Consider the following 221,437-nt stretch of genomic DNA (forward strand, 5'->3'; position numbering starts at 1 on the left):
CACCGAGTCCGTCCGCACGGTGACCGGCGCACCGCCGCCGCTGGCGTACGAGGCCGGGGCCGGGGCCGGGGCGGCCGGCGCCAGGGTGTAGTCCCCGTCGGACGGGCCGCCGCCGCTCCCGCCGCCGTGGTGCGCGGGGGCGGTCGGCCGCGCCGGGCCGTCCGCCTGGGCGGGCGGCGGGGTCCGGTCCCCGCCACCGGTCACCGGGCCGGTCCGCACGGGGGCCCGGCCGCCGTCGGCGCCGGACGCGTCCGCGCCGGGACCGCCCGAGCCGCCGGGGCCGTCGGAGCCCGCCACGGCTGCGCCCCTGCCGTGCCCGCCGCCGTCCACGCCGGCCATGGCCACCACGTCGTCCGGCCCGGCCCCCGGCGCCCCGGGTGCCGCGGGGGCGCCCGGGGTGCCCGGCAGCACGGCGCCCGGCCCGTCCGCGAGCGGGCCGCCCGGCCTGCCGTCCGGCCCGTGGCCGTTCCCGTGGCCGGCCGCCGCGAGGTCGGAGAGCGGTACGACGACCTCCTTGCCGTCCTTGTCGGTCAGCACCGGCCGGCCGTCCTTGCCGAGCACCGGCCGCCCGTGCTCGTCGAGCTTCACGGTGAGGTCCTCCACCCCGACCACCGGCCTGCCGTCCGCGCCCTGGACGACGAGCAGGCCGCCGGGGTCGGCCACCGGAGTGCCGTCGGCCCGGACGATGACCGGGTTGCCGTGCTCGTCCAGCACCGGCTTGCCCGTGCCGTCCACCTTCACCGAGAGGCCCGGCACGCCGACCACCGGCTTGCCGTCCTCGCCGATCACGGGCTTGCCGTCGCTGCCGGTCAGCACCGTCAGCCCGGCGCCGCCCGCGCCGAGGACACCGGGCTCGCCGAGCGCCACCGGCAGGCCGGCCGCCACCGGGTCGAAGGCGCCGCCGGGGCCGGTGGTGTACGAGGCCGGGCGGACGCCACCGGGGCCCACGGCCGGGCCGAGGCGCAGCAGGGCGACCACGGCGGGCTCCTTGAGCGTGCCGCTCAGCCCCTCCTTCATGGCCCGGCCGAGCTCGTCCAGCAGCCCGCCGATCTTCAGCTTCGCGGCCTCGACGGCGACCGCCGCCGCCACCTCGGCGACCTTCTCGGTGGCGGCATTCTGCACCTTGCCCGCCAGGGCGTTGACGCCCTGCTGGAGCCCGCCGAAGACGCCGCCCGGAGCGGCGCCGCCGTCCTTGGTGGTCGCGGTGGCGGCGGCGACCTCGGCGGCGGCCTGCTTGGCCTCCGCCGCCTGCTCCTCGGCCTTCTTCAGCTCGGCGGCCAGCTCGGTGAGGGTGGCGACGATGTCGCCCTTGCAGCTGTCGACGGCCCGGGCGGCCTGGTCGAAGGCGCCGGCGACCAGGCCGGTGGCGGAGTGGGCGTCGTCCAGGTGCCCCTTGCCGCTCCCGCTGAACGCCTGCCAGTACGCCTCGAAGGCCTCGACCGCGCGGCCGGAGTTGTCCCCGGCGACCCGCTTGGCGGAGTCCCCGCCGCGCTTGCCGAGGCGCTCGGCCTCGATGCCGAACTCGCGCCAGAGCCCGGCCGCCTTGCGCAGCCCGTCCTCGTCGGCCTGCGGCCACTGGTGACCGGTCCTGGCCAGGACCGGTGCCAGCTCCTCGGGCAGCTTCCGGGACACGTGCCTCCCCCTTCGACGTGCGGAATTCGACGCGCGGACCGGACGGTGCGGACGTCGACGTGCGGACTTCGGGCACTGCGGGCCTCGGGAACCGCGGGCTCCGGGAGCCGCGGAGCCCGCGCCGTGCGGGCCGTGGTGTGCGGGCCGTCGCGGGCCGTCCGCCGAGGGCGGCGGCACGACACGGACGGGCCCGGTGTCAGGCCGACATGTCCTTGGGGACGGTCTTTCCGCCCGCCGGGGTTGCGCCCGGCCTCCCGCCCGGCGCCGCCGCACCGCCGAAGCCCGTCGCGGCCGAGGTGTCGGCGTCCGCGGTCCGCTCGGCCATGGAGTGCAGCCCCGAGCCGACCTGGCCGAGCCGGCCGGCCAGCCCGCGCAGCCCGCCGAGCAGGCCCCCGTGCGCGTCCTTGTAGACGGCGGCGAACCCGCTGCCCGGCTTGTCCAGCCCCCACGGGCTGCCGAGCGCGGCGAGCGACTGCTCCAGAGCGGTGGCGGCCTTCCCGAAGTCCTGCGAGATCTTCTCGAACTCCCGCCCCTCGCCGTGCAGTTCCCACGGCTTGATGACGAACCTGCCGCCTCCGCCCGCACCGGTGCTGCTGCCGCTGGCCATCCCCGTACCTCCCCGTAGCGGACCGGCCGCCATCCTAGGGCCGCCGCCGGGCGGGTCCGCAGGCCGCCGGGGACCTCTTCACCCCGCCTTCACGCCCACCGGCGCCCGGCGCCCGGGCCGTCACGCGGTGAAATCGCCGTGAACGCCCACGTCACGAGCGGTTCCCACCGCCGCCGAGGCTCTACCCTTGCCGGGTGGCAGCAGCAGACACGTCCAAGAAGAAGTCCAAGACCGGGTCGACCGCGGTCGACCTCGCGATGCCCACCCTGCGTACCGAGGTCCCGCTCGACTTCCCGCGCGCCTGGGTCGAGTTCACCGACCCCGACGACGAGGAGCAGGTCTTCCGCTGCGACCTCACCTGGCTGACCTCCCGCTGGTCGTGCATCTTCGGCCAGGGGTGCCACGGCATCCGCGAGGGCCGCGGCGAGTCGGACGGCTGCTGCACGCTCGGCGCGCACTACTCGGACGAGGACGACGAGCAGCGCGTGGCCGGCCACGCCGCCCGGCTGACGCCCGAGATCTGGGAGAACTTCGCGCACGGCACCGACGCCAAGGGGCGGATCAAGGCCGACGACGGCATCACCATGCTCGACGAGGACGGCGACCGGCAGACCCGCCGCGTCAACGGCGCCTGCATCTTCGTCAACAGCCCGGGCTTCGCGGGCGGCGCCGGCTGCGCCCTGCACGCGCTCGCCCTCAAGGAGGGCCGGGAGCCGCTGGAGACCAAGCCCGACGTCTGCTGGCAGCTCCCGGTGCGCCGCACCTACGACTGGATCGACCGCCCGGACGACACCCGCTACCTCCAGGTCACCATCGGCGAGTACGACCGCCGCGGCTGGGGTCCGGGCGGCCACGAACTGCACTGGTGGTGCACCGGCAGCCCGGAGGCGCACACCGGCGCCGACCCGGTGTACGTCAGCTACCGCCCCGAGCTCACCGAGCTGATGGGCCGGGCCGCGTACGAGGTGCTGACCGGCCTCTGCGAGCAGCGGATCGCCACCAGGGGCGACCGCAAGGTGGCCCCGCACCCGGCCGATCCGGCCAGGCCGAAGAAGAAGCAGAAGTAGACGGCGCAGGCGGGGCCCGGGCGACCGGGCCCTACTTGTCGATGTCCCCGACGACGAAGAACATCGAGCCCAGGATCGCCACCATGTCGGCGACCAGGGTGCCGGGCAGCAGCTCGGTCAGCGCCTGGATGTTGTTGAAGGACGCCGAGCGGAGCTTGAGCCGCCACGGCGTCTTGTCGCCGCGGGACACCAGGTAGTAGCCGTTGACGCCGAGCGGGTTCTCCGTCCAGGCGTAGGTGCTGCCCTCGGGGGCCTTGAGCACCTTGGGCAGCCGCAGGTTGACCGGGCCGGGCGCCAGCGTGGCCAGCTTGTCGAGGCAGGCGTCGGCGAGGTCCAGCGCGTTGACGGTCTGCTCCAGCAGGCACTCGAAGCGGGCCAGGCAGTCGCCCTCCTCGCGGGTGACCACGGTCAGCACCGAGCGCAGCTCGTCCGAGCCGTACGCGAGGTAGGGCTCGTCGCGGCGCAGGTCGAAGTCGAGCCCGCTGGCGCGCGCGATCGGCCCGCTGACGCCGTACGCCTCGGCGTGCGCCCTGCTCAGCACGCCGACGCCGGCGGTGCGGGCGCGGAAGATCTCGTTGCCGAGGACGAGGTCCTCGAAGACCGGCAGCTGGGAGCGGACGACGGCGACCGCGGCGCGGACCCGGCCGAGCCAGCCGGCCGGGAGGTCCTCCTTGAGGCCGCCGACCCGGTTGAACATGTAGTGCATCCGGCCGCCGGAGGCCTCCTCCAGCACGTGCTGGAGGTCCTCGCGGCCGGAGAACGCGTGGAAGATCGGGGTGATCCCGCCCAGCTCCAGCGGGTAGGAGCCGAGGAACATCAGGTGGTTGAGCACCCGGTTCAGCTCGGCGAGCAGGGTGCGGATCCAGACCGCGCGCTCGGGCACCTCCATGCCGAGCATCCGCTCGACGCCCAGCACCACGCCCAGCTCGTTGGAGAAGGCGGAGAGCCAGTCGTGCCGGTTGGCCAGCATGATGATCTGCCGGTAGTCGCGCGCCTCGAAGAGCTTCTCCGCGCCGCGGTGCATGTAGCCGATCACCGGCTCGGCGGACACGATCCGCTCGCCGTCCAGCACCAGCTTCAGGCGCAGTACGCCGTGGGTCGCGGGGTGCTGCGGGCCGATGTTGAGCACCATGTCGGTGGTGCCCGCCTCGCCCGTGAAGTTCTCGGCTCCCGCCCCGATGCCGACCGTGGTCTCCCTCATGACCCCAGAGTCTGCCATCCCGGCATCATCTCCAAGCTCTCCGGCCCCTTCAGGATCTCGGGCAGTGGCATGCGGACGGCCTGCGCGAGCCAGCCGAACGAGCCCAGGCCCGCGGGGTCGGTCAGCTCGGCACCCTCGCCGGCGCCGCCGAGCGCCCGCAGGTAGGCCACCGGGTCGATGGAGGCCAGGGCGAGCGACGGGCGGGCGCCGCTGACGCCGAGCGCCCGCAGGGCGTCGCGCTGCGTCGTCCACAGGCTGTGGAGACCGGGCACCGCCACCGCGTCCAGCGCCACGTGCGCGGTGACGTCGCAGGAGCCGTCGGGCACCGGCGGCACCTCGCGGCCGGCCCGGAAGCCGGTCAGGGTGGCGAACAGCGGGCGCCGCCCGGCGGTGTGCCCGTAGTCGACGGCGACGGCCAGGCCGCGCTCCAGCCCGGCGACGGCGTGGGCCCAGGCCGCGTCCCGGGGCCCGCCGAGCTCCACGAAGTCCCCCGGGTGGTCGACCGGCCACCAGCGGGCGGCCCAGGCGGCGTCCGCCGCGTCCACCGGCCCGCCCGTCCGCTCGGTGCCGGTCGCGGTGTCCACCTCGGCGTAGCGCAGCACCCCGTCCTCGTCCACCTCGCCGGAGTCCAGCGGCACGTTGTCCAGCCACTCGTTGGCGAACAGCAGCCCGCTGACCCCGCGCGGCACCTCGTCCGTCCACAGGGCTGTGGACGGCAGGCCGTCCGGCCGGTCGGCGATCTCCACGCCGTACGGCCGCAGCCGCGCGAGCACCGCGTCCGGCAGCTCGGCCAGCACGCCGGTCAGCAGCTCGCCGCGGCCCGCCCCGACGTCCACGAAGGCCAGCTCCTCCGGACGGCCGAGGGCCGCGTCCACCTCCAGCAGGAGCCGGGCCACCGCACGGGCGAACAGCGGGGAGGCGTGCACGGAGGTGCGGAAGTGCCCGGCCGGGCCCTCCGGCCTGCGGTAGAAGCCGCCGTCCGGGTCGTACAGGGCCTGTTCCATGGCGGCCCGCCACCGCATCCACGTCATGTGCCGGGACGCTACCGGGATCCGGACGCACCCTCCCAACCGGAGGCGGGGCTTCTCCGACCTAGGGAGTAGGACGGATCGCCCTCCCGGCGGACCTGGGCACGCTGCGCGACTGCCTACGCTTGAGACGTGCATCGACTCAACGCCTGGCTCCGCCGTCACCCCATGGTGGTCGACTCCGCCTGGGCGTCGCTGGTGCTCTTCCTCGGCCTCCTGCCCGACAGCACCAACGCCACGGGCTGGAAGCTCGGCGTCTACTACGCCATCGCGGTCGTCATCCCGCTGCTGATGGTGTTCCGCCGCCGGTTCCCGAACCTGACCGTCGGCGTCGCCGGCGCGGTCGGGCTGCTCCAGGTCGCGCTCGGCGTGCCGGTGGGCGCCTCCAGCATCGGCTACCTGGTCTTCGCCTACACCGGCGCCGCCTTCGGAGCGGTCTGGACGTCGCGGCTCAGCCTGGCCGGCGGACTGCTGGCGGGGCCGCTGGTCCTCGGGCGCTTCCCGTCCGGCTACACGGACGACGACGGCGTCTGGCACGGGCAGCACCGCAGCACGGCCGAGTTCCTGCTGGTCTCCGCCCTGATGTCGACCCCGTTCATCCTCTGCTGGGCGTGGGGCCGGCTCACCCGGGTGCGCCGCGCCTACCTGGTCGAGCTGGAGGACCGCGCCGCCCGGCTGGAGCGCGAACGGGACGCCCAGGCCAAGGTGGCGGTCGCCGCCGAGCGGGCGCGGATCGCGCGCGAGCTGCACGACGTGGTCGCGCACAACGTCTCCGTCATGATCGTCCAGGCCGACGGCGCCGCCTACGTCCTGGACAACTCACCCCAGCAGGCCAAGGAGGCGCTCGGCACGATCGCCTCCACCGGCCGCCAGGCGCTGGTCGAGATGCGCCGCCTGCTGGGCGTGCTGCGCACCGCCGACACCGCCGAGGAGTACGTGCCGCAGCCCGGCGTCGAGGAGCTGCCCGAGCTGCTGGACCAGGTCCGCACGGCCGGCCTCCAGGTGGACTTCGCCACCTCGGGCAACCCGCGCGAGCTGCCGCGCGGCGTCGAGCTGACCGTCTACCGGATCGTCCAGGAGGCGCTGACCAACGTCCGCAAGCACGGCGGCCCCGACGTCCACGCCCGGGTCTCGGTCGACTTCGGCGAGCGCGAGCTGGCCGTCCTGGTCGAGGACGACGGCCGCGGCTCCACCGACGAGCAGCTGGCCACCGGCGGCATCGACGGCCAGGGCCACGGCCTGATCGGCATGCGCGAGCGCGTCGGCATGGTCAGCGGAAGCCTCGACGTCGGGCCACGCCCCGGCGGCGGCTTCCGGATCCGTGCCGTCCTGCCCCTCAAGACGGCACACTGACCCGGCCACCCCGCCGACCTCGTCGCCGCCACCAACCTAGGAGCCACCTTGACCATCCGCGTGATGCTCGTCGACGACCAGGAGCTGCTACGTACGGGCTTCCGGATGATCCTGCAGTCGCAGGGCGACATCGAGATCGCCGCCGAGGCCGGCGACGGCGCGCAGGCCCTGGAGAAGCTGAAGCAGACACAGGTGGACGTGATCCTGATGGACGTCCGGATGCCCCGCCTGGACGGCGTGCAGGCCACCCGGCGGATCTGCCTCGCCGAGGACGGCAGCCCGCTGCCGGACGCCCCGCACGTCCTCATCCTCACCACCTTCGACCTCGACGAGTACGCCTTCGCCGCGCTCAAGGCCGGGGCCAGCGGCTTCCTGCTCAAGGACGTGCCGCCGACCGAGCTGGTGGCCGCGATCCGCGCGGTGCACGGCGGTGACGCGGTGGTCGCGCCGACCACCACCCGCCGCATGATCGACCGCTTCGCCGAGGTGCTGCCCACCCCGGCCAGCGCAGCGGGCCCGGACACCCTCGGCCCGCTCACCGAGCGCGAGCGCGAGGTCTTCCTGCTGGTCGCCCAGGGCCTGTCGAACGGCGAGATCGCCGCCCGGCTGGTGCTCTCCGAGGCCACCGTGAAGACCCACGTCGGCCGGATCCTGGCCAAGCTCGGCCTGCGCGACCGGGTCCAGGCCGTCGTCCTGGCCTACGAGGCGGGCCTGGTCCGGGCCGGCGCCACTGATTGAATCCGCCCGGGGCCGCCCCCGTAGAATGGGCCGGTGCGTCCGGTACCCGAAGAGGACCGGAACGGAGAGTGAGGACCAGGGCCGAGCCGTGAGTACGTCCGACAGTGCCGACTTCACCCCGGCCGACTTCGCCCCGCTCGCCGACGGTTTCGGCGACCCCGCCGACCCCGGCAACCGCCCCGCGCGGCTCGCCGTCGGCGTGGTCGGCACCGGCCGGGTCGGCCCCGCGCTCGGCGCCGCCCTCCAGCTCGCCGGCCACCGGGTGGTCGCCGCCTCCGGGGTCTCCGCCGCCTCCCGCCGCCGCGCCGACGCGCTGCTGCCGGGCGTGCGGATCGTCACCCCGCCGCAGGTGCTCGCCGCCGCCGACCTGGTGCTGCTCACCGTCCCCGACGACGCGCTGGCCGACCTGGTGGCCGGCCTCGCCTCGACCGGTTCGATCCGGCCCGGCCAACTGGTCGTGCACACCTCGGGCGCGCACGGCGTCGCCGTCCTGGAGCCCGCCACCCGGGCCGGGGCGCTGCCGCTGGCGCTGCACCCCGCGATGACCTTCACCGGCACCTCCGTCGACCTGGCCCGCCTCGCCGGCTGCCCGTTCGGGGTGACCGCCCCGGACGAGCTGCGCCCGGTCGCCGAGGCGCTGGTGGTAGAGATGGGCGGCGAGCCCGAGTGGGTGCCGGAGGGCGTCCGCCCGCTCTACCACACGGCCCTCGCGCACGGCGCCAACCATCTGGTCACCCTGGTCGCGCAGGCGCTGGAGCTGCTGCGCACCGCCGGGGTCGCCGAGCCCGGCCGGCTGCTCGGCCCGCTGCTCGGCGCCGCCCTGGACAACAGCCTGCGCTCCGGCGACGCGGCGCTGACCGGCCCGGTCGCCCGGGGCGACACCGGCACCGTTCGGCGCCACCTGGCGCAGCTCAGTACGGTGTCCCCGGACATCCCGGCCGCCTACCGGGCGATGGCCCGCGCCACCGCCCAGCGGGCACTCGCGCACGGGACGATCGACGAAGCGTCGGCGGCGGCGCTGCTGGACGTACTGAACGAGGAGAGCTGACCACATGGCACGCGGCAAGCAGCCGGGCAAGGCCCAGCGGGCACCCAAGGTCCACCGGGCCGTCGTCACGCACACCGTCGCCGACTTCGAGGCGGCCTTCTGGCCGGACGAGCAGCCGGTGGACAACGCGGTCGTGATGACCATGGGCGCGCTGCACGAGGGCCACGCCGCGCTGATCCGCGCCGCCCGCAAGCAGGTCGGCCGGGAGGGCCGGGTCGCCGTCACCGTCTTCGTCAACCCGCTGCAGTTCGGCGCCGACGAGGACCTGGAGCGCTACCCGCGCACCCTGGACGAGGACGTGCGCCTCGCCGAGGAGAACGGCGCCGACGTGGTCTTCGCGCCGTCGGTCGACGAGGTCTACCCGAACGGCGAGCCCCAGGTGCGCCTGGCGGCCGGCCCGATGGGCGAGCGCTACGAGGGCGCCACCCGCCCGGGCCACTTCGACGGCGTGCTGACCGTGGTCGCCAAGCTGCTGCACATCACCGACCCGGACTTCGCCTTCTTCGGCGAGAAGGACGCCCAGCAGCTGGCGATCATCCAGCGGATGGTGGCCGACCTCGACTTCGACGTCGAGATCGTGGGCGTGCCGACGATCCGCGAGGAGGACGGCCTGGCGCTCTCCTCCCGCAACCGCTACCTCTCCGACGAGGACCGCGTGCGCGCGCTCGCCCTCTCCAAGGCGCTCTTCGCCGGCCGCGACGCGGCCGCGCAGGGCCCGAAGGCCGTGCGCGAGGCCGCCGCGGCCGTCATCGCCTCCTCGATCGAGGAAGGCGGCGCCGAAGGCGTCACCCTCGACTACCTCGCCCTGATCGACCCGCACGACTTCACCGAGGCCGCGGACGACTTCCAGGGCGAGGCGGTGCTGGCCGTCGCCGCGAAGGTGGGCTCGACCCGCCTGATCGACAACGTCCACGTCATCTGCCGCTAGGCGGATGAGCGACAAGCACAGAATCGTCCGCCGGGCGGGACGGGCAGCACGCCCGGAACCGTCCGCCGGACGGGACGGGCGGCAGGCCCAGAACCGTCCGCCGCTGTATCCGGTATCCGAAGCACCACTAGGCATGCACTCACAGGAGGCGTGACCCCATGCTCCGCACCATGCTCAAGTCCAAGATCCACCGGGCCACCGTGACCCAGGCCGACCTGCACTACGTCGGCTCCGTCACGGTGGACGAGGACCTGCTCGACGCCGCCGACCTGCTCCCCGGCGAGCTGGTCCACATCGTCGACATCAACAACGGCGCCCGGCTGGAGACGTACACCATCGCCGGCCCGCGCGGCTCCGGCGTGATCGGCATCAACGGTGCCGCCGCCCGCCTCGTCCACCCGGGCGACCTCGTCATACTCATCGCCTACGGGCAGATGGACACCGCCGAGGCCAAGGGCTACGAGCCGAAGGTCGTCTTCGTGGACGCCGCCAACCGGATCACCGGCATGGGCGGCGACCCCGCCGAGGCCGGGGAGGGCACCGGGCTGCTCCGCGGTGACAAGGCGTACGGTGACGGCAACGACGCGGCCCCGACCGCCGCGCGCTGAAGGAGCCACTGAACGCCATGTCCGTCACGCACCGCCTCGCCGCCCCCGCCCCCGGCTGGACGACCACCACCGACGTCGTCGTGGTCGGCTCCGGCGTGGCCGGCCTCACCGTCGCCCTCAACGTCCGCAAGGCCGGCCTGCGGGCCGTGGTGGTCACCAAGGCGATGCTCGACGACGGCTCCACCCGCTGGGCCCAGGGCGGCATCGCCGCCGCCCTGGGCGAGGGCGACACCCCCGAGCAGCACCTCGACGACACCCTGGTGGCGGGCGCCGGGCTCTGCGACGAGGAGGCCGTGCGCACCCTCGTCACCGAGGGCCCCGACGCCGTCCGCCGGCTGATCGCCACCGGCGCCGCGTTCGACCGCGACGAGGCCGGCGAGATCCTGCTCACCCGCGAGGGCGGCCACCACCGGCGCCGGATCGCGCACGCGGGCGGGGACGCCACCGGCGCCGAGATATCGCGCGCACTGGTCACGGCCGTCCGCAGCGACCCCGGCCTGGAACTGATCGAGCACGCCCTCGTCCTCGACCTGCTGACCGACGCCGACGGCCGTGCGGCCGGCCTGACCCTGCACGTGATGGGCGAGGGCCAGCGCGACGGCGTCGGCGCCATCCGGGCCCGCGCGGTGGTGCTCGCCACCGGCGGCATGGGCCAGGTCTTCTCGGCCACCACCAACCCGGCGGTCTCCACCGGCGACGGCGTGGCACTGGCGCTGCGGGCCGGCGCCGAGGTCACCGACCTGGAGTTCGTGCAGTTCCACCCGACCGTGCTCTGGCTCGGCCCGGAGGCCCAGGGCCAGCAGCCGCTGGTCTCCGAGGCGGTCCGCGGCGAGGGCGCCCACCTGGTCGACGCCGCCGGCACCCGCTTCATGCTCGGGCAGCACGAGCTGGCCGAGCTCGCCCCGCGCGACATCGTCGCCAAGGCGATCACCCGGCAGATGCAGCTCCAGGGCGCCGAGCACATGTACCTCGACGGGCGGCACTTCGGCGCCGCGATGTGGGAGCAGCGGTTCCCGACCATCCTCGCCTCCTGCCGCGCGCACGGCATCGACCCGGTCACCGAGCCGATCCCGGTCGCCCCGGCCGCGCACTACGCCTCCGGCGGCATCCGCACCGACCTCCACGGCCGCACCAACGTCCCGGGCCTCTACGCCTGCGGCGAGGTGGCCTGCACCGGCGTGCACGGCGCCAACCGGCTGGCGTCCAACTCGCTGCTCGAAGGCCTGGTCTTCGCCGAGCGGATCGCCGCCGACCTGACCGACCTGCACCGTGCGGGCCGGCTGCCCGAGCGGTCGGTGGACGTCGCGGCCGCCCGCGCCGCGCACGCGGTGCCGCTGCCCGCGCCCGAGGCGCGGGCCGAGATCCAGCGGCTGATGTCTCACGGAGCCGGCGTGCTGCGCTCGGCCGCGTCGATGGCGGGCACCGCGGCCGGCCTCGCCGGGCTCGCCGGGCAGGCCTGCGCGCACGCCGCCGAGGAGAAGCCGGCCGACCCCCGGGTGGAGACCTGGGAGGCCGCCAACCTCCTGCTGGTCGCCACCGCCCTGGTCGAGGCCGCCGCACAGCGTGCCGAGACCCGCGGCTGCCACTGGCGCGAGGACTTCCCCGAACGCGACGACGCCGGCTGGCGGCGCCACCTGATCACCACGCTCACCGCCTCCGGCGACCTTGTCAGCACCCCTGAGGAGCAGTAGAACCATGACCCACTCCCACGAGGAACTCCCCCTGGCCTCCCAGGGCGGCTGCGGCGACGGCTGCGCCTGCGGGGACGGCGAGGGCTACGAGACCGGCCTCGACCCGCAGCTCGCCGAGCTGCTGGAGGAGGCCGGCCTGGACCCGGTCGAGGTCGAGGACATCGCCTCCCTGGCGCTGGCCGAGGACCTGGCCGGCGGCGAGGACGTCACCTCGGTCGCCACCGTGCCGGCCGACGCCGTCGCCACCGCCGACTTCACCGCCCGCGAGGCCGGCGTGGTCGCCGGCCTGCGGATCGCCGAGGCCGTCGTCTCGCTGGTCTGCGAGGAGGAGTTCGAGGTCGAGCGGCACGTCCAGGACGGCGACCGGGTCGAGGCCGGCCAGGTGCTGCTCTCCGTCCGCAGCCGCACCCGCGACCTGCTGACGGCCGAGCGCAGCGCGCTCAACCTGCTCTGCCACCTCTCCGGCATCGCCACCGCGACCCGCGCCTGGGCGGACGCCCTGGAGGGCACCGGCGCGGTGGTCCGCGACACCCGCAAGACCACCCCGGGCCTGCGGGCGCTGCAGAAGTACGCGGTCCGCTGCGGCGGCGGCGCCAACCACCGGATGGCGCTCTCCGACGCGGCCCTGGTCAAGGACAACCACGTGGTCGCGGCCGGCGGCGTCGCCGAGGCGTTCCGGGCCGTCAAGGCCGCCTACCCCGACCTGCCGGTCGAGGTCGAGGTGGACACCCTGGAGCAGATCCCGCCGGTGCTGGAGGCCGGGGCCGACCTGATCCTGCTGGACAACTTCACCGTCCCGCAGCTCAAGGAGGCCGTCGCGCTGGTGGCCGGCCGGGCCCGGCTGGAGGCTTCCGGCGGCCTGACCCTGGCCACCGCGCACGAGGTCGCCCAGACTGGTGTCGACTACCTGGCCGTGGGCGCGCTCACGCACTCCTCGCCGATCCTGGACATCGGCCTCGACCTGCGCGCCTGATCACCTGATCGCCCCTCACGCAGAAGGCACCCATGCTGCTCACCATCGACGTCGGCAACACCCAGACCACACTCGGCCTGTTCGACGGCGAGGAAGTGGCCGAGCACTGGCGGATCTCCACCGATCCGCGCCGCACGGCCGACGAGCTGGCGGTGCTCCTCCAGGGGCTGATGGGCTCGCACACCGCGGTCAACGAGGCCGCGGTGGACGGCCTGGCGATCTGTTCGTCCGTCCCCTCGGTGCTCCACGAGTTCCGCGAGGTGACGCGCCGTTACTACGGTGACGTCCCCGCGGTCATCGTGGAGCCCGGGGTGAAGACGGGCGTGCACGTCCTGATGGACCACCCCAAGGAGGTCGGCGCCGACCGGATCGTCAACGCGCTGGCCGCCAACCACCTGTACGGCGGCCCGTGCATCGTGGTCGACTTCGGCACCGCCACCACCTTCGACGCGATCAACGCCCGCGGCGACTACGTCGGCGGGGCGATCGCCCCCGGCATCGAGATCTCGGTGGAGGCGCTCGGCGCGCGCGGTGCCCAGCTGCGCAAGATCGAGCTGGCCCGGCCGCGCAACGTCATCGGCAAGAACACCGTCGAGGGCATGCAGTCCGGCATCCTCTACGGCTTCGCCGGCCAGGTCGACGGCCTGGTCGACCGGATGGCCCGGGAGCTCGCCAAGGACCCGGACGACGTCCAGGTCATCGCCACCGGCGGGCTGGCCCCGCTGGTCCTCGGCGAGGCCGCCACGATCGACGTGCACGAGCCCTGGCTGACGCTCATCGGCCTGCGCCTGGTGTACGAGCGCAACCGCCCGACGGCCTGAGCCGCCGACGTCACCGCTTGGCGGCCTCGGTCGCGGCGGCGGCCATGCTCTCCGGCGAACCGGCACCGGGCACGGGGGCCGGCGCCTGCAGGGCCGGCGGGACGGCCGGGTTGCCGTCCCGGGGCGTGGCCGGGGCGGTCGGCGTGGCCGGGGTGCCGCTCGGGATGGCCGGGCCGGTCGGCTTGGCCGGGCCGGTGGGCTTCGATGGCCCGCGCGGCGGCTGCACCGGCGACGGGAGCGCCGCGCCGACCCCCGCCCAGCGCGAGTCGGTGGCCACCGCGGAGAGCTGCTGCGTGGTCAGCGGCGGGGCGGTACGGGTGACCGGGGTGCCCCGGTCGAGCGGCTTGCGGTTCCACTCCTGGATCATCAGGCTGTAGCCGGCCTTGGAGTACAGCTTCGCCGACCAGGTCTTGCTGCCCGCCGGCTCGTCGGCCCGGGTGCCCGCCTGGTAGACGATCAGCTGGGAGCCGTCCGCGAGGGTGGTGTCGGTGCAGGTGTCGCCGCCCGCGGCCAGGACCTGGGGCTCGGGGCAGCCCGGCGCCGGGACCATGGCGTCGGGGGTGCGCGTGACCCAGAACAGGATCTGGGCCTGGCCGTGGCCGTCGTCGTAGGTGAACCGTGCCTGCGGCGTGCCGCTCTCCGTCCCCCGGGCCTCGCCGGTCGTGCCGATGTCGATGGTGCCGGCCGGCAGCAGCTCGGTCAGCATGCCGAGGAACTCCTGGCCGGAGACCGGTGCGGCCGAGGCCCCGGAGGCCGGGCTGGCGGCGACACCGCCGCCGCTCAGGGAGCCGGCGGCGACACCACCGACCCCGATCAGCGCCAGTGCGGCGGCTCCGGCCAGCACCGACGCCCGCCGGCGGCGGCGCAGCCGGCGGCCGTACGCCCAGCCGGAGTCGACCAGCGGGGTGGTCTCGGCGTGGAACACCTCCCCCGCACGGCTGATCGCCTCGGCGAAGTCCTGCTCGTACTGGGTGTCGGGAAGGTCCCGGTCTGCGGGCATGCTGAACCACCGTTCCAGGTCGGTCGAGTGTGTCGAGTGTTGGGTGTGAATCGGTCCGGCTCGGGCTCTCAGCGCTCGGCGAGTGCGTCGAGACCGTCGCCGAGGACCGCGCGGATCCGGCCGAGCGCCCGGACCGTCCGGGTGCGGACCGCACCCGAACTGCTGCGCAGGATCTCGGAGGTCTCCTCGACGCTGCGGTCCTCCCAGTAGCGCAGGACGAGGACCGCCCGGTCGCGCGGCGCGAGCCTGGCGAGCGCGTCGACCAGGGTCAGCCGCAGCGCCGGGTCGCCCTCGCGGGCGGCGCCGTCCGGGACGGCCTCGACGGGCTGTTCGCCGCTGCTGCGGCGGCTGCGGTGCGAGAGGAAGGCCCGCACCAGCACGGTGTGCGCGTACCCGGCCGGGTTGTCGATCCGGGCGCGCGGGGTGAACCAGGAGGTGCGGTGCCACTGGACGTAGATCCGCCCGAGCGCCTCCTGGACCAGGTCCTCCGCCAGGTGGGTGTCCCCGCCGGTCAGGAGGCAGGCGGTGCGGTACAGGTTCGGGGTGCGCGCCGCCGCGAAGGCCCGGAAGTCCTCGTCCCGGGCCCGGCCCCCTGCCGTCCGAAGCTGACCTTCTCGTGCCATCTGCCGGGCTCCCCTGCGTCGTTTTCCCCTACACCTGAATGACCGGCGGCGGCCCGGGGATGTTACAGAGGTCCGCCGGGCTCGGGTCCGCGGGGACGACGGGGGTTCGGCCGGGAGGGGTCGGCGGGGGGTCGGCGGGGGTGCGGCGGGGGCCGCGGCCCGGCTCCTCTTCCCGGACGGCAGGCCATCTGATCTTCCGTCAATGGTGTTGTATACAAGCCTGGTTGACCCAGTCGTGAAACGTGGCCCGGGGGGCCGGATCGAGGGTGGGGGCGTGACGGAGTTCGAGGGGAAGGCCGGGACGGTCAAAACGGCCGGGGACGGGCCGGCCGACGGGCCGGAGCCATGGGAGGACGGTTCCGGGCGCCACGGGCTGCGGCGGCGCAGGCGGCTGCTCCTGGTCGTGGTGGCGACCGCGGTGGCCCTCTCCGGCGGCGGGCTGGCCGCCTCACTGGTGATCAAGTCGCCCGCGCAGGCGGCGGCGGAGAGCAAGCCGCCGCCGGCGGACGTGCTGACCGCACCGGTGGAGAAGCGGGTGCTGACCGACTCGGTGGTGGTCCGGGGACTGGTGAGCGCCGGCCAGTCGGTGGACGTGGCCCCGGCCGGCGGCGCAGCGGGCGGGGCCGGTGCCAAGCCGGTGGTGACCAAGCTGCCGCTGAAGGCCGGCGACCAGGCCCGGGCCGGGCAGTCGGTGCTGGAGGTGGCCGGGCGGCCGGTGTTCGCCCTCAAGGGCGACCTCCCCGTCTACCGGGACCTCAGGCCCGGGGCCACCGGACAGGACGTCAAGCAGCTCCGGCAGGCCCTGAAGGAACTGGGCTTCGGCTCGGACGACGACCCCGAAGGCACCTACGGCGCGGCGACCAAGGCCGCCGTGCAGGCCTTCTACGCGGCGCGCGGCTACGACCCGCTGCCCGCCTCCCCGGACGGCGACGCCCAGGTGTCGGCCGCCCAGGACGCGGTGACCGGCGGCGAACGGGCACTGTCCGACGCCAAGGACGCGCTGAAGGCCGCCCAGAGGCGGTACGACGACGCGGTGGCCGCCCAGCGGGCCCGGCAGTCCGCCCCGGCCCAGCCCTCCGCGACGGCCGCCCCGGGGGGCGCCGCGGGTGCCTCTGCGGGTGCTGCCGCGGGTGCTGCTGCGGGAGACGGCGCCGGGGGCGCGCCGGGCACCGCGGGTGCGGGCACCACGGGTGCGGGCACCGCGGGTGCGGGCTCCACGGGTGCCGGGGCCGGCACCGGGGGCGCGGGCTCCGCCGGCGAGAACCCGGCGGACGCCGCCCGCACCGCCGTCGACACCGCCCAGAAGCAGGTGACCCGCGCCGGCGAGGACCTCGCCAAGCTCCGGAGGAAGGCCGCCGACGTCAGGGCCGCCACCGGCCCGATGGTCCCGGCCGCGGAGCTGCTCTTCCTCTCCGGCTTCCCCGCCCGCGTCGACGCCGTCACCGGCCGGATCGGCGGCGAGGTCAGCGGCAAGGTGCTGACGGTCTCGGCCGGGGCGCTGGTCGTCAGGGGCTCGCTGTCCGTCTCCGACAAGGGACTGGTCCATCCGGGCCAGCAGGTCGAGATCCTCTCCGAGCTGGCCGGGACCAAGGCCGCCGGCAAGGTGACGGCGGTCGCCGACACCCCCGGCGACCCCCAGCAGAGCGGCACCGGCGGCAGCGGCCAGCAGGGCGGTGGCACCAACCAGGGTGGCGGCACCGGCCAGGGCGGCGGCCCGGCCGGCTACCAGCTGGTGGTCGAGCCGGACGCCCCGCTCGACCCGAAGCTGGCCGGCCAGGACGTCCGCCTCACCGTGCGGGCCGCCTCCTCGGCCGGCCCGGTGCTGGTCGTCCCGCTGTCGGCGGTCTCCGCGACGGCGGACGGCAGGACCGTGGTGACGGTCTACGGGAACGGACAGCGCCGCCGGGTCGAGGTCACCCCGGGCACGGTCGGCGGCGGCAGCGCGGAGGTCCGGCCGCTGATCGATGGCTCGCTCGGGCCCGGCGACCAGGTGATCGTCGGCGTGAAGGACGCGGACCGGGCGGGCACCCCGTGAGCGCCCCCGTCATCGAGTTCCGCCAGGTCGGCCTGACCTACCCCGGGCCGCCCCCGGTCACCGCCCTCCAGCCCTGCGACCTGGCCGTCGAACCGGGCGAGTACGTCACGGTGACCGGCCCGTCCGGCTCCGGCAAGTCCACCTTCCTCAACATCGCCGGCCTGCTGGACACCCCCACCACCGGCCGGTACCTGCTGGACGGCATCGACACCGGTGCGCTCCCCGACGGCGACCGCACCGCGCTGCGCGGGCGCCGGATCGGCTTCGTCTTCCAGTCCTTCCACCTGCTGCCGCACCGCTCGGCGGCCGAGAACGTCGCCCTGGCCATGCTCTACACGTCCGCTCCCGGCCGCCGGGGCGCCGCCGAACGGCGGGAGCGGGCCCGCTCGGCCCTCGTCCAGGTGGGCCTCGGCCACCGGCTGGACGCCCTGCCGACCCGCCTCTCGGGCGGCGAACGGCAGCGGGTCGCGATCGCCCGGGCGCTGGTCGGACAACCCTCGCTGCTGCTCTGCGACGAGCCGACCGGCAACCTGGACACCGCCACCGCGGAGTCCGTCCTCGCCCTGCTGGACGAGCTGCACGCGGAGGGCCTGACCGTCCTGCTGATCACCCACGACCCCCAGGTGGCCGCCCGCGGCCGGCGGACGGTGGCGATCCGCGACGGCGTGCTGCGGGAGGTGGCCACGGCATGAGGCCACGCCGCCGCGCCCACGTGGTCGAGCCGTCCCGGCTGCCGCTGCGCGACCTGCTCTCCGAGGCCCTGGCCGGGGTGCTCCAGCGGCCCGCCCGCTCGGCGCTGACCGGCCTCGGCACCGTCCTCGGGGTCGGCGCCTTCGTCGCCGTCCTCGGGCTGACCGCCACCACCTCGTCCCAGATCGACTCCCGGTTCAGCGTGCTGAGCGCGACCGAGGTGAGCGTGGAGGACACCGGCGGCCCGCGGCCGGAACTGACCCGGCTCTCCTTCCCCGCCGACGCCGACGCCCGCATCCAACGGCTGAACGGGGTCGAGGCGGCCGGCGTCTACTGGCCGGTGCGCCAGGCCACCGGCGCCGTCCGGGCCGCGCCGGTCGGCCGGCAGAACGGCGGGGACCAGGTGCCGGTGGTCGCCGCCTCGGCGGGCGTCCTGGCGGCGGCCGAACCGCAGCTGGTCCAGGGCCGGACCTTCGACTCCTGGCACGACGACACCGGCCGGCAGGTCGCCGTGCTCGGCGCCGCGACGGCGGCCCGGCTGGGGATCACCACGCTCGAAACCCAGCCCGCGATCTTCCTGGACGGCAAGCCGTTCACCGTCATCGGGATCATCGGCGACGTCCGGCGCAAGGCCGACCTGCTGCTCTCCGTCACCGTGCCGCGCGGGGCCGCCGAGCGGCTCTGGGGCCCGCCCGACCGGGAACGGGCGAAGATGATCATCTCCACCAGGATCGGCGCGGCCCAGCAGATCGCCGGCGAGGCCGCGCTCGCCCTGGACCCGGCCCACCCGGAGAACTTCAAACCGGTACCGCCGCCGGACCCGCGCACCCTGCGGTCCAACGTCACCTCCGACCTCGACCAGCTCTTCCTGCTGCTCGCCGGGATCTGCCTGGTGATCGGCGCGGTCGGGATCGCCAACACCACCCTGGTCGCCGTCCTGGAGCGGACCGGCGAGATCGGCCTGCGCCGGGCGCTGGGCGCCAAGGGCCGCCACATCACCGGCCAGTTCCTCACCGAGTCGGCCTCGCTGGGGCTGGTCGGCGGCCTGGTCGGCACCTCGCTCGGGGTGCTCACGGTGCTCGGCGTGGCCCTGGCCCGCGACTGGACCCCGGTGGTCGCGCCGGCGACGGTGGCCGCCGCGCCGCTCGTCGGCCTGGCCACCGGCCTGCTGGCCGGCGTCTACCCGGCCTGGCGCGCGGCCCGGATCCAGCCCGCGGAGGCGCTGCGGCGCTGACGCCGCCCAGGGGCGCCAGGACCGCACCGGCCGCAGGCGCCGGACGGACGACCCACCGGATGTCCCGCTGTACGCCCGGCGGGACATTCGGCGGGCCGAACGTGGGGCATCGGCGCGACGTTACCGACAAATCGGATATTCCTCACGTAGTGTCAACCCATGCCTACGCCACACGGATCGCGCGGCGGCATGGCTTTCAGCGCCGACGAAGTCCGCGTGCTGCGCCGCGCCCTCGCCCAAGCCCTGCACCCTGCCGTCCCCGCCCACCTCCAGGCCCCCGGCGGGCTGCCGTTCACCGCCACGGGCGCCGAGTTGTGGGCCGAGGACGTCCAGGACGCCCTGCGCCTGACCGAGGCGATCGACGAGGCCGTCCAGGAGGGCGGCCGGTTGCGCGCCTTCCTGCTCGCCGACCTCGGCCGCTACCGGGCCGCGCTGCCCGGCAGCGCCGGCGGCTACCTGGAACGCCTGGAGGAGGCGGTCACCGACGGCTACCTCCCCGGCCCCGAGGACCTCACCGCACTGCGCGGACTGACCCGCCAGCCCTGCGGCCAGCACGAACGGGCCCGCCGCTCACGACTGGCCGGCCGCTGCCACGCACTCGCCGAGGCCGCCGTCCGCGAGCGGCTCGCCCTCACCACCGGCCACCGCCACCTCGTCGCCGTACCGAGCCCCGCCGCACCCCCGAGCAGTCTCCCCATCCCTGTTGGAGGACGGATCCCGATGAGCAGCACCGACGCCGGCGCCGACCAGCCCGCCACCCCCGCGTCCGCGCCCCGCCCGCACCGGATGCCCACCCCGGCCGAGCTCTTCGGGCGCCGCCCCAAGCCCCCGGCCCGCCCCGAGGCCCCCGCCGAGACGGAGGAACTGGAGCTGGCCACCGGCACCGGCTGACCGCGCCCGCCCGCGAAGGGGGGCGGCGGGCCGATGGCCCGCCGCCCCCCTTCGCTTCGTTGCCGAACGGTAATCAGCGGAGGGCAGCCCCGAGGATCACCCCACTGGTATGACTTTGTGCTGCCGGAGTGACCCTCCGGTGGGGGGCGGGCTCTGCAAGAACACTCTTTCGTACAGTTCACCGGTCACGCGGCCGGTGGCGGGGCCGGACCGTGCCTGGTCCGCCATCGTTCGCTCCCTGATCCGCCCACCCGCGATCTCTGGAGCATGGATGGACCGGTCCACCCCCTACCCGCGGCGAGCCCGCGCATGGTCGCCGCCGCGCACGATACTGCGCCTCGCGATCGCCGCAACCGAGCTCGCCCTCGCCGCGGTCACCGTTCCGGCATCCGCCGCACCGGTCGTCTCCCCCGGTGCCCCCGTTCCGCCGGCCGCCGTTCAGCCCGGCCGGTTCGTCCAGACGGATCTCACCAGGCTACTGGACACCCGGGCCGCCATCGGTGTACCGGCCGAGGGGCCGCTCGGCGGCGACAGCACCCTCCGCTTCCCCGTCGGCCAGCTTGCAGCCGGTGCCACGGCAGTGGTCCTGAACGTGACAGCCACGGACACCACAGGAGACAGCTTCGTCACCGTCCACCCCGACGGACAGTCACGGCCCAGGACGTCCAACCTCAACTTCACTCCCGGCCAGACGGTGGCCAACCTGGTGACCGTCCCGGTGTCCAACGGATACGTCGACGTGTACAACCACCTCGGCTCGGCCAACCTGATCGCCGACCTGTTCGGGTACTACACCGACGACCCCGCGGTGGCGGCCTCCACTTTCCAGGCGGTCACCCCGTCGCGGGCGCTGGACACCCGCACAACGGGTCCGGGCGGCACCGCGCAACCGGTCGGCGCGGACGCCACGGTCAACCTTGAGCTCGCCGGGCGCAACCGTGTCCCGGCCGCGGGGGCGACGGCCGTGGTGCTCAACGTCACCGCGACCGACAGCACGGGCTCCAGCTTCCTCACCGTGTACCCGCACGGCACCTCCCGGCCGGTCACCTCGAACCTCAACTTCACCGCAGGCCAGACGGTGCCCAACCTCGTCACTGTCCCGCTCGGGGCCGACGGCAGCGTCGACCTCTACAACCACGTCGGCACGGCCAACCTGGTCGTGGACGTGTTCGGCTTCTACACCGGCGCCCCCAGCGGCTCCGGCTTCACCTCCACCGGCCCGTCCCGGGTCCTGGACACCCGGGACCCGGGACGTCGCCCGGTCGGCCAGGGCGGCATCCTGAGCTGGTCCGTCAGCGACGAGCCGGCCCTGCCCGCCGGCAAGGTGAGCGCCGTCGTCCTGAACGTGACGGCGACCGGTCCGACAGCTGCCAGCCACCTCGACGTGTACCCGGGTGGGAGCCCCCGGCCGAGCAGCTCGAACCTGAACTACAGGGCGGGCGAGACCGTGGCCAACACGGTGATCGTCCCCGTCGACCGCTCCGGGGACGTCAACTTCTACAACAACGCCGGTTCGGTGGACGTGGTGGTCGACCTGTTCGGCTACTTCACCGCCCCGCAGGGCGGCCCGACCGGGTTGTCGATGGACGACGGGGGCTGTGACTCCCCCAGCCCCGGTCGCTGGTTCATCCCGAACTTCGGGGCCTCCAAGCTCGGTGCGACCGCGGGCAAGCTTCCCGGCGCCTCCGGGCCGGTCTGGACCCAGATGGTCCTGACCGGCCCGGAGGGCACCAAGACGTTCGCGACCGACGCGGCCCAGCCCGACGGCCGACCGGTCTCCGCGCTGATCTTCGAGGGTGACGTGGTCAAGGGCAACGCGTACAGCTGGTACGCGTACACCACCGACGGGGTGCACACCTCCCCGGCTAGCACACCGTGCTACTTCAGGGCCAGCCAGGATCCCGGCTTCACCATGACGATGTCGGATCCGAGTACCAGCCCCATCTACATGGGTCAGACGATGCACTTCGCCTTCACCGCCACCACGGACGAGATCGAGCCCGGGTTCCAGCCGGCGTACTTCAGGTACAGCTTTGCCGGTATCTACGACACCGAGGCGCCGACCGTCCCCGCGGTCAACGGCGCTGCGACAGTCGACGTCGTACCGAACAACTGGGGCATTCAGAACCTCACCGTCACGGCGGTCAGCGTGGACGGCACCCGGAAGTCGTACGCCGGCAGGACCTTCTACGTGATCTGGCGCTGACCGGGATTTCTCGCCGAAGGGGGAGACCGCACACCTGCGGTCTCCCCCCTTCGGCGTGCCGCGACGGGCGGCGCGGATATCCCGTGGCGGAGCACGGTGTGTGGCTGGCTACCCTTGTGGGGTGAGCGATCAGAGCCCCCTCCCCGCGACCGACGACCTTCCCGAGCAGATGCGCGTCCGGCGCGAGAAGCTGGACCGGCTCCGGGCGGCCGGCGTCGACCCGTACCCGGTCGGCTTCCCCCGGACCAGCACCATCGCGGACCTCCGTGCCAAGCACCCGGACCTGGCGCCGGACACCGCGACCGGCGAGCGGGCCGGCATCACCGGCCGCGTGATCCTCTCCCGGACGGGCGGCAAGCTCTGCTTCGCCACCCTGCGCGACGGCTCCGGCGACCTCCAGGTGATGCTCTCCCTGGACAAGCTGGGCGAGGAGCGGCTGGCCGCCTGGAAGTCCGACATCGACCTCGGCGACCAGGTCGGCGTCGAGGGCGAGGTGATCACCTCCCGCCGCGGCGAGCTGTCGGTGATGGTGGACAGCTGGGCGCTCACCGCCAAGTGCCTGCGCCCGCTGCCGGACAAGCACAAGGGCCTGACCGACCCGGAGGCCCGGGTCCGCCAGCGGTACGTCGACCTGATCGTCAACCCCGAGGCCCGCGAGATCCTGCACCTGCGCTCCAAGGTGGTCCGCTCGATCCGCCGCACCTACGAGGAGCGCGGCTACATCGAGGTCGAGACCCCGATGCTCCAGCCGGTGCACGGCGGCGCCAACGCGCGCCCGTTCAAGACGCACATCAACGCGTACGACATCGACCTCTTCATGCGGATCGCCCCCGAGCTGTACCTCAAGCGGCTGGTGGTCGGCGGCGCGGAGAAGGTCTTCGAGATCAACCGCAACTTCCGCAACGAGGGCGCCGACTCCACCCACAACCCCGAGTTCACCTCGCTGGAGTCGTACGAGGCCTACGGCGACTACGACACCCAGGCCGAGCTGATCCGGGCGACGATCATCAACGCCGCCCGCGACGCGCTGGGCACCACGGTGATCCGCGGCCTCGACCCGCACGGCGTCGAGCACGAGATCGACCTGGCCGAGCCGTGGGCCGAGGTCAGCGTCTACCCCGGCATCTCCGCCCACCTGGGCACCGAGGTCACCCCGGAGACCTCGGTCGAGGAGCTGCGCAAGCTGGCCGCCGAGCACGGCATCCCCTTCGAGAAGGAGTGGGGCCACGGCCAGATCGTGCTGGAGATGGTCGAGCGCCTGCTGGAGGAGAACGCCGTCGCGCCGACCTTCATCAAGGACTACCCGACCGAGGTCTCCCCGCTGACCCGCCAGCACCGCTCGGTCGCGGGCGTGGCCGAGAAGTGGGACCTGGTGATCTTCGGCACCGAGATCGGCACCGCCTACTCCGAGCTGGTCGACCCGGTCGAGCAGCGCGCCCGCCTGACCGCGCAGTCCCTGCTGGCGGCGGGCGGCGACGTCGAGGCGATGCAGGTCGACGAGGACTTCCTGCGGGCCCTGGAGTACGCGATGCCGCCCACCGGCGGCCTCGGCCTCGGGGTGGACCGCCTGATCATGCTGCTCACCGGCAAGAACATCCGGGAGACCGTGCTCTTCCCCCTGGTCAAGCCGGAGCCCAAGGCGTCCGCCGCCACCGCGGCGGAGAAGACCGAGGAGGAGTGACCTGATGGACTACGTCAGCGCGATCGTCCCGCCGCTGGTCATGGCGATCGGCTTCGGCTTCCTGGTGCGGGCCATCATCCGCAGCCAGGGCGGGGCCCAGAAGGCCAAGGAGGACCTGGTCGACTGACCCGTCAGCCGCCCACGAACACCGGCGCGCCGCCATTCCCGATTCCCGGGGGTGGCGGCGCGCCGGTTTGGTGGCACTTCACAAGATTTGCCCCATTCACTCCCTATCCTGGCCGCACTATGGTCCGGCAACTCGGCGAACTTGAGAACGCCATCATGACCCGGGTGTGGCAGTGGAACCGACCGGTCACGGTTCGCGAGGTTCTCCTGGATCTGCAGGCGGAACGCGAAATCGCGTACACCACGGTGATGACCGTCCTGGACAAGCTCCACAGAAAGGGCTGGCTGCGCCGCGAGCGCGCCGGCCGGGCCTATCGATATGAGCCGGTCTCGTCCCGCGAGGCGTACACGGCGGCGCTGATGAACGACGCCTGGGCCACCAGTGACAATCCCGCGGCCGCCCTGGTGCACTTCTTCGGCCTGATGTCGCCCGAGCAACGGGAGGCGCTGCGGGACGCGTTGCGGGTGGCAGCCCTGTTCCCGGCCGATCCCGCCCCGCCGGATTCCGCGGAGCCCGGGGCGGATACCGGGGAGACCGGAGCGGGGCCGGCGCGATAACGTCCCGCCATGGAGGTCACCATCCGCCGGGCGCGGACCACGGACGTGCGGACAGTGCGCAGGCTCATCGACGCCTACTCGCGCGACGGCATTCTGCTCGACAAGCCCACCGTCACACTGTTCGAGTCCGTCCAGGAGTTCTGGGTCGCGGAACGCGACGACAACGGCGCGGTGGTGGCCTGCGGCGCGCTGCACGTCATGTGGGAAGACCTCGCGGAGGTTCGTACGCTCGCCGTCGATCCGTCCTGCCGCGGACACGGCGTCGGACATCTGCTGCTGGAGAAGCTGCTGCAGACCGCCCGCTGGCTGGGCGTCCGTCGGATTTTCTGCCTGACGTTCGAGGTGCCCTTCTTCGCGAAACACGGTTTCGTCGAGATCGGCGAGCTCCAGGAAACCGATGATGGTACGACAGACCCGGCGGCGATCGCTACGGATGTCTATGAAGAACTTCTCCGCTCGTACGATGAAGGTGTCGCGGAGTTCCTCGACCTGGAGCGCGTGAAGCCCAACACTCTGGGCAACTCGCGCATGCTGCTGCACCTGTGAGCGGCTCCCGACCCCCTCAGGGGTTTGTGTTTTCCGCTGAAAGGCGCTTTCCTTTCCTTAGGCAATGGGTCGTTTAGCGGAAAGGGAAGCCCGTGGCACAGAGGGTGCAGGTCATTCTTGAAGACGATCTCGACGGCGGTTCGGCGGACGAGACGGTGACGTTCGCGCTCGACGGCGTTGCCTACGAGATCGACCTGAAGAGCGCCAACGCGGACAAGCTCCGCGGTCTGCTGGCGCCGTACGTGGAGAAGGGCCGCAAGCAGAGCGGCCGGCTCGCCGGCGCCCGCCGTCCGGGCCGCGGCACCACCCCGCGCCCGTCCGGCAGCGCTCCGGACACCGCGAAGATCCGGGCGTGGGCCAAGGAGCAGGGCCTGGAGGTCAACGACCGCGGCCGGGTCCCGAGCAACGTCCGGCAGGCCTACGAGGAGGCCAACGCATCCTGACCCCGGCGCCGTCGCAGGGCCGGAACGGGTGCGGGGTGCCGGCGCGGGCCGGAGGCGTTCCCGGCACACGCGCGGGGCGCGGAGGGTCCTCCTCCGCGCCCCGCGGCACGTGCCGGGGCAGCAGCCGGCCCGGGGGCGGGCGCCCGTTCGGGCACCCGCAGGGGCAGCGGTGGGGGCACCGGTCCGGCCGGTGTTCCGGGAACCGGTGTCCGGGATCCGCACCGGACGGTGTTCCGGGATCCGCCGCGGGCCGCCTCCCGGACCGCGTTCTGGGCGGTGTTCCGGGCGGCGGAACAATCACAGGCTGTGCAACGCTGTAGGAGCGAAGCGGTAACGCCGGCACCACCGGACGGCCCACCGGCCGCAGCTGCCGCGGCTGAACCACCGTCACCGCCGGCCGACTTCTCGCCAGGCGAACACCGCCACCGCGGAAACTGCGCGAGAACCGCCCCGATACCGGGTATGAATGCAGGTGGACGGGGTCCTGGACCCCGCCCGGGGCAGTTAGCGCGACCGGACGGGGGCTGTCCGGATCCGCCGGGCCCGGCGTTGTTCGCCGATGGCGTAGCGGTATCTGGTGCATCCGGCCCACCTGTGGGAACACCGTCTTCCAGCATCAGGTTGGGATTGGTGTCGGCTGGTCGCGCAGCAAGTCGCTCCCGTACCGGGGAGTGAATCCGTGGGCCGCGCCGCTGAGCGGGACTAGCATGCGGAAGGACAGGGCGGGGACCGACCCCGAACTGCCCGACCGCTCTGAGGAGCGATAAACGATGTTCGAGAGGTTCACCGACCGCGCGCGGCGGGTTGTCGTCCTGGCTCAGGAAGAAGCCCGGATGCTCAACCACAACTACATCGGCACCGAGCACATCCTCCTGGGTCTGATCCACGAGGGTGAGGGTGTCGCCGCTAAGGCCCTGGAGAGCCTCGGGATTTCTCTTGAGGCCGTTCGCCAGCAGGTCGAGGAGATCATCGGCCAGGGCCAGCAGGCCCCGTCCGGTCACATTCCCTTCACGCCCCGGGCGAAGAAGGTCCTGGAGCTTTCGCTCCGCGAGGCCCTGCAGCTCGGCCACAACTACATCGGTACCGAGCACATCCTGCTCGGCCTGATCCGCGAGGGCGAGGGCGTCGCCGCCCAGGTCCTCGTGAAGCTGGGCGCCGACCTCAACCGGGTGCGCCAGCAGGTCATCCAGCTGCTCTCCGGGTACCAGACCGGTGGCGGCAAGGAGTCGGCCACGGCCGGCGGGCCCGCCGAGGGCACCCCGTCGACCTCGCTGGTCCTGGACCAGTTCGGCCGCAACCTCACCCAGGCCGCCCGCGAGGCCAAGCTCGACCCGGTCATCGGGCGCGAGAAGGAGATCGAGCGGGTCATGCAGGTGCTGTCCCGCCGCACCAAGAACAACCCCGTGCTGATCGGTGAGCCCGGCGTCGGCAAGACCGCCGTGGTCGAGGGCCTGGCCCAGGCGATCGTCAAGGGCGAGGTCCCGGAGACGCTCAAGGACAAGCAGCTCTACACGCTGGACCTCGGTGCCCTGGTGGCCGGCTCGCGCTACCGCGGTGACTTCGAGGAGCGCCTGAAGAAGGTGCTCAAGGAGATCCGCACCCGCGGCGACATCATCCTGTTCATCGACGAGCTGCACACCCTGGTCGGCGCGGGCGCCGCCGAGGGCGCCATCGACGCCGCCAGCATCCTCAAGCCGATGCTGGCCCGTGGCGAGCTGCAGACCATCGGTGCCACCACGCTCGACGAGTACCGCAAGCACCTGGAGAAGGACGCCGCGCTGGAGCGCCGCTTCCAGCCGATCCAGGTCGCCGAGCCGTCGCTGCCGCACACCATCGAGATCCTCAAGGGCCTGCGCGACCGGTACGAGGCCCACCACCGGGTCTCCATCACGGACGCCGCCCTGGTCGCCGCCGCCACCCTGGCCGACCGCTACATCTCGGACCGCTTCCTGCCGGACAAGGCCATCGACCTGATCGACGAGGCCGGCTCCCGGATGCGCATCCGCCGGATGACCGCGCCGCCGGACCTGCGCGAGTTCGACGAGAAGATCGCCGACGTGCGCCGCGAGAAGGAGAGCGCGATCGACGCGCAGGACTTCGAGAAGGCCGCGTCCCTGCGCGACGACGAGAAGCAGCTCCTGCAGGCCAAGGCCAAGCGCGAGAAGGAGTGGAAGGCCGGCGACATGGACGTCGTCGCGGAGGTGGACGAGGAGCTCATCGCCGAGGTCCTGGCCACCGCCACCGGCATCCCGGTCTTCAAGCTCACCGAGGAGGAGTCCTCCCGGCTGCTGCGCATGGAGGACGAGCTGCACAAGCGCGTCATCGGCCAGAAGGACGCCATCAAGGCGCTCTCCCAGGCCATCCGGCGCACCCGTGCGGGCCTCAAGGACCCGAAGCGCCCTGGCGGCTCGTTCATCTTCGCCGGCCCGTCCGGTGTCGGTAAGACCGAGCTGTCCAAGACGCTCGCCGAGTTCCTCTTCGGCGACGAGGACGCGCTGATCTCGCTCGACATGTCGGAGTTCTCGGAGAAGCACACCGTCTCCCGGCTCTTCGGCTCGCCCCCCGGCTACGTGGGCTACGAGGAGGGCGGCCAGCTCACCGAGAAGGTGCGCCGCAAGCCGTTCTCCGTCGTCCTCTTCGACGAGGTCGAGAAGGCCCACCCGGACATCTTCAACTCGCTGCTGCAGATCCTGGAGGACGGTCGCCTGACCGACTCCCAGGGCCGCGTGGTCGACTTCAAGAACACCGTCATCATCATGACGACCAACCTCGGCACCCGGGACATCTCCAAGGGCTTCAACCTGGGCTTCGCGGCCACGGGTGACACCCAGACCGGGTACGAGCGGATGAAGGCGAAGGTCGGCGAGGAGCTCAAGCAGCACTTCCGCCCCGAGTTCCTGAACCGCGTCGACGACATCGTGGTCTTCCACCAGCTGTCCGAGGAAGACATCATCCAGATCGTCGACCTGATGATCGACAAGGTGGACGGCCGCCTCAAGGACCGCGACATGGGCCTGGAGCTCAGCGTCGAGGCCAAGAAGCTGCTGGCCAAGCGCGGCTACGACCCGATCCTGGGTGCCCGTCCGCTGCGCCGCACCATCCAGCGCGACATCGAGGACCACCTCTCCGAGAAGATCCTCTTCGGCGAGCTGCGGGCCGGCCACATCGTGGTCGTCGGTGTCGAGGGCGAGGGCAAGGAAGCGAAGTTCACCTTCACCGGTGTGGAGAAGTCCGCGGTTGCGGACACTCCGGCCGCGGTTGCCTCGCCGGGTCCGGACCTGACGAAGTAGCAACATTTAACAGATAACAGACAACGGTCTGAGCCCCCGGCGTTCGCGCCGGGGGCTCAGACCGTTTTGCGCGCGTTGGCAAAACCTGTGATCCACCCCACGAAGCCGCAGGTGGGGGCCGCAGCCAGGGGGTGGTGCGAGTGCGACCAAATCAACCGTCATCTTTAATGCCAATGGTGTTGACAGATCGTCAGCTGATAGGGAGTCGCGGAGCATAGCGGTGTGGCCATGTCACGGTCAAGGTCTATCTTTTCCGTCGACCCTTGGATCAAATGTCGTCCACCTGTCTTTCATTTGGTTTACCGGAAGGCCATGAGCCGGACCGGTTTGGGGAGGACGTCACAACGTTGAAGATGACCAGGAAAGCCGCTGCGGGCGTTTCGGCCGCCGCGGTCATAGCCGCGCTCGGCGCGGGGCTGCTCCCGGGCACGGCCTACGCCGCCGGGTCCGCCCCGGTTCCGCAGGACCCGGCCGACGCCGTTCAGGTCAGCACTGAGCACAACCTGCCGGGCCCGCTCACCGAGAAGGTCGAGGCCGAGCAGAAGGCCGCCACCGAGCAGCTCCTCGCCGGCACCGCCAAGATCGAGCAGCACGGCGGCGGCAGCAGCATCAAGCTCGGCAAGGACAAGTACGTCGAGCTGGCCCGTGAGCGCACGGACAAGATCTTCACCATCCTGGTCGACTTCAGTGACCAGGTGGACAACACCACGAAGACGCCGGACGGCAAGGTCAAGTTCGGTGGCACCCCCGGTCCGGTGCACAACCAGATCGAGAAGCCCGACGCGGCGACCAACAACTCGACGCTCTGGCAGGCTGACTACAACCAGCAGCACTACCAGGACATGTACTTCAGCAAGACCCAGGACTCGCTGAAGACGTTCTACGAGAAGCAGTCCTCGGGCCGCTACACCGTCGACGGCCAGGTCACCGACTGGGTCAAGGTGCCGTGGAACGAGGCCCGTTACGGCTCGGACTACTGCGGCCAGCACGTCTGCAACAACGCGCAGGACCTGATCCGCGACGGCATCAACGCCTGGGTCGCCGACCAGAAGGCCAAGGGCCAGACGGACGCTCAGATCAAGGCCGTCATCTCGCAGTACGACCAGTGGGACCGGTACGACTACAACCACAACGGCAACTTCAACGAGCCGGACGGTTACATCGACCACTTCCAGATCGTGCACGCCGGTGAGGACCAGTCGGCGGGCGGCGGCAAGCAGGGCACCGACGCGCTCTGGGCCCACCGCTCGTACGTCTACGGCACCCAGCGCGGCTCGACCGGCCCGGCGAACAACCTGCTCGGCGGCACCCCGGTCGGCGACACCGGCATCTGGATCGGCGACTACACCATGCAGCCGGAGAACGGCGGCCTCGGTGTCTTCGCCCACGAGTACGGTCACGACCTCGGTCTGCCGGACCTGTACGACACCTCGGGCAGCGGGATCGACAACTCGGTCGGCTTCTGGTCGCTGATGTCCTCCGGCTCCTGGCTGGGCGAGGGCAAGAACTCGATCGGCGACATGCCGAACGACCTCGACGTCTGGAGCAAGCTCAAGCTCGGCTGGCTGAAGTTCGACAAGGCCAAGGCCGGCACCGAGTCGACGCACCACATCGGCCCGGTGGAGTACAACTCCAAGCTGCCGCAGGCGCTCGTCGTCGACCTGCCCAAGAAGACCGTCACCACCGTGATCAACACCCCGTTCGCGGGTGCCAACGAGTGGTGGAGCGGCAGCGCCGACGACCTCGACGTCACGATGACCCGCGACGTCGACCTGACCGGCAAGACCTCCGGCTCGCTCAAGGCCAAGGCCTGGTACGACCTGGAGCAGGACTTCGACTACGCCTACGGCGAGGTCTCCACCGACGGTGGCGCCACCTGGAAGACCCTTGAGGGCACCTTCAACGGCACCGCCCTCCCGCACAACGCCGCCGACAAGGCGTCGCTGAGCGGCAACTCGGGCGACAAGTGGGGCGACCTGGTCTTCCCGCTCGACGCCTATGCCGGCAAGGCCGTCAAGGTCCGCTTCCACAACACCACCGACGGCGGTCTGCACCTCAAGGGCCTGGCCCTGGACGAGATCAGCATCACCGCCGACGGCGCCACCGTCTTCACCGACGGTGCCGAGAACGGTGACAACGGCTGGGCCGCCAAGGGCTTCTCCCGCATCGCCGGCAAGTTCTCGAACGAGTACGCGAACTACTACATCGCCGAGAACCGCCAGTACATCTCGTACGACCGGACCCTCAAGACCGGCCCGTACAACTTCGGCTTCGGTACCGCCAAGCCGAACTGGGTGGAGCACTACCCGTACCAGGCCGGTCTGCTGATCTGGTACTGGGACGAGTCGCAGACCGACAACAACGTCACCAACCACCCGGGCGAGGGTCTGATCCTCCCGATCGACTCGCACCCGACCCCGATCAAGTGGGCCGACGGCACCCTGATGCGCCCCCGCATCCAGGGCTACGACTCGACCTTCGGCTCGCGCAAGACCGACGCGCTGACCCTGCACAAGGCCGGCGTCGAGACCGTCGTCCCGCGCGCCAAGGGCGTCGACGAGTTCAGCGACCTGAAGTCGTACTGGTCCGAGGACAACAAGTACAGCAGCGTCAAGGTCCCGAAGACCGGCACCAGCATCGAGGTCGAGAACGAGTCCTCGAACTACCTGGAGACCTGGATCCGGGTCCGCCCGGTCGACAACTGATCGAAACGAGCAGTGACGATCAGCCTCTGACCAGGCATCACTGATTCACCCGTCCGGCCCGTCCCCGCACCCGCGGGGACGGGCCGGACGTTCTTTCAGCCCGGCTCCCCCGACTCAGGACGGCTCAGCCCGACGCAGGGGGTCCGGTTCAGTGCGGTTCAGAGCGACTGCCTCGGCAGCAGGGCGAGAAAGGCGTCCACCGCCTCCGCGATCTCCTTCTCGGTCCAGTCCAGCGCGTCGGCCGCCACGGTGACCTCGGTCATCGACAGGCCGGGCAGTTCCCGCTCCCGCCAGGCGCCGAACAGGGCCGTCCCCGCCTCCTCCGCCAGTCGCAGGCCCGCGGTGTCCAGCTCCTCCGGGGTGTAGGGCAGCCAGAGCTGGAACTGGTGGGTGTGCGGCGGCGCCGGGTGGACCCGCGCGCCCGGGACCACGGCGAACGCCTCCGCGAGCGCCGCCGCGACCGTCTTGGCGTGCGTCACGTACCCGGCCAGCCGCGGCAGTTCGCGGTCCAGCCCGGCCAGGGCGGCCAGCGCCGCCGGCCACTGCTGGAAGAGCTGGCCCCCGTAGCGGTGCCGCCAGGCCCTGGCGGTCCGGACGAAGGCCGAGCCGCCGGCCAGCGCGGCACCGCTGATCCCGCCGAGCGTCTTGTAGAAGGAGACGTAGACCGAGTCGGCCGTCGCGGTGATCTCCGGCAGCGAACGCCCGAAGTGGACGGCCGACTCCCAGATCCGCGCGCCGTCCAGGTGCAGCGCCGCCCCGTGCCCCTCCCGGACCACCGCGGCGACCGCCTCCAGCTCCGCCCAGGTCGGCAGGACGAACCCGGCCTCGCGCAGCGGCAGCTCCACGATCATCGCGGCGTACGGCTCGTCGAACGCCTCCAGCTCGGCCACCGTCGGCAGCCGCGGCGCGACCGTGGGCCAGACGCTGCGCAGGCCCCCGAGCACGGTGAGGGCGTGCCGTTCGTGCTGCTCGGTGTGGCCGAGCGGGTGCGTCGCGACCGTCGGCAGTCGGGCGGCCTCGGCGTGGATCCGCAGCGCCACCTGCTGGGCCATGGTGCCGGTCGGGAAGAACGCCGCATCCTCGGTGCCGAGCAGCCCGGCGACCTTCTGCTCCAGGGCGCCGACCACGCCGTCGCCGTACATGTCCGGCCGGCGGTCCAGGTCGTAGACGCCCTCGGCGTCCTCGGCCAGAGCGGCCAGGTGCTCGCGCAGGGTCCGCGGCCGGGTGCCGGAGAGCAGCCGCTCGCAGCCGCGCCGCGCGGCGAAGCGGCGCTCCTGGAGGCCCGGACCGTGGCCGCCTTCGGTGGATTCGCTCCTGTTGGGATACATGTGTCGATGGTCCCGCAGTGGAGGCCTCCGGTCAGCGGTGCGGGCGCGTGCCCCGGATCCGTACCCCGGAGGCGTCCAAACCCCGGAGGCGGGTGGCACTGGTCACAGCGGCCCGCGGCAGTACGACCACCGGTAGTAGATGACCCGGACGGACGCACGGAACGGCCCAGGCCGTGAACCGACGACCGGATCGTCTGATTGTTACTCCGTCAGATTGAATCTCCGGCGCCACGCCGACTACACGCCGTAGTACGTCACACCGTTTGGGACTCCGCTCGGTGACGGTTACACCTGAGTGGTCCCCCCTCAGCACGCCCGAACGGGCTCGTTGTGCCGCCCCCGTACGTCCGTGAGGTTGAGCTCCCCGATGTCTTCCGTCCCGCCCATGGGGCCGGCCCTCCGCCGCCTCGCCGCCCGCGCGGCGACCCGGGCGGCGGCCTGGCAGCCCCGGCTCGGCCAGGCCGTCCGCACCCACGCCGCCCCGCTGCGCGCGCTCACCGCGCCCGGCCACACCCTGCCCCTCGGCCCGCTCAGGGCCGACCGGCACCGCACCGTCACGGCGGTCGGGGCCAGCGCGGTGATACTGTCCGGCGCCCTGCTGGTCGCCGCCCCCGGCAGCGCCTCGGCGCAGACGGTCATACCGACCACCCCCGGCAGCTCGGCGTTCACGGCCGCGCAGGGCGCGGCTCCCGCCGCGTCCCTCGTCCAGGTGGCGGGCCCGAGCTCGTACAAGCTGCCGCACCAGCACGACTCCGCCCAGGAGTACGTGGCGGTCGCCGCCAACCTGCTGGCCACCGAGCCGCCCGCGGCCGCCCCGGCACCGTCCGCCGACCAGGCGCCCGCCGCCGAGCCGGCCCCCGAGCCCGCGCCCGCTCCGGCCCCCGCCCCGGCTCCGGCCCCCGCCCCGGCTCCCGACTGGTCCGCCCCCGTCCCGGGCGCGCCGACCAGCAACCCGTACGGGGTGGCCAACCCCGAGTACGCGGCCGGCTACCACACCGGGGTGGACTTCGCGGTCGCCCCCGGCACCCCGCTGCTCGCGGTCGGCAACGCCACCGTCGTGTCGGCCGGCTGGGACGGCGCCTACGGCAAGGAGGTCGTGCTCCGGCTCTCCGACGGGCGCTTCGCGCAGTACGCGCACATGTCGTCGATCTCGGTGTCGGCGGGCGAGCGGGTGTCGGCGGCCGAGCAGATCGGCAAGTCCGGGAACACCGGCAACTCGACCGGGCCGCACCTGCACTTCGAGATCCGCTCCAGCAACCACTACGGCTCGGTGATCAACCCGATCGCGTACCTCTCCGGGCACGGGGTCACCGGGTTCTGAGCGGCCCACAGCTCCGACGGGCCCCGGGGTGCGGCCGGGTGTCCGGGGCCGCGGCCGGGCGTCCGGACCCTGGGGCGCGGTCGGGCGCCCCGGCCGTCACCGGGTGTTCGAGTGCGGCCCCGGCCCGGTCAGACGCGCGCCGCGGGGTGGTCGATCAGGGCGCCGATCTCCAGCGCGACCCGCTGCGCGGCCGCCATCGCCTCCTCCAGCGTGGCCACCTTCACCGCGTCGTCCGGCACGTGCCCGGCCGCCTCTTCGTCGGAGGTGTCCTGCTTGAGCAGGAACAGCGCCGAGTTGATGGCGAACAGCGACATCGCGGCGCGCAGCCGGTCCTCGAAGGTGGCCTCCGGGCCGTGCACCAGACGGACCATCGCGACCATCCGCTCCTTGAACTCCAGCCCGGCCGGCGAGTCGCGCAGCGCGGGCTGGTTCTCGTGGAAGAAGCGCAGCAGCGGCGCCCGCTCGGACATGCCCGCCGCGAACCGCCGGATCAGCTCGTCCCGCAGCTCCGGCGTCCAGGGCCGCTCACGCCCCCACGCGATGGTCTCGTCGATCGGGGCGGCCATGCTCTCGACGATGCCGTGGACGATGTCGTCCTTGGTCTTGAAGTGGTAGTAGAGCGCGGCCTTGGTGACGCCCAGCCGGTCGGCGATCTCCCGCAGCGAGGTCTGCTCGTAGCCCTGCTCGGAGAAGAGCTCCAGTGCCACCACGATGATGCGGGCCCGGGTGTCGCTGCGGGGGCTGTGCGGAGTACCCATGGCCTGCCTCATGACTGCGTCGGTTGACTTCTACTCGTTCGCCGGGTGCCGTTCGGCACCTTCCCCCGGGCTCATTCTCCCTGCCCAGGACACCGGCCGGGAAACTGGCTTGACGACCGGCTAGCGAACAACCTACCGTGCCCACGGTCAACAAACTAGCCGGGCGACAAGTAAGTGAGCCGCGAAGGCCCGACCGGTCGTCCGATCCTGTCCGGGAGACCCCACCCATGTCACAACCCAAGGCCGACAACCCGGCACCGGAGAAGAAGACGTCCGAGGAGGAGGAGGAGCAGCCGCGCTCCCCCCGTGAGATCCGCCTGGTGATGGTCGGCCTGGTGGTCACCATGCTGCTCGCCATGCTCGACGGCCTGATCGTCGGCACCGCGATGCCGACCATCGTCGGCGACCTCGGCGGCGCCGAGCACCTCTCGTGGGTGGTCACCTCGTACACCCTGGCCACCGCCGCCTCCACCCCGATCTGGGGCAAGCTCGGCGACCTCTACGGCCGCAAGGGCACCTTCCTCACCTCGATCGTGATCTTCCTGGTGGGTTCGGCCCTCTCCGGCCTCTCCCAGAACATGAACGAGCTGATCGGCTTCCGCGCCCTCCAGGGCCTGGGCGCCGGCGGCCTGATGGTCGGCGTGATGTCGATCATGGGCGCGCTGGTCCCGCCGCGCGACCGCGGCAAGTACCAGGGCATGTTCGCCGCGGTGATGGCGCTCGCCACCATCGGCGGCCCGCTGGTCGGCGGCTTCATCACCGACCACCTGAGCTGGCACTGGACCTTCTACATCAACCTGCCGCTCGGCGCGGTCGCGCTCGCCGTCGTCATGGTCACCCTGAAGCTGCCGAAGGTCCGCAGCAAGGCCCGGATCGACTACCTCGGCGCCGTCCTGCTCACCACCGGCATCACCGCACTGACCCTGATCACCACCTGGGGCGGCCAGGAGTACGCCTGGGGTTCCAAGCAGATCCTGGGCCTGGCCGCGCTGGCCGCCGCCACCCTGATCGCCTTCTGCTACGTCGAGCAGCGGGTCCAGGAGCCGATGCTCCCGCTCGGCCTGTTCAAGAACCTGAACTTCACCCTGGTCTCGATCATCGGCTTCGTGGTCGGCTTCGTGATGTTCGGCTCGACCGTCTTCCTGCCGCTGTACCAGCAGATCGTCCAGGGCGCCTCGGCCACCAACTCCGGCCTGCTGCTGATGCCGATGATGTTCGGCATGCTGGTCGTCTCGCTGGTGGTCGGCCAGGCGGTGACCAAGACCGGCAAGTACCGGATCTTCCCGATCATCGGCACGATCGTGATGACCGTCGGCATGGTGCTGCTCTCCACGCTCTCCACCGACACCAGCAGCTTCGTCGCCTCCTGCTGGATGGTGGTGCTCGGCGCCGGCATGGGCTTCCTGATGCAGATCACCATGCTGGTCGCGCAGAACAGCGTCGAGCTGAAGGACATGGGCGTGGCCAGCTCCACCGCCACGCTGTTCCGCACCATCGGCGGCTCCTTCGGCGTCGCCCTGTTCGGTGCGCTGTTCAACAACCGCGTCGCCGCGACCATGAAGGACCGGCTCGGCGAGGCGGCCGCGAACGGCGGCGGCAAGGGTGACCCGAGCCAGCTGAGCCCGGCCGCGCTCAAGGCGCTGCCCGCCCCCGTCCAGGACGCCTACCACCACGCCGTGGCCAACGGCATGCACACCGTCTTCCTGTGGGGCGCCGGGGTCGCGGTGGTCGCGGTCGCCGCCGCGCTCTTCATGCGCGAGGTCCCGCTGCGCGGCGCCGGTGGGCCGGCGCCGGAGGGCGACGGCAAGGCCACCGAGCCCAACGCCGAGGCCGTCGCGATCTGACGTCCCGCCACCCGGAGATCCCCCTCTTCCTGTCAGGAGAGGGGGATTTCCTGTTTCCGTCCGCCGGACCGGCGGGAGCCGCAGCGGCGGCGCGTACGGCCGCCGCTGCGGGCGACTACTGCGGCAGCCGGTAGACACCCTGCTCGACCGGCTCGACCAGGCCGTCGGCGACCAGGCCATCCAGCGCCCGGGCCCGCTGCACCGCGTCCGGCCAGACGGCGTCCAGCCGGGCCTGCTCGACCGTGCCGTGCTCGGCGCGCAGCACCGCCAGCAGCTTCCCGCGGACCTGCCGGTCGGTCCCCTCGTACGACTGGCCGCGCCGGGCCGGACCCTCGTACGGCGGGCGGCCGGCCCGCTGCCAGGCGCAGCCGGCGAACAGCGGGCAGCCGCCGCACTCCGGGCTCCGGGCCGTGCAGACCAGGGCGCCCAGCTCCATCACGGCAACGGCCCAGGTCGCCGCCGTCGCGGTGTCGTCGGGAAGCAGCGCGGTCGCCGTCCGCCGCTCGGCGGCCGTGGTGGCCTGCGCCGGGTACTCGACACCCGTCACCGCCCGGGCGAACACCCGGCGGACGTTGGTGTCCAGCACCACGTGGCGCTGCCGGAAGGCGAACGAGGCGACCGCGGCCGCCGTGTACTCCCCCACCCCGGGCAGCGAGAGCAGCGTCGCGTGGTCGTCCGGGACGAGGCCGCCGTGCTCCTCGGTGATCGCCACCGCCGCCGCGTGCAGGCGCAGCGCCCGCCGCGGGTAACCGAGCCGGCCCCACATCCGGACCGCCTCACCGGGCGCCTCGGCGGCCAGGTCGGCCGGCGTCGGCCACCGCTCCAGCCACGCCGCGTAGGCGGGCAGCACCCGCTTCACCGGGGTCTGCTGGAGCATGAACTCGCTCACCATCACCGCCCAGGGCGAGGCCTCGGGAGTCCGCCAGGGCAGCTCGCGGGCGTTGGCCTCGTACCAGCCGAGGACGGTCGAGTGCAGCACCGGCAGCGGCATCGGCAGCGGGTCGGTGGCGGCACGGGGGGCGGGGGTGACGGTGATGGCAGCCATGGCCCTTCGATCCTCCCACGCCCGCCCGGGCATCCGAAGCGGAGTGGGTGGCTCCGGATCGTCTCGCGAAACCCCCCGCCCGGCCTCCCCCGAACGGCGCAAATGGCGGATCATGTGAAGGAAGGGGCGACTGTGCGGTGTTGGTGAGTCACAGGGCACACACTGTCTCGTAGAGTTTGGGCGTGCCCTCTCTCCGTCAACCCGTGGGACCACTGCCGGCTTCGATCTACTGGCGACGGCGCGTCGTCGTGCTCGTCGCCGTCGCCGCGGTCGTCGCCCTGATCGCCTGGCTGATGTCCGATCAGGGCGGTGGCGACGGCGGATCATCCGGCAAGGCCGCGCAGGCCGCACCCTCCCAGTCCCAGACCCCCGCCCAGGCGATCACGCCCGGCGCCTCCCCCAGCGGCTCCGCGAACAACTCGCGCCCCGGCAGCGGCGGCAGCGGCGGTACCAACCCGGGCGGCGGCGCGGTCTCCGGCTCCGGCGGCGGCGACGTCAGCCTCAGCACCGGCGGCACGGGCGGCGCGCCCAACCCCGCCCCCGCGACCGGCGGTGCGGCGGGCGGCGGCACCGCGGGCGGTGCGGCCGCGGGCGGCGGTACGGCCGGCGGCACCAGTGGCAGCGGCGGAAGCGGCGGCGGCGCCCCCGCGGTGAACACCCCCGAGGTCATGGCCCTGCCCGTCTGCGCGTCCTCGCAGGTGACGCTGGAGCTGGCCGGGGCCCAGAACTCCTACCAGCCCAAGGACAAGCCGAAGCTGGCGCTGACCGTCCACAACTCCTCGGCCGCCAACTGCCGGGTGGACCTCGGCCGGACCGCCTCCGCCATCACCGTGACGGCCAGCAACGGCGAGCGCATCTGGTCCTCCGGCGACTGCCCGTCCGACCGGGGTGGCAACTGGGTGCAGATCCCGGCGAACGGCAGCCTGACCGAGACCTTCACCTGGGACCGCAGCCGCAGCAAGCAGCAGTGCGCCACGGCCGACCCGGCGCCCGCACCGGCCGGCAACTACCTGGTGGTCGCCGACCTCACCGGCCTCTCCGGCGGCCAGGTGTCGGCGCGCTCCTCGATCCGCCTGGAGAGCTGAGCCCGCCTCACCCCGCCTTCCCGAAGCCCCGGCCTTCCCGCCGGGGCTTCGGCGTGTTTCCGGGTGCTCGCCGGCGGGACCCCGGAGGGCCGGCCCGGGGCACCGGAGGCGGTCTTTCCCAGGCGGCCCACCCGCGCGGGGCGAGCTACTCCAACTACGGCAGCCGGGTCGACCTCTTCGCCCCCGGCAGCTCCATCACCTCGGCCTGGAACACCGCGACACCGCCACCAACACCATCTCCGGCACCTCGATGGCCAGCCCGCACGTGGCCGGCGCGGCGGCGGTCTACCTCTCGTACCACCCGGGGGCCACCCCGGCGGGCGTCACCACGGCCCTCGCCTCGGCCGCGACCAGCGGCAGGCTCACCTCGATCGGCGGCGGCAGCCCCAACCTGCTGCTCCGCTTGACGCAGTAACGGGCGCGCGACGACGGAACGGCCCCCGGGGGATCAACTCCCGGGGGCCGTTCCACGCGTCCGGTGTTCCACCCGTCCGGTGTTCACCTGTCCAGCGGCGTGCCGGTCAGACGTAGCGCTCCAGGATGGACGACTCGGCAAGGCGGGACAGACCCTCGCGGACCGAGCGGGCCCGCGTCTCGCCGACGCCCTCGACCGTCTGCAGATCGTCGATGCTGGCCGCCAGCAGCTTCTGCAGCCCGCCGAAGTGCTCGACCAGCCGCTCTATCACCGTGTTGGGCAGGCGCGGGATCTTGGCCAGCAGCCGGTAGCCGCGCGGCGAGACCGCCGAGTCCAGCGACTCCGGCGAGCCCGAGTAGCCGAGCGCCTTCGCCACCGTCTGGAGGTCGAGCAGCTCGGCGTGGGTCAGCGCCTCCAGGTCGGCCAGCACCTCGGTGACCGTCCGGCCCTTCTTGGCGGCCCGCTCCGGGAAGTAGTCCCGCGCGACCAGCTCGCGCTCCGGCTCCACGCCCGCGATCAGCTCGTCCAGCTGGAGCGAGAGCAGCCGGCCGTCGATGCCGAGCTCCAGCACGTAGCCGGCGATCTCGGTGGCGATCAGCCGCACCATCTCCAGGCGCTGGGCGACGGCGGTGACGTCGCGGACCGTCACCAGGTCCTCGATCTCCAGGGCGGAGAGCGTGCCGGCGACCTCGTCCAGGCGGAGCTTGTACCGCTCCAGGGTGGCCAGCGCCTGGTTGGCGCGGGAGAGGACGGTGGTGGAGTCCTCCAGGACCCGGCGGGTGCCGTTGACGTACATCGCGATCAGCCGCATCGAGTGCGAGACCGCGACCACCGGGAACCCGGTCTGCCGGTTGACCCGCTCCGCGGTGCGGTGCCGGGTGCCGGTCTCGTCGGTGGGGATGGTGGAGTCCGGCATCAGGTGCACCCCGGCCCGGACGATCTTGGTGATGTCCTTGTCCAGCACCACGGCGCCGTCGAGCTTGCACAGCTCGCGCAGCCGGGTGGCGGTGAACTCGACGTCCAGGACGAACCCGCCGGTGCAGATCGACTCGACCGTCTTGTCGAATCCGAGCACGATGAGACCACCGGTGTTGGCCCGCAGCACGCGTTCCAGGCCGTCACGCAGCCCCGTGCCGGGCGCGATGGCGGTGAGGGAGGCCCGCAGCAGGGCCTCCTCGCGGGAGGACTTGTCCGCCCGGTCGCTGGCTGCCACGTGACTCCTCCGGTCGACCCCGTGCCGCGCGCCTCGCGCCGTGCGCCGGCCTACGGTCTGTTGCTCTGTCGCTTAGTACTGCCTTATCACCAATGAGACAGGGGAAAGTCTAACTGCGTGCGGCAACGACAGGGCTTGGGTCAGCGCAGTTCGTCGGAGTCGTGCGGCTCCCAGCCCTCCATCAGCTCCTCCGCGTAGGCCGCGACGGGGGGTGCGGAGGCGGCCCGGCGCGGAGTGGGCGGCGCCGACGGTGCCTCACCGCGCGGCTTGGCGGCGGCCCGGCGGCGGCCCGGGATGGCCCGCAGCGCCTCGCCGATGTCCGCGACCTCGACCACCTTCATCCCCGGCGGCACCTTGCCCGGGTCCGGCGGGACCAGGGCGTGGGTGAAACCCAGCCGGTGTGCCTCGGCCAGGCGCCGCTGCACACCCGTCACCCGCCGCACCTCGCCCGCCAGGCCGACCTCGCCGATGGCCACCAGGTTGCTCGGCAGCGGGGTGTCGGTGGAGGAGCTGGCCACCGCGAGTGCGACCGCGAGGTCGGCGGACGGCTCGCTCAGCTTCACCCCGCCCACCGTCGCGGTGTAGATGTCCTGCTTGCCGAGCTTGACCCCGCCGTGCCGCTCGACCACGGCCAGGATCATCGCGATCCGGGGTGACTCCAGGCCCGAGGTCGTCCGGCGCGGGGACGGGATCTGCGAATCCACCATCAGCGCCTGCACCTCGGCCACCAGCGGGCGCTTGCCCTCCAGCGTGACGGTGAGGCAGGTGCCCGGGACGGGCTTGTCACGCCTGGTCAGGAAGAGGCCGGACGGGTCGGCCAGGCCGACGATGCCCTCGTCGTGCAGCTCGAAGCAGCCCACCTCGTCGGTGGCGCCGTAGCGGTTCTTGACCCCGCGGATGAGGCGCAGCCGGGCGTGCCGGTCCCCCTCGAAGCTGAGCACCACGTCCACCAGGTGCTCCAGCAGGCGGGGGCCGGCGATCTGGCCGTCCTTGGTGACGTGGCCGACCAGCAGGGTCGCCATGCCGCGCTCCTTGGAGGCCCGGATCAGCGCGCCCGCCACCTCGCGGACCTGCGCCGGGCCGCCGGGGGCGCCGTCCAGCTCCGCGGAGGCGATGGTCTGCACCGAGTCCAGGATCAGCAGGCCGGGACCGACCGCCTCGATGTGCCCGAGGACGGCGCCGAGGTCGGACTCGGCGGCGAGGTAGAGGTGGTCGGAGAGGGCGTTGATCCGGTCCGCGCGCAACCGGACCTGGCCGGCCGACTCCTCGCCGGTGACGTAGAGCGTGCGGTGCTGGGCGGAGGCCGCCTTGGCCGCGACGTCCAGCAGCAGGGTGGACTTGCCGACACCCGGCTCACCGGCCAGCAGCACCACGGCGCCCGGGACCAGGCCGCCGCCGAGCACCCGGTCCAGCTCGGGCACACCGGTGGAGCGGGCCGTCGCCACCTGGCCGTCCACCTGGGCGATCGGGCGGGCGGGCGCGCTGACCGGGCCGGCGGCCGTCGTCCGGATCGGGACGGCGCCGTACTCCTCGACCGTGCCCCAGGCGTTGCACTCCGGGCACCGGCCGACCCATTTGGGCAGCTGGTTGCCGCACTCGGTGCAGCGGTACGCCGGGCGCGGCTTGGCGGTGGTCTTGGTGCGGGCAGCCATGCGGTCACCGTAGCGCCTGGGTACGACAACGGGCCGCGGGCCGGGGCGGGCAGGGGGCGCGGACCGCGTGGGCAGGGGGCGCGGACCGGACGCGGGGGCTCGTGGAAGGTCCACGAATGGGCGATGTTGTTACCCGAAAGAAGTACAACAGCAGGGAATGGCCCGGACTCGGCGCCCCGTCTCTCTACCGTCGGACGGGTGACAACGAGTACTGAAGGGCCGCGCGACCCCGTGCTCGCGGCGTACGAGCGGCAGGTGGACGGTCTGTTCACCTACTGCCTCTCGGTGCTGTGCGAGCACGACGCTGCCGCGGCCGCCCTGCGCGAGGTGCGCGAGCTGGCGCTGCGGCACGGGGCGCGGCTGGCGGAGCCCGGGATGGTGCGGGCCTGGCTGTACTCGCTGGCGCGGTACTCCTGCCTGCGGCGGATGGAGGGCGGGGCGGGATCCGGTGACGGGCTCCCCGGGGCCGGCACCGGTCCGACGGGCCTGGTCTCCAGTCCTACGGGCGTGCTCTCCGGCCCGACAGGCGTGGTCTCCGGTTCGCCGGGCGTCTCCGGTTCGCCGGGCGTCTCCGGTTCGCCGGGCGTCGTCTCCGGCCCCTCGGGCGCGGCGGCGGGCGTGCCGGCGGCCGAGGCGGCCAGGCGGCGGCGCGAGCTGGCCTCGCTCGCCTGGCCCGAGGCGGCCGGCACCGACCCCGAGCAGCGCGAGGCCCTGGAGCTGTCGGTCCGCCACCGGCTCACCCCGATCGAGGTGGCGGCCGTGCTGGGCGTCCCGTTCGAGGCGTCCCGTGCGCTGCTCGCCTCGGCCGAGGCGGAGGTCGGCCGGACCAGGACGGCGCTGCTGGTGCTCGGCGTCGGCAGCTGCCCGGAGCTGGACCGGCTCGGCGGGGCCGGCGCGGAGAGCTGGCGGGACTGGGTGCTCGGCCCGGCACTGCGCCGCGAGCTGGTGCAGCACGTGGTGGACTGCCCGACCTGCCGCGGCACCACCGAGCGGGTGGCGGGCGAGGTGACGGAGGGGACGGCGGGCCTCTCGGGCCTGCCCGTGCTGACCGCGCCGTCCGCTCCCGCCGTACGGACTCCAGCGCCGGCGGGCGGGGCCGGCCGGCACGGCGGGGTGCTGTTCCTGCCGCGCGCGACCGGGGCGCCGACGACGCGGCGGACGGCGGTCCCGGCCCCCGTGGTCGAGCCCGGCCTGCGGTTCGACCAGGGCGGGTTCCCCCGCCACCGCGCGCCGGATGCGGGTCGCGGACCGACGGTGCGCCGGCGGGTGGTGACCACGGGCGTGCTGGCGGCGGTGCTGGCGGCCCCGGTGGTCGCGCTCTGGGCCGGCCACCGTGGTGGCGGCGGGGCCGGGGCTGCTGCTGCGGTCTCCTCCGTCCGGGTCGAGGACGACCAGCGGGCGGCCGGCCGCCGGCCGGGTGGGCCCTGGGGCGCCGGTGCGGAGCCCGGTCAGACCGGGCAGGTCGGCGGGGTGGTGGGTGCTGTCGGGGCGGCTCCCGCGGTGGCAGGGCTGGAGCTTGCCGGGGCCGGACCGCTCCGTGCAGAAACGTTGCTTCCGGGGCTTCAGGGGCCTGCCATCCCGGTTCCGGCGCGTGGCGCGACACCACTCGGCAGTCCGACGCTGGTCGCCGCACCGGCGCCCGTGGCCGGTGCGGCGGCCGGCCCCGGAGGCGGCGGGCCGGGAGGCGGCGGACCCGCTCCGGCCGGACTGCTGACCGTCGAGGCCGGCGAGTACGGGAACCGGACCGTGCTCACCCTCACCAACTCCGGGGCCACCGAGATCCGCTGGCACGCCGAGGTGGACGCCGCCTGGCTCCGGCTCAGCCGGGAGGCCGGAACGCTAGCACCGGGCCAGCGGATCACCGTGATCGTCACCGTCGACGAGGACCTCGCCCCGGGCACGCACTGGACCGCGAGGATCGCGCTGCCGCCCTCACAGGCCGTGGTGACCCTGGAGGGCGGCCCGCACCACCGGGGCGGCTCCGCCTCGACCCCGGCCGAGCCGACGGGGGGACCGCCGTCGGACACGCCCTCGCCGGGCGGGACTCCGTCCGGCGGGCCGTCCGGCGGGCCGACCACCGCGCCCGGCTCGCCGCCACCCTCCCCCGGCACCACGGCCTCGCCGACGGGGGCCCCCTCGTCGCCCGCGCCGACCCACACACCGGCGCCGACCCACACACCGGCGCCGACCGGCACGGCGTCGGCCTCGCCGTCGTCCCCGCCCCCGTCGCCGTCATCGTCCTCGGCGCCGTCGCCCTCGTCGCCCGGGGGTGCGTCGGCCCCCGCGACGACCAGGTCCGCGTCGCCGCGGTGAGCCGGCCGGGGCGCGGCGGGCGGATGGGCGCGGCGGGCAACGTGGGCTGCGGCGGTCGGGAGCGGCGGCGGCGCGAACGGCGGCAGCGTGGGCGGCCCTACGCGGTCAGTCCCGAGATCGCGTCGCCGGTGAACTTCGCGCCGAGGACGATCAGGATCACGACCGTGATCGCCGCGTTGTGCGCCGCCATCCACGCCTTCCACTCCCCCAGCACCCGGGGCGACCGGTCCCCGCCGAACACGTAGACCCCCAGCGGCAGCAGCGTGCAGAGTGAGCCGATCAGCACCATCAGCGCGGCCGCGACCGCCTTGCCGCCACCGGAGGCCGTACTGGTCGCGATGGAGACGGCGCCGCCGACCGCCAGCACCAGGTTCTTCGGGTTGGCCGCGACCAGGACGGCCGCCAGCCCGGCCGCCTTGCCCGGGGTGAACCGGTCGATCGCCTGCATCCACTTCGGCGGACCGTGCACGTGCCCCTCGCGCGGGCGGTCCCGCCACTGCTTGAGGCCCAGCAGCAGGAACAGCACGCCCAGCGCCAGCTTGAGCCACCAGGCCCAGGCCGGCTTGGGGGATCCGGCGCTCAGCCCCGAACCGGCCACCACGACCACGCCGACCACGGCCGCCAGCGCCGCCACCCAACCGGCCGCGAAGGCCAGGCCGTTCGCCTTCGCCTTCGGGGTGGCCAGCATCAGGATCATCGCGATCAACGGCATCGGGCTGATCGCGATGCCCACGGCCGAGACCAGCATCTGGCCGACGGCGTCGCCCATCCCTGCATCCCTTCGTCGGTACGACGGGCCGCTCGCCGGCTCCGTGCCCGGGCGGCCTGACCGGGGCCGGCGGCCCGGTTGGCACCGTGCGCGGGTCGCCCTGCTCCCTGTACGGCCCTCGACTGCACGTGGTCGTCGGGGTCGTACGTGGCCCTCGACTGCACGTGGCCGTCGGTCGTGCGTGATCGTCGGTCGTGCGTGGCCGTCGGTCGTGCGTGATCGTCGGTCGTGCCCGGCCGTCAGGTCGTGCACGGTCGCTGGCTCCCGTGCCGGTGCGGCTCAGCTCCGCCGGATCGGCGGCACCCGGTAGGTGCCGTCCAGGACGGTCGGCCCCGGCTGGTAGAGCCGGATGACCGGGCGGAACCCGCCCGCCGGGACGGGCAGCCAGTTCGCCGCCCCGGCCGGGTCCGCGGGCTGCTCGTGCTGGAGCCGGAGCGTCAACGACCCGTCCTCGCCGTAGACCAGGCCGGGGGTGCGGTCGCCGATGGAGTACCGCCCGACCGGGTTCGCCACGAGGTAGTGCTCGGGCAGGCCGTACATGGTGACGGACCAGAAGGCGTCGGCCGGCGGGGGCTGGTCGAAGCGCAGCGTGTACGTGTGGGCGCCGTCGAGCGGGTGCCCGTCCGCGTCGTCGGAGGTCATCGCGTACACCGCCTCGTACGCGTGGTTGCCCCAGAGACCGGCGCGGGCGGCGGCGGCCCGGCTGAGGTAGGCGGCGCGGCGGTCGGGGATGCGCCACTCGGGCTCGTCGATCGTGCCGGGGCCGAGGAAGTCGATGTTGTAGTCGAACAGGTGCAGGGCGGTCCGCCACTCGCCGGCCGGGTGGTCCTCCGGCGGCCGGATGGCGTCCTCGACCCGTTCGCGGCCGGCCGCCAGGCCCTTGAGCAGGGCGAGGGTCCACTCGGGCGCGGCGGCCCGGTACGGCGAGGGCCCGGTGTCGAGCAGGCCGAGCGGGGCGAACCGCTGCTGGTACTCGACGTCCGGTGCGGCCGGCGGGAAGGCCGCCATCCAGACCCGGAGCCGTTCGAAGAACGCCAGCCGCTCGGGCACCTCCGGGTCCGGTCCGGGCAGCCCGGCGGCGAGCCCGCCCGGCTCCAACGGTTCGAGCGTCAGGGCGTCCTGGAGGGCGCGGACGCGCGGGAGGTCGTCGGGGCCGGTGCAGGCGAAGCGGCCGACGATGCTGGCCACCGTGGTCGGCGAGACGATCACGTTCTCGTGGTCCGTGGGGGTGCCGTGCCAGCCGGGCGGGACGATCAACCAGGTCTGCGCGCCGGTACCGGTGGCCCGGCGGCCGACGTAGGCGAAGTTGTCGGTCCACGCGTCGACGAACTGCAGGACGTAGTACGCCCCGTCGGTGTCCGGCACGTGCAGCACCTGCGGGCCCTCGGAGAGGTCAAGCTGGGCGACCGAGTAGACGGTGTCGTTGTTGACGGAGACGAACGGGTCGTCCGGTCCGACCAGCCGCCCGGCATGGCTGACCCGGTTGAACGGAGCCGCCGGCAGGATGCCCATGCCGCCCTCGGTGAAGCGCTCGACCATGGTGAGGTCGGAGACCAGGGGGTAGCCGTAGACGTAGGCGTCGGCGGCCAGGGCCTCCAGCTCGGGCTGGGTCATCGGGAGTCCTTCTCGGGTCCGGCGTGGCTACGGGTGGGCGGACGGGCGGCACGGGCCCCCGCGGGCGGACACCGGCCGTGCGGGTGGACGGGCGGCGCGGGCACGGGCGGGCGGACCGGCGGCACGGCGCCGGCTCAGCGCGGCGTCAGCGGCGGGAGCGTCCAGCGGCCGTCGAGGACCGACTCGTCCGGGCCGTAGAGCCGGATGACCGCGGTGAACGGGCCGTCCGGCGCGGGCAGCCAGTTGGCCGAGTGCTGGGCGTCGGCGGGCCGCTTGTGCTGGACGTAGAGCGTGAGGCCGCCGTCCGCGTCGCGGACCAGTCCGGGGGTCCGGTCGCCGATGGAGTACCGGTCCAGCGTGTTGTCGACCAGCAGACGCTCCGGCAGGGCGTACATGGTGACCGACCAGAAGAACCTGGCGGGCGGCAGCCGGTCCGGGGCGAACCGGAGCGCGTAGTCGTGGTCACTGGCGTTCGGTGGCCGGCCGCCCTCGCTGTCGGCGAGCCAGCCGCCGTACCAGGCCTCCTCGACGGGCAGCCCGTACAGGCCCTCCAGCGCGCCGAGCGCCTGCTTCAGGTACGCGGTGCCGACCTGCTCGCGGGTGCCGAAGAGGCCGGTGGAGCCGGAGGTCTCGCGGGCGGCGCGGTCGAGCTCGGCGCGGCCGTCGGCGATGCCGCGCTCGATCTCGGCGCGGACCTCCAGCGGCAGGGCGGCGGGCTCGAACTCGCCGCGGCCGTCGACGCCGAGGTCGGTGAGGCGCCCGCGCAGGTCGGCCTCGGCCGGCAGGGCCGGGAAGAACCCGAGCAGGAAGTCGAGGAAGCTGAGGAACTCGATGGAGTCCATCACCTCCTCGCGCCAGACCGGCCAGACCGGGTTCGGGGCCGGCGGCGGCGCCGGGGTGCCGGCGTACTCGTGCAGCGGGCGCAGCCGGTACTGCCGCTGGATCCGCTCCAGCTCCTCCACGGCCTCGGGTGAGGTCCCGGCGAGGTAGGTGCGGCCGACGATGCCGATCAGCCGGGTGGCGGTGCGGATGACGCCCTTGATCCCCTCGGGTGCCTCGCCCTGCCAGTCGGGGCCCGCCACGAGGTAGTCGCCGGCTTCCTGCCCGGTGGCCCGGGTGCCGATGAACCCGGCGTACACGGTGTCGAGTTCGTGCAGCGGGATGACGTAGTAGCGGTCCGCGGCGGGGACGGAGACCACCCACGGCTCGGCCCGCAGGTCGAGCCAGGCCCATGAGTAGGGGGTGTCGTTGTTGGGGGTGACGATGTCGGTGTTGGCCGGGGAGAAGGGCTGCGGATAGTGCCGGAAGACACCGAAGCCCCCGACGTACCTCGGGTCCGCGTCGTCCACGGCCTGCGCGTACATGGTGCGGTAGTTCTGCAGGATCGGATAGCCGCGGACCCATGCCTCGGCGGCGGTCGCGCGGATGGTGGCCGGGTCCACGAGTGCCGGGTTGACCATGCTGTCGCTCTCCCCAGTGCCGGAGCATCGTTCTCAAATCAGACATATCGGTACACGGGGATGCTATGCGGGCCCGATTGGATCAGCACCTCGGCGGGTGGATCAGCACCCCGGAAGGTGGATCAGCACCCCGGCGGGCTCCGGTGCCCGCCTCGGGCCGGTGCCTCCGCTGGAAGCGAACGGGCGCACGCGGACGACCGGACGGAGGCAGCCTTGCCGGTATGAGAATCCTCCTGCTTGGCGGTTCATCCTTCCTCGGACGGGCCTTCGCCTCCGAGGCCCTTGCCCGGGGCCACGAGGTGACCACCTTCAATCGCGGTCGCTCCAATGCCGACCTCCCCGGGGTCGAGATCGTCCGGGGCGAGCGGGACTCCGCCGACGACCTGGCGCGGCTGGTCGAGGGGCGGCACTGGGACGCGGTCGTCGACACCTCGGCGCAGCAGCCCGCCCAGACCGTGATCTCCGCCCGGCTGCTGCGCGAGCACGCCGACCACTACACCTTCGTCTCCTCCGTGCACGCCTTTGCCGACTGGCCGGGCCAGGTGGTGAACGAGGAGTCGCCGCTGCACCCCTGCCCCGCCGACACGCCGGCCGACCAGCCGTTCAGCAATGCGCTGAAGGCCGGCTGCGAGCGCGCGGTGCTGGAGCACTTCGGCGCCGGACGCACGCTGATCCTCAACAGCGGGCTGCTGATCGGCCCGTACGAGAACGGCGGCCGCCTGCCCTGGTGGCTGGAGCGGATGGCCCGCGGCGGCCCGGTGCTGGCGCCGGGCGACCCGGAGCGCGCGATGCAGGTGATCGACGTCCGCGACTTCGCCGCCTTCGGCATCGGGGTGGTGACCGCCGGGCGCACCGGGCGTTACATCACCACCGCCCCGGCCGGGAACATCACCTTCGGGGAGTTCCTGACCACCTGCCGGGAGGTGGTCGGCGAGCCCTCCGACGGCCGACCGCGCGCCGAGCTGGTCTGGGTGGAGGACGGCCCGCTGTTGGCCGAGGGCCCGGACAGCGTCCAGCCGTGGCTGGAACTCCCGCTCTGGGCACCGGACATGCCGGAGATGGCGGCCGTCTGGCTCGCCGACACCACCCGGGCGCAGGAGGCCGGGCTCCGCTGCCGGCCGTTCGCCGAGACCGCGCGCGACACCTGGGCCTGGCTCCAGCAGCGCGAGCCCGCCGAGGACACCAATGCCGACGGCCTCAAGGGCCGCAAGGGCGCTCACCACCTCCAGGGGATCGTCCCGGCGAAGGAGCAGCGCCTGCTCGCGGCGCTGGGAACGACCGACGCCGGGTAACCCTCGCCGGCCCCGGCACAGCCCCTTCGGGGCATGCGTGGGCGGGGCAGGAGCCGGACCGACCGGCCCCCGCCCGCCCCGCGGTGTCAGTGCGTGCGGCGGGTGACCAGCTCCGCGAGGGCGAGCAGCTCGTCGGCGGCGGACGGCTCGGGCACCGCCACGGCCAGCTGAGCCATCGCGGTGGCCATCCGCTCGCAGGACTCCCCCTGGGCCCAGCCCCGCCCGCCGGCCCCGTCGACGGCGGCCGCACAGCGGTTCAACTCCTCCGGGCTGAGGGGGCGTTCGAGCGCGTAGAGCCCGGCCAGGACGTGCCCGTCGGCGGTGCCGGAGCCGAGCGCCGCCACCACCGGCAGCGACTTCTTGCGCGCGACCAAGTCCGCCCCGACCGGCTTGCCGGTGACGGCCGGGTCGCCCCAGATCCCGATCAGGTCGTCGATCAGCTGGAACGCCAGGCCGATCTCGCGGCCGAAGCCGTCCATCGCCTGCGCGGCCTCCTCCGAGGCCCCCGCGTACTGCGCGCCCATCGCACAGGCGGCACCGAGCAGTGCGCCCGTCTTGGCCTCCGCCATCGCCAGGCACTCGGTGAGCGAAACGTCACTGCGCTGCTCGAAGGCGCAGTCGATCTGCTGGCCCTCGCAGAGCTCGACCACGCAGTCGGTCAACCGGCGGATGGCGCCCTGGGCGGCCGGGTGGGTGTCCTCGGCGAGCAGCCGCAGGGCCAGCGAGTGCAGTGCGTCCCCCACGAGGATGGCCTCGGTGGTGCCGAACACCCGCCAGGCCGTGGGGCGGTGGCGCCTGGTCTCGTCACGGTCGATGACGTCGTCATGGAGCAGGGTGAAGTTGTGGACCAGCTCGACGGCGGCCGCAGCGGCGGTGGCCGCGGCCGGGGTGCCCCCGAGGGCCTGGGTGGCGGCCAGCACCATCGCCGGTCTGATGGCCTTGCCGGAGGGCGCGGCCACCGGTGTGCCGTCCGCCTCCCACCAGCCGAGGTGGTAGCCGGCCACCTTGCGCATCGAGCCGGGCAACGAGTCGACGGCGGCGCGCATCACCGGGTCGACCAGGCCGCGGGCGCGGGCCAGCACGTCCTCCGCCTCGTGCCCCTCGCGGTGGTCGCGTTCCAGCGTGAAGATTCCCATGGGTTCCTCCCCCTGTTGTGACGGTGGGCGCCGCCCGACCGGGGCGCGGGTGAGCCCCGGCCGGGCGGCGCGGTTCCGACCGGCCCGATCAGTCGTGGTGGTGCGCGACGTCGACGTTCTCCAGGACGCCGACCGCGTCGGGCACCAGAATGGCGGCGGAGTAGTAGGCGCTGACGAGATAGGAAATGATGGCCTTCTCGCTGATTCCCATGAACCGGACCGAGAGGCCCGGCTGGTATTCATCGGGAATTCCGGTCTGGTGCAGCCCGATGACGCCCTGATTGTCCTCCCCGGTACGCAGCGCGATGATCGAGCTGGTGTTACCGCCGACGATCGGGATCTTGTTGCACGGGAAGACCGGCACCCCCCGCCAGCCGAAGACCTGCCGCCCCTGGACCTCGACGGTGTCCGGGTAGAGGCCGCGGCGGCTGCACTCCCGGCCGAAGGCCGCGATCGCCCGGGGGTGGGCGAGGAACATCTTGGTGGAGCGGCGGCGGCTCAGCAGCTCGTCCATGTCGTCCGGGGTGGGCGGGCCGGAGTGGGTCTGGATCCGCTGGTCGTACTCGGCGTTCTGCAGCAGCCCGAACTCGGTGTTGTTGACGAGCTCGTCCTCCTGGCGCTCGCGCAGCGCCTCGATGGTCAGCCGGAGCTGGTGCTCGGTCTGGTTCATCGGCTGGTTGTAGAGGTCGGCGACCCGGCTGTGCACCTTGAGCACCGTCTGCGCGACGCTGAGCTCGTACTCGCGGGGCTTCAGCTCGTAGTCCACGAAGGCACCGGGCAGCTCGTACTCGCCCCGGTGGCCGGCGGAGAGGCCGATCGCCGCCTCGCCGTGCTTGTTCTGCGCCTGCTCGAAGCCGGCCAGGTAGTCCATGATCTGGAGCTGGAGCGCCTCGGAGCGGTCCGCGAGCTCCTGGAACGAGGGCCACGAGATCGCCAGGACGGTACCGGCGGTGGCGGCCCTCACCGTGTACGGCCAGGCGCCGTCCTCCTGACGGAGCGCCTCGTCGCCCAGGTGGTCGCCGTCGGCGAGGGCGCCGACGACCGTCTCGTCGCCGTACTTGCCGGATCCCAGCCGGTCGAGCTTGCCGTGCGCAATGATGAAGACCTCGTCGATCGGTGCCCCGGCGGCGACCAGCACCTCACCGGCGGAGAACTCGCGTTGGACGAAGCGCCCGGCCAGCTCCTCCAGGACGGCGTCGTCCTCGAAACCGCGCAGCACCGGCACCTCGCGCAGCGTCGGCGGGACGATCCGCACCTCGGAGCCCGTCTTCACGAAGCTCACCCGGCCGCGGCCGACCGCGTACCGCAGGCGACGGTTGACCCGGTAGGTGCCGCCGGACACCTCGACCCACGGAAGCATCCTGAGCAGCCAGCGCGGGCTGATGCCCTGCATCTGCGGCGCGGACTTGGTGGTCGTCGCGAGGTTCCTCGCGCCCGCCGTGCCGAGACTCTGCTGCTGGGCGGGCGACTCGCCGCCCGGCGCAGGAATACCGACGTTGGTTTCGGTCGACATGGGGAGCCCCTCGAATACCCGGTGAAGTGTCGCCTTGCAACAATCATGGTGGGCCCATTCGGCGGGCTCCGCAATCACTCTTTCGAGTGGTCGGAATAACCGAACAAATAGGACGACTAGATCACCTGATCGATAGAAGTTCGACCATTATTCGAACATTCGACAATGCCCCGGCCCGGCCGCCGCCCGGCCGCACACCCCGCCACTCGCCCGGCCATCCGCCGGGCCGGCCCCCGACCGCGCACCGGCAGCCGCCCCACGCCTCCGCCCCGGGCCCGGCCGCACCCCGACCGCCCCGGCCGACCCCCCGTCCACCCCTGTACGGGCGGCCGCTAAGGTGCCACCTCAAAGGGCCACGGGGCCAGTTGACGAGTGTGGCCGGACCGGATGCCCTCCCCTCGTTCACCCCTGCCCTGGGAGGCCGTCATGAGCGCCCCCGTACGTGTCTGGCTCAACCGCACCTACGCCGAGAACGTGTTCTTCATCGAACAGCTGCACGAGGCCCCGCGGCCGATCGAGGTCCACGCGACCCACGTCGACCCCGACTCCCCCGTGCTCGCCGCCGCCGACCACGCGACCCTGGAGCCGGGCGACCTCACCCCCGACGCCTACGTCGGCTACGCCCTCGACTACTGCGCCCGGCACTCCGTCGACGTCTTCCTGCCCCGCCTCCACCAGCTCGCGATATCCCTGCACCAGCAGGAGTTCGAAGCGGTGGGCACCGCCCTGGTCTGCCCGCCCGCCACCGCCGTCGCGGCCTTCGACAGCAAGGCGGACGGCTACGCGGCGATCGCCGCCGCCGGACTGCCCACCCCGCCGTGGTGGCAGGTCCGCACCGCCGCCGACCTGATCGCCGCCGTCGAGCTGATCGAGGCCGCCGGGCTCACCCCCTGCCTCAAGCCCTCCTCGGGCGCCGGCGGCGAGGGGTTCCGGGTGCTCACCCGCGAGCCCTTCGGCCTCCACCGGCTGGCCGGCTGGGACAGCCGGGTCCAGGTCGACCAGGTGGTCGCCGCGCTGGAGGCCGCCGCGCCCGAGGGCCCGGCCGGGCCCGCCGACCTGCTGGTGATGCCCTACCTGGACGGCCCCGAGGTCTCGGTGGACTGCCTCGCCGACCGCGACGGCACCCTGCTCGCCGCCGTCGGCCGCAGCAAGCACCGGCGCCGCCGCAGCTTCACCACCGCCCCGCAGTACCTGGAACCCGCCCGCCGGGTGGTCGAGTCCACCCGGATGGCCTTCCTCTCCAACGTGCAGTTCCGCCACCTGGCCGGGGAGCCGGTGGTCATCGACGTCAACACCCGGCCCTCGGGCGGCCTGCACCAGCTGCGCCTGTGCGGCCTCAACCTGCCATGGAACGCGGTGCAGTTGGCGCTCGGCGAGCGGCCCGACACCGACCGCGCCGGGGAGCTCGCCGGCATCGACTACACGCTGGTCGCGGGCGTCCGGCCGGTCCTGCCGCGGCAGTCCCCGTTCGGCCGCGGCCTCACCCCGGTGGAACTGGTGCACTGAGCGGCGCGTCCGCCCGGCCGGGCCCGCTCCGGCGGTCCGGCCGGCGGTCACCGCGGACCGATCCGTCGGTCAGAGCGGCCCGTTCCAGTCCAGGGTCGGCTCCAACACGCCCTCAAGGGTGAGCAGCCAGCGCTTCACGTCGATCCCGACCCGGCCGCCGCCGAATCCGCCGATCCCGTCCGCCGCCACCACCCGGTGGCACGGCACCAGCAGCGCGACGGGGTTGGCGGCCATCATCTGGCCGACCGTCCGGGCCGCCAGCCCCGGCTCCGTCACGGACTCGAACACCCCGCTGCGGGCGGCCAGTTCGCCGTACGTGATGGTCCGCCCGAACGGCACGTCGCGCCAGAGCGTCTGCAACACCGCGCGGTGCGGCCCGGCGCTCAGGCTCCAGTCGATCGGCAGGCCCAACTCCCGGCTGCGGCCCGCCAGGTAGGCGCCGATCCGGTCGGTGACGGTGGCGATCTTCGACTCGTCCGTGCAGTGGGGCAGTTCGCCGCCCGCGTGCCCCAGGTAGCCCGCGGCCGCCACGCCCAGCGGCGTCACCGCGATGTGCATGGGCCCGCTCGGCAACGGCGTCTCCACGGTCAGCCAGGACATCGGGCCCGGCTGCGGGCCTGTCCTCGACCCCGGCTGCGGGCCTGACGCCCGCCGGGACTGCGGCCCGGACTGCGACTCGGAATGCACCTCGGAATGCGGCACGCGCGGGCCCCCACCCTCCTCCGCCGGTCCGGCCGCCGGTCGCACCGGCACCCGGAAGGCGCGCGAGGACCACACGCCCCGCGCGCCATCGTACGACTCCGGCCGGTCCGGCACGGCCGCGGCTAGAGCCGTCCCTTCAGCTCCGCGGCGATCCCGCGCGACCAGTGCGACAGCTCGGCCCGGTCCGGCGACCGGCCCTCGCAGAGGGCGCCGAGCTGCGCGTCGTTGATCCGGTTCGGACCGGGGATATCCAGCAGGTACGCGAGCTCCTCCAGCACCGTGGCGAGCCGCGCGGCGTCCGCGTGATCCAGGGCGACCGCCGACTCGTGGTGGCTGATGGTGACAGAACCGGGCATGGCCAACCTCCTCCGTTCGCCCCCGCACTCCCTCCACCGTACGACCGCCCGGGCCGCCCTGCGCGCCCGCTCACCCCGGGTGACCGGGCGGGCGTTCCGCGCAGCGTCCGGCGCTGCGCCGGGACGTGTCACCCCCTGCCCGCCCGGCCGGGGCGCCCGCCCTCGGCGCCGGGCTCCGCGGGTTCGTCCCACCGCCGCCGGCTCACCGCCGGAACCGCCAACACGACGACGCCCGCGACCAGTTGCCACAGCGCGCCGAACCCGAGCACGGACGCCGCACCCACCCGGTCCGCCAACGGGCCGGCCGCCGCCAGGCCGAGCGGCCCGAGTACGAACGCGCCGAGCCCGCCGAACGCGGTGACCCTGGCGAGGACGTCGGCCGGCACCCAGCGCTGCATCGTGGAGTTGTACAGCGCCCCGCAGACCGCCGAGCCGACCCCGGCCACCAGCGCCGCCGCCGCCGTCCAGAGCAGTGACAGACCCGCCGCGAGGGCCGCCGAGGGCAGCGCCCAGCCGAGGGTCGCCGCCGTGGCCACCGCGAGCGGCCGCACCGGCCTGCGGCCCAGCATCAGCAGGCCGCCCAGCACCGCGCCGGCCCCGTACACGCCCATCACCAGGCCCCACCCGCGCGCGCCGCCGAGCGCCCGCTGCGCGGTCAGCGGGCCGAGCACCAGGAAGGGCGCCCAGACCAGCAGGTTGAAGAACGCCATCTGGACCGTGGTGACCCAGAGCCACGGCCGGGAGCGGAACTCCGACCACCCCTCGCGCAGGTCCGCCAGCATCGACTCCGGCTCCCCCGGCTCCTCCGGTGCGGCCACCCCGAGCCGGGCCAGCGCCAGCGCGCCGACGCCGTACGTGACCGCGTCGACCAGCAGCACCGCCGCCGGGCCGTACGCCGCCACCACCACGCCCGCCGTGGCCGGGCCGGCCACCGTGGACACCGAACGAGCCAGCCCCAGCAGGGCGTTGGCGTCCGGAAGACGCTCCTTGCGGGCGACCAGTGCAGGCACCAGCGCCCCGAGTGCCGGCAGGAACACGCCCTCGCCGAGCCCCCAGAGCGCGACCAGCCCGACCATCACCCAGACCGGCGCGTGCCCCGCCGCCAGCGCCGCCGCGAACACCCCCTGCACCCCGCAGCGGAGCACGTCCGCCACCAGCATCACCCGCCGGCTGCCGAGCCGGTCGGCGACCACTCCGCCGACCAGCATCACCAGCACGATCGGCAGGATCCGGGCCGCCATCACCCACCCCAGGTCGGTCCCGCCCCCGCCGCCGTCGAGCACCGCGAAGGCGACCGCCACCGGTGCCATCGAGGAGCCGAACAACGACGTCGCGTACCCGACGAAGAACCACCTGAAATCGCGCTCGCCCAGCACGGCGAGACGCCCGCCCGACCGCTGCCTGCGCGACGGAACCTGCTCCGTGTCCACTGCCATGGGCGGCAAGTCTGCCCCCGCCGAAGAGCCGCGAACAAGGGTTTCCGGAGGAAAAGTTGAGCCTTTCCGCATCAATTCTTCGACGGACTGGTCCTGCCGCAGTAAATGCCCCCAATTCATCACCCCGGCCTGCTGTTTACTGCAGCAACTGGCTATTCTTGAACCCCTGCCCCAGATGTCGTTTACTGCGGAAAGAAGAACCGTTCCCGTGGAGAGCCCCCAGCCCGTCGAGTACGCCGTCGCCGTCGAGCGTTACCTGGCCGCCGCCGGCCTCGGCGCCGCCTCCCGCCGCATCTACCGGATCGCCCTCGACACCTGGGCCTGGGCGCTCGCCGACCGCCCCGCCCCCACCGGCCCCGGACGCCGCCGCGCCCGGCCGCCCGTCCTCCCCCTCGCCCTGCTCGACCACCCGGACGCCCCCGCCCGCCTCCGGGCCGCCGCCACCCACCGCGCCACCGGCACCGACCCGCGCACGCTCAACCGCGAACTCTCCACCCTGCGCGCCGCCGTGACCTGGTGGCGCGCCCACGGCTGGATCCGCACCGACCCCACCACCGACCTGCGCCCGCACACCCTCCCCGCCACCGCCGACGGCCCCGCCCCGCTCACCGCCGACCAGCTGCGCGCCCTCTTCGCCCTCCGGGCCCCACTCCGCGAACAGGTCCTCTGGCACCTGCTGCACGAGAGCGGCGCCGCCATCGAGACCGTCCTCGCCCTCGACGCCGACGACCTCGACCTCCCCCGCCGCCGCACCCTCCCGTCCGCCCCGCCCCTCCGCTGGCAGGCCGGGACCGCCCGCCTGCTCCCCCTGCTCCTCGCCGGCCGCACCACCGGCCCGCTCTTCCTCACCGACCGCCGCGCCCCCGCGACCACCCCCGCCACCGACCGCTGCCCCCACACCGGCCGCGCCCGCCTCTCCTACCGCCGCGCCGCCGAACTCTTCACCACCCACACCGCCCACCTCACCGAACCCACCACCACCTGGACCCTGCGCCAACTCCGCTCCGGCACAGGCGCCCAGGCCTCCCGGTCCCACTGACCCGGGCGCGCAGAGCCCCCGGCGGAACGGCCCGCGCCGACCCGGGAACGCCGAACGCCCCGGACCGCACTGGTCCGGGGCGTTCGCTACTGGAGCCCCCTGTCGGGTTCGAACCGACGACCCCCGCTTTACAAGGATTGGCGTGCGGCACCTGCTCCGGCCTGCGGCTCGCCCTGCCTGCCCAGTGTCCGGCCGCCACACCGCTGGCACCCGCGACTGACCGTGACGTACCGCCCTATCTGGCACGCCTGTGGCACGACCAGCTGCGCCCACCACCAAACCGAGAACGACTAAGTCGCTCACAGCCGACTACATAAAGTGACCAAATATGATGCGCGATACCATGTAGTCGCGATCTGTCACGCGCCAGCTTTGCAGACAGCGAGTAGGTCCCACCCGCCGGTGGCACACTGTTGGTGTGACCGCGCCCGAGCCTAGCCCCGACAGCCGTTTTGCGATCGACCTGGCTTGGCACAACACTGACCAGCTCGCTCGCCCCGCCAACCAGTTCCTTGCATCGGTAGGCCTGCCAGACACCGGTGGTCAGCCTGACTCGATCTACCTCACGATTGGGCAGGTGGAACCACCTGTTCTCAACGGGACGCCCACACAGATGGAACAGCGCCTACGTGAGATGGGTTCTCTCCGAGTGGAGACTCTGGGACGATACCTACTCTCACGTGCCCGGCTGCAGGAGCTGATCGACGTCCTGCAACGCACGGCTGAGACCTACGACAAGACAGGGGGGAGTGATCTCGGTGACACCGCAGACGATGACGCTAAGTAGTGGGAATGGTGCTGGCCAGATCCGAGTCGGCCTACCCACGACAAACACGCTCGCAGCACACGTCACTCGAATGCTTACTGTGGCGCAGAGCAGTAGGCCTGTGATCGGAGCTGTCCCGTCCGCCACGGCTGACCAAGCTATGGATGTCGACACGTACGACCGCCGGCTGAAAGCGCCGATGTCTCAGGAAGCCGCCGCAGAACTTCGACGCCACTTTCAAACTGGCCAGCTAGCTCGGCGTAAGGTGCGGTCGCGCGGTTGAACGATCTGGTCTGGCGCTTGGCCGATGCAACTGATCGACAGCGTCTTGAGACCTTCACCTGCACCAAGCCAGCGCCCGCTTCAGCCTTCAGGCGCAAGAAACCAGTCCCTCACCCCCGCCCCTGGGAACTGATCGTTCAAAAGTGGTTCCATGAGAAGGCACCACCTCTGGCAGTGCCTGGGCGAGCAGATGATTCACGCGTGTGTGTAGCCGTGTCAGCAGAGGGCCAGCTCGCTGCCGCGGCTGCCCACATGCTCCCAGCGCCTGACTATGACAGCTGGCTTCGGACAGCGTTGGGCGGCTACGTCGGGCCGATTCGATTGCTGGCAGCAATGGGCGTGGCATTGGAGTGGCGCGGAAGTGGCGGGCACATGGCCGATGAGCTCTGCGATAGAGCACTCAATGACGCGGTTGAACGATCTGGAGACCAGAGCACGCTCATCGTGTGTCGCATTGATCTACGAAATCGCGCTAGCGAGCACATGGCCACACGAAATGGATTTGTGCCTCTAACTGAGGGCCCGGACGAGTTCGACCCGGACATGCGGCAGTGGTATGTCGTGGCTGACTAGGCGGAAACAGACACGCAGGGCGGGGGAGCGGTTTTGGCCGGTGTCCTGCCTGGTTTGGGGTCGAGCATGATCGGGGGGCCGTAAGCTGTTGCGACTCGGTCAGGGCTTTTGGGCCTGACCGCAATTTGGCCGAGTGGCCCCCCGTTCTTGCTCGACGCGGGCCCCGAGCCAGGGAGGTGGGTAAAACCGCGGAGGAGCCCGTCACCAGCCACCGCCGGCAGTAGCCCGAGCCCATCTCCTTCGGCCCGACGCCTTGCGCGGCCGGCCGCCGCCGGCGCGGGGCGAAGACAGGAGCGGCGGCGAGCGGCCGGGCCGCGCGCTGGCGCGCCATGCGCGCCCTTGATGAAGTAACGAAAGTCGTAACAGCCCCCTCCATCACCCCACCCGATCCGCTGAACCTGCTGGTTGGAGGTCCGTCACATATGTGACCGTCCAGACTGGTCGCTGATCAGCTCGCCGCCGGCTCGCCCAGGAGGTGCCGGCCATCGTGAGTCCGGATGCTCGGGGCCGCGTCGCCGCGAAGGGCGTCCAGCATGCGCACGGCGTAGACCTCGCCCATGCGGTCGGCCACTTCGGCCGGGGTGAGCCAGTCGACCGCCGTGGACTCATCGGACAGCTGCTCGGCGCCGCCTTCGGGGTGGCAGCGGAAAACCAGGGCTACGATCCCGCGGGTCACGTTCTTGTAGACGCCGGTGAGCCGTTCGACGCTGACCTTGATCCCGGTCTCCTCGTAGATCTCCCGGCGTACGCCGTCCTCGACGGTCTCCGTCAGCTCTAGCACTCCGCCCGGGGGCTCCCAGGTGCCGTTGTCGGCTCGCCGGATGGCCAGGACCCGTCCGTCCTCGCGTACGACAGCGCCGGCCACCGACACCGAGTGAAGAGGCGTTGTAACTTGCAATGCGGGGCTGGTACTCATGTACAGGAGAATAGGAGCCCCAAAGGACTATGGCGAGTGATGACGTGGCCTCCTCGGCCAAGGCGAAGTACCTGCAGATCGCGGATGATCTCGCCGCTCAGATCAAATCGGGGACGCTCGCTCCCGGCGCGGCCGTGCCCAGCGAGGCTGAGCTGATGCAGCGGTACGGCGTGGCCTCCGGCACGGTCCGCAAGGCGATCGCGGAGCTCCGGACCTCCCAGCTGATCGAGACGCACCACGGCCGCGGCTCCTTCGTCCGCTCCCGCCCGCCGGTGCAGCGCAAGTCCTCAGACCGCTTTCGCCGTGCCCACCGCAACGCCGGCAAGGCGGCCTACCTCGCCGAGGCCGAGGTGTCCGGCGGCGTCCCGTCCGTGACCGTGCTGTTCGTCGGCCCGACCGAGGCTCCCCCGGAGATCGCCGAGCGCCTGGACGTGCCCGCCGGCGCCCAGGTGCTCGCCCGCAAGCGCCGCTACTTCCGCGACGGGGTGCCGACCGAGGAAGCCACCTCGTACCTGCCGTGGGACGTGGTCAAGGACATCCCCGAGGTGTTCGCCGAGAACCCCGGCGGTGGCGGCATCTACGCCCGGCTGGAGGAGCACGGGCATGTGCTCGCGGAATTCGTGGAGACGGTGCGGGCCCGGCTGGCGACCAAGCCCGAGACGGCTGCCCTGGCTCTGAGCCCCGGTTCCCCCGTGATCCATCTCGTCCGCGACGCCCTCACCGCGGCCGGCCGAGTGGTCGAGGTCTGCGACACCGTCATGGCCGCTGACCAGTTCGTTCTCGACTACCGGTTCGCCGCGCGCGACTGACGCTCGCTCAACTCACCCAACCCGCCCCGAGATTCTTTCTCGCGGCGGGTTGACTCATGTACAGGAGTCCTGCACTCTTCTACTCATCACTCCTGTACATGAGTGCAGGAGATCACCTCATCTAGAGGAGACGCCGCCATGGCCGTTTTCAAGGTCGACACCTCCACCGCGTTCGTGTTCGTCGCGGTCCCGCCGGCGCCGAAGGTGGTGAACCGGCAGACCGGGGAGATCGCGGTCGACAAGGAGACGGGTGCCCGGATGATGACCGTCGGGCTGACGATCGCGGACGAGGGTGAGGCGAACCTCTACACCGTGTCCGTGCCGGAGACCGGCATCTCGGAGGGGCTGACCCTCGGTATGCCGGTGGTGCTGACCGGGCTGAAGGCGCGGGACTGGGAGAACGAGTTCAACGGCCAGAAGCGGCACGGGATTTCGTTCCGCGCGGCGGCGGTCACCTCGCTCGTTCCGGTTCAGGGCTGACGGCCGTGTCGTCGGGGGTGCAGGTCTTCGCCGAGGTGGCCGTTCCGGTCGCCGCCGCCGCTGGTGGTGCCGCGCTCGCGCGGGTGAAGGCTCCGGCGCTGTACTGGTCGGCGATCGGCCTGCCGGTCACGGCGGCGCGGGTGTCGGCCACGTACGCCAGCACGATGGACGCCTGCGGGCTGACCGTGCCACCGTCGCGGCTGCGGGTGTTAGTGACCCGGGCGACCACGCGCCGGGAGGTTCGGCCGGTGCCGCCGCGCATCCGCCGGGTCCGGCCGACCACGACCGGGCTGCGGCTTCGTCTCCGGCTGGCGCCGGGCCAGGAGCCGGCGGATGTGGCCGCCTCGGCGGAGCGCCTGCGGCATGCCTGGGGCGTGCACAGCGTGCATGTGAGCATCGTCCAGCCCGGTGTGGTGGAGCTGCGGATGACGGGCTTCGACGTGCTGCGACGGGTACGGATGCCGCGCCGCCGGCCGGTCGGGAACCTGGTCGTGCCGGTGGCGATGCGGGAGGACGGGACGGCCTTCGTCCGGGACTACCGCGCCGTGCCGCACGCGCTCACCCTGGGTGCCACGCTGTCCGGCAAGTCCGTCTACATCCGCAATCTGATCAGCCAACTCGCCCAGCTGGACGTGGCGCTGGTCGGGATCGACTGCAAGCGAGGCGTCGAGCAGGCGCCGTTCGCCCCGCGGCTGTCGGCGCTGGCCACCGACCCGCAGTCCGCCGGCGCCCTGCTCGATGCGCTGGTGGACATGATGGAGGAGCGCTACGACCTGCTCCGCCACCACCAGGGCCTCGCCGGGTCGGCGGCCTCGCACGAGATCACCTCGGACATCTGGGGCCTGCCGGCCAAGCTGCGGCCGGTGCCGGTGATCCTCCTCGTCGACGAGGTGGCGGAGCTGTTCCTCGTCGCCACCCGCAAGGACGAGGAGAAGCGCGACCACATGGTCACCCAGCTGATCCGGCTGGCCCAACTCGGCCGGGGTGCGGGGATGTTCGTGGAGGCGTGCGGTCAGCGCTTCGGTTCGGAGCTGGGCAAGGGTGCGACCATGCTCCGCGCCCAGTTGTCGGGCCGGGTCGTCCACCGGGTCAACGACCGTCCTACGGCCGAGATGGGCCTCGGTGACGTCTCCCCGGAGGCGGTGTTGGCCGCCACGCAGATCGCGCCGGACATGCCGGGTGTAGCGGTTGCCGGGGACGCCTCCGGCGGCTGGTCCCGTATCCGCACCCCGCACCTCTCCCTCGCCCGCGCCGCCGAGATCTGCCGCAGCACCGCGCACCTCACTCCCGTGCTGGCGGGCCTGGAGCGCTTCCGGCCCGTGGTCGCGCCGGTCCCGGCCGTCCCGCCGATGCCCTCGGCGCCGCCGCACTTCGCCCCGGCCCCGGCCACCGAGTAGCCACCTCTCCCCCGGTCGGCGTGACCGTCTCCCGCGCCATGTCCCTACCCCGTCATGCCCCGAACTCCCAGAAGGAGCCCGCCATGGGTCTGTTCAGCCGCAAGAGCCCCGAGCCCCCGTCCGACCGTCACCGCGACTCCCTGACCGAGCGGCAGTTGACAGCACACAAGGTCTACGAGGCCGCCCACGGCAGGCGCAACGCCGCTGCGGCCGCCGTGAACCACGCGATCGACCACGGCACGGCCGAGGACATCGAGCGGACCAACGCGGACTTCGTGCAGGCCGAACACGCGATGTGGAAGTCGCTCGACGACTCCATCTTCTGGCACGAGCGCCGCACCGAGAGCTGACCCCACGCCCGGGCCGGGCGATCCCGCAGCGCCCGGCCCGGCCCGATCTCTGGAGGAGGAGCAACGATGCGTCTGCCCCGCCCCGACGCCGTACTGATCCAGGCCGCCATCGCCGGTGCCCTGTCGTTCGCCCACCTGCACGACCTCGCCGCAGCGGCCGGCCAGCACGGGTGGAAGGCGTGGGCCTACCCGGTCTCCGTCGACCTGCTGCTGGTCGCCGCCTGGCGCCGCATGCGGATGCTCCGCGCCGCCGCCGAACCGGCCCACGCCGCCTGGACGTGGTTCGCCATCGCCCTGGTCGCCTCGCTCGGCGCCAACGTGGCCACCGCCGGACTGCTCGACCTGGGCCACGTCCCGACCTGGCTTCGCATCCTCGTCGCCGGGTGGCCTGCCCTCGCCTTCTTCGGCGGCACGCTCCTCGCCCATGGCAACCGGGAGCCCGCCACCGCCCCGCCCCTCCTCGACGACGAACCGCCCGTCTACGAGCAGCCGGCCGCCGTGCCGGAGCCCGAACCGGCGCCCACCCCGGAGCCGCTGCCGGTCGCCGACGAGGTGCCCAGCCTCCCGCCCGCACCCGCCCCGGCACCCGCACCGTCGACACCCGCCCTGCCCGCCGCGCTGGTCGACCACGCCCGCAAGGTCGCCGACGACCACCGCGCCCGAACCGGCGAGCCGATCGACACCGACACCCTGCGCGCCCGCCTCGGAGTCCCGCCGCAGTTCGCCGCCGCCATCGCCGCCCAGCTCACCTGACCCGACAGGAGGTCCCGATGCCCCGCCCGATCCGCCCCCGCAACGTGATCCGCATCGGCCCGGTCCACGTGGCCACCCACTACGACGGCCGGGGCCGCGAGAAGCACAGCGCCGTCTGCACCGCCCCGCGCTGTGGCTTCTCCGCCGAGTACGACTCGCGCGCCGCCGCCGAGATCGCCGCCCGCACCCACCGCTGCACCGTCCGCTGACAGGAGCTTCGCCATGACTCTCACCCTGCCCTTGGTCCTCGTCCTCGGCGTCGCCGCGTGGGCCGCGATCCGCTTCCTCGGCGTCCGGCTCTGGGTCGCCGTCGTGATCGGCCTCTTCGGCTTCTACCTCGCCGACACCTTCGTCGCCCCGCTCATCGACGGCACCACCCGCACCGGCGTCCAGGTCGTCAACGACACCCAGCACGGCCGGCCGTGACCGCCGCCCTCCTGCTGCCCCGCTCCGTCGCCCTCAGCCCCGAGGGCGCCGCCCTGGCCGCCGAGATCGAGCGCTACCTGGCCGGCCTTCCCGCCGCCGCACGGCCGACCGTCCCTTACGTGTGCCCCCTCGGCTCCACCATCCAGCCCTGGAACGCCGGCTACCCGACGCCCCGGCCGACCCTGCTGGATCGCCTCACCGACCGCCCCGCCCGGCCCATCCCTGTGAGCGTCGCCGACCACCTCCGGCTGACCTCCCGCTACATCGCCACCTTCGGCTGGTTGCAGGGCACCCTGTGGGACCCGACCGGCCGGGTCTGCCTCCTCGGCGCCCAGGCCGCCGTCCTCACCCACGGCTACGGATCGCCGGCCACCATCACCTGGGCCCGCGTCCAGGTGATGGAAGTCCTCCACGCCACCGGACGTCCCGTCACCTCCCCCGACCAGTACAACGACCGCCCCACCACCCGCCAAGCGGACATCCACCACCTGCTCGACCGGGCCGCCACCCGCGCACAGTCCCTCGGCCTCTGACCGGCCCCGGGGCGGACAAGCCGCCAAGCATCCCACCGCCCCAGGGTCCGCAACCCGCACCGTAAGGACCCCGCACATGGACCTCGCCCCAGTTCTCGCCCTCGCCGGCGTTCCGCTCGTCGGCTGGAGCGCCCACGGCACCTGGCTCCACCGCCGACTCGCCCACGCCCGCCGCGACCCGATCACCGGCCTGCTCACCCGCGACGGCTTCACCGCCCGCGCCGAACGGCTGATCCGCTCCCGCCCCGAGCGCGTGACCGTCCTCCTGATCGACCTGGACGACTTCAAGGCCGTCAACGACACCCACGGCCACGCCGCCGGGGACGCCGTCCTCGCCGCCACCGCCGACCGGCTCACCCACTGGTGCAACTCCCACGGCCTGGCCGCCCGCCTCGGCGGGGACGAGTTCGCCGCCGTCGTCCTCGACTCCGCCCACCGGCTGCCCGACCTGCGCGCCTCACTGCGCGAACCGGTCCCATACGCCGGCGCCCTGCTCCCGGTCGGGGCCTCCGTCGGCGCCTCGCACCCGGCCGCGCTCCTGCTCACCGAAGCGCTGTCCGCCGCCGACCGCGACATGTACGCCCGCAAGCCCGACGGCCGCACCGCACGTCGGCGCTGACCGGCTCCGGGGCGGCAAAAGCCGCCAAGCATCCCGCCGCCCCGGAGCCGCAACCCCTTCCCGAACCGAAGCCCACGAAGGAGAGCACCATCATGCCCCAGCACCACCACGCCCCGGCCCGGATCTGCCCCGACTGCGACGGCTTCGCCCGCGCCGCCATCGCCACCGGCACCCGCCTCCCGGACGGCACCCGCGCCACCCTCCACGCCGCGTGCCGCACCTGCCAGGGCGCTGGCACCGTCACCCGCCGCGCCGCCCCCGCCGTCCCGGCCCAGCTCTGAAGGTGACCCGCTTGCCCATCACCACCCAGGCCGCCCCGGACGGACTTGCTCTGGCGGACCTCGCCAGGCTCGCCGCCCGGGGCGACCTGCCCGAACTGAACGAGCAGATCCGCCGCACGGGCGGCTGCGCCAACCCCATCCACCTTCAGGGCTTCCGCACCCTCACCCACGGCCCGACCGGCGCTGTCTGGCACCGGTACTCGACCGACCACGAGCCCGGCCACCGGCTCAAGATCGCCTGCGGCAACCGCCGGGCCTCCCGCTGCCCCTCCTGCGCCCGCACCTACGCCGCCGACACCTACCACCTGATCCGCGCCGGGCTCGCCGGGGACCAGGCCAAGGGAGTGCCGGCCACCGTCCGCTCCCACCCCCGGGTATTCGCCACGCTGACCGCCCCGTCCTTCGGCCCGGTCCACAACCGGCCCGACTCCGGCACCTGCCGCTGCGGCGCCGCCCACCCCAAGGGCTCACCGCTCCTGGGCACCCCGCTCGACCCGGATACCTACGACTACGCGCACGCCGTCCTTTGGAACAATCACGCCCCCGACTTGTGGCGGCGCTTCACCATCTACCTGTTCCGGACCATGGCGAAGATGGCCGGCCTCACCCAACGGGACTTCAAGGAACGGGCGAAGATCTCTTTCGGCAAGGTCGCCGAGTACCAGCGCCGCGGCGCCGTCCACTTCCACGCCGTCATCCGCATCGACGGCCCCGACGGAGCCGACACCCCGCCGCCCGCCTGGGCCACTCTCGCCCTGCTCAGTGCCTCCATCCGTACCGCCGCCCGCCGCGTCGGCATCCCGCTGGCCGCCGGCGGCGACCGGCCCGCCCGCGTCCTCCAGTGGGGCACACAGGTCGACGTCCGCCCGATCGGCGCCTTCGCGACCGGCGAGATCAGCGAACAGGCCGTGGCCTCCTACGTCGCCAAATACGCCACCAAGTCCGCCGAAACGACCGAATCCGTGGACCGCCGAATCCTTGAGCGCCACGAACTCGACCGCCACGACCTGCCGGACCACACCCGCCGCCTGATCGAAGCCTGCTGGGACCTCGACCCGCACTACCCGGACCGGCTGCTCGCCCACTGGTCCCACATGCTCGGCTTCCGCGGCCACTTCTCGTCCAAGTCGCCCACCTACTCGACGACGCTCGGCGCCCTCCGCCAGGTCCGCGCCGACCACCGCGCCGAACAGGCCCGCCAGGAGCTGCGCGAGCGCCTTCTCGCCGCCGGCCTCCCGGACCTCGACGACCTGCCCGAGGCGGAGACCCTCGTCGTCGCCCACTGGACCTTCGCCGGCTCCGGCAACACCCCAGGCGAGTCCATGCTCGCCGCCGCCATCGCCCGCGAGCTGCACGACCGCCACACCACCGACCGCCAGGAGCTGCGCGCACAACTCGCGCAGGAAGAGGGGGAGATCGCATGGAACGCCTGCTGACCGTGCAGGAAGCCGCCGAAGTACTCGGCACCTGGGAGACCAGCGGGGAACGCTTCCCCCGTCGCCTGGTCGCCGAACGCCGCATCACGTTCGTCAAGGTCGGCCGCCACGTCCGCATCCCGGAGACCGCCCTCGCCGCGTACATCGCCGAGCGCACCGTTCAGCCGGTGACCGCCCGGCGGCGGCCTCTGCGGAAGGTGGCGTGATGGCCAACAGCAAGGGCAACCGCCGGCGCTTCGGTTCGGTACGCCAGTTGAAGTCCGGTCGCTGGCAGGCGCGCTACCGCGACCCGCTCACCGGTCAGATCCGGCCTGCCGAGGAGACGTACGAGACCAAGACGGACGCCGAGATCGCTCTCTCCGTGATCGAGGCGAGCATCGTCACCGACGAGTGGTCCGACCCGGACGCCGGCAAGGTGGTGTTCGGCGGCTTCGCGGACAGGTGGCTCAAGGAACGGGACCTGGAGGACACCACCCGGGAGCGGTACGAGGGCGTTCTCAGGCTGCACATCCAGCCGACGTTCGGCGCACGGCTCGTCTCGGACATCACGCCTCCCCGGGTGCGCACCTGGCGAACGAGGCTGCTGGAAGTCGGCGTTGGTGAGCCCACCGTCGTCAAGGCGTACCAGCTGCTGCGAAGCATCATGACGACCGCCGTCGACGACGGGATGGTCAAGCGGAATCCGTGCCGGATCAAGGGCGCCGACACCTACGACGTGCCGGAGCGGCCCGTCCTGAGCGTTCCCGAGGTGTACGCCGTGGCCGCCGCCATCCAGCCGCAGTGGCGGGCGCTCGTGCTGCTGACCGCGTTCACCACGCTCCGTTTCGGCGAGCTGGCCGCGCTCCGCCGGCGGGACGTCGACCTGGCAGCCCGGGTCCTCTGGGTCCGCCGGAACCAGGCCGAGCTGAACAGCGGCAGGCTGATCACAAAGGCACCCAAGAGCCGGGCCGGCTTCCGTCCGGTGGCCTTCCCGGCCATGGTCGTGCCAGAACTGGAGAGGCACCTGGAACTGCACGCAGCCGACGGACCGGACGGTGGATTCTTCGTCGGCCCCCGCGGCGGCCGGCTTCGGCGGAGCAACTTCCGCGACGACTGGACCGCGGCCAAGGCGAAGGCTGGCGTCTCGGCCGATGCGCACTTCCACGACCTGCGCCATACCGGCAACACCCTGGCTTCGCAGAATGGGGCCAGCACCCGCGAGCTCATGACCCGGATGGGGCACAGCACCACCCGAGCCGCGCTGATCTACCAGCACATGACCAGCGACCGCGACCGCGCCATCGCCGACCGCATGGGCGAAGCGGTCCGCCGGGCTCTCAAAGAGACGGATACGCCCCTCGACTAGGGCATGCCGACCTGGACAAGCCAGGCGGCATGCCCTCAATCCCGGCAGCCGAGCTACTGCACGATGAGCTGGACCATAAGCGCACCGAGTGCGCCACTCGCGCCCGTGACGAAGCTGAGCGCCGCTGAACGGGCCAGACCATGGAACAGCTGGCGTCCGTCGGCAGCTCCCCATTTCCCTGGGCGCCTGCGCATCGCGCTATTGAGTCGCCTAGTCTTTCCGGACATGTAGGCCTCCCTAGGGCTTACTCGTGGGCTCCCTCGACCAATTGCTGTAGGAGGCGCTGGTCGATGGGAGCCCTTGGCATTGGGCAGCATCTAAGCACCAGATTGACCGTCAGGGCGGGCGCGAAAACCGGACTTTGATCATCCGAATCCAACCTTCGCTGCATTGCGCGCGCACGCCCGGGCGCGCGCGCGTAACACAAGATCCATAGTGGCCTAGATCACATCAGCGTCTACGCTTTCGCTTGCTCCACAGCGACACCTGAGCCTCGTAGTCGACCTCTGAGCCAAGAACGCGAAGGCGCCGAAGGCGGGCGCGCTCCCGACGACCAAGACGCTGCCCCTGTGGAGGAGAGGTTCGCTCCCAGCGCGCCGCCTGAGCAGCATGGTGCAACTGAACAGCCTGTACCGAACCCTGCCACCGCTCAACGGTCTGAAGGCTGTATCCAGTTGCGGCCGAGATCTCTTCCGGGGCCATTCCGGCGAGTAGAGCGCGGGCCGTTGCGTCCCGCGCTTGCTTCGCGAGGGCGTACTCCAGGCGCCGGAGCTCTGTCCGCTGCTTCTTGATCCGTAAAAGTGCAGCGTGCAACTCATCCTTGAGGGGGCTGTCCATGACCACACGCTAAGCCCGTTCGCCATCTCAAGGACCACTGCGCGCTTCTGGCACGCCCGTGGCACGGACCGTGTAGCACCACACCAACGACGAAGGGCCAGCTTCACCGGATCGCCCCGGTGAACTGGCCCTTCTGGCGCCTTTGCCCTGGAGCCCCCTGTCGGGTTCGAACCGACGACCCCCGCTTTACAAGAGCGGTGCTCTGGCCAGCTGAGCTAAGGAGGCATGGTGACCGTCCGCGACGTGGTCACGGCGGCACCGGGGGAAGTCTACCGGGCGGGGGTGGGGCGGTGCTGGCATATCCGGGGGACGGCCGGGGCCGGGTGGGGGTGGGCGGGTGTGATGGAACCGATGCCGAAAACGGGATGGCCGGGGGCTGACAAGCAGCGGGGGCCCAGGTAGCGTCACCGGGAGCCGGTGCGCTCAGTGGTTCAGACCAGTGGGCGGGGCGGCGGCACGACATCCACCCTTTACTCGGATCGTCCGGCACGTTCCTGCCGGTGAAGGAGAGCACAGCCATGGCTTCTGTGACGTACGACAAGGCGACCCGTGTCTACCCCGGGGCCGACAAGCCCTCCGTGGACGCGCTGGACCTGGACATCGCGGACGGGGAGTTCCTCGTCCTGGTCGGCCCCTCGGGCTGCGGCAAGTCGACCAGCCTTCGCATGCTGGCCGGTCTGGAGGACGTCAACAGCGGCGCGATCCGCATCGGCGACCGCGACGTGACGCACCTGCCGCCGAAGGACCGGGACATCGCGATGGTGTTCCAGAACTACGCGCTGTACCCGCACATGACCGTCGCGGAGAACATGGGCTTCGCGCTCAAGATCGCCGGCGTCAACAAGGCGGAGATCCGCGCCAAGGTCGAGGAGGCCGGGAAGATCCTCGACCTCACCGCGCTGCTGGACCGCAAGCCGAAGGCGCTCTCCGGCGGTCAGCGCCAGCGTGTCGCGATGGGCCGCGCGATCGTCCGCGAGCCGCAGGTCTTCCTGATGGACGAGCCGCTGTCGAACCTCGACGCCAAGCTCCGCGTCTCGACCCGTACCCAGATCGCCGGCCTCCAGCGCCGCCTGGGCATCACCACCGTGTACGTCACCCACGACCAGACCGAGGCGCTCACCATGGGCGACCGGGTCGCGGTGCTGAAGGACGGCCTGCTCCAGCAGGTCGACACCCCGCGCAACATGTACGACAAGCCCGCCAACCTCTTCGTGGCCGGCTTCATCGGCTCGCCCGCGATGAACCTGGTCGAGGTGCCGCTGGTCGACGGCGGCGTGAAGTTCGGCGGCTCGGTCGTCAACATCTCCCGCGAGGACCTGTCCGGCGCCGGCACCGACAAGACCGTGACCGTCGGCATCCGCCCGGAGCACTTCGAGATCGTCCCGGGCGGCGGCATCGAGGGCGTCGCGGTCACCGTGAACGTGGTCGAGGAGCTCGGCTCGGACGGCTTCGTGTACGGCACCACCAAGATCGGCGGCGAGGACAAGGACCTGGTCGTCCGCGTCCACGGCCGCCAGATCCCGGCGCGCGGCGAGACCATCCACGTCGTGCCGATCGCCAACGAGACCCACGTGTTCTCCACCAGCACCGGTGCCCGCCTGAGCAACTGAGCCACCACCCGCCGGGCGGACGATCCGCCGGGCGGGGAAGGGCGCAGGACGGAGCCCCGTCGGACCACACGGTCCGGCGGGGCTCCGTCGCGGTTCCGCCGTCGGTCCACGGGCCCGACGCGCCTTCGTCAACACGGCGAAGGGACGAACCGGGACACGGTGTCACTCGATGGTGTAACGGAGGGCGATCCGGCGCGTACCCGGCGCTACTCTCCTGAGCGTGAAGCAGCTAGTTCGCCGCATCGGCCAGACCATCGCCCTCACCCTGCCCGTGGTCCTGGTGACCACCGGCACCCTCGCCGTGACCAGGGTGCCGTGGGCTCCGCCGACGGGCCTGGACCAGCAGGTCGTGGCGGCGTCCAGCGGGGACGGCGCCGGCATCGGGCGGGCCTCCACCGGCAAGGCGCCGGAGGGGCTCGCGCCGCAGGACGCACTGCGCGTCGCCCTGCTGGACGACCTGCGCGCGCACAACCCGGGTACCGCACTGGACCTGCTGGAGCGCTCGATGCGCGAGCAGCCGGCGCTGACGCCGTACTGCAGCACGCTCGCCACCGAGCTGGGCAAGGCGGCGGTGCGCAAGTACCAGGGGGACGTCCAGCGCGCCCGTTCCTTCGCCCGCCCGGTCTGTGACGGCTCGTTCGCCTCGGGAATCACCGGCTGACGTCACCACCACTGCGGGCGACCGGCGGCGCACGCCTATTGTGCAGGCATGACCGCTGACACCACGCCCCCGCAGGCTCCGCAGCCCCCCAATCCCCAGCAGGCCGTCGTCACCCAGGCCGTCATCCTGGCCGGCGGCCAGGGCTCGCGGCTGCGGCCCTACACGGACGACCGCCCGAAGCCGCTCGTCGAGATCCCGGGGACGGGTACGCCGATCCTGGGCCACCAGTTGGCCTGGCTCGCCTCCGAGGGCGTCACCGACGTGGTGATCTCCTGCGGGCACCTCGCCGACGTGCTGGAGGAGTGGCTCGACAAGGCCGACCTGCCGCTGCGGGTCCGCACCGTCGTCGAGGCCGAACCGCTCGGGCGCGGCGGCGGGCTCAAGTACGCGGCGAAGGCGCTCCCCCGGCCGGACGAGCCCTGGTACGCCACCAACGGCGACATCTGGACCAGGTTCAGCCTGCGCGACATGGCCGCCTTCCACCACGAGCGGGGTGCCGTCGCGACGTTGGCGCTGGCCCGGCCGCGGATTCCGTGGGGCGCCGTGGAGACCGACCAGTTCGGCAACGTGCTGGACTTCATCGAGGCCCCGCCCTCCCCCTTCCTCATCAACGCGGGCCTGTACGTGTTCGCCCCGGAGTTCACCGAACTGCTGCCGGACGTCGGCGACCACGAGCGGACGACGTTCCCGCAGCTGGCCCGCGGCAAGCGGCTGGCCGGCTACCAGCTGCCGCAGGGCGTCTACTGGCGCGCCATCGACACCGCGAAGGACCTCACCGAGGCCGCCAAGGAGCTCGCCTCCGGAGCCGGCCGCACGCCCCGGTAGCCGGTCCCCACGGCGCCCGACGCGCCCTGAGCGCCGCCCTGCACCGCCCCGCGACGCCCCGCGCCGCCCACGGCGCCCGCCGGGCCCCAGCAGCGCCCCGGGAACGGAACGGCCCGCAACGGTCGGCCACGACACGGCAATCGGCCGGGTGCTCCCCCACGGAGCACCCGGCCGATCAGTTTCCGGCGAGCCGTACGAGCCGCACGCACCCGGCGAACCGCACGCGCCCGACGAGCCCTGCGAGCCCGACAGCCCGACAGACCCGCCGCGCCCGGCGACCCCGACCGCCCGTCAGGTGGACGTCGGCGACCCCGGCCGCGTGCTCCGGCCGCCACCGGACAGCTCGGCCAGCGGCCCGCTGCCCAGCACCCCGCCCAGCAGCCCCGAGCCGGAGCCGGTGCTCTGACTCGGCTTGGGCGCCGCCCCCGAGCCGCCCGGCGCCGGGGTGCTGCGCTGGGCGGGGGACGATCCGGCCGGCGACGAGGCCGACGGGGCCGCCGACGAGGCCGAGCCCGTGCCGCCGGTCTCCGGCTTGGTCGACCGCGCCTTGCCGCTCGGGGTGGCCGTCCCGGCCTTCGAGGAGGACGGTGCCGGGGCCGAGGAGGACACGGACGCACTCGGCGTCGGCGAGGCGGGCCGGGAGGGGGCGGGCGAGGGCGAGGTGGACGAGCCCTGCCCGCCGGGGGCCACGGACGGCCCTCCGCTCGGCCAGACCGGCGTGCCGTAGTCGGTGGCCGGCCGGGACGGCGCGGGGTGCGGACGGCCGCCGGTACGGACCGCCGCGCCCAGCATCGACCCGAGCAGCAGGGTCAGGCCGACCACCACCGCGGTGACCACGGAACCCCGTCGCAGCACCCGGCGGCGCAGGGCCGCCGGCGCACCGGAACCGTACCGACGCCAGGCCTCCAGGTTGAGCCGTCCGTCCAGCGAGGCGTACGGCGCTCCGGCGATCAGCAGCGGGCTCCAGGCCGCCAGGAAGATCAGGTCGGGCGTGTCGTAGACCGGCACGGCCCGCCAGCTGACGGTGAAGAGCAGGGCCGCGGAGAGCAGCATGGCCGCTCCGGCCGCGAGCCGCTGCCAGAGGCCGAGGAGGGTCAGCACGCCCACCACGATCTCGGTGAACGAGACCACCAGGCCCGAGCCCACCGGGTGGGCCATGGCGAAGGAGAGCAGCGGATCGGCGACCCTCCACGGGTGCAGCGAGGAGAGCCAGCGCATCATGGAGCCGCGCTCGCCGCCGTCGAAGTACACCGGGTCGCAGAGCTTGCTGAACCCGGCGTAGACCGAGAGCGAGCCCAGCACGGCGCGCAGCGGCAGGAGCACCAGGCCGAGGTCGACCCGGCGGCCGGGGTACCAGGGCTGCCGGCCCTCGGCGGACGCCGCGGAGACCTCGGGCAGCTCGCCGCTGGGCGTCCAGCCCTGCGGCGCGCCGACCGGGCCGACGCCGGCCCCGGTCGCGCTCCCGCCGCCCGCGCGCGGCTGGCGCGGCACCGTCCGGGCGCCCGCGTACGGCGGGATCACCTGGGTGTCGTCGTCGGCCGTGCCGCGCCCGCCGACCCCGGCCGGCGCGGGCACGCCGGTGAGCCGGACGGCCTCCAGCAGCCGGGTGGCCGCGAGGTCCCCGGGGGGTGCCTGCCCGGTCCAGGTGACGGCGGTGACCCTGCCCTTGCGGCGCGGCGCGCCGACGCCGCCGGCCCCGGCGAACGCCGGTACGGCGGAGGCGGGCACCACGACCTGCGGGGTGACCAGCGGACGGCGGATCAGGCCCTGGCTGGCGTAGGGGTCGCCGAACGCCGCGCCGGTGGACAGCAGTCCGGCCGGGGGGTCGATCAGCGGCGCCACCGGGGTGCCGAGCCGGAGCCGGAAGCTCGCCTGGGTGCTGCTGAGGCGCGCGGGGTCGGAAGGCACCTTGACGGTGTTGAGGCCGGGGCCCGCGTCTATCCCGGTGCTGCCGCCGCCCAGGAGGGGGCGCCGAGGTGTTCTGGTGTCCACACCCGTCTAACCGGGTGACGCCCGGTTAGGACACTCTCCCGGGTGGATGTCCGGCGCCCACTTGAAGTGATCATGAAAAAAGCGATCGGGCCCGGTCGGGCCCGATCGCTTTCACCAGGATTGCGGACGCGCTACGGCCAATTCGGAAGACCGCCTGCGCCGTGCGCCTCGTCCGTGCTGTGCGGACGGCGCCGCTCAGCCGACCTTGCTGCGCAGGCGCGCGGCCTCGTACAGGACGATGCCCGCGGCGACGCCGGCGTTCAGCGACTCGGTGGCACCCGGCATCGGGATCCGCACCCGGATGTCACAGGTCTCCGAGACGAGCCGGGACAGGCCCTTGCCCTCGCTGCCCGCGACGATCACCACGGGGCCGGTCAGCGCCTCCAGGTCACCGATCTCGGCCTCGCCGTCGGCGGCCAGGCCGACGACCATCACGCCGGCCTTCTGGTAGGCCTCCAGCGCCCGGGTCATGTTGGTGGCACGGGCCACGGGCAGCCGCGCCGCGGCACCCGAGGAGGTCTTCCAGGCACCGGCGGTCATGCCGGCCGCCCGGCGCTCGGGGATGACCACGCCGTGCGCGCCGAAGGCGGCGGCGGAGCGGACCACGGCACCCAGGTTGCGCGAGTCGGTGACGCCGTCCAGCGCCATGATGAGCGCGTCCTCGCCGGCGTCCGCGGCGAAGCCCAGCAGGTCCTCCGGGTGCGCGTACTCGTACGGCGGGACCTGGAGCACCAGGCCCTGGTGGTTCATGTTGCCGGTCATCTGGTCCAGCTGCGGCCGCGGGGCCTCCATCAGCGGGATGCCGCGGTCGTTGGCGGCCTGGAAGGCGTCGCGGACCCGGTCGTCGGTGTCGATGAACTGCATGACGTACAGCGCGTTGGCCGGAACACCGCCCTGGAGGGCCTCGACCACCGAGTTGCGGCCGAAGACCAGCTCGGCGGAGCCGGCGCCGCCCCGGCCACCGCGGCCGCCGGCACCGGCCCGGCGCATGCCGGCCCGGGCCTTGGCGTCCCGCTCGCGCTTGAGCGCGGCGTTGGCCTGGCGCTGCTTCGGGTGGCCCTTGCGCTCCTCGCCGGGCGGGGTCGGGCCCTTGCCCTGGAGCGCCTTCCGGCTGTGACCGCCGGTACCGACACTCGCACCCTTCTTCGATCCGGGGTTGCGGCGGTTCCTGCGTGCACTGTTGCCGGCCATGGCTGTACTTCCTGTCTGTCCGGCATGCCCGGCCGCCCGGTGGGAACCGGAGCCGGCCGACGACATGCGCTACGTCATGCGGGAGGGCCGCACCGGTCCGGTGCGGCCCACCCTCACCCCGATCGTCAGATGGGGTTACTGGCTGTTGATCGTCCAGCGCGGGCCGGACGGGGTGTCCTCGATGGCCAGTCCGGCCACGCCGAGCTGGTCGCGGATGGCGTCCGCGGTGGCGAAGTCCTTGCGGGCCCGGGCCGCCTGCCGCTGCTCCAGCACCATCCGGACCAGCGAGTCGACCACGCCGTGGAGGTCCTCGCCGCGCTCCGCCCCGGCCCAGTGCGGGTCGAGCGGGTCGAGACCCAACACTCCGAGCATCGCACGGACCTCGGCCAGACGCGCCACCGCGCTCTCCTTGTCGTCCGCGGTGAGGGCGCTGTTGCCCTGGCGGACGGCGGTGTGCACGATGGCCAGCGCCTGCGGGACGCCCAGGTCGTCGTCCATCGCCTCGGCGAAGGCCGGGGGGACCTCGGGTGCCGCGTCGACCTTGCCGAAGCGCTCGACCACGCGCTGGACGAAGCCCTCGATCCGGCCGAAGCCGGCCTCGGCCTCGCGCAGCGACTCCTCGCTGTACTCGATGGTCGAGCGGTAGTGCGGGGCGCCCAGGTAGTAGCGGAGCACGATCGGACGCCACCGCTCGACCATCTCGGAGACCAGCACCGAGTTGCCGAGCGACTTGCTCATCTTCTCGCCGCTCATGGTGACCCAGGCGTTGTGCACCCAGAAGCTGGCGAAGTCGTCGCCGTACGCCTTGGACTGGGCGATCTCGTTCTCGTGGTGCGGGAAGATCAGGTCGATCCCGCCGCCGTGGACGTCGAAGGCCCGGCCGAGGTACTTGTGCGCCATCGCGGAGCACTCCAGGTGCCAGCCCGGACGGCCGGGGCCCCACGGGGTGTCCCAGCTCGGCTCGCCCGGCTTGACCGCCTTCCACATGGCGAAGTCGCGCTGGTCGCGCTTGCCGGTCTCGCCGTCGCCCTCGGGCTGGCGGAGGTTCTCCAGCTTCTGGTTGGAGAGCTCCAGGTAGCCGGGGTAGGACTTCACGTCGAAGTAGACGTTCCCGTCCACCGCGTAGGCGTGGCCCCGGGCGATGAGCGTCTGCATCATCTCGATCATCTCGGGGATGTGCCCCGTCGCCCGCGGCTCGACGGTCGGCGGCAGGCAGCCGAGCGCCGCGTAGCCGTCGTTGAAGGCGCGCTCGTTGGCGTAGGCGATCTGCCACCAGGGCGTGCCGAACTCGCGCTCCTTGGCGATGACCTTGTCGTCGATGTCGGTGACGTTCCGGGCGAAGGTCACCTGGTAGCCGCGGTAGGCGAACCACCGCTGCATGATGTCGAAGTTGAGGCCGGAGCGGATGTGCCCGATATGAGGCGCCGACTGGACGGTAGCGCCGCACAGGTAGATCGAGACACAACCCGGTACAAGCGGGACGAAGTCGCGTACCTGGCGGGTGCTGGTGTCGTACAGTCGAATGCTCACAGCGTCAAGCGTAGTGGGCACGAGGGGGTGCCCCGCGACATTCTCGAATGTCAATACCGCGGATGCACCGTTTCTTCTCCGCGGCCCGGCGGAGACACCCCTCCTCACCGGGCCGCCGGCCGTTCGGTCAGAGGTTGCCGACCACCTTGCGCGGGGTGATCCGGACGACCACCCGCACGTCGTCCGGGCCGTCGTAGTTGTAGACCTTCTCGCCGCGGTACTTGTCCGCCAGCTCGTCGATCAGCTCCCGGCCGCCCTCGCGGGTGAGCGTGACCTCGCCGCGCACCTCCACGTAGGTGTAAGGACTCTCCGGCGGGTTGACCACCAGGGAGATCCGCGGGTCCTTCAGCAGGTTGAGGTGCTTGCGGCGGCCCTCGACGGTGGAGAACAGGATGTCCTCGCCGTCGCGCTTGACCCAGACCACGGAGGACTGGGGGCTGCCGTCGGGCTGGAGGGTGGAGACCACGGCGAAGCTCTTGCCGTCGATCAGGGCCTTGGCCCGGTCGGAGAGGTGTGCGGCCATCGGGGACCTCTTCTCGTCAAGCGGCGTACGGGGGGCCTGCCGAGGAGGCCCGCACCGAACGGTAGCGACTCCGGCCCCGGCGAACGGTCCTGAACACTCGTCAGTCCCCGAGTATTCCCGGACGGCCCCACCCCGGCGCAGCAACGCCGACCGACGGCGGCCCCCGGCCGGACGCTCCGGCCGGGGCCGCTCACCGCGTGCGCCCCGGTTGCTCAGCGCCGCTCGTACACCAGCGCCGTGGCGATCGCCGCCAGGCCCTCGGCCCGGCCGGTGAGGCCGAGTCCGTCGGTGGTGGTCCCGGAGACCGAGACCGGCGCGCCGACCGCCGCCGAGAGCGCGGCCTGGGCCTCGTCCCGGCGCTTGCCGATCTTCGGCCGGACCCCGATCACCTGGACCGAGACGTTGCCGATCTCGTAGCCGGCCTCGCGCACCAGGCGGGCCGCCTCCTTGAGCAGCGTCACCCCGGACGCGCCCGACCACTCGGGCCGGTCGGTGCCGAAGTGCGCACCCAGGTCGCCGATCCCGGCGGCCGAGAACAGCGCGTCGCAGGAGGCGTGCGCGGCCACGTCGGCGTCCGAGTGCCCGGCCAGGCCGTACTCGGCGCCCGGCCACTCCAGCCCGGCCACCCAGAGCGGGCGGCCGGCCTCGAAGGCGTGCACGTCGGTGCCGACGCCCACCCGGGGCAGCAGCGGTGCGGACGGATCAGTAGCCATCGGAGGCCCTCCGGCGGGCGAGTACGGCCTCGGCGAGCACGAGGTCCAGCGGACGGGTCACCTTGAACGCCTCCTCGTGGCCGGGCACCACCACCACCCGGCCGCCGAAGCGCTCCACCAGGCCGGCGTCGTCGGTGACCGGCGGCAGACCGCCCCGGGCCTCCTCGGCCAGCGCCCTGGCGTGCACCTCGGCCAGCGTCTCCCGGCGGAAGCCCTGCGGCGTCTGGACCGCCCGCAGGGTGGCCCGGTCGGGCGTGTCGAGCACGGGCTCGGGCAGGCCGGGGTTCGACTCGACCCGCTTGACGGTGTCGGCCAGCGGCACGGCGGGCACCACGGCCTCGGCCCCGGCCCGGACGGCGGCCGCGACCGCGTCCACCACCTCGACCGGGACGAGCGGCCGGGCCGCGTCGTGCACCAGGACGATCTCCACCTCGGAGGGGATGGCGGCGAGGCCGAGCCGGACGGACTCCTGGCGGGTCGCCCCGCCCGCCACCACCCGGACGTCCTTGCCGTCCAGGCCGTGGCTGTCGAGCAGGCCGACCACCTCGGCCACGCCGTCGGCCGGCGCGGCGACCACGACCAGGCCGACCGCCCGGCTGCGGGCGAGCGCCCGGACGGCGTGCACCAGGAGCGGCACCCCGCCCAGTTCCCGCAGGGCCTTGGGGGCTCCGGGCCCCAGCCGCTCACCGCGTCCCGCGGCGGGCACCACTGCTGCTGCGACTGCTGCTGTGGCGTTCAGGTTTCACTCCTTCGGCGAAGTGGGTATGGCCATGGCGTGCACGACGACCCCGTGCACGACGGGCGTCCGGGGCCCCTTCCGAAAGCACCATGGTCCCCGCCCGCCGACCACGTACCGCGGCACGCGCAGAGGCAGTACACGCAGAAACGGTCAGGCATCCCGGGACCAGCCGGCTCGGGTGAAGGGGCGTCGTCCGGACACGCCTCAGCGCCCGAAGTGCCACTGCACCACTCCAGGACGGGTCGTCCTGGGAGCGGCGCGCCGGCACCGGGCGCTGTGAGCGGTGGGCGGAAGCCCGACTGCACTACGAGGCGAGCACCTCGTCGAGCAGCGTCTCCGCCTTGTCCTCGTTGGTGTTTTCGGCCAGCGCGAGTTCGCTGACGAGAATCTGGCGAGCCTTGGCGAGCATCCGCTTCTCGCCGGCCGACAGACCGCGCTCGCGCTCGCGACGCCAGAGATCGCGCACAACCTCGGCGACCTTGATAACGTCACCCGAGGCGAGCTTCTCCAGGTTCGCCTTGTAGCGACGGGACCAGTTGGTCGGCTCTTCGGTGTACGGTGCGCGGAGCACCTCGAAGACCCGGTCCAGACCCTCCTGGCCGACTACATCGCGCACGCCGACGAACTCCGCGTTCTCGGCGGGCACGCGGAGCGTCAGGTCTCCCTGCTGCACCTTGAGCACCAGGTAGGTCTTGTCCACACCTTTGATCTGGCGAATTTCGATGGCCTCGATCAGCGCGGCCCCGTGATGGGGGTAGACCACCGTGTCGCCAACCTTGAACGTCATGTGACAGGACCCCTTCCGTGGCTTTCCAGAATAACACGCTTTTCGGCGCACCCGAAGGGCGTTTTCGCAGGTCAGGGCCGGTCTCGGGGCTTGACAACCACCCCCATGACGTGCTGCGACCGGTGTTCGACGAAGGCTTCCCGCAGGTCGGAGGCGGTTCCGGTGCCCGCCGAAACCTGCGGCAACACTCCTGAAACCGTGATTGGATCTTGGGTTTTCACCGTTTATCGGGCCGTTTCCGGATCGTGATCCGATCTTGGTCAAGCTTTGACCTGCACACGGCGACGTGCCGCCGTCCGGGCGCCCGGGACAGCTTCGGGGGCGACACGGGGACCACCCCGTGAGGAGCGCATAAGCAAGGTCGATAATCTGAGACCGACCAACCGCCACGTGACCTAGGAGAAGCCGCCGCCGTGAGCCGCAGCCTTCGAGTCGGCAGCATCGCCGCCATCGCCGCCCTCGCCATCGCCTCGCTGTCGTCCTGCGCGGCCGGCAACACACCGGACACCCTGGAGATCAAGCCCGACAACGCCCAGGCGACGCTGGGCACCAACATCCGGCTGAACAACATCGTCGTCGTCACCCAGGGCGACGCCTCGGGTGAGTACACCGGCCCCGCCAACGTGTCGGTGAACGTCAGCAACTCCGGGACCACCCCGGTCGAGCTGCAGTCCGTCACCGTGGGCACCAGCGCCGCCACCTTCGCCGACGACAAGGGCGCCCCGGTGGGCTCCATCGTCGTCCCGCCCGGCGGCGCCGTGCTTCTCGGCGGCGAGGGCAACCCGGTCGCCAAGGTCGCCTCCGCCTCCGTGGTCGTCGGCGGCTACGCGCCCACCACGTTCGGCTTCAAGAGCGGCGAGAAGGTCGAGACCGAGGCTGCCGTGAGCCCGGACAAGGGCCTGTACAAGGGGTGGGGCCCGACCGCCAGCCCGGCGGCCGTCCCGTCCAAGCCCGCCGGCGCGCCGTCCGCTCCCGCCGGGGCCACCGCCCCCGCGACTGCTCCCGCCACCGCTCCCGCCGGGGCCACGGCTCCCGCGACCGCTCCCGCCACCGGTGCGGCCGTCCCGGGTGCCGCGCCGACCGGCGCCGCCACCACGGCCGCCGCGACCCACTGACCCGCGGCCCCAGGACCGACCGGCCTCCGTTGCCCGCGTCGGTCCGGGGCCGGCAACGCGGAACGCCCCCTCCGGCCGGAGGGGGCGTTCCGCGTGCTCGTGTCCGGGCGCGCCCGGGTTTACGGCTCGAACTTGTAGCCGAGGCCGCGGACCGTGACCAGGTAGCGCGGCGCGCCCGGGTCCGGCTCGATCTTCGCCCGCAGGCGCTTCACGTGGACGTCCAGCGTCTTGGTGTCGCCGACGTAGTCCGCACCCCAGACCCGGTCGATCAGCTGCATCCGGGTGAGCACCCGGCCCGCGTTGCGGAGCAGCATCTCCAGCAGGTCGAACTCCTTGAGCGGCAGGTCCACCTTGGCGCCGTCCACCGTGACCACGTGACGGTCGACGTCCATCCGGACCGGGCCCGCCTCCAGCGCACCCGGACCGCCGCCCTCGCCGGGGCCCTCGGTCTCCCCGCGGCGGCGCAGCACCGCGCGGATCCGGGCGACCAGCTCGCGGGTGGAGTACGGCTTGGTGACGTAGTCGTCCGCACCTATCTCCAGACCGACGACCTTGTCGATCTCGCTGTCCTTGGCGGTGACCATGATCACCGGGACGTTGGAGCGCACCCGGAGCTGGCGGCAGACCTCGGTACCGGGCAGGCCCGGCAGCATCAGGTCGAGCAGGACGAGGTCGGCGCCGTTCCGCTCGAACTGCTCGAGCGCGTCGGGGCCGGTGGCGGCGATGGCCACCTCGAAGCCCTCCTTGCGGAGCATGTACGAGAGGGCGTCGCTGAACGACTCCTCGTCCTCGACCACCAGTACTCGGGTCACGATCAGGCCTCCGGGGAAAGCTGGGGGGTTGTTTCTGACAGGGGTTGCGCGGACTCCCCGTCGGGGAGCGTGTGGTCCACGGGGGCCTGCCCGGCGGGCAGGCGCAGAGTGAAGGTGGAGCCCTGGCCCTCGACGCTCCACACCGAGACGGTGCCGCCGTGCGAGGCGGCCACGTGCTTGACGATGGAGAGGCCGAGGCCGGTGCCGCCGGTCTGGCGGGAGCGGGCCGGGTCGACGCGGTAGAAGCGTTCGAACACCCGCTCGCGGTCCTTCTCGGAGATGCCGATGCCCTGGTCGGTGACCGAGATCTCGATCAGCTCGCCGTCCGCCTCGCCGAGGGCGGCCGCGCTGGAGATGCGCCGGGTGGCGATCGCCACGCGGGTGCGCGGCGGGCTGTAGTTGACCGCGTTCTCCACCAGGTTGCCGAGCGCGGCGGCCAGCTGGCCGCGGTTGCCGTGCAGGTAGAGGCCGGCGATGCCGCCGGCCGCGATCAGGATCTGCTTGGCGGCGGCCTGCTGGCGGCAGCGGTCGATCGCCTCGGCGATCAGCTCGTCCACCGCGACCGGCTCCGGGTCGACCATCAGCCGGTCGTCCTGGACCCGGGAGAGGTCGATGATCTCCTGGACCAGGCTGGCCAGCCTGGTCGCCTCGATCTGCATCCGGCCCGCGAAGCGCTGGACCGCCTCCGGGTCGTCGGAGGCGTCGGCGACCGCCTCGGAGAGCAGCGAGAGCGCGCCGACCGGGGTCTTGAGCTCGTGGCTGACGTTGGCGACGAAGTCGCGGCGGACCGCCTCCACCCGGCGGCGGTCGGTCTGGTCCTCGACCAGCACCAGGACCAGCCGGGAGCCCAGCGGGGCCACCCGGACGGACACCGCGAGGGGCTCCCCCGGGCGGGCCGTGCCCGGACGGGGGACCTCCAGCTCGACCTGGCGGATCTCGCCGTCCCGGCGGGTGGAGCGGGCCAGCGCGAGCATCGGGTCGACGGCGACCGCGCCGCCGCGCACCAGTCCCATGGCGTAAGCCGCCGAGCTGGCCTTGACCACCTCGTCGCCCTCGCCGAGCACGATCGCGCAGGAGCGGAGCACGGAGAGTACGGTGTCGACCCCCGGGGGAAGCGGGGGTTCGTGGGTGGTGGCGCCGAGCGCCTGCTGCCGGTTCCTGCCGTTGGTGCCGCCGTGCCTGCTCCTGGCCTGTTCGCGCTCGCTCCAACGGAAGGCGATGGAGGCCGTGAGGCCGACGCCGAGCCCGGCTATGGCGCAGGCAGCGGCGGCGGCCACGTTCACGTCCATGCGGCCAGCCTAAGCGCACAGCCAGGGCGCTCCCCAAGGGTCGGATCAAGGGATCGGCCGCGCGTTGCCGAGAATTCACCTTCACGTAGCTGCCGATTCACCGCACGGGTCGTGCGTGGTCGCCCGGACGGCCGAAAGTTGGCCACGCAGCCCGTGTGGGAGGGGTGGCGGACCGAACAGCCGTCCGCCGGCCCCGGTGCGCGCGTACCATTCGCGCCACCAGCAGCGGTCGCCCGAACGCCGTACCGGCGGTCGTACGGGACGACCGGTCGGCACCGCCACCGACACAGCTACTGAGGAGAGAGCATGCGCGACGCGTACCACGAGGAACTCGACTCGATCGGCGACAGCCTGGTCGAGATGGCCCGCCTGGCCGGCTCGGCCCTGGGCCGGGCCACCACCGCGCTCCTCGACGCGGACCTGGCGCTGGCGGAGAGCGTGATCGCCGCCGACGGGAAGATCAACGACCTGCACCACGAGCTGGAGAACCGGGCGATCGACCTGCTCGCCCGCCAGCAGCCGGTCGCCACCGACCTGCGCATCGTCGTCACCTCGCTGCGGATGAGCGCCGACCTGGAGCGCTGCGGCGACCTCGCCCGGCACGTGGCCAAGGTCGCGCGGCTGCGCTACCCCGACTCGGCCGTCCCCCGCGACCTGCACGCGACCGTCCTGGAGATGGGCCAGCTCGCCCAGCGACTGGTGGCCAAGGCGGGCCTGGTGATCGCCACCAAGGACGTCGACAAGGCGCTGGAGCTGGAGCAGGACGACGACGCGATCGACGCGCTGCACCGCGACCTGTTCGCGCACCTGATCGACGACCGCTGGCACCACGGCATCGAGACGGCCGTGGACGTCACCCTGGTCGGCCGCTACTACGAGCGCTTCGCCGACCACGCGGTCTCGGTGGCCAAGCGCGTCGTGTACCTGGTGACCGGCGAGCACGTGAACGAGTTCGTCGCGGCCACCGAGGCCGCGGAGGCCGCCGGGGCGTGACCGGCGGCGGGTGGCCGGCTGCGGGTGGCCGGCGGGGCGTGGCCACCCGGCCGGCCGGGCCGGGCCGTGCTCACCCCCTGGGGTGAGTAAACCTCGGGCAGGAGTGGTGAGGGCGCACGGCTTCCCGGGCGCCCCACCACTGCGCGCCCGTTGACGCTCCCTCCGATCGGCGGTTTCACTCGATGCCGTGGGCACCGAAGTGTGCCCGTCAGAAGGAGGGTCCAGCGCGATGAAGGCAAACCCGACTCGACCGGCACCGGCACGCGACACCGTCGAGCCGCCCGCCCCGAAGCTGCTGCCCGTCCTCGCGGCCGGCTGCGGCTGTGGTCCGGGCTGCGGCTGCGGCTGCCAGTCCGGCTCCCCCTGCCAGTGCGGCGGGGTCAGCGGCGGCTGCTGCGGCCACTGAGGCCCGCACGGCGGAGCTCCGGGGTGCACGGCCGCCGTGGGAGACGGTCGTGCACCCCGGTTGTGCACCCCGATCGGGCTCCGGCCCGGGCTGCCGGGTCGGTCAGTGTCCGGTCAGTCGGTGTCCGGTCGGCCGGCCTCCGGTCAGAAGCGGACGTCGGTGCACGAGTAGAAGGCGTTGCCGGTGTCGGCGATCTCCCAGACCGCGACGACCACCTGGTGGCCGGTGCGGCCTCCGGGCAGGGTCGTGCTGTGGCTGACCGTGCTCGGCACCTGCGCGCCGTTGTACGGGACGGTCAGGAACGGCGTCAGCTCCAGGCTCGCCCGGGTGACCCTCTGGGTCGCGTCGTAGCCGGGCTTGGTCAGGTAGTACTTGAAGTTCGTGGTGGCGTGCCGGGCGGTGAACTTCCAGGTGAAGGTGAGCTGCTGCCCCGCCGTCACCTTGGTGGTCGGCCAGCCGCCGCCGCGCGGGTCGTCCAGCTCGGCGAACCGGCTGTTGCCGCCCGCGCAGATGGTGCCGTCGGCCGGCCCCCGGGACGGGAAGCCCTTCGGCCCCTCGACGCTCTGTGGCTCCCATTCGATCTCACCGCAACCGGTGACCGTCCCCGCCCCGCAGAGCGCGGCCCGGCTGGGCGGGGTCGTGATGTAGCCGTGCGACTGCGCCGGCAGGACGAGCGTGAGCGGTACCGCGAGCGCGGCCACCGCCGCTCCGACGAGATGACGTGTGCGCATGGTGCTCCTCCGTGGGGGTGGATGGAGAGTGCGCCGGGCACGGACGTGCGCACGTGGGGGTGCGGCGGCCGGGCGATCCGGGGAGATCGCCGGCATGTCTGCGCCAGGTAGGTGCTCACACCGTAGGAGCCCGCCGCGGCGGCCGTCAATGGTCTGAACCACCTGACGGATCGCCCATGCGACCGCGAACGGCCTTTCCACACGCCAGAGTTGAGCGACCGAACGACGACGGCCCCACTCCCGCCCATCGCGGGAAGTGGGGCCGCAGTGCCTTCGGGCTTACTTCTTGCCCTGGTTCTTGACCGCCTCGATGGCGGCGGCGGCGGCCTCCGCGTCGAGGTAGCGGCCGCCCTTGGCGACCGGCTTGAAGTCGGCGTCCAGCTCGTAGACCAGGGGGATGCCGGTCGGGATGTTGAGGCCGGCGATCTCCTCGTCGGAGATGCCGTCGAGGTGCTTGACCAACGCGCGCAGGCTGTTGCCGTGGGCGGTGACCAGGACGGTCTTGCCGGCGGCGAGGTCCGGGACGATCGCGTCGTACCAGTACGGGAGCATCCGGTCGACGACGTCCTTCAGGCACTCGGTGCGCGGACGCAGCTCGCTCGGGATGTCCGCGTAGCGGGCGTCACCGGCCTGCGAGTACTCGGCGTCGTCGGCCAGCACCGGCGGCGGGGTGTCGTACGAGCGGCGCCAGAGCTGGAACTGCTCCTCGCCGAACTCGGCCAGGGTCTGGGCCTTGTCCTTGCCCTGGAGGGCGCCGTAGTGGCGCTCGTTCAGGCGCCAGCTGCGGCTGACCGGGATCCAGTGGCGGTCGGCCTTGTCCAGGGCGATCTGCGAGGTGCGGATCGCACGGCGCAGCAGCGAGGTGTGCACCACGTCGGGGAAAAAGCCCTCGGCGGCGAGGAGCTCGCCACCACGTGCGGCCTCCTTCTCGCCCTTCTCGTTGAGGTCGACGTCGACCCAACCGGTGAACAGGTTCTTCTGGTTCCACTGGCTCTCGCCGTGGCGGAGGAGGATGAGTCGGTACGTCGTGTCAGCCATGGCCCCCAGCTTAATGGAGCCCGAAAAACCCCCTGGTCCGGACCTCGCCTTCAGAGTAATGTGCGCTCTGCACTTGTGACACTTACCTGACCGCTGTCCGGGCCGGCCGGTACCGCCCAGCGGGACACCTGCCGCCCGGGAGCCCCCACATGCCCGATTTGCCCGTCTCAGCCCGAGTCCGCAGAGCCGCGAGCGAGACGATGGGCGGGTTGCCCCGGCAGTTCTGGTGGCTCTGGACGAGCACCCTGATCAACAAGCTCGGCGGGTTCGTCGTCACCTTCCTGGCGCTCTACCTGACGACCGACCGTGGCTACTCCGCATCGTACGCGGGCCTGGTCGCCTCGCTGTTCGGCCTCGGCTCGGCGATCGCGTCCGTCGGCGCCGGGGTGCTGACCGACCGGATCGGGCGGCGGCCGACGCTGGTCGCCGCACAGCTCGGCACCGCGCTGTTCACGGCGGTCCTCGGCTTCACCGACGGGCAGGTGGCGATCGCCGTCGTCGCCTTCCTGGTCGGCCTCTGCAACAACGCGACGCGGCCCGCCACCTCGGCGATCATCGCGGACATCGTGCCCGCCGAGGACCGGGTCCGCGCCTACTCGCTGAACTACTGGGCGATCAACATCGGCTTCGGCCTCTCGGCGGCCGCGGCCGGCCTGATCGCCACCCAGGGCTATCTCACGCTCTTCCTGCTGGACGCGCTCTCCACGCTCGTCTGCGCGCTGGTGATCTTCGTCCGGATCCCCGAGACCAAGCCGGACTCCCCGGCCGCGCAGGCGGGCGAGCCCGCGATCGGCATCGGCACGGTCTTCCGGGACGCGCGCTTCATGGCGGTGGTCACGCTCAACCTGCTGCTCGCGCTGGTCGCCCAGCAGGGCAGCACCACGCTCGCCGTGGACATGGGCCGGGCCGGCATCACCTCCACCGAGTACGGGCTGGTGATCGGCCTCAACGGCCTGCTGATCGTCCTACTGCAGATCCCGCTCACCCGGTGGATGGAGGGTCGCAACCGGACCGGCCTGCTGGTCGCCAGCGCGCTGTTCATCGGCTGGGGCTTCGGGCTGACCGCGCTCGCCGGGTCGTCCGCGTGGTTCTACGCCTTCACCGTGGCGGTCTGGACGATCGGCGAGATCCTGAACGCGCCGACCATGATGGGCCTGGTCTCGGAGCTGTCGCCGACCCACGCCCGCGGCCGCTACCAGGGCGTGTACTCGCTCTCCTGGTCACTCGCCTCGTTCCTCGGGCCGGCGGTCGGCGGGGTGCTGCTGGAGCGGGCCGGCAGCGGCGTCATGTGGGGCGCCTGCGCGGCCTGCGGCACGGTCGCGGCGGCCGGGTACGTGGTGCTCGGACGGCGGCCGGGCGCGGCTACGGCGGGTGTGGCCGGAGCCGCGGCCCGCACCGGGACCGGGACCGGGAGCGGGACCGGGAACGCGCCGGTGGCCCTCGGGAAGACGGACGCCGAGGCCGAGCCGGCCCCGACGGGGTCCTGAACCGGGACCGCTCGACGGGGCCGCTGGACGGGACCGTTCGACGCGGGTTGTCCGGCGCGGGCCGAACGGCGGGGGCATCCCGCCGGGGGGGCTGTTCGGCGGAGCTATTCGGCGGGGGCCTCGGGCTTGTCGGCCGGGCCCGCGAGGTGGGCGAAGGCGGCCAGGTTGCGGGTGGACTCCCCGCGCTTGGTCCGCCACTCCCACTCGCGCCGGATCGCGGAGGCGAAGCCCAGCTCCAGCAGGGTGTTGAACGGCTCGTCGGCGTTGTCCAGCACCGTCCCGAGCAGCCGGTCGACGGCGTCCGGGGTGAGCGCCTCCAGCGGCAGCCGGCCCGACAGGTAGACGTCGCCGAGCGCGTCGATCGCGTAGGCGACGCCGTACAGCCGGGTGTTGCGCTCCAGCAGCCACCGGTAGACGGCCTCGTGGTTCTCGTCCGGGCGGCGGATCACGAAGGCGTTCACCGAGAGGGTGTGGTCGCCGGCCCGGAGCGCGCAGGTGGTGCTCAGCTTCCGGGTGCCCGGGAGGGTCGCCACCAGCGTGTACGGGTCGGCGGCGGCGGGCTCCCAGGCCACCCCGGCGTCGTCCAGGGCGGCGCGCAGGAGGGTCAGGGCCTCGTCCTTGGTGCTGATTGCCATGGAAGTGACGTTACTCGGCGGTACCCCTGGCGCGCAGCAGCAGCACCCCCCGGGGCCGGGGTGCCGCCGACGCCGCGGCCCACCGGCGAGGCCGCGTGCCCGGGCCGGCCCACCGGTGTGCCAGGGCGAAGCCGAACGCCCGAGCGAGGCCGCGTACCCGGGCGAAGCGGCACGCCCGGGCCGGCCCACCGGCGTGCTCAGGCCAGGCGGAGGCGGGAGCCCGCGAGGCGGCCGGCCGGGCGGGACAGGCTGCCGGCGTACACCTCGGCGGTGGTCGCCGCGGCCGTGTCCCAGCCGAAGGCGGCCGCGTGCCGGGCCGCCGCCGCCCCCTGCCGGGCGAGCAGGCCCGGCTCGGTGACGTACGGCTCCAGCGCGTGGGCCCAGGCCTGCGGGTCGTGGCCGCGGACCAGCGTGCCGGTCACGCCGTCCCGGACCGCGACCGGCAGGCCGCCGACCGCGGCCGCCACGACCGGCGTGCCGCAGGCCTGCGCCTCCAGCGCGACCAGCCCGAAGGACTCGCTGTACGAGGGCATCACCAGCGCCGTCGCCGCGCGGTACCACTCGGCGAGCAGCGCCTGGCCGACCGGCGGGTGGAACCGGACCACGTCGCAGATGCCCAGCTGGGCGGCGAGCTTGTGCAGGCTCTCCGGCTTGGCCAGCCCGGTGCCTGACGGGCCGCCGACCACCGGCACCACCAGCCGCTCGCGCAGCTGCGGCCGCCGCTCCAGCAGCGCCGCGACCGCGCGGAGCAGCACGTCCGGAGCCTTCAGCGGCTGTATCCGGCCGGCGAAGAGCAGCACCGCGGCGTCCTGCGGCAGGCCGAGCCGGGCGCGCGCGGCGGCACGCGCCTCCGGGCCCCCGGGGCGGAAGACGTCCAGGTTGACGCCCGGATGGACGACGGCCAGCTGGTCGGGGCGGGCCGCGTAGTGCAGGGCCAGCTCGGCGGCCTCCTCGGTGGTGTTGGCGATCAGCCGGTCGGCGGCCTCGACCACCTGCGTCTCACCGATCACGCGCGCGGCCGGTTCGGGGGTGTCCCCCTCGGCCAGCGCGGCGTTCTTCACCTTCGCCATGGTGTGCATGGTGTGCACCAGCGGCACGCCCCAGCGCTGGGCGGCCAGCCAGCCGACCTGGCCGGAGAGCCAGTAGTGCGAGTGGACCAGGTCGTAGTGGCCGGGCCGGTGGCCGGCCTCCGTCCGGAGCACGCCGTGGGTGAAGGCGCAGAGCTGGGCCGGCAGGTCCTCCTTGACCAGCCCCTCGTACGGACCGGCGGTGACGTGCCGGACCAGCACGCCCGGGGCCAGCTCGACGGTGGGCGCGTCGTCCGAGCAGATCGCCCGGGTGAAGACCTCGACCTCGATGTCCAGCGCGGCGAGCCGCTTGGCCAGCTCCACGATGTAGACGTTCATTCCGCCGGCGTCCCCGGTGCCGGGCTGGTGCAGCGGGGAGGTGTGGACGGAGAGCATGGCTATCCGGCGCGGGCGGCGCCGGCCACCCGTGACCAGCGACTGGAGCCGGCCCCGCACGGGCGGGGTCGGCTGGGCACGGCGTACCGAACGGACGGGGTTCTGCATCACCTGGCTGAAGCCTCCTCTGTGCTGCCCGCCTCTGCAGCCCTGCTCTGTCTCCCGCAGCCCTGCCTGCTGCGCGCTGCCTGCTCTGCGGTGTGTGCGCTTCCGCCCACGCCGCACCGCCGCGTCGCGGTGGCGGCGCGCCGGTGAGCTGCCCCGTCCGGGCACACATCACCACCAGTGTGCCAACCACGAGGTCACCGACGGGCATTCCCGTCCCGGCACATGAGATGGCGCACGACGGCAGGCGGGCGGCGTCACCCGGCCGCGGGCACGCCGGGGCGGGGCGCGGGGCGCGCGGGGGCGGCGCACGGGCTCGCCCGGGGACGGGCGAAAGGGGGCCCGGGGGCGGCCGCGTACGCTTCTGGGCATGGCCGCCTCCTTCGACTCCGTGACCACGCCTGCCCGCGGGCGGGCGGCGCGGCCGGTGGGGACCGTCACCCGCGGGACCACCAACACCAACCGGCTGCGGCGGATGGACCGCTGGATCGCCCACACGCTCGGCCCCGCGCTGCGCTCCGCCGACCGGCCGCCGGTCGCCGTCGACCTCGGGTACGGCGCCGCCCCCTGGACGGCGGTCGAGCTGTCCGGGCGGCTGCGGGAGGTCCGCCCGGACGTCCGGGTGGTGGGGATCGAGATCGAGCCGGAGCGGGTCACCGCGGCGCTGCCGTACGCCGTGCCACCGCTGCTCACCTTCCGGCGCGGCGGCTTCGAGGTGCCGCTGGACGGCGGTGCGCCCGCCCAGCTGATCCGGGCCGCCAACGTGCTGCGGCAGTACGAGGAGTCGGCGGTGGCCGGCGTCTGGGAGCGGCTCTGCTCCCGATTGGCGCCGGACGGGCTGCTGGTCGAGGGGACCTGCGACGAGATCGGACGCCGGCACGTCTGGGTCGCGCTCGGGCCGGAGGGCCCTCGGACCGTGACCTTCGCGGCCCGGCTCGGCGGGCTCGGGCAGCCGTCCGACCTGGCCGAGCGGCTGCCCAAGGCGCTGATCCACCACAACGTGCCGGGCCGGCCGGTGCACGCCTTCCTCGCCGACTTCGACCGCGCCTGGGCGGCGGCGGCGCCCTACGGGGCCTTCGGGGCCCGGCAGCGCTGGGTGGCCGCCTGCACGGCGCTGGCGGGCAACTGGCCGCTGGTGGACGCGCGCGGGCGGTGGCGGCAGGGCGAGGTCACCGTTCCCTGGACGGCGCTCGCCCCGTAGTCACCCGGCGGCCGCCGCTCTGTCTGCCGTCCTGCCTGCCACCTTGCCGTGCCGGGTGTGCCGCGCCGGGTGCCCTGTCGCGCCATCCCCTGCCGGCCGTCCTCCCCCCTGCCCTGCCGGCCGCCCTCCCCCTGCCCTGCCGAAACAGTGCTGCCGCGCTGCTGAGCGAGCCCGGGGATTCACTCGAACGAGTTATCGAATATCTCTGGCGTGTTGACGCCCGGTCACGCCACCATGAGGGCACCCGGTCGACACCCCGCTCCAGCCCCTCCTCAGCCCCCTCCGGCCCCGCTCAGCCCGTCCGGCCCCGGCCCCGGCTCCGGGCCCGGACGTCACCAGCCCCTACTCCCCCGCCCCCTCCGATTCCATCGCCCGCCACACCTGTTCGAACATCCCGTACGCCTCGACCCCGAACAGCACGAACCGCACCTCCTCCAGCTCACGCGCCACTCCCGGCACCTCGGCCGAGACGGTGCCGAGCGCGATCCTGGCCGCATCCTCCAGCGGCCACCCGAACACCCCGGCCGACACCGCCGGGAAGGCCACCGTGCGCGCACCCAGCTCCGCCGCCACCCGGAGCGACTCGCGATAGCAGGAGGCCAGCAGCTCCGCCCGCACGTCGTACTCCTCCTCCAGGTAGACCGGCCCCACGGTGTGCACCACCCAGCGGGCCGGCAGCCGCCCGGCCGTGGTCGCCACCGCCTGCCCGGTGGGCAGACCCCGGCCCCAGTGCGAGGCCCTGAGCCTGCGGCACTCCTCCAGAATCTGCGGCCCGCCCCTGCGGTGGATCGCACCGTCCACACCGCCGCCGCCGAGCAGGGAGGAGTTGGCGGCGTTCACCACCGCGTCCACCTGCTGTTCCGTGATGTCACCCTCGATCAGGGTGATCCGTGTCACCACCGTGTCCGTCCTTCCGGGACCGCTCCGACGCCTGCCGGACGGGCCCCTGCTCGTCACCCGTGTTCCGTTCACCACACCGCCGCCGGCGTGGCGCCAGCCACAACGCCGCCCGTCGGCCAGAGAGTTCCCCGGAGATCGCGTTATGGTCGCGAGACGTTCCCCGACGCAGGGTGCCACCAGGCGGGCACTGCGGACGGACGCCGACCGTTACGCACTCGGGGAAAGGGAGGATCAGCCGATGCCCGCAACGGGAGACGGGCGGGCACCTGGTGCCGCCGACCTGCCGGGCACCCTCGACGGTGCCCGTTCCGGCCGTGCCCGCAACCGGTCCGCCGACCAGTCGGCAGGCCCGGCCACGGCGCCTCCCCCGATACCCCACCCCCGGTCGGACGCCGCCGCCGGCGCCTCCCGGCCGTCCCCCGTCACGCTCCAGGCCGGCCTGCTCCGGCTGCTGGTGATCGAGGACGACGCCTCCGACGCCCAGCTGCTCAAGGCGGCGGTGGCCGACAGCGGTGCCCCGATCGAGATCCACTGGGCCCGCGGGCTGGACCAGGCCGCCGAGCTGCTGGCCCCGGCCTCGCCCCGGCGCGGCCGTACCCGCGGCACCGACTTCAGCTGCGTCCTGCTCGACCTCGCGGCCCCCGCCGACCTGCCGCACCCCTCGGACGCCTCGGACGGCCTGGAGGGCCTGCACGAGCTGCTCCGCCGGGCCCCGCACACCGCCGTCGTGGTGCTCACCGACGCCGCCGGCGCCGAGCTGGGCGCCGCCGCGGTGGCCGCCGGTGCGCAGGACTTCCTGATCAAGAACGAGACGGACGGCCCGCTGCTCGCCCGCGCCCTGCGGTACGCCGTCGAGCGCAAGCGCGCCGACGAGTCCCAGCGCCGGCTGGTCGAGGCCGAGCTGCGCGGCCAGGAGAACGCCCGGCTCCAGCGCCACCTGCTGCCCACCCCGCTGCTGGACGGCGCCGGGCTCTCGTTCACCCGGCGCTACCGCCCCGGCCGCCGCCGCGCCCTGCTCGGCGGCGACTTCTACGACGCGGTGCGCACCGACGACGGCACCGTCCACGTCGTGATCGGCGACGTCTGCGGCCACGGCCCGGACGAGGCCGCCCTCGGCGTGGCGCTCCGTATAGCGTGGCGCACCCTCGTCTTCGCCGGCCTCACCGGCGAGGCCCTGCTGACCACCCTTCAGCACGTCCTGGAACACGAACGGCGCAGCGACGAGATCTTCGCGACGCTCTGCATGCTCGTGATCGAGCCCGGGGACGCCGCCGACCGGCTCGACTCGCTCGGCGCCGTCGAACACGCCCGGCTCTACCTCGCCGGCCACCCCTCGCCGCTGCTGCTCGGTACCGACCACAGACCGCTGATGCTGCCCTCCGACCTCGCCGGCCCCGCGCTCGGCCTGCTGCCCTGCGACGACGGCCAGGCCGTCTGGCCGTCGCACCACGTCGAGCTCCCGGCCGGCTGGCGGCTGCTGCTCTACACCGACGGCCTGATCGAGGGCCGGGTCGGGGCCGGGTCGCGCCGCCTCGGCCAGGACGGGTTGGCGGACCTCATCGGCGACCACCAGTCCGCCGGGCTGACCAGGGGCCGCCTGGTGGACAGCGCGATCGCCGAGGTCGAGGAGCTGAACGGCGGTGCGCTGACGGACGATGTCGCCGTACTGCTGCTGGAGCGCAACCCGGTGCAGCTCATCCTGGGCTGAGCACGGTCGCGACGAAGGGAGCGAGCTCCGGCTCGACGGACGGAGCGGCCCCCGGCTTGACGAACGGAGCGAGGGTCGGCTCGACGAACGCTGAGCGCCCCGGCGCGGAAATCCATCCGCGCGCCGGGGCTCTCTCCGTTCCACCCACGTCCTGCCCGTCGTCTACCAGGGGCCGTACGGGCCCATGTTGCGCCGGTCGTCCCGGTCGCCTCCCCGGCCGGTCAGCTCCCGGATCGCCGGGCGCACGTCGACCATGTAGACGATCGCCGCGACGAGGCCCCCCAGGGTGAGGAAGCTGGTCAGGAACTTCGCCCCGAACAGCAGGTCCAGCCCGAACGCGACCCCCAGGACCGCCACCCAGAAGCCCTTGGTCTTCTTGTCCGCCGCCCGGTACGCGTCCTCCGGGCGGGCGGCCGCGTCGACCAGGGCGAACAGCTTGAAGCCCAGGATGGCGACGGCCAGCCACCAGAACGGGTTCAGATAGTCCAGGACCAGGATCTGAGCCACTCCGCCCATCGCGCTCTCCTCTTGCGTCTCGGCTCCGGCGTCCCGGCCGCACGCCCATCGTGGCACGGCGACCGGCCCGCCACGTGTCAACGTCCCGGGGTCACCAGATGTGCCCCGGACGGCCCGGGCTCAACCGGGCCACGGCCGTTCCCGGCGCCCCGCGGGCCGCCCGCCGGCCACCCGTCCGGGACCACCCGGCCGGGCTACTCGGGGCTCTTGCGGGCCCGCGGGGACTTCTTGGCGGCGGGCTCACCGGCCGGCTCGTCGTCCTCGACCAGCTCGGCGTCGACCGGCTCGGGCTCGGACTCCAGCGGCTTCACGGCGGCGGACTCGGCCGTCACCGGCGCGGCCTCGTCGGGGCGGCCACGGTCGACGACGCCCTTGCCGCGCTCGGCCAGCTCGTCGTACGCCTCCTTGGCCTTCACCGCCAGCTCGACGGCGCGGCCGACCTGCTGGAGCGCGAAGCTCTGCGCCTTGTCCTGGAGCAGCTTGAGGTCGGCGGGCAGCGTGGTCACCGTGTCCGCGACCTTCGCCTGCGCCTCCACCAGCCGGCTCTGCGCCTCCTGGAGCCTGGCGGTGGCCTTTTCCTGCGTGCCCTTGCGGTCCGAGGCCAGCGCCTCGACCCTGCCCGGGACCTCCCGCAGCTTCTCGTAGGCGAGGTCCCCGGCGCCGGCGAGGGCGTAGAGCGGGGTCGGGTCGCTCAGGGTCTTCTTGATCTCGTCCGTGATCGGCATGGCCGGTCCTCCCGTGGTCTAGGTTGCCGGGACGGCGGTCGTCAGACCGTCGGCCTCGGGGTCGTCGGGCACCGCGTCCGTGTCCTGGCGCGCGGCGTTCTCCTTGAGGAAGGCGTCGTAGACCGCGAGCAGCGCCTGCTTCTGCTGCTCGTTGATCAGCGGATCGGCCAGGATCGAGGCCCGCAGCTCCAGGCCCTCGCCCCGCCGTTCCTCCAGGATCCCGGCCTGGACGTACAGCGTTTCCGCCGAGATCCGCAGCGCCTTGGCGATCTGCTGGAGGATCTCCGCGCTCGGCTTCCGCAACCCTCGCTCGATCTGGCTGAGGTACGGGTTGGACACGCCGGCGGCCTCGGCCAGCTGCCGCAACGAGTACTGCGCGTTCCGCCGCTGCTCGCGGATGTACTCGCCCAGCGAGCCGACGTTCAATGAGGCCATGCGACCAGGCTGCACCACCGTGCTTGCAAATGCAAGCACGGTGCTAACAGCAGCAAACGGTGCGGGTCGCGTTCCGAGCCGGGGCGGGGCGGGCCCGAGCAGAGCGGGACGGGGCGGGCCCGAGCAGAGCGGGGCGTACGCGCGGTTGCGGCCCTCGGTGACGACCGTGCCGTCGGCCCCGGTGAGCACCGCGCCCACCGGGAGTCCGCCGTCGAGCCAGGAGCGGTGGGCCAGTTCCAGGCACCGGCGGGCAGCGGGCACGAGCGCCGCCCAGGCCGTCTCGAAGCTGTCTGTCCCGTCTCAGTGATGGTGAGCCAGTCTCAGTCGATCTGCACCAAGTGGCCACGTGTCTCAGTCAACCTCGGCCAAGTTCTGATCTGTCTCAGTCTTCCTGGCCCGGAGCTCTAGCCCGTCCCCTACGGTCGTTCTGCCAGGTCAACGCCGAGCAGGGGGTGGCTGGTGGAGGCGGAGGACTTCTGCCTGGAGTACGCCGATGTGCGCGGGAGGATGTGTCGCGGGCCGCTTGAGGTGATGTGGCCGGCGCGGTTCGAAGATGGGCTGCCGGTACGCGGCTTCTCGTCCTTCAAGGGGCAGCGCAACTTCACCGGCTGGTATTGGGCTGCGACCGGAGCCGTGCATATCGGCTTTGAGTCGTGGGTGGAGCGGGATCACCTGATGCGGCTGGACTTTGATCCGCTGGTGTCCGCAGTGGTCTCGCAGCCGTTCCGGTTGTCGTGGCGGGTGGAGGGCCGCCGGCGTCGGGTCGAGCACACGCCGGACTACTTCGTGCGGCGCCTGGACGGCAGCGCCTTGGTGGTCGATGTCCGTCCGGACGAGCGGATCGAGCCGGAGGACGCGGCGAAGTTCGCGGCGACAGCGGTGGCTTGCGCCCGGGTGGGCTGGGGCTACCAGCGGCTCGGTGTCGTGAGTCCGGTGTTGGCGGCGAACCTGCGGTGGCTGGCCGGCTACCGGCATCCGCGGGTCATGCGCGAGTCCGTCGCGGATCTGCTGAGGGCCGCGTTCACCGGCGAACGCAACCTGTTGGAGGGCGCCCAGAGGATCGGGGATCCCGTGGCCGTTCTGCCAGTGCTCTACCACCTCCTGTGGCGTCAGGAGCTGGTGGTCGAGCTGGAGACCGCGCTGCTGTCGGGGGCCTCACCCGTGGGCCCGGGCCGCATCCTTCGGAAGGTGGTGACGAGCGATGGTGTCCCGCCCGCAGCTGCTGTCGGTTGGTGACCGGATCCGCTTCGACGGCCGCGAGCACACGGTCGCCGCATTGTCCGGCACCTCAGTGCGGCTGGTCGACGACGGGCAGGTCGCGAGCGTGGTCCTGCTGCCGCACTTGCTGGCATCGGACGGATTCGCGGTGCTCAGCACCGGACCGGTGCGTCCTCTGCTGCCTGCCGCCGATGTGCTGGACGGGCTGCCGGACGCGGTGGTCAGGAGGGCTGAGTGGTGGCAGCGCCACCTGGTCGAGATGCTGACCGGGCATCAGGAAGGTGATCCGCGCGGGCCGATCCGCGCAGAGTACGACCCGGCTGCATGCTCGCTGCGGCAGCGCGAGCTGGTCAAGCACGCCGAACTCCTGGCCGCCGGCGAGGAGATGGTCTTGAGCACCCTGCGCAGGATGCGCAAGCGGTTCGAGCGCGAGGGAGTCGCCGGTTTGGTGGACGGTCGGCTGCGCAAGCCGTCCACCGCGACCGGGCGGGCCGATCCCCGGGTGGTGGCCGCGATCGAGAAGGTGGTTGCCGCCCAGACGGAACGGTCCACGGTGTCCGGGCAGGTGCTGCAACGCCGGGTCGAGCGGGCGATCGTGGCGGAGCACGGTGACGGTGCGGTCCCGATGCCCTCGCGGGCGACGTTCTACCGACTACTGGAGGCGGTTTCGACGGGTCGGCACACCCTCGGATCCGCCCGCACCCGCCGTTCGCTGGCCAAGCGGCCGGAGCGGATGTTCGGCCAGCTGACCGCCGCACGCCCGGGGGAGGTGATGGAGATCGACTCCACGCCGCTGGACGTGCTGGTCGTCCACGACGACGGCGAGGTGGACACGTGCGAGCTGACAGGACTGGTGGACCTGGCAACCAGGACGCTGGCCGCGGTGGTGCTGCGGCCTTCGACCAAGGCGGTGGACGCCGCGCTGCTGCTGGCGCGGGCGATGACGCCGGAGCCGATGCGGCCCGGGTGGGCGGACGCCCTGCGGATGTCGCGCTCGGTGCTGCCGCACTCCTCGCTGCTTCCGCTGGACGAGCGCCTGGCCAAGGCCGCGGCGGTCCCGGTGATCGTGCCCGAGACGGTGGTCAGCGACCACGGGAAGGCGTTCCTCTCCGACACCTTCCGCCAGGCATGCCGGTCACTGGGGATCTCGTTCCAGCTCGCCCATCCCGATACCCCGACCGACCGCCCCCACATCGAACGCACCCTCGGCTCGGTGGCGACGATGTTCGCCCAGTACGTCGCCGGCCACAAGGGCCGCTGCGTCGAGATGCGCGGCAAGGACCCCGCCGCCGAGGCAGTGTGGTCCATCCACGCGCTCCAGGAAATGCTCCAGGAATGGGTTGCCGCGAAGTGGCAGCATCGCCCGCACGACGGGCTGCGTGACCCCCTGATGGCTGGCCGTCCGCTGAGCCCGAACGAGAAGTACGCCGCACTGGTGTCGGCGGCCGGATACGTCCCGGTCCCGCTCAGCACCGACGAGTACATCCAGCTGATGCCCTACGAGTGGCGGGTCGTCGGCCCGACAGGCGTGCGCATCAACAACCGCACCTACGACTCGCCCGCATTCATCCGACAGCCCTCGGGCGCCGGGCCGGACGGGCGCCGCTGGCAGGTGCACTACGACCCCTACGACATCTCCTGCGTCTGGGTACGCAACCACCGCGGCACCGGCTGGATCACCGCGACCTGGCGCCACCTTCGCACCGCCCCGGTCCCGATGGGCGAGCTCGTCTGGGACCGCGCCCACCAGGTGCTCAGCGAGCGCCACCAGCGCAAGCCCAACGAGGACGAGGTCGCCCAGGCCGCAGTCGAGCTGCTCGACCGGGCAGCCGACGGACCGCAGAACCCGCCGGCCCGCGCCCGCCACGGCAAGGGCGGTGCCGCCGAACGCCGGGACCGCAAAGTCGCCGCCCGCACCCGGGCCACCAGCACGGCCGCCTGGCCGCGTCCCGAGCTCCGGCCGGAGCCAGCTCCCCAATCGGCCGAGAACCGCGACACGAACGAGAAGCTGGCCGAGGTGGTGCCGTTGGGCATCTTCGACGCCCGTGAGGAGGCGAAACGACGATGGTGAGCCAGCCTTCCGAGGACAGCCCGGCTCCGCGCGGCGACGAGCGCATCGAACCGCCCACCACTCTGACCGGCTGGCGGCGGTTCGTCGAGAAGGACCCGGCGACCTTCCACCTCGCCGAGCCGGACCGGTGGGAGGCCATGGACGACGACCAGCGCGCCGACTACGACGAGGCCCGCATCGACTACCACTCCGAACTCCAAGTCGTCCGCACCTCCACCGTCAAGGCCGTCGCCCATCAGGGGCGTCTGCTGACCCTGCTCAACCGTCGCGAGGAAGGCGCCCGCCGCGGCCTGATCATCTCCGGCCTGCGGACCACCGGGAAGACCACCGCGCTCAAGCAGCTCGGCCGCCTGCACGAACTGCGGGTCCGACAGCGCTATCCCGACGGGCGGCGGATCCCAGTCGTCTACGTCACCGCACCGCCCAAGGGGTCGCCACGCAAACTCGCGGTGGAGTTCGCCCGTTTCCTGGGGCTGCCGACGATCAGCCGGCACCACAACACCGCCGACATCACCAGCGCCGTCTGCCAGGTCCTCATCGAGGCCCGCACGGAACTTGTACTCGTCGACGAGATCCACCTGATGAACCTCGCGACCACCGCGGGCGAGGAACTGTCAGACCACCTCAAGTACTTCACCGAGCACCTGCCCGCCACCTTCGTCTACGCCGGCATCGACGTCGAGCACTCCGGCCTGTTCACCGGGATCCGCGGCGACCAGCTCGCTGGCCGCTGCACGCTCCTGCACACTGGCCCCTTCCCGCTGAACGCCGAATGGGAGGGCCTGGTGGCCACGATGGAGGCCACACTCCGGCTGCACCACTACAAGCCCGGGACACTGGCGGAGCTGTCGAAATACCTCCACCAGCGCACCGGCGGCATGATTGGCAGCCTCTCCCACCTGGTCCGGGCAGCCGCCATCTCCGCCATCCTGGACGGCAGCGAGCGCATCACGCGCCGCCAGCTGAACGCCATCCGCGTCGACCACGCCAGCGAGCGCTCCTACCGCAACGCCGCGGACGGGCACGCCGGATGAGTCAGCCCACCGGCCCCAGGCTGACCGCCTCGTTGCCGTTCACTCCGGTCCTCGTCCAGCCCCTGCCCATCACGGTCACGCCCTTCCCCAATGAGACCCTGAACTCCTACTTCAGCCGCCTCGCCTCGGCGAACCGCACCACCACCACGTTCCTCCGTTCCCCCTCCCGCTGGCTGCGTTGCAGGCTCAACGAGCTGGAACTGCTGGAGATCCTCACCAGCCAGCCCCGCACCAGCCTGGTCTGGGCCATCCCGGAGCTACGGAAGTACGATCCGCAGATCGCACCACGCCTTCGCGTTGAACTGGCCAACACCCGTTTCGCCTGCCGCTGCTGTGTCTGGCGGGCCGGCGGCAGGAAGGAGGTCCACGTCTACCTCCGTGCCCCTTACGACAACGTCTGCCTCCACCACGGTATATGGCTCAAGGACGGCGTCGCCGTCATCGACCAGCAGATCGACCTCACCCCTGTTCCCGAGGTCGTCCATGCCCAACGCGTCGTCAACCGACTGGAAAAGAAATACGGAGAGCTGCTCGTCGCCGATTGCTACGAGTGGTGCCACGGCTTCTTCGGCGACCTGGACCGACGGGCCCTTGTCCGCGCTGAGGCCGACGAACTACTGAACCGTCTCTGCGAGGCCAACCACATGGATCCTCCACGTCACGCCGTCCCAGTCCACTCCGATCGCCACTACCGGTTCCGGAGAGCCTCTCGCTACCCGCAGATCGCCAAGCTCATGACGTTGGCGTTCTCGCCGGCCCTCCGTGGATTAACGCGGTCCTCGCCCGACCAGGCCAGGGAGCGGATCCCAGCCGAGTTCGAACGCCTCATCCCGCTCGACTACCAGCCGCGCTCCACCACCGGGCCCTGGCTGCGTGACGCCTTGGTCAATCTCGTCAAACGGATAGACACCTTCGCGAAGCTGCTGAGAAACGCGGAAGCAGTCGACCTCGATCCATCTCACGCCGCCTGAAGACGGAATGCGCTGCCCCGCCGGGTGTCGAATCTGATCGCGCCTTGGGGAGTATTCAGTCAAAGTGGAAGTCCAAGCTCTACGAGCCCATCCACGTCCAGGTAATACGCGTCGGAATTGCTGCTGGCCCGTACTTCTTATCTGCCATCCTCTTGTCGCAGATCTTCAGAGAGAAGCGACGGTCTGCGAATGGCGCGATACCGGCTGAGAAGGTCATCGGAGGAAGCGCGATCTCCGCTCCTCCTCCATCCTCCCCTTTGCTATAGAGGGTGATCTCATCAACAGCGGTGTCAGAACGGTTGGAGACGGTGACATCGAGCTTGGCGCAAGAATCGTTGTACTCGATGTCGTTCTGCCAGTTGGAGATATCTACCGTCCCCTGCGGGTTACGGGTCGGCGCCGCTGACGCAGTCGACACCGGAGCATGGGCCGCTTGCTCAGTTACCTTCACGGTCGCCGTGGCGGTCACGGTGACCGTGGCGGTGGCGGTAGGGAAGGTCGGCGCCATGGGAGTTGGCGAAGCCGACGCCGCTACCGAGGTCGGGCTGGGACCGTCGGCCCTGCCTCCCGCGATCAGAATGGCCGCCGAGATCGGAACCGAGAGACACAAACCGAATATCAGGGCATTCCGCGCGCTCAGCGTCGACATGGTGGGTGCACTCTCGTTCTGTCCGAAATGGTGCTGGATGCTAGCACTCCCTGGCATCGCGCCGGAAAGAACCAGCAGCGCTCCCTACCTCAGAACCGGGCGGTTGGCGGAGGTGTATTCATCCGCAACGTTGAACACGCAGGCACAGCTCGGACACTCCGCATCGCCGAACAGGTGGGCAATCCCCTCGGAGAGCATGTCTTCCCCGTCGCGGGCAGCAGTCCTATACATCCACCGGCCGACGCCGGAAAGAGCCTCTGGGGACACCGGGCGCAGGTCACGTCGGCTCACGTCTCCCAGGTGCCAGTCCCGGACCGTTGAGTAACGCCCGTAGTCACCGATGGCGATCGTCACCTCCACAGCGCAATGGGGGCAGTCCACACGGTAGAAGTCGTCTGTGAAGTCCCCCAAAACGGCCGCCCAGTGGAACTGCTCCTCGGCTGCGAGCAGCGCACGGAAGGCTGCAAGGTAGTCGGCTGGCCGCGACTGCAGGTACCTGTCCAGCAGTTCCCGGAACTCCGAAACTGCGTCCGCGCAGTCCACGAGCAGATCGTCGCAGCCGTGGTGTCCCGCCGCGCGTTCGAGGATCTCTCCAGCCAGACGGCGCGCCGACGCACTGCCGGACGCGAGGCGCACAAGGCGCGGCAGCGCCACGAAGCTGGCAGCCGACACCAAGTCATGTTCGAGGACCAGCCGGTACCCCAGTTCCTTCCACGTATCGGCGTCGTCCTCACTCTCCACGCGCTCCAAGAGCTCGGGGACGCGATCGGTGTCGAAGCGACAGTCGTACACCTCTGCCCAGTTCACCATCCAGGCATTGAATCGCACCGCCGAACGCGAGACCCAGGACCCTCAGGTGTCAGATTGACTGAGACAACGGCCGGTGCCGCGTCTCACTCAATCTGAACCATCGCTGGTCATGGCTTCAGCATGGTTCACCTTCACTGAGACGGGACACTGTCGGTGGCCCCCGTCCGGCCGAGGCTAGTGGGGCCGGCCCCGGCCGGGGACTGTGCGATCGGACGGAACGCCGCCCGGGCGGGCGGCGGTCGGACGTTCAGGCGAGCTCGGGGACCCGGATCGGCATCAGGATCGAGAACGTTCCGTCGCGCCCGGCCGTGCGAATGGCCAACGGGGCGATCGGGCCGCCGATTTCGAGGACGAGCTGCTCGGGGCCGCCGGCCTGGAGGGCGTCGAGGAGGAAGTCGCGGTTGACCGCCACCCGGACGTCGCCGGCGGCCGGCTCCGTGCCGTCGGCGGCGACGGTGAGCCGCCCGTCCCCGTCGAGGGCGAGCACGGTGACCTCACAGGCGGCGCCGTGCGGACCGGACGGCAGGCTGCGGGTGTCGCCGGACTCGACGGCTCCGCGCAGCTCGGCAGCGGGCAGGCCGACGCGGTGGACGGGGTCGAGCCGGACCAGCGAGCGGTAGTCGGGGTAGTCGTGGTCGAGGGTGGCGCCCTCGATCCGGTGGCCGCCGGTCGAGACCCCGAACCGCCCGCCGCCCAGGGTCAGTTCCGCCTCCTCGGCGCCCGAGCCGAGCAGGGCGCGGACGGCGTCCACCAGGGCGGTCGGCACGATCGCGGCAGCCGAGGAGCCCGGCACCGGCGGAGAAGCCGGCGACGCCGGCGGGGTCGCCGACGGCACCGGCGGGGTCGCCGACGGCACCGGCAGTTCGGCCAGCGCCATCCGGTACCGGTCGGTGGCGACCAGTCGCAGCAGCCCGCCGTCCAGGTCGAACAACACGCCCGACAGCATGGGCACTTCGGGGTCGCTTCCGACCGCGAAGCGGACCGCGTCCAGAGCGGCGGCCAGCTCGTGGGCAGGGACGGTGAAGCCGTACGCGGCGGGGGCGGTGGTCACGGGATTCTCCCTCTGGTCGATCAAGGCACGGATCAGGGAGAGCTCCCGGCGGACGTCGGCGAGGCCGTCCTCCAGCCGCCGCAGGTGCGCGTCGAGCACCCGGTGGGCGGTGCCGTCGCCGGGGGCGGCGCCGAGCACCTCCCGGATGCCGGCCAGCGGAAGGCCCACCCGCCGCAACCGGCAGAGCAGCCGCGCGTCGGCCAGCTGACCGGGCGCGTACCAGCGGTAGCCGGTCTGCGGGTCGACCCAGGCGGGGGTGAGGACGTCGGCGCCGTCGTAGAAGCGCAGCGCGCTGACGCCGAGGCCGCTGTCGCGGGCCAGTTCGCCGATGCTGCGCAGGTCGCTCTCCATGCCTGGGACTCTGGGGCCTCGACCAGGTCGAGGGTCAAGCCGCGCGGCCGGACCGGGGTCGACCGTACCGGGCCCCGGAATCCGGCCGACGGAGACCGGGCGGCGGAGACCCCCGACGAGGGCCGACCAGCGAGGGCCGACCAGCGAGGGCCACCCCGCGAAGACCCGCCCGCGGAAACTCGCCGCACATCATGGTTGAACTTTGAACGAAACCGTCCTACAGTGGAGTCAACAAGTTGAAGCCTAAACAACTGGCTTCGAACCCGAGGAGGAGCCATGGGCCTTTTCAACCGCACCAAGACCGCTGCCACCACCACCGTCGAGACCCCCGCCGGCCCGGACCTGGGTCACCTCACCGGCGACTGGGCCATCGACACCACCCACAGCGAGGTCAGCTTCTCGGTCCGCCACGCCATGGTGACCAACGTCAAGGGCCGCTTCACCGAGTACGACGGCAAGCTGCACCTGGACGGCACCACTCCGGGCAACTCCAGCGCCGAGCTGGTGATCAAGGTCGCGAGCATCGACACCAACCAGGCCCAGCGCGACGAGCACCTCCGTACCGGCGACTTCTTCGCCGCCGACACCTACCCGGAGATCCGCTTCCGCAGCATCTCCGCCGAGCGCCTGCGCGGCGACTCGTACCGGATGAACGGCGAGCTCACGATCAAGGGCACCACCCGCCCGATCGCGCTGGACCTCGACTACACCGGCAGCGCCACCGACGCGTACGGCGCGGAGCGGGTCGGGTTCGAGGGTTCGGCCGTGCTGGACCGCACCGACTGGGGCCTCACCTACAACGCCGCGCTGGAGACCGGCGGCGTGCTGATCGGCGAGAAGGTCAAGCTCAGCTTCGACATCTCCGCCGTCAAGGCGGCCTGAACCGGCCGACCACGGCAGCTGTACCGCCCTGCACCCCGGCGGTCGCCGCGGTGACCGCCCCGCACACGCCCCACCCCTGCCGACCCCCGAGCGGCAGGGGTGGGGACGTCTCCGGGCACAACAACCGCCGCCGGCCGCCGAATTCCGGGGCCGACGGTATTCGACCGCCCAAGACCGGACGGGCCGGGACCGGTCATGCCGTCGGACCCGCGTGCCTGACCGGCCACGCCGTCGAACCCCCGCACCTGACCGGCCACGCCGTCGAACCCCCGCACCCGAGCGGGCCCGCCGCACCCGACCGAACCCGCCGCACCGGGCCAGGACCCGCCCCGCCGGACCGCACTACGTCCGCGACCGCGCTGCGACCGCCTCCAGCAGCGCCACGTCGGCCGCCGGCAGCCAGCTGCCCGCCGGGCGCCGCAACCACCCCTCCCGTCCGCCGAGTTCGCCGGCCACCGTCCGCAGGGCCGTGAGCCCGGGGTGCCGCAGGCCCGGGCGGTGCACGAGGCTGACCAGGCTGAGCGGCACCGGGTCCACCAGCGGCACGTTCACCACGCCCGGGAGCAGCGGCCCGCTGGTGGTGGTCAGCATCGGGTCGCCGTGCCGGGTGAGGTAGCGGGCGGTCTCGTCCACCCCGACCGGCGGGACGTACGGCGCGGCCGCCGTCAGCCCGTGCTCGCGCAGCAGCCGGATGCCGAGGTCGGCCCATTCGGTGGTGGCCGGGTTGCCGGCGCAGATGTCCACGGGGTGCCCGGCCAGCTCCGCGAGGCGCAGCACCGGTCGGCCGGCCAGCGGATGGGCGGCCGCCATCATCACCGAGACCCGCTCCAGTCGCACCGGTGTCTGGGCGAGTTGGCCCCGTACCCGGGCGTCCAGGCCGGCGAAGCGGCCGAGCGACGCGTCGAGCCGGTGGGCGAGCAGTTCCTCGGCCGCGGCCGCGAGACCGCCGAGGTAGCGGGCCAGGATGTCGCCCTCCGGCCAGGCGGCGCGGGCCGGTCCGAGCAGCCGGTCCGAGGTCAGATCGGGGCCGGTGACGTTGCTGTTGACGTCCAGCAGCAGCGGGCGGTGCTCGGCGGCCGTCACGATCTCGTCGTGCAGTGCCAGGAGTTGCCGCGCCTTGGGCAGCAACCGCAGCCCGGCCCCCGTGAGTTCGACGCTGCGGGTGGTCCGGGTGAAGAGCGCGTCGCCGAGCAGTCTCTCCAGTGCGCGGACGTCCCGGCTGAGCGCCTGCTGCGCGACGTGCAGGCGTTCGGCGGCCCGCCCGAAGTGCAGGGTCTCGGCGGTCGCGACGAAGCCTCGGAGCAGGCGGGGGTGCAGGTCGGAGGGCATGGCGGCAGATTAACAACATCGTGTTGTCAGTACGGCGAAACAGGTGTTGGACCGCTGCCGGGCGGGCGCGTGAGGCTGGGAGCAACCCTCCCCCCTCTGTTTCGGAGTACCGTGCTCGCCTCCTACCGACGGCTCTTCGCCCTGCCCGGCACCGCCGCGTTCACCCTCGCCGGGCTCCTCGCCCGGCTCTCGATGTCGATGACCGGCGTCTCGCTGGTGGTGCTGCTCTCCGAACGGCGTGGCTCGTACGCGCTGGCGGGCACCGTCTCGGCGGCCGGTCTGGCCACCGGGGCGATCGGCATGCCGCTGATCGGCCGCCTGGTCGACCGGTACGGGCAGGCGCGCGTCACCGTCCCGGCCACGCTGTACAACGCCGTGCCGTTCGCCGGCCTGCTGCTCTGCGTCCGCGCCGGCGCACCCGACTGGACCCTCTACGCCTGCTGGGCGGCGTGTGCGGCGGCACCGAACCTGGGCGGCATGGCGCGGGCCCGCTGGGCGCACCTGTACCGGGCCGACCCGGCCGCCCGGCACCTCGCCAACTCCTTCGAACAGGCGCTGGACGAACTCTGCTTCATGGCCGCGCCGGTGCTCGCGATGGTGCTCTGCACCACGGTCGCGCCGGAGGCCGGGATGATCACCGCGGGGGTGATCGGCTCCGCCGGCGCCCTGCTCTTCGCCGCCCAGCGCCGGACCGAACCCCCGCTCGCCGGGCATCCGGCCGGTGCCCGCCAGGGCTCCCCGCTGCGGGTGCCGGGGCTGCGGGTGCTGCTGCTGACCTTCCTCGCCACCGGCGTGGTCTTCGGCTCGATGGAGCTGACCACCGTGGCCTACGCCGACTCGCTCGGCCAGAAGCCGGTGGCGGGCGGGCTGCTGGGTCTGGTCGCGGGCGGGTCCTGCGTGGCCGGGCTGGTCTTCGGCCTGCTGCGGCCCCGGCGGGCGCCGGGGGTCCGCTTCCTGCTCGGTGTCTCGGCGATGGCCGTCCTGCTGCTCCTGCCGCTGGCCGCCGGGGTGGGCGGGGCGGGGCTGCCGCTGCTCGGCGCCGCGCTGTTCGCGGCCGGGACGGGCACCGCGCCGACCATGGTCACCGGCATGACGCTGATCCAGGAGCTAATGCCGCAGCGGCAGTTGAACGAGGGTATGGCGGTCGCGGTGTCCGGCATCGTGGTCGGCATCTCGGCCGGCGCGGCCCTTGCCGGGGCGGTCGCCGAGCACGCCGGGCCCGGCGCCGGCTACTGGCTGCCCGCCGGCGCCGCCGCGCTCGCCCTGCTGATCGCCGTGGCGGGCCGCCGCCACCTGCGGGTACCGGGCGCCACCGCCGTGGTGCGCGGAAATTCCGAACAGCCGGTCGGTGCCACGCGCTAGCGTCCGGTCATGGCAACGATCGACTACATCCGCGGCGACGCCACCGCACCGCAGGCGAAGGGCGTCAAGGTGATCGCGCACGTCTGCAACGACCTCGGCGGCTGGGGCAAGGGGTTCGTCCTGGCGGTGTCGCGGCGCTGGCCCGAGCCCGAGGCGGCGTTCCGGCGCTGGCACCGGGAGCGCGCGAAGAACGACTTCGGCCTGGGCGCCGCGCAGTTCGTGCAGGTCGAGCCGTACGTCTGGGTGGCCAACCTGGTCGGGCAGCGCGGCATCCGCACGGGTCGTTCGACGGGCGCGCCGGTGCGGTACGAGGCGATCGACACCGCGCTGACGGCGCTGGCCGACCAGGCGCTCGCGCTCGGCGCCTCCGTCCACATGCCCCGGATCGGCTGCGGGCTGGCGGGCGGGCGCTGGGAGCGGGTCGAGCCGCTGGTGACGGCCCGGCTGGTGGACCGGGGGGTGCCGGTGACGGTCTACGACTTCGACTAGCACCCGCTCGCGGGAGCCCGACCCGACAGCCGACCAGGGGCCGGGGGCCGCCGGTCGGCCAGGGCCCGACAGTCGACCGGGCCTGTCGGCGGCTCAGGCCCCTGCCGGCTCCGGGGCGGGTGTGAACGACCAGGTGTACTCGTACTCGGGCAGCACGTACCCGCCCGGGAAGACACCCTCCTGCTCCGCCGTCCGGCGGCCGCCCTCACGCTCGTAGAACGCGACGGCCCCGGTGTTGTCGCGCAGCACCTCCAGGTAGAGGTCGGCGCCGGGGTGCCGCCGCACGACGTGCGCCCGTGCCGCGTCCAACAGTGCACGGCCGATGCCGCCGCCGGTGCGGCCGGGCCGGACGTGCAGGTTGTCCAGCAGGACCCGCCCGTCCTGCTGCGGCACCAGGTACGCGAAGCCGACGGCGTCGCCGGCCTGATCGGCGATCAGCAGCTCGGGGGTGTTGGCGGGTTCGCCGTAGTCGGCGGTCAGCCGCAGCGCCCAGAGCTCGCGCCGCTCGGCCGCCATCCCGTCGCCGAGCGCCTGGTCCGGGACGATGCCGACGTAAGCGGTGCGCCAGCTGAGGGCGTGCAGGTCGGCGACGGCTTCGGCGTCGTGCGCGGTGCCGCGGCGGATGGTGGCGTTCATGTGACGAGCCTCCCACACGCCTCGACTTGAACCCGTTCAACCTCAGCCCCTAGAGTCACCCGTGCTTTTGAACACGTTCGAAATGAACGGGGGCGGAGCGGCGGCACCGGATGCGGAGGGGGCATCCGGTGCCGCCCGCACCGATACCGGCTGGAGCTGACCATCCCGACAGGGCCTAGGCTCGGGGCGTGGACGACCTGGCAGCGACGAACGGACCCGACAGCACGGGCGGCACCGGCGGCACGACCGGCCCCGGCGGCACCGACAGCCCCACGGATGCAGCCGTTGCGCCGACGGCCCCGGCGGCACCCCCCGCCGAGGTGCACGGCAGCAGCGCCCGGCCGAAGAGCGACAGGAGCGGGCAGACCCGGACCCTGCTCCCGGAGACGGCCGTACGGCTGTTCCAGGAACACCGCGGCGAGAAGACCACCCTGCGCGCCGTCGCCACCGGGTCCGACGTCCCGGTCGGCAACACCCACGACCACTTCTCGCCGGCCGGGAACGTTCACGTACGCAAGGGCACGGCCAGGGGCGCCCTGGCCGTGGCCCGGTAGGGTCGGCCGACGTGGAGAAGTCGAGCAACAGCGACAGCCTCGCGACCGGTACCCCTGCTCCGGCGGAGCTCCCCGGCGGAAGGGCCCAGCCGAAGACGGACAAGAGCGAGGCGACCCGGGCCCTGATCCTGGAAACCGCGATGCGGCTGTTCCAGGAACGCGGCTACGAGAAGACCACCATGCGCGCCATCGCCACCGAGGCGGGCGTTTCGGTGGGAAATGCTTACTATTATTTTTCGGCGAAGGAATTTCTGATCCAGGGATTCTACGACCGAATGACGTACGACCATGCGGCGGACGCCAGGAATCGCATGGCCCATACGCGGGATTTCGCCGAACGACTCGAAATCGCGCTGACCTCCTGGCTCGACACGGCCGCGCCGTACCACGAGTTCGCCGCGCAGTTCTTCCGCACGGCCGCCGACCCGACCAGCTCCCTGAGCCCGTTCTCCAACGAGTCCCACCCGGCCCGGGCCACCGCCGTGGAGCTGTTCCGCGACGTGCTGCAGGGCTCCGAGCTGGCCCCCAAGCTGGACGCCGAGCTGGTCGAGCTGCTGCCCGACGTGCTCTGGCTGCACCTGATGGTCGTGGTCCTCTACTGGGTCTTCGACCGGACCGAGGACACCGAACGGACCCGGGAATTCGTCCGCCGGTCCACCCCCATGGCGGCCCGGGTGATCAACCTCTCGCGTTATCGGGTGTTCCGGCCGATCGTCCGCGACGCCAAGGGCCTCATTCAGGACTTCATCCTGCCCACCATTGGAAAAACCGCCGTCAAGTAGGGCGCCTGCACCGTGGAGAAAATTCGACGGCCGGGCGCTCCCGAGATCGGGAGCACCCGGCCGTCGAATGCCCGGGTGCGCCGGCACCTCGGGCGGGCCCGGCGTCGGCCCGGCTAGAAGTTGTCCGGGGTCCAGGCGGACAGTGGCGTGCGCAGCAGCAGGTCGGCCGCGGCCGCGGCGCCCGGCCGCACCTCGGTGACCAGGCCGGCCGCGGCCAGCCGCGGGACCGTCTCGCCGCCCAGGTAGAGCGAGCCGAGCACCGATTCGCTCAGCGCGAGGTCGGCCTCGTCGGTGGTGCGGGTGCAGCGGCCGGTACCGTCGGCGGCGACCTCGACGGCCCACCGGCCGGCGACGTGGCCGTCGTTGCCCTCGACCTCCAGCACGACCCGGCCCGGCGCACCGTACGTCCGGGCGTTGAAGGCGGCCTCGACGTCGAGCACCCGCAGCCAGGTGAAGTCGGCGTTGTCCACGTACGGGGTGGCGGCGCGCGGGTCCTGGAGCAGCAGCGGCAGCGGGTCGTCCGGGCCGATGTTCTCGATCACGACCTTGCGCACCCAGTCGACCGAGAACAGGAACCGCCACAGCTCGGCCGCGGTGCCCCGGTCCAGGGCGAGGAAGTCGACGACGGTGAGCGTGCAGTTCGGGTAGCTGCCGTCCCAGGTGTCGTCCACCCGGTAGACGGCCAGGCCGGTGACGTTGCCCTCGGCGTCCCGGTGGGCCGCGGCGAAGGGCTCCTTCCAGTCGAAGCCCGGCACGGAGACCGCGCCGGTGTGGCGCTTCCACCACAGCTCGTCGCGGGCGAGCGCGCCGGGCTGGGCGAGCCGCCAGCGGTCGTGCAGCTCGGCGCCCACCTTGCGCAGCTCGTCCATGGTGAGGAAGTCGACCCGCCCGCCGGGCACGGTGGGCAGGCCCTCGCGCAGGCCACGGGTGCGCTGGAGGTCGACGTTCCAGCCGTGGCCGCGGGTGGCCGGGCCGAAGCCGAACCGGCCGTAGATGTTGTACTCGGCGGCGATCAGGACGGCGACGGCCGCGCCGCGCTCGCGGGCGGCCGCGAGGTCCCGCGTCATCATCCGGCTGAGCAGTCCGCGCCGGCGGTGGGTGGCCGACACGGTGACGGCGGTGATCGCGTCCGCCTGGACGACGGCCCCGCCGGGCACGGTCAGCTCGACGTCGAAGCTCCGGTAGGTGGCGACGAAGCGGCCCTCGGCCACCGCCGCGAGCATCCGCCCGGGCTCCCACTGCTGCCGGCGGTAGTCCGCCGCGCTCTCCACGTGCGGGCGGAGGAAGCCCAGGACGAGCGCCCGGTCCCAGTCCTCGACCTCGTCCTCGGCGATCGGCCGGATCTCGATCCCGCCGACCGTGTCGGTCCACTCCTCGACTCGGCCACTACCGGGATCGCGGGTCCCACCGTTCGCTTCGTTGCCCATCAGCCCACGGTACGGCGGGCCTCGGAGGACGGCATCCGATTATTCGCCGCTGCTCGAAGCGGGTGCCCGGGGCCGGTGCAGGGGCTGGCGCAGGGGCCGGTGCGCGCCGCGGGGTTCCGCCCTGCCGCGGGCCGGTGGTCACGGCCGGGGCGCACCGCCCGGAGCACCGTGCCCGGGGTCGAGCACCCAGTGGTTGACCCGCAGCAGCCGGCCCGCGAAGTCGACCTCCCGCTCGCCGGCCAGCCGGAACCCGAGGGTGCGGCAGATCCCGTTGGACGGCCCGTTGGTGATCGCCGGATGCGCGTGCACCGCGCCCCAGCGGCCGTCCCGGGCCGCCTCGTCGAGCACGGCCCGGACTGCCGCCTTGCCGAGGCCGCGCCCCTGGAACTCCGGCAGCACCATCCAGCCGATCTCGGAGCAGGCCGTACCGTCCTCCTCCTGCGACCAGAGCGTGACGCACCCGGCCACCTCGCCCGGCGCGGCCCCGTCCGGGACGATCATCTTGATCCACGACCGGTCCGCCGCGGCGGCCTGGACGTCCCGCCGGACCTTGTCCGCGATGCCCTCCACCGGGAGGGGACCGCCCAGATCGGCCATCATCACCGGGTCGCACCGCATCCTGACGTAGGCGCCGACATCCCCCGGCTCGACGTTGCGCAGCCTCATCCCGGGCTCCTTTCAAGGGGCGGTCATCGTACGGCGGGCCTCCGACAGCCCGGCCCCCTCCCACAGCGCGGCCCCTCTCCGACAGTCCTGCCCCTCCACCCCTCCGGCAACCCGGGCCGGGGCACGCGCCGGGCGGGCATGATGCGGCCGGCGCGTACGTGGGCGAGCTCCTCGTCCGTGCGGAGGACGGCGCTCTGGTCGGCCTCGCTGTGACCTGCTGGTTCTCGGTTGTCTCACCGCGATGCCACCCAAGATCAGCCTCAGGTCGATGCCATTTCCTCGGCGCAATGACGAGTCTGCGGCCGACCCACCGGGCACGAGGACTACAGGTGACGCCTGAGACCGACTCACGGAAGGCCGGCGCCATGCGGAAACTGATCTACGGCATGAACCTGACCCTCGACGGCTACATCACCGCGCCCGGCGATGACATCGGCTGGAGCGTGCCGAGCGCCGAGCTGTTCCAGTTCTGGTCCGACCGGTTGCAGGCGACCGACCTGACGCTGTACGGGCGCAAGCTGTGGCAGACGATGAGCTCCTACTGGCCGACCGGCGACCAGCAGCCCGACGCCACCCCGGCGGAGATCGAGTTCGCACGCCGCTGGCGGGACATGTCGAAGGTGGTGTTCTCCTCGACGATCGACAAGGTCGACTGGAACACCCGCCTGGTCACCGGCGACGCGGTCGCCGAGATCACCCGGCTCAAGGCCGAGGACGGCGGCCCGATGGACATCGGCGGCGCGACGCTCGCCGGGGCAGCCATGCGGGCCGGGCTGATCGACGAGTACGTGCTGGCCACCGCGCCGGTCCTGGTGGGCGGCGGCACGCCGTTCTTCACCGCGCTGGACAGCTGGGTGAACCTGAACCTGGTGGAGACGCGGACGCTTCCCTGCGGCGTGATCCTGACCAGGTACGAGACGAGACGCTGAGCGCCCGTCCAGGAGTCACGGGCCATGTGCTCCGCGGGTGACACCCCCTGAGTGACCCGGACCGCCGCCCGAGCCACCCGGAACGGGTGAAGCCCCTGAACTGCAAGGCTCATGGCAGTGGCAGTGGCATGTCTGCCATGAGGCCTGCCAACCGCCGTGAGGTTCTGCCAAGGCTTTCGGGACCCTACCGCCGGCCCGGCGCCGTCACGGGCGGGCGTAGAAGTCCGGTGTGCCCATGATCCAGAGGCTGGCCTGCTTGACCGGCACGCCCGCACGCGGGGCCTCGATCATCTGGTCGTCGCCGATGTAGAGGCCGACGTGGTGGATGTCGGCGGCACGGCCGGTGTCGGTCCAGAAGACGAGGTCGCCGGGGCGGAGCTGGCGGTAGCCGATCGGGGTGCTCTGGGCGTACTGGTCGGCGGCGAAGTGGTTGAGCTGCCGGCCGCCCTGGCGCCAGGCCATCATGGTCAGCCCCGAGCAGTCGTAGCCGCCGGGGCCCTCACCGCCCCAGATGTACGGCAGGCCGATCTTGGAGCGGGCGAAGGCGACGGCGGCGGCCGCGCCCTCCTCCGACCACGGCCGCCCGGCCGGCATCGGCCCGGTCGTGGCTCCCCCGGCGTCCTTCGCGGCCTCCGGCTTGGCGGCTTCCGCCTTCGCGGCTTCCGCCCCAACGGCCTCGACCCGGGCCGCTTCGACCGCGGCGGCCTCCGCGGCGGCCTTCTCCGCTGCCTCCTGTTCGGCCGCGGCCTTCTCGGCGGCGGCCCGGGCGGCGGCCTCGGCCTCGCGGGCGGAGATCTCCTCCAGCGCCTCGCGCCGCTGCCGCTCCAGCTCGACCGTGGTGTCGCGGGCGGCGGCGAGCTCGGTGAGGAGCCGTTCGCGGCGCCGGCCGGTGGTGACCACCTGGTACTGCTGGGCGGCGAGCCGTGACTCCGCCCGGTCCCGGGCCGCTCCGACCTCGGCCGCGGCCTTCTCCGCCGCCTCGGTCGCGGCGCGCGCGGCGGCCGAGGCCCGGTTCGCGGCGGCGGCGGTGGAGGTGGCCGCGTCGAGGATCTGCCGGGTGCGGTCGCTGGCCACGCCGACCACGGCCGCCTGGTCGCCGGCCTCGCGCGGTCCGCGGGCGCCGATCAGGGCGTTGATGGCGGAGAGTTCGGCGGTGGCGCCCTGGCGGTACGTTTCGGCGGCCAGCGCGGCGGCGTCCTCGGCCGCCCCGGCCCGGTCGGCCTCGGCGGAGGCGGCCCGGCCGATCGCGGCGGACTCCTCGGCGCGGGCGCGGGTGAGCGCGAGCCGGGCGCCGTTGTAGGCCTCCACGGCCTGTTCGGCGACCCGGCCGGTCCGGTCGAGTTCGGCCTTGGCGGCGGTGAGCCCGGCCTCGACGGCGGTGACCGTGGCGGCCCGGCGGTCGGCCTCGGCGCGGGCGCGGTCGACGGACTCGGCGGAGGGGTACGCCTCGTCGGCCGCCGTGGCGCCCGGAGCCCGGTCCGGCCCGGCCGTGGCACCCGGGGCCCGGTCCGGGTCGGCGGGGAGGGCCGCGGGCGCGGGGAGCGCCGCGGCGGCGGGGATCAGCCCGAGCAGGGCGGTGAGGGACAACAGGAGGGTCGGCAGCAGCCTGCGCACCACGAGACATCCCTTCTCAAGGTCGCGGACGGGCCGCCGCCGAGTGGCCGGTTGGTCGCACAGGCCCGGCAAAGCGTCCCATTACGTGACGAATCGTTTACGCATCGCCATGTTCTCAAGCCGGGCGGCTTTCCCGCTCCAGGCCCGCACGGCCGGCCGGGTGATCCGTCAGATGATCCGACCGGGCCTCAATTCCGGCCGGTCACAAACGGTGTGCGGACTACCGGCGGATCCGGCGGGTGTGCGGCCTCAGGTGGGGGAGGCGGCCGGGGCGCGGCTCCAGGCCGGTCGGGCCCACCGCGTAGGTGCGGCTGCGCCCCGCCCGGACGGTCCGCCGGCGCTGCTGGGCTCCGCGCCGGGTGCCGGGCTCGCGGGCCCCGTGGACGGCGGCGCCCGTGCCGGGTCCGGGCCCCGCGGCGGCGGCCGAGCGGCGGTCGGCCAGCCGGGCGGAGCGCCGGGCCAGCGCGCGGGCCTCGTGCGCGTCGAGGTGGGCGGTGGCCCGGGCGGCCATCCGCTCGGCGACCCGGTGGGCGGCGGGGTGGTTGGCCGGGACCTTGTCCGGGGCGCCGGCGATCAGGTCGAAGAGCCAGGTCCGCGCGATGTCCGCACGCCGGTGCAGACGGCGCTCGCGCCGGATCGCGCGCGCCCGGCGGCGCGGGCGCGTCGCGTAGCGCCAGCGCGCCCACGGGCTGCTGGGCCGGGCCAGCCGGATCGCGCCGATCCAGGAGATGCCGGGCACCATGATGCCGAGCAGGCCGGTCCACACCTTGCCCTTGAGCAGGGCCACCATGGAGACCAGCATGTTCACCGAGATCACCGTGACCAGCCCCCACCTGGTCTCCTGGCTGGGCACCACGCCGAGCGGCACGTAGCCGACCAGCAGCAGTGCGGTGAAGAGGATGCCGAAGATGACCGCGTCCACCGACTTGCGGCCCTGCTCGCCCCAGTAGACGTCATCCAGGTGCAGGATCAGCGCGAACTCGTCCAGCACCAGACCGCAGCCGATGCCGAAGAGCAGCCCGAACACGTCGATCCAGGGGTGTCCGCCGTAGGTCGCGAACACCCCGATGCCGCCGACCAGCAGGAAGCCCAAGCCGAACACCATGTGGTGGATGTGCAGTCCGCCGGGGGTGACGTTGCCGGGCCACCAGCGCACCTGGGCCCTGATCATCCGCACGCTGAACCGGATGAAGACGAATGAGGTGATGAACCCGACCAGCAGCAGGAACAGCGGTTGTTTGTGCGCGGCGACGATGTGCTCGCGGTAGCCGTCCAGCAGTGTGGTCATGCGTCTTACCTTCGTTCCTGGTCCTGCGTCGTACGTGCCGCGACATGGCCCGGGCCGCCACCGGTGCGGCGGGTGCGGCGTACCGTCCCCGGCCGACACCCCTCCAACGAGCACGGCGTGCGGTCCGGCGACCGCAGCCGGCGCGGGATCCGTCCGCCGAGGTCCGTCCGCCGGGGTCCGGACGTCGTGCCGGACGCCGGGAGCCGGACGCCGGGGTCCGTGCGCCGGATCCGTACGCCGCCGCCGGGCCGGCGTCGGTCAGAAGCCGCGGGTGCGCTTGGCCGCCCGGCGCGGCACGACGGGCTGCGGCGGCAGCAGTTCGGCGCCGGCCGGCAGTTTCATGAAGAGCCGGGCGATCTCTCCCCCGAGGTTCACTCCGATCGCCAGCGCCAGGGCGATCGCGGCGGCCCGGGTGATCTGGACGATGCCGGCGGCGGAGTGGCCCTGGGCGAAGGAGAGCATGCCGAGGTAGAGCGCCGAACCCGGCATCAGCGGACCGATCGCCGCGGTCACGTACGGCAGCGCGGAGCCGTACCGGTAGCGGGCCATCAGCTGGCCGAAGAGACCGACCAGGCCGGCCGCCACGCCGGTGGCGACGATCGGCGAGACCTGCGCGTTGTAGACCAGGACGCCGTAGCTGGACCAGCCGATGCCGCTGTTCAGGGTGACCATGCCGAGCAGACGGCGGTCGGTCTGCAGCAGCATCGCGAAGGCCAGCGTCAGCACCAGCGCGGCGATCATCTGCACCGGCGGGTAGTTCACCCCAACCAGGCTCTCGTCCGGCCGGAGCTTGGCCTCGAAGCCGACCCCGAGGTAGAGGATCAGCATCACGCCGATGACGATGCCCGCCACCAGGTAGATGACTTCGAGCAGGCGGGCCGCGGCCGTGATGTAGAAGCCGGTCAGGCCGTCCTGGACGGCGGCCACCAGGGCCCGCCCGGGCAGCAGTGCGAACAGCCCACCGGTGATCACCACCGAGCCGTGCAGGTCCCAGTCGTTGAAGGAGAGGATGATGCCGGAGGCCGCCGCGGGCATCGCGGCCAGCACGAACTGGTAGAACTCCGGCAGGCCGCGACGGGCGATCAGCGAGGCCAGTCGGTCGCCGAGGACGGCCGCGATGAAGGCGCTGGCGAAGACCAGCCACCCCTTGTCGTCCATCCGCCCGCCGACCAGGAAGGTCGCCGCGCCGGCCAGCAGCCCGGTGTTCAGCGCGAGCAGCCAGGCCGGGTACGGGTGCCGGTTGCGGCGGATCAGGGCGAGGCGGCGGTACGCGTCGTTGACGCTGACCTTCTCCGCGGTGATGTCGGCGACCAGCTCGTACACCGCGTTCAGCCGGGTGTAGTCGGAGGTGCGGCGGCGCACCACCCGGTCCGCGGTGACCGGCGGCTCGACCAGCGAGGGCTGGTGCGAGATGCCGATCAGGGTGAAGGTGACCTGCGGTTCGCAGCGGTCCAGCCGGTACGCGTGGGCGATGCCGAGCATGGCCGCCTCGACGTCCTCGGCGGCCTCGCCGCTGGCCAGCAGCAGTTCGCCGATCCGCAGCGTCAGGTCGAGGATGCGCGGGACGTTCCGGGCGGCGGAGGGGTGCAGCTCGCGCGCGGTGCGTTCGAAGGCCGGGCGCTCGGTCATCGGGGTGCGCAGCAGGGTGCGCATCCGGTCCGGCCACGGCGCATCGCCGGGGGCGCCGGGCTGGAGGGTCGGTACGGAGATGCCGGTGGGCGGGGTGTAGCCGGCCGCCTGCCACTCCTCGGGGGTGAGGGTGTCCTCGGCGACCGACCGCCGGCGGTGGACGGGGGCGAGCCGCTCGGGCTCCTCCACCGCTGCCGGACCGGACCCCGCGTCGGCGATCCCCGACCCCGCGTCGGCGGTCCCCGGCTCCGCGTCGACGGGCGCACGCCCGGGTTCGGCGGCGGGCTCCGGGCTCAGCAGTCCCTTGGTCTCCGTGACGGGCGGGACGAGCGGGATCACGGTGGTCGGCTCGACGGCCGGGGCGGGGTGGCCGAGCAGCCCCTCGGTGGGCGGCGCGTCGGAGGGGTGGAGCGGCTGCGACCCCGGCGCCGGACGCGTCTGACGCGCCTGCCGGGCCCCCTTGCCGCCCCTGGCCCGCCTGCCTCCGCCCGGTCGGCCCCGCTTAGGCACTTCCGCTCCTTGCCGCCCCTGGTGGCGCCGGGGTCACCGGGCCGCCGCTCGATCTCGGGTACACCTTGCCTGATCGAACTGCCGGACGCACATGTACGTCGCGGCGGGCGCCGGGGCCCGCGGGTGCCTACCCGGCGCGGTGGTGGGCCGGGGCCGACGCGCCTGCCCGGCGGGCGCGCAGGAGTTCGACCGCCACCGGCACCACCGAGAGCAGCACGATGCCGACCAGGATCGCCTCGATGTTGTCCCGGACGAACGGGATCCGGCCGAGGAAGTAGCCGAGCACGGTGACGCCGGCACCCCAGAGGACGCCGCCGACGACGTTGAAGACGACGAAGGTGCGGTAGTTCATCCTGCTCACCCCGGCGACGATCGGGGTGAAGGTCCGCACGATCGGCACGAAGCGGGCCAGCACGATCGCCTTGGGGCCGTGCCGGTCGAAGAAGGCGGCGGCCTTCTCCACGTTCTCCTGCTTGAACAGCCGGGAGTCGGGGCGCCGGAACAGGCTCGGCCCGACCTTGCGGCCGAAGAGGTAGCCGACCTGGTCCCCGGCCACCGCGGCGGCCACGATCAGCGCGCAGACCAGCCAGAGCGGCTGGTGCAGGTAGGTGCCGCCGGCCAGCAGCAGGCCGGTGGTGAAGAGCAGCGAGTCCCCGGGGAGGAAGAAGCCGATCAGCAGGCCGGACTCGGCGAAGACGATGGCCATGATGCCGATCGGCCCGAACGTGGAGATCAGATGGGTCGGATCGAGCCAGGACGGGCCGAGGGCGAGGCTGGTCACGGGGCAGACACTCCTGGAGGTCGACTCTTGGCAATGAAACAGTAAAGCATTTGCCAAGTACGCCTAAACCAGGGGGTCTGCCCCGGGACCGGCCCGCTTCCGCGCTACAGCCCGTACCGCTCGATGACCTCCTCGTGCCGACCGGTGTCCGCGCCCGCCGCCTTGGCCAGGTCCAGCCAGGCGAGGGGATGCGGCCAGCCGCGGGTGAGCCGGTGCAGCAGGGCGTCGGCCTCGGCGGCGTGCGCCGTGGGCGGCACCCCGACGGCGGCGTAGACACCGGGCAGGAGGTCGCCGTCGTCGGCGGGGTCGGTGATGCTGTACTGCTCCCCGCTGTACGCCCAGACCGCGTAGCCGGCCTCCTGCAGCTCCCCGCGCAGCACGGCCCAGGCCTCGTCCCCGGGCCAGCCGCCGTCCACCCAGTAGGTGGTGTAGCCGGCCGGGTCGAGCAGGGTGAGCAGCGCGAACACCGGGCGCCGGCGCCGCCGCTCCTCCTCCGGCGCGTCCTCGGCGGGCGGCTCCTCCAGCAGCGCCGGGGCGAAGACCACCACGTCGCCGTGGTTGAGCGTCACGTCGTCGCCGAGCACCGGCAGGATGCGGGCGGTGGCCGGGCCGGTCCGGACGGCCGGAAGGTCGGCGGTGGCGCCGTTGGTCCGGGTGGCCCGGACGGTCACCAGCTGCCACTCCTCGTCCACCGGGCCCTCGGGCTCGTCGAAGTCCAGGCCGAGCAGGGCGCCGGTGGAACGGACCACCGCCCAGTCCCGGTTGGCGGTGGCGGCGGTGATCAGGTGCCAGAGGTCCGGCTCCTGGACGGTACGGTGCCGCTCCTCCTCCGGCGTGCCCTCGGCGGGCAGCGCGTGCTCCAGGATCTCCTGGTAGAACCGCTGCGCACGCGTGTGGTCGCCCAGCTCGGTGGCCGCGGCGGCGGCCAGCCGTCGGGTGTTGATCCGGTCCGGGTGGGCGTCCAGGATCGCCTCGCAGAGCTCGACCACCTCGGCCCAGCGGCCCTCGGCGGCGGCCCAGCGGGCCCGGACCCAGTGGCCGCCGGCCGGGCCGGCCGACGCCAGCCGGTCGGCCAGGCGGCGCACGCCGTCCTCGTCCCGGGCCTCGATCAGGGCGCTGCCGAGCATGCCGCTCAGCTGCTCGTTCGCCGGGTCGGCGTCCAACTGCTCCCAGAGCAGGTCGGCGGCGGCCCGGGCGTGGCCGAGGCTGCCCAGCACCCCCGCCAGCTGCACCGCCACCTCGGTGGCGTCGGCCTGCCCCCGGCCGGTCTGCCCTCGCCGGCACTGATCCAGGGCGGCGGCGAGCAGGTCGGCGCCGGTCTCGACGGGCACGCCCGCCGCGCCGAGGTACGCGAGCAGCCCCGCCGGCGGGACCACCAGCGCCGGGACGGGCAGCGCCTCGGCGGCGGCCCGCAGCGCGGCGACCTCCTCGGCGACGCCGTCCGTGCGGCGCAGCTGGGCGAGCTTGCGTTCGCCGGTGGCGGCCAGGGTGAGGGCGACGGTGCGGGCGTGGCGGGCCAGGGCGAGCCGCCCGGCGGCGAGCAGCAGGTTGACGCAGGGGCGGTGCGACCCGGTGCCGTCGAGGTAGCCGACCCAGCCGGCCACGGCGGCGCCCAGCTCGGCGGTGTTCTCCCACGCACCGGCCGCGACCAGCAGCTCGACGGTCTCCGTCCAGGCGGGCCGCAGGTCGGCGTGGCGCTCGGCCTCCTCCAGGCCCGGCAGCAGCGCGAGCGCCTCCTCGGTGCGGCCGAGGGAGGCGAGCGCGCGGGCCCGTGCGAGGGCGCCCCAGCGCCGGTCGCTGTCGTCGATCTCCCGGCCGCGGGCGCGTTCGGCCTGCTCGGAGGTGTCGAGCAGGGTCAGCACCTCCTCGTGGCGGCCGAGCAGGTGCAGGGTGCCGGCCCGGGCGTGGTGGAAGTGGAGCGAGAGCCGCTGGCCGGCCGCCTGCATCCGGGCGGCGGCGGTGTCCAGGTGGCCGAGCGCCTCGCCCGGGCGGCCGTCGTCCTCCAGGGCGTCGGAGTACTCCCGGGAGAGGCAGTCGAAGCAGGCCCGGGACGGCTCGATCCGTTCCAGGGTCTCGCTCAGCACGGCGAGCCGCTCGGGCACGTAGCCGGGGCCGTCGACCCGGGCGTGGCAGATCGCGAAGTCCTGCACCACGCAGACCGACTGCGGGCAGTCGGCGGTCTCCTCGCGGTGGGCGAACTCCAGCAGGTCGACCGCCTCGGGCAGGGCCTGCTCGCCCTGGTGGCGCTTGTTCAGCAGGTTCTGCATCCGCCAGTGCCGCAGGTAGACCTCGACCCAGGGCAGGCCGAGCGACCGTGCGGCGGCCAGGGCCTCCGGGTAGACGGCGTCGAGCTGCTCGTTGCGCCCCTCGTTGGCGTGGCCGGGGAACTCGTAGACGGCGTCGGCCAGCCGTCGGTGGCCGGCCTCGGCCAGTTGCTCGTGGGTTTCGCGTACCCAGGCCCAGATGTCGGTGCTCATGCGCCCACCTCGCTTCGTCCGGCGGTCGCCCCGCCCGGCGTGCGCCTTCCGTTGATTCGCTCGCTCATGCCGCTTCCGTCTCCCCCTTGCGGGTCGTGCGCCGTGCTGGTCGGCAGTGTGGCCGGGGCCTCTGACATTCCGTTCGCGGGTCCGCCGGCGGTCGCGCCGGCGGACCCGGCCGCCGACTCAGCCCTCGTCCGTGAGGCCGCCCGGGCTGTCCGGGACACCCGGCAGGCCGGCCGGGACGGCGGCGGTCAGGGCGGAGACCGCGGTGCCGATGCCGGCCAGTGCCCCGGTGAGGTCACCGCCGCCCCCGCCGGCCGAGGCCGCCGCCATGATCACCTTGAGCGAGCGGAGCAGCCCGGCGGCGGTGGCGCTGCCGGTGTGCCCGTCGCGGTAGGCGGTGAGCAGGTCCTGGACGGCGGGGCTGGCCAGGTTGAGGTAGAGCCGGGCCTTGACCTCGCCGTCGGTACGGGCGGTGAACGCCCGGGCCAGCCGCAGTGCGGCGGACGGGATCCGGGCGTCCGCCTGGTCGTCCTCGATCCGGGCCTTCAGCTCGGCCTCCCGGTCGGGGACGAGGACGAGCGGCAGGCCGGCCGGCTCGAACCGGGCCGGGACGAGCTGCTCGCCCGGGTCGGCCAGGGCGCCGGCCAGCCAGGCGGCCTCCTCGGCGGGCAGCGGGCGCTCCGGGTCGCGGAACAGCTCGCGGTTGCCGCGTTCGCTGCCCAGTTCGACGATCCGGCAGTCCCGCAGCTGGGCGTAGCGGCGCAGGAACGGCAGCACGGCGTAGCGGTCGCCGCGTGCGATCGGCACCTGCATCGCCCGGTAGAGCATCTCCTCGAAGCCGCCGCCGCTGCCGAGCGCGACGTGCACGGCGCCGCCGCCGGCGGCCCGCAGCGCGCCGGCCGTCAGGTCGCCCTGCGAGGTGGGCACCGGTACGTCGTCGGCGAGCAGGGTGAAGAGCCGGTCGTCGCAGAGCGCGGCGCCGAGCAGGTCCTGGCCGTGGCGGGCGAGGATGCGCCGCCAGACGGCGGGCCGCAGCCGGGCGGTCTCGTAGAGGCCGTCGACGACGGCGTCGCTGAGGACCCGCTGGAGTGCGCGGTAGTGCTCGTCGCGCTGGAGGTCCTCGCGGCTGGCGGTGGGGGTGAGCCGGCTGGACTCGACCACGCCGCCGATGAACCCGGCCCAGCTGGGCAGCAGGTCGCGGGCGTCGTCGGCGAGCAGCATGCCGCGGAGGTAGACGGCGAGGTCGCGGTTGTCGCTGCTGCCGTACGTGCCGCCGTCCTGGACCCAGAGCAGTCCTGCGGCGTCGCTGTCGCCCCCGGCGGGGTGGACGGGGAAGGCGGTGAGCGGTTCGAAGCGGCGGCCGAAGGCGGTGGCGAACCGCATCCGGGCGGCGTGCGGGTCGCCGTCGGAGGGCCGGCGCCAGGGCACCGGGACGGCGTTGACGGGCTGCTCGTCGTCGCCGACGTAGACCGGGATCGGCAGCAGCACGCAGTACCGGCCGAGCACCTCGCGCAGCGCGTGCTCGTCGGCGAGGTGGGCGTGTTCGTCCTTCAGCGACAGTTCGACGACGGTGCCGCCACCGGGCCGCGGGGCGGCCGGCTCGACGCTGTACTGCTCGCCGCCGAAGCTGCGGTAGCGGTGGCCGAGCAGCGGCTCGCGGTGCGAGGTGGTGGTGACGGTGACCTGGCCGGCGACCGAGAAGGCGGAGAGGAAGCCGAGGCCGAAGGCGCCGATCAGCTCCTCGTTGCCGGTCAGTTCGCGCAGCATCCGGGTGTAGCCGGTGCCGACGGTGGCGAGGTAGGCGTGGATCTCCGGCTCGGTGAGGCCGGCGCCGGTGTCCTCGATGCTGACGGTGCGCCGGTCCGCGTCGGCCCGCACCCGGATCATCGGCCGGTGGTCGCCGTCCGGGTCCTCCAGCAGGCGCCGGGTGTGCGAGTCGTGGGCGTTCTGGACGAGTTCGCGCAGGGCGACCAGCGGGGTGGAGTAGAGGTGGGTGGCGAGGACGTTCACCAGTCCGCCGAGATCGACCTCGGTCGTACGCAGATCCTCGGCGGGCACGGGGTCGGGCGGGAGACCTTCAGACATGGGTCCCCAGTGTGCCAGTGCGACTATCCGGCGACCATTTCTTTCTGGTGACCAGGGGCCGGTCAACCCGGCATTGACCGCGAGGACCGCCCGGCGGGCCCGTTCCGCGCCGTCCGGATGCGCCAACTCCACTGCGTACGGGCGGATCCGGCCCGGTTCGTGCAACCCGGCGCGCTCTCCCCGGACGCTTCGGACCTGCCGCCTTCATGACACCATCGGGCGAATTGCCACCCGTTTGGTGGAGTTCGTCCACGGCGCTGATGAATGCTGGTCGTGCGACGTCAGGCACCGGCGCCACGGAGCGGCCACTCCGGAAGGCGCCATTTTTCGCACACCACCCTTCAGGGAGACCAACGTGTCCCGTATCCGCGCAGCCGCCGCCGTCACCGCCCTCGGGGCCTTCCTCCTGGTCGGCTTCGGTGCCGCCACCGCGCACGCCGACAACGGCGCCGGCGCCGACCACCACTCCAACAGCAGCGTCGTGAGCAACACCGGCTCCAACAACGTGATCGGCAACGTGGTCGGCAACGTGGTCAACACCCAGCAGACGGCAACCGGTTCGGGCGCCGCCAACCAGAACAACGGCCTCGCCGTCACCGGCAACGCCGGCGACATCGGCGCCCTCCAGGGCAACGGCAACCTCGCCGCCAAGGTGTACCCGCACGTCTTCTCCTAGGCGCACCCGGGGAGCACCCGGGCAGCCTCCGGGAAAAGCCCGGGAGCAGGAACCCCCGGAAGCCCCCGGAACGCCCCCGCGCATCGCCCGCCCCCCACGTACCGGGCGCCGGGCCGGGTGCCCGCCCCCGCACATGGGGGCGGGCACCCGCTCACGTCTGCGCGGGCACGCCCAGGACGGCCCGGCCCAGCCGCCGCAGGCAGTCCCCGAGGTCCGGCCGCTCGCTGTACGGGCGGTTCCGCACCCCGTCGTTGACCAGGGCGAACAGCGCGTGCACCCGGATCCGGGCCTCCGCCGCATCGCACTCCGGGCGCACCCGGCGGAGCAGGTCGACCCAGGTCCGCAGGAAGTCCCGGCGGAAGTCCACCGCGGCCCGCCGGTCCGGTGCGGCCAGCCGCTCGGTCTCGCTCAGCATCGCGCCCAGGTAGTCGCCGTTGTGCCGGGCGAACCCCACGTACGCGGCCAGCCCGGCCTCCAGCGCCGCCGCCGGCCCGGCCGCCGCGTCGATCGCCCCCGCAACCTCGTGCCAGAGCCGCTCCCGGCTGCGCACCAGCGAGGCGGCCAGCAGCTGCTGCTTGCTGGCGAAGTGGCGGTACACGCTGGGCCCCGAAATGCCGACCTCGGCGCCGAGTTGGTCGGTGCTGACGTTGTCGAACCCGTGCCGGTGGAAGAGCCGGACCGCCGCGGCGAGCAGCTCCTCCCGGCGCGGCTGCGGTCGCGGCCCGGCGACGGCGGAGGCCGTCCGGGGGTCCGGGGCGGCGCCGTCCAGCGACACCGCGAGCACCGCCGCCACCAGCTCGCGCAACAGCCGCTCGGCCCGGCGCGGCTGCGGCACGGCCGACTGGTAGGACAGGCCCGAGCAGACCGAGAGCGCCGACCAGCAGAGGAACTCGGCGTCCGCCGGGGGCAGTTCGGGCCGCTCGGCGCGGAGCACCCCGGCCATCAGGGCGGCGTCCGCGCGCAGCTCGCCACGGAGCGCGGCCCGGCGGGCCGGCGGCAGCAACCGGGCGTCGCGCTGCATCAGCGTGCCGAGCGGCCGGTGCCCGACCGCGACCGCGGCCAGCGCGGCGCCGACGGCCTCCGTGGAGCCGGCCGCGTGGAGCGCCGCGGTCAGCTCGCCCAGACCCAGCCGCACGACCCGGTCGAGCAGCTCGGGCTTGCCCCGGAAGTGGCGGTAGAGGGCGGGCGCGGTGATGCCCACCCCGGCGGCGACCTCCGTCATCGACACCTGGTGGTACCCGCTGCGGTGGAAGCGCTCGGCGGCCACGGCCAGGATCTGCGCCTGCCGGGCCGGCGCGGGCGGCCGTCGCACCACCATGCCCGCACCCCCTCGCCCCAGCTGTCGTTCCATGTCGCACACAGGCTAGCAAGGATTCACTTCAGCGGGCCCGAGGCCGACAATACCAGCATTGATCATGGGAGAATCACGGTCCTCCGACCCTGGACAGCCGAAGCTACCCGGGAATAACTTGTGGAGCGATCACCTGGTACCACCGAAGGGAGCGCCGTCGTGCGCCGCACCGTGTTCACCGAGGACCACGAGGCCTTCCGGGAGACCATCCGGGACTTCATCGCCAACGAGGTCGTGCCCGTCTACGAGAGCTGGGAGGCCGACGGCCACCCGCCGCGCGACTTCTACCGCAAGCTCGGCGCGCTCGGGATCTACGGCATCGAGGTGCCGGAGGAGTACGGCGGCGCCGGCGAGAGCGGGTTCAAGTACCAGGCGGTCATCGCCGAGGAGACCGCCCGCGCGGGCGTCAGCTTCGGCTCCTCCGGCGTGCACACCGGCCTGGTGCTGCCGTACCTGCTGGAGTACGCCACCGAGGAGCAGAAGCAGCGGTGGCTGCCCGGTTTCGTCTCCGGCGACATCATGACGGCCATCGCGATGACCGAGCCCGGCGCGGGCTCCGACCTCGCAGGCATCACCACCACCGCCAGGCTCTCCGAGGACGGCACGCACTACGTCCTCAACGGCGCGAAGACCTTCATCACCGGCGGGGTGCTCGCGGACCTCGTCCTGGTGATCTGCCGGACGTCCCCCCACGACCCGGAGAACCGCCGGGCCGGCCTCTCGATCCTCTGCGTGGACACGGCCTCCGAGGGCTACACGGTCGGCCGCAAGCTGCAGAAGATCGGCCTGCGCACCTCGGACACGGCCGAGCTGGCGTTCAGCGACGTCAAGGTGCCGGTGGAGAACCTGCTGGGCGAGGAGGGCAGGGCCTTCTCCTACCTGACCCACAACCTGGTGCAGGAGCGGCTGGCGATCGCGGTCGGCGCGTACGCGGCCTCGGCGGCGGCGGTCCGGTTCGCCATCCAGTACGTCAAGGACCGCAAGGTCTTCGGCAAGACGGTGGCCGAGTTCCAGAACACCAAGTTCACGCTGGCCGACTGCGAGGCGCAGGTGGTCGCCCAGCAGTCGATGGTCGACCGCGCACTGGAGCTCTACCAGCACGGCGGGCTGACCGTCGCGGACGCGGCCGCGGCGAAGCTCTTCTGCACCGAGTCGGCGTCCGGCGTGATCGACAAGTGCCTTCAGCTGCACGGCGGCTACGGCTACATCCTGGAGTACCCGATCGCCCGCCTCTACACCGACAACCGGGTGTTCCGGATCTACGGCGGCACCAGCGAGGTGATGCGCAGCATCATCGCCAAGTCGCTCGGCTTGTAGAGGGCCTGTCCTCGAACAGGCCCTCTGCCCTGGACGTCGTTCGAGGGTGCGACGTCCTTCGAGGGTGCGACGTCGCGTGAGGTGCGGACGTCGCGTGAGGTGGGGGGCGGCGTTCGCAGGTGCGGGCGGCGGCGGGCCGCCCCCACGGCGGCCCGCCGACGGCCGGTCAGTTGGGGGACGCGCTGTGCTCGGCGCGCCATGCCTCCCACCCCGCCGCCGAGGCCACCTTCGCGTCGTGGATGGCCTTCTGGGCCAGAGCCGACGGTGGGGTGTCCATGCTCCGCATCCAGTTGCGGCCGGCCGTGGCCAGTGCCGCACACACCATCGCCGTCCCGGCCACGCTGAGCAGCGCGCCGAGTCCCGTGAGCACAGCTCCGCCGGCCAGCAGCGGGCGGTTGAGCTGGAATCCGTTGAAGAAACTCTCGTTGGTCGCCATGCATCCACCATCGGTGCACTCGGCGGCCCTCGCACGCCGAACTCCTCCGCACGCGGGACCCCTCCGGGTGCGGGAGCCGACCGCGTCCGCGACGCTGGGCCGGAGGGGCCGCCGCGAGGGCCCCGGCCGGCCGGCCCTGGAGGACGCGCGATGGTCGATCTCGAACAAGTCGCCGTGGAGCACGCGACCCGGGCGGCCGAGAGCCCGCACGGGCGCAGCTCGCACCTGGTGCTGCACGACGGCGTGCTGCGGCAGACCGTGATCGCGCTGACCGCGGGCACCTCGCTGGACGAGCACAACGCGCCCGCCGCCGCCTCCCTCCAGGTGCTGCACGGCCGGGTCTCGCTGACCATCGCCGGCCGGCTCCAGGAGCTGTCGGCGGGCCAGCTGCACCCGGTGCCGCAGGAACGGCACGGACTGCTGGCCCACGTCGACTCGGTGGTGCTGCTGACCGCGGTGACCGTGTAGGCCCGCGCACGGGCCCGGCACACGGTCCACCGCGTGCCGGTCCGGGCATGCGGAATCACCGCACGACCCGAACGCCACCGGCACCGACCGGCACCGATCACGGCACCGACGACTGCGGCACTGACGACTGCGGCACCGACGACTGCGGCACCGGCGGCTGCGGCACCGACGACTGCGGCACCGGCGGTTACGACACCGCCGGCCTCACCAGGGTGTCGTCGACCAGCCGCAGGCCGCGCAGGAAGTCCCGCCCGGTCGGCGACAGCTCGGGCGCGGCCAGCCACTGGCCGACCAGGCCGACGAGCAGCGCCTGGTAGAACATGCCGCGAGCGAGCTCCTCCTCGGTGTCCGGCACCTCTTCGAGCCCCTGGAAGAGGGCCGAGAGACCGAGCCGGCCCTCCTTCTGCGCACTGGCGAGCGCCTCCTGGAGCTGGGGCGCCCGCTCGGTCTGGAGCATCGCCTCGAACTGCGCGGTCCAGAGGCCGCGGTGTTCGGCGAAGGTCTCCTTCACGCCGTCCCAGACCGCGACGAACCGCTCCTCGGGGTCCTCGGAGAGGGCGTAGGCCCGCTCCACGACGGCGCCCAGGGTGCTGCCCCACTCCCCCATGGCCTCGATCAGTGCCGCGTCGAGCAGCGACTCCTTGGAGCCGAAGTGGTAGCCGATGGCGGCCAGGCTGACGCCCGAGGCGTTGGCGATGTCCCGGGCGGTGGTCCGCCCGTAACCCTTGTCCAGCAGGCAGCGCTTGGCGCCGGCGAGCAGGTCTTCACGATTTCCCATGGTCCCAATGTTACGGTCAATCCAGACACATGTCTTGCACGTTCGTCTTGCACGTTGATTTGGACGCATGAGCAAGACAGGCGAGTCAGACACATGAGTCAGACAGTCGTTCTAGACAAACGTGCGAGACGCCTCTACTGTCTTCCCCATGACCGCAACCACCGGCCGCGCAGGCCGTCGCGCATGGATCGGCCTGGCCGTCCTCCTGCTCCCGACCCTCGTCCTGACCATGGACATGGGCGTGCTCTTCTTCGCCGTCCCGTACATCTCCACCACGCTGGCGCCGAGCGGCACCGAGCAGCTGTGGATCATGGACATGTACTCGTTCCTGCTGGCCGGCCTGCTGATCACGATGGGCTCGCTGGGCGACCGGATCGGCCGCCGCCGGCTGCTGATGACCGGCGCCGCCGGCTTCATCGGCGCCTCCCTGCTCGCCGCCTACGCCGACGGCGCGGGCCAGCTGATAGCCGCCCGCGCCGTACTGGGCGCCGCCGGGGCGACGGTGATGCCCTCGACGCTCGCGCTGATCCGCAACATGTTCCACGACGCCCGGCAGCGGCAGATCGCCCTCAGCGCCTGGGGCGGCGTCCTCACCACCGGTGCCACCCTCGGGCCCGTCGTCGGCGGGCTCCTGCTGGACCACTTCTGGTGGGGCTCGGTCTTCCTGATCGCCATCCCGGTCATGGCGCTGCTCCTGGTCACCGCCCCGCTGCTGCTGCCCGAGTACCGCTCCCCGCAGAGCGGCCGCTTCGACCTGCTCGGTGCCGGTCTCTCGCTGGCCTCGATCCTGCCGCTGGTCTACGGCTTCAAGACCCTCGCCGTCGACGGCTGGAGCCTGCTCCCCGCGCTGGCCGTCCCGGTCGGCCTGCTGTTCGCCGCCGCCTTCGTCCGGCGCCAGCGCACCGCCGCGAACCCGCTGCTCGACCTGAGCCTGTTCAGGATCCGCGCCTTCAGCGGGGCGATCAGCGTCAACTCCATCGCCATGTTCGCGATGATGGGCTTCACCCTCTTCACCTCGCAGTACCTCCAGCTGGTCAAGGGCATGAGCCCGCTGACCGCCTCGCTCTGGTCGCTCGTCCCCAGCGTGGGCGTCGGCGCCGCGGTCGGCCTCAGCTCGGCGCTCGCCGGGAAGATCCGGCCCGCGGTGATGATGGCCGGCGGCTTCCTGATCGGCGCGGCCGGATTCGCGATGATGACCCAGGTCGGCGCGGACTCCCCGCTCGCCCTCATCCTCACCGCGGCGGGCGTCCTGGCCGCCGGCACCGTCGGCACCATGACCCTCACCGCCGAGATGGTGGTCTCCGCCGCCCCGGCCGAGCGGGCCGGCGCCGCCTCCGCCACCTCCGAGACCGCCGTCGAACTCGGCAGCTCCCTCGGCATCGCCCTGCTCGGCGCGACCGGCGCCGCCGTCTACCGCTTCCGGCTCGACGGCGCCCTGCCGGCCGGCCTCGACGGCGAGGCCGCCCACGCCGCACAGGACACCCTCGGCGGCGCGGTCACCGTCGCGGCGGGCCTGCCCGGCCGGCTCGGCACCGAGCTGCTCGACACCGCCCGCGCCGCCTTCACCGAGGGCCTGCACGTCGCCGCCGTGGTCGGCCTGGTCTTCGCGGTCGGCGCCGCCCTCCTCGCCTACCGCCTGATGTCCCACCTCCCGGCCCGCACCGCCGAGCCCACCGCCTGACCCCGCCCCGCCCCGCGCGTCATCAAGAGCCCCCACCCCGGCCGCCTGCCGTCCCGGGATGGGGGCTCTCGCACGTCCACGGGACTACGCCCGGCGGTGGACGTCCCGGCGGTTCCCCACGGCCAGGACCCACACGATCAACTGCCCGTCCTCGACCGTGTACACGGCCCGGTAGTCGCCCACCCGCAGCCGCCACCGCGCACTGTGGCCCTGGAGCGCCTTGAGGTCGAACCCGGAGGTGTCGCCCCCGTCCAGGGCGCGCTGGAGTTCGGCAAGCCGGTGGAGGAGCCGCACCGCGTCCGGCCGGGGGATCTTGAGCATGTCGCGCTGCGCGTGCGGCGTGAACCTCGTGACGTACCCCACCGCGGTCAGCCGTGGTGGCTGCGGAGCATGGCGGCCATTTCTTCGAGCGAGACCGCTCCTTCGACGCCCTCGGCCTCCGCCTCGTCGGCCAGGCGGTTGAGCCACGCCTCCTCGGCGGACTCCGCCAGCTGCCGCAGACGCTGGTACTCGGCGATGTCGATCACCACGGCCTCCTGCCTGCCGCGTCGCGTGATGATCGTCGGAGTCTCGTCCCTCCTCGCGCGGTCGATGACGTCCGCCAGATGGCTGCGGACCTCTGCCATGGATTCGACTACCGGCTCAGTCATGTCACCAATGTAGTACATGTACATCTTCCGGGAACCCTGCCACCGCCGCAGGAACGCCTGACAGGCTGCCCGCATGTCGAACAGTGCTGACCACGGCCGGGTGCGGGCGAGTTATGACGTCGTCGCGGAGGAGTACCAGGAGCGGGTGGGGGGCGAGCTGGCGTTCAAGGTGCTGGACCGGGCGCTGCTCGGGGTGGTGGAGGAGGCGGCCGCCGGCGGGGTGGTGGCGGATCTGGGGTGCGGGCCGGGGCACGTGGCGGGGTGGCTGGCGGGGCGCGGGGCGAAGGTGGTGGGGGTCGACCTGTCACCGGTGATGGTGGAGCTGGCGCGGCGGGAGCACCCGGGAGCGGAGTTCCGCGAGGGGGACCTGCTGCGGCTGCCCGCGGCGGACGGGGAGTTCGCCGCCGCGGTCGCCCTCTACTCGGTGATCCACCTCGAACCGGCCGAGCTGCCGCCCGCGTTCGCCGAGATGCGGCGGGTGCTCCAGCCGTCCGGCACCCTGCTGGTCGCGTTCCACCTCGGCACCGAGGTCCGCCGGCTGGACGAGTGGTGGGGCCACCGGGTGGACGTGGACTTCCACTTCCAGGAGCTCGAAACGGTCGCCGGCCTGTTGGCGGAGGCCGGCTTCACCGTCGGGGCGCGCCTGGAGCGGGAGGCGTACCCGGAGGAGGCGCAGACCCGCCGCGGCTACCTGCTGGCCCGCCGGGACTGACGCCCACCGGCTCCGGCCGGTGTCGGCCGGAGCCGGACAGCGCCGGCCGGAGCCGCCGGCGGACGTCAGCCGGTCGGAGCGGCCGAGCCGAAACGGGCGAGGTAGTGCCAGACCTTCTTGAGGTCCTGCGGGTCGTACCGGCCGGCGCGGACGGCGTCGCCGAGGATGCGCGGGTCGAGGTGGCCGTCCTCGGCGACGGCGAGGCCGAGGGCGACGTACTCGGGGCCGCGGTAGTCGGGGTGGCGGCGCAGCTCCTCCGTGCTCAGGCGGAGCCCGGGGTGCCACTCGACCCGGCAGGGGAGACGGCGGGCCTGTTCCTCGACGGGGGTGCCGCGGTGGCTCGGGTCGAGGACGAGCGCCTCCACGTCGCGGTCGAGCCGGACCTCGCCGTGCACCTGGGCCTCGATGTAGTCGTCGAGGGCGTCGGCGTCGTCGGCCTCGGCGAGCGGGACGAGGCCGTTCCGGTCGGCGACGCCGAAGTCGGACGGTTCGAGGAAGCTGTCGGGGTAGCAGAAGGTGACCCGGGCGAGGGCCGGTCCGGCCAGCCGGAAGTGGGCCGAGCCGAAGCGCGGTGCCCCGCCGAGCGGCTTGCGGCGGAAGTTGAGCGCCCCGTACACCGGGCGTTCCTCGGCGGGTGCGTCGTCGTAGGCGCCACCGAAGATGCGGCTCTCCCAGTGCCAGCGGTCGCCGCCGGGGTGGGCGGTGAGGCCGCCGTTGCTGGTGCCGGTGACGAACTGGGAGCGGTAGACCCCGTCGTCGGCGAGCGCCTCCAGGATCGGCCGACCCCCGGAGACCCGGTCGGGGTGGAAGTTGAGGGTGACGCGCAGGCCGGGGTCGAGCGGCGGCCCGGAGGCGAGGGCGGCGACGTGCCGGAGGGCGAGTTCCTGGGCGGTGCGGCGCGTGTCGGTGGTCATCGCGGCAGTGTCGCGGACGAAGCCCCTGCGCCGCATCCGGGTTCCGGCCGGGGCCGGGTGACGAGGGCCGGGCCGGCTCCCGGGCTGCGCGGCCGGGCGTCCGCGCCTAGGGTCGACGGCAACGCCGGGCGGAGCTGGAGGGCCGATGCCGCCGTTGGAACCGGAGCCCGACCCGGACGGGTGGCAGGACGGGCCGAGCGGGCAGGGCGGTGGCGGCGACGAGCCGGACTACCGCTTCACGCTGGCCAACGAGCGGACCTTCCTCGCCTGGATCCGCACCGCGCTCGGCCTGCTCGCGGGCGGGATCGCCGTGGACCAGCTCACCCCCGACGTCGCTCCCGGGCCGCTGCGGATCGCGCTGGCCGTGGTCTGCGCGCTCGGCGGCGCGCTGCTCGGGGTGACGGCGTACCTGAGGTGGGCGCGGGTGGAGGAGGCGATGCGGGCCGGGGCGCCGCTGCCGCGGACGCATGTCCTGCTGGTGCTGTCGGTGGGGGTGGCGGTGGTGGCCGCCGTGTTCTGTGGTCTGATCGTCGGGTACTCCGGCTGAGGCCCCGGGCGGTCCGGGGCCGGCGACCCATATCCTTAGTGGTCTAGACCACTTTCGAAGGGTCGCCCGCACAACATCTGGTTTTTGACCAGCGTTTCCCGGCCGGTGTATACGTTCGCCGCCACGGCCAGGCATACTGGCCAGGTCGGGCGCTTTGCCCTCCTGTGACTCTAGAGAGAAGGGACCGGTGGCCAGGGATGCTGCGGAACGGTCTTGAGCCCTGGCACCTCCTGGTGGTGCTGGCTGTCGTTGTCCTGCTGTTCGGTTCGAAGAAGCTGCCGGAGATGGCGCGCGGCCTCGGCAAGTCCATGCGCATCCTGAAGGCGGAGACCAAGGCCCTGCGCGAGGACGACGTCCCCGCCGACGCGGCCGCCCAGGGCACCGCGCAGAGCACCGCGGCCCCGCAGCAGCCGGCCGCCGAGCAGGCCCGCCCGGCCGTCACCCCGACCAACATCACCAAGGCCACCGAGACCCCCCGGTCCACCACAGCCTGAGCCTCCCGCGCTCCTGACGAAGCCCCCGCCCGAACGGCGGGGGCTTCGTCGTGTTCTGGGCCGACCGCAGCAGTCTCGACTGGCTGTCGGTTTTGATCCGTTATCTCCTGGTTTGCATCGACCGGAGAAACGGAGTGCGGGATGCCGATCAACGACCCGGACCAACCGACCGAGCCCCCCGACCAACCGGCCGGGCCGCCCGGCCGACCCGGGCCCGACGACCAGCCGTCGGCAGGCCCGACCGACCAGCCGCCGGCCGCGCAGCCTCCCTCCGGCGCCGAGCAGCCACCCCCGGGCGCCGAGCAGCCGACCGCCGCGCAGCCGCCCCCGGGATCCGGCCAGCCGCCGGCCGACCAGCCACCGGCCGCGCTGCCCGCCCCCGGCCCCGGCCCCGAGCAGCCGCACGCCGACCAGCTGGCCGACCTGCGCGCCCGCCTCGCCGCCGTGGAGGCCCACGACGCCCGGCTGGCAGCGGAGCTGAAGGCGCGGCCGCCCGCCCACCACCGGGTCCGCTCCTTCTTCGCGGTCCTGCTGGTGCTGGTCGTCTTCGTCCTGACGCCGCTGAGCCTGGTCGCCTCCTGGACCAAGTCCACGATCACCGACACCGACCGCTACGTCGCCATGATGGCGCCGCTCGCCAAGGACCCCGCCATCCAGGCGGCCGTCACCAACCGGGTGACGGACGAGATCATGAAGCAGATCCCGGTCGAGTCCCTGCTGTCGGACATCGCCCCCGAGGACCGGCCCAAGCTGGACGCCCTGATCTCCAAGCTCAGCGGACCGCTGACCAGCGGGCTCACCGGCTTCGTGCACGGGCAGGTCGAACGGCTGGTGCAGAGCGACGCGTTCGCCACCATCTGGACCACCGTCAACCGGCAGGCCCACGCGGCGATCGACAAGATGCTGACCGGCGAGGGCGGCGGCGCTGTCCAGATCAAGAACAACACCGTGGTGCTCGACCTCGCCCCGGTGATCGACCAGGTGAAGACCCGGCTGGTGGACAACGGGCTGACGGTCGCGGCGAAGATCCCCCAGATCCACACCGACTTCACGCTGGTGAAGTCGGACGCCATCCCCAAGGTCCGCACGGCCTTCCGGCTGCTCGACCTGATCGGCTTTTGGCTGCCCGTCCTCACCGTGCTCCTGGCCATCGCCGCCGTGCTGCTGGCGGTGCGTCGGCGCCGGGCGGCCGTCACCGCGGCGCTGCTCATGGCCGCCGGCGCCCTGGTGCTGGGCATCGGACTCACCGCCTTCCGGGCCATCTACCTGGACAAGCTCCCGGACGGGGTGGACCAGGCAGCCGCCGGAGCGCTGTACGACACGCTGGTCCGGTACCTGCGCTCGGCCGTCCGGGTGGTGGTCGTGCTCGGCCTGCTGGTGGCGCTCGGCGCCTGGATCAGCGGCGCCGGGCGGCGGGCCGGAGCGGTCCGCGGCATGTGGCGGGCCGGCCTCGGCGGGACGCGGCACGCCGCGGAGGGCGCCGGGCTGCGACTCGGCGCGGTCGGCCGCTTCGTCCACCACAGGAAGTCCTGGCTCGCGTGGGGTTCGGTCGTGGCCGCGGCGGTGGTGTTCGTGCTCTGGAGCTACCCGACACCACTGGTCCTGCTCATCATCGGGCTGGTCCTCGTGGTGGTGCTGGCGATCCTGGAGTTCCTGGACGAACCCGACGGGGCTCAGCAGCCGGCCCATTGACGCCGGGTCCGCCCGGGTCATCGCCCGGTCGGCGCGCGGTCCGGAGCGCGCGCCGGCCGGACCGCGCCGACCGGGCGACGACCGGCCTGAAGGAGGAGGCCCGTTCTCACCCTGAGGGACGATCAGCCCGGGCCGGCCCGACCCTAGTCTCGACAGCATGACGGGAACACGGTGGTGGGGCCTGTGGCTGCTGCGGCCCGCCCTGGTGGCGTCCGGGCTCGGGTACCTGCTGCTGATGGGCCGCCCGGCGGAGCTGGGCGCGGGCGGCTGGGCGATCGGCCTCGGCGCCCTGGTCCTGGCCGCGCTCGGCGGCCGGTGGCCGCTGGCGGTCGCAATCGGGCAGTGCACGCTGCTGGCGCTCACCGCCGCCCCGGCCGCCGCCCACGTGCACGTCGAGGTCAAGGCCGGTGTGGCCGCCGCCTTCTTCGAACTGGCCCTGCGCCGCTGGGGCGCGCCGACCGCCGTCGCCGGCGCCGCCCTGGCCGCCGCCCAGCTGGCCGCCGCCTGGTCGGAACTGCCGTGGTCGGGGCTGTCGTGGTCGGGGCTGTCGGGCTCCGGGCCGCTCTGGTCCGGCTCGCTCGGGTCCGAGCTGCTCTGCCGCGTCCCGGGCGCGCTCTACCGGGCGGCGGTGGTCGGCGGCGTCCCGGTGCTGCTCGCCGGCTACCTCCGGTCGGCCGAGCAGGCCGCGAGGACGGCCCAGGAGCGGGCCCGCGAGGCCGAGCACAGCCGCGACCTCGCCGAGTGGGGCGCCCGGATGGGCGAACGTGCGGCGATCGCCCGAGAGTTGCACGACATGGTCGCCCACCACCTGGCCTCGACGGTGCTCAGGGTCGGCGTCGCCCGGCACGTCCTGCCCGGCACCGACCCGCGGCTGGCCGCCGTCCTGGACGACGTGCACGCGGGCGCCACCACCGCCCTCGCCGACCTGCGGCGGCTGCTCGCGGCCCTGCGCGAGCCCGACGCGGAGCACCTGGCCCCGCTGCTGGCCGAGACCACCGACCTGCCCGCCGCCGTCCACGGGGTGGTCGAGCGCTCCCGGCGGGCCGGCCTCCGGGTCGACGCCGACATCGGCGGGCGGCTCGGCGAGCTGGACGCGATCGGCGGGCTGACGGTGCTGCGGCTGGTGCAGGAGGGCCTGGCCAACGTCACCCGGCACGCGGGCGCGGGGGCGAGGGTCCGGCTGCGGGCCACGACGGAGGTCACCACGGAGGGGGAGCGCGTGCGGCTGGAGCTGGAGAACGAGCTGACCGGGGAGCACCACGCCGCCCCCGGCGGTGTCGGCGGCGGCCACGGGCTGCTCGGCATGCGCGAGCGGGTGGCCCTGGTCGGCGGGACGGTCGAGGCCGGGCCGGTGCCCGGCGGCTGGCGTCTCGCGGCGTCCTGGCCGCTGACGGCCGGCGGGGGCGCACCGGCCGTCCCGGGGGCGTTCGCCGTACGGGGGGCGGTCTCCGGGCCGGGGGCGGTTGCCGGGCCGGGGGCTGTTGCCGGGCCGGGTTCGCCCGGAGGACCGGAGGCGGTGGGCGCTCGGACGGCCGGCGCCGAGGGGGCGGCTGTGAAGGCGTACGGGGGTGGCGCGTGATCGGCGTCCTGATCGTCGACGACCAGCAGCTCGTCCGGGCCGGCGTGCGGATGCTCTGCGAGTCCACCGAGGACCTGGCCGTCGCCGGCGAGGCCGCGGACGGCGCGCAGGCCGTCGAGCTGGCCATGCGGCTGCACCCCGACGTCGTCCTGATGGACCTCCACATGCCCGGCACCGACGGCATCGCCGCCACCCGGGAGCTGAACCGTCTGCTGCCCTCCGCCCGGATCGTCGTCCTCACCACCTTCGACGACGACGACCGTCTCTACCCGGCCCTCGCCGCCGGCGCCTGCGGCTTCCTCGCCAAGGACGTCGAGCCCGCCGCCGTCCTCGACGCCGTCCGGCGGGCGGCGGCCGGCGAGAGCCCGTACAGCCCGGCCGTGCTGCGGCGGGTGGTCGCCCGCGCCACGTCCGACTGGACCGGCGAGGACGGCCGCCGGCAGCCGGTGGGCGGCATCACCGGGCGCGAGCACGAGGTGTTGCGGCACATCGCCGGCGGGCTCTCGAACATCGAGATCGCCGAGCGGATGCACCTGGGCGTGACCACGGTGAAGACCCACGTCTCCAACCTGATGGCCAAGACCGGCAGCCCCAACCGGGTCCGGCTGGCGGTGCTGGCGATCCAGCAGGGCCTGGCGGGCTGAGGCCGCCCGCCCCGGACGGAGCAGCCCGGCGGGCGCGGCCCGGGGCGGGGCCGGAGGCTGAACGGGATGTCCGACGACCAGCCCCCGCCGCCCCGGGACCGCATCGACCTGCGGGCCTGGTGCCTGCTGCTGGGGTCGTTCACCGTGCTGATGATCGCGTACTTCACCCTGCCGCTGCGGTACTTCGGCGAGCACCGGCCGCTGGTCAGCTGGCTGGTCTTCGCGGCCGTCATGATCGGCATGACCTGGATCCTGATGGCCCGGATGATCGACATCCTGGTCGGCACCGGCCGCCATCCAGGAGTGTGGATCATCTTCCTGATCTGCCTCGTCCTGACCGTCTTCGCCGGCACCTACTACGTCCTCGGCGCCCAGCCCGACGAGTTCGTCGGGCTCAACACCCGTTTGGACTCGCTCTACTTCACCGTCGTCACGATGGCGACGGTCGGCTACGGCGACATCACCCCGTCCGGCCAGGTGCCCCGGCTGGTGGTGATGCTCCAGATCGCGTACAACTTCGTCTTCCTCGCGGCGGCGGCCGGGGCGCTGAGCCGCCAGGTCCGCAGCGGCCTCGAAAGCCGGGTCCGCCGGCGCAGTTAGCGGGCCCGGCGGCCGGCCCTCCGCCCCTGCGTCAGGTCCGGCCGGCGTCGATGACGCAGAAGCGGTTGCCGGAGGGGTCGGCGAGGACGACGAAGTCCGGGTCCTCCGGGTAGCTGTCCCAGTCGACGTGCCGGGCACCGAGGGCGACCAGGCGTTCGACCTCGGCGGCCTGGTCGGCGGCGTCGCGCGCGTAGAGGTCGAGGTGGACGCGCGGGTGGTCCTGCACCGGCGACGTGCTGCGGCCGAGCGCCACCTGCACGCCGGGGCCGTTCGCGGGGACGAGGACCACCCAGTCGTCGTCGACCGCGTCGCGCGGCACGTAGCCGAGCGCGGCCGTCCAGAAGGCGACGGCGCGGCGGACGTCGTCGACGCCGAGGACGACGGAGCCGATGGTCAGCATGTTCCCCACTTTCCGAGGATGCGGGCGGCCTCGCCGCCGAGGGTGGCGTCCTGCGTCAACGCCGTGAGCACATCGATCCGTTCCGGAGACGGCCCGGCGTCCTGGAGGGCGGCGAGCGCGTTGCCCCGGACGCGGGGGTCGTCGTCGCGGGTGACCGCCGCGATCAGGGCCCGGTCGACGGCCGGGTCGTCGGCGTAGGGGCCGAGAGCCGTCGCGGCGTGCCGGCGGAGGAGGTCGTCGTCGGGGTCGGCCAGCGCGGCGAGGAGCGCGGCGGCGACCGCGCGCCGGGCTGCCGGGCCGCCCGGCGAGTGGAGGCGGAGGGCGGTCGCGCACTCCACGCGGGCGGGCCCGTCCTCGTCGGGGTCGGCGAGGACGGAGGCGAGGAAGGCGGCGACGGCGGGGGTCGCGGTGGCGGCCTCGGCCAGCGCGGCGACGATCCTGACCTTGTCGTCGCTCCCGGCCGGGAGGGTGCGGAACCGCGCGATGAGCCGGTCCTCCGGCGCGGCGGCCGGCCGGGCCGGACCACGCGTCGGCCCCCGGCTGCCACGGCGGCCGGGGGGCCAGGACGGACCGCCGGCTCCCGGGGCGGTGGGCGTGTGGCTCATCACCCCAGCGTAGCCAGGAGTTTGCGCGGCTCCGGGGAGTCCGGTGGGTGACTGATCCGGGGTCGGTCCGGGAACGGTGAAGGGGCCCTTCTTCGCACCGCCGTGCGAAGTTGGGCCCCTTCGGGTTCCGTGCGTGCCGGTTAGCGCTGGGGACGCAGCCGGCGCACGGCGATCAGGGCGCCGGCACCGAGGGCGACGAGGGCGGCGGCGGTGGCGGCGAGGAAGCCGTTGGAGGAGCTGGACCCGGTGTGGGCGAGCTCGGGGGTGCCGGCCGGCGCGGTGGTGGCCGGGGCCGAGGGGGTGGCGGTCGGCGTGGCGGCCGGGGCCTTGGTCGCGGTGGCGGTCGGGGCGGGCGTGGTCGGGGCGGGGGTCTTGTCCTCGACGGGCTTGGCCGGGGCGGGCTTGGTGCTGGGCTTGGCCGTGGTGGTGGGCTTGGCGGTCGGCTTCGCGGTGGTGGTGGGCTTGCTGGTCGGCTTGGTGCTGGCGGGGTGCACCACCTTGAAGGTGTGGACGTCGCCGTCCGCCACGGGGAGGCCCTCAGGCTGCCCGCCGACGAAGATCTGGAGTTCGTTCAGGTCCGCGGCGGCGTTCGCGGAGACGGAGATGCGGAACCCGAAGTTGACGGCCCGACCGTCGTCGAGGCGCTTGGCCTTGAGGCTGCTGGTGTCCGCGTGGATCACCGGGTCGCAGCCGTGCAGCATGGTCAGCTTCTTCCAGCCGCCGGGCGTGGCCGCCTCGACCGTGAAGTCCTCGATCCGCGTGGCGCCCTTCTCGTTGTACAGCGCGAACCTGGGGGTGATGTTCTCGTACGGCGCGCCGGTGAAGTTGGTGATCCCGACGCCGATCTCGATCTTCCCGCCGCCCGCGGTGATGGTCTGGCCGTCCGGCGTCATGTGGAACGAGGCCTGGAGGTTGCCCTTGTGCGCGGAGGCGGGGGTGACGGGCTTGGCCGGGGCGCCGGCCGTCGTCCGGGCGCCATCCCCGCAGGCCCAGGAGCTCTCGGCGGTCATCAGCTGGACGGAGCCGGCGAGGACGACGGTGGCGGCGAGGGTGGCGAGACTGCGGCGGCCGGAGATCGAGCGGACGTTCTTCGCGATCGAGGGCATAACGGACTTGCGCATGACGTGACTCCCCAGGGTCATGGTGCGGATGGTGTGGTGAAGACGACCGGCTGCCCGCTGTCGTCCAGCGGAAGCGCCCCCCGGCCCTGCCGGTCTCGCTCTCCGTGCCTTCATCCGTATAGACGCGCATCCCCGCCGGGGGTTGCAGGTGGTTTCAAAACTTTTTTCGGAACCTTCCCGGGCGGCCCGGCAAGGGGTGCGGGAGGCCAGTGACCACCGGGGCCGGGGACCAGCGAAGCCCCCGCCCGGAGTGGGCGAGGGCCTTCACATGGGCCGCTCAAGGGTGGACAGGGCCGGCGCATGGAGGTCGAGCGGGGCTGTGCACCGGGCCGGTGAGCCGGACTGGTCGCGGGCGGTGATCGACGGCTCGCACATGTCGTTCGGCCTGTCGCTGTCATGCCTCAGCGCGCCCGAGCCCAGAACAGGACGTGGCCGCTGTCGCCCTCGGGTACGAACTCCTCGTGGACCACGTCAAAGCCGGCTTGCACGAGCCATGCGCGGTTCGTGCCGGCGTCGGCGTGACTCCACCACATTGCGGCCCCGCCGCCGAGCCAGTTCTCATCGGTCCCGGTCCAAGCCCGATGCCCGGTGGTGCTCAGGAACCAGCCTCCCGGCCGCAGCCAGGAAGCGATCCGCTCCAGCAGGGCGGGCTGCTCCTCCACCGGGACATGGATCAGGGCGTACAGGCAGACGACGGCGTCGAAGCTGCCCTTCGGGAGCTCCAAGGTCGTGGCATCAGCCCGGATGAAGTCGGCGTCAGGCACAAGCTCTCTGGCCCTGCGGATCTGGACCTCGCTGATGTCGACGCCCGTCACGCGGTGACCCGCCGCGACCAGGGACCGGGCTACGGGAACCCCGGTGCCGCACCCGACGTCCAAGACGGCGCCTGCCTCGGGGAGCCGACCGAGCAACTCCTCGATCCACGAACCGTATTTCGACTCGCTGCCAAATACCCGCTCGTAGTGCTCCGACAGCACGTCATACCCGCGCCGGACCACTTCCTTTGGATCTCCAACGTTCACGCGCGCACGCTACGGCGCACCTGCCGGGAGCGCGACCATTTTTCGCCCACGCCCCGTGGCCGACCGTCCACCCGAAGGAGACCGTGCCCGCCCTTGCGTCAGCTCCTCCGAGGAGCCTCACGGCGTCGGTCCGGCCGTCAGCCCGGAATGGGCGAAGGGCCCTTCTCCGCACCGCCGTGCGGAGAAGGGCCCTTCGGGTTCCGTGCGTTCCGGTTAGCGCTGGGGACGCAGCCGGCGCACGGCGATCAGGGCGCCGGCGCCGAGGGCGACGAGGGCGGCGGCGGTGGCGGCGAGGAAGCCGTTGGTGGAGCTGGACCCGGTGTGGGCGAGCTCGGGGGTGCCGGCCGGCGCGGTGGTGGCCGGGGCCGAGGGGGTGGCGGTCGGCGTGGCGGCCGGGGCCTTGGTCGCGGTGCTGGTCGGGGCGGGCGTGGTCGGGGCGGGGGTCTTGTCCTCGACGGGCTTGGCCGGGGCGGGCTTGGTGGTCGGCTTCGCCGTGGCGGTGGGCTTCGCGGTGGTGGTGGGCTTCGCGGTGGTGGTGGGCTTGGGGGCCGTCTTGGGGTAGGCGACGGCGATGTCGGCGCCGGTGCCCTTGCCGTAGGTCGGCCAGGCGTTGAGTTCCAGCTTCTCGATGCCCTTGGGCGCGTCGGCGGTGAGTCCGATGCGGAACTGGTAGCGGACGCCGTGGCCGGTGGCGAGCGGGGCGCCCACCGAGGACGGGGCGACGCCGTGGACCGCGGGGTCGCAGCCGTTGGAGGTCGCCATCCGCTTCCACTGGCCGTGGTCGAGGACCTCCATGGTGACCTGGGAGGGCCGCGGGGTGGCGCCGGTCGCGTTGAAGAGCGCGAGCTCGGGGGTGACGCGGTGGTAGGCGGCGCCGGTGCCGTTGAAGAACTGGACGCCGAACTCGACCTTGGGGCCGCCGACGGTCAGCGTCTTGGGGACGGCGGTGACGAAGGTGGTCGTGGCGCCCTGGCCGTGCAGTTCGAAGGAGGCGTCCTGCTCCTTGTCGGCCGCGGGCTTCGCGGGGGCGGTCACGGGCGCGTCGTCCGGGGCGCCGCAGGCCCAGGAGGACTCGGCGGTCATCAGCTGGACGGAGCCGGCGAGGACGACGGTGGCGGCGACGGCGGCGAGGCGGCGGCGGCCGGAGATCGAGCGGACGTTCTTCGCGATCGAGGGCATAACGGACTTGCGCATGACGTGAATCCCCAGGGTCATGGTGCGGATGGTGTGGTGAAGACGGCCGGCTGCCCGCTGTCGTCCAGCGGAAGCGCCCCCCGGCCTTGCGTTTGCCGGTCTCGCTCTCCGTGCCTTCATCCGTATAGACGTGCATCCCCGCCGGGGGTTGCAGGTGGTTTCAAAACTTTTTTCGGAACCTTCCCGAGGGGCCCGGCGGCGGGGTGGGGAGGCCGGTCATCCGGCGGGTTGCGGCCGGGGTCGGGGACCGGCGAGGCCCCCGCCCGGGGGTGGGCGGGGGCCTTCGCGTGGGCTGCTCAGCCGGGTATGCGGTGCCGGCCGCGGCCGGGGGTGGGGTTGGGTTTGGTGGGTGGTGGGGGGAGTTCGGGGCCGTAGTGGCCGGCCTGGCGGGCGATCCAGGCGTATTCGTGGGTGCCGTCGGGGAGTCTGCGCAGTTCCCAGCGGCCGTGGCGGGTGATCGGGGCCGGGGGCCCGGCGGTGCGGGTCTGGTCGTTGACCTTGAGGGCGGTGACGACGCCGAGGGCGACGGTGGCGATCGCGAGGGCGAGGAGGGCGGCGAACGCCGCACCGACGAGGAAGCTCGCGGTGCCGGTTCTCATCGGCGGATGCCGATCACGCGGTGGCCGAGGTGGGCGGCGAGGGTGTGGAGGAGTTCCTCGGCCTGCTCGCGGGTGAGCGGCAGGGCGAGCTGCTCGCCCGGGGCGGCGTGGACGTCGAGGTCGACGGCGGCGCGCAGCTGCAGGGCCGCGTCGGGGACGCGTTCGACGGCGAGGTAGTGGACGGTGGTGCGCTCGGTGTGGACGGCCTGGCCGGCCCTGGGGGTCAGGACTCCCACGACTGCTCCCTCCCGGTGTCGGACAGCAGGTGGAGGAGGTTGAGGAGGGTGGCGACGGGGGCGTGGCCGAAGTTGACGAGGATGCGGCCGTCGACGGTGCTGTGGTGGGTGGTGGCGGAGCCCCACTGGATGCCGAACCCGGCGCCGCGTTCGTGGAGTTCGCGCAGCAGGGCGGTGACGTGGGCGTCGGTGTAGTCGTGCATGCGGGGGTCGTCGGGGGAGAGCGGGATGCGGGGGCCGGTCACGCGGCCACCTCCAGCTCGAACCAGACCACCTTGCCGCCGTGCTTGCGCGCCTCGGCGCCGAAGCGGTGGGTGAGCGAGCGGACGAGGTGCAGACCGCGGCCGGACAGCTCGTAGGGGTCGGCGGACGTGCGGGGTTCGGGCAGGTCGGGGCTGTCGTCGGCGACCGAGACCCGCAGGGTGCGGTTCAGCAGCAGGACGACGACCAGGGGCGCGGGGCTGCCGCCGTGGCGCCAGGCGTTGACGTACAGCTCGCACAGGGCGAGTTCGGCGTCGTGGATGAGGTCCGGCGGCCAGGACGCGGCGGCGAGCGCGTCCCGCAGCTCGGCGCGGGCGGCGGACCAGTCGGGCGGGTTGAAGGCACACATGAGGAACCTCCGGACGAGGCTGAGTGGAATGGAGTGAGGCGTTCACCGGCGGAATCGTCGCCGTGAGCCAGGCCAGGGCGGGGCTGGTGGATGCCACGCGTGGCTGCTCTGCGGTGCGCGGGCAGCAGGCGCCTACTGCCCTGAAAACAGGCATTACTGACGATCCATCGGATCGACCTGGGACGACCATAACGCACGGCAGTATCCAAATTTCCATCCTTCTGGGATTTTCCCTCTACCGTGGTAACCCCGCCCCAGATGGACCAGCCCGCGCCCAGGGCGGCAGACTTGGGCCTGGTCCTTGTTCTGGAAGGAAGCCATGCCTCCACGCAGCACCCCAACACTTCGCCAGCGCAGGCTTGGTGCTGAGCTCCGGCGGATGCGAGAGCAGGCCGGCTTCGGCGGCACGCAGCTCGGCCGCATTGTCGGGATGAACCCGGCCCAGGTGACTCAGATGGAGTCAGCGAGGATTGGCATCAGCGTGGAGCGCCTGCGGACGATCGCAGCAGCGTGCATGTGCGTCAACCACCAGCTGATCGATGCTCTCGCCGACATCATCACGGAACGAGGCAGGACCGGCTGGTGGGAGGCCTACCGTGACACCCTGTCGGCGGACTTCCTCGAAGTCGCAGAGCTTGAGGGCCACGCGCGAAGGCTCTCGACCTACACGATCACGTTCGTCCCCGGCCTGCTTCAGACCGGCGCGTACGCCTCCGCGGTCTTCTCACAGGCCTACCCGCCTCTGCCCCGACACGAGGTCGACCTCAGAACGGCCTTTCGCATCCAGCGGCAACGCACCGTCCGATCCGGAGCAACGCCGTACTGCGCCTTCATCCATGAAGCAGCACTGCGGATGCAGTTCAGCGGCCCTCAAGTTCGTGCCGAGCAACTCGATGCTCTCATCGAGGACTCCGAGAGTTCTGGCATCTCAATTCGCGTCCTGCCGTTCGACATCGCCGGCCTGCCGAGTCCCATCGAGAACTTCACCTACGCCGAAGGTCCGATTCCCGACTTGGACACGGTGCAGACGGACACAGGTTTCGGCTGCCAGCTCCTCGACGCTCCAGCCCATGTTGCGAGGTTCCGAGCAATCCTCGCTCAGATGGAGTCAACGGCCCTCTCCGAAGAGGAGTCCCGCGACTTCCTCCGATCCGTAAAGAAAGAAATGGAAAGCAAACATGCCTAGCTCCGGGTGGCAGAAGTCCAGCTACTCCGCGGCACACGACGACTGCGTCGAGGTTCGCGCTGTCGCCGGGCTCGTCGACCTCCGCGAGTCCGACGACGCCAACGTCGTCGTCCGCACCACCCCCACCAAGTTCGCCGCACTCCTCCAAGGCATCAAGGCCGGCGAGTTCGACCACCACGCCACCCCCACCACATGACCGAACGGCTCCTCGCTCAACCAGAGCGAGGAGCCGACCGTCCGTACCCGCCACCACATCCGGCGGTGATCTGGTGCACCGAGACCTTCTCCGCAGGTCGGCGGACCTTCGCAACTGTCAGGCAAGCAGCCAATGTCCGGTCTCCACGGAGTTCGACCAGTCTCACCGAGGATTCATTGCGGTGCGGCGGGCTGGCCCCAATGCCACGAAGTTGATCAGGGGACGTGCTGCTCGTTGCGGCGTCAGTCGCGCGACTAGGGTTGCGGCATGGTTCAGGGGTGGGTTGATTCTGGCAGGCCTGTCGCGCGGCCGGACCAGGCGTCATTGGAGGCCTTGGTCGCGGCGGTGCCGCGGTTCGCAGTCGACGAGGCCGTCGAGGTATGCGGAGTGGCCGAGCAACACTGGGGCAAGAAGCTCCTTCCCCACGTGACCGCCTATCTGACGATGGCGCTGTGCCTGTACTCCGACGACGAGGTCGAGGAGGTCGCACAGAAGGTCACCGGGTCGCTGTCGCAGTTCGGGGCGTGGGACGCCGCTTGGGAACCACCGACATCGTCGGAGATCATGCAGGCGCGCAAGCGGCTGGGCCGGGACGTACTGCGGGAGACGTTCTACCGGGCGGCCGAGCCGGTTGCCACCCGTGAGACCAGGGGCGCGTGGCTTCGCGGATCGCGGCTGATGGCCATCGACGGGTTCGGACTCGACGTCCCCGGCTCGGCCGAGAACGCCGCCGAATTCGGCTACGCCGGCAACGGCCGGTCCCGCTCCGCCTTTCCCAAGGCCCGGGTTGTGGCCGTCGTCGAGTGCGGATCGCACGCCTTCATCGACGCCGAGGTCGGGCCGTGGAACCGGAGCGAGAAGGCGATGGCGGCCGCGCTGCTGACCTCGATCTCAACCGACTGGCTGCTGCTGGCCGATCGAGGCTTCTACAGCTTCGCCGCGTTCAGCGCCGCCAACCAGACCGGGGCGGGATTGTGCTGGCGGGCACCGACGCAGCTGTCCCTGCCGATCCTGAAGGTCTTGCCGGACGGTACGTACCTGTCGGCTCTGGTCAATCCCCGCCTGCGCGGGCGGCAACGGGAGGAAATGCTGCAGGTGGCGAAATCCGGTGCGAAGCCGGATCCGGCCGGAGCCCACGTCGTCCGCGTCATCGAATACGACGTCCCCGACCGTGACGGCGGTGAACTGGTGCGCCTGATCACGAACGTCAGGGATCCGGAGGACGCGACGGCGGTCGAACTGGCGGCCACCTACCACCGGAGACGGGAAGCGGAGGCCGCGAACGGCCGACTGAAGACCGTCCTGCGCGGTCCGGGGAAGGTGCTGCGATCCAAGAGTCCGGACCTGGCCCACCAGGAGATCTGGGCCTACCTGCTGGTCCAGTACGCGATCAACTCCCTGATCTGCCAGGCCGCGACCGGGGCCGACATCGACCCCGACCGGATCAGCCTCCCCGGGACCCTCAACATCGTCCGCCGCACCGCCACCGGGGCGGCTGCCTTTCCCTCCTGAACCATGGGAAGAGGTCAAGACGGATGTCCTCGTCACCCTTGCGACACGCCGCAACCGCAAACCAGCGCGCCACCACCGCCCCTGTCCGCGCGTCGTCAGGCGTGCCCGCCACAACTCCTGCCGAGTGAAGAGGCCTTCGGACACAGGCACCCGCCACCCGGGTCACCCCGCCTGAAGTTGGTCTCACTCAGGACAGCCCCAGCCATCACACCAAGCTCGACTTGAGCTTCGTGGCGCCGGGGCAGGCCTGGGTCGAGGAGGGAGTGACACAGACGTCTTGCACGTACGTCTTGCACAAGCGTGCAATTGCCCGTACGGTTATCCCCATCAACCACACCAGGGGGATTCCGCCATGAACGACACCACCGTGAACACCGCCACCGCCGTCCGCGCCGAACTGTCCATCGACGGGCGCCGGCTGTCCTACCTCGACTTCGGGGGCACCGGCCGGCCGCTGGTGGCCCTGCACGGGCACCTGTCCGAGGGCGCCACCTTCGCGCGGCTCGCCGAGGCGCTGGGCCCCGAGTGGCGGCTGATCGCCCCGGACCAGCGCGGCCAGGGCGAGTCCGACCGGACCGCCGACTACTCGCGGGAGGGCTACCTCGCCGACCTCGAAGCCCTCCTGGACCACCTGCAGCTGGACCGGGTCGTACTCCTCGGCCACTCCCTCGGCGCCGTCAACGCCTACCAGTTCGCCGCCCGCCACCCCGGGCGCGTCAGCGCGCTCGTCAACGCCGAGGGGCCCGCCGCACTCGGCCTGGACGGGTCGAACCCCTTCGGCTTCCTGCTGAACCTGCCCTACGACGCACCCACCCGCGACGCACTGGTCGCCGGACTCGGTCCCGCCGCGCCCTACTTCTCCGACCGGCTGCGGGAGAACGCCGACGGCACCTGGCGGCTGCCCTTTCACCCCCGGGAGATGTACGAGTCCGAGGACCAGGTGCACGGCGACCACTGGGCCGACTGGACGGCCACCACCTGCCCGGCCCTCCTGGTCCACGGCACCAAGGGCGTCATCCCGGCCGAGCAGGTCCGCGCCATGGTCGAGCGCCGTCCCGGCACCACCTCGGCCGAACTGGACGCCGACCACCTCGTCTACACCACTGCCCCCGACGCCTTCGCCACCGCCGTCCGCGAGTTCCTCGCGACGATCTAGCCGACGGTGGCTGTGTGCACACGGTGGCACCGGGAGAACCCGGCCCCCGCCGCAGACGTGGCCCAGGCCGTCGAGCACGGCCGCCCGTGAGCCGACGTCCCAGACGTGCCGAACTCGCCTGACGAACGATCGGATACCTGTAAGCCAAGTCGGTGTCAGCCCACTCGGCTTACATGCGTGACAGCTTCCGGGGTACCCCGTATAGCCGCTGACCAGCCTGCGGCGCGGCCTCACCGGACGTCCCACGCCGGCAATCGGCAACAACGGTTCCAGCGCAGCCCACTGATCATCGGACAGATCCCCATGTCCATCCGCCGGCCTGGCAGCAAGCCGGACGACCCTCCACCACAGACCCCTCGACCATCCCCCTCTCTCAAGCGCGGGATGGCCGAACCCCTGGAGCACGCGCCCCAGGGGTTCGCCGTCTGCGTAGGTGGCTCAGCGCTACTGGGCGGCCTTCACCTTGTCGAACTGCTTCTTCACCAGCGCCTGGTCCGGCTGCGTCACGGATGCCGTCGCCACGTTGCTGAGGTTGATCACAGCGTCCCCGCTCCGAACGAAGACGTAGGAGTACTCGGCCGTCGTCTGACCGGTGTAGGACAGCTTGAAGGCCAGGGTCGCGTCGCCGAGCGTCGGGTAGCTCAGCTTCGACGTGGATACCACGAGCTTCTCGTTGTCGTTCCCGGGGACGGTGCTGGGGATGCTGGAGCACGACCCGAGCGCGGCCGCGGCGGACGACATGGCCTTGTCGGCCTGGCCGGCACCGAACTGGTAGAGCTGGACCATGACCCCGACGTTGGAACCCGTCTTGAAGGAGGCCTGCACGGCCGCGGCCGGCTTCGTCGCGGCGTTCGTCGCGTCCATCAGATCGAACACGGGCTGACAGGCGGCCTTGTCCGCGACCGTCTTGCTGTCACCGCCGGCCGGGCCGCTGTCCGACTTGGTGGTCCCCGGCACGTCCGCCTTGGTCAGCAGGGCCTTGAGGAGATCATCGGACGACAGGGCCTTTGCCGGACCGGGCTTGCCCGTCGGTGCGGCCGAGGTGGCCGGTCCGGCCGTGCCCGTCGCGGCGGCCGTGGCGGTCGGCACGGGCGTCCCCGCCGGCGCCGGCGTGGTGGTCGCGGCGCTCGGGTCGGAGTTGTCGGGGCCGCACTGGGCAGCCATGGACCCGAGGAGAGCGATCGGCAGAACCGCCGACATGACGAAGCGCTTGTGCGAAGCACGCATGGTGAAATGTCCCCCTTGATTTGGATCATGGTGCGACTGCCATGCCGGAGCCAGGTCGTGGTTACTCGCCGAGGCCCCCGCCGCAGTCATCAGCAGCGATCCCCGGATGAGGGATTCGGGCCATTCCGTGGGGCGGATTCCACCCACGGACGGACCACCGCGCTGAGGCGTGACAAGCTATCGCAAATCTCCGGCGAACGACTACACATGATCATCCGACGGCTCGGAGTCCATCTCCTTCGGAGAGTCCGCGGCCCGGATGCCCACCCCGCGACCGGCCCGGCCCGTCGTGACCAGGCCCGCCACGCCGTCGAGTGCGGCATCGACCCGCTGAACCAGCACCGGGCGGTGGCCACGCCCGACCGAGCGAGGGGCCGCGGGCCGCGGGGCCACGGCCGGCCAGGGCGGCCTGCGGCGATCCCGTCCACCGTGATCGCCGGACGGTCCCGCGCACCCCGGCCCGCCGGCGTCGACCTGTGCGGGCCGGCTCACCGCCGTACGGCTCCGCGTCCGGTGGCATGATGTGCGGGAAACGTCCAGGTCAACGGGGTGAGGACGGCGGTCGTGGAGATACCGGGGACGGAGCGGGGCGGTGCGGCCACGCATTACACGACCCGGGGACTGCCCGCGTCGCGGCGGCGGGCGTACTGGCGCGAGGCGCTCTCGCGCACCTTCGGTGCCGTGGACATGAAGGTCGGCGACGAGGTCGAGCACGGCGCGATCCGGACCTCGCTGCTCGGCCCGCTCCAGGCGGTCACGGTGGAAGGCGACCCGCACCGGGCGGAGCGGACCAGGCGCCTCGTCGCCGGCAGCGACAACGACGAGTACGTCGTCGTCAAACTCCTCAGCCACGGCACGGTCCGCGTCGAGCAGGACACCCGCGAGACCTGCCTGGGTGCGGGCACGCTGTTCATGTACGACATGGCGCGCCCGGTCCGGCTGACCGTGCCGGAGCGGTTCCGCACCAAGTCCCTGGTCCTGCCCCGCCGGGCGTTGGGCCTGAGCGAGTCCGACTTCCGGCGGATCACCGCGGTGCCGCTCGGTGCGGATACGCCGCTCGGCCGTCTGGTGCCACCGCTGGTGTCCCACCTCGTCGACTCGGCGGCCACCTACCAGCCGCACACGGGAGGGTCGGTCGCGGCCCGCGCGACGAGCCTGATCCAGACGCTCGTCGAGGAGCAGCTCGGCTTCGACCTGCAGGACACTCCCGACGCCGCCCGGATGACGCTGCTGCGGATCCAGGCCCACATCGGCGAACACCTGACGGACCGGGACCTCACCCCCGAGGCGATCGCCCGCCACCACCACATGTCCGTGCGCTACCTGCACAAGCTCTTCGAGCTCGAAGGCGTCACCGTCCGCCGCTGGATCCAGCGACGCCGGTTGGAGGAGTGCCGCCGCGCGCTGGGCGGCCGGGAGGCCCGGAGCAGGAGCATCGCGGCCGTGGCCCACCACTGGGGCTTCGCCAACGCCGCGCACTTCAGCCGTTCGTTCAGGGACGCCTACGGTGTCTCCCCGCGCGAGTGGCGGGACGCGGCCAGCCGTCTGCCGCAGCCATGACCGGAGGCCGGCACCGCGGGTGCGGTGCCGGCCCCTCGGGCGCGGTGCGACGGGGTGTCAGAGCATCGACCGCGAGGCCCACAAGCAGCGCAACACCGTCGAACGCTGCGTCAACCGGCTGAAGAACTGGCGCGGCCCGGCCACTCGCTACGAGACGACCGCCACCGTCCACCAGGCCGGACTCCACATCGCCGGCATCCTCATCCGGTCCGCCCGCCGATCCGAAAGAAGGGACCTAGCTCTGCGCCAACACGACGAGGCCGACGACGACCGCGATGAGGAGCGTGACGACGATTCCGACCACCGTCGGCGTCAGCCGGTCCCGGAACTGCTTCCGCGGCTGTACTCGGCCGGCCGGATCGGTGCTCAGCTCCCACCAGTTGACGATCCGATGGAACTGCTCGTCGAAGTCGGGAGACGGGTAGGTGTCGCTGTGCATGAGCCCCGGCAGTGAGCGGCGCCGCCCGCTTGCCAGGAACATCCGGACCGCGCGCGACGTCTCATTCCCGGTGCTTTCGCGCACGTCGATCCACCGGATCTCCCTCCACGGGTAGGTGCGGCCGCGCCCGATGCCCCAGCAGATGGTTATTCCCTCGGCCCCGACCGTGGTCCAACTCCGGAACGTCAGAAGGAACCCGGCGCCGCCGAGCACTACGGTGACGGCGATCAGGCACCAGGTCGGCGCCGGGCCGAGCTTGTAGGCGGCAGCGGTCCCTTCGATGACAAACAGGAAGGCCACGGCCGCAATGTGCGGCCCGGACGGACGATACCGGTCTTTCCCCCGGAAGCTCAGTTCGTTCACTCAGCGCACACTACGCCTCGGGAGACAGCGACTTGAGGCCACCCCGGACCTCACTCCGGGTCCTCCGATCCGCAAGTGCCGTGAGCACCGGCCGAACGCAGCGACCTGCCCAGACTCCCGGTGAGGACGCGCGGATGACGCCGCCACCACCACATGTCCGGGTGGGGCATTCCGTGGAACGGTTCGAGGGCCAGGCCGTCGTCGGCGATCGTCGCCGCCCGGAACCGGTCGTCCCACGCCCTGATCCGCGGTGTCCAGAGCTGGACGAGGTGGTCGTGCAGCAGCAGCCACGCCTGGTGGAGCCAGTTCCGGCAGTAGAGGTCGTTGGTGTACTCGTCGACGTCGTCGTCGTAGCCGCGTTCGACCGTCTCGACCAGCCACGCCCAGGCGTCCACCTGCTCCGCGACGGTGAACGCCGTCCGCCAGCCGCGCCGGTGGAGCAGCTCGCCCACCTCGGGCTCGTCGTAAGTGCCCACAGGGGCGAGGCTCTCACGACGAAGCCGAGGGGACCAGCGGATATCGTCCCCGGCGCGGCTCCCTGCCGCCCCGGCTGAGGGGGCGGCTCCCTGCCGCCCCCCTCAGCCGACCGCGTCGAGCAGCAGCTTCGCCGCGGCCGCCGCGCCGTCGGTGCGGATCGTGCCGGCCACGGCGGCCGCCCGGTCACGGACCTCGGGGGCCAGCGCCGTCTTCAGCGCGGCCGAGAGGGACTCGGTGGTCGGCGTCGGGCCGTCGTGGGCCGCGCCGATGCCCAGGTCGGCCACCCGGCCCGCCCAGTACGGCTGGTCGGCCATCTGGGGCACCACCACCTGGGGCACGCCGGCCCGGGCGGCCGTCGTCGTCGTTCCCGCACCGCCGTGGTGCACGACGGCGGCGACCCGGCCGAACAGGGCTTGCTGGTTGACCTCGCCGACGACGAAGCAGTCGTCCCGGTCGTCGGTCAGGGCCAGTCCGGCCCAGCCGCTCCCGAGGAGCACGCGGCGGCCCTGCGCGCGCACCGCCCCGACGACCGCCTTGGCGACGTCCTCCGAATCGCGCACCGGCATGCTGCCGAAGCCCACGTAGACCGGTGCGTCGCCGGCCTCCAGGAACGTCTCCAGCCCGGCCGGGAGCGGGCGTTCGTCCTCCCGGATCCACGCGCCGGTCTGCACCACGTCGAGCTCCGCCGGCTCCAGCCACGGGCCCAGCACCGCGTCCGCCGCCAGCAACGGCTGCCCCGTGAAGACGTGATCGCGGACGTTCTCCACCGGGGGCAGGCCGATCGACGCGCGGTGGGTGTTGACCGCGCCGCCGAACAGCTCGTCCATGTCCTTCGCGTTCAGCTCCCACAGCACCCGGTTGTCGGTCACGTCCGCCGGGAGCGGCTTCGTCCACGCGAGCGGCGGGTGGTGCGGCGACGGCAGGTAACTCGGGAAGTAGGAGACGAACTTGTAGGGGACGCCCAGCTTCTCGGCCACCGACCGCGCGGCGGCCGCGGCCGGGAGCAGGCCCGTCGCCAGCACCACGTCGACGCCCTCGGCCACCGAGGAGGCCGCGTCGTACGTCATGGCGACCATCCGGGCCGCGCGCTCCGGCATGCTCGCCGGCGGCGCCGGCTTCGCCCCGGTCACCGCGCCCTTCGCCATCTCGCGCACCGACGGGCCGATCGGCGCCAGCGGGAGGCCGAAGCCGTCCAACAGCTCCGCGAAGTCCGGCGGCGCGCACACCTGCACCTCGGCGCCGAGCGCCTGCAACTGCACCGCGAGGCCGACCATCGGCTCGATGTCCCCGCGCGACCCGTACGCCACCAGCAAAACACGCATTCAGCAACTCCGACTTTCCTTGGTTTTCGGCCTCGGTCGGAGATTCTGCGGCACCGTGGGGGCCTTGCCGCAAGGCCCCCCGTGCGCTATATGTTGAGAGTGGAAAGGCGTGGGTACGCCGCCTTCTGACTCATCGTCCGCTGTGAACGGACTCCCCTTCTCGGTGCGGCGGCGCCGATGCTGCGGCGCGGATGCTGCGGCGCCGATGCGGCGGCGCGGATGCTGCGGCGCCGATGCGGCGGCGCGCCGAACGTTGCCGTCGCAGCCGGTTCTCTGCGATCGGCACGCCGCGGGGGCCCTCCCCTCACCACGACTGTTCTCCACCCACTGGTGCGCGTTCCCCCGGGGTCGTCGGCGGCAGGAGGAGTGGGTCTGGCCCCACCCCGCCCGTGTGGCTGGACCCGTACCGGGCCGACCGGGTGCTCCGTAGCGTCGACGGCACAACGACACGGAGGAGGACGACCATGGCCACGACCGCTCCGGCCCACCTCGGCGACCCGCGCACCCAGGAGGCCTTCGGCACGGTGAGGAAGTGCATCACGCTCTTCGGCGCCGTCAGCGCCATCGTCCTCGGGGTGGTCGCCGTGATGGCCTGCACCGGCCACGAGGTGACCGCGTTCCTGTGGATCCGGGGGGCCGTCCTGCTCGCGATCGCCCCGCTGGTCCACCGGATGGCCGTCCGGGCCTCGGAGGGCTCCTTCAAGGCCTTCGACCGCGTGCGCACCCTCTCCACCGTCATGCCGATCGCCATCGTCGGCGTCGACCTGATTCCCGGCCTCTGCCCGGCCTGGTACGCCGTGCTCCAGGGCCTGTCCGCCCTGGCCATGGCCGGCGTCGCCGTCCTCACCCGCGGCCCCGTGCTGTGCGCCGCCTTCCCCACGACGAAGTGAGGCTCCGGGAACCTGCCCGCCACCCGGCCACCCCTCGCGCAGGTAGTCGGCCGGGCCGACTTCCTGCGCAGGCGAGGGCGGACCGAACCCGTCGGGCACAGCCATGGTCGGCCGGTCGCGGTGCGCGGCATGATGGACTGTCATGAGTATCAGCGACATACCGGCGGAGTCCGGCTCTGTCCCGGCGGCCTGCGTGGCGCCGCCCTTCGACCCCGAACTGGCCGCGATCCTCGCGGCGTCGGGCGGCGCGGCCGGGGAGCCGCTCACCCCCGGGAACCTCGCGGCCCGGCAGGCGCAGGACGCCGCCGACCGGCCCCGGCCGACGGTTTCCGAGCTCCGGGACGGCGGCCGCTTCGAGGTGGAGGAGCTGCGGGTGCCGGGGGCGGCGGGCGATCCGGACGTGACGCTCGTGAGTGCGCGCCCGGCCGGGATCGGCGGGCCGCTGCCGCTGCTGTACTACCTGCACGGCGGCGGCATGGTCGTGGGCAACGCGTGGTCCGTGCTTCCGCTGCTCCAGGACATCGCCCTCACCCTGGAGTTGGCGGTCGTCTCGGTCGAGTACCGGCTGGCGCCGCAGACGCGGTACCCCGGGCCGCTGGAGGACTGCTACGCCGGCCTCGTCTGGGTGTCCGCGCACGCGGCCGAACTCGGCATCGACGCGGACCGCATCGTCATCGGCGGCAAGAGCGCCGGCGGCGGACTCGCCGCGGCCCTGGCGCTGCTCACCCGTGACCGGGGCGGGCCCGCACCGATCGGGCAGTTGCTCCTCTACCCGATGCTCGACGACCGCAACGGCACCTTCTCCAGCCACCAGATGGCCGGCGTCGACACCTGGGACCGCATCTCCAACGCCACCTGTTGGCAGGCTCTGCTGGGCGACCGGTACGGCGCCGCCGACCTGCCGCCCTACGCGGCCCCCGCCCGCGCCACGGACCTGTCCGGGCTGCCCCCGGCCTACATCGAGGTCGGGTCGGCCGAGACCTTCCGGGACGAGGACGTGGCGTACGCCGACGCGATCTGGCGGGCCGGCGGCCAGGCCGAGCTGCACGTGTGGCCCGGCGCCTTCCACGGCTTCGACTCCTTCGCGCCGCAGGCGGCGATCAGCCGGGACGCCCGTGACGCCCGTTCCCGCTGGCTCCGGCGCATCCTCACCGGGCCCGCGGCAGGCGGCGGGTCAGCCTCCTGAAGGACGGCCGGCCACGGGACGGCGCGCGTCGTCCCGTGGCCGGCCGCCGCCGCGTCAGCCCTGGTTGCGCTGGCGGAGCTCGATCCGGTTGCCGTCGGGGTCGAGCGCCGTGATGCGGACGCCGTAGGGATAGTGCACCGGCGCGGGCTCGACGAACCGGACACCGCGCGCCTGGAGCACCTTGAACTCCGCCTCCAGGTCGTCGGATTCGAGGAAGACCGAACCCACGACGACCGCCCCCTCGTCCTCGACCACCGGGCTCCGGCCCGAGCCGCCGGACCACAGGATGATCTCGACCGCGTCGTCGCCCGCCGCGACCGTCAGGAAGCGGCCGTCGGGGCCCGGGTAGTCGATGCGCTTGTTCAGCCCGAGGCCCTCCGTGTAGAAGGACAGGGCCCGGTCCTGGTCGGTCACGTAGACGGCCACGTACATCAGGTTCTTCAACATCCGCGTCTTCCTCGCTCATCGGTACGGCTGGTCGAAGCACCGACGGACCGGAGCGGGGAGATGTGACGGCGGACGGCCGGCGATTTCCGCCCGCGGCGGCCGTCAGGGCCGCAGGAGCCCCTCCGGGAGGTAGCCGGAGCGCAGGCCCGGCTGCCAGCCGCACGCCTGGACGGCGACGGCCGCCAGCGCGATCACGCCGACCGGCAGCAGGCTGCGCGGCTCCGGGTCGGGGCCCGCCTCCTCGCGGTGCCGGCGGAGGCGGTCGGCCAGGGCCTGTTCGAAGGCCGGCCGGTCGTCGTCGAGGAGGACGCGCAGCAGCCGCTGGTCGGGGGTGAGCGCACCGGCCGCGTCCAGCCGCCGGGCCGCCTCCGCGCGCGCGTCAGCGTCCGGCCGGACCAGGGGTTCGGACGCGATCCGCGACCGGGGCCAGGTGTCCGCCAGGTCGGGCAGGTACGCGCAGAGGGCGTCCATCTCGGCGAGGTCGGCCGCTGCGGAGACCGACTCCAGGCGCGAGTACGGCACCCCGTCACGGATCGCGGGCGCGTAGTCCTCCTTGAGCAGCGGGCCGACCAGCCGCGCCGGCTCCCGGAGCAGGCCGGTGATCACGGCCATCGCGAACGCGTCCACCCAGGTCCGTGCGGTGGGCGCCTCGTCCACGGCGTCCCCGAAGGCGAAGTCCTCGCTGGAGAGCCTCTGGTCGACGAGCGGGAGGACGACCTCGAAGTCGCCCTCGGGGAAGGCCCCGAGGCTCAGCACCCCGAGGCTGCACTCCGCCGCGGTCCGCAGGGCCAGCCGCGCGGGGGCGGCGTCGAGCGCCGGGTCCTCCAGGGTGCACGCGGCGGCGTGGTCGAGGAGTTCCGCGCCCGTCTCCCGCATCCGCTTCAGGGACAGGCTGTCGTAGCGCATCCCGTGCCAGCGGCCGAAGGCCCGGCCCCTGATGTCCTCCAGAGCCGCGGCGATGCGCTCCTCGCCCACCTGGTGACGCGTCACTTCCTGCACGTCCGTTCCCCTCCCGTGATCGTCAAAGCCGGTCCCGACGCTAACAGCCCGGCCGAACGAGACGAATCGTCTCGTCTTGACGGCCGCCCCCGAGAGGTCCATAGTGGAGCGCACGAGACGAACCGTCTCGTTCAGTCAGTCAGTAGGCAGAGACCGAGAGGCCATCGCGATGACCCGAAACACCAACGACCGCGTCTGGTTCGTCACCGGCGCGTCCAGCGGCCTCGGCCTCGCCTTCACCCGCGCCGCGCTCGCCGCGGGCGACCGGGTCGTGGCCACCGCCCGCCGCACCGCACTCCTCGACCCGACCGTCGCCGAGCACCCCGGCCGGATCGTCGTCCTCCCCCTCGACGTCACCGACCGCGAAGCCGTCGCGGCCACCGTCGACAAGGCGGCCGCCGCCTTCGGCCGCATCGACGTCGTCGTCAACAACGCCGGCCTCATGACCAGCGGCACCGTCGAGGAGTTCACCGAGGAGGACGCCCGGGCCCAGCTCGAAACCAACTTCTTCGGGGCGCTCTGGGTCACCCAGACCGTCCTCCCCCACCTGCGCGCCCGGCGCAGCGGCCACATCATCCAGATCTCCAGCGTCGGCGGCATCATCGGCTTCGCCACCACCGGGCTGTACAGCGCGAGCAAGTGGGCACTGGAGGGCATGACCGAGGCGCTCGCGCAGGAGGTCGCGCCGTTCGGCATCAAGGTCACCATCGTCGAGCCCGGCGGCTACACCACCGACCTCTACACCGCCATGCGCGTCCAGCCCCGCCACGAGGCGTACGAGCCGCTGCACACCGCCCTCGCCGAGATGTGGGGCGACGCCGAGGACGCCGACCCGGCCGACGCCGCCAAGGCCGTCCTCGCCCTCGTCGAGAGCGAGCAGCCGCCCCTGCGGCTCGTCCTCGGCAGCGCCATGTACGACGTCGCCCAGCAGTCCGCCGACCAGCGCAAGGCCGACTGGGCCTCCTGGGAGACCACCAGCCGGGCCGCCGGCTGAGACCCGGCCACCGACCGGCTCCGGCTACAGCAGCGGTCAGCGGTCGGGGCGGCCGCTCAGTCGTTCTGGTTGCGGTCGGCCGTGGCGTTGAGGGAGGCGATCAGGACGCTGAGGCGGGTGTTCCAGTTCGCGGCCGTCGGGGCGTCGATGGCGTGCTTCTTCGCCATGTCCCGGACGGTCTTCTGGGCGTTCTTCAACTCCTGCGCCGCGTCGTCCGGCTGGCCCTCGTTGAGGCGGGCGGAGGCGTCGTCGAGGGTGTGCAGCAGGTCGACCTGACGGTCGCGCTCCTTGGTGACCTGGGCCTGGGCGACGGACTGCCGCAGGGCGTTCAGCTGGACGGCCACGGCCTGGCCGTGCGGCGGGACCGGACTGGCCGACGGCGTGGGGATCGCGGCCGGGCCGGTGGGCGCGGGGGTGGTCGCGGTGGGGGTGGGTGCCGGGGCCGCCGGGGTGGTCTGGGCGGGCTTGGCGACGGAGGGCGCGGCGGGGGCGGCGGACGGGGTGGCCGGGTCGTCGAAGGCGGTGAGCGCCAGCATCGCGGCGCCCGCGACCCCCACCAGCCCGAGCGCGCCGAGGACCAGCGGCTTGCGGCGGCTCTCCCGGACGGGCTCGTCGAAAGCCTGCGGGTCGTAGCCGGGCGCGTCGTAGCCGGGCGGCGCGGACGGGACGGGCGCCATCACCGAGGTGGCGGGCGAGGCGTGGAGGTGCGCCGCCTGGACCGGCACGGGCGGCAGGACCTGGGTGGCCTGGCCGGCCGGGGCGACGCCGAGGAGCTCGCCCGTCGGGTCGCCGACCACCAGCCCCGGTATGCAGGAGAGCAGCTCGGCCCGCGCCGCCGCCGCGTCCGCCGGCCGGTCGGCCGGGTTCTTGGCGAGCAGCCGCAGCACCACCGCGTCCAGCGCGGCCGGCACCCCGGCCCGTCTCGCCGACGGCGGCAGCGGCTGCTCGCCGACGTGCTTGTACGCGATCGCCACCGGCGACTCGGCGGTGAACGGGGTGGCGCCGGTGAGCATCTCGGTCAGCACGCAGCCGACCGCGTACAGGTCGGTGCGCCCGTCCAGCTCGGACGCCGTGGCCTGCTCCGGCGAGAGGTACGCCGCCGTGCCGAGCACCGAGGCGGTCTGGGTGAGGTTGCTGGAGGAGCCGGCCCGGGCGATGCCGAAGTCGACGACCTTCACCCCGCCGTCGTCCGTGATCATGATGTTGCCGGGCTTGATGTCGCGGTGCACCAGGCCCGCGCCGTGCGCGACGGCCAGCGCCTCGCACACGGCCGCCGCGATGCCGACCGCCCGCTCCACCGGCAGGCCCGGCTGCTGGGCGAGCAGGGCCGCCAGCGAGCGCCCGTTCACCAACTCCATGACGATGTACGGCGACCCCTGGTCCACACCGGAGTCGAAGACCATGACGATCCTCGGGTGCACCAGCATCGCGGCGTGCTGCGCCTCACGGCTGAACCGCTCGGCGAAGCGCGGGTCGTCGGCGAGGCCCCCGTTGAGGACCTTGACGGCCACCTGGCGGCCCAGCACGCGGTCCACGCCCCGCCAGACGGTGGCCATGCCGCCGACGCCGAGCATCTCGACGAGTTCGTAACGCCCGTTAAGCGCCCGACCGATCACTTGGAGCTCCCCTCACGTGCCCTGCCCGGGGTCCCGGACCGCCTCGTGCACCTGTGCACGATAGCCGCCGACCCCCACCGGTTCCGGACGAACGTCCGCCGGGCCGTCCTGGAGCGGCACCGGCAGGCTGCCGTACCGCTGCATCCGCTGCCAGCGCAGCCGGGACCCGGCCAGCGCGGTGAACACCGACTGGATCACCACCAGGTACATCAGCTGCCGGTACACGAACTGCTGCAGGGGCAGGCTCCACAGCGGGCCGAGCCGCTCGCCGTCCAGCCGGAACGCGTAGACGCCCATCAGCAGCTGGAGCAGCAGGAACGCCAGCCAGAGACCGACGATCCGCACCGGGTCGAGGAAGGCCAGCCCGTAGAGCGCGAAGACGTCCACCACCGGGGCGAGCAGCGGCAGCAGCACCTGGAACAGCAGCAGGTACCCGAGGCCGCGCCGGCCCAGCTTGCCCGCCTGCCCGCCCTGGCGCAGCGCGCCGCGGTGCTTCCACATCGCCTGGAGGGTGCCGTAGCACCAGCGGTAGCGCTGCCGCCACAGGGCCGGGAGCGAGGCCGGCGCCTCCGTCCAGGCCTTCGCGCGTTCCTCGTACACGACCCGCCAGCCGTCCCGGCAGAGGGCCATCGTGAGGTCGGTGTCCTCGGCGAGGGTCTCGTCGCCGACGCCGCCGGCCGCGAGCACGGCCGAACGGCGGAAGGCGCCGACCGCGCCCGGGACGGTGGGCATGCACTCGCCCAGGTCGAAGAGCCGGCGGTCCAGGTTGAAGCCGACCACGTACTCGATGTGCTGCCAGCGGCCGAGCAGCCCGCCCCGGTTGACCACCTTGGCGTTGCCGGAGACGGCGCCCACCGCCGGGTCGGCGAAGGGCTGCACGAGCATCCGGACGGCGTCCGGCTCGAAGACGGTGTCGCCGTCGACCATCACCAGCAGCTCGGCGCGGGCGGCGGCGATGCCGGCGTTGAGGGCGGCCGGCTTGCCCGCGTTGGCCTGCCGGATCACCCGCAGGTAGGGCAGGTTCAGCGACTCCACCAGGTCGGCGGTGCCGTCGGTGGAACCGTCGTCCACCACGATGACCTCGACCGGGTGGTCGGAGGCGAGCAGCGAACGGACGGCGGCCTCGATGCCGGCCGACTCGTTGTACGCGGGCACGATCACGCTGACCGGCTCGGTGACCGGCGGGCCCCACGCCCAGCGCCGGCGCAGCTTCCGGTGCCGGCGGGCGGCGGCCAGGACGACGACCGCGCGCACCACGCTGACCGCGCCCGCCGCGTAGAGCAGCCAGCCCAGCACGGTCAGCGTCAGGTCGCCGGTCCGCAGCACCTGGACCAGGGCGAGGCCCTGCCAGTGCTCGGTCCCGGTGGCCGGACGGACCGGGTCGGGCAGGCCGACCGCCTCGCTGACGGTGGTGAAGCGGAAGCCGATCCCCTTCATCTGGGGCAGCAGGCCGTCCAGTGCGGCGACGGTCTGCATGCGGTCGCCGCCCGCGTCGTGCATCAGCACGATCTGGCCCTGCCGGTTGCCTGGCTCGCCGATGACCGTGTTCACGATGGACTCGATGCCCGGACGGCGCCAGTCCTCGCTGTCCCGGGTGGTGAGCACGGTGAGGTAGCCCTCGCGGCCGGCCTGCTGGACGGCGGACCAGGCCGGGTCGTCCAGGGCGTCGGCGGTGGACGAGTAGGGCGGGCGCAGCAGCGAGGTGGTCACCCCGGCCGCTCCGGCCAGGGTCAGCTGGGTCTCGCGCAGCTCCAGCGAGCGGCGCCACGCGGGCTGGGTGCCGAGGTCGGTGTGGGTGAAGGTGTGCACGCCGAGCTGGTGGCCCTCGGCGACGATCCGGCGGACCAGGTCGGGGTGGGCGGCGGCCTGGGTGCCGACCACGAAGAAGGTGGCGTGCACGCCGTTGCGGCGCAGGGTGTCCAGGACCTCCGGGGTCCAGCGCGGGTCCGGGCCGTCGTCGAAGGTGAGCGCGACCGTGCCGGGCTTCGGGCCCGCGCTGCGGGGCTGCGGGCCGGCCGCGTCGATCACCGGGCCGCCGTCGCGGACCGCCTCGGGGACGGTCGCCGAGCCGGCCGGGCGGGCGTCCTGGTCCGGGCGGTGGTCGAAGAGGTGCTGGGTGTAGCCCTGGATCAGCAGGGTGGCGGCGAGGGTGAGCAGCAGGGCGGTCAGCAGCAGCCAGTGGGTGCGCAGCGGGCCCTGGCGGACGACGCCACGGCGGCCGCGGCGGGCGCGCGGGGCCGGGCGGGCGGTTCTTCGGCGGCGGGAGGTGCTCACGGGGGCGCTTTCGGGAGGGCCGGGCGCGGGGGCGGGGCCCGGGACGGCGGGTGGCACGGGGACGGCGGGTAGCACGGGGACGGCGGGTGGCACGGGCGTCGATCCGGCGCGGCGGGTCCGGCCGGGGCGGGTCCGGCCGAGGCGTCGGGGTCAGGGCGTTAGGGCGTCGGGGCGTCAGGGCGTCGGGGTCAGGGCGTCGGGGTGGCCTTGCCGGGCTTGCCGCCCCCGTTGCCGGAGTTGCCGGGTGCGTCGGTCGGGCGGCCGTGGCCGGGGGTGGGGGTCGCATTGGACCCGCCGTTGCCGTTCCCGTTGCCGTTCCCGCCGGGGTTGGCCGACGGGGTGGCCGGCGGAGCGGACGGTCCGGCCGAGGGGGCCGACGCGGGCGCGGACGGCCGCGGGGTGGCCGACGCCGGGGCACCGGCGCGGTGGTCGGCCGCCGTCGGCCGCGCCGTCCCGGGCTGCACGCTGTCCGGCCCGGGCGAGCCGGTGATCGTCGGCCCCGCGGTGGGCTCCGGGTCGGCCGGTGCGGGCGCGGCGGCGCTCGGCCCGGGCGGCAGCGGCAGGAACGGCGCGCTGACGGTCGGGCCGCCGAGCACGGTGCTGGCCAGCAGCGCCAGGTAGCCGGCGGCCGGCACGGCGAGCAGCAGGCCGAGCCTGCGTACCCGCCGCTGGCGGCGGCCGGAGGAGTCCACGAACACCGGGGGGACGGTGGCGTCGGCGGCCTCTTCGGAAGAAAAGGCGGCCGGGGAACCGGGCAGCGGATCCCCGGCCGCCGGCTCGTGGTCGTACCAGGTGACGGTCACGGTCGGGTCCAGGTCTGGTCTGGTCGTGCGGGGTGCGGCCCGCCCGACTGCGGGCGGGCGGGCCGCACGGACCCGGTCCCGGCCGGTCCGGTGGCGCGTCCGGGGTGCGCCTGCCGGTCCGGCCGGGGCCGGCCGGGCGGACGGTGGGCACGGGGGAGCCGACCGGCCACCCGGAGTCTGCGGGTGGTGCTGGTACTGCGGTACTGCGGTACTGCCGGGTGGAGCGGGTACTGCCGGGTGGAGCGGGTACTGCCGGGTGGAGCGGGTGGTTCGGTCCGGATGGGCGACGGGCCCGGGGGGATTCGCTCGCCGCCCATCCGGAGTTCTGGGGTTACCTCTTGGGTGAGGCGTCGACCGGCTTGTCGGTGCGGTCCGGCTTCGGGCTGGCGCCCGGGAGCGTCGGGACGGCGGGCAGTGCCGGGGTGCTCGCACCGCCCTTTCCGCCGGTACCGGCTCCCTTCCCGTTGCCGCCGTCGTTGCCGCCGGTGTTGCCACCGGTGTCGTCGCCGTCGTTGCTGCTGCGGGGCTGCGGGGTGGCGCCCTGGCGGTCGTCGTCGCCCGCGCGCCGGAGTGCCTCCCCGCAGTAGTCCTCCACCTTGTCCGGACCGCCGGCCGCCGCGACCAGCGCGCCGAACTGCGGGTCCGCGACCAGCAGGCGCGGGCGCTCGCCCTTGCCCGTCCGGCCGGTGAACCCCCGGCAGAGGGCGACCATCGCCGCCTGGGCCTGCCCGCCCCGGGTGTCCCCGGAGGGCGAGGCGCCGGGCGCCGACGGCTTCCCCGCCCCGGCGGACGCGCCGCCGGCGGAAGGGGCACCGGAGGAGGGACCACCGGTGGACGGACCGGAGGCCGACGAGCCGTCGGCGGGATGCCGGCCCTTCGAGGCGCCGCCGGACCCCGTCCCCGGGGCGGAGGACGTACCGACGACGGCCGGGCCCACCGGCGGGCGGTCCGACCCGCCGGAGCCGCCGAGCGCGGACGGCAGGTTGCCCGTGCCGGCCGCGACCGCCACACCGCCGAGCGCCGTGGCCCCGAGCACGACGGCAGCGGCCTTCGTGCTGAAGGCCCTGGCGAGGGCGGCGGTTGCCATCGATCGTCTCCGGACGGGTGCGGGTGCGGCGGGTACAGCGGGAGCAGGCGCGAGACGGGCCTCCCGGAACGCGGCCAGGGCGGCCTCCTCCCCGGCCAGTTCGCCCGCCACCGCCGGGGCGGCTGCGGCGGCCAGCACGTGGGCGAGTGCCCTGGTGCCGTCCTCCGGTCCGGTGAGCGAGGCGTCCTGCCCGGCCGACGGTCCGCCCACAGCACCGCCGAGCAGCTGCTCGGCCGTGTCGCGGTCGATCCGACGGGATCGGTTGGTGCTCATCTCATGTCCTTCAGCGTCGCGGCCCGGCGTTCTGTCACACCCTGCGCAGAATTTTTTTTCCCGCCCCTCTCGACCGGCCCGGCGGCGGGCCCGGCCACCGGCCCCGCCCCGCCCCCAGCCGCCTGCCGGACCGGCTGCCCGGACGGCCCGGCAAGCGGCTGGGCCGGGATCCCCACGCCCGCCGCGAAGGACTGCTCCAGCACCTTGGCCAGCCGGCGCAGTCCCCGGTGCGCGGCCATCCGCACGCTGCCCGACTTCTTGCCGAGCACCCGCGCGGCGCTCTCCGCGTCCAGCTCCATCACCACCCGCAGCAGCACCGCCTCGGCCTGGTCGCGGGGCAGCCGGGAGATCAGGGCCAGCGCGTCCGCCGTGCCGACGGAGGCCAACGCCGCGCCGGCCGTGTCGTCCCCGGCGGCCAGCTCGGACAGGTACTCGAACGGCAGGTCGGCGACCGGGCGGCGGCGCCGGGCCCGCAGGTGGTCGAGCGCGCGGTTGCGGGCGATGGTGGCCGCCCAACCGCGGAAGCCGTCCCCGTCCCCGGAGAAGGTGCGCAGGTCGCGGGCGATCTGCAGCCAGGCCTCGGAGGCGATGTCCTCGGCGTCCTGGGCGTCCTCGGGGCGGCCGCCGACCAGTACCCGGAGGTAGCGGAGCAGGCCCGGCTGCACACTCCGGAACAACAGCCGGAACGCCTCCTCGTCCCCGTCCTGCGCGGCCCGGACCGCGGCCGACAGGTCGGCGGGGGCGGCCCCCGGGGGTGGGGCGGACGGGGGGCCGGGCGGTGGGCCCGACGTCGGTGCCGGTCCGGGCCGGCCGACGGGGCTGTCGGTGCCCGCTCCGGGGCGCTCTGCACTCTGCACCCGCCACATCATGCGCCATCCGGGCGATCGTTTCCGCGTCGCCCGGGTCACCGGAGGCCCGCCGCGGGGCCCCGGCGGCCCGGCCGGCACCGTCCCGGAGCGCCGGCGGGCCGGTCCCGCGGAGCGCGCGGGAGTCGTCCCGGGGAGCGCGCGGGCCGGTCCCGCGGAGCGCGCGGCAGTCGTCCCGGAGAGCGCGCGGCAGTCGTCCCGGAGAGCGCGCGGCATCGCCCCGCGGAGCGCGCGGCAGTCGCCTCCCGGGTGTCGGCGGGCCGTCCCCGGGGAGCGGGCAGGAGTCGTCCCGGGCTCCTCGGCGGCCATGCCGTTGCTTCAGCAGGCCGTGGGACTTCGGCCTTCGGCCTTCGGCCGATCGGCGGTGCCGCGCCCGCTTTGCTCCGCCGCGGCCAAGCGCCCCAGGACAGCGGGTGGGGCCCCGGACAGGTTGCCGGCGGGGATCAGTAACCTGACCGCCTCATCTCCTGCTTTGCTTCACGTACCTGACAGAGGGGCCAGTGTCCTACCGCCGTCTTGTCGCGTCGGCCGCGGTTCTCGCGGCCGGTCTCGCACTCTCACCGGGAATGGTCCACGCGGCCGGATCGTCCGGTGGGAACGCCGTGCCGCACCCCGCCTACATGCCGTTCGTCCCGCCGACCAGTACTCCGGGATTCTCCAGCCCGGCGAGCAACTCGGTCCGGCTGACACCGGTGCCACCGGCGCCATCCGGCGCCCCGGCCACGTCCGGTCCGGTCACCACGGGTACCGGCCGGACGCTGTACGCCGCGTTCTCTGCGGCGCCCTGCACCCAGGGGTCCGGCGCGGGCACCCAGGCCAGCCCCTACTGCCTCCTGCAGGACGCGGTGAACGCCGCGCGGCCCGGTGACACCGTCGACGTCCTGTCGTCCTCGGGGTACTCCTCCCCGGAGTCCGTGACGGTCCGGACGTCCGGCATCTCGATCGTCGGTACCGGTCCCCAGGCCTGGGTCAGCGCGGGCAACGCCAACAGCGGCAAGCCCGCGCTCGTGCTCGACCACGTCTCCAACGTGACGGTCGGCAACCTCATGCTGACCTCGGGCAATGCCGCCGCGGTCGAGGTCGTCGGGTCCACCGGGGTGACGATCGACTCCAGCTTCGTCAGCCCGTCCAGCAACTTCACCGGAGCCGACGCCCTCACCATCGACGGCGCCTCCAGCAACGTCACCGTGAGTCGGACCTATGTCGACACCGGCTTCTCCCGGACCGGGGCCCGGGCGATCACCGTCGCCTCCGGGGCGGCCAACGTCTCCCTCGCCGGAGACGTGCTGGCCGACGCCGGCATCACCGCGACCGGCGTGAACGGCCTGAACGTCGTCGGCAACACGATCCAGCGCGGCTGCGGCTCCGCGGTCGACCTCGAAGGCACCTCGTCCGGCGTCAGCGTCGAGAACAACCTCATCGAGGACGCCAACCCGAGCACCGACTACATGGGCACGTACCGGTCCAACTGCTCCGGATACGGACTGACCTGGGCTGCGGACGTCACCGTCTCGCCCGGATCGGCCGCCGGCACCACGGCCGACTACAACGACTTCTACGTCTACGGCACCGACGCCACCGCGCCCTACAGCTGGGCCGGCACCACGTACCCGACCCTGGCCGGCTTCCAGTCCGCTGTGGCCCAGGGCGCCCACGACACCAACGACACCGTGCAGGCGACCTCGACCTACCTGAGGCCCAACCAGTCGTCCGTTGTCGACATCCAGCCCCAGGTGGGTTCCGCCGCGATCAACTCGGCCAACCCGGCCGCGCCCGGGGCGCTGGGCTCGGACTTCTTCGGGACCAGTCCCCACACCAGCCGGGGGGCCGAGGAGTTCGACGCCAACCCCAACCTGGCCGTGGCGCTGACCGGCACGGACAACACCGCCTACAGCGTGTACGTCGGCATCAACGTCACCAGCGACGTGCAGACGCTCACCTATGACATCGCCTGGGGTGACGGCACCACCACCCACGCCACCGGCCGCCCGGACAGCCCGCCGCAGAGCCCGCACACCTATCCGAAGCTCGGCACCTACACGGCGAAGGTCACCGTCACCGACCAGTTCGGCAATGCGGCGACCAACAGCATCACCGTCACCACGTCCGGTTCGGAGTACGTGGCGTTCGGTCCGACGCGTCTGTTGGACAGTCGGGACGGCAGTGGGACGCCGAAGGTCGGGGGGTACTCGACGACCCGGGTGCAGGTGGCGGGTGCGAACGGCATTCCGGCGGGGGCGACGGCCGCGGTGCTGAACGTGACGGTGACGGACACCACCGGTGCCGGGCACGTGACGGTGTTCGGGGACGGTTCGGCGGTGCCGACCACGTCGAACGTCAACTACGTGGCGGGGCAGACGGTTCCGAACATGGTGGTGGCGCCGGTCGGGACCGGCGGGTACGTGGATCTGGTCAACGCCGGTCCTTCGCTGGACCTGGTGGTGGACATCACCGGGTACTTCGTGCGGTCGGCGGCTGCCGGGTACACCTCGGTCTCGCCCTCGCGTCTGGTGGACACCCGGTACGGCACGGGTGCGCCGCAGTCGCCGGTGGGTGCCGGGCAGGCGTTGCCGGTGCAGATCGCCGGTGCGGCGGGCGGTCAGCTGCCCGCCTCGGGCATCACGGCGGTGGCGCTGAACGTGACCGTGACCAACCCGGGCACCGCCGGTCACCTGACCGTCTACCCGGGCGGCCAGCAGGCGCCCAACGCGTCGAACCTGAACTTCACGGCCGGGCAGACGGTCGCCAACTCGGTTGTCGTCCCCGTCGGTTCGGACGGCACGATCCAGGTGCTGAACGCAGGCGGGGCCTCCTCCGACGTGATCGTGGACGTGGTCGGCTACTACAGCCCCACCGGCAGGAGCGCCTACCTGCCGGTCACCCCGACCCGCCTGCTGGACACCCGTGACACCACCAAGTGGCAGTACGGCCCGGTCGGCCCCTGGAGCTACGTCTACATGCCGGTGTCGGGCCAGCCCAACATCACCGCGTTCGCGCTGAACGCGACGATGACCGACACCACGTCGGACGGCCACCTGAGCGTCGCCCCCGACCCGAACACCCTGTCCCAGTACGCGGGGAACACCTTCGCGCCGTTGTCGCCGCCGTCGGTCTCCTCGCTGAACTGGACGGCCGGGGGGACGGTGCCCAACCTGGTCCAGGCGCCGACGGGCGCCAACAACATCATCGATTTCTGGAACGGGGCCGGCGGCACCAGTGACCTGATCGTCGACATGTTCGGCTTCTACCAGAACAACTGACCCCGCAGATCAGGGGCCCGGTGCGTCGACTCGAACGCCGCACCGGGCCCTTTCCAGTTGCCTTGCCGGCCCAGCCGAGGTCAGTAGGGATGCGCTCCCTCAGGTCCTGACCATGGTCGCCCTCGTCGAGACCGTGTCCTTGTGCACGAAGGCGGGGCCCGTCACGACGCGCACCGTGACAACTGTCATGCGGATCCTGCAACGGGCGGCACTGCTCTGACGGAGGGGCGGGCCAGGAAACTGGAGGCACGACGCGGGCAACGGCCCGCAGGCCGAGCAGCCAGTCCGGGGAGGAACCCACCGTGAGCCAGACCCTCAGCGCCCCCGTCACCGCCCCCGCCCCCGCCCCCGCCCCCGCCCCCGCCACGGTCGCCAGGAGCACCGACGACACGGCGGCCGCCGACGGCACGGCCACCGCCAAGGCGCCGAACCCGCTCGCCGCCGGCCTCCGCCCGCTCGCCCTGGACGTCGCCGCCCCGCTGGCCGGCTACTACCTGCTGCACTCCGCGTTCGGCATGAGCGAGTTCGCCGCCCTCGCCTGGAGCGGCGCGATCCCGGCCGCCCGGACCGTCGCCGGCCTGCTCCGCGAGCGCAGGCTCAACCTGTGGGCGTCGATGATGCTCGGCGTCAACGTCGTCGGCCTGGCGCTCACCACCGTCACCGGCGACGCCCGGCTGATGCTCGCCAAGGACGGCGCGCTCAGCGGCAGCCTCGCGCTGGCGATCCTCGTCTCCGCGCTGATCGGCCGGCCGCTGATGTCGCCGATGGTGATGCCCTTCCTGACCAGGGGCGACCGGGCCCGTTCCGCCGCCTGGCAGCGGCTGGCCGAGGGCCGGGCGGCCCGCTCCGCCTCGTTCCGCCGCTACGAGCGCCTCCTCTCGGGGATCTGGGGCGTCGCCCTGCTGACCGAGTGCACGGCCCGCGTGATCGGCGCCTTCACCCTCCCGGTGTCGACGATGGCCTGGCTCTCCACCGTCCTCCTGGTGGGCGCGATCGTCGTCGGCTCGCTGCTCGGCCAGACCGCCGCCGAGCCGATGGAGAAGCTGGTCCGCGCCGAGGCCGCCGAGCCGACCGCCTGCTGAAAGCCCCGGCCGGAGCGCTGCTGACGCCAGGTCACACAACCGAGGAACCATCCGACCGCCCCGATAGTCCTTGATAACGAGGGGGTAACGGACCCCCGGTGAGAAACGGGGACCTGATGAGCCGGACGCACGCGCAGACCACCACCGACGACCGCACGCTGGTCTGGGACGGCTGCCTCAACGTCCGCGACCTCGGCGGAATCCGCACCACCGGCGGCGGCCGGACCTCCCACCGCGCGATCGTCCGGGCCGACAACCTGGACCGCCTCACCGCCGAGGGCTGGGACACCCTCCTCGACCACGGCATACGCACCGTCGTCGACCTGCGCAACATCGAGGAGTACAAGCCCCTCCTCCCCCTCCCCGAGGGCGTCGAGCTGATCCGCGTCCCGCTGGACGAACTGGCCGGTCCCGCCTGGTGGGAGACGTACGGAAGGCTGGACGGCACCCCGCTCGCCCTCCGCCCCTACCTGGACCACTGCGCGCACGCCGCCGCCGAACTGGTCACCACGATCGCCGGCGCCCGGCCCGGCGGGCTGGTCGTGCACTGCGGCGCCGGCCGTGACCGCACCGGCCTCGCCGCCCTGCTGCTGCTCGCCCTCGCGGGTGCCGAGCCCTCCGAGATCGTCGCCGACTACCTGCTCAGCGCCCCCAACGTCCGCCCGCTGTACGGGATGCTCGGCCTGCCCGACCAGCACCTCCGGATCGACGCGGTGCTCGCCGAGGCCGGCACCACCGCGGAGGCCGCCCTGTACGCCACGCTCGACGGCTTCGACCCGGCCGGCTACCTGCTCGCCGCCGGCGTCGACCCGGCCGACCTCGCCGCCGTCCGCGCCCGGCTGCTCAACGCGTAGCGGGCCGCCCGGCGCGCAGCGGACCGCCCGGTCCGTGGCCGGTCGCCGGACGCGCCGCCGGACACGGGCCGCACCGCCGGACACGGGCCGCGCGCCGGTCACCAGAGCCGGTCGATGTCACCCGGGTGCAGCGCTATCCGGCGGCCCTCGAAGTCCGGCCGGTGCCGGGCGGCACGGTCGGTGAAGAAGCCGGCCATGGTGACCTTGTCGAAGCCCTCCTGGTCACTGGGGAACGGCTCCTCGGCCGTCCCGCCGACCAGCACCGCGCCCGGCAGCAGCTCCCAGCCCGCACCCTCGTAGAACCCGCGGAGGCCGCGGTCGCAGGTGAACAGGCCGAGGTCCGCACCGCCCTGCGCGACGACGGCGCGGGCGGCCGCCACCAGCCTCCGCCCGTACCCGCGGCCGCGCCGCGCCCGGTCGGTGACCACGGCGCTCAGCCCGCTCGCCGCGAACGTCCGCCCGGCGTGGTCCAGTTCCTTGGAGAGCACGTCGAGCGCGGCCACCACGCGGTCGCCGTCCAGCAGCAGCATCGACACCGGGCTCAGCACCGGGTCGTGCACCAGCGCGGTGGACGGCACCGGCGGGCCCGGCCAGGCCTGGTCCTGCAACGCGGCCACCTGGAGCTTGAGTTCGCCGGGCACCTCGGCCTCCGGCGCGGTGAGTATCCGCACGTCCCTCCTCATAACCCTGCCGGCACCGCCGTCGGCACCCCTGCCGCACCGCCCCTGCCGGACCGCCTCTGCCGGACCGCCTCTGGCAGACTCCGGGCGTGATCTTCCGTACCGCCACCCGCCAGGACCTGCCCGCCGTCATCGCCCTGCTCGCCGACGAGGACCGGGTGACCGACCCCGCCACCGTGCGGGTCGACGAAGCCTACGCCCGCGCCTTCGCCGACGTGGACGCGGACGCCCGCAACGAGCTGATGGTCCTGGACGAGGGCGACGGCACGGTGCTCGGCTGCCTCCAGCTCACCTACATCCCCGGGCTCGGCCGGCACGGCGAGGAGCGCGCGCTGATCGAGGCCGTCCGGGTGCGCGCCGACCGCCGGGGCGCCGGCCTCGGGCGTGAGCTGCTGACCCGGGCCGTCGGGCGGGCTCGTGACCGCGGCTGCACGCTGGTCCAGCTGACCAGCAACAAGCGCCGCACCGAGGCCCACCGCTTCTACGCCTCGCTCGGCTTCGCGCGCAGTCACGACGGGTTCAAGCTGACCATCTGAACACCGGGCCCGTCGGGCGCCAAGGACAACCGATCGCCACAACTCGGAACATCGTCAACCGATGGTTGACGATCCCGGGTCGACAACCTACGGTTGACGCATGGAGAATCCCGTTGTTCCCAAGACCACTCCGCTGCGCCTCGACGACCTGATCGACGCGATCAAGAAGGTCCACAGCGACGCGCTCGACCAGCTCTCCGACGCGGTCATCGCCGCCGACCACCTCGGCGACCTCGCCGACCACCTGATCGGCCACTTCGTCGACCAGGCCCGCCGCTCCGGCGCCTCCTGGACCGACATCGGCCGCAGCATGGGCGTCAGCAAGCAGGCCGCCCAGAAGCGGTTCGTCCCCAAGGACCCGGGCACGCCCGCCGACCTCGACCCCAGCCAGGGCTTCAGCCGCTTCACCCCCCGGGCACGGCACGTGGTGATGGAGTCGCAGGAGGAGGCCCGCCGGGCCGGCAACGCCGAGATCGGCACCGGGCACATCCTGCTCGGCCTGCTCGCCGAGCCGGAGGGCCTGGCCGTCAAGGCCCTGGCCGCCCAGGGCATCACCCCGGACGCCGTCCGGGAGGCGGTCACCCCCACGCTGCCCGCCGCGGCCGACGAGACGCCCGGGCTGATCCCGTACGACGCCGAGGGCAAGAAGGTGCTGGAGCTGACCTTCCGCGAGGCGCTCAAGCTCGGGCACAACTACGTCGGCACCGAGCACATCCTGCTCGCGCTGCTGGAGCAGGCGAACGGCGCGGGCCCGCTCACCGACCTCGGCGTGGACAAGGCCGAGACGGAGACCTTCACCGCGGAGGCCGTCGCGGCGTACATCGCGGCGCGCGCCGACACCCAGGAGTGAGCGCATCGCCCTGGCCCCCGGCACACCCCGGGGGCCAGGGCGGCGTCAGAAGCCGGACACGTGGGTGGTGACGATCCGCACCCGCCCGTCGGCGGCCGCCTCCATGGCCGCCCGCAACCGCAGGGACCTTGCCGGGCCGAGGAGTTCGAGCGCCTCCTCGTCGCCGGCCCAGCGGTAGTCGTCCAGTTCACCGGCCGGGACGGTCACGGGGGTGCCGTCCGGGACGGTGCCGAAGTCGAAGAGGAAGTGCCCTGCCGGGTGGTCGAGTTCGGCGGAGGGGTGGGTCCAGGAGATCGCCAGCAGGTCGCCGGCCGGCCGGACCAGCCCGGTCTCTTCGGTCAGCTCCCGCGCGGCGCACTCGGCGGGCCCCTCCCCGAGGTCGATCGTGCCGCCCGGGAACTGCCAGTGCTCCCGGTAGCCGGCCTTCACGATCAGGATCCGGCCCGACGCGTCCCGCAGCACGCACCCGGCGGCCGCGTAGACCCGCGGCAGGGACGCCAGCCACTCCTCCCTGGACCGCAACGGCTCGGGCTCCGACGGCCCGGACTCCAAAGGCTCGGACTCCGACGGCTCGGACTCCAAGCGCTCGGACTTCAACGGCTCTGCCGACACGGGCGGTCCTCCTCCGACGCTGGGGCAACTGCCGCCCACTCTGCCACCCGTGCCGGAGCACGGCGCGCCACGGTCTTTCGTCCGGCGGACCGATGAGACTGACCCGGCGCTCCGGTCCAACCTCCGTGAACACCAACCAGGAGACACCCCTGCCCCCGTCGCAGGACCAACCGCTGACCTGCGACCTCGCCGCACTTCCCGGCGCCGACCTGGCCGTCGTGGACGCCCTCGCCCGACTACGGCTCGCCGCCACCCGGCACGGCGTCCGGGTGGAACTGAAGAACGCGAGCGGCCCCCTGCGGGAGCTGCTCGCGTTCAGCGGGCTGGCCGGTGTGCTGCCGCCGGTGGCGGAGGACGGCCTGCCGGAGCTACTCGGCGTCCAGCCTGGGCGGAAGGCCGAAGAGCGGGAAGAGCACATCGGTGTCGAGGAAGTTGGTGAGACCGGTGATCCGGCCCTCTGACACCTCCAGCACGATCAGCGCCCACGGCTCGTGGCCGCCCGCCGGGCTCGGCCGGTACTGCCCGAAGGCCGGGCTGCCGTTGGCCTCCACCGGGACCAGCCGCGAGCCCCGGCAGCCGTGGCCCGGGCCGAGCATCCACTCGCGGATGTCGGCGTGCCCGGTCAGCCACAGCTCGAACGGCGGCATGTTGAGCGTGACGTCCTCGTGCAGCAGCGCCGCCAGCCCGTCCATGTCGTACGCCTCGAAGGCCGAGACGTAGCGGGAGAGCAGCGCCTGGTGGTCCTCGTCCAGCGCGGACGCCGGGCGGACCGCCGCGGCGTCCGTGGAGAGCACCGCCCGCGCCCGCTGGAGCGCGCTGTTCACGGACGCCACGGTGACGCCCAGCAGTTCGGCGACCTCGGCCGCCTTCCAGCCCAGCACCTCACGCAGGATCAGCACCGCCCGCTGCCGGGGCGCCAGCCGCTGGAGCGCGGCGACGAACGCCAGCCGCACCGACTCGCGCTGGGCGGCCACCTCGGCCGGGTCCCCCGTCTCGGGCACCACCCGGCCGTCCGGCGCCGGGCCGATCCACGTCACCTCGGGCAGTTGGGCGTCGGTCGCGGTGGCCACGGTGGACGGCCCCGCCAGGTCCATCGGACGGGCCCTGCCGTTGCGGCCGTTCAGCGCGTCCAGGCAGACGTTGGTGGCGATCCGGTACAGCCAGGACCGCAGCGCGGCCCGGCCCTCGAAGCCCCGGTGGCCGCGCCAGGCGCGGATCATCGTCTCCTGCACCGCGTCCTCGGCCTCGAAGACCGAGCCGAGCATGCGGTAGCAGTAGCCCGTCAGCTCCGTCCGGTACCGCTCCAGCTGGAGCTCGACCGGCTCCTCCGTCATCAGGTCGGCCATCGCGCGCCCCCGTGTCCACCAAACCCACCAGCGATCGGCACGAACGTACCGCAGCCCACCGACAACGGCCCTACTCCGGCTGGTCGCCGTACTTCTGGCCGGAGCCGAAGGAGGTGGTCACGATCTGCCACACCCTGGGGAACTCGGTGCCGGAGACGTTGGTCGGGTTGACCGAGTAGACCACCTTGCGGCTGAGGTCCTTGGTGGCGAAGACACCGCTGGTGTAGCCGGGGCGGGAGCCGGTCTTGCCCCACACCACGACGCCGTTGGGCAGGGTGGCGCTCATCAGGCCCTTGGAGAAGCAGGCGTGACCGGCGGTCGGGCCGACCTCGCAGTTCTTGTTGCGGTGGTTGGGCACGTCCGGGACGTCGAACAGCTCGGCCTGCTGGGCGGGCGGCAGCAGCCGGCCGCGGAGCAGCGCGGTCATGAACCGGTCCAGGTCGGCGGCGGAGGAGATCATGCCGCCCTCCGCCCACGGCCAGGGGCTCTGCTCGGTGACGTCCACCAACTGCCGGGGGCCCGCCTGGCCGCCGACGTCCACGGAGACCTTCGCGTGCGGACCGGTCAGGGTGAGGTCGTCGCGGTCCGGGACGACGGTGTCGCGCAGGCCGAGCGGGCGGGCGATCCGGGTCTGCACCTCCTGGGCGAAGGTGCGGCCGGTGACCTTCTCGACCACCATCCCGGCGACGAACGTGTTGATGCCGTTGTACTGCTGCGCGGTGCCCGGCGCGAAGCCCATCGGCTGCTTGACGGCGTCCGCGACCACCTGGGCGGGCGTCCAGGAGTCGGCCTTGTGCGCGGCGAACCAGCTCTCGCTGCCGTCCCCGGAGGTGAGGCCGCCGCCGCCCGGCAGACCACTGGTGTGGTCGAGCAACTGGCCGACGGTGACCGGCGGGTAGGACGCCGGAAGGAGGCCGGGCAGGTACTGCTGGACGGTGCCGTCCAGGTCGAGCTTCCGCTCGGCGGCGAGCTGGAGCACCACGGTGGCGGTGAAGACCTTGGAGATGCTGCCGATCCGGAACCGGGCGTCCGCCGGAACGTCACCCGCCGTGCCGGCCCACCGGCCGCCCCTGCCGTCGACCCGGACCAGCGCGCCGGTGATGCCGTCGTCCGGCAGGCCGGCCAGCGTCTTCGCCAGCGCCTCGCGGTCGAGCGGCCCGGCCAGGCGGACGGCGGCGTCGGCCGAACTCGCGCCGCCCGCCGCCCGGTCGGCGGCCAGGGCCGGCGTCGCGGCACCGGCGGCGACGGCGGCCAGCAGGGCGCCGGAGACGGCGAGGGTGGTCCAACGGCGTTGGCGCTGAGCGGTGTTCATCGGGCTGGTCTCCAACTGTGGCTCGTCCGGCGGTTCGTGCTCTTTCCGGGAACGAGTCTGTTGGAGTACGACGCGGCGGCCATCCGGGACGGCCCCCAGGCGGCCCGGAGCCGACCCCGAGAGATCCCGGGGCCGCCACCCGGGCAGCCGTCGGGTGCGGCGGAGTGGTTCGGTGCGCGGCGCCACTCGGTGCGCGGAATCGTTCATTGCGCGGAGTGGCTCGGCGCGCGCAGTGGCTCAGTGCGCGGAGTGCTTCTCCGCGCCGCGGTGCCGGTGGCCCTTCAGTTCGGCGTGCATCGCCGGGGCGGAGTGCATGGCCGCCACCTCGGCGTCGCGGCCGCCGTGCCGGAAGGTGGCGCCGCCGGCCGCACCGCCGGCTGCGGGTGGGGCGTTGGTCCGCAGGCGTGGTGGCGTCGGCCCGGGGTTCATCGCCATGCCCCGGCGCTCCAGCAGCTCCTGGGTGCCACGGCGGAGCTTCGCCGTGCTGCTCGGCATCAACTTGGTCATCGTCGGCCTCCCTTCGGCGGTCACCGGCCGCACAGGCGTCGGCCGGGAGGGCCGCACGGGCGTTATGTCCGGATTTTAGCCGCCCTACACCTCGGCCGCCCGGCCACCTGGCCCGCTCCGGCGCCGCAGAGAGCGCGGCCCGGAACGCCGCTCAGCCCATGACCTCGTGGACGTAGCACCAGCGCCAGTCCTCCCCCGGCTCGTACGAGCGGATCACCGGGTGGGAGCTGTTGTGGAAGTGCGCGGTGGCGTGCCGCTGCGGCGAGAAGTCGCAGCAGCCGATGTGGCCGCAGTCCAGGCAGACCCGCAGGTGCACCCAGTCCCGGCGCCCCTGGGCCACGCAGTCGGCGCAGCCGTCCGTCGGCGGGAGGGGCTCGATGTCCAGGGGTGCCGCGGTGAGGTCTTCGCAGGCGCTCATGCACGCAGGGTAGTGACGGCCGCCCCGGCCCACCTGCCAAGACACGCCCCGCAGGTCGGACATGCCCCCGGGTCAGTCCGCGACGGCCGGGGCCTCCCGCTCCGGAGCACCGTCGGCCGGAACACCGTCGGTCGGGGCACCGTCGGTCGGGGCACCCTCGGCCGGGGCGCCCTCGGCAGTCCAGCTCGCCAGCAGGGCCAGCTTCTGCGCGGTGGGCGAGCCGGGCTGGGCGGTGAAGACGACGAGCATCTGGTCGGCGGAGCCGTTGACGGCCAGCGTCTCGTAACCGAAGTCGAGTTCGCCGACCAGCGGGTGGCGGATCAGCTTGACCCCGTGGGTCTTCTGCCGCACCTGGTGGTCCGCCCACAGGCGCCGGAACTCCTCGCTGCGCATCGACAGTTCGCCGACCAGCGCGGCCAGCCTGGCGTCGTCCGGGTACTGGCCGGCGTCCCGCCGCAGATAGGCGACGGTCTCCGCGGCCACCGCCTCCCACTGCGGGTAGTACTCCCGGGCGGCCGGGTCGAGGAAGGTGTGACGGGCGGCGTTGGCCTCACCGACGGGGCGCCCGGAGAAACCGCCCACCGCGTTGCCGAGGGCGTTCCAGGCGAGCACGTCCATCCGACGCCCGAGCACGAAGGCCGGCACGCCGGGCATCAGGTCCAGCAGAAGCCGGGTGCCCTCCCGTACCTGCTGCCGGCCGCGCGGCACGGCGGCCGTCCTGGACGGGCGGGTCAGCGAGCGCAGGTGCGCGGCCTCCACGTCGTCCAGCCCCAGCACCCGCGCCACCGCGTCCAGCACCGCGTCCGAGGCACTGCCGCCCCGGCCCTGCTCAAGGCGGACGTAGTAGTCCACGCTGACCCCGGCGAGCTGGGCCACCTCCTCGCGGCGCAGTCCCTGCACCCGGCGGCGGCCGTGCGAGGGCAGGCCCACCTCCTCGGGCCGGATGCGGGCACGGCGCGATCGCAGGAAGTCCCCCACGGTGTTCTCCATGCCCGGCAGCGTAGACCGGGAGCGGCGGCGCCAGGGTGGTACCGGTTTTCCCAGGCTCCGTTTTCCCAGGCTCCGCCTTCCCAGGAAGGGCGCAGCCCTGGGTAGCCGGCCGCCGGGCGCGCAGGGTTGTCCCCGTCAGCCCCGCCGGCCCCGCCCGGCCCCGACCGGCCACCTCAGGAGCACCCGATGAGCTACCCCGCCCTCGCCACCCGCACCGCCGTCGTCACCGGAGCCGCCAGCGGCATGGGCGAGGCCACCGCCCGCCTGCTCGCCGCCGACGGCGCCCGCGTCGCCCTGCTGGCCCGCCGCACCGGGCGGCTGGACGCGCTGGCCGCCGAGATCACCGCCGCCGGCGGCCGGGCGCTCGCCGTCACCACCGACATCACCGACCAGGCCTCGGTGGACGCCGCGGCCAAGACCGTCCACGACGCGTACGGCCCGGTCGACCTCGTGGTCAACAACGCGGGCGTGATGCTGCCCAACCCCCTCGCCGACGGCCGGGTCGACGAGTGGACCCGGATGATCGACACCAACCTCACCGGCGCGCTGCGGATCGTCCGCGCCTTCAGCCCCGACCTCACCGCGGCCGCCGCCGAGGGCCGCACCGCCGACCTGGTCAACGTCTCCTCGATCGCCTCGCACGTGGTCTTCCCCGACTACGCCGTCTACGGCGCCACCAAGGCCGCGCTCACCCAGCTCTCCGCCGCGCTCCGCACCGAGCTGGGCCCGCGCGACGTCCGGGTCAGCGCGATCGAGCCCGGGCTGACCGACACCGAGCTGGGCGGGCACATCGACAACCCGGTGCTGCGCGAGCAGCTCGGCGGGATGTTCGCCGCGATCCCCGCGCTGACCGCCGACGACATCGCCGACCTGATCGGCTACACCGTCACCCGCCCGCGGCACGTCAACCTGCGCCACCTGGTCGCCCTGCCGACCCGGCAGGCCTGACCCGGCAGGCCTGACCCGGCAGGCCCGAGGCCGGGCCTGCACGCCCGCGCGGGTTCCCCGGCGGGCCGGGCGGGCGCCATGGGAGCATGCAAACCGTGGCGGTTGTAACGGGGAGAACAGACAGCGACACCGGCGGTGCCCGGGCAGGCGGTATATCCGGGCAGGACGACCCCGGCACATCACCGGACATACCGGATGTCCCGGACAGCCCGGCTCCGGCCGACGCCGCCAGCACCGAGGGCACCAACGGCACCGGACACGCCGCCCGAACCGCCGCCCCCGAACACGCCGGGGGCACCGCGGACGCCCGCGGCGCGGCCGGCACCGGCCGGATCCGCCAGCCGGTCGCCCTGATCCGGTGCCTCGCCGGCCTGGCCGCGATCGCCCTCTGCCTGCTGCTCGCCGACTACGCCCGCGCCACCACCGGCGGGATCGCCGCCGACGTCGCCGCGGCCGCCCGGCTGGTCCCGCGCCCGCTGGCCGGCCTCGCCGGCGGACTCTCCACCGCGGCCCTGCTGCTCGTCCCGGCGTACTCGGCGGCCCGCCGGCTGCTCGGGTCCGCGCCCGACCGCCGGCGCACCCTCCAGCACCTCTCCGACGGGCTGCTCGCCGCCGTCCTCGCCTACGGGCTCTCGATCGCCCTCGACCTCTGGGTCGACGGCGCCGCCCCCGCCTCGCTGCTCCACGCGCTCACCCAGCGGCTGCCCGGCGGCGGCCCCGCCCACACCGAACCCGTCTACGGCTACCTCGCCCCCGTCCTCGCCTTCCTCACCGCCTCCGGCGCCCGCGAACGCCGGATGCCCCGGATCGTCCTCACCGCCTCCGGCCTCGCCGGACTCGCCGCCGGGTACGCCACCCCGACCGCGCTGCTGCTCGGCCTGCTGATCGGCTGGACCGCCGCCCACGGCACCCGCTACGCCGTCGGCACCCCCGACCCGCGGCCCCGGCCGGCCCTGCTCCTGCACAGCCTGCGCGAGGCGGGCCTGCGCCCGGTCGCCGCCGCCCCGGACGGCCCCGACCGCTACCTGGTGCGCCAGGAGGGCGGCCGCCCCGACCTCGACGTGCAGCTGCTCGACCGGCAGGCGGTCACCGCCGCGCTGGTCCAGCGCGCCTGGCGCCGGCTACGACTGCGCACCGCGCCGCACCCCCGGGCCCTGCGCTCCCTGCGCACCGGGCTGGAACACGAGGCCCTGGTCTCGTACGCGGCCGTCGCCGCCGGCGTCCGCACCCGCCGGATCGCCGCCACCGTCGAGCTCGGCCGCGACACCGCCCTGGTCGCCTACGAGCGCCTGCCCGGCCGCACCCTGGACCAGCTCGCCGACGACGAACTGACCGACGCGCTCCTCACCGACGCCTGGACCCAGCTCTCGCTGCTCCAGCGCCGGGAGATCTCGCACCGCGCGCTGGTCCCCTCCGCCATCCTGGTGGACGAGGCCGGCGCGGTGCACCTGGTCGACCTCGCGGACGGCGACATCGCGGCCAGCGAACTGGTCCTGCAGTGCGACATCGCCCAGCTGCTCACCACCCTCGCGCTGCGCACCGGCGCCGAACGGGCGGTGCGCAGCGCGGTGGCCGTCCTCGGGCCGGACGCCGTCGGCGCCGCCCTCCCGCTGCTCCAGCCCATCGCCCTCGCCCGTACCACCCGCACCGCCCTCAAGGTTGCCGCGGCCGCCCAGCGGGCCGCCGCGACCCCGGCCGCGACCCCGGCCGGGGCGCCGGGCAGGACCTCGGCCGGGGGCAGGGCGGCCCGGGCCGCCGCTCCCCCGCCGCCGCCCGTCGAACTGCTCGACGCCATCCGCGCCGAGGTCCTCCGGCCCCGGCCGCAGGCGCCGGTGCGGGCGGTCAAGCTGGAGCGGCTGCGCCCCCGCACCCTGATGGCCGTCTGCGGCGGCGTGGCGGCCGGGTGGCTGCTGCTGCCCCAGCTGTTCGCGAGCGAGCAGAACCCGGTCGCCACCATCGCCGACGCCGACCCGCTCTGGCTGGTGCTCGCCCTGCTCGCCGCGACCGCCAGCCACTTCACGGCCGCGATGGGCTTCGTCGGCTTCGTCCCCGAGCGGCTCGACTTCCGCCACGCCGTCCTCGCCCAGGTCGCCGGCGCCTTCGTGAAGCTGGTCTCGCCCGGCGGCGTCGGCGGGGTGGCCCTGAACACCCGCTTCCTCCAGCGGGCCGGCCTCCCGACCGCCCAGGCGCTGTCCAGCGTCGGCGTCGGCCAGCTCTTCAGCCTGGTGCTGCACCTGTTGCAGCTGGGCGCCTTCGTCTACCTGCTGGGGCTGGAACCCGGCGGCTCCGAGCTGGACGCCCTGCCGGCCGTGGTGGGCGGCCTGGCCGGGGCCGCGGTGCTGCTGGCCGGGGTCTCGGCCGTGCCGCCGGCCCGGCGCTGGCTGACCGCCCGGCTGCGGCCGCTGACCTCCGAGGTGCTGCCCCGGCTGCTGGAGCTGCTGCGCAGCCCGCAGCGGCTGGCCGTGGGCATCGCCGGCCAGTTGCTGGTCTCGCTCTGCCTGGTGGCGTGCCTGTACTGCTGCGCCCGGGCGGTCGGGCGGGAGCCGGCCTTCGCCTCGGTGGCGGTGGTCTTCCTGATCGGCAACGCGGTCGGCAACGCGGCGCCGACCCCGGGCGGGGCCGGCGCCGTGGACAGCGCGCTGGTGACGCTGATGGAGCACACCGCGTCGATGGAGGAGGGCGGTGCGCTGGCCTCCGTCGCGCTCTTCCGGCTGCTGACCCTGGTCCTGCCGGTGCTGCCGGGCTGGGCGGCGTTCACCTGGCTCCAGCGGCGCGGCGCCCTCTAGTCGGGTCCGGGCGCGTGGGCCCGGTCCGGGCGCGGACGGGCGCAGCGGGCCGCTACTCCCGGTACTCGTCCTCGTCGAGCTGGACGATCCGGCTCTGCTCCGCGACGTCGGCGACCTCGGTGGCCGGGTCGGCGCCGAGGGCGCGGCGCTCGGCCAGCTCGTCGTACTCGTCGCCCTCCTCGGCCGCGTCGTCCGGTTCCACCGTCTCGGAGACCTCGTCCAGGTAGTCCTCGTGATTCTGCGGCATGGCATCCGTCCTCGCTGCTCGGAGGCTCCCACGGTCCCGCCCCGGGTACTGGAAGTATCCGTCGGCGGCCGCCCGGACGCGATGCGCCGCCCGCCTCCCGGCGTGTTGCCGGGGTCCTGGGCCCGGCCGGCCCCCGACGGCGCGGGATCCGGGGCCCGGGCCGCCAGGGGTACCATCAGTGCCGTACCAGCAGGGCTTACCCACACCCACCCGGTGGCCCCGAAGCCCTTACGAACGACGGGGAAATCATGTCCGGCTCGCACTACTTCACCGGTGCACCCGAGGTCGCCAGCGAGCGCCGTCCGATCACGGTGACCCTGCCGGACCTCACCCTGGAACTGACCACCGACGCCGGGGTCTTCTCCCGCAGCCGGCTGGACCCGGGCACCCGCGTCCTGCTGGAGCACGCCCCGCCGCCGCGGGTCCGCGGCCCGATCCTGGACGTCGGCTGCGGCTACGGCCCGATCACCCTGACCTGGGCGAGCCGGCGCAAGCGGCTCCCGGTCTGGGGCGTCGACGTGAACACCCGCGCGCTGGAGCTGGTCCGGCTGAACGCGGAGTCGCTCGGGCTGGGCAACGTGCAGGCGGCCCTGCCGGAGGACGTCCCCGAGGACCTGCGGTTCGCGGCGATCTACTCCAACCCGCCGATCCGGATCGGCAAGGCCGCGCTGCGCCGGCTGCTGCACCAGTGGCTCGGCCGGCTCACCCCGGACGGCTCGGCCTTCCTGGTGGTGCAGAAGAACCTGGGCTCGGACTCGCTGCAGAAGTGGCTGAACGAGCAGGGCTACCCGACCGGCCGGGTCACGTCGGTCAACGGGTTCCGGATTCTGGAAGCGCGGCCCCGCCCCGAGGGTGCGGGCCCCGAGAGTGGACGAGGTAAGACGTCTTGAAGCAGCTCCGCGGGACCGAACTGAAGCGGCTGCACCGCCAGTGGCGGCGCAGCAACGAGTTCCGGCTCGCGCTGATCCTGGAGAACCTCCAGTCGCCGTTCAACGTCGGCTCGGTGGTCCGGACCGCCGCCGCGATGGGCGCCGAGAAGCTGTACCTGACCGGCGACACCCCGTCGGTGCGCTCGTCCGGCGCGCAGAAGGCCGCGATGGGCACCGACAAGTACCTGAAGGTGGAGCACTTCCCCACCGTCGCCGAGGCGGTGGCCTCCGCGAAGGCGGACGGCTACAAGGTGGTCGGACTGGAGCTGGCCGACGAGGCGGTGCCGATGTTCGCCGCCGAGCTGACCCCGGCGGTCGCCTTCGTGCTGGGCCACGAGGACCGCGGGATCACCCCCGACGCGCTGGCCCTCTGCGACCAGGTGGTCTTCGTCCCGCAGCTCGGCCGGGTCGGCTCGCTGAACGTCTCGGCCGCCGCGACGGTGGCCTGCTACGAGGCCCGCCGCCAGGGGTACGCGATCAGCGGCACCCCGGACGGCAGCGACGCCGGCGGCCTGGACCTCGACGACGAGTAGCCCTCCGGGGCGTTCGGCCCGGGTGCGTGAAGGTGCGTGAGGGTGGGAGGGGCCTGCGGGCCCCTCCCACCCGTCGTTTCCGGGTTCAGACCTCGACCAGCACCTTGCCCCGGTTCGCCTCCCGGTCCACGTAGAGGCTGCGGTAGGCCTGCGGGATCGCGTCGAAGCCCTTGTGCACGGTCTGGTGGTAGCGGATCCCGCCGCTGCGGACCAGTGCGCCGAGGTCGCGGTGCATCTCGGCCAGCTCCGGCTCGTTGAACCACTCCTGGGCGAAGATCCCGCGGATCGTGGTGCGCGGGAACATGATGTACGGCAGCAGCCGGGGCCCGGTCAGCTCGCCGTTCACCGTCGTCGCCCACTGCCAGCAGACGGCGACCTGGCTGTTCACGTTGAGCATGGTGAACACCGCGTCGGTGACCGTCCCGCCCAGGTTGTCGAAGTAGCGGTCGACGCCGTCGGGGGCGGCGAGCAGCAGCGCCTCGCGGACCTTCCCGGCGTCGTCCGCCTGGTCGTACAGCACCACCTCGTCGAAGCCGAGCTCCCTGAGGTACTCGGCCTTGCCGGGCGAGGCGGTGGTGCCGACCACCCGGCCGGCGCCCGCACGCCTGGCCAGCTGGCCCACCAGGGTGCCGACCGAGCCGGAGGCGCCGCTGATCACCACGGTGTCGCCGGGGCGGACGGTCATGAACCTGGTCAGCGTGCCCCAGGCCGTCATCCCCGGGGCGCCCATGATGCCGAGCGCCGTGGAGAGCGGCAGCTTCTCGTCGTACCAGGCCGGGTCTAGCCGCCGGTAGGCCGGGAAGACCATCGGGAAGGTGCCGGTCTTCCACACCTCCTCGGCGCCGTTGTGGACGACGTGGCTGCGCCAGCCGCCGAAGCCCTGGACGAGGTCGCCGACCCGGAAGGCCGCCTCGGGCCCGGCCTCCAGGACCTCCATGACCGAGTCGCCGCCCATGTGGTGGCCGATCGGCGTCTCCAGCGCGAGGCCGTTCTGGTACGGGTCGACCGAGACGTACCTGGTCCGGAAGAGCATCTCGTCCGGGCGCAGGCTGACCGTGACGTCCTCGACCACCTTCCGGTAGACCCGGTTGACGTCCGGCACCCCGTCGAGGTGCTCGCGGACCACCCATTTCTCGATCTTCATGCCAGGGCCCCTGTCGGTGCGGTGCTGGTGGACGGGATCTCCCCGACCGGGCCGGCCTGCTGCGGCGGCCGGCCGACCGGGAGGATCAGATGGGTGGGCGGCGGCGCACCCGGGTCGATCTCCGCGTGGAACTCCACGCCGTCGTCCCGGCAGATGAACTGCATCACGTGCCGGCCGGCGGCGGCCGCCCGGATCAGGCCGCCGATGGTGGCCCAGACCCCCGAGAGGTAGAAGTTCGCCAGCCCGGGCAGCACCGGGCCGTTCTTCTTGATCTCCTGCTCGACGGTCTCGCTGCCCTCCACGAACGGGTTCCAGCCCGGGAAGGTGCCGTCGTAGACGCCGGTGTAGCGGACCTGGGTGAGCGGGGTGGAGACGTCCGCCACGGCCACCGCGTCCTTGAAGCCGGGGAAGCGCTCGTCCAGGAAGGAGACGACGGTGCCCCGGACCTTCCGCTTGGCCGCGGTGTACTCCCGGCCGTGCTTGACCGGCAGGGTGTGCAGCTCCTCGCCGCGCCGCACCCGGGAGGACTGCTCGGGGCCCTCGCGCAGCTCCCGCCAGGGGCCGATGTCGGAGAAGTAGGTGGCGAACACCACGGTGGAATCCCGGGGCGCGAGCTCGGGGTAGTGCCGGGTGCGGAACTGCACGTTCATGCTGGGGCAGCGGATGCCGGTCAGTCCTTCCGTCTCCCGCTCGCCCAGCAGGTAGGTGGTGCACGGGTCCCCCTCCGGGAAGGGCCGGCGCAGGCCCAGGAAGAGGGAGACGTACCCGGGCGACAGCTGGCCCGGCTCGTCGATCAGCGAGGTGTACAGCCTGCGGTAGGTGTCGTTCAGGTAGCGGCCCTTGAGCAGCTTCATCACCGTGGTGTGGCCGTCGGCGGCGGAGACCACGATGTCGGCGCGGTACTCCCGGCCGTCGCTGAGCCGCACGCCCACCGCCCGGTCGTTCTCGACCAGGATCTCCTCGGCCTTGGCGTTGTAGGTGATCTCACCGCCGAGCTTGCGGTAGCGCTCCTCGATCGACCGGGCCAGGGCCAGCGAGCCCCCTTCGGGCACCCCGGCCGCCTGGTTGGCGTGCGAGGCGAGCTGGAAGTAGAACGGCAGCACCGGGAAGGCCGGGTGCTTCTCGTAGAGGATGAAGTTGAACGCCTCGCGCAGCAGCGGCTCCCGGAACCGCTGCGCGTAGTCGGTCATCAGCACGGTGATCGACTTGCGGATGGTGTTGAAGTACGGGAGGAACGAGGCCAGCATCCGCCAGCGTTCGACCCGGCCCATCAGCCCGACCGGCTTGAGGAACGGGTAGACGGCCAGCGCCTTGCGGAAGGTCCGGACGCCGTTGCAGAACTCCCGGATCGGGGCCGCGTCGGCCGGGGAGATGCCCAGCAGGTGGGCCTCCAGCCGGTCGGGGTCGGAGTAGAAGTAGACCGCCCGGCCGTCCCGGCCGCGGACGATGTTGAACGCGTCGAAGTGCCGCATCTCCTTGCCCTGGAGGGCTCCGAGCTCCAGCCAGATCTGGTACATCTCGTTGCCCGGGCCGTTGCCGAGCAGCCAGCTGATGCACCAGTCGAAGGTGAAGTCGCTGCGGTCCCAGGCGGTGCAGGAGCCCCCGGGGATCTCGTGCATCTCGAAGATCTGGGTGCGGTACCCGTTCATCCGGGCGTAGCAGCCGGTGGAGAGGCCGCCGAGGCCGCCGCCGACGATGATCATCGACTCCCGGCGCCCCTTCGGTGTTTGCCGTGCCAATTCCCTGGCCTTCCTCGTCGTCCTTGGCATTTCCTGACGGTCCGTCACCACGCCACCGGGAGCGCCTGCAGGCCGTTGACCATGGCGTCCGCCTTCCAGTGCAGCTCGTCCTCGGGGACGGCCAGCCGCAGACCGGGCAACCGAGCCAGCACCGTCCCGATGGCCACCTGGAGCTCCAGCCGGGCCAGGTGGGCGCCGATGCAGTAGTGCACGCCGTGGCCGAAGCCGATGTGCGGGTTGCCCGGCCGGTCCAGCACGAGGCGCTCCGGCTCCTCGAAGACGTCCGGGTCGCGGTTGGCCGCGGCGGTGGCGATCATCACCGCGTCACCGGCCCGGACGACGACCCCGCCCAGCTCGACGTCGGCCGTGGCGTACCGGGGCAGGCTGAAGCCGGTGAGCAGCGGGACGTACCGCATCAGCTCCTCGACGGCTTTCGGGATCAGCTCGGGCTTCTCCCGGAGGCGGCGCAACTCCTCGGGGTTGACCAGGAGTTGGTGGAAGAAGTTGCCGATCTGGTTGGTGGTGGAGACGAAGCCGGCGATCAGCAGGTCGCAGGCGATCGAGAGCAGTTCCTCCTCCGTGATCAGGCCCTGCTCGCGGCAGGCCCGGACGAGCACCGTCAGCAGGTCCTCGCCGGGCTCGCGGCCGCGCAGGTCCAGCACCCCGGCCATGTACTCGATGAACGCCCGGCCCTCCAGGGCGAGCACCTCGCCGGGGGTGACGGCGGAGAGCACCGTCTCGGCCCAGTGCCAGAGCATCCGGTGGTCCTCGGCGGGGATGCCGAGCACCTCGCAGATGATGGTGGTCGGCATCGGGATGGCGAAGTCCTCGACCAGGTCGGCCGGCGGGCCGGCCGCCACCATGGCGTCGACCAGCTCCCCGGCCAGCTCCCCGGCCCGGGCGCGCAGCCGCTCGACCCGGCGGGCGCTGAACTCCCGCGCCACCAGCGAGCGCAGCCGGGTGTGCTCGGGCGGCTCGGTGGAGAAGAGGCCGGCGCCGGTGCGGGCGACCGGCCGCATCCGGGGCTGGTCCCGGCCCATCGCCTCGGCGAGGCTGAAGCGCGGGTCGGCGAGCACCGTGCGGACGTCCTCGTAGCGGGTGGCCAGCCAGGCGCCGTCGCCGTAGGGCAGCCGGATCCTGGCCAGCGGCTGGTCGCGCAACTCGGCGTACCGGGGGTGGAGTTCGAGACCGGGCGACTCGAAGGGGTAGGCCAGCGGCCGGTGCTGCCGGAGCATGGGGAGGTCCGCCTCTCGTGGGGGGCTGCCGGGGGGCGGCAGCCGGGTGCCGGCGGCCTCGGGCCGGCCGGCCGGGGCCTGCGCGGCCCGGGGGTCCGTGGTTTCAGGACGCATGGACGCCACCCCCGGCGAGGATGTCCCTGGCCAGCCCGGCGTTGCGCTCGACGTACCCGTGGTCGAGCATCTCGGCGTGGCTGCCGAAGCCCCGGAACACCGCCGTCCCGGTGGCCGAGCTGCCGTGCCAGGCGCCGTACTGCCCGGCCGCGTGGAGGGCCACCTTGGCATCGTCGGAGATCACGCTGACCGGCGCGGTGATCACCCCGAGGTTGGGCGTCCGGCTGCAGAACCGCAGGTAGTCCCGGGCCTGTTCGCGGGTCTCCTGCGCGACGACGTCCGAGCCGGTGTGCCGCTGGAGGTGCTCGGCGAGCTCGTGCTCGAAGGCCCGGACGTGCTCGTCGCCGAGGGTGAAGGACTCCGGGATCCGGTGCGAGTCCATGATCACGACGTTGGGCACCGCCCGGCCGCGCCGCTCCAGCTCCTTGGCCACCTCGAAGGCGAGGTTGCCGCCGAGCGAGTAGCCGAGCAGGGCGCAGGGCCCGTCCGGCTGGACGGTCTCGATCAGGTCGGCGTAGCGGCCGATCTTGTCGTCGCCCGCGACGTAGTTGAAGGCGACCATCCGGTACTCCGGCAGGTGTGCCGCGAACTGCCGGTAGACCAGGCCGTGGCCGCCGGCCGGCGGGAAGCAGAAGAGGGTCTGCTGCTGCTCCCGGTTGAACCAGAGGTACGGCTGGGCGCCCTCGATCCGGCCGGTGATGATGTGCTCCACCGTCTTCGCCATCCCGTGCAGGGTGGTCACCCGGAACAGCTGGCTCACCGGGATGCTGATGTTGAACTCGCCCTGCAGCCCGTGGATCAGCTCGATCAGCTTGATCGAGCTGCCGCCGCACTCGAAGAAGTCGTGCTGGAGGCCGGGCTCCCCGATCCCCAGCAGTGCCCGCCAGTGCTCGGCCATCCGGACCTCGTAGAGGGTGACCGGCGGTTCGGCGGCCTGCTCGGCGGCGTCCGCCCGGGGGGCGGGGAGCGCGGCGACGTCCACCTTGCCGTTGGGGGTGAGCGGCAGTGCGGGCAGCTCGGTGAAGTGGGCGGGGATCATGAAGGTCGGCAGGTGGCCGGCCAGGTGGCGGCGCAGCTCGCGGCGGTCCAGCGTCCCGCCGGGGGCCGGCACGCAGTAGGCGCAGAGCACGCTGTCGCCGCTCCCGTCCGGCCGGACGGTGACCACCGCCCGGTCCACCCCGGGCCATTCGGCGAGCCGGGTCTCGATCTCGCCGAGCTCGATCCGGTGGCCGCGCACCTTGATCTGGGAGTCCGCCCGGCCGAGCAGGTGCACCCCGCCCCCGGTGTCCCAGCGGGCGAGGTCCCCGGTGCGGTAGAGCCGGACCGGCTCGGTGCCGTCCTCCCCGCCGACCGGCAGGGTGACGAAGCGCCGGGCGGTCTGTTCCTCGTCGCCGACGTAGCCGAGGGCCACCCCGGAGCCGCCGATGCACAGCTCCCCCGGCACGCCGGGCGGGACGGGCCGGCCCTGCTCGTCCAGCAGGTAGAAGGCGCTGTTCGGGAACGGCCGCCCGATCGGGACCATCCGGCCGGGCTCCAGCCCGTCGACCGGGCCCTCGAAGTAGGCGCTGTCGATGGTGGCCTCGGTCAGGCCGTAGGAGTTGACCAGCCTGGTCCGCGGGCCGCAGAGCGCCTGCAGCCGCTGGTACTCCTCGACCTTCCAGACGTCCGAGCCGACGACCAGCAGCCGCATGAAGTCCAGCCGCAGGCCGGTCCGCTCGCAGTGGCCGACGACCGTGCGGACCACCGCCGGGACGAACTCCGCGGCGTCCACCCGCTCGGTGCGCATCACCTCGTACAGGCGGGCGGTGTCGAACAGCAGCTCCCGGCCGACCAGCACCAGGGTGGCGCCCGAGCAGAGCGCACGGACCACGTCCCCGGTGAAGACGTCGAAGGAGGTGCCGGCCATCTGGAGGTGGACCCGGGCGTCGGTCTCCAGCCGGTACTCGTCGCGCCAGGCCTGGTAGGCCGAGGCGAGGTTGCGGTGGGAGACCCGCACCGCCTTGGGACGGCCGGTGGAGCCGGAGGTGTAGATGACGTACGCGGGGGCGTCGAGGTCGGCCGGCGCGTCCTCGAACGCCGCGAACGCCGCGGACGCCGCGGACTCCGCGGACGGGCGGTCGAGTTCGGAGGGTGCGACGACCCGCGCGGGCAGCCCGGCGAGCCGCTCCGGGTCGCCGATCAGCAGCCCGGCTCCGGCGTGCTCCACCATGTAGGCCAGCCGGTCGGCGGGGTGGCCCGGGTCGAGCGGCAGGTAGGCCGCGCCGGTGCGGAGCACGGCCAGCAGGGCGGTGATCAGCTCCGGCGACTTCTCCAGGCAGAGGCCCACCACCGAGCCCGGCCCCGCCCCGAGCGCCCGCAGCCGGGCGGCCGCCCGCCGGGAGCGCCCGGCCAGCTCGCCGTAGTCCATCCGCGCGGTCGGCCCGGCCTCGGCCGGGGCGGCGACCGCGGGTGCGGACGGGTCCTCGGCGGCGGCCCGCAGGATCAGCTCGTGCACCGGCTCCTCGTGCGCGACCCGCCGTTCGGCCCCGCTCCACCGCCGGAGCACCAGGGCGCGCTCCTCCCGGCCGAGCAGCTCCAGCCCGGTGGCCGGGTGGTCGGCGGCGGCCGCCGTCAGGCCGTCCAGCAGGTTGACGTAGTGCCGGGCGAGGCGGGCCGCGGTCTCCGGCAGGAAGAGGTCGGTGTTGTACTTGAGGACGCAGTGGAAGCGGCGCTCCGCCTCGTCCTCGTAGGCGGACAGCGTGAGGTCGAACTGCCCTTCCTCCTCCGGGAGTTCGATGTACTCCAGGCGGTACCCGTACTTCTCGGTGGCCACCTTGTGGTGGAGCAGGATGAACATCGCCTGGAAGACCGCGGAACGGCTCGGGTCGTGCTGGAGCCCGAGCTTCTCCACCAGCAGCACGAAGGGGTACTCCTGGTTGTCCAGGCCGCCCAGCACGGTGGTGCGGACCTGCGCGAGCAGTTCGGCCACCGTCGGCGCGCCGGCCAGCGAGGCGTGCAGCGGCAGCGGGTTGACGAAGTAGCCGTAGACGCCGGCGAACTCCTCGTCGGTGCGGCCGGTCACCGGGCTGCCGACGACGATGTCGTCCTGGCCCGAGTAGGCGTGCAGCAGGAGGTAGTAGGCGCTGAGCAGCACCATGAAGACGGTGACGTTGTGCTCGCGGGCTAGCGCGTGCACCCGGGCGCTCAGCTCCTCGTCCAGGACGAAGAACTCGGAGGCGCCGTTGTGCGTCTGCACCGCCGGGCGCGGCCTGTCGGTGGGCAGGCTGAGGACCGGCACCTCGGCGGGCAGGTGCGAGCGCCAGTAGTCGAGCATCCGCGGCGCCTCGCGGCCGGCCAGGAACGCGTTCTGCCGGTTGAGGAAGTCGAGGTAGCGGGCGCCGACCGGGGGCAGCCCGGGCGCCCGGCCCTGCCGCAGCCCCTCGTAGACGGCGAGCAGCTCCTCGATGAAGGTGAAGGTGGAGATCGCGTCCGAGATGATGTGGTGGACGGCCTTCATGATCACCCAGCGGGCCGGGCCGCGCCGGAACAGCCGGAACCGCACCAGCGGGTCCCGCTCCAGGTCGTACGGCTCGCGGTACTCGCGGACGATCAGGTCGTGGACCTCCGGCCAGTCCAGTCCCTCGACGTCGAAGACCCCGAAGTCCGGCTCGGCCACGGCGGCGACCCGCTGGACGGCCCGGCCGCCGTCGAGCACGAAGTTGGCCCGCAGGCTGGGGTGGCGCTCGACCATCGCCCGGAAGGCGGCGGCCATCAGCTCCGGCTCCAGCTCCACCCGGACCTCGACCGCCCCGCCGATGTTGTAGGCGAAGCCGTCCGGGTTGAGCTGCTTGAGGAACCAGAGCGCCTTCTGGTTCTGCGTCAGCGGGTGGCTCGACTCGTCCTCGTACCGGACGACCCCGGCGCCGGCCGCGCCCGTGCCGTCCTCCTCGATCAGCTCGGCGAGGCCCGTGTGCAGCCGGTCGACGAGCTCGGCGACCGGCGCGTCCGAGAGCAGCGCCACCACCGGCGGGGCGGTGCCGAGCTCGGTGTTGAGCCGGGCCCGCAGCTCCATCGCGAGCAGCGAGTCCAGGCCGAGGCCGCTCAGACCGGTGGCGGGTCCGACCTGTTCGGCGGGCACCCGCAGCACGGCGGCGGCCAGTGCGGTGAACCGCTCGGTGAGCAGTGCCCGGCGCTCCTCCTCGCCGGCCGCCCGCAGCGCCTCCAGCAGGCTGCCGCCCTGCGGCGCCGGGGCGCTCGCCGTGGCCGCGGCCGCCAGCTCGGCGACCAGCGGCGGCGGGGCCGGGTACCAGGAGAGGAAGACCGGCCAGTCGACCACGGTGGCGACCAGCAGCTGCGCGCGGTCCTGGCCGAGCACCCGCTCCAGCACGGCCATCCCGGCCTCGGGCGCGAGCGAGCTCATGCCGCGGCTGTTGCGGTAGTGGTCGATCAGGCCGAGCTCCTCGATCATCCCGGTGGCCCACGGGCCCCAGTCGAGGCTGAGCGCGGGCAGGCCCAGGGCCCGGCGGTGGTGCGCCAGAGCGTCCAGGAAGGCGTTGCCCGCCGCGTAGTTGGTCTGGCCGGCGGTGGTCAGCAGCGAGGCGATCGAGGCGAACAGCACGAAGTGGTCGAGCGGCTCGTCGGCGAGCTGCCGGTGCAGGGCGAAGGCGCCCAGCACCTTGGGTCCGTGGACGGCGTCGAACACCTCGCGGCCCAGGTCCGGCACCAGGGTGTCGCGGACCTGCCCGGCCAGGTGGAACACGCCCCGGATCGGCGGCGACTCCAGCGCCCGGTACCCGGCGAGCCAGGCGCCCAGCGCCGCCTCGTCGGTGACGTCCAGCGGCACCGGGACGGGCTGGGCGCCGAGCGCCTCCAGTTCGCGCAGGAAGGCGGTGTTGCGCGCGGCCGGGCTCGCCGGGTCGAGGCCGCGCCACTGCTCGCGCGGCGGCAGCGGGCTGCGGCCGACCAGGATCAGCCGGCGGGCGCCACGGCGGACGAGGGTGCGGCAGAGCAGCCGGCCGAGCGCTCCGAAGGCGCCCGTCACCAGGTAGGCGCCGTCCGGGCGCAGGCTCGGCGGCAGCGGCCCGGTCAGGCCCTCGGCGGGGCGCAGCCGGCTGGTCAGCCGTCGACCGGCCCGCAGGGCGATCTCGTCCTCGTCGGCGAGCCCGAACTCGCGCAGCAGGGCGGCCGCCTCCTCGGCGGGGTCGCCGGCCGGGCCGAGGTCGACCAGCTTGCCGGGGTGGCCGGGCAGCTCCTGGTGGCGCAGCACCCGGCCGATGCCCCAGGCGGGGGCGCCGAGCGGCTCGACCGGCTCCCCGGGCGTGGTGGCCTGGGCGGTGCGGGTGACGATGTGCAGCCGGGCGCCGGGCAGTTCGGCGGGCAGCAGGGCGGCCAGCGCGACCAGGCTGTACGCGCCGGCGCCGGTGTGGCCGGCCACGGCGGCGTGGTCCGCCCCGGCCAGCGCGGGCCGGTCGAGGTTCCAGAGGTGGACGACGGCGGCCGGGTCGGCGGCGCCCTCGGCCCGCCGGTCGGAGAGCAGCCGGCGCAGGTCCTCACCGGAGCCTGGGTCGACGGTGGCCGGCCGGCCGTCACCGGCGGGCCGGTAGCCGCTGCCCGGGCGGACGAGGGTGCAGTCGCCGCCGCGGGCCGCGATCCGGGCGGCCAGCTCTTCGGCGACGCCCCGGGCGTCGGCGAACAGCAGCCAGTGGTCGGGGTGTCCGGCCAGTGGCTCGGAGGCGTCCGGGCCGTCCGGCAGCGCCGTCCAGACGGGCTCGGCGAGCCAGCCGTCGATGGTGGCGAGGCCGACGGCGGTGGGGGCCCTCTCCACGTCGGCGGCCCGGAAGCCGGTGATCCCGCCGAGCGGCACGCCGTCCTCGTCGTAGACCGCGAGGTCGCCGACCAGCTCGTCCCCGTCGTCGCGGGTGACGGTGGCGTGCACCCAGAGCGGGCGCTCGCCCACGGCGTCCAGCCGGACCTCGTCGATGGCCAGCGGCAGCCTGATCCCGGTGCCGGCCGGGGCCTCCACCAGCAGCTGGGGTGTCAGCAGGGTCTGGAAGAAGGCGTCCATCAGCACCGGGTGCACCTGGTGGCCGGCGCCCTGCCCGGCGATCGCCGCCGTCGGCCGGACGGCCGCCAGCGCCTCGCCCGGGCCGATCCAGACCTCGTGGATGCCCTGGAAGGCCGGGCCGTAGTGGTAGCCGAGCCCGGCCAGCGCGGCGTAGCAGTCGGGGCCGGCCAGGTGCCGGAGGGCGCGGTCGCGGACGGCACCGGCGTCCAGCCGGTGGCCGGGGCGGCGCCGCTGGCCGGGGCGGACGGTGCCGGCGGCGTGGACGGTGCGCTCCTGCCCCTCGCCGGGGCCGGTGGTGGTGACGGTGAAGGCGCCGTTCTCGGCGGAGAGCGTGAACCGGACGGCACGGCTCTCGCCGTCCGGCAGGAACAGCGCCTTGCGCAGCTCGATGCCGGCCAGCGCGGCATCGGTGCCGCCGGTCAGCGCGCGGACGGCCTGGACGGCCATCTCCAGGTAGCCGGCGGCGGGGAAGAGCACCTGGCCCTGGATGCGGTGGTCCTCCAGGTAGGGCAGTGCCTCGGCGTCCGGCCGGGCCTCCCAGGCCGGCTCGGCACCGGCGAGGCGGCGGCCGAGCAGCGGGTGGTCCTGCCGGCCCTGCCGGACCTGCTCGACCGGCCGAGGCTCGACCCAGTGCCTGTCCCGCCTGAACGGGTAGCGCGGCAGCGGGACGGGCCGCCCGGCGGGCTGGAGCACCGACCAGTCGACCTCGACCCCGAGGTTGTGCAGGGCGGCCAGTGAGGTGGCGAAGGCCGCCTGCTCGTCCTCCTGGCGGCGGATCGAGGCCAGCGTGCAGACCTCGGGGCGGTCGGCGTCGGCGGGCCGGGCCGCCACCGTCTCCTGGATCGAGCGGCCCAGCACCGGGTGCGGCCCGATCTCCAGGAAGAGGCTGAACCCGTCGTCGTCGAGCCGCTCCACCGCCTGCTGGAAGCGGACGCTGTCGCGCACGTTGCGCCACCAGTAGGCGGCGTCCAGCTCGGTGCCGTGCGCGGTGCCCTCCCGGCCGGTCAGGTAGAGCGGCACCTGTGCGGGGCGGGCCTTGAGGTCGGCCAGCGACTCCAGCAGCTCGTCTTTGATCAGCTCCATCCGGGCGCTGTGGTACGGCACTTCGACGGTCAGCGGGCGGGCGAAGACCTGCTCGGCGGTGAGCGCCGCGGCCAGCTCCGCGAGCACCGTCGCGTCCCCGGCGAGGGTGAGCGAGGCGGGGCTGTTGACCGCGGCCACCGAGACCGCGTCGCCGTACGGGCGGAGCAGGCGGACCGCCTCGGCCTCGGGGAGTGCGACGGCCAGCATGCCGCCGGTGCCCGCCAGCCTCTGCTGGAGGCGGCTCCGGTGCACCACCACCTTGACCGCGTCGGCCAGGTCGTAGACGCCCGCCTCGTAGAAGGCGGCGACCTCGCCGGTGGAGTGGCCGACGACCGCGTCCGGGCGGACGCCGCGGCTGCGCCAGAGCGCCGCCAGGCCGACCTGGACGGCGAAGTTGGCGGGCTGGGCGAGCCAGGTCTCGGCCATCCGGGAGTGCGTCTCGTCGGCGGCCAGCTCCTCGACGAGGGACCAGCCGGTCAGCTCGGCGAGGTGCCCGGCGCAGGCCTCGACGGCCTCCCGGTAGACCGGCTCGGCCTCGAACAGCTGCCGGCCCATCGCCCACCACTGCGGGCCCATGCCGGTGAAGACCCAGGCCAGCCGGCGGTGCCGGGCCTCGCGACGCCGGCCGGTCAGCACCCGGGGGTGCGGCTCGCCGCGCAGGTAGGCGCAGAGCGCCTCGTCCAGCGACTCGCGGGAGTCGTGCACCACGGAGAGCCGGGCGTCGAGGTGCTGGCGGCGGTGGGCCAGGGTGTGGCCGAGGTCGGCCGGCCGGGCCGGGACGCCGCCGCGGACACCGGCCAGCTCGCCCCGGATGCCGGCCGCCAGCTCGGGCAGGGCGGCGGCGTCCCGGGCGGTGAGCGGCAGCACGGTGTACCCGGGCGGCCGCCCCGCCGGGACGGGCTCCGGCTCGGGCTCGGGGGCGGCCTCCAGCAGCACGTGGGCGTTGGTGCCGCCGAAGCCGAAGGAGTTCACGCCCGCCCTGGCCGGGCCCTCGTGCGCGGGCCACGGGGTCGGCTCGGTCGGGATCCGGTACGGCAGCGCGGCCGGGTCGATCGCCGGGTTGAGCGTCTCCAGGTTGATGTGCGGCGGGATCAGCCGGTGCTTGAGCGCCAGCGCGGACTTGATCAGCCCGGCCAGGCCGGAGGCGGACTCGGTGTGCCCGATGTTGGTCTTGACCGATCCGACGTAGCAGGCGTCGCCGGGGCGGCGGCCGATCGCCAGCGCCCGGGCCAGGGCGTTCGCCTCGATCGGGTCGCCGACCGGGGTGGAGGTGCCGTGCGCCTCGACGTACTGGAGGCTGCCGGGTGCGATCCCGGCCTCCGCGCAGACCCGCTCGATCAGGGCGACCTGGGCGTCCGGGTTGGGCACGGTGATGCCGTTGGTCCGGCCGTCCTGGTTGACCCCGCTCCCGATGACGACGGCATGGACCGGGTCACCGTCGCGCAGGGCGTCGGAGAGCCGCTTGAGCGCCACCACGGCGACGCCCTCGGCGCGGACGTAGCCGTCGGCCGAGGCGTCGAAGGTGCGCGAGCGGCCCTCCGGGGAGAGGAAGCCGCCCTTGGTCTCGGCGATGGTGTACTGCGGCGCGATGTGCAGCAGGGTGCCGCCGGCCAGCGCGAGGTCGGTCTCGCCGCGCAGCAGGCTCTGGGCGGCCAGGTGGACGGCGACCAGGGAGGAGCTGCACGCGGTGTCGAGGGAGACGCTGGGGCCGCGGAAGTCGAAGCAGTGCGAGATCCGGTTCGACACCATCGTCATCATCGTGCCGGTCGCGGTGTGCGCGGCCAGGGTCTCGAAGGAGAGGTCCGAGAACTGCACGATCTTGTAGTCCAGCGTGAACGCGCCGACGTAGACGCCGACCTCGCGGCCCGCCAGCTCGGCCGGCTTCTGCCCGCCGTCCTCCAGCGCCTCCCAGGCCACCTCCAGCAGCTTGCGCTGCTGCGGGTCCATGTGGTCGGCCTCGCGGCCGCTGATCCCGAAGAACGCCGGGTCGAACTCGTCGAAGCCGTCGATGTAGCCGCCCCGGCCGCCGACCAGCCGGCCCGGCCTGGCCCTGTCCCGGCTGCCCAGGGTGGCCACGTCGTACCGGCTGCGCGGGGTCGGGGTGATGCAGTCCTTGCCGTCGACCAGGTTCTGCCAGAAGGACCGGTGGTCGTTGGCCCCGCCCGGCAGCCGGCAGCCGATGCCGATGATCGCGATGCGCTCGGGGCCGTCGGCGGCGGGGGCGGCCGGGGTACTCCGGGCGAATGCGGGCCGGACGGGGCGGGCGGGACGGGCGGTGTCGGAGGGGGCCGGGGAATCAGAAGGGCCGGGGGCTGCGGCGAGGCGTGAATCCGTCATGGTCGAGTCCTTGTGTTGCTGCGTTCGCGCGCGCGGCACGGGCGAGGGAGGGCCGCGCGGGCACGGGGACGGCGGCCGTGGCCCGGCTCCGGGCAGGCCGGGGAGGGCGGGCCGGAGCCGGGCAGGCCGGGGAGGGCAGGACGGGGGAGCGGGGAGAGCACGTACGGATGGACTTCGGCGGGGCAGCCCGCACGGGCCGGCCCGGCGGGGAGGACCGACGGGGAGGACCGACGGGGAGGACCGACGGGCCCTCAGGCCGGGGAGTCGTCGACCCGGACCGGGCGCACCGGCCGCCTCCAGGGCTGGAGATGACTGGTGATCACCTCGTCCGTCCGCGGGAACTCGGACGGGTGCCGCAGCCCCACCACGGCCGGCCGGCGGCCGGGCCGCCAGGTGAAGCTGCCGAAGGCGTGGTCCCAGACGGAGAGGTCGGAGCCGAAGTGGCCGGCCTCCGCCAGGTCGGCGCTGTGGTGGAGCCGGTGCTGCTCCGGGCCGGCGAAGACGTGGTTGAGCACGCCGAGCCGGACGTCGACGTTGGCGTGCACGAAATAGCCCTGGGCGACCACGAAGAGACCGACCACGAACACCGACTCCGCCGAGAAACCCGCCAGCGCGAGGGAGAGTTGGACCGCTCCCTGGGTGACCAGCACGTCGACGACGTGGTTGACGCCGTTGTTGGCGACGTTGACCTTCCCGGGCACGTGGTGCACCCCGTGCAGCCGCCAGAGCCACCGGTTGGAGTGGCTCCAGCGGTGCACCAGGTAGTTGGCCAGCGAGCCCAGCAGCAGCGCCGCCGGGATCTCCGCCCACAGCGGCAGCGTCGGATGCGGCGGCGCCAACCACCCGACGGCGGCCGTCACCGGCAGCTGCGCCAGCGCCCCGCCGACCATCGTCAGGACGAAGTAGACGCCGTACCAGCCCCATTCGCCGACGGTCGGCTGCCACTCAGGTTCGTACGGGATCAACCGTTCCAGGGCCGTCAGACAGCCGATGGTGCCGAGCAGGAAAAGCTGGCTGGTCCGCCCGAGGTCCCAGCGCCAGCGCAGGGCGGCGACCGATATCGACACGACGGTGACCAGCAGGGTCGGGTAGGCGACACGACGCAGCACGGCGCGCAGCTTCCCACTCACGGCTACCCCCTTCGCGGTCCGGCACCGAACGGTCACCGAAAGCAATCGTTCCGATACTAACGGTGCCCTGAAGCCGAAGCGGGGGATTTTGGAAAAGATTCACAAGCGTCAGAATTTGTCGGATAATAAAGGGGGAAAATATCGGCCAGAATGGCGCGGAATCCGAGCAGATATCTTTGATGATCGGATGAGCAACCCGGTCGGCCAGGACCCGCCGGACCCCGCCTCGGGCGCCACATCGGACGCGCAAACCGCAAACGCAGGCCGGAAAACGCAGGCCGGAAACGCCACCGCTCCGGCGTCCGCATCAGGGACACCGGAGCGCCGGGACCGGGCCGTCAGGCCCCGGAGGCGGAACGCTGCGCCGGCACCACGCCGTTGAGACGCGCCTGGCCGAGCGCGTGCGCCTCGCCCCTGCCGCGCCCTCCGAGGGGGGCGCGGGCGGGCCCGCCGGCGCCCGCCCGCGGGCGCATCGACTGGCGGATGGCCTGCAGCTGCAGGTAGGAGTCGCCCAGGGCGCCCTTCAACCGGGCTATCTCCTCCCGGAGTTCGGCCTCTCGACTGGCCTGCGGGTCCGAGGTCGCCTCAAGTCCGCCGCAACCGGCCTCGATGAAGCGGCGCTTCCAGTTGCTGATGGCCTGCCCGGTGACTCCCGCGGACCTGGCGGCCTCGGCAGCGGTGGTCTCGCCCGCCAGGATGGACAGGACGATGGCGGCCTTCTGATCGGAGGGCATGGCTGGGGGCCGGGGCACGGTGATTCTCCCTCGTGTCGTTGTCGTCGTTCGCTTTCGTGGTGACCCGCGGGCACGCGGGCATCGGGGGTGAGCTCAGGGTCGTCGGACACGGGCACTGCGCGTCGGCCCGCCCGCGCGCCCGGACCACCGCACGGCGGAGCCGGATCAGGCGGGGACCCGGGCCCAGCCGCGCAGGGTGGACTGGGCGAGGGCCGCGTCCACCGCGAGGGCCACCTCGGCCGGCGAAGCCTCCCCGGGCAGGGCCAGGGCCAGTACGGCGCTCGTCGGCGTGCACTCCAGCCCGGCGCACGTCCACCGTGCGGGCAGGAGCGCGACCAGCCGGACCGCGGCCAGCTCCGACGCGGCGCCGTACGGGACGTCGGCCGTGGCGACGATCCGCACGCGATGGTGAGTGGGCATTGACGGGTCCTTGTGACGAGGCGGGTGGGCGGTGGGCGACCCGGCACGCTTGCCGGGTCGCCGATGCTCGTGACTGCCGTGCCCCGGACGGCGGTTGCACGGCCGTCCGGGGAGTGGCGGTGATCACGCCCGGTCCGCGGTGCGGCCTGCCGGGACGGCCGCGCGCCCTCCGGCGCCCCGGTCGAGGGGCACCGGCCCCGCCCCGTCGTCGCCGGCCGGAGCGATGCCGCCTCCCCCGTCGTCCGTCAAAGGCCCCGCCGTGCCGCCGGCCCGGCCGGCGGAGCCCCGGGGCGGCTCACCCCCAGTCGTGGAAGTCCATCCCGAGCAGGTCGACGACCAGGGGGAGCACCTGGTCGAGCGCCAGGTCGGGGAGAGAGCTCGCGGTCGGCGCGCTGACGACCGGCGCCGGCTCGACGGCCTGGGCCGTGCCGACGGTACAGAGCGTGAGGGAGGCCGCTCCGAGCAGCGAACAGACCACGGTACGACGGATGGTGCCCACCCTGCGGGCGACCGGCTTCGAACGGAACATCTCGCGCATTGCTCTCTCCCCGTTGGCATTGCTGGTACTTGGTGGTTCTCGCCTTGCAGGGACAACTCTGCCAACGCCGGGCCCCCGGTTCGAGAGCCGGGGTTCGCATACTCCTGCAGCCGGCGGTGCCACATGCTGCACATGTTCCCAGCAGGCTCCCAGGAAGGCTCCCAGGCACTTCCCACAGCGTGGTGACCATCCGTCAGGCGGCGGCCGGGGAAGCACCGCCAAGGTGTCACGGCAGACCACCGCCTCCCGGCCGCCGGTTCCCGGCAGCCGGGGCGGCCCGCCGGCGCGGCCGAACCACGCGCCTTTCCGCCCGCCGGAGCCCCGAAAGCCCCGGTCAACTTTCCGGTCCGCTTTCCTTTTCGACGCGAACCGGCTGGTCAGCCGTCGTGCCGATGCAAGGAATGGATCGAAGGCTCATCGACGCGACCCCCCGGCCGATGCTGAACTTCTCTCACAACAACCGCACCGCCCGGTGAGGTTGAAGGAAAAGCGCCCCTCCGGGGGCGCCACCCGAAGGAGATTCCCATGACCGAGAAGCTCATCGCCGGTTACGCCGCCTACACCGACGCCAACGAGTACGGCACCACCGCCCTCAGCGACGCCCCGGGCTCCGCCGAGTCGGTCAGCTGGGTCATCACCGCCGCGTCGCTGGGCTTCAGCGTCGCGGCCACCTGGGACAACGGCTGCTGATCAAGCACCCCGGCCCAGAGGTGCGACGCTCATGACCGGGCACATCCCGTGCGGAGGGTGGCGGCGGATGAAGGAATTCACCGCGCCGTGCGCTCCCCCGGACAGTTCAGGCCCGCGCGCCGAGGTTCGTCCCTCGGCCTGCCGGCGGAATGTCCGGGCAGGCAACCCGCCCTTTCCCGTCGTCTATTGAGATGCGCACCTTCCTGGTGCGGCTCTCAGAGGGAACCGCACCGCGGAATTTCCCCGTTCCGTTCCGAACCCTTCGGAACGGCTCACCAGAAAAGGATCACCCCATGAACGAGAAGCTCATCGCCGGTTACGCCGCCTACACCAACGCCGACGAGTTCACCGCGGACGCGCTGGCCGAGGCCCCGGGCTCCATCGAGATCTCCGTCATCATCGGTTCGTTCGTGGCGTCCGCCACCACGTACGACATCAAGTGCTGATCTTGTGACCTCATCTCAACGGGGCGCCGTCCCTCCCGGAGACGGCCCCCGTTGAGGCAGCACCAATCGCCGGCCCGCCCCGCCTCTCAGGCGTGGCGGGCGGCGCTGTCGGCGATCTCCTGCAGCGCGGCCATGTGCCTGACCAGGGCACCGCGGCCGGCGTCGGTCAGCGCAAGCCATGTACGGGGCGTCTTTCCGGCGTACCCCTTGCGGACCGCGACGTAACCCTTCTCCTCCAGTGCCGAGGCGTTCTTGGAGAGGTTCGAGGGCGAGAGGTCGCAGTACTCCTGGACGGCCCGGAACTCCGCCTCGTCACATCCGGAGAGGAACGCCGCGATCCGGATGCGGGTGACGGTCCGGAACGCGTCGTCCAGTTCGGCCGTCATGCGCGAACCTGCTTCTGCAGTGTGAACCAGGTGTAGCCGAACACGACCACGCCCAGCCCGGCCCAGATCCACCGGAGGTCCGGGCTGACGGCCAGCGCGCAGATCACGATCACCGCACAGGCGTTGATGGTGCGACTGCGCCGGCGACGGGCGGGGCCGCGCAGACCGGTGACGCCCTGCCCGGCCCGGATGCGGGTCAGGATCTGGTCGGCGGCCAGGGCGAGGAGGATCCCGGTACCGATGGTCAGCACCTTCAGCCAGGCGGGCGAGGGGCTGAGACCACCCAGCGCCACCGCGGCACCCACGAGCAGCCCGCAGGTGGGGGGCGCCCAGGCCGGCAGTCGGGGTTCGACCGAGGCCCGGTAGGACAGGTGGGCCTGCTCAAGCTCGCGTCGTGCTTCTTCAGCGTCCATGGTTGCCAGACTGGCATGGACTTTCCTGTTTTTCAAGTAGTAGATTCGCGGAACGCACTGTCCGCCGTATCCCCCAAAGGACCCGGCACCGTGCCGACCCCCGGCAGCCCTCGGCGCAGCGGTCACCAGGCCCGGCCTCCCACCGCCGCCCCGCCCAGCCCCAGGAAGAGAGAACGGACTTGAATCCGCTGGAGATCGACTCCCTCTCGAAGCGCTACGGAGAACGCCAGGCGCTCGACGCGCTCTCCTTCACCGTGCCGCCCGGCGAGATCTTCGGGTTCGTGGGCAGCAACGGGGCCGGGAAGACCACCACCATGCGCATCGCGGTCGGCGTGCTCGCCGCCGACGAGGGCGAGGTCCGCTGGGGCGGCACCCCGGTGAGCGTGCGCGACACCGCGCGTTTCGGCTACATGCCCGAAGAGCGCGGCCTGTACCCGAAGATGACGGTGGCCAAGCAGCTCGTCTACCTCGGGCGGCTCCACGGCCTGTCGGCCTCCGAGGGGCGCGACGCCATGGTGCGCTGGACCGAGCGCCTGCACCTGTCGGAGTACCGGGACAAGACCGTCGAGTCGCTGAGCCTGGGCAACCGGCAGCGGGTGCAGCTGGCTGCGGCCCTCGTCCACGACCCCGACGTGCTGATCCTCGACGAGCCGTTCTCGGGGCTCGACCCCTTCGCCGTGCAGGACATGAGCGCGGTCCTGAAGGAGAAGGCGGCGCAGGGCACCCCGGTGCTCTTCTCCAGCCACCAGCTGGAGCTGGTGGAGAAGCTGTGCGACCGCGTCGCCGTGGTCCGCCGGGGCAGGCTCGCCGCGTGCGGCAGCCTCGACGCGCTGCGCTCCCAGGCGCCGGCCCGCATCCACCTCGTGGTCGAGGGCGCCGCCGCAGACTGGCCGGACGGGGTGGACGCGGTCGCGTCCTACGAACGGCTCGACGACGGGGTGCTGGTGGAACTGACCGGCACCCACACCGAGAACGACCTGCTGCGGGCGGCCATGCCGCACGGAACCGTCCGCCGCATGACCTGGCACCAGCCGACGCTCACCGACATGTTCTGCGACCTGATCGAGTCGCCGGAAGGCGGTACCGACCGATGACCCCAGCCTCACGCACCCACCGCTCCCGGTCCTGGCAGGACGTCCTGCTGGTCTACCGGCGGGAGGTCGGCGCGCGCCTCGCGAGCAAGGGCTACTTCGTCGGAATGGCGGTCATGGTCGCGGTGGTCGCCGCGCTGGTGGTCGGGCTCTCCGCGATGGGCGCCGACAAGACGTTCACCGTCGCGGCCTGCGGTGCCCCGCAGTCCGCGTTCGGGGTCACCGCGAAGGAGGTGCGGGTGCAGGCCTGCTCGGGCCTCGACCAGGCCCGGGAGCAGACCGACGGCAAGCAGGTCGACGCCGCGGTCGTGGTCGCCGGCGGCCGCGTGTCGGTCCTGGTCCGCGGCAACAGCGACCCGCAGGCCCAGCAGGCGGCCGTCGCGATGAGCCGCACCTGGGCCATGTCCCGCGCGCTGGAGGCCCAGCACGTCGACCGGCCGGGCCTGGAAGCCGCCCTCGCCGACGCGGCACCCGAGATCGTCACCGTCGGCAGCAGCCCGCCCACCAAGGAGGTGGCGGCCGCCGTCAGCCTGCTGGTCGTCCTGTTCATGCAGATCATCGGGCAGGGCTCGCTCATCGCCCAGGGCGTGGTGGAGGAGAAGTCCACCCGCATCGTCGAGGTCCTGCTCTCCACGCTGACCCCGCTGCGGCTGATGACCGGCAAGGTCGCCGGCATCGGGACGGCCGCCGTCCTGCAGATCGCCGTGCTGGTCGGTGCCATGGCCGGCGCCGGTGCCGTCACGGGCGGGTCCTCCACCTCCCTGCCCGGTACCGGGGCGATGCTCTCCCTGATGGTGTGGTTCCTGCTGTCCTTCGCGCTGTTCGCCGGTCTCTTCGCGGCGGCCGGATCGCTGGTGTCCCGCCCGGAGGAACTGCAGTCGGTGCTCATGCCGGTGATGGTGCTCGCACTCGTCCCGGTGGGGGTCGTCGCCGTCGCCGCGGGCGACCTGTCGGCCCCCTGGGTGGGCGTCCTGCAGTACATCCCGCCCTTCTCCGGCATGCTGATCCCGCTCCAGGCCAGCGTCGGAACCGTCTCCGTGACCCAGCAACTGCTCGCCGCCGGCGTGATGCTGGCGGCGACCGCGGGCTGCATGTGGCTCGCCGCCCGGGTCTACCGCGCCTCGATCCTGAAGATCGGGTCCACCGTCCGCTGGCGCCAGGCGCTCGCCGCGTAGACGGACCAGTCGTCCCCCCTCATGTCGCACCCCCCGACGAGGGCGGGCGTGCCCGGGGGAAGCGGCCCCCTCGCTTCCCCCGGGCCTTCCTCGCACACCTCCGCGTCGTCGCCGGACACCTCCGCGTCACCGCCGCAGGCCCCCGTGCAGCCGCCGGAGGCCTCCGCACCCCCGCCACAAGCCTCCGCGTCGGTTCCGCGAGCCTCCGCGCCCAGCCGTAGAAGGGTTTGAACGATGCTGTTCCTGCACGTGGCGGCGGTCCTCGCCGTCGTCCTGGTGGCCGCCAAGGCCGGGCGCGAGGCGGCCCGCCTGCTGCGCCAGCCGGAGGTCATCGGCGAGATCACCATGGGGCTGCTGGCCGGTCCCGTCGCCCTGGCCCTCCTGGGCCCGGACACCTTCGCCTCCGTCCTGCCGAAGGCCGTCCTCGACGATCTGAAGCTGGTGGGCCAGGCCGGCCTCGTCCTCTTCCTCGTCGGTCTCGCCCATCACATGCGCCGCGGGTCGGTGCACCTGCCCAGGCGGGCGGTCGGCTGGGTGGCGGCCGGCTCCCTGGTCCTTCCGCTGCTGAGCGGGGTGCTGCTCGCGGTCTGGATCCTCACCCGGGAAGGGGCCGCCGTCCGCGGCACGGCCCCCCTGTCGGCCTTCGTCCTGATGGTGGCCGTGTCGCTGTCCATCAGCGCGGTGCCGGTGATGGCCCGGATCCTGGACGCGCGCAGGATGCAGGACTCCACGGCGGGGGCACTGACCCTGTCCTCGGCGATCGTCATCGACGCCGTGGGCTGGCTGCTGCTGACGCTCGCCGTCTGCCTGGGCGCGGGCAGCGTCGCCGGGTTCCTGCACTCCCTGCTGGCCCTCGCCGTCGCCGGGGCGTGCGGGCTCGCCATCCGGTTCGGCCTCGCGACGGCCCGGGCGCGCAGCCTGTGCGTGCGGGCCCCCCGCACGGCGGCCGTCGCCCTGGGCGCCGCGGCGATCGCCGTGGCCGTCACCGTCGAGCACATGGGGATGACGGCGATCCTCGGGGCTGCGGTGGTGGGGCTCTCGATCCCCTCGGACGAGTCCTCGCCCTGGAGCCGCACGGTGGAGCAGGTCTCGCGCGCGGGTTCGGCCGTGGTGCCCGTCTTCTTCGTGGTGACCGGCATCAACGTCTTCAACAAGGCCTACGCCTCGACCCCGTGGGGCCTGATCACGGTGGCGGTCCTGCTCGGCATCGTCGGCAAGACGGCCGGCGGCTACCTCGGGGCGCGGCTCGGCGGCCAGTCGCGCCGCGACGCCCAGCAGATCTCCGTCCTGATGAACACCCGCGGCCTCACCGAACTGATCGCCATTCAGGCCGGGCTCCAGGCCGGCATCCTGACGGGCCCGCTGGTCCTGGCACTGGTGCTGATGGCCCTGGCCACCACCGCGATGACCGGCCCGCTCCTCGCGTACATGGAGCGTTCCGGGGCGCGGCTCCCCGCGCCGGGGGCTCCGGAGCTCCGGGCGCCGAGGGCGGTGGCGCGCCAGGGTTCCTGAGCGCACGCCCCGTGCGCCCGTCGCGGGCGAACACCCCGGGCGCGGCGCCCCGTGCACCCGTCCCGAGCAAGCCTCCTGAGCACAGGTCGGACCCCGTCGCCCTCGGGCGGCGGGGTCCTCCGTCGTTTCCGGGGGTGCACCGGCACCCGTTCCGGACCCCTACCGTCCGGTACGCACGGTAGGGCGGCGCCTACCCGGCGTCGCGATTGCGCATGTGAAACATGGGTGCATTCTGCCATGGACACGTCCTTCCGCGGGGCCCGTCGCCCCGTTCGGGCCGCCCGCATCCTGGCAGGCCAAGCGCTGCCGACGCCGTACGAACCGTTCCCGGCCGGCCGCCGTCCGGCGGCCGGGACGCTCGGTCCACGAGTAGTTGACACTTCTATAGCGCTGCGGTGAGGATCTAGCCGATGGCGGGCCCAGGTATCGACCCCGGTCCGCTTCGGCATCCTGGGGGAACATCCATGCGCGGGATCCACACCACCGCATCCGTGGGTCGGTTGACGCGGCCCGCCGACGTACCGGCAGCTCCTCCGACTGTGCGCCACCCGCTGCCGCGCGGCGCGTGCACGACCGCGCCGGACCCGGATGCATCGGCGTCCGGCCCCGGACGACCCCGGGATTGAGGTCCGGCACCGGGACGCGTGCGACCGCCACGCGGCGGGACCCCGCGACCCGGAGGAGACCGACCCTGCACTCCTGATCGGGTTCCTGACCAGAACCCGATCCATCCGCACTGTGCCCCGGCGCCGACGACCGGTGCCGGGTACCGAGGCGAGCGCCGTGGCTGCGGCCAGAGTCCGGCGCGCATCGCAGCGCCTCCCGCCGGCGCCTGTTTCCCCTCCAGTGCGGCATGGACCGGCCCCGCACGCCGGAACCAACTGGAAATGATCACAGCCGTGCGCGGCGAAGGGGGAAACATGGGCGAGCCCAGTCTGGCGTTCCTGGGAGTCGACTCCGACGACGAGGAGCTCTACAGACGGCTGCTGCGCGCGGGCGAGAAGGGCCGGGCGGCGTTCGCCCTGAACAGGTCGCAGGACGTACGGCAGGTGCAGGAGTCCTGCGCGCGGCTGACCACCCTCGGACTGGTCCGGGAGGGGTCGGACGGCGTGCTCCACCCGGTGCCGCCCGCCAAGGCGGTGGAGGGGCTGGTGGAGACGAAGGTGCGCCGGCTCCGCGACGACCTGGAGGGACAGGTCGCCGCCAGGGACGTGGTGGGCTCCCTCATCAACGAGCACGGCGGTCGCGCGGCCGACACCCGGGCCGCGGACACCGGCGACGCGATCCAGCACCTGGAGGGCATGGAGGCGGTCAGGGCCGTCCTCGACGAACTCACCTTCTTCACCTGGGCCGAGAGCCTGACCACCAACCCGACCGGTGTGATGAGCGCGGAGAACATCGCCCACGCGCGGCCGCTGGACGAGCGGGTCCTGAGGCGGGGGGTCAGCATGCGGACGCTGCTCGGCGCGGCCGCGCTCGACGACCCGACGACGATGAACTACGCGCGGGAGCTGACCGCCAAGGGCGCCCAGATCCGCGTCTCCCACGCCCCGCTGGAACGCCTGATCATCTGCGACCGGTCCGCCGCCCTGACCCCGCTCGACCCCTCCCACACGGCCCGCGGGGCCGTCCTCATCCGGGAGTCGGGCCTGGTGTCCGCCCTGGTCGCGCTCTTCGAGCGGATGTGGAGCGGCGCGCAGGAGCTCCCCGCGGCCGAGGACGCGGAGTCCGACGCGGCGGAGGCGCTCAGCCACCTCGAACGCAAGGTGCTCAAGTCGCTGTACACGGTGGACAAGGACGAGAGCGGCGCCCGCGACCTCGGCATCTCGGTGCGCACCTACCGCAAGCACGTGGCGACGCTGATGCGCCGGCTGGACGCGACCAACCGGGTCCAGGTGGCACTGCTGGCCCGCGAGCGCGGCTGGCTGTAGGCCCGCCGGTGCCGGCCCGCGACGACGGGCCGGCCGGGCGCACGACCGGGCCGGGCCCGTCCGTGTCAGGACGGGCCCGGCCCGGTCTCCGTCGCAGGGGGGCTCCCCTCCTGCGACGCGGTGTCTCAGACGCCGGCGCCGACCGCCGCCGCGGCCCGCTCGGCGGCGATCTTCTGCCGCTCCAGCATGATCTCCTGCAGCCCCTCCATGCCCATGGGGTCGAAGTTGACGAGGTCCGCCACCGCCCCGATCCCGGAGATCAGGGCCATGAAGCCGACCCGGGAGGACTTGGTGTAGACGTGGGTGATCTCCTGCGCGCGCTGCATGTACTCCTCACGCAGCCGGTTGGGGTCCATGAAGAACCGCACGTACGACAGGATGTCGGAGAAGAGCTGGCGGTAGACGGCCTCGAAGCGCTCCAGCGCGTGCACCTCGTTCGCCGGGTCGGTCAGGGCGACGTCGATGGCGCGCGCCGCCAGCCACGCGCCCGAGGTGCCCAGCCACACGCCGGAGGAGAACAGCGGGTCGATGAACGCCGCCGCGTCGCCCACCGCGGCCCAGCCGGGGCCGAAGAACCGGTCGCTCAGGTGGGACCAGTCCCGTGCCGTCCGCAGCTCCACGGAGGCTTCCGCGTCGACCATCGTCCTGGCCATGATGCTGGCTTCCAGGCCCTGGGCGAAGACCTCCCGCTGGCTCAGCCCCTGCCGGGTGGCCTCGCTCAGCTTCTCGACCGACAGGACGTAGCCCAGGGACAACTCGGTCTTCGACAGCGGGATGCCCCACATCCACCCCCCGCCCTCGATCGCCTCGACGAGGATGTCGTTCGGGTCCTCCAGCGGGGTGTAGTTGTCGTAGTAGCCCCAGATCGCGACGTTGCGCAGGTCCTCCTGCCACTGGGTCTCGGTCAGCTTGCGCGCGACGGTGCGGTTCTGCCCCGAGGCGTCCACCACGAAGCGGCTGTCGACCTGCCGCGTCCGCCCGGCGTGGGTGTACACGACGCCGGTCACGGTGCCGTCCGCGTCCCGCAGGACCTCCGTGACGTGGGCCTCCTCCCGGACCTCGGCGCCCAGCTTGCGGGCGTTGTCGAGCATCAGCTCGTCGAAGTCGCTGCGGGTGACGTGCCAGGCGTGGTCGTACGTCGAGCCGGCCGCGGAGAAGTCGCTGCGCCACGGCTGCGGGTCCTTGCCCCACCGCAGCGAGATGCCGCTCTTGCGCTGGTAGCGGGCGTCCAGCTCCTCGACCAGGCCGAGCTCCTCCATCAGCGGGGTCATCCCGGTGACCAGCGACTCGCCGATGTGGTACCGGGGGAACCGCTCGCGCTCCAGGATCAGCACGCGGTGGCCGGCCTTGGCGAGCAGGGCGCCGGAGGTGGAACCGGTCGGCCCACCGCCGACCACCACGACGTCGTAGTTCTCGGTCTCGGGGTTCTGGATCTCGGACATGCGCAGAAGTCCTTCCTAGCTGGAGTGGTTCGGGGCGGTCCGGGCGTTCACGCCGGTCGCAGGACGTTCACGAGGGGGGAGGAGAGGTTCCGGGCGGGCTCGGCGGGGTCGATGCCGGCGTCCATGAAGGCGGTCGCGATGGTGTCGGCCAGCACCTCGTGCTCGTCGGTGAGCGCGGCGGCGTGCCGCACGAGCGCCTCGGCGAGGACCTGGGCACGGTGCTGCCCGAAGCTCAGGTCGCGCCGGCCCGTGCCCGGGTCGTCCGGTTCGAAGGCGCAGCCGACCGAGGCGGTGATCGCCCGGGTGAAGGGGGAGGTGCCGTCGGCCAGGAGGCCGGTGGCCTGGAGCATCTCCGCGCACGGGCCGGCCACCCGCCACGAGGGCCGGGGCAGGTAGACCACCAGGGCGTCGTTGCGGGGGTACACGGTGGGCGAGGAGGCGATCTTCGCCCGCCACGGGACACCGGCCTCCTCCAGGAACTCCACCAGCCGGCCCCAGACCGCGGGCGCCACGTCCGGGGTGTCGAGGTGCGCGTACAGCCGCAGCAGCGGTCCGCGCGTGGCCGGCTGGGGCAGGCTCGAATCGGCGAGGAAGAAGCCCGCGGACAGTCCGGGCCGGGCGCACGGCATCACCACCGTGACCTCGTCGCCCGAGCGCCCGGCCACCGCCTCGTCGGGCACCCGCACCCGCACCCCGTCCAGCCGCACCACGGTGTGCCCGTCCGCCTCGGCGACGAACGCGCCCACGGCGGCGGTCGTCCGGGGACCGGTGGCGGCGTCGAGGGCCGCGTCGAGGGCCGCGTCGCGCAGCGAACGGGGCTTCATGCCGAGCGGCTTGGCCCGCCCGGAGTGCAGGGTGTCGTACAGCACCGAACCGAGGGTGCGGGCCAGGGCCTGCGGGCTGCCCGCCTCGTAGACCTCGCCGGCGGTCTCCGCCTTGAGGCCCCCGTCGAGGACGGTGACCTGCTCGGCGAGTGCGGCGATCTTGTCGGCCAGGCCGAGGTGTCCTTGCGCCATCTCAGGCCTCCAGACCGAGGGACGAGGTGAATTCGGCCGGGGAGAGCAGCACGGTGCGCCCGATTCCCGCCGCGGCCCGGGTGACCGGGGAGAGCCGGGTGGCGGAGCCCGCCGTGGCGAGCATCCGGTCCATCATGTGCCAGCCGGCGTAGGCGGCCGCGCGGGTGGCCAGGTCCTTGTCCTCGCGGACGAAGGACGGTGCCTGCTCCAGGTAGGCGGCGTAGAAGCGGCGGACCAGCGGTGAGCGCTGCTCGATCTCGCCGACACCCGTGGCGATGATCTCGTCATGGGTGGCCGCGTGACCCATCGGGGACGCGTCGGCCAGCGTCAGCGGGATCGCCATGGCCGCCTGGTGGAGCCACTCGCCGGCGAAGGCTCCGAGGTCACGCGCCGGGTCGCCGATGCGGGCCTCCTCGAAGTCCGTCAGGTGGAGCACCCCGTCCGCCAGCAGGAACTGGTCCAGCCGCAGGTCACCGTGGACGGGACAGCGCGAGGCGATGTCCCCGGTGTCGGCCGCCCGCAGCTCGTGCAGCGCCCGGGCGAGCTCGGCATCGCCGTGCAGGAGCCGCCAGGTGGCCAGTTCGGCGGCGGTCGCCTGGGTGTAGAACCGGTAGCCGACCGCCTGGAGGTGGTCGGTCGGGGGCAGCGGGTGGGGCGCGGTGTCGAAGCCGGCCGGGGGCAGGGCGTGCACCTTCGCCAGGACGGCCGCCGCGCGCTCGCACACCGCCTCGTCGAAGGCGTCGTCCGCCAGGAGCTCCCGGCCGGAGCGGCCGTCGGGCAGGTAGGCGAAGACGAGCAGTCCCTGCTCCTCGTCGACGCCGAGCAGCCGGGGGGTGTCCAGGCGGCCCTCGGCCGCGGCGCAGAACGTCGTAGTGTGCTGTACCCGGCCGGCGCGGTCGGGGCCCTTGATCTGCTTGACGAACACCTCGGTGCCGGCGGCGGTGGTGCCGCTCCAATTGTCGTTGCGTCCCTGGGCGCTGGTGACGGTCGAGCGGTCGAAGGGACCGAGCCCCAGCCTGGTGAGCAGCGCATCGACGTGCGGGACACCATCCAGATCGACCGGTGTGAACCGGAGTGCCCCGTCGTGGGCACGGCTACTTGTCTGCATGCCGGGAGACGCTAGGGACGGGCATTCCGGCACGGCAACCTTCAACTATCAGGGAAAGTTGAGGAACCGTCCGGGATGCCTTCGCGGCGTTGGGCGGGCCCGGCGGGGGGTGAAAGAAATGCTTGATGCGCCGGCGCCGACGGGCGTCTAATCCGTCGCATGCCGGACGCCATCCATCACACGACACTGGACAACGGACTCCGCGTCGTCGTCCAACGCGTCGAGGGAACCTCCGGAGTGGGTATCTCGGTCAACTACCGGGCGGGCTTCCGGACCGAGATTCCCACCCGCTCAGGTTTCTCCCACCTGTTCGAACACATGATGTTCCAGGGATCGAAGAACACGGCCAGCGGCGAGCACTTCGCCGCCATCCAGGCCAGGGGAGGCATTGCCAACGCCAACACGTTCCCCGATTCGACGGACTACTTCCAGGTCGTTCCCGGCGAGGCGCTGGACAAGGTCCTGGAACTCGAAGCCGACCGCATGGGATTCCTGACCATCACGGAGGAACGGCTCACCGCGCAGCGGAACGTCGTCAAGGAGGAGATCAGGCTCCAGGTGACCGGGCGCCCCTACGGGGGATTCCCGTGGACCGTCCTCCCGTCCGTCATGTTCGACAGATGGGAGAACGCCCACAACGGCTACGGGGAAATGGCCGACCTGGACGCGGCCACCGTCGAGAACTGCGTCGAGTTCTTCCGGCGCTACTACGCCCCCGGAAACGCCGTGCTGGCGATCTGCGGGGACGTCGACCCCGGGGCGGCGCTGGCCGCGGTGCACCGCCGGTTCGACCCCGTACCCGCCCGGCCCGTCTCCGCTCCCCCCGACATCCGGGAGCCGGTGCCCGCGGAGGAACGGCGCGGCACCTGCCACGACCCGGCGGCCCCCCGGCCCGCGCTGGCGATCGGCACGCGCCTGCCCGACGCGCGCCACGACCTGGACGGGTACGCCGCCCACGTCGCCCTCTCCCACCTGCTGTCCACCGGCGCCGACTCCCGCCTGCGGAAGGCGCTCGCGACGATCGGGGCGAAGGCGGACTCCGCCGTCGGATTCTTCGGCCCCCTGGTCGTCACCCACCCCGACACCTTCGTCATCGTCGCGCACCACGACTTCGGCCAGGCCGACGAGGCCGAGAAGCTGGTCCTCCAGCAGTTGGAGGACGTCGCCGGCGGGGGCGGGCGGGGGGCGGAGGCCGCCCGCGCCGTGGCCTGCGCGCGCACCGGCCTGTACCGCAACCTCGACTCGCTGGCCTACCGCGTGCGCTTCCTCGCCCGCGGACAGCTGCTCTTCGGCCGGCCGGACATCGGCGGCGAACTCGCCGAGCGCGTCGCCGGTACCACCGCGGACGACATCGCCGCCGCCGCCGCCCGGGCCGCCGCGCCCGAGGGGCGCGCCGTGCTCAACCTGCTGCCCCACGAGGACGCCTCATGACCGTGCCGACCACCTACGACCTGGTCACCCGCGCGGCCGCCGGCGGGCTCACCCTCAGCGCGTCCCGGCTCGACACCGTCCCGCTCCTCCAGGCGAACCTCGCCGTGCCCCTGCCGATCGGGACCCGCGCGGACACCGCCGCCCTCGAAGTCCTGACCGCCTGCTGGACCGGCCACCCGGCCTGCGCCCGCCTCGAACAGTGGGGCGGCATCGTGACCGTCCACCGCACCCGCAAGTGGCTGCTGTTCTCCGTCCTGGCCACCTCCGACCTGCTCCCCCTCCTCGCCGACACCCTGACCGAGGTCGTGACCACCCGGTACACGCCGGAGACGGTCGGCGCGGCGGTCGCCAAGGTGGCCCAACTGGCCACCCTGGCCGACGCCCAGCCGGCCATCGACTCCATGCGCGAGATGTGGGCCCAGTTCTACGGACACCTCCCGCCGGAGGCCGATCCGTCCCCGCGCGCGGAGGAGGTCCGCGAGGTGACGGTGGACCAGATTTCCGACGTCCACCGCCGGTTCGTCGTCCCCCGGCACGCCGGACTCGCCCTCGTGGGCGCCGCGGACCCCGCGCAGTGCCTGGACCACTTCGAGACGGCGCTGGCCGAATGGCGCGGCCACGACGCCGGCCCGCTGCCGGGGCCCCGGCCGATCGCCACGCCCTCGCCGGGCATCGTCTCCCGCCACCGCCCGGGCCGGCAGCAGACCCAGATCCGCCTGGTCGCGGCGGCGCAACCCCGCACCGGCATCGCCGACTTCGCCGCCAACCAGGTCGCCGGGGCCGTCCTGGGCGGCAGCTTCGCCTCCCGGATCAACACCGTCCTGCGCGAGCAGCACGGGCTGGCCTACCGCTGCAAGGCGACGACCGACTTCATCGACCAGGACGTCTTCGTCATCGAGGCCGACGTCACCACCTCCCGGGTGCCGGAGGCCATGCGCCACCTGCACCGTCTCACCGAGGAGTTCGCCACCACCGGCCCCACCCAGGACGAGCTCGACGCCGCCGTCGGGTTCATCAACGGCGCCTACGCCCTCAACCTCGGGTCCCAGCTCGGCCGCGTCGCCCTGCTGAACGCGTGCAGCACGCAGAACCTGCCCGGCTCGGCCCTCGTCGACATCCCCGCCGCCACGGCACGGCTCACGGTCGAGGACGTCCGGCGGGCGGCGGCGCACTGCCACCCGTCCCGCCTGGCCGGTGTCGTCGTCGGGGACGCCGAACACTTCCCGGCCCAGTGGTTCTGAGCCCCGCCCGCCCCCGGCCACCGCACGAAGGAAGAGAAGCATGTCCAAGATCAGCGTCATGTACCCCGTCATGCCCACCGACATCGGCGACGTGCTGCCCTACGCCCGGATCGCCGAGAGCACCTCGGGCCGCCGGCTGTGGCTGGGGCAGTCCCTGGCCATCGAGACCCACGCCGTCTTCGCGGCGCTCGCCGGCATGGGCCTCGACCTCGGCTACGGCACCGCCGTCACCCTCATGCCGCTGCGCCACCCCATGACCGCCGCGGTCAACGGCCGCTCGATCGCCTCGCTGTCGGGCTACCCGTACGTGGCCGGCATCGGCCCCGGCGCCGCGGTGTTCCAGAAGCACACCAACGGCCGCCCCTACGACAAGCCCGTCACCGCCGCGCGGCACTACATCCGCATGATGCGCACCCTCGCCGACGGCGGCGAGGCCAGGGACCCCGACGGGCCGTGGCCGACCGAGAGCCTGCGGCTGCCCTCGATGGACACCCCGCCCGTCGAGATCGGCCTGGGCGTCCTGCGCGAGCCGATGGCGCGGCTCGCCGGCGAGGGCGCCGACCGGGCCATCACCTGGCTGACCCCGCTCGGCTACATCCGCGAGCGCCTGGCCCCCGCCATGGAGGAGGCCGCCGCGAAGGCCGGCCGCCCCACCCCGCGGATCGTGAGCATCGTCCACTGCGCCGTCGACCGCCCGCAGCGCGACCTCCAGCAGGTCGCCCTCAAGGCCGTCGGAGCGCACCTGGGCTCACCGCACTACAGCAACATGCTCAACCAGGCCGGCATCCCGGTGGACCCCGACGACACCCCCGCCGCGGCCAAGATGATCATCGAGCACAACCTGTTCGCCACCGGCACCCCCGACGAGATCGCCGCCACCATCGCCTCGTACCACGACGCCGGGATCGACGAGGTCGCCATCAGCGTCTGCGGCCTCCACCTGCACGAGGGCCGCGGCGCGGCCCTGCGCGACCTCACCGCCATCACCGCCGCACTCGCCCGCCGGAGCGCCCAGTGACCACCCCGACCTCCCGGACCGCCGTACCGGCCTTCCACGCCAAGCGCCTGCTCTACGTCGTCACCGGCGGCATCCAGGCCATGCTGCTGCCCAACTGGCTCACCTGGCTGCGCGCCAGCTACCCCGACACCGAGGTGCACACCGTCCTCACCCCCTCCAGCCGGCGCTTCGTGGGCACCACCGCCGCCGCCGTCGCCAACGGCAGCACCATGCCCACCCTCGACGTCTGGCCGGAGGCGCCCGACCGGGCCCTGCACGTCGAACTCGCCGCCTGGCCGGACGCCGTACTCGTCCACCCGGCCACCATGCACTTCATCGCGCGCCTGTCGCTCGGACTCGGCGACAGCCCCACCCTGCTCGCCCTGCAGTGCACCCGGGCCCCCATCGTCGTCTGCCCGTCGCTCCCGCCCGACGGACACCTCAACCCGGCCTACCAGCGGCACGTCCTCGAACTGTCCGAACGCGACAACGTCGCGGTCCTGCCGCCCGTCCACGGGGTCAGCATCTCCACCGGGGAGGAGGGCATCGGCACCGCCGCCCGCCTGCCCCACGCCCTCAGCGCCCTGGAGGACCTGCGTTCCTGGAAGGAGAGTGCCGCCGCATGACCGCCCCGGCCGAGCCCGAGCTCGTCGACAACTTCGCCACCGGGCTCCAGGTCACCCGCATCACCCGGCAGGCCGACGGCACGATCCACTGGCGGCGTACCCCGGGCGTCAACCACACGACCCCCTATCCCCCGGTGCCGCCGCACTTCGCCGAGCAGGCCGAGCAGGCCTCCGACAGCCGCCTGCGCTTCACCACCCCCTTCGACGCCGGCCCGCAGCACACCGGCTGGCACACGACGGGAACGACCAGCGCGGCCCGGGCCCTGCTCAGCGGCGACATCCCGGTCGACCGGCTCCAGGACGTCTTCGGCGCGCTCGGGGCCCGGCTCAAGGTCCTGCACGGCCTGCGGCCCGCGGAAGGGCAGCCCGACGGGCCGGTCCCGCCCTGGCTGGAGCGGCTCGAAGGATGGCTGGAGAACGGGCGCGGACCTCGCGCGAGCGCCGGCTTCCACTACCGGCTGCGCAGCCAACTCGGCCCCGCCCGCTGGGAGAAGCTCCGCGGCTACGGCCCGGAGCTGCTGCGCCCGCTGGAACCGGCCGCCACGCTCCACGGCTGGCTCACGCTGGGCAACATCATCCTGCCCGACCGGCCGGGGCCCGCCCTCGTGCTCTCCGGCGCCGAGGCGACGCACGGCCGTCCCGAGGTGGACCTGGCCTGCGTGATCGGCGAACTGGAGGAGTTCCGCCTCACGGCCGGCCACCTCCACGCCGACGCCTCGGTGCAGCACACCCTGGCCGGCGCCCTCCTCACCGCCTACGGCGACGGCTGGGACCGCGACACCGTCGCCGCCGGCGCCATCGCCCGCATCGCCTCCCACGCCCGCGACTTCGCCTCCTTCGTCGGCTGGCACAGCAGTCTCCACGCCTACGTCCCGATGCTGGCCGACCTGATCGACTGCGACGGGAGCACCGCGCTCCGCGGCCTGTGACACCTGCGGACACACCACCAGACCACCGAACGACCCATCACCAGGGGGGTTGCCGTGGCACCACAACCCGTCATACCGGCACAGGAGAAGGCACGCCTCGTCCTGGACCTGCTCGCTAAACGCACCACCCTGTCCCAGGCCGCCCAGAACATCGGCGTCTCCCCGCAGGCCGTGTCCAACTGGCGCCGCCAGTTCATCACGGCAGGCCAGGACGGCCTCCAGCCCGTCGCCCGCCGCGCCGAGGACTCCCGGCGGGAGCGCCAGCTCCTCAGCGAGATCGCGCTCCTGAAGGCCGCCCTCGGCGAGGCCCACCTCGCCCTGCGGGGCCACCGCGTCCTCGGCCACCGCCCCGCCCTGCCCCGGACCCACGCAAGAACGCCGGACCTCTGACTCCCCGGACCCCCCGGACCTCCGGAGCTCCGGCCGGTTCGGCCGGTACAGCCACCTCGGCCACTCCAGCCGCTCCAGCCAGTACAGCCTGTTCAGCCACCCAAGCCGCACCGCCCATGCGTTGCGCCCCGGACTGCGGCCCTTCCCGCGGGCACTGGCGCTGCGTCAACAGCAGAAAGGCGCTCCACGTGAAGCAGAAGCCGCCCGCCCCCGCGCCGGGAGCACCCCCCGCGCAGCACATCCGGATGCGCCGGGAACTCGCCACCGCGCCCGGCCCGTTGACCGTCGCCCTGCTCCTGGCACTGGCCTCGACCGGGGCCGCGCTCGCGGTGCCGCTGCTGGTCCGCGAGGTCATCACCAACGTCGCCACCGGCAGGTCCATCACCGACCCCGTCCTCTGGATGTCCGCCGCGGCCGTCGGCGGCGCCCTGACCCAGACCGGCGCCGGCTTCCTCGTCGCCCGCGTGGGGGAGCAGCTGATCTACCGGCTGCGCAACCGCATCATGGCCCACACCCTGCGCCTGCCGCTGTCCACCGTCCGTGCCCAGGGCACGGGCAACCTCACCGCCCGCATCACCTCGGACGCCATGCAGCTGCGCCAGTTCGTCGACGTCGGGGCGCAGGTCCCGATCGCCGCGCTCACGGTGCTGCTCACCCTGGTCGCCATGATCTGGGTCGACTGGCTGCTCACCCTCGTCACGGTCGTCGCACTCGCCGTCGTGACCGTCACCATCATGACCGTCATGCGACACCTGCGGGCCAGCATGATCAGCCAGCAGAACGCCATCGGCCAGATCGCCCAGCGCTTCACCGCCCACCTCGAAGCGCTCACCACCATCAAGGCCTACCGCGCCGAGCCGCTCGCCGCCCGCGCCCTCGACACCGACGCCGACACCCTGCGCGGCGAGTCCGTGACCGGGGCTCGGCTCCAGGCCGTCATCCCCGCCATCACCCAGCTCGGCAACCAGGTCGCCGTCATCGCCGTGATCTTCACAGGCGCCGCCCGCATCCACTCCGGCGACCTCAGCGTGGCCGACTTCGCCGCCTTCTTCCTCTACCTCCTGCAGACCATCCCCTCCGCCACGACCCTCACCAGCAGCCTCGGCCGCATCCAGGCCGGCCTCGCCGCGCGCGACCGCTGCAACCAGCTCCTCGACATCCCCGACGAGACCGCGACGAACCCCGCCGCCCACGCCCCCGCCCCCGCGCCGAAGGCCCCGTCCGTCGCCTTCGACGACGTCACCTTCACGCACCCCGGAGCGGGCTCCCCCGCACTGCGCGGCCTCACCTTCACCGCCCCCCGGACCGGCCTCACCGCCATCGTCGGCCCCTCGGGCGCCGGGAAGTCCACCGCCCTCGCCCTGATCGACCGGTTCGTGCACCCCGACCGCGGCGGAGTCAGCGTCCTGGGCCACGACCTGGCCGCCTGGCCGCTCGACGACCTCCGCTCCCACATCGCCTTCGTCGACCAGAAGTTCACCCTCGTCGAGGCGACCGCCCGCGAGAACCTCCAGCTGGGCAGGGCCACACCGGCCACCGACCGGGAACTCCGGGACGTCCTCAGGGCCGTCGACCTCGACGACGACATCGCCGCACTCCCCCAGGGGCTCGACACCCTGCTCGGCCGGGAGACCGACCTCTCGGGCGGCCAGCGCCAGCGCATGGCCCTCGCCCGCGCGCTCCTGTCCGACGCCCGCATCGTCCTGCTCGACGAACCCACCAGCCAGCTCGACGGCATCAACGAACAGCGCTTCCGCGCCGTCGTGGACGACCTCGCCAGGGACCGCGCCGTCCTCGTCGTCGCCCACCGCCTCTCCACCGTGCACCACGCCCACCACGTCGTCCTGATGGAGTCCGGCAGCGCCGTCGACGCCGGCGACCACGACACACTCATGCAACGGTGCCCCGCGTACCGGGAACTCGTGGCGACCCAGACCCTCCGGCCGGCGGCCGACCTCGCCCCCGTTCCCTAGGGCCCGCGTCCCCGCCACCGCCGCTTCGGACCGACCGCAAAGGACCTCGAACATGACCACGGACGAGCCCGGCATGGTGCTCTACTGGCGCCCCGGCTGCACCTACTGCATGAAGCTCCGGTTCCGCCTGGCCTTCACCCGCCTGCGCTACACCAAGGTCAACATCTGGCGGGACCCGGACGCCGCGGCGTTCGTCCGCTCCGTCGCGAACGGGAACGAGACCGTGCCGACGGTCACCATCGGCGGCCGGGCCATGGTGAACCCGTCACTGGAGCAGGTGCTGGAAGCCGCCGAGGAGCTCGCCCCGCACCTGCTCGCCCCGGCCCACCCCGCGAAGTGACCCCCGGTGCCCCCGCCGGCCTCCGGGTCGCCGGGGGCACCGCGGCCCGCCGCTTCGAGCCGCCGGCCCGGGTCGCGGAGCAGGGCCCGGCCCGAGTTCGGACGGTCGGAGCGGTGAACCCGCCCGGCGCCGCCCCGGATCAGAGCCGGCGGTCCAGGTGATCGGCCACCAGGGCCGCGACCTCGTCCGCCTGGACGACCTGGCAGAAGTGGTCGTACTCGTCCAGCAGCGCCAGGCTGCCCTGCGGCAGGCCGGCCACGAGGGCCCGCAGGCCGGTGGAGGTGGAGGTCGCCTCGGTGGTGCCACCGACCACCAGGACCGGCACGTCGATCCGGTCGAGCCGGATGAAGGGACTGTGCCCGAACACGCGGAAGAGGTTGACGAACCCGTTGGGGCCGACCCGCTCGACGATGGCGTCGACCATCTTCTCGAAGACCTCGGGGTCGAAGTCGCGGCCCTCGCTGCGCACCCGCAGCCCGCTGGAGATGATCTGCCGGAAGTTGTCGATGGACTGCCGCAGCAGGTCCCAGGTGATCTCCTCACGGCTCTTGCGGAACACCGGTGAGGTCAGCACCGCCGTACGGATCGGAGCCGGGTCCGGCGCCGCCAGGTACTCGAGGACGGTGTTCGACCCGAAGGAGTGGCCCACCAGCGCCTGCGGGGTCCGCGGAAGGGCCCGCACGACCTCGGCGAGCCAGCCGGACGGCGGCAGCGTCTCGGACCAGCTGTAGTCCCCGTTGGCGCGCCAGGGCAGATCGGCCAGCAGCGGGCAGTACCGCTCGGGCAGCCGCTCGGTGACCGGGAGCCAGCTCTGCCAGCTCTCCTCCAGCCCGTGCATCAGCAGGACCGGAATGCCCGCCGCCCGCTCGGGACGGTGCATCACCCGCACCTGCTCGCCGCGGACCGTCACTTCCGCCAGCGGCTGCCACTGGGCTTCGTACTCCGGTGAGGCAAAAGGCATGGGTGTGCTCTCTCCGCTCGATCGCGAGGGTGTGGACAGGGCTTCGGGATCAGCCGGCCTCGGCTGCCAGGGCCACGGCCCGCCGCTCCGCCGCGGCCAGCAGCGCCGACCTCAGCAGGCCCGCCGGGCCGCCGGCCAGCAGCCAGTAGAGGCGGAACCGCCGCTTGGCCTCGTCGTCGGTGGCCCAGACCGTGGTGACCGTCTCGACGGCGGTGCGCCCGTCGAGTGCCGTCAGCTCGAAGGTGATCAGCGCCTTGGCGAAGCCGGGCTCGGCAAAGGCCTCGAACTCGGCCCGGTCCGCGGGCACCGCCGCGTTGGTGGGCACCGGCTGCCAGAACCGGGCGATCCTGGCCATCTCCATCGCACGGCCGGGCTCGCGGCGGACGATGCCGAACCCGGAGTGCGCCGCCCGCTCGACCAGGGTCCGGGAGGCGTCCTCCACCGCGAGCCGGCCCGCGAGCCGGCTCGGGATGTCCCGGATCACCACGAACAGCCCGACCAGCGGCAGGTCCGCTGCCCTCAGGCCGAGGAGGGCCTGCCAGACGAGTTCGGGCGGAGCAGGGACGATGCGCGAGTGGCGCATCTCTGCAATCGGCTGCTGGTGCGTCATACGAACCAGCCTAGGAAGGGGGCGGCAACCGGGCCAGCGCCGATGGGTGTTGGCAGTTCCGGCCCGGCCGCGCGCGCCGGTCAGGAGGGCAGTCGGGTTTCGATCGCGGCGACGAGCTCGGCGTCGTCGGGGGCGCAGAGCGGGCGGAACCTGGCGACCGGCTCGCCCTCGGGGCCGATCAGGAACTTCTCGAAGTTCCACTGGACGTCGCCGGCCTGACCCTGCGCGTCCGGGAGTCGGACCAGCTCGGCGTAGAGCGGGTGACGGTTCTCACCGTTCACCTCGGTCTTCTCGTAGAGCGGGAAGGAGACGTTGTAGGTGGTCGAGCAGAAGGTCCCGATCTCCTCCGCGGTACCGGGCTCCTGGCCGTTGAACTGGTTGCAGGGGACCCCGAGAACGGTGAACCCGCGGTCCGCGTAGCGCTCTTGGAGCCGCTCCAGCCCCTCGTACTGCGGGGTCAGCGCACAGTTGGAGGCCACGTTGACCAGCAGCAGGAGCTTGCCCTTGTGCCGGGCGAGCGAGGTCGGCTCGCCGGCCAGGGTGCGCAGCGGGATGTCGTGGAGCGTCATGACGGATGTCCTTTCGTGGTCGGCGCCGGGCTCAGCGCCGGACGGAGTGGGCCCTGGCCAGCTGGCGCGCGAGGCTGACCAGGATCAGGGTGTGCAGGGGCTTGGTGATGCGGACGTACAACTCACCGGCCGGGCGGTAGCAGCGGATGACCGTGGTGCACACGCCCTCCGTGCCGCCCGCACCGGGGCGGACGGTGAACACCGTGCGGCAGCTCAGGTCCCTGCTGTCCTCTCCGGCCAGCACCTGGCTGTCCCGCGCGTCGAGGATGAACAGCGGCCCGATCCGGGCCCCGTCCGTCACCTGAACGGGCTTCACCTGGCTGCCGGGCAGTCCGAGACAGGCCCGCAACGGATCCATCAGCCGCAGCAGCAGCCGGATCCACAGCGGCAGGGGGTGCAGCAGGGCCGACGTGAAGTCCACTGCGGTCGTGCCGGGGTGGACGTCCACCGCCAGCGCATGGATGTGGTGGCACCCTCCGAGCAGGCGCACCATCGCGGCGCTCACCGGCTCGGTGTCGGTCCGTACGGCAAACCTTCGTGCCACGTGGCGCTCCTCCTCGGTTCCGCGTCGTCGACCGCGCTCAGTCCTTGATCTCGCAGAGTGCGGCGCCGCTGGAGACGCCGGCGCCGACCTCGGCCTTGAGGCCGACGATGGTGCCGGCCTTGTGGGCGTTGAGGGGCTGTTCCATCTTCATGGCCTCCAGGACGACGATCAGCTCGCCCTCGGCGACGACCTGGCCCTCCTCGACGGCGACCTTGACGATGGTGCCCTGCATCGGTGAGGCGAGGGTGTCGCCGCTGACCGCGGAGCCCGCCTTCTTGGTGCCGACGCGGCGCTTGGCCTTGGCCGTGCCGCCCGTGCCGGCCGCCGGGGCGGCGGAGACGCCGAGGGAGGAGGGGAGGGAGACTTCGATCCGCTTGCCGCCGACCTCGACCACGACGGTCTCGCGGCCCTCGGCCTCCTCGCCCTCGACCGCGCCGCCCGCGAACGCGGGGATGGTGTTGTCGAACTCGGTCTCGATCCAGCGGGTGAAGACCTTGAACGGCTGGTCGTCGCCGTGCACCTCCGGCGCGAACGCCGGGTCGGTGACGACGGCCTGGTGGAACGGGATGGCGGTGGCCATGCCCTCCACCTTGAACTCCTGCAGTGCGCGGGCGGCGCGCTGCAGGGCCTGGCGGCGGGTGGCGCCGGTGACGATCAGCTTGGCGAGCAGCGAGTCCCAGGCCGGGCCGATGACCGAGCCGGTCTCGACGCCGGCGTCCAGGCGCACGCCCGGGCCGGAGGGCGGGGCGAACAGCGTGACGGTGCCGGGGGCGGGCAGGAAGCCGCGGCCCGGGTCCTCGCCGTTGATGCGGAACTCGATGGAGTGGCCGCGGACCGGCGGGTCGTCGTAGCCGAGTTCCTCGCCGTCGGCGATCCGGAACATCTCGCGGACCAGGTCGATGCCGGTGACCTCCTCGGAGACCGGGTGTTCGACCTGCAGGCGGGTGTTGACCTCC

The 221,437-nt window shown here is 73.2% G+C and carries 204 protein-coding genes, 1 tRNA gene and 2 pseudogenes; 104 read left to right on the forward strand and 103 right to left on the reverse strand.

The genetic code is table 11. The features are described from left to right. Together J5Y04_RS21075 and J5Y04_RS21080 are read right to left on the reverse strand one after the other, a co-directional pair. Positions 1-1,632 (reverse strand): annotated as a pseudogene (locus J5Y04_RS21075) (hypothetical protein); the annotation flags it as partial. Positions 1,633-1,828: 196 nt separating this feature from the next. Continuing rightward, positions 1,829-2,239 carry a hypothetical protein gene (locus tag J5Y04_RS21080; RefSeq protein ID WP_209413633.1) on the reverse strand — a complete coding sequence of 137 codons (411 nt, stop codon included), beginning with the start codon at positions 2,237-2,239 and terminating at the stop codon, positions 1,829-1,831. Positions 2,240-2,496: 257 nt separating this feature from the next. On the opposite strand from J5Y04_RS21080, the gene J5Y04_RS21085 reads away from it, so the two are divergent. After that, positions 2,497-3,306 carry a hypothetical protein gene (locus J5Y04_RS21085; RefSeq protein WP_209413807.1) on the forward strand — a complete coding sequence of 270 codons (810 nt, stop codon included), beginning with the start codon at positions 2,497-2,499 and terminating at the stop codon, positions 3,304-3,306. A gap of 31 nt (positions 3,307-3,337) precedes the next feature. Here the strand turns inward: J5Y04_RS21085 and J5Y04_RS21090 are convergent, their stop codons facing one another. Both J5Y04_RS21090 and J5Y04_RS21095 read right to left on the reverse strand, forming a co-directional pair. Beyond that, positions 3,338-4,507, reverse strand: a complete 1,170-nt coding sequence (locus J5Y04_RS21090; RefSeq protein ID WP_148644236.1) for an NADH-quinone oxidoreductase subunit D — start codon at positions 4,505-4,507, stop codon at positions 3,338-3,340. Further along, a complete protein-coding gene (locus tag J5Y04_RS21095; protein WP_209413634.1) occupies positions 4,504-5,538 on the reverse strand; it encodes an SAM-dependent methyltransferase in 1,035 nt (344 codons plus the stop codon). Before J5Y04_RS21095 ends, J5Y04_RS21090 begins: the two co-directional genes overlap by 4 nt. 165 nt (positions 5,539-5,703) lie before the next feature. On the opposite strand from J5Y04_RS21095, the gene J5Y04_RS21100 reads away from it, so the two are divergent. The 8 genes from J5Y04_RS21100 to J5Y04_RS21135 all read left to right on the forward strand — a co-directional run bounded on the left by J5Y04_RS21100 (position 5,704) and on the right by J5Y04_RS21135 (position 13,695). Beyond that, positions 5,704-6,888 (forward strand): sensor histidine kinase, encoded by a 1,185-nt coding sequence (locus J5Y04_RS21100; protein ID WP_245205171.1) that lies wholly within the window; start codon positions 5,704-5,706, stop codon positions 6,886-6,888. A 48-nt stretch (positions 6,889-6,936) separates the two neighbouring features. After that, positions 6,937-7,626, forward strand: coding sequence for a response regulator transcription factor (locus J5Y04_RS21105; RefSeq protein ID WP_209413636.1), 690 nt, complete (start codon positions 6,937-6,939; stop codon positions 7,624-7,626). A gap of 88 nt (positions 7,627-7,714) precedes the next feature. Next, positions 7,715-8,674: a Rossmann-like and DUF2520 domain-containing protein gene (locus J5Y04_RS21110; protein WP_374106066.1), complete on the forward strand. Its 960-nt coding sequence runs from the start codon at positions 7,715-7,717 to the stop codon at positions 8,672-8,674. A gap of 4 nt (positions 8,675-8,678) precedes the next feature. Next, positions 8,679-9,602, forward strand: a complete 924-nt coding sequence (gene panC / locus J5Y04_RS21115) for a pantoate--beta-alanine ligase (protein WP_209413638.1) — start codon at positions 8,679-8,681, stop codon at positions 9,600-9,602. Between the two features lie 158 nt (positions 9,603-9,760). Further along, positions 9,761-10,210: an aspartate 1-decarboxylase gene (gene panD, locus J5Y04_RS21120; protein WP_209413639.1), complete on the forward strand. Its 450-nt coding sequence runs from the start codon at positions 9,761-9,763 to the stop codon at positions 10,208-10,210. A 17-nt stretch (positions 10,211-10,227) separates the two neighbouring features. Next, entirely contained in the window at positions 10,228-11,901 is a 1,674-nt protein-coding gene (locus J5Y04_RS21125) for an L-aspartate oxidase (RefSeq protein WP_209413640.1), read from the forward strand. A gap of 4 nt (positions 11,902-11,905) precedes the next feature. Then, complete coding sequence (gene nadC, locus J5Y04_RS21130) at positions 11,906-12,874, forward strand: carboxylating nicotinate-nucleotide diphosphorylase (RefSeq protein ID WP_209413641.1); 969 nt, start codon at positions 11,906-11,908, stop codon at positions 12,872-12,874. A gap of 32 nt (positions 12,875-12,906) precedes the next feature. Then, positions 12,907-13,695: a type III pantothenate kinase gene (locus tag J5Y04_RS21135; protein ID WP_148644227.1), complete on the forward strand. Its 789-nt coding sequence runs from the start codon at positions 12,907-12,909 to the stop codon at positions 13,693-13,695. A gap of 10 nt (positions 13,696-13,705) precedes the next feature. Here the strand turns inward: J5Y04_RS21135 and J5Y04_RS21140 are convergent, their stop codons facing one another. Both J5Y04_RS21140 and J5Y04_RS21145 read right to left on the reverse strand, forming a co-directional pair. After that, positions 13,706-14,695, reverse strand: coding sequence for a hypothetical protein (locus tag J5Y04_RS21140; RefSeq protein WP_209413642.1), 990 nt, complete (start codon positions 14,693-14,695; stop codon positions 13,706-13,708). A 68-nt stretch (positions 14,696-14,763) separates the two neighbouring features. Then, the gene (locus tag J5Y04_RS21145; RefSeq protein WP_209413643.1) at positions 14,764-15,318 is read right to left on the reverse strand and encodes a SigE family RNA polymerase sigma factor; all 555 of its coding nucleotides are present in this window, start codon (positions 15,316-15,318) and stop codon (positions 14,764-14,766) included. Between the two features lie 274 nt (positions 15,319-15,592). On the opposite strand from J5Y04_RS21145, the gene J5Y04_RS21150 reads away from it, so the two are divergent. The 12 genes from J5Y04_RS21150 to J5Y04_RS21200 all read left to right on the forward strand — a co-directional run bounded on the left by J5Y04_RS21150 (position 15,593) and on the right by J5Y04_RS21200 (position 31,723). Continuing rightward, a complete protein-coding gene (locus tag J5Y04_RS21150) occupies positions 15,593-17,353 on the forward strand; it encodes a peptidoglycan-binding protein (RefSeq protein WP_209413644.1) in 1,761 nt (586 codons plus the stop codon). Then, positions 17,350-18,045 (forward strand): ABC transporter ATP-binding protein, encoded by a 696-nt coding sequence (locus J5Y04_RS21155; protein WP_209413645.1) that lies wholly within the window; start codon positions 17,350-17,352, stop codon positions 18,043-18,045. Before J5Y04_RS21150 ends, J5Y04_RS21155 begins: the two co-directional genes overlap by 4 nt. After that, positions 18,042-19,277 carry an ABC transporter permease gene (locus J5Y04_RS21160; protein WP_209413646.1) on the forward strand — a complete coding sequence of 412 codons (1,236 nt, stop codon included), beginning with the start codon at positions 18,042-18,044 and terminating at the stop codon, positions 19,275-19,277. Before J5Y04_RS21155 ends, J5Y04_RS21160 begins: the two co-directional genes overlap by 4 nt. 189 nt (positions 19,278-19,466) lie before the next feature. Then, a complete protein-coding gene (locus tag J5Y04_RS21165) occupies positions 19,467-20,168 on the forward strand; it encodes a hypothetical protein (protein ID WP_245205162.1) in 702 nt (233 codons plus the stop codon). 271 nt (positions 20,169-20,439) lie between these two features. Further along, the gene (locus tag J5Y04_RS21170; RefSeq protein WP_209413648.1) at positions 20,440-22,374 is read left to right on the forward strand and encodes a hypothetical protein; all 1,935 of its coding nucleotides are present in this window, start codon (positions 20,440-20,442) and stop codon (positions 22,372-22,374) included. 121 nt (positions 22,375-22,495) lie between these two features. Next, on the forward strand, positions 22,496-24,055 hold the full coding sequence (lysX, locus tag J5Y04_RS21175; RefSeq protein WP_148644220.1) for a bifunctional lysylphosphatidylglycerol synthetase/lysine--tRNA ligase LysX: 1,560 nt from the start codon (positions 22,496-22,498) through the stop codon (positions 24,053-24,055). A gap of 4 nt (positions 24,056-24,059) precedes the next feature. Beyond that, positions 24,060-24,182: a hypothetical protein gene (locus tag J5Y04_RS42945; RefSeq protein ID WP_256463529.1), complete on the forward strand. Its 123-nt coding sequence runs from the start codon at positions 24,060-24,062 to the stop codon at positions 24,180-24,182. 119 nt (positions 24,183-24,301) lie between these two features. Beyond that, complete coding sequence (locus tag J5Y04_RS21180; protein WP_148644219.1) at positions 24,302-24,739, forward strand: BlaI/MecI/CopY family transcriptional regulator; 438 nt, start codon at positions 24,302-24,304, stop codon at positions 24,737-24,739. Between the two features lie 9 nt (positions 24,740-24,748). Continuing rightward, entirely contained in the window at positions 24,749-25,285 is a 537-nt protein-coding gene (locus J5Y04_RS21185) for an amino-acid N-acetyltransferase (RefSeq protein WP_148644218.1), read from the forward strand. A gap of 92 nt (positions 25,286-25,377) precedes the next feature. Beyond that, positions 25,378-25,728 (forward strand): Lsr2 family protein, encoded by a 351-nt coding sequence (locus tag J5Y04_RS21190; RefSeq protein ID WP_209413649.1) that lies wholly within the window; start codon positions 25,378-25,380, stop codon positions 25,726-25,728. Positions 25,729-26,498: 770 nt separating this feature from the next. Continuing rightward, positions 26,499-29,018, forward strand: a complete 2,520-nt coding sequence (locus tag J5Y04_RS21195) for an ATP-dependent Clp protease ATP-binding subunit (RefSeq protein WP_209413650.1) — start codon at positions 26,499-26,501, stop codon at positions 29,016-29,018. A gap of 353 nt (positions 29,019-29,371) precedes the next feature. Next, positions 29,372-31,723, forward strand: coding sequence for an immune inhibitor A domain-containing protein (locus tag J5Y04_RS21200; RefSeq protein WP_209413651.1), 2,352 nt, complete (start codon positions 29,372-29,374; stop codon positions 31,721-31,723). Between the two features lie 158 nt (positions 31,724-31,881). Here J5Y04_RS21200 and J5Y04_RS21205 read toward each other — a convergent pair whose 3' ends face one another. Continuing rightward, complete coding sequence (locus J5Y04_RS21205; RefSeq protein WP_209413652.1) at positions 31,882-33,051, reverse strand: low specificity L-threonine aldolase; 1,170 nt, start codon at positions 33,049-33,051, stop codon at positions 31,882-31,884. Positions 33,052-33,436: 385 nt separating this feature from the next. Here J5Y04_RS21205 and J5Y04_RS21210 point away from each other — a divergent pair, with 385 nt between their 5' ends. Then, positions 33,437-34,372, forward strand: coding sequence for a M23 family metallopeptidase (locus tag J5Y04_RS21210; protein ID WP_209413653.1), 936 nt, complete (start codon positions 33,437-33,439; stop codon positions 34,370-34,372). 128 nt (positions 34,373-34,500) lie between these two features. Here J5Y04_RS21210 and J5Y04_RS21215 read toward each other — a convergent pair whose 3' ends face one another. Then, complete coding sequence (locus J5Y04_RS21215; protein ID WP_209413654.1) at positions 34,501-35,130, reverse strand: TetR/AcrR family transcriptional regulator; 630 nt, start codon at positions 35,128-35,130, stop codon at positions 34,501-34,503. 227 nt (positions 35,131-35,357) lie between these two features. On the opposite strand from J5Y04_RS21215, the gene J5Y04_RS21220 reads away from it, so the two are divergent. Further along, positions 35,358-36,974, forward strand: a complete 1,617-nt coding sequence (locus J5Y04_RS21220) for an MDR family MFS transporter (protein WP_209413655.1) — start codon at positions 35,358-35,360, stop codon at positions 36,972-36,974. Between the two features lie 115 nt (positions 36,975-37,089). Here the strand turns inward: J5Y04_RS21220 and J5Y04_RS21225 are convergent, their stop codons facing one another. Then, on the reverse strand, positions 37,090-38,019 hold the full coding sequence (locus J5Y04_RS21225) for an A/G-specific adenine glycosylase (RefSeq protein ID WP_209413656.1): 930 nt from the start codon (positions 38,017-38,019) through the stop codon (positions 37,090-37,092). 182 nt (positions 38,020-38,201) lie between these two features. On the opposite strand from J5Y04_RS21225, the gene J5Y04_RS43265 reads away from it, so the two are divergent. Both J5Y04_RS43265 and J5Y04_RS21235 read left to right on the forward strand, forming a co-directional pair. Beyond that, positions 38,202-39,104: a hypothetical protein gene (locus J5Y04_RS43265; RefSeq protein ID WP_209413657.1), complete on the forward strand. Its 903-nt coding sequence runs from the start codon at positions 38,202-38,204 to the stop codon at positions 39,102-39,104. A gap of 140 nt (positions 39,105-39,244) precedes the next feature. Further along, positions 39,245-39,519: pseudogene (locus tag J5Y04_RS21235) on the forward strand (S8 family serine peptidase); the annotation flags it as partial. A gap of 106 nt (positions 39,520-39,625) precedes the next feature. Here J5Y04_RS21235 and disA read toward each other — a convergent pair. Together disA and radA are read right to left on the reverse strand one after the other, a co-directional pair. Beyond that, positions 39,626-40,684, reverse strand: coding sequence for a DNA integrity scanning diadenylate cyclase DisA (gene disA / locus J5Y04_RS21240; RefSeq protein WP_148644934.1), 1,059 nt, complete (start codon positions 40,682-40,684; stop codon positions 39,626-39,628). Positions 40,685-40,872: 188 nt separating this feature from the next. After that, positions 40,873-42,384, reverse strand: a complete 1,512-nt coding sequence (radA, locus tag J5Y04_RS21245; RefSeq protein ID WP_209413658.1) for a DNA repair protein RadA — start codon at positions 42,382-42,384, stop codon at positions 40,873-40,875. A gap of 198 nt (positions 42,385-42,582) precedes the next feature. On the opposite strand from radA, the gene J5Y04_RS21250 reads away from it, so the two are divergent. After that, positions 42,583-44,697 (forward strand): sigma-70 family RNA polymerase sigma factor, encoded by a 2,115-nt coding sequence (locus tag J5Y04_RS21250; protein WP_209413659.1) that lies wholly within the window; start codon positions 42,583-42,585, stop codon positions 44,695-44,697. Between the two features lie 97 nt (positions 44,698-44,794). Here the strand turns inward: J5Y04_RS21250 and J5Y04_RS21255 are convergent, their stop codons facing one another. The 3 genes from J5Y04_RS21255 to J5Y04_RS21265 form a co-directional block, all read right to left on the reverse strand. Continuing rightward, on the reverse strand, positions 44,795-45,466 hold the full coding sequence (locus tag J5Y04_RS21255) for a GAP family protein (protein ID WP_209413660.1): 672 nt from the start codon (positions 45,464-45,466) through the stop codon (positions 44,795-44,797). A 279-nt stretch (positions 45,467-45,745) separates the two neighbouring features. Further along, the gene (locus J5Y04_RS21260) at positions 45,746-47,080 is read right to left on the reverse strand and encodes a DUF1254 domain-containing protein (RefSeq protein WP_209413661.1); all 1,335 of its coding nucleotides are present in this window, start codon (positions 47,078-47,080) and stop codon (positions 45,746-45,748) included. Between the two features lie 134 nt (positions 47,081-47,214). Beyond that, positions 47,215-48,540: a DUF1254 domain-containing protein gene (locus J5Y04_RS21265; RefSeq protein ID WP_209413662.1), complete on the reverse strand. Its 1,326-nt coding sequence runs from the start codon at positions 48,538-48,540 to the stop codon at positions 47,215-47,217. Between the two features lie 221 nt (positions 48,541-48,761). Between J5Y04_RS21265 and J5Y04_RS21270 the strand changes: the two genes are divergently transcribed. After that, positions 48,762-49,832 carry an NAD-dependent epimerase/dehydratase family protein gene (locus J5Y04_RS21270; protein WP_209413663.1) on the forward strand — a complete coding sequence of 357 codons (1,071 nt, stop codon included), beginning with the start codon at positions 48,762-48,764 and terminating at the stop codon, positions 49,830-49,832. A gap of 86 nt (positions 49,833-49,918) precedes the next feature. Here the strand turns inward: J5Y04_RS21270 and J5Y04_RS21275 are convergent, their stop codons facing one another. Together J5Y04_RS21275 and J5Y04_RS21280 are read right to left on the reverse strand one after the other, a co-directional pair. Beyond that, entirely contained in the window at positions 49,919-50,968 is a 1,050-nt protein-coding gene (locus J5Y04_RS21275) for a family 2 encapsulin nanocompartment cargo protein polyprenyl transferase (protein WP_209413664.1), read from the reverse strand. An 88-nt stretch (positions 50,969-51,056) separates the two neighbouring features. Next, positions 51,057-52,481: a family 2B encapsulin nanocompartment shell protein gene (locus J5Y04_RS21280; protein WP_209413665.1), complete on the reverse strand. Its 1,425-nt coding sequence runs from the start codon at positions 52,479-52,481 to the stop codon at positions 51,057-51,059. A 426-nt stretch (positions 52,482-52,907) separates the two neighbouring features. Here J5Y04_RS21280 and J5Y04_RS21285 point away from each other — a divergent pair, with 426 nt between their 5' ends. Next, on the forward strand, positions 52,908-53,987 hold the full coding sequence (locus tag J5Y04_RS21285) for an ATP-grasp domain-containing protein (RefSeq protein WP_209413666.1): 1,080 nt from the start codon (positions 52,908-52,910) through the stop codon (positions 53,985-53,987). A gap of 69 nt (positions 53,988-54,056) precedes the next feature. Here J5Y04_RS21285 and J5Y04_RS21290 read toward each other — a convergent pair whose 3' ends face one another. The 3 genes from J5Y04_RS21290 to J5Y04_RS21300 all read right to left on the reverse strand — a co-directional run bounded on the left by J5Y04_RS21290 (position 54,057) and on the right by J5Y04_RS21300 (position 56,481). After that, positions 54,057-54,587, reverse strand: coding sequence for a methylated-DNA--[protein]-cysteine S-methyltransferase (locus J5Y04_RS21290; protein WP_209413667.1), 531 nt, complete (start codon positions 54,585-54,587; stop codon positions 54,057-54,059). Between the two features lie 224 nt (positions 54,588-54,811). Further along, a complete protein-coding gene (locus tag J5Y04_RS21295; protein ID WP_209413668.1) occupies positions 54,812-55,045 on the reverse strand; it encodes a hypothetical protein in 234 nt (77 codons plus the stop codon). Positions 55,046-55,173: 128 nt separating this feature from the next. Beyond that, positions 55,174-56,481: an MFS transporter gene (locus J5Y04_RS21300; protein ID WP_209413669.1), complete on the reverse strand. Its 1,308-nt coding sequence runs from the start codon at positions 56,479-56,481 to the stop codon at positions 55,174-55,176. 208 nt (positions 56,482-56,689) lie between these two features. Between J5Y04_RS21300 and J5Y04_RS21305 the strand changes: the two genes are divergently transcribed. Beyond that, a complete protein-coding gene (locus J5Y04_RS21305) occupies positions 56,690-57,520 on the forward strand; it encodes a hypothetical protein (protein ID WP_307853226.1) in 831 nt (276 codons plus the stop codon). Between the two features lie 2,069 nt (positions 57,521-59,589). On the opposite strand, the gene J5Y04_RS21310 is transcribed toward J5Y04_RS21305, so the two are convergent. Next, entirely contained in the window at positions 59,590-60,069 is a 480-nt protein-coding gene (locus J5Y04_RS21310) for an NUDIX hydrolase (RefSeq protein WP_209413808.1), read from the reverse strand. A gap of 17 nt (positions 60,070-60,086) precedes the next feature. Between J5Y04_RS21310 and J5Y04_RS21315 the strand changes: the two genes are divergently transcribed. From J5Y04_RS21315 to J5Y04_RS21375, 13 genes are all read left to right on the forward strand, one after another. Next, the gene (locus J5Y04_RS21315; RefSeq protein WP_209413671.1) at positions 60,087-60,866 is read left to right on the forward strand and encodes a GntR family transcriptional regulator; all 780 of its coding nucleotides are present in this window, start codon (positions 60,087-60,089) and stop codon (positions 60,864-60,866) included. Between the two features lie 138 nt (positions 60,867-61,004). Continuing rightward, complete coding sequence (locus J5Y04_RS21320) at positions 61,005-61,346, forward strand: hypothetical protein (RefSeq protein WP_209413809.1); 342 nt, start codon at positions 61,005-61,007, stop codon at positions 61,344-61,346. Positions 61,347-61,351: 5 nt separating this feature from the next. Further along, positions 61,352-62,743 (forward strand): FtsK/SpoIIIE domain-containing protein, encoded by a 1,392-nt coding sequence (locus J5Y04_RS21325; RefSeq protein ID WP_307853227.1) that lies wholly within the window; start codon positions 61,352-61,354, stop codon positions 62,741-62,743. An 83-nt stretch (positions 62,744-62,826) separates the two neighbouring features. Continuing rightward, positions 62,827-63,093: a hypothetical protein gene (locus J5Y04_RS21330; protein ID WP_209413672.1), complete on the forward strand. Its 267-nt coding sequence runs from the start codon at positions 62,827-62,829 to the stop codon at positions 63,091-63,093. Positions 63,094-63,159: 66 nt separating this feature from the next. After that, positions 63,160-63,846 carry a DUF2637 domain-containing protein gene (locus tag J5Y04_RS21335; protein ID WP_209413673.1) on the forward strand — a complete coding sequence of 229 codons (687 nt, stop codon included), beginning with the start codon at positions 63,160-63,162 and terminating at the stop codon, positions 63,844-63,846. Positions 63,847-63,863: 17 nt separating this feature from the next. After that, positions 63,864-64,055, forward strand: coding sequence for a mobile element transfer protein (locus tag J5Y04_RS21340; RefSeq protein ID WP_209413674.1), 192 nt, complete (start codon positions 63,864-63,866; stop codon positions 64,053-64,055). A gap of 13 nt (positions 64,056-64,068) precedes the next feature. Beyond that, positions 64,069-64,272 carry a hypothetical protein gene (locus J5Y04_RS21345; RefSeq protein ID WP_209413675.1) on the forward strand — a complete coding sequence of 68 codons (204 nt, stop codon included), beginning with the start codon at positions 64,069-64,071 and terminating at the stop codon, positions 64,270-64,272. Beyond that, entirely contained in the window at positions 64,269-64,805 is a 537-nt protein-coding gene (locus J5Y04_RS21350; protein WP_209413676.1) for a hypothetical protein, read from the forward strand. Before J5Y04_RS21345 ends, J5Y04_RS21350 begins: the two co-directional genes overlap by 4 nt. A 76-nt stretch (positions 64,806-64,881) precedes the next feature. Beyond that, positions 64,882-65,424, forward strand: a complete 543-nt coding sequence (locus J5Y04_RS21355; RefSeq protein WP_209413677.1) for a GGDEF domain-containing protein — start codon at positions 64,882-64,884, stop codon at positions 65,422-65,424. Between the two features lie 92 nt (positions 65,425-65,516). After that, positions 65,517-65,705 (forward strand): hypothetical protein, encoded by a 189-nt coding sequence (locus tag J5Y04_RS21360; RefSeq protein ID WP_209413678.1) that lies wholly within the window; start codon positions 65,517-65,519, stop codon positions 65,703-65,705. 2 nt (positions 65,706-65,707) lie between these two features. Then, positions 65,708-67,141 carry a replication initiator protein RepSA gene (repSA, locus tag J5Y04_RS21365; RefSeq protein ID WP_374106067.1) on the forward strand — a complete coding sequence of 478 codons (1,434 nt, stop codon included), beginning with the start codon at positions 65,708-65,710 and terminating at the stop codon, positions 67,139-67,141. Next, positions 67,126-67,347, forward strand: a complete 222-nt coding sequence (locus J5Y04_RS21370) for an excisionase family DNA-binding protein (protein WP_209413680.1) — start codon at positions 67,126-67,128, stop codon at positions 67,345-67,347. The genes repSA and J5Y04_RS21370 overlap by 16 nt, the downstream gene beginning before the upstream one ends. Next, on the forward strand, positions 67,347-68,486 hold the full coding sequence (locus J5Y04_RS21375; RefSeq protein WP_209413681.1) for a site-specific integrase: 1,140 nt from the start codon (positions 67,347-67,349) through the stop codon (positions 68,484-68,486). Before J5Y04_RS21370 ends, J5Y04_RS21375 begins: the two co-directional genes overlap by 1 nt. A gap of 985 nt (positions 68,487-69,471) precedes the next feature. On the opposite strand, the gene J5Y04_RS21380 is transcribed toward J5Y04_RS21375, so the two are convergent. Next, a tRNA-Thr gene (locus J5Y04_RS21380) sits at positions 69,472-69,548 on the reverse strand. Positions 69,549-69,841: 293 nt separating this feature from the next. On the opposite strand from J5Y04_RS21380, the gene J5Y04_RS21385 reads away from it, so the two are divergent. From J5Y04_RS21385 to J5Y04_RS21395, 3 genes are all read left to right on the forward strand, one after another. Beyond that, positions 69,842-70,933, forward strand: a complete 1,092-nt coding sequence (locus J5Y04_RS21385) for an ABC transporter ATP-binding protein (RefSeq protein ID WP_209413682.1) — start codon at positions 69,842-69,844, stop codon at positions 70,931-70,933. A gap of 220 nt (positions 70,934-71,153) precedes the next feature. Then, entirely contained in the window at positions 71,154-71,594 is a 441-nt protein-coding gene (locus J5Y04_RS21390; RefSeq protein WP_209413683.1) for a hypothetical protein, read from the forward strand. Between the two features lie 48 nt (positions 71,595-71,642). Next, complete coding sequence (locus J5Y04_RS21395) at positions 71,643-72,419, forward strand: nucleotidyltransferase family protein (protein ID WP_209413684.1); 777 nt, start codon at positions 71,643-71,645, stop codon at positions 72,417-72,419. A gap of 291 nt (positions 72,420-72,710) precedes the next feature. Here J5Y04_RS21395 and J5Y04_RS21400 read toward each other — a convergent pair whose 3' ends face one another. The 7 genes from J5Y04_RS21400 to J5Y04_RS21430 all read right to left on the reverse strand — a co-directional run bounded on the left by J5Y04_RS21400 (position 72,711) and on the right by J5Y04_RS21430 (position 79,894). After that, positions 72,711-74,327 (reverse strand): DoxX family membrane protein, encoded by a 1,617-nt coding sequence (locus tag J5Y04_RS21400; protein ID WP_307853228.1) that lies wholly within the window; start codon positions 74,325-74,327, stop codon positions 72,711-72,713. Positions 74,328-74,606: 279 nt separating this feature from the next. Beyond that, on the reverse strand, positions 74,607-75,602 hold the full coding sequence (gene rlmB, locus J5Y04_RS21405; RefSeq protein WP_209413686.1) for a 23S rRNA (guanosine(2251)-2'-O)-methyltransferase RlmB: 996 nt from the start codon (positions 75,600-75,602) through the stop codon (positions 74,607-74,609). 135 nt (positions 75,603-75,737) lie between these two features. After that, on the reverse strand, positions 75,738-77,132 hold the full coding sequence (gene cysS / locus J5Y04_RS21410; RefSeq protein ID WP_209413687.1) for a cysteine--tRNA ligase: 1,395 nt from the start codon (positions 77,130-77,132) through the stop codon (positions 75,738-75,740). 127 nt (positions 77,133-77,259) lie between these two features. Further along, complete coding sequence (locus tag J5Y04_RS21415) at positions 77,260-77,655, reverse strand: PPOX class F420-dependent oxidoreductase (RefSeq protein WP_209413688.1); 396 nt, start codon at positions 77,653-77,655, stop codon at positions 77,260-77,262. Positions 77,656-77,867: 212 nt separating this feature from the next. Then, positions 77,868-78,368 carry a 2-C-methyl-D-erythritol 2,4-cyclodiphosphate synthase gene (gene ispF / locus J5Y04_RS21420; RefSeq protein WP_209413689.1) on the reverse strand — a complete coding sequence of 167 codons (501 nt, stop codon included), beginning with the start codon at positions 78,366-78,368 and terminating at the stop codon, positions 77,868-77,870. Beyond that, the gene (gene ispD, locus J5Y04_RS21425; RefSeq protein WP_245205181.1) at positions 78,358-79,107 is read right to left on the reverse strand and encodes a 2-C-methyl-D-erythritol 4-phosphate cytidylyltransferase; all 750 of its coding nucleotides are present in this window, start codon (positions 79,105-79,107) and stop codon (positions 78,358-78,360) included. Before ispD ends, ispF begins: the two co-directional genes overlap by 11 nt. Before the next feature lie 304 nt (positions 79,108-79,411). Continuing rightward, positions 79,412-79,894: a CarD family transcriptional regulator gene (locus J5Y04_RS21430; protein ID WP_030244332.1), complete on the reverse strand. Its 483-nt coding sequence runs from the start codon at positions 79,892-79,894 to the stop codon at positions 79,412-79,414. Between the two features lie 413 nt (positions 79,895-80,307). On the opposite strand from J5Y04_RS21430, the gene J5Y04_RS21435 reads away from it, so the two are divergent. Next, on the forward strand, positions 80,308-81,009 hold the full coding sequence (locus J5Y04_RS21435; RefSeq protein WP_209413691.1) for a DUF461 domain-containing protein: 702 nt from the start codon (positions 80,308-80,310) through the stop codon (positions 81,007-81,009). Positions 81,010-81,128: 119 nt separating this feature from the next. On the opposite strand, the gene J5Y04_RS21440 is transcribed toward J5Y04_RS21435, so the two are convergent. Together J5Y04_RS21440 and J5Y04_RS21445 are read right to left on the reverse strand one after the other, a co-directional pair. Next, complete coding sequence (locus tag J5Y04_RS21440) at positions 81,129-81,821, reverse strand: response regulator transcription factor (RefSeq protein WP_148644185.1); 693 nt, start codon at positions 81,819-81,821, stop codon at positions 81,129-81,131. Positions 81,822-81,823: 2 nt separating this feature from the next. Continuing rightward, positions 81,824-83,110: a cell wall metabolism sensor histidine kinase WalK gene (locus J5Y04_RS21445; RefSeq protein ID WP_209413692.1), complete on the reverse strand. Its 1,287-nt coding sequence runs from the start codon at positions 83,108-83,110 to the stop codon at positions 81,824-81,826. Between the two features lie 306 nt (positions 83,111-83,416). Between J5Y04_RS21445 and phoU the strand changes: the two genes are divergently transcribed. After that, positions 83,417-84,103, forward strand: a complete 687-nt coding sequence (gene phoU, locus J5Y04_RS21450; RefSeq protein ID WP_209413693.1) for a phosphate signaling complex protein PhoU — start codon at positions 83,417-83,419, stop codon at positions 84,101-84,103. 229 nt (positions 84,104-84,332) lie between these two features. Beyond that, positions 84,333-84,509: a hypothetical protein gene (locus J5Y04_RS21455; protein ID WP_209413694.1), complete on the forward strand. Its 177-nt coding sequence runs from the start codon at positions 84,333-84,335 to the stop codon at positions 84,507-84,509. Positions 84,510-84,652: 143 nt separating this feature from the next. Here the strand turns inward: J5Y04_RS21455 and J5Y04_RS21460 are convergent, their stop codons facing one another. Continuing rightward, positions 84,653-85,240, reverse strand: a complete 588-nt coding sequence (locus tag J5Y04_RS21460; RefSeq protein WP_148644183.1) for a lytic polysaccharide monooxygenase — start codon at positions 85,238-85,240, stop codon at positions 84,653-84,655. 279 nt (positions 85,241-85,519) lie between these two features. Then, entirely contained in the window at positions 85,520-86,278 is a 759-nt protein-coding gene (locus tag J5Y04_RS21465) for a phosphoglyceromutase (RefSeq protein WP_148644182.1), read from the reverse strand. 200 nt (positions 86,279-86,478) lie between these two features. On the opposite strand from J5Y04_RS21465, the gene J5Y04_RS21470 reads away from it, so the two are divergent. Next, the gene (locus J5Y04_RS21470; RefSeq protein ID WP_245205183.1) at positions 86,479-87,765 is read left to right on the forward strand and encodes an MFS transporter; all 1,287 of its coding nucleotides are present in this window, start codon (positions 86,479-86,481) and stop codon (positions 87,763-87,765) included. A 104-nt stretch (positions 87,766-87,869) separates the two neighbouring features. Here J5Y04_RS21470 and J5Y04_RS21475 read toward each other — a convergent pair whose 3' ends face one another. Both J5Y04_RS21475 and mshA read right to left on the reverse strand, forming a co-directional pair. Beyond that, entirely contained in the window at positions 87,870-88,400 is a 531-nt protein-coding gene (locus J5Y04_RS21475; RefSeq protein WP_209413696.1) for a YbjN domain-containing protein, read from the reverse strand. A gap of 197 nt (positions 88,401-88,597) precedes the next feature. Continuing rightward, positions 88,598-89,971, reverse strand: coding sequence for a D-inositol-3-phosphate glycosyltransferase (gene mshA / locus J5Y04_RS21480; RefSeq protein WP_209413811.1), 1,374 nt, complete (start codon positions 89,969-89,971; stop codon positions 88,598-88,600). Positions 89,972-90,338: 367 nt separating this feature from the next. Here mshA and J5Y04_RS21485 point away from each other — a divergent pair, with 367 nt between their 5' ends. Next, positions 90,339-91,169 carry a class I SAM-dependent methyltransferase gene (locus J5Y04_RS21485; RefSeq protein ID WP_209413697.1) on the forward strand — a complete coding sequence of 277 codons (831 nt, stop codon included), beginning with the start codon at positions 90,339-90,341 and terminating at the stop codon, positions 91,167-91,169. A 342-nt stretch (positions 91,170-91,511) separates the two neighbouring features. Here J5Y04_RS21485 and J5Y04_RS21490 read toward each other — a convergent pair whose 3' ends face one another. Then, on the reverse strand, positions 91,512-92,066 hold the full coding sequence (locus J5Y04_RS21490) for an O-acetyl-ADP-ribose deacetylase (RefSeq protein WP_209413698.1): 555 nt from the start codon (positions 92,064-92,066) through the stop codon (positions 91,512-91,514). A gap of 241 nt (positions 92,067-92,307) precedes the next feature. Between J5Y04_RS21490 and J5Y04_RS21495 the strand changes: the two genes are divergently transcribed. Next, the gene (locus tag J5Y04_RS21495) at positions 92,308-93,777 is read left to right on the forward strand and encodes a PP2C family protein-serine/threonine phosphatase (protein ID WP_209413699.1); all 1,470 of its coding nucleotides are present in this window, start codon (positions 92,308-92,310) and stop codon (positions 93,775-93,777) included. A 162-nt stretch (positions 93,778-93,939) separates the two neighbouring features. Here J5Y04_RS21495 and J5Y04_RS21500 read toward each other — a convergent pair whose 3' ends face one another. From J5Y04_RS21500 to J5Y04_RS21510, 3 genes are all read right to left on the reverse strand, one after another. Beyond that, positions 93,940-94,293 carry a DUF2516 family protein gene (locus J5Y04_RS21500; RefSeq protein WP_209413700.1) on the reverse strand — a complete coding sequence of 118 codons (354 nt, stop codon included), beginning with the start codon at positions 94,291-94,293 and terminating at the stop codon, positions 93,940-93,942. A 194-nt stretch (positions 94,294-94,487) separates the two neighbouring features. Next, positions 94,488-95,018, reverse strand: a complete 531-nt coding sequence (locus tag J5Y04_RS21505) for a hypothetical protein (RefSeq protein WP_209413701.1) — start codon at positions 95,016-95,018, stop codon at positions 94,488-94,490. 18 nt (positions 95,019-95,036) lie between these two features. Then, positions 95,037-95,453: a helix-turn-helix domain-containing protein gene (locus tag J5Y04_RS21510; RefSeq protein WP_209413702.1), complete on the reverse strand. Its 417-nt coding sequence runs from the start codon at positions 95,451-95,453 to the stop codon at positions 95,037-95,039. 459 nt (positions 95,454-95,912) lie between these two features. Between J5Y04_RS21510 and J5Y04_RS21515 the strand changes: the two genes are divergently transcribed. From J5Y04_RS21515 to J5Y04_RS21530, 4 genes are read left to right on the forward strand one after another with little or no spacing between them, the layout of a single operon-like run. Beyond that, positions 95,913-96,689: a TnsA-like heteromeric transposase endonuclease subunit gene (locus tag J5Y04_RS21515; protein ID WP_209413703.1), complete on the forward strand. Its 777-nt coding sequence runs from the start codon at positions 95,913-95,915 to the stop codon at positions 96,687-96,689. Further along, the gene (locus J5Y04_RS21520) at positions 96,655-98,742 is read left to right on the forward strand and encodes a Mu transposase C-terminal domain-containing protein (RefSeq protein WP_209413704.1); all 2,088 of its coding nucleotides are present in this window, start codon (positions 96,655-96,657) and stop codon (positions 98,740-98,742) included. Before J5Y04_RS21515 ends, J5Y04_RS21520 begins: the two co-directional genes overlap by 35 nt. Then, the gene (locus J5Y04_RS21525; protein WP_209413705.1) at positions 98,736-99,776 is read left to right on the forward strand and encodes an ATP-binding protein; all 1,041 of its coding nucleotides are present in this window, start codon (positions 98,736-98,738) and stop codon (positions 99,774-99,776) included. The genes J5Y04_RS21520 and J5Y04_RS21525 overlap by 7 nt, the downstream gene beginning before the upstream one ends. Then, positions 99,773-100,747: a TniQ family protein gene (locus tag J5Y04_RS21530; RefSeq protein WP_209413706.1), complete on the forward strand. Its 975-nt coding sequence runs from the start codon at positions 99,773-99,775 to the stop codon at positions 100,745-100,747. The genes J5Y04_RS21525 and J5Y04_RS21530 overlap by 4 nt, the downstream gene beginning before the upstream one ends. Positions 100,748-100,826: 79 nt before the next feature. Here J5Y04_RS21530 and J5Y04_RS21535 read toward each other — a convergent pair whose 3' ends face one another. The 3 genes from J5Y04_RS21535 to J5Y04_RS21545 all read right to left on the reverse strand — a co-directional run bounded on the left by J5Y04_RS21535 (position 100,827) and on the right by J5Y04_RS21545 (position 103,608). After that, on the reverse strand, positions 100,827-101,396 hold the full coding sequence (locus J5Y04_RS21535; protein ID WP_209413707.1) for a hypothetical protein: 570 nt from the start codon (positions 101,394-101,396) through the stop codon (positions 100,827-100,829). 84 nt (positions 101,397-101,480) lie between these two features. After that, on the reverse strand, positions 101,481-102,206 hold the full coding sequence (locus J5Y04_RS21540; protein ID WP_209413708.1) for a hypothetical protein: 726 nt from the start codon (positions 102,204-102,206) through the stop codon (positions 101,481-101,483). Between the two features lie 247 nt (positions 102,207-102,453). Continuing rightward, on the reverse strand, positions 102,454-103,608 hold the full coding sequence (locus J5Y04_RS21545; protein ID WP_209413709.1) for a MerR family transcriptional regulator: 1,155 nt from the start codon (positions 103,606-103,608) through the stop codon (positions 102,454-102,456). A gap of 276 nt (positions 103,609-103,884) precedes the next feature. Between J5Y04_RS21545 and J5Y04_RS21550 the strand changes: the two genes are divergently transcribed. Then, positions 103,885-104,490 carry a YceI family protein gene (locus tag J5Y04_RS21550; protein ID WP_209413710.1) on the forward strand — a complete coding sequence of 202 codons (606 nt, stop codon included), beginning with the start codon at positions 103,885-103,887 and terminating at the stop codon, positions 104,488-104,490. A gap of 342 nt (positions 104,491-104,832) precedes the next feature. On the opposite strand, the gene J5Y04_RS21555 is transcribed toward J5Y04_RS21550, so the two are convergent. Further along, positions 104,833-105,819 (reverse strand): LysR family transcriptional regulator, encoded by a 987-nt coding sequence (locus tag J5Y04_RS21555; protein ID WP_209413711.1) that lies wholly within the window; start codon positions 105,817-105,819, stop codon positions 104,833-104,835. A gap of 111 nt (positions 105,820-105,930) precedes the next feature. On the opposite strand from J5Y04_RS21555, the gene J5Y04_RS21560 reads away from it, so the two are divergent. Beyond that, positions 105,931-107,181, forward strand: coding sequence for an MFS transporter (locus J5Y04_RS21560; RefSeq protein ID WP_307853229.1), 1,251 nt, complete (start codon positions 105,931-105,933; stop codon positions 107,179-107,181). A gap of 9 nt (positions 107,182-107,190) precedes the next feature. After that, the gene (locus J5Y04_RS21565) at positions 107,191-107,670 is read left to right on the forward strand and encodes a macro domain-containing protein (protein ID WP_209413712.1); all 480 of its coding nucleotides are present in this window, start codon (positions 107,191-107,193) and stop codon (positions 107,668-107,670) included. A 93-nt stretch (positions 107,671-107,763) separates the two neighbouring features. Here the strand turns inward: J5Y04_RS21565 and J5Y04_RS21570 are convergent, their stop codons facing one another. Continuing rightward, positions 107,764-108,306 (reverse strand): GNAT family N-acetyltransferase, encoded by a 543-nt coding sequence (locus J5Y04_RS21570; RefSeq protein WP_209413713.1) that lies wholly within the window; start codon positions 108,304-108,306, stop codon positions 107,764-107,766. A 188-nt stretch (positions 108,307-108,494) separates the two neighbouring features. Between J5Y04_RS21570 and J5Y04_RS21575 the strand changes: the two genes are divergently transcribed. Further along, positions 108,495-108,860, forward strand: coding sequence for a hypothetical protein (locus J5Y04_RS21575; RefSeq protein ID WP_209413714.1), 366 nt, complete (start codon positions 108,495-108,497; stop codon positions 108,858-108,860). A gap of 11 nt (positions 108,861-108,871) precedes the next feature. After that, complete coding sequence (locus tag J5Y04_RS21580) at positions 108,872-109,642, forward strand: TetR family transcriptional regulator (RefSeq protein WP_307853230.1); 771 nt, start codon at positions 108,872-108,874, stop codon at positions 109,640-109,642. Between the two features lie 113 nt (positions 109,643-109,755). Here the strand turns inward: J5Y04_RS21580 and J5Y04_RS21585 are convergent, their stop codons facing one another. Both J5Y04_RS21585 and J5Y04_RS21590 read right to left on the reverse strand, forming a co-directional pair. Further along, positions 109,756-111,069, reverse strand: coding sequence for a GNAT family N-acetyltransferase (locus tag J5Y04_RS21585; protein WP_209413715.1), 1,314 nt, complete (start codon positions 111,067-111,069; stop codon positions 109,756-109,758). A 138-nt stretch (positions 111,070-111,207) separates the two neighbouring features. After that, positions 111,208-111,735 carry a GNAT family N-acetyltransferase gene (locus J5Y04_RS21590; protein WP_209413716.1) on the reverse strand — a complete coding sequence of 176 codons (528 nt, stop codon included), beginning with the start codon at positions 111,733-111,735 and terminating at the stop codon, positions 111,208-111,210. A gap of 365 nt (positions 111,736-112,100) precedes the next feature. Between J5Y04_RS21590 and J5Y04_RS21595 the strand changes: the two genes are divergently transcribed. After that, positions 112,101-112,664 carry a dihydrofolate reductase family protein gene (locus tag J5Y04_RS21595; RefSeq protein ID WP_209413717.1) on the forward strand — a complete coding sequence of 188 codons (564 nt, stop codon included), beginning with the start codon at positions 112,101-112,103 and terminating at the stop codon, positions 112,662-112,664. 204 nt (positions 112,665-112,868) lie between these two features. Here J5Y04_RS21595 and J5Y04_RS43580 read toward each other — a convergent pair whose 3' ends face one another. From J5Y04_RS43580 to J5Y04_RS21625, 6 genes are all read right to left on the reverse strand, one after another. After that, the gene (locus tag J5Y04_RS43580) at positions 112,869-114,281 is read right to left on the reverse strand and encodes a C40 family peptidase (RefSeq protein ID WP_209413718.1); all 1,413 of its coding nucleotides are present in this window, start codon (positions 114,279-114,281) and stop codon (positions 112,869-112,871) included. A 217-nt stretch (positions 114,282-114,498) separates the two neighbouring features. After that, on the reverse strand, positions 114,499-115,566 hold the full coding sequence (locus J5Y04_RS21605; RefSeq protein WP_209413719.1) for a hypothetical protein: 1,068 nt from the start codon (positions 115,564-115,566) through the stop codon (positions 114,499-114,501). Between the two features lie 258 nt (positions 115,567-115,824). Next, positions 115,825-117,705 (reverse strand): threonine/serine exporter family protein, encoded by a 1,881-nt coding sequence (locus tag J5Y04_RS21610; RefSeq protein ID WP_307853231.1) that lies wholly within the window; start codon positions 117,703-117,705, stop codon positions 115,825-115,827. A 127-nt stretch (positions 117,706-117,832) separates the two neighbouring features. Next, positions 117,833-118,486 (reverse strand): DedA family protein, encoded by a 654-nt coding sequence (locus J5Y04_RS21615; protein WP_209413720.1) that lies wholly within the window; start codon positions 118,484-118,486, stop codon positions 117,833-117,835. A 104-nt stretch (positions 118,487-118,590) separates the two neighbouring features. After that, the gene (locus J5Y04_RS21620) at positions 118,591-120,963 is read right to left on the reverse strand and encodes a hypothetical protein (protein WP_209413721.1); all 2,373 of its coding nucleotides are present in this window, start codon (positions 120,961-120,963) and stop codon (positions 118,591-118,593) included. Positions 120,964-121,149: 186 nt separating this feature from the next. After that, positions 121,150-123,054, reverse strand: a complete 1,905-nt coding sequence (locus tag J5Y04_RS21625) for an ATP-binding protein (RefSeq protein ID WP_209413722.1) — start codon at positions 123,052-123,054, stop codon at positions 121,150-121,152. 355 nt (positions 123,055-123,409) lie between these two features. Between J5Y04_RS21625 and J5Y04_RS21630 the strand changes: the two genes are divergently transcribed. Further along, positions 123,410-123,730: a hypothetical protein gene (locus tag J5Y04_RS21630; RefSeq protein ID WP_209413723.1), complete on the forward strand. Its 321-nt coding sequence runs from the start codon at positions 123,410-123,412 to the stop codon at positions 123,728-123,730. Positions 123,731-123,881: 151 nt separating this feature from the next. Here the strand turns inward: J5Y04_RS21630 and J5Y04_RS21635 are convergent, their stop codons facing one another. Beyond that, on the reverse strand, positions 123,882-125,081 hold the full coding sequence (locus J5Y04_RS21635; RefSeq protein ID WP_209413724.1) for a TetR/AcrR family transcriptional regulator: 1,200 nt from the start codon (positions 125,079-125,081) through the stop codon (positions 123,882-123,884). A gap of 159 nt (positions 125,082-125,240) precedes the next feature. Between J5Y04_RS21635 and J5Y04_RS21640 the strand changes: the two genes are divergently transcribed. Beyond that, complete coding sequence (locus J5Y04_RS21640; protein ID WP_209413725.1) at positions 125,241-126,398, forward strand: acyl-CoA dehydrogenase family protein; 1,158 nt, start codon at positions 125,241-125,243, stop codon at positions 126,396-126,398. A gap of 166 nt (positions 126,399-126,564) precedes the next feature. Here J5Y04_RS21640 and J5Y04_RS21645 read toward each other — a convergent pair whose 3' ends face one another. Then, the gene (locus tag J5Y04_RS21645; RefSeq protein WP_209413726.1) at positions 126,565-126,834 is read right to left on the reverse strand and encodes a hypothetical protein; all 270 of its coding nucleotides are present in this window, start codon (positions 126,832-126,834) and stop codon (positions 126,565-126,567) included. Between the two features lie 150 nt (positions 126,835-126,984). On the opposite strand from J5Y04_RS21645, the gene J5Y04_RS21650 reads away from it, so the two are divergent. Then, entirely contained in the window at positions 126,985-127,302 is a 318-nt protein-coding gene (locus J5Y04_RS21650; protein ID WP_209413727.1) for a cupin, read from the forward strand. 187 nt (positions 127,303-127,489) lie between these two features. On the opposite strand, the gene J5Y04_RS21655 is transcribed toward J5Y04_RS21650, so the two are convergent. After that, positions 127,490-128,080, reverse strand: coding sequence for a TetR/AcrR family transcriptional regulator (locus J5Y04_RS21655; protein ID WP_209413728.1), 591 nt, complete (start codon positions 128,078-128,080; stop codon positions 127,490-127,492). A 148-nt stretch (positions 128,081-128,228) separates the two neighbouring features. On the opposite strand from J5Y04_RS21655, the gene J5Y04_RS21660 reads away from it, so the two are divergent. Continuing rightward, complete coding sequence (locus tag J5Y04_RS21660; RefSeq protein WP_209413729.1) at positions 128,229-129,761, forward strand: MFS transporter; 1,533 nt, start codon at positions 128,229-128,231, stop codon at positions 129,759-129,761. An 84-nt stretch (positions 129,762-129,845) separates the two neighbouring features. Here J5Y04_RS21660 and J5Y04_RS21665 read toward each other — a convergent pair whose 3' ends face one another. Continuing rightward, entirely contained in the window at positions 129,846-130,124 is a 279-nt protein-coding gene (locus tag J5Y04_RS21665) for a type II toxin-antitoxin system RelE/ParE family toxin (RefSeq protein ID WP_209413730.1), read from the reverse strand. Positions 130,125-130,129: 5 nt separating this feature from the next. Next, the gene (locus tag J5Y04_RS21670; protein ID WP_245205165.1) at positions 130,130-130,411 is read right to left on the reverse strand and encodes a type II toxin-antitoxin system Phd/YefM family antitoxin; all 282 of its coding nucleotides are present in this window, start codon (positions 130,409-130,411) and stop codon (positions 130,130-130,132) included. Between the two features lie 73 nt (positions 130,412-130,484). Between J5Y04_RS21670 and J5Y04_RS21675 the strand changes: the two genes are divergently transcribed. Continuing rightward, a complete protein-coding gene (locus J5Y04_RS21675) occupies positions 130,485-131,123 on the forward strand; it encodes a class I SAM-dependent methyltransferase (protein WP_209413731.1) in 639 nt (212 codons plus the stop codon). 65 nt (positions 131,124-131,188) lie between these two features. On the opposite strand, the gene J5Y04_RS21680 is transcribed toward J5Y04_RS21675, so the two are convergent. Continuing rightward, on the reverse strand, positions 131,189-132,037 hold the full coding sequence (locus tag J5Y04_RS21680) for a DUF3626 domain-containing protein (protein ID WP_209413732.1): 849 nt from the start codon (positions 132,035-132,037) through the stop codon (positions 131,189-131,191). 145 nt (positions 132,038-132,182) lie between these two features. Between J5Y04_RS21680 and J5Y04_RS21685 the strand changes: the two genes are divergently transcribed. The 6 genes from J5Y04_RS21685 to J5Y04_RS21710 all read left to right on the forward strand — a co-directional run bounded on the left by J5Y04_RS21685 (position 132,183) and on the right by J5Y04_RS21710 (position 137,593). Further along, entirely contained in the window at positions 132,183-132,584 is a 402-nt protein-coding gene (locus J5Y04_RS21685) for a YidH family protein (protein ID WP_209413733.1), read from the forward strand. A gap of 197 nt (positions 132,585-132,781) precedes the next feature. Further along, positions 132,782-133,078, forward strand: coding sequence for a Sec-independent protein translocase subunit TatA (tatA, locus tag J5Y04_RS21690; protein ID WP_209413734.1), 297 nt, complete (start codon positions 132,782-132,784; stop codon positions 133,076-133,078). 141 nt (positions 133,079-133,219) lie between these two features. Then, on the forward strand, positions 133,220-134,770 hold the full coding sequence (locus J5Y04_RS21695; protein ID WP_245205166.1) for a hypothetical protein: 1,551 nt from the start codon (positions 133,220-133,222) through the stop codon (positions 134,768-134,770). Positions 134,771-134,927: 157 nt separating this feature from the next. After that, positions 134,928-136,349 carry a sensor histidine kinase gene (locus J5Y04_RS21700; protein WP_209413735.1) on the forward strand — a complete coding sequence of 474 codons (1,422 nt, stop codon included), beginning with the start codon at positions 134,928-134,930 and terminating at the stop codon, positions 136,347-136,349. Then, a complete protein-coding gene (locus tag J5Y04_RS21705; RefSeq protein ID WP_209413736.1) occupies positions 136,346-136,993 on the forward strand; it encodes a response regulator transcription factor in 648 nt (215 codons plus the stop codon). The genes J5Y04_RS21700 and J5Y04_RS21705 overlap by 4 nt, the downstream gene beginning before the upstream one ends. Positions 136,994-137,059: 66 nt before the next feature. Then, the gene (locus J5Y04_RS21710; protein ID WP_209413737.1) at positions 137,060-137,593 is read left to right on the forward strand and encodes a potassium channel family protein; all 534 of its coding nucleotides are present in this window, start codon (positions 137,060-137,062) and stop codon (positions 137,591-137,593) included. A gap of 31 nt (positions 137,594-137,624) precedes the next feature. Here J5Y04_RS21710 and J5Y04_RS21715 read toward each other — a convergent pair whose 3' ends face one another. The 9 genes from J5Y04_RS21715 to J5Y04_RS21755 form a co-directional block, all read right to left on the reverse strand. Beyond that, the gene (locus J5Y04_RS21715; protein ID WP_209413738.1) at positions 137,625-137,993 is read right to left on the reverse strand and encodes a VOC family protein; all 369 of its coding nucleotides are present in this window, start codon (positions 137,991-137,993) and stop codon (positions 137,625-137,627) included. Beyond that, positions 137,987-138,598, reverse strand: a complete 612-nt coding sequence (locus J5Y04_RS21720) for a HEAT repeat domain-containing protein (protein ID WP_209413739.1) — start codon at positions 138,596-138,598, stop codon at positions 137,987-137,989. The genes J5Y04_RS21715 and J5Y04_RS21720 overlap by 7 nt, the downstream gene beginning before the upstream one ends. Before the next feature lie 140 nt (positions 138,599-138,738). Next, a complete protein-coding gene (locus J5Y04_RS21725; protein ID WP_209413740.1) occupies positions 138,739-139,740 on the reverse strand; it encodes an LAETG motif-containing sortase-dependent surface protein in 1,002 nt (333 codons plus the stop codon). A 380-nt stretch (positions 139,741-140,120) separates the two neighbouring features. Beyond that, a complete protein-coding gene (locus tag J5Y04_RS21730; protein ID WP_209413741.1) occupies positions 140,121-140,741 on the reverse strand; it encodes a class I SAM-dependent methyltransferase in 621 nt (206 codons plus the stop codon). 213 nt (positions 140,742-140,954) lie between these two features. Then, a complete protein-coding gene (locus J5Y04_RS21735; RefSeq protein WP_209413742.1) occupies positions 140,955-141,956 on the reverse strand; it encodes an LAETG motif-containing sortase-dependent surface protein in 1,002 nt (333 codons plus the stop codon). Between the two features lie 275 nt (positions 141,957-142,231). Next, positions 142,232-142,534: a hypothetical protein gene (locus J5Y04_RS21740; protein WP_209413743.1), complete on the reverse strand. Its 303-nt coding sequence runs from the start codon at positions 142,532-142,534 to the stop codon at positions 142,232-142,234. Next, the gene (locus J5Y04_RS21745) at positions 142,531-142,770 is read right to left on the reverse strand and encodes a hypothetical protein (RefSeq protein WP_209413744.1); all 240 of its coding nucleotides are present in this window, start codon (positions 142,768-142,770) and stop codon (positions 142,531-142,533) included. The genes J5Y04_RS21740 and J5Y04_RS21745 overlap by 4 nt, the downstream gene beginning before the upstream one ends. Further along, positions 142,758-143,015 (reverse strand): hypothetical protein, encoded by a 258-nt coding sequence (locus J5Y04_RS21750; protein ID WP_209413745.1) that lies wholly within the window; start codon positions 143,013-143,015, stop codon positions 142,758-142,760. The genes J5Y04_RS21745 and J5Y04_RS21750 overlap by 13 nt, the downstream gene beginning before the upstream one ends. Then, on the reverse strand, positions 143,012-143,380 hold the full coding sequence (locus J5Y04_RS21755; protein WP_209413746.1) for an ATP-binding protein: 369 nt from the start codon (positions 143,378-143,380) through the stop codon (positions 143,012-143,014). The genes J5Y04_RS21750 and J5Y04_RS21755 overlap by 4 nt, the downstream gene beginning before the upstream one ends. Before the next feature lie 319 nt (positions 143,381-143,699). Here J5Y04_RS21755 and J5Y04_RS21760 point away from each other — a divergent pair, with 319 nt between their 5' ends. From J5Y04_RS21760 to J5Y04_RS21775, 4 genes are all read left to right on the forward strand, one after another. Further along, complete coding sequence (locus tag J5Y04_RS21760; protein WP_256463534.1) at positions 143,700-144,566, forward strand: helix-turn-helix transcriptional regulator; 867 nt, start codon at positions 143,700-143,702, stop codon at positions 144,564-144,566. Beyond that, positions 144,559-144,762, forward strand: a complete 204-nt coding sequence (locus J5Y04_RS21765; protein WP_209413748.1) for a DUF397 domain-containing protein — start codon at positions 144,559-144,561, stop codon at positions 144,760-144,762. Before J5Y04_RS21760 ends, J5Y04_RS21765 begins: the two co-directional genes overlap by 8 nt. 267 nt (positions 144,763-145,029) lie before the next feature. Then, positions 145,030-146,274 carry an IS4 family transposase gene (locus J5Y04_RS21770; protein ID WP_245205167.1) on the forward strand — a complete coding sequence of 415 codons (1,245 nt, stop codon included), beginning with the start codon at positions 145,030-145,032 and terminating at the stop codon, positions 146,272-146,274. A gap of 352 nt (positions 146,275-146,626) precedes the next feature. Further along, positions 146,627-147,430: an alpha/beta fold hydrolase gene (locus J5Y04_RS21775; protein WP_209413750.1), complete on the forward strand. Its 804-nt coding sequence runs from the start codon at positions 146,627-146,629 to the stop codon at positions 147,428-147,430. Positions 147,431-147,874: 444 nt separating this feature from the next. On the opposite strand, the gene J5Y04_RS21780 is transcribed toward J5Y04_RS21775, so the two are convergent. Further along, a complete protein-coding gene (locus J5Y04_RS21780) occupies positions 147,875-148,657 on the reverse strand; it encodes a hypothetical protein (protein ID WP_209413751.1) in 783 nt (260 codons plus the stop codon). 564 nt (positions 148,658-149,221) lie between these two features. Between J5Y04_RS21780 and J5Y04_RS21785 the strand changes: the two genes are divergently transcribed. After that, positions 149,222-150,217, forward strand: a complete 996-nt coding sequence (locus J5Y04_RS21785; RefSeq protein ID WP_307853232.1) for a helix-turn-helix domain-containing protein — start codon at positions 149,222-149,224, stop codon at positions 150,215-150,217. Between the two features lie 235 nt (positions 150,218-150,452). Here J5Y04_RS21785 and J5Y04_RS21790 read toward each other — a convergent pair whose 3' ends face one another. From J5Y04_RS21790 to J5Y04_RS21800, 3 genes are all read right to left on the reverse strand, one after another. Beyond that, a complete protein-coding gene (locus tag J5Y04_RS21790) occupies positions 150,453-151,019 on the reverse strand; it encodes a hypothetical protein (protein WP_209413752.1) in 567 nt (188 codons plus the stop codon). Positions 151,020-151,069: 50 nt separating this feature from the next. Beyond that, positions 151,070-151,495 carry a hypothetical protein gene (locus J5Y04_RS21795; RefSeq protein ID WP_307853233.1) on the reverse strand — a complete coding sequence of 142 codons (426 nt, stop codon included), beginning with the start codon at positions 151,493-151,495 and terminating at the stop codon, positions 151,070-151,072. Positions 151,496-151,597: 102 nt separating this feature from the next. Then, complete coding sequence (locus J5Y04_RS21800) at positions 151,598-152,818, reverse strand: glycosyltransferase (RefSeq protein ID WP_209413753.1); 1,221 nt, start codon at positions 152,816-152,818, stop codon at positions 151,598-151,600. Between the two features lie 464 nt (positions 152,819-153,282). On the opposite strand from J5Y04_RS21800, the gene J5Y04_RS21805 reads away from it, so the two are divergent. Together J5Y04_RS21805 and J5Y04_RS21810 are read left to right on the forward strand one after the other, a co-directional pair. After that, the gene (locus J5Y04_RS21805) at positions 153,283-153,708 is read left to right on the forward strand and encodes a hypothetical protein (protein WP_209413754.1); all 426 of its coding nucleotides are present in this window, start codon (positions 153,283-153,285) and stop codon (positions 153,706-153,708) included. A gap of 142 nt (positions 153,709-153,850) precedes the next feature. After that, positions 153,851-154,894 (forward strand): alpha/beta hydrolase, encoded by a 1,044-nt coding sequence (locus J5Y04_RS21810; protein WP_209413755.1) that lies wholly within the window; start codon positions 153,851-153,853, stop codon positions 154,892-154,894. Positions 154,895-154,948: 54 nt separating this feature from the next. Here J5Y04_RS21810 and J5Y04_RS21815 read toward each other — a convergent pair whose 3' ends face one another. Both J5Y04_RS21815 and J5Y04_RS21820 read right to left on the reverse strand, forming a co-directional pair. Then, positions 154,949-155,341, reverse strand: coding sequence for a VOC family protein (locus J5Y04_RS21815; protein WP_209413756.1), 393 nt, complete (start codon positions 155,339-155,341; stop codon positions 154,949-154,951). Positions 155,342-155,443: 102 nt separating this feature from the next. Continuing rightward, the gene (locus J5Y04_RS21820; protein ID WP_209413757.1) at positions 155,444-156,340 is read right to left on the reverse strand and encodes an immunity 49 family protein; all 897 of its coding nucleotides are present in this window, start codon (positions 156,338-156,340) and stop codon (positions 155,444-155,446) included. A gap of 169 nt (positions 156,341-156,509) precedes the next feature. Between J5Y04_RS21820 and J5Y04_RS21825 the strand changes: the two genes are divergently transcribed. After that, entirely contained in the window at positions 156,510-157,334 is an 825-nt protein-coding gene (locus J5Y04_RS21825; protein ID WP_209413758.1) for an SDR family NAD(P)-dependent oxidoreductase, read from the forward strand. A 56-nt stretch (positions 157,335-157,390) separates the two neighbouring features. Here the strand turns inward: J5Y04_RS21825 and J5Y04_RS21830 are convergent, their stop codons facing one another. From J5Y04_RS21830 to J5Y04_RS21850, 5 genes are all read right to left on the reverse strand, one after another. Next, positions 157,391-158,950 (reverse strand): protein kinase, encoded by a 1,560-nt coding sequence (locus J5Y04_RS21830; protein ID WP_209413759.1) that lies wholly within the window; start codon positions 158,948-158,950, stop codon positions 157,391-157,393. A gap of 12 nt (positions 158,951-158,962) precedes the next feature. Next, on the reverse strand, positions 158,963-161,224 hold the full coding sequence (locus tag J5Y04_RS21835; RefSeq protein WP_307853234.1) for a bifunctional polysaccharide deacetylase/glycosyltransferase family 2 protein: 2,262 nt from the start codon (positions 161,222-161,224) through the stop codon (positions 158,963-158,965). A 188-nt stretch (positions 161,225-161,412) separates the two neighbouring features. Continuing rightward, positions 161,413-162,027 carry a hypothetical protein gene (locus J5Y04_RS21840; RefSeq protein WP_209413760.1) on the reverse strand — a complete coding sequence of 205 codons (615 nt, stop codon included), beginning with the start codon at positions 162,025-162,027 and terminating at the stop codon, positions 161,413-161,415. A 331-nt stretch (positions 162,028-162,358) separates the two neighbouring features. After that, positions 162,359-163,387 carry a hypothetical protein gene (locus J5Y04_RS21845; protein ID WP_209413761.1) on the reverse strand — a complete coding sequence of 343 codons (1,029 nt, stop codon included), beginning with the start codon at positions 163,385-163,387 and terminating at the stop codon, positions 162,359-162,361. After that, positions 163,384-164,253, reverse strand: a complete 870-nt coding sequence (locus J5Y04_RS21850) for an RNA polymerase sigma factor (RefSeq protein ID WP_245205198.1) — start codon at positions 164,251-164,253, stop codon at positions 163,384-163,386. Before J5Y04_RS21850 ends, J5Y04_RS21845 begins: the two co-directional genes overlap by 4 nt. A gap of 566 nt (positions 164,254-164,819) precedes the next feature. On the opposite strand from J5Y04_RS21850, the gene J5Y04_RS21855 reads away from it, so the two are divergent. From J5Y04_RS21855 to J5Y04_RS21865, 3 genes are all read left to right on the forward strand, one after another. Next, positions 164,820-167,513 (forward strand): right-handed parallel beta-helix repeat-containing protein, encoded by a 2,694-nt coding sequence (locus J5Y04_RS21855; RefSeq protein ID WP_209413763.1) that lies wholly within the window; start codon positions 164,820-164,822, stop codon positions 167,511-167,513. Positions 167,514-167,815: 302 nt separating this feature from the next. After that, a complete protein-coding gene (locus tag J5Y04_RS21860; RefSeq protein ID WP_209413764.1) occupies positions 167,816-168,595 on the forward strand; it encodes a VC0807 family protein in 780 nt (259 codons plus the stop codon). 116 nt (positions 168,596-168,711) lie between these two features. After that, positions 168,712-169,449 carry a tyrosine-protein phosphatase gene (locus J5Y04_RS21865; protein ID WP_209413765.1) on the forward strand — a complete coding sequence of 246 codons (738 nt, stop codon included), beginning with the start codon at positions 168,712-168,714 and terminating at the stop codon, positions 169,447-169,449. Positions 169,450-169,547: 98 nt separating this feature from the next. Here J5Y04_RS21865 and J5Y04_RS21870 read toward each other — a convergent pair whose 3' ends face one another. Beyond that, positions 169,548-170,120 carry a GNAT family N-acetyltransferase gene (locus J5Y04_RS21870; protein ID WP_209413766.1) on the reverse strand — a complete coding sequence of 191 codons (573 nt, stop codon included), beginning with the start codon at positions 170,118-170,120 and terminating at the stop codon, positions 169,548-169,550. 98 nt (positions 170,121-170,218) lie between these two features. On the opposite strand from J5Y04_RS21870, the gene J5Y04_RS21875 reads away from it, so the two are divergent. Both J5Y04_RS21875 and J5Y04_RS21880 read left to right on the forward strand, forming a co-directional pair. Further along, on the forward strand, positions 170,219-170,665 hold the full coding sequence (locus J5Y04_RS21875; RefSeq protein WP_209413767.1) for a GNAT family N-acetyltransferase: 447 nt from the start codon (positions 170,219-170,221) through the stop codon (positions 170,663-170,665). 100 nt (positions 170,666-170,765) lie between these two features. Continuing rightward, positions 170,766-171,515, forward strand: a complete 750-nt coding sequence (locus J5Y04_RS21880; protein WP_209413768.1) for a Clp protease N-terminal domain-containing protein — start codon at positions 170,766-170,768, stop codon at positions 171,513-171,515. A gap of 45 nt (positions 171,516-171,560) precedes the next feature. Here J5Y04_RS21880 and J5Y04_RS21885 read toward each other — a convergent pair whose 3' ends face one another. Further along, the gene (locus tag J5Y04_RS21885) at positions 171,561-172,127 is read right to left on the reverse strand and encodes an NUDIX hydrolase (protein WP_209413769.1); all 567 of its coding nucleotides are present in this window, start codon (positions 172,125-172,127) and stop codon (positions 171,561-171,563) included. 125 nt (positions 172,128-172,252) lie between these two features. On the opposite strand from J5Y04_RS21885, the gene J5Y04_RS21890 reads away from it, so the two are divergent. After that, on the forward strand, positions 172,253-172,588 hold the full coding sequence (locus tag J5Y04_RS21890) for an STAS domain-containing protein (RefSeq protein WP_209413770.1): 336 nt from the start codon (positions 172,253-172,255) through the stop codon (positions 172,586-172,588). Here J5Y04_RS21890 and J5Y04_RS21895 read toward each other — a convergent pair. The 5 genes from J5Y04_RS21895 to J5Y04_RS21915 form a co-directional block, all read right to left on the reverse strand. After that, a complete protein-coding gene (locus J5Y04_RS21895; RefSeq protein WP_209413771.1) occupies positions 172,496-173,473 on the reverse strand; it encodes a sigma-70 family RNA polymerase sigma factor in 978 nt (325 codons plus the stop codon). The genes J5Y04_RS21890 and J5Y04_RS21895 overlap by 93 nt on opposite strands. Before the next feature lie 70 nt (positions 173,474-173,543). Beyond that, on the reverse strand, positions 173,544-174,785 hold the full coding sequence (locus J5Y04_RS21900; protein ID WP_209413772.1) for a serine hydrolase: 1,242 nt from the start codon (positions 174,783-174,785) through the stop codon (positions 173,544-173,546). A gap of 237 nt (positions 174,786-175,022) precedes the next feature. Beyond that, positions 175,023-175,292, reverse strand: coding sequence for a hypothetical protein (locus tag J5Y04_RS21905; RefSeq protein WP_209413773.1), 270 nt, complete (start codon positions 175,290-175,292; stop codon positions 175,023-175,025). 151 nt (positions 175,293-175,443) lie between these two features. Continuing rightward, positions 175,444-175,710, reverse strand: a complete 267-nt coding sequence (locus J5Y04_RS21910; RefSeq protein WP_148644112.1) for a UBP-type zinc finger domain-containing protein — start codon at positions 175,708-175,710, stop codon at positions 175,444-175,446. Between the two features lie 72 nt (positions 175,711-175,782). After that, on the reverse strand, positions 175,783-176,700 hold the full coding sequence (locus tag J5Y04_RS21915; protein WP_209413774.1) for a helix-turn-helix transcriptional regulator: 918 nt from the start codon (positions 176,698-176,700) through the stop codon (positions 175,783-175,785). 186 nt (positions 176,701-176,886) lie between these two features. Between J5Y04_RS21915 and J5Y04_RS21920 the strand changes: the two genes are divergently transcribed. Both J5Y04_RS21920 and J5Y04_RS43585 read left to right on the forward strand, forming a co-directional pair. Continuing rightward, entirely contained in the window at positions 176,887-177,648 is a 762-nt protein-coding gene (locus tag J5Y04_RS21920; RefSeq protein ID WP_209413775.1) for an SDR family oxidoreductase, read from the forward strand. A 95-nt stretch (positions 177,649-177,743) separates the two neighbouring features. Next, entirely contained in the window at positions 177,744-180,434 is a 2,691-nt protein-coding gene (locus J5Y04_RS43585; RefSeq protein WP_209413776.1) for a lysylphosphatidylglycerol synthase transmembrane domain-containing protein, read from the forward strand. Positions 180,435-180,486: 52 nt separating this feature from the next. Here the strand turns inward: J5Y04_RS43585 and J5Y04_RS21930 are convergent, their stop codons facing one another. Next, positions 180,487-180,681, reverse strand: coding sequence for a hypothetical protein (locus J5Y04_RS21930; protein ID WP_148644108.1), 195 nt, complete (start codon positions 180,679-180,681; stop codon positions 180,487-180,489). A gap of 248 nt (positions 180,682-180,929) precedes the next feature. Between J5Y04_RS21930 and J5Y04_RS21935 the strand changes: the two genes are divergently transcribed. Together J5Y04_RS21935 and J5Y04_RS21940 are read left to right on the forward strand one after the other, a co-directional pair. After that, entirely contained in the window at positions 180,930-181,571 is a 642-nt protein-coding gene (locus J5Y04_RS21935) for a class I SAM-dependent methyltransferase (RefSeq protein ID WP_209413777.1), read from the forward strand. Next, positions 181,568-182,143 carry a TrmH family RNA methyltransferase gene (locus J5Y04_RS21940; protein WP_148644107.1) on the forward strand — a complete coding sequence of 192 codons (576 nt, stop codon included), beginning with the start codon at positions 181,568-181,570 and terminating at the stop codon, positions 182,141-182,143. The genes J5Y04_RS21935 and J5Y04_RS21940 overlap by 4 nt, the downstream gene beginning before the upstream one ends. 85 nt (positions 182,144-182,228) lie before the next feature. Here J5Y04_RS21940 and J5Y04_RS21945 read toward each other — a convergent pair whose 3' ends face one another. From J5Y04_RS21945 to J5Y04_RS21980, 8 genes are all read right to left on the reverse strand, one after another. After that, positions 182,229-183,287 carry an NADP-dependent oxidoreductase gene (locus J5Y04_RS21945; RefSeq protein WP_209413778.1) on the reverse strand — a complete coding sequence of 353 codons (1,059 nt, stop codon included), beginning with the start codon at positions 183,285-183,287 and terminating at the stop codon, positions 182,229-182,231. After that, positions 183,284-184,990, reverse strand: coding sequence for an NAD(P)/FAD-dependent oxidoreductase (locus J5Y04_RS21950; protein WP_209413820.1), 1,707 nt, complete (start codon positions 184,988-184,990; stop codon positions 183,284-183,286). The genes J5Y04_RS21945 and J5Y04_RS21950 overlap by 4 nt, the downstream gene beginning before the upstream one ends. 80 nt (positions 184,991-185,070) lie before the next feature. After that, on the reverse strand, positions 185,071-186,261 hold the full coding sequence (locus J5Y04_RS21955; protein ID WP_209413779.1) for a cytochrome P450: 1,191 nt from the start codon (positions 186,259-186,261) through the stop codon (positions 185,071-185,073). A gap of 103 nt (positions 186,262-186,364) precedes the next feature. After that, a complete protein-coding gene (locus tag J5Y04_RS21960) occupies positions 186,365-195,838 on the reverse strand; it encodes a non-ribosomal peptide synthetase/type I polyketide synthase (protein ID WP_209413780.1) in 9,474 nt (3,157 codons plus the stop codon). Positions 195,839-196,089: 251 nt separating this feature from the next. Further along, positions 196,090-196,968 (reverse strand): sterol desaturase family protein, encoded by an 879-nt coding sequence (locus J5Y04_RS21965; RefSeq protein ID WP_307853235.1) that lies wholly within the window; start codon positions 196,966-196,968, stop codon positions 196,090-196,092. Between the two features lie 338 nt (positions 196,969-197,306). Further along, positions 197,307-197,702 (reverse strand): transposase, encoded by a 396-nt coding sequence (locus J5Y04_RS21970; RefSeq protein ID WP_245205170.1) that lies wholly within the window; start codon positions 197,700-197,702, stop codon positions 197,307-197,309. 165 nt (positions 197,703-197,867) lie between these two features. Continuing rightward, on the reverse strand, positions 197,868-198,122 hold the full coding sequence (locus J5Y04_RS21975) for a hypothetical protein (RefSeq protein ID WP_209413781.1): 255 nt from the start codon (positions 198,120-198,122) through the stop codon (positions 197,868-197,870). A gap of 295 nt (positions 198,123-198,417) precedes the next feature. Next, positions 198,418-198,660, reverse strand: a complete 243-nt coding sequence (locus J5Y04_RS21980; protein WP_209413782.1) for a hypothetical protein — start codon at positions 198,658-198,660, stop codon at positions 198,418-198,420. 525 nt (positions 198,661-199,185) lie between these two features. Between J5Y04_RS21980 and J5Y04_RS21985 the strand changes: the two genes are divergently transcribed. Together J5Y04_RS21985 and J5Y04_RS21990 are read left to right on the forward strand one after the other, a co-directional pair. Continuing rightward, positions 199,186-199,350 carry an LxmA leader domain family RiPP gene (locus J5Y04_RS21985; RefSeq protein WP_209413783.1) on the forward strand — a complete coding sequence of 55 codons (165 nt, stop codon included), beginning with the start codon at positions 199,186-199,188 and terminating at the stop codon, positions 199,348-199,350. A 293-nt stretch (positions 199,351-199,643) separates the two neighbouring features. Further along, positions 199,644-199,796, forward strand: a complete 153-nt coding sequence (locus J5Y04_RS21990) for an LxmA leader domain family RiPP (RefSeq protein WP_209413784.1) — start codon at positions 199,644-199,646, stop codon at positions 199,794-199,796. Between the two features lie 86 nt (positions 199,797-199,882). Here J5Y04_RS21990 and J5Y04_RS21995 read toward each other — a convergent pair whose 3' ends face one another. Continuing rightward, on the reverse strand, positions 199,883-200,182 hold the full coding sequence (locus J5Y04_RS21995) for a transcriptional regulator (RefSeq protein WP_209413785.1): 300 nt from the start codon (positions 200,180-200,182) through the stop codon (positions 199,883-199,885). Continuing rightward, positions 200,179-200,595, reverse strand: coding sequence for a hypothetical protein (locus J5Y04_RS22000; RefSeq protein ID WP_209413786.1), 417 nt, complete (start codon positions 200,593-200,595; stop codon positions 200,179-200,181). Before J5Y04_RS22000 ends, J5Y04_RS21995 begins: the two co-directional genes overlap by 4 nt. A gap of 179 nt (positions 200,596-200,774) precedes the next feature. On the opposite strand from J5Y04_RS22000, the gene J5Y04_RS22005 reads away from it, so the two are divergent. From J5Y04_RS22005 to J5Y04_RS22020, 4 genes are all read left to right on the forward strand, one after another. Continuing rightward, positions 200,775-201,689, forward strand: a complete 915-nt coding sequence (locus tag J5Y04_RS22005; protein WP_209413787.1) for an ABC transporter ATP-binding protein — start codon at positions 200,775-200,777, stop codon at positions 201,687-201,689. Next, positions 201,686-202,861: an ABC transporter permease gene (locus tag J5Y04_RS22010; RefSeq protein WP_209413788.1), complete on the forward strand. Its 1,176-nt coding sequence runs from the start codon at positions 201,686-201,688 to the stop codon at positions 202,859-202,861. The genes J5Y04_RS22005 and J5Y04_RS22010 overlap by 4 nt, the downstream gene beginning before the upstream one ends. Positions 202,862-203,095: 234 nt before the next feature. Next, positions 203,096-204,373: a cation:proton antiporter gene (locus J5Y04_RS22015; protein ID WP_209413789.1), complete on the forward strand. Its 1,278-nt coding sequence runs from the start codon at positions 203,096-203,098 to the stop codon at positions 204,371-204,373. Between the two features lie 920 nt (positions 204,374-205,293). Then, positions 205,294-206,304 carry a LuxR C-terminal-related transcriptional regulator gene (locus J5Y04_RS22020; RefSeq protein ID WP_209413790.1) on the forward strand — a complete coding sequence of 337 codons (1,011 nt, stop codon included), beginning with the start codon at positions 205,294-205,296 and terminating at the stop codon, positions 206,302-206,304. Positions 206,305-206,429: 125 nt separating this feature from the next. On the opposite strand, the gene J5Y04_RS22025 is transcribed toward J5Y04_RS22020, so the two are convergent. From J5Y04_RS22025 to lxmK, 3 genes are read right to left on the reverse strand one after another with little or no spacing between them, the layout of a single operon-like run. Next, the gene (locus tag J5Y04_RS22025; RefSeq protein WP_209413791.1) at positions 206,430-207,746 is read right to left on the reverse strand and encodes an NAD(P)/FAD-dependent oxidoreductase; all 1,317 of its coding nucleotides are present in this window, start codon (positions 207,744-207,746) and stop codon (positions 206,430-206,432) included. A gap of 47 nt (positions 207,747-207,793) precedes the next feature. Then, positions 207,794-208,762, reverse strand: a complete 969-nt coding sequence (locus tag J5Y04_RS22030; RefSeq protein WP_209413792.1) for a T3SS effector HopA1 family protein — start codon at positions 208,760-208,762, stop codon at positions 207,794-207,796. A 1-nt stretch (position 208,763) separates the two neighbouring features. After that, positions 208,764-209,870 (reverse strand): class V lanthionine synthetase subunit LxmK, encoded by a 1,107-nt coding sequence (gene lxmK, locus J5Y04_RS22035; protein ID WP_209413793.1) that lies wholly within the window; start codon positions 209,868-209,870, stop codon positions 208,764-208,766. Between the two features lie 159 nt (positions 209,871-210,029). On the opposite strand from lxmK, the gene J5Y04_RS22040 reads away from it, so the two are divergent. From J5Y04_RS22040 to J5Y04_RS22075, 8 genes are all read left to right on the forward strand, one after another. After that, positions 210,030-211,301 (forward strand): pitrilysin family protein, encoded by a 1,272-nt coding sequence (locus J5Y04_RS22040; RefSeq protein ID WP_209413794.1) that lies wholly within the window; start codon positions 210,030-210,032, stop codon positions 211,299-211,301. After that, complete coding sequence (locus J5Y04_RS22045; protein WP_209413795.1) at positions 211,298-212,542, forward strand: pitrilysin family protein; 1,245 nt, start codon at positions 211,298-211,300, stop codon at positions 212,540-212,542. Before J5Y04_RS22040 ends, J5Y04_RS22045 begins: the two co-directional genes overlap by 4 nt. 40 nt (positions 212,543-212,582) lie before the next feature. Then, a complete protein-coding gene (locus J5Y04_RS22050; protein ID WP_209413796.1) occupies positions 212,583-213,560 on the forward strand; it encodes an LLM class flavin-dependent oxidoreductase in 978 nt (325 codons plus the stop codon). Continuing rightward, positions 213,557-214,165, forward strand: coding sequence for a flavoprotein (locus J5Y04_RS22055; RefSeq protein WP_209413797.1), 609 nt, complete (start codon positions 213,557-213,559; stop codon positions 214,163-214,165). Before J5Y04_RS22050 ends, J5Y04_RS22055 begins: the two co-directional genes overlap by 4 nt. Further along, positions 214,162-215,094: a hypothetical protein gene (locus J5Y04_RS22060; protein WP_209413798.1), complete on the forward strand. Its 933-nt coding sequence runs from the start codon at positions 214,162-214,164 to the stop codon at positions 215,092-215,094. The genes J5Y04_RS22055 and J5Y04_RS22060 overlap by 4 nt, the downstream gene beginning before the upstream one ends. Positions 215,095-215,148: 54 nt before the next feature. Beyond that, positions 215,149-215,484 carry a helix-turn-helix domain-containing protein gene (locus J5Y04_RS22065; protein ID WP_209413799.1) on the forward strand — a complete coding sequence of 112 codons (336 nt, stop codon included), beginning with the start codon at positions 215,149-215,151 and terminating at the stop codon, positions 215,482-215,484. Between the two features lie 188 nt (positions 215,485-215,672). Further along, complete coding sequence (locus tag J5Y04_RS22070) at positions 215,673-217,457, forward strand: ABC transporter ATP-binding protein (protein ID WP_307853236.1); 1,785 nt, start codon at positions 215,673-215,675, stop codon at positions 217,455-217,457. 52 nt (positions 217,458-217,509) lie between these two features. Further along, complete coding sequence (locus tag J5Y04_RS22075; protein WP_209413801.1) at positions 217,510-217,797, forward strand: glutaredoxin domain-containing protein; 288 nt, start codon at positions 217,510-217,512, stop codon at positions 217,795-217,797. A 139-nt stretch (positions 217,798-217,936) separates the two neighbouring features. Here the strand turns inward: J5Y04_RS22075 and J5Y04_RS22080 are convergent, their stop codons facing one another. From J5Y04_RS22080 to J5Y04_RS22100, 5 genes are all read right to left on the reverse strand, one after another. After that, positions 217,937-218,758 (reverse strand): alpha/beta fold hydrolase, encoded by an 822-nt coding sequence (locus J5Y04_RS22080; protein WP_209413802.1) that lies wholly within the window; start codon positions 218,756-218,758, stop codon positions 217,937-217,939. A gap of 49 nt (positions 218,759-218,807) precedes the next feature. Beyond that, positions 218,808-219,368 (reverse strand): hypothetical protein, encoded by a 561-nt coding sequence (locus J5Y04_RS22085; RefSeq protein WP_209413803.1) that lies wholly within the window; start codon positions 219,366-219,368, stop codon positions 218,808-218,810. Between the two features lie 80 nt (positions 219,369-219,448). Next, positions 219,449-219,937: a glutathione peroxidase gene (locus tag J5Y04_RS22090; RefSeq protein WP_209413804.1), complete on the reverse strand. Its 489-nt coding sequence runs from the start codon at positions 219,935-219,937 to the stop codon at positions 219,449-219,451. Between the two features lie 31 nt (positions 219,938-219,968). Continuing rightward, positions 219,969-220,481, reverse strand: coding sequence for a DUF2867 domain-containing protein (locus J5Y04_RS22095; RefSeq protein ID WP_209413805.1), 513 nt, complete (start codon positions 220,479-220,481; stop codon positions 219,969-219,971). A 37-nt stretch (positions 220,482-220,518) separates the two neighbouring features. Next, on the reverse strand, positions 220,519-221,437 hold a 919-nt coding region (locus J5Y04_RS22100; RefSeq protein ID WP_209413806.1), incomplete at its 5' end, for a biotin/lipoyl-containing protein.

The sequence above is a fragment of the Kitasatospora sp. RG8 genome (genome assembly GCF_017813315.1).
Taxonomy (GTDB): Bacteria; Actinomycetota; Actinomycetes; order Streptomycetales; family Streptomycetaceae; genus Kitasatospora.

Coding starts and splice junctions, on each gene's coding strand:
- J5Y04_RS21970 (WP_245205170.1), bottom strand. CDS start 197,702: ATGCCCTCCGATCAGAAGGCCGCCATCGTCCTGTCCATCCTGGCGGGC.
- J5Y04_RS21225 (WP_209413656.1), bottom strand. CDS start 38,019: ATGGCTGCCATCACCGTCACCCCCGCCCCCCGTGCCGCCACCGACCCG.
- J5Y04_RS21700 (WP_209413735.1), top strand. CDS start 134,928: ATGACGGGAACACGGTGGTGGGGCCTGTGGCTGCTGCGGCCCGCCCTG.
- J5Y04_RS22015 (WP_209413789.1), top strand. CDS start 203,096: ATGCTGTTCCTGCACGTGGCGGCGGTCCTCGCCGTCGTCCTGGTGGCC.
- J5Y04_RS21215 (WP_209413654.1), bottom strand. CDS start 35,130: ATGGGTACTCCGCACAGCCCCCGCAGCGACACCCGGGCCCGCATCATC.
- J5Y04_RS21720 (WP_209413739.1), bottom strand. CDS start 138,598: ATGAGCCACACGCCCACCGCCCCGGGAGCCGGCGGTCCGTCCTGGCCC.
- J5Y04_RS22090 (WP_209413804.1), bottom strand. CDS start 219,937: ATGACGCTCCACGACATCCCGCTGCGCACCCTGGCCGGCGAGCCGACC.
- J5Y04_RS21430 (WP_030244332.1), bottom strand. CDS start 79,894: ATGACGTTCAAGGTTGGCGACACGGTGGTCTACCCCCATCACGGGGCC.
- J5Y04_RS21740 (WP_209413743.1), bottom strand. CDS start 142,534: ATGAGAACCGGCACCGCGAGCTTCCTCGTCGGTGCGGCGTTCGCCGCC.
- J5Y04_RS21210 (WP_209413653.1), top strand. CDS start 33,437: ATGGGGCCGGCCCTCCGCCGCCTCGCCGCCCGCGCGGCGACCCGGGCG.
- J5Y04_RS21370 (WP_209413680.1), top strand. CDS start 67,126: ATGGAACGCCTGCTGACCGTGCAGGAAGCCGCCGAAGTACTCGGCACC.
- J5Y04_RS21330 (WP_209413672.1), top strand. CDS start 62,827: ATGGGTCTGTTCAGCCGCAAGAGCCCCGAGCCCCCGTCCGACCGTCAC.
- J5Y04_RS21550 (WP_209413710.1), top strand. CDS start 103,885: ATGGGCCTTTTCAACCGCACCAAGACCGCTGCCACCACCACCGTCGAG.
- J5Y04_RS21335 (WP_209413673.1), top strand. CDS start 63,160: ATGCGTCTGCCCCGCCCCGACGCCGTACTGATCCAGGCCGCCATCGCC.
- J5Y04_RS21495 (WP_209413699.1), top strand. CDS start 92,308: ATGCCCGCAACGGGAGACGGGCGGGCACCTGGTGCCGCCGACCTGCCG.
- J5Y04_RS21605 (WP_209413719.1), bottom strand. CDS start 115,566: ATGACCACACTGCTGGACGGCTACCGCGAGCACATCGTCGCCGCGCAC.
- J5Y04_RS21385 (WP_209413682.1), top strand. CDS start 69,842: ATGGCTTCTGTGACGTACGACAAGGCGACCCGTGTCTACCCCGGGGCC.
- J5Y04_RS21085 (WP_209413807.1), top strand. CDS start 2,497: ATGCCCACCCTGCGTACCGAGGTCCCGCTCGACTTCCCGCGCGCCTGG.
- J5Y04_RS21645 (WP_209413726.1), bottom strand. CDS start 126,834: ATGGCGACCAACGAGAGTTTCTTCAACGGATTCCAGCTCAACCGCCCG.
- J5Y04_RS21715 (WP_209413738.1), bottom strand. CDS start 137,993: ATGCTGACCATCGGCTCCGTCGTCCTCGGCGTCGACGACGTCCGCCGC.
- J5Y04_RS21270 (WP_209413663.1), top strand. CDS start 48,762: ATGAGAATCCTCCTGCTTGGCGGTTCATCCTTCCTCGGACGGGCCTTC.
- tatA (WP_209413734.1), top strand. CDS start 132,782: ATGCTGCGGAACGGTCTTGAGCCCTGGCACCTCCTGGTGGTGCTGGCT.
- J5Y04_RS21360 (WP_209413678.1), top strand. CDS start 65,517: ATGCCCCAGCACCACCACGCCCCGGCCCGGATCTGCCCCGACTGCGAC.
- J5Y04_RS21220 (WP_209413655.1), top strand. CDS start 35,358: ATGTCACAACCCAAGGCCGACAACCCGGCACCGGAGAAGAAGACGTCC.
- J5Y04_RS22030 (WP_209413792.1), bottom strand. CDS start 208,762: ATGGCGCAAGGACACCTCGGCCTGGCCGACAAGATCGCCGCACTCGCC.
- ispF (WP_209413689.1), bottom strand. CDS start 78,368: ATGGCTACTGATCCGTCCGCACCGCTGCTGCCCCGGGTGGGCGTCGGC.
- J5Y04_RS21485 (WP_209413697.1), top strand. CDS start 90,339: ATGGCCGCCTCCTTCGACTCCGTGACCACGCCTGCCCGCGGGCGGGCG.
- J5Y04_RS21355 (WP_209413677.1), top strand. CDS start 64,882: ATGGACCTCGCCCCAGTTCTCGCCCTCGCCGGCGTTCCGCTCGTCGGC.
- J5Y04_RS21290 (WP_209413667.1), bottom strand. CDS start 54,587: ATGTCCTGGCTGACCGTGGAGACGCCGTTGCCGAGCGGGCCCATGCAC.
- J5Y04_RS21565 (WP_209413712.1), top strand. CDS start 107,191: ATGGCAACGATCGACTACATCCGCGGCGACGCCACCGCACCGCAGGCG.
- J5Y04_RS21950 (WP_209413820.1), bottom strand. CDS start 184,990: ATGATCATCGTCGGCGGCGGCCTCGGCGGCCTCTCCACCGGCTGCTAC.
- J5Y04_RS21825 (WP_209413758.1), top strand. CDS start 156,510: ATGACCCGAAACACCAACGACCGCGTCTGGTTCGTCACCGGCGCGTCC.
- J5Y04_RS21255 (WP_209413660.1), bottom strand. CDS start 45,466: ATGGGCGACGCCGTCGGCCAGATGCTGGTCTCGGCCGTGGGCATCGCG.
- J5Y04_RS21375 (WP_209413681.1), top strand. CDS start 67,347: ATGGCCAACAGCAAGGGCAACCGCCGGCGCTTCGGTTCGGTACGCCAG.
- J5Y04_RS21135 (WP_148644227.1), top strand. CDS start 12,907: ATGCTGCTCACCATCGACGTCGGCAACACCCAGACCACACTCGGCCTG.
- J5Y04_RS21620 (WP_209413721.1), bottom strand. CDS start 120,963: ATGAGCACCGACATCTGGGCCTGGGTACGCGAAACCCACGAGCAACTG.
- J5Y04_RS21145 (WP_209413643.1), bottom strand. CDS start 15,318: ATGGCACGAGAAGGTCAGCTTCGGACGGCAGGGGGCCGGGCCCGGGAC.
- J5Y04_RS22060 (WP_209413798.1), top strand. CDS start 214,162: ATGACCGCCCCGGCCGAGCCCGAGCTCGTCGACAACTTCGCCACCGGG.
- J5Y04_RS21285 (WP_209413666.1), top strand. CDS start 52,908: ATGAGCGCCCCCGTACGTGTCTGGCTCAACCGCACCTACGCCGAGAAC.
- J5Y04_RS21855 (WP_209413763.1), top strand. CDS start 164,820: ATGGTCCACGCGGCCGGATCGTCCGGTGGGAACGCCGTGCCGCACCCC.
- J5Y04_RS21125 (WP_209413640.1), top strand. CDS start 10,228: ATGTCCGTCACGCACCGCCTCGCCGCCCCCGCCCCCGGCTGGACGACC.
- J5Y04_RS21280 (WP_209413665.1), bottom strand. CDS start 52,481: ATGTCGACCGAAACCAACGTCGGTATTCCTGCGCCGGGCGGCGAGTCG.
- J5Y04_RS21590 (WP_209413716.1), bottom strand. CDS start 111,735: ATGAGGCTGCGCAACGTCGAGCCGGGGGATGTCGGCGCCTACGTCAGG.
- J5Y04_RS21595 (WP_209413717.1), top strand. CDS start 112,101: ATGCGGAAACTGATCTACGGCATGAACCTGACCCTCGACGGCTACATC.
- J5Y04_RS21345 (WP_209413675.1), top strand. CDS start 64,069: ATGACTCTCACCCTGCCCTTGGTCCTCGTCCTCGGCGTCGCCGCGTGG.
- J5Y04_RS21340 (WP_209413674.1), top strand. CDS start 63,864: ATGCCCCGCCCGATCCGCCCCCGCAACGTGATCCGCATCGGCCCGGTC.
- J5Y04_RS21080 (WP_209413633.1), bottom strand. CDS start 2,239: ATGGCCAGCGGCAGCAGCACCGGTGCGGGCGGAGGCGGCAGGTTCGTC.
- J5Y04_RS21095 (WP_209413634.1), bottom strand. CDS start 5,538: ATGACGTGGATGCGGTGGCGGGCCGCCATGGAACAGGCCCTGTACGAC.
- J5Y04_RS21395 (WP_209413684.1), top strand. CDS start 71,643: ATGACCGCTGACACCACGCCCCCGCAGGCTCCGCAGCCCCCCAATCCC.
- J5Y04_RS21895 (WP_209413771.1), bottom strand. CDS start 173,473: ATGGCCGACCTGATGACGGAGGAGCCGGTCGAGCTCCAGCTGGAGCGG.
- J5Y04_RS21945 (WP_209413778.1), bottom strand. CDS start 183,287: ATGAAGATCGAGAAATGGGTGGTCCGCGAGCACCTCGACGGGGTGCCG.
- J5Y04_RS21455 (WP_209413694.1), top strand. CDS start 84,333: ATGAAGGCAAACCCGACTCGACCGGCACCGGCACGCGACACCGTCGAG.
- nadC (WP_209413641.1), top strand. CDS start 11,906: ATGACCCACTCCCACGAGGAACTCCCCCTGGCCTCCCAGGGCGGCTGC.
- J5Y04_RS21655 (WP_209413728.1), bottom strand. CDS start 128,080: ATGGGAAATCGTGAAGACCTGCTCGCCGGCGCCAAGCGCTGCCTGCTG.
- J5Y04_RS21865 (WP_209413765.1), top strand. CDS start 168,712: ATGAGCCGGACGCACGCGCAGACCACCACCGACGACCGCACGCTGGTC.
- J5Y04_RS21805 (WP_209413754.1), top strand. CDS start 153,283: ATGGCCACGACCGCTCCGGCCCACCTCGGCGACCCGCGCACCCAGGAG.
- J5Y04_RS21525 (WP_209413705.1), top strand. CDS start 98,736: ATGGTGAGCCAGCCTTCCGAGGACAGCCCGGCTCCGCGCGGCGACGAG.
- J5Y04_RS21275 (WP_209413664.1), bottom strand. CDS start 50,968: ATGGGAATCTTCACGCTGGAACGCGACCACCGCGAGGGGCACGAGGCG.
- J5Y04_RS21520 (WP_209413704.1), top strand. CDS start 96,655: ATGGTGTCCCGCCCGCAGCTGCTGTCGGTTGGTGACCGGATCCGCTTC.
- J5Y04_RS21090 (WP_148644236.1), bottom strand. CDS start 4,507: ATGAGGGAGACCACGGTCGGCATCGGGGCGGGAGCCGAGAACTTCACG.
- J5Y04_RS21920 (WP_209413775.1), top strand. CDS start 176,887: ATGAGCTACCCCGCCCTCGCCACCCGCACCGCCGTCGTCACCGGAGCC.
- J5Y04_RS22000 (WP_209413786.1), bottom strand. CDS start 200,595: ATGGACGCTGAAGAAGCACGACGCGAGCTTGAGCAGGCCCACCTGTCC.
- J5Y04_RS22085 (WP_209413803.1), bottom strand. CDS start 219,368: ATGACGCACCAGCAGCCGATTGCAGAGATGCGCCACTCGCGCATCGTC.
- J5Y04_RS21535 (WP_209413707.1), bottom strand. CDS start 101,396: ATGTCGACGCTGAGCGCGCGGAATGCCCTGATATTCGGTTTGTGTCTC.
- J5Y04_RS21755 (WP_209413746.1), bottom strand. CDS start 143,380: ATGTGTGCCTTCAACCCGCCCGACTGGTCCGCCGCCCGCGCCGAGCTG.
- J5Y04_RS21470 (WP_245205183.1), top strand. CDS start 86,479: ATGGGCGGGTTGCCCCGGCAGTTCTGGTGGCTCTGGACGAGCACCCTG.
- J5Y04_RS21980 (WP_209413782.1), bottom strand. CDS start 198,660: ATGCGCGAGATGTTCCGTTCGAAGCCGGTCGCCCGCAGGGTGGGCACC.
- J5Y04_RS21540 (WP_209413708.1), bottom strand. CDS start 102,206: ATGGTGAACTGGGCAGAGGTGTACGACTGTCGCTTCGACACCGATCGC.
- J5Y04_RS21670 (WP_245205165.1), bottom strand. CDS start 130,411: ATGACTGAGCCGGTAGTCGAATCCATGGCAGAGGTCCGCAGCCATCTG.
- panC (WP_209413638.1), top strand. CDS start 8,679: ATGGCACGCGGCAAGCAGCCGGGCAAGGCCCAGCGGGCACCCAAGGTC.
- J5Y04_RS22025 (WP_209413791.1), bottom strand. CDS start 207,746: ATGTCCGAGATCCAGAACCCCGAGACCGAGAACTACGACGTCGTGGTG.
- J5Y04_RS21465 (WP_148644182.1), bottom strand. CDS start 86,278: ATGGCTGACACGACGTACCGACTCATCCTCCTCCGCCACGGCGAGAGC.
- J5Y04_RS22020 (WP_209413790.1), top strand. CDS start 205,294: ATGGGCGAGCCCAGTCTGGCGTTCCTGGGAGTCGACTCCGACGACGAG.
- J5Y04_RS21995 (WP_209413785.1), bottom strand. CDS start 200,182: ATGACGGCCGAACTGGACGACGCGTTCCGGACCGTCACCCGCATCCGG.
- J5Y04_RS21815 (WP_209413756.1), bottom strand. CDS start 155,341: ATGTTGAAGAACCTGATGTACGTGGCCGTCTACGTGACCGACCAGGAC.
- J5Y04_RS22080 (WP_209413802.1), bottom strand. CDS start 218,758: ATGCCTTTTGCCTCACCGGAGTACGAAGCCCAGTGGCAGCCGCTGGCG.
- J5Y04_RS21100 (WP_245205171.1), top strand. CDS start 5,704: ATGGTGGTCGACTCCGCCTGGGCGTCGCTGGTGCTCTTCCTCGGCCTC.
- J5Y04_RS21695 (WP_245205166.1), top strand. CDS start 133,220: ATGCCGATCAACGACCCGGACCAACCGACCGAGCCCCCCGACCAACCG.
- J5Y04_RS21170 (WP_209413648.1), top strand. CDS start 20,440: ATGGACCGGTCCACCCCCTACCCGCGGCGAGCCCGCGCATGGTCGCCG.
- J5Y04_RS21300 (WP_209413669.1), bottom strand. CDS start 56,481: ATGGCAGTGGACACGGAGCAGGTTCCGTCGCGCAGGCAGCGGTCGGGC.
- J5Y04_RS21770 (WP_245205167.1), top strand. CDS start 145,030: ATGGTTCAGGGGTGGGTTGATTCTGGCAGGCCTGTCGCGCGGCCGGAC.
- J5Y04_RS21775 (WP_209413750.1), top strand. CDS start 146,627: ATGAACGACACCACCGTGAACACCGCCACCGCCGTCCGCGCCGAACTG.
- rlmB (WP_209413686.1), bottom strand. CDS start 75,602: ATGGCCGGCAACAGTGCACGCAGGAACCGCCGCAACCCCGGATCGAAG.
- J5Y04_RS21475 (WP_209413696.1), bottom strand. CDS start 88,400: ATGGCAATCAGCACCAAGGACGAGGCCCTGACCCTCCTGCGCGCCGCC.
- J5Y04_RS21140 (WP_209413642.1), bottom strand. CDS start 14,695: ATGCCCGCAGACCGGGACCTTCCCGACACCCAGTACGAGCAGGACTTC.
- J5Y04_RS21985 (WP_209413783.1), top strand. CDS start 199,186: ATGACCGAGAAGCTCATCGCCGGTTACGCCGCCTACACCGACGCCAAC.
- J5Y04_RS21195 (WP_209413650.1), top strand. CDS start 26,499: ATGTTCGAGAGGTTCACCGACCGCGCGCGGCGGGTTGTCGTCCTGGCT.
- mshA (WP_209413811.1), bottom strand. CDS start 89,971: ATGCAGAACCCCGTCCGTTCGGTACGCCGTGCCCAGCCGACCCCGCCC.
- J5Y04_RS21725 (WP_209413740.1), bottom strand. CDS start 139,740: ATGACCCTGGGGAGTCACGTCATGCGCAAGTCCGTTATGCCCTCGATC.
- J5Y04_RS21320 (WP_209413809.1), top strand. CDS start 61,005: ATGGCCGTTTTCAAGGTCGACACCTCCACCGCGTTCGTGTTCGTCGCG.
- J5Y04_RS21935 (WP_209413777.1), top strand. CDS start 180,930: ATGTCCGGCTCGCACTACTTCACCGGTGCACCCGAGGTCGCCAGCGAG.
- J5Y04_RS21570 (WP_209413713.1), bottom strand. CDS start 108,306: ATGAACGCCACCATCCGCCGCGGCACCGCGCACGACGCCGAAGCCGTC.
- J5Y04_RS21185 (WP_148644218.1), top strand. CDS start 24,749: ATGGAGGTCACCATCCGCCGGGCGCGGACCACGGACGTGCGGACAGTG.
- J5Y04_RS21990 (WP_209413784.1), top strand. CDS start 199,644: ATGAACGAGAAGCTCATCGCCGGTTACGCCGCCTACACCAACGCCGAC.
- J5Y04_RS21930 (WP_148644108.1), bottom strand. CDS start 180,681: ATGCCGCAGAATCACGAGGACTACCTGGACGAGGTCTCCGAGACGGTG.
- J5Y04_RS22075 (WP_209413801.1), top strand. CDS start 217,510: ATGACCACGGACGAGCCCGGCATGGTGCTCTACTGGCGCCCCGGCTGC.
- J5Y04_RS21975 (WP_209413781.1), bottom strand. CDS start 198,122: ATGCCCACTCACCATCGCGTGCGGATCGTCGCCACGGCCGACGTCCCG.
- J5Y04_RS21315 (WP_209413671.1), top strand. CDS start 60,087: ATGGCGAGTGATGACGTGGCCTCCTCGGCCAAGGCGAAGTACCTGCAG.
- J5Y04_RS21510 (WP_209413702.1), bottom strand. CDS start 95,453: ATGGCCTCATTGAACGTCGGCTCGCTGGGCGAGTACATCCGCGAGCAG.
- J5Y04_RS21445 (WP_209413692.1), bottom strand. CDS start 83,110: ATGGACGTGAACGTGGCCGCCGCCGCTGCCTGCGCCATAGCCGGGCTC.
- J5Y04_RS21650 (WP_209413727.1), top strand. CDS start 126,985: ATGGTCGATCTCGAACAAGTCGCCGTGGAGCACGCGACCCGGGCGGCC.
- J5Y04_RS21845 (WP_209413761.1), bottom strand. CDS start 163,387: ATGAGCACCAACCGATCCCGTCGGATCGACCGCGACACGGCCGAGCAG.
- J5Y04_RS22050 (WP_209413796.1), top strand. CDS start 212,583: ATGTCCAAGATCAGCGTCATGTACCCCGTCATGCCCACCGACATCGGC.
- J5Y04_RS21780 (WP_209413751.1), bottom strand. CDS start 148,657: ATGCGTGCTTCGCACAAGCGCTTCGTCATGTCGGCGGTTCTGCCGATC.
- phoU (WP_209413693.1), top strand. CDS start 83,417: ATGCGCGACGCGTACCACGAGGAACTCGACTCGATCGGCGACAGCCTG.
- J5Y04_RS21260 (WP_209413661.1), bottom strand. CDS start 47,080: ATGACCCAGCCCGAGCTGGAGGCCCTGGCCGCCGACGCCTACGTCTAC.
- J5Y04_RS21760 (WP_256463534.1), top strand. CDS start 143,700: ATGCCTCCACGCAGCACCCCAACACTTCGCCAGCGCAGGCTTGGTGCT.
- J5Y04_RS21680 (WP_209413732.1), bottom strand. CDS start 132,037: ATGACCACCGACACGCGCCGCACCGCCCAGGAACTCGCCCTCCGGCAC.
- J5Y04_RS21800 (WP_209413753.1), bottom strand. CDS start 152,818: ATGCGTGTTTTGCTGGTGGCGTACGGGTCGCGCGGGGACATCGAGCCG.
- J5Y04_RS22040 (WP_209413794.1), top strand. CDS start 210,030: ATGCCGGACGCCATCCATCACACGACACTGGACAACGGACTCCGCGTC.
- J5Y04_RS21960 (WP_209413780.1), bottom strand. CDS start 195,838: ATGACGGATTCACGCCTCGCCGCAGCCCCCGGCCCTTCTGATTCCCCG.
- J5Y04_RS22010 (WP_209413788.1), top strand. CDS start 201,686: ATGACCCCAGCCTCACGCACCCACCGCTCCCGGTCCTGGCAGGACGTC.
- J5Y04_RS21200 (WP_209413651.1), top strand. CDS start 29,372: ATGACCAGGAAAGCCGCTGCGGGCGTTTCGGCCGCCGCGGTCATAGCC.
- lxmK (WP_209413793.1), bottom strand. CDS start 209,870: ATGCAGACAAGTAGCCGTGCCCACGACGGGGCACTCCGGTTCACACCG.
- J5Y04_RS42945 (WP_256463529.1), top strand. CDS start 24,060: ATGGACTACGTCAGCGCGATCGTCCCGCCGCTGGTCATGGCGATCGGC.
- J5Y04_RS21295 (WP_209413668.1), bottom strand. CDS start 55,045: ATGCCCGGTTCTGTCACCATCAGCCACCACGAGTCGGCGGTCGCCCTG.
- J5Y04_RS21880 (WP_209413768.1), top strand. CDS start 170,766: ATGGAGAATCCCGTTGTTCCCAAGACCACTCCGCTGCGCCTCGACGAC.
- J5Y04_RS21955 (WP_209413779.1), bottom strand. CDS start 186,261: ATGCTCCGGCAGCACCGGCCGCTGGCCTACCCCTTCGAGTCGCCCGGT.
- J5Y04_RS21675 (WP_209413731.1), top strand. CDS start 130,485: ATGTCGAACAGTGCTGACCACGGCCGGGTGCGGGCGAGTTATGACGTC.
- J5Y04_RS21415 (WP_209413688.1), bottom strand. CDS start 77,655: ATGGCCGCACACCTCTCCGACCGGGCCAAGGCCCTGATCGACGGCAAG.
- J5Y04_RS21165 (WP_245205162.1), top strand. CDS start 19,467: ATGGCTTTCAGCGCCGACGAAGTCCGCGTGCTGCGCCGCGCCCTCGCC.
- J5Y04_RS21205 (WP_209413652.1), bottom strand. CDS start 33,051: ATGTATCCCAACAGGAGCGAATCCACCGAAGGCGGCCACGGTCCGGGC.
- J5Y04_RS21765 (WP_209413748.1), top strand. CDS start 144,559: ATGCCTAGCTCCGGGTGGCAGAAGTCCAGCTACTCCGCGGCACACGAC.
- panD (WP_209413639.1), top strand. CDS start 9,761: ATGCTCCGCACCATGCTCAAGTCCAAGATCCACCGGGCCACCGTGACC.
- radA (WP_209413658.1), bottom strand. CDS start 42,384: ATGGCTGCCCGCACCAAGACCACCGCCAAGCCGCGCCCGGCGTACCGC.
- J5Y04_RS21460 (WP_148644183.1), bottom strand. CDS start 85,240: ATGCGCACACGTCATCTCGTCGGAGCGGCGGTGGCCGCGCTCGCGGTA.
- J5Y04_RS21685 (WP_209413733.1), top strand. CDS start 132,183: ATGCCGCCGTTGGAACCGGAGCCCGACCCGGACGGGTGGCAGGACGGG.
- J5Y04_RS21710 (WP_209413737.1), top strand. CDS start 137,060: ATGTCCGACGACCAGCCCCCGCCGCCCCGGGACCGCATCGACCTGCGG.
- J5Y04_RS21500 (WP_209413700.1), bottom strand. CDS start 94,293: ATGGGCGGAGTGGCTCAGATCCTGGTCCTGGACTATCTGAACCCGTTC.
- J5Y04_RS21850 (WP_245205198.1), bottom strand. CDS start 164,253: ATGTGGCGGGTGCAGAGTGCAGAGCGCCCCGGAGCGGGCACCGACAGC.
- J5Y04_RS21530 (WP_209413706.1), top strand. CDS start 99,773: ATGAGTCAGCCCACCGGCCCCAGGCTGACCGCCTCGTTGCCGTTCACT.
- J5Y04_RS21910 (WP_148644112.1), bottom strand. CDS start 175,710: ATGAGCGCCTGCGAAGACCTCACCGCGGCACCCCTGGACATCGAGCCC.
- J5Y04_RS21660 (WP_209413729.1), top strand. CDS start 128,229: ATGACCGCAACCACCGGCCGCGCAGGCCGTCGCGCATGGATCGGCCTG.
- J5Y04_RS21810 (WP_209413755.1), top strand. CDS start 153,851: ATGAGTATCAGCGACATACCGGCGGAGTCCGGCTCTGTCCCGGCGGCC.
- J5Y04_RS21265 (WP_209413662.1), bottom strand. CDS start 48,540: ATGGTCAACCCGGCACTCGTGGACCCGGCCACCATCCGCGCGACCGCC.
- J5Y04_RS21625 (WP_209413722.1), bottom strand. CDS start 123,054: ATGTCTGAAGGTCTCCCGCCCGACCCCGTGCCCGCCGAGGATCTGCGT.
- J5Y04_RS21900 (WP_209413772.1), bottom strand. CDS start 174,785: ATGAACACCGCTCAGCGCCAACGCCGTTGGACCACCCTCGCCGTCTCC.
- J5Y04_RS21180 (WP_148644219.1), top strand. CDS start 24,302: ATGGTCCGGCAACTCGGCGAACTTGAGAACGCCATCATGACCCGGGTG.
- J5Y04_RS22045 (WP_209413795.1), top strand. CDS start 211,298: ATGACCGTGCCGACCACCTACGACCTGGTCACCCGCGCGGCCGCCGGC.
- J5Y04_RS21585 (WP_209413715.1), bottom strand. CDS start 111,069: ATGGGCAACGAAGCGAACGGTGGGACCCGCGATCCCGGTAGTGGCCGA.
- J5Y04_RS21905 (WP_209413773.1), bottom strand. CDS start 175,292: ATGACCAAGTTGATGCCGAGCAGCACGGCGAAGCTCCGCCGTGGCACC.
- J5Y04_RS21545 (WP_209413709.1), bottom strand. CDS start 103,608: ATGGAGAGCGACCTGCGCAGCATCGGCGAACTGGCCCGCGACAGCGGC.
- J5Y04_RS21635 (WP_209413724.1), bottom strand. CDS start 125,081: ATGGAACGACAGCTGGGGCGAGGGGGTGCGGGCATGGTGGTGCGACGG.
- J5Y04_RS21915 (WP_209413774.1), bottom strand. CDS start 176,700: ATGGAGAACACCGTGGGGGACTTCCTGCGATCGCGCCGTGCCCGCATC.
- J5Y04_RS21505 (WP_209413701.1), bottom strand. CDS start 95,018: ATGCCGATCACGGACGAGATCAAGAAGACCCTGAGCGACCCGACCCCG.
- J5Y04_RS21555 (WP_209413711.1), bottom strand. CDS start 105,819: ATGCCCTCCGACCTGCACCCCCGCCTGCTCCGAGGCTTCGTCGCGACC.
- J5Y04_RS21160 (WP_209413646.1), top strand. CDS start 18,042: ATGAGGCCACGCCGCCGCGCCCACGTGGTCGAGCCGTCCCGGCTGCCG.
- J5Y04_RS21735 (WP_209413742.1), bottom strand. CDS start 141,956: ATGACCCTGGGGATTCACGTCATGCGCAAGTCCGTTATGCCCTCGATC.